The following is a 221,063-nucleotide window of genomic DNA, read 5'->3' as shown; positions in this document are numbered from 1 at the left end:
TTGTTGCCCCGGGGGCAAATCGGCTTCATTGATCTGAATCACCCGGTAGACGACGGTTCAAAATGCTGCAGGCTCCCTCGCTCTCGAAGCTGGCGCGCATCCGCCACACTTTCTTCACCCGCAGCGGCGGCGTCTCGGATGGCGTCTATGCCAGCCTCAACGGCGGCATCGGCTCTAACGACGCTCCGGAGAAGGTGACGGAAAATCGCGCGCGCATGGCCGCGACTTTGGGCGTGACGCCGGAGCGCTTCCTCACGCCATATCAAATCCACTCGCCCGACGTGGTGGTGGCCGACGGTTCGTGGACGCAGGAGACGCGGCCGCGCGCCGACGCGCTGGTCACGCGCGAGCCGAAGCTCGCCATCGGCGTGTCGACCGCCGACTGCGGCCCGCTGTTGTTCGCCGATGCCGAGGCCGGCGTGATCGGCGCCGCGCATGCCGGCTGGCGCGGCGCCTTCACCGGCGTCATCGAAGCGACGCTCGCCGCCATGGAGAAACTCGGCGCCGCACGCGGACGCATCGCCGTCGCGCTCGGGCCGACCATCCGACAGCCGAATTACGAGGTCGGGCCGGAGTTCGTCGAGCGCTTCCTCGCCGCCGATGCGGACAATGCCCGCTTCTTCGTGCCGGCGGCGCGCGCAGGCCACGCGATGTTCGACCTCACCGGTTATATCGGCGAGCGCGCCCGCCGCGCCGGAGTGGGAAGCTTCGAGGATCTCGGCCTCTGCACCTATGCCGATCCCGAGCGCTTCTTCAGTTACCGCCGCATGAGCCAGCGCGGCGAGCCGGATTATGGCCGGCATATCAACGCCATCGCCCTCGGCGACTGAGAGTTGTCCTCAGCGGCAGGGCCGACACCATGCCGTGCTGGACTCAGCCTGACGCCAGCCATTACGCTTCCTCTCGGCCGCAGGGGATCACAAAAAACAAGCGGCCACAGGGACGTCGACGATGCTGAACTGTATCCGCCGCGCGCTGCGCGCCGCGGAGTCATGGACATTGCGTGCGCCGCTCGGGCTCGCAATCGCCGGCGCGCTGGCGCTGGCCGGTTGTCAGACTGCGAACCAGGGCGGCGTCGCCGCGGCCGCGCCGCGCGGCGCCACCGTCGCCTTCGAGTCCATCGACGGTCTGCCGCAGGATCATTTCCAGACGCTGGTGCAGGACCTCAACGGCGAGGCGCAACAGCGCCGGCTCGCGGTACTGCCACGCGAGCAATCCTCCGCCTATCGCGTGCGCGGCTATTTCGCCGCCAGCGTCGAACGCGGCAAGACCACCATTTCCTGGGTCTGGGACGTGTTCGACGATCAGCAACGGCGCGCCTACCGCATCAGCGGCAGCGAGGACGCCAAGAGCGGCAAGGCATGGGCCGCCGCCGACGACGCCATGATGCGGCGGATCGCCCGCTCCAGCGTCGAGCAGCTCGCCGCCTTCCTCACCTCGCCCGACGTTGACCCCGGCACGCCGACGCCGGCGAACGAGCCGCGGCTGGCGCTGATCGGCGATCACGACGATTCGACCCCGGAAGCCGCCGGCATATTCCGGGTGTCGCAGCCGAACGTCGATCCGGCGGAAAGCTCGGCCGCCGCGAACGCCGTGCCGCTGCCGCCGAAACGGCCCGACGACCGTACGGCCTCGCTCCGCCAGACCGTGACCCTGTCGGCCCACGCTCACTGAAAAACGATCATTTTCCGTTCATTTTGCCTGCCGAAAGCGGCGGACAGCGCGTGCTGCACATATTGCCGCACGGATCACGCCTTGTTATGACCACGCCACAATTTCCGCACGTAAACGGCGAGGTTTTTGGATGTCGGGCAAGAACGGGGCGATCAAGCTCGTCGCCGGCAACTCAAATCCCGTCTTGGCGCAGGCGATCAGCGCGTACCTGAAAACCCCGCTGACCAAGGCGGTGGTGCGGCGCTTCGCCGACATGGAAGTGTTCGTCGAGATTCAGGAGAACGTGCGCGGCGCCGACGTCTTCGTCGTGCAGTCGACCTCGTTCCCTGCCAACGACCACCTGATGGAATTGCTGATCATCATCGACGCGCTGCGCCGCGCCTCGGCGCGCCGCATCACGGCGGTGATCCCCTACTTCGGCTACGCCCGCCAGGACCGCAAGCCGGGCCCGCGCGCGCCGATCTCGGCCAAACTCGTCGCCAACCTGATTACTCGCGCCGGAGCGGATCGCGTGATGACGCTCGACCTGCACGCCGGGCAGATCCAGGGCTTCTTCGATATCCCGACCGACAACCTCTATGCGTCGCCGCTGATGGTGCGCGACATCAAGGAGCGTTCGTTCGAAAACGTGATGGTGGTGTCGCCCGACGTCGGCGGCGTCGCCCGCGCGCGCGGACTGGCGAAGCGCATCAACGCGCCGCTCGCCATCGTCGACAAGCGCCGCGAGCGGGCGGGCGAATCGGAAGTGATGAACGTCATCGGCGAGGTGGCCGGGCACACCTGCATCCTCATCGACGATATCGTCGACTCGGGCGGCACGCTGGTGAACGCCGCCGACGCGCTGCTCAAGCAGGGCGCCAAGGACGTCTACGCCTATATCAGCCACGGCGTGCTCTCGGGCGGCGCGGTCGGCCGCATCGGCGGCTCGCGGCTAAAGGAACTGGTGATCACCGATTCGATTCAGCCGACGAAGGATGTGCAGGCCACCGCCAACATCCGCATTCTCCAGATCGGCAACCTGATCGGCGAGGCGATCGAGCGCACGGCTTCCGAAGAGTCGGTATCGAGCCTGTTCGACTGAAGAATTGAGAAACAACGCGGACGCGGCGCCCGTCGCCGCGGCGGAGCGGCAAAAGTTATCCACCGCCGATTCCACAGGGGCCCGGATTGGCTGTGGAGATTCCGGACCGGCCGGTTGCCACGAGTCCGCAAATCACGGCTCATAACGCCTACAAGATGCCTCTGGCGGTCGGAATCGAGCGGGTTATAGTCGAGTCGGCTCCCTGATTCGCTCCTAGCGTCAAGGTATCCGTAATCCCTGCGTCAAAAGCGGACCGCGCCCCGGCCTCCGGGGTAAGGAAGCCGTGCGCGTTCGGTGGCGTGCGTTTCCCTGGCTCCAATCCGGCAAAGTGGAGACGTCATGTCCCTCTCGAGCTACACTGACGATTCCCGACTCAACCCGCTGGACGTGGTTGAGCGCCTCGCCTCGGGCAACGACTGGTCGTTCGAGCGCGCGAGCGACGACGAGATCACCATCCTGGTGACCGGCCGCTGGACCGACTACCAGCTCTCCTACACCTGGATGGATGACATCGAGGCGCTGCATCTCGCCTGCGCCTTCGACCTGAAGGTGCCGGAGCGGCGGCGCGGCGACGTCCAGGCCCTGATCTCGATGATCAACGAGCGGCTCTGGGTCGGCCACTTCGACATGTGGGTCAACGAAGGCATCGTCATGTTCCGCCATGCGTTGATCCTCGCCGGCGGCAGCGAAGCCTCCGGCCAGCAATGCCAGTCGCTGCTCGGCACGGCGCTCGACACTTGCGAGCGCTACTTCAGCGCCTTCCAGTTCGTCGTCTGGGCAGGCAAGACCGCGAAGGAAGCGCTGGAAGCGGCGATGTTCGAGACCTCGGGCGAGGCGTGACGCGACGCGCGCCTTTCCGTATTGTCGCCGCGTCATGAAGAAACCTGCCTCGCAAAAGACGCTCGCTGCCTTCGCCGGCCCGCTGCTGCTCGTCGGCGCCGGCAAGATGGGCCAGGCCATGGTCGACGGCTGGCTGACACGCGGGCTCAACGCGCGCAAGCTTGTCATCGTCGAGCCGCAGCCGGCTCGTCCGGTGAAGGCGCTGGTGAAGCGCGGCACAAGGCTCAATCCGAAGAGCGCGGCGGAAGCCGCCGCCATCGTCGTTGCCGTCAAGCCGCAGACCGCGCCGGACGCGGTGCCGCCGCTCGCCGTAAACGTCGGCAAGGGCACTCTGGTCGTCTCGATCATGGCCGGACGCACATTGCGCTTCCTCGAGGAGCGCTTGCCGACTGGCACCGCGATCGTGCGCGCCATGCCGAACACGCCGGCCGCCGTCGGGCGCGGCATCACGGTCGCCTGCGCCAACGCGCACGTGAACGCGCGGCAGCGGAAGCTGGCGACCAACCTGCTCGCCGCCATCGGCAAGGTGGAATGGGTCGAAGACGAGGCCCTGCTCGACGCGGTGACGGCGCTGTCCGGCTCCGGTCCGGCCTATGTGTTCCTGCTGGCCGAGGCGATGGCGAAAGCCGGCATCGCCGCCGGGCTGCCGGAACAACTGGCGCTGCGGCTGGCGCGCGAGACGGTGACCGGTTCCGGCGAGCTGCTGCATCGTTCCCACCTCGATGCCGCGACGCTGCGGCAGAACGTCACTTCGCCAGGCGGTACCACCGCCGCGGCGCTGTCGGTGCTGATGGCGCCGGGCGGTTTCGACGCGCTGCTGACCGAGGCTATCGCGGCGGCGACCCGGCGTTCCCGCGAGCTCGCCGGCTAGACCGGCCTCTGGAACGGCTCCTCCGGCGCACCTAGATTCGAGGGACAGCTGGAAGGAGACACCGCCATGGCCATGGATATGCCGGAAGCCGCCCCGTCGAACCGCGACAAGGCGATACAGGCTTTTCTCGAGCTTCTGTCCGAACGCCGCTTCGAGGACGTCGGCCTCGCCGAAGTCGCCGGCCGGGCCGGCCTCAAGCTCTCGCAGCTGCGCGCCGAGTTCGGCTCGACCTTGTTCATCTACGCCGCGTTCGTGAAAGCGGTCGACGAGGCCGTGCTCGACGAGAGCGGCGGCGAAGTGAGCGGCGACATGGGCGAAGAGCCGCATCGCGACCGCCTGTTCGACGTCATGATGCGGCGGCTGGAAGAACTCACGCCGCACAAGGAAGCAGTGCGTTCGATGCTCATGTCGGCACGGCGCAATCCCGGACTAGCGCTCGCGATGAACGGCGTCGCCGTGCGGTCGCAGAAATGGATGCTGGAAGCCGCCGGCATCAGCACCAGCGGTCCCCGCGGCGCATTGCGTGCGCAGGGCGCGGCGCTGTTGTTCGCGCGCGTCGTCGGCGTCTGGCTCGATGACGAGGAAGAAGGCCTTAACCGCACCATGGCGGCGCTCGACCGCGGCCTCGCCAGTGCCGAACGTTGGGACGGCTTCCTCGGCGATCTCTGCGCCCTGCCCTGCGCCTTGCGCGGCGTGCGCCGGCGTCACCGCCGCCGGCCGCTCGACGAGGGGCTGGCAGAGGCCGACGTCGCCTAAACCGGCACCCGCACCGTCGCGCGCAGGCCACCGAGCGGTGAATCGCCGAGCGTGATGTCGCCGCCGTGCGAGCGCGCGATGTCGCGCGCAATGGCGAGCCCGAGTCCCGTGCCGCCTTCGTCCTGATTGCGCGCGTCGTCGAGGCGCAGGAACGGCTTGAACACGTCCTCGCGCATATCGGCCGGGATGCCCGGGCCGTCGTCGTCCACCGTCACCGTCAGATAGCGATGATCGCGATGGCCGGTAATGGCGATCGACGGCGCATAGCGCGCGGCGTTCGACACCAGATTGGCGAGGCAGCGTTTGAAGGCGGCCGGCCGAACGGTGACGATCGGCGGCCCATGAAAGACGACCGTGGCGCGATGGCCGTGCCGCTCGGCGTCGAGCCGCAGTTCCTCGAGGAAATCGGCCATGTCGGTCGGCGCCGAGCTCTCGCCGAGGTCGCCGCGCGCGAAGGCGAGATAGGCCTCGAGCATGCGGGCCATCTCGTCGACATCCTTCTTCATCGCCTCGACTTCGGGATTGGTATCGATCAGCGCCAGTTCGAGCTTGAAGCGCGTCAGCACCGTGCGCAGGTCGTGAGAAACGCCGGCGAGCATGGCCGTGCGCTGCTCGATGGCGCGCTCGATGCGCGTCTTCATCTCGATGAAGGCTGCCGCCGCCCGCCGCACCTCGCGCGCGCCGCGCGGCCGGAAGTTCGGCACTTCACGGCCCTTGCCGAAGCTTTCCGCGGCGTCGGCGAGCCGCACGATCGGCTTGATCTGGTTGCGCAGGAAGGCGATGGCGACGATCAACAGGACCGTCGAGGTGCCGACCATCCACAACAGGAAGATCTCGGAGTTGGACGCATAGGCGGCGCTGCGGCGCGCGAAGATGCGCATCACCGTGTTGTCGAGCTGGATGCGGATCTCGACCAGCGACGACTTGCCAACAGTGTCGATCCAGAACGGGCGCGCGATCTGCTTGCGCAGTTCCTCGGACAAAGTCTGGTCGAGCAGCGAGAAGAACGGCTTCGGTCCCGGCGGCGGCAATTCGCCCATCGGCAGGAAGTCGACGACGAGGCCGAGGCGGTCCTGCGCAACCTTGCGGATCTTGGAGCGGTCGGCGTCCTGCGGATAGGCTTTGTAGACGTCGATCAGCGCGCCGATATCGTGCACGACGTCGGCCGACAGGCGCTGCGTCACCAGGTTCCAGTGCCGCTCCATGAAGACGAAGGCGATCACCGACTGCAGGATCACCATCGGCGCGATGATGATGAGCAGCGCGCGGGCATAGAGCCCTTTCGGCATGAAGCCGTTCAGCCAGCGGCTCGCGCGGCGCCAGCCGTCGCCGACCTGCCCGAGGCCGGCGTGGATACGCCGGATCGGCGGGATGGAATCGTACCATTCCCACGCTTCGCGCATGCGCGTCAGCGCCGTGCGCACGCCTTGGCCGATGTCGAGGCTGGTCATGTAGCGATCACCAGCCGGTAGCCGATGCCGCGCACGGTCTGCACGAACAAGGGATCGGCCGGGTTGCGCTCGATCTTGCGGCGCAGGCGATTGACCTGCACGTCGACGGCGCGCTCGCTGACCGAGCCGCCGTTACCGGCGAGCGCCCCGCGCGGCACGGTCTCGCCGGCCGTGGCGGCGAGCACGCGCAGCATATCGCGCTCGCGGTCGGTGAGGCGCACGCTGTCCTCGCCCTTGCGCAATTCGCCGCGCGCGATGTGGAAGACGAAGGGGCCGAAGCGCACCGACTCGAGCGGCTGCGGCGCCGGCGGCTGCGCGCGCTTGAGGATGTTGGCGATGCGCAAGGACAGTTCGCGCGGCTCGAACGGCTTCGACAGGTAATCGTCGGCGCCCATTTCGAGGCCCTTGATGCGGCTCTCGGCGGCGTCGCGCGCGGTCAGCATCAGGATCGGCACCGTCGATTCCGTGCGCAGCGACTGCGCGAAGTCGAATCCGGTCTCGCCGGGCATCATGACGTCGAGCACGAGCAGATCGAAGCTGAGGCTCTTGAGCTTGGCGCGCGCATCGGCGGCGGTCTCCGCGGTCGAGACGCGGTAGCCCTCGCTGGCGAGGAAGCGCGACAACAGATCGCGAATGCGGCGGTCGTCGTCGACCACCAGCAGATGCGGCGCGTTGTCGGCCATTGGTGCGACGGCAATCATCGTCACTCTCGCGCCTTGGCGCGGTCGGCGCGGGCGATGAGGCGCAGCACGCCCTCGCGGTTGTCGGCGTCGATCATGGCAGTGAGGAAGCGCCGCGCGGCATCGTGCGCGCCGGGCCCGAGCTCCGAGAAGGCGCGGGTGATGCGCTCGGTCTGCAGCTGCGCCAGCTTCAGCGACAGCGCCTCACCCTTCGGCGTCGCGTAGAGCAAACGCTGGCGGCGGTCCTGCGCGCCCTCCTTCTGCAGCACGTAGCCTTCATCGACGAGCTGCTTGAGCACGCGGCCGAGCGATTGCTTGGTGATGTTCAGGATGTCCAGGAGGTCGGCGACCTTCACACCGGGATTGCGGTTGACGAAGTGCACGACGCGATGATGCGCCCGGCCGAAGCCGAGCTTGGACAGCACCTCGTCGGGATCGCCGACGAAGTCACGGTAGGCGAAGAACAGGAGCTCGATGATGTCCCAGATGGGATCAGCCGACGCCCCTGAGCGGTCGGGGGCGTCGCCGGCTGCGTCCACCAGCTTGGGCCGCCAATTTATGTCAGTCATGTTGACATATTTTGGTTTTATGTTACAAAAACACCGCCACCGACGAAAGGATCGTACGCCACGCTCCTGCTGCCGGGTGCGAACGGGTTTAACAGAGGTGCTCCCGCCCTCCGGGTTGTCATACCGGGAGTTGCCGGACGACGCAAAGTGTTGCAGTTGGCGCGGAAAATGCGCCATCACAGCGGCGGAAGCGCGCTCCGGCCGGGCCTCCGGACAGGCTCGGACGCAAAAAGTACGAGTGAAGGAGAAGTCCTATGGCTGCGCAGTCCTACGACCGTCTTGAAGGGGTCATCTGGTACGACGGCAAGGTGCTGCCGTGGAACGACGCCAACCTGCATGTGCTGAGCCACGGCCTGCACTACGGCAGCTGCGTGTTCGAGGGCGAGCGCGCCTATGGCGGCCAGATCTTCAAGAACAAGGAGCACGCCGAGCGTCTGAAGCGCTCCGCCAACCTCCTCGACTTCGACATCCCCTATTCCGTCGCCGAGATCATGGCCGCCAAGCAGACGGTGGTCGAGAAGAACGGCCGGAAGGAAGCCTATGTCCGCCCGGTCGCCTGGCGCGGCTCGGAGATGATGGGCGTCTCGGCGCAGTCGAACACCATCCACCTGGCGATCGCGTCGTGGGAATGGCCGAGCTACTTCGATCCCGAGCAGCGGCTCAAGGGCATCCGCCTCGATCTCGCCGAGTACCGCCGGCCCGATCCGAAGACGGCGCCGTCGACCGCGAAGGCCGCCGGCCTGTACATGATCTGCACCATCTCCAAGCACCGCGCCGAGCGCCGCGGCTACGCCGACGCGATGATGCTCGACTGGCAGGGCCGCGTCGCCGAATGCACCGGCGCCAACATCTTCTTCACCAAGGACGGCAAGATCCATACGCCGACCGCGGACTGCTTCCTCGACGGCATCACGCGGCAGACGGTGATCGCGCTGGCAAAGAAGCGCGGCATCGAAGTGATCGAACGGCGCATCATGCCGGACGAGCTCACCGGCTTTGCCGAGTGCTTCATCACCGGCTCGGCGGCCGAGGTCACCGCGGTGGCGGAGATCGCCGACTGGCGTTTCACGCCGGCCGCCATCACCAAGCAACTGATGGACGACTACACCGCCGAAGTGCAGCCGAAGGCCGCGGCGGCGTAAGACCATCCGTAGATTTGCGAATACGATGGCCGGGCGAAAGCCCGGCCATTTTGTTTCCCCGTCACCCTGAGCAGCGCGGCGCGAATGCGCCAAGCCTCGGTGACGTCCCCTCACATATTCAATTTTCAAACAGCCATGGGTGATCGCCCGTATTGTTTGAACGGCCCCGGGTGAGCCGGCCTTCCCCTTCGGCCCCCGGCCAACAGGGGCTCGGGGCGTCCTTCCCCGGCCAACAGGGGCTCGGGGAGTCCTTCCCCGGCAAGAATGCCGAGGGTGTGGCGCGCCGATCAGGCGCGACACTTCCAGCCTAGTACCGCATGTCTCTCTCGAAACATGCGGGCGCCTCTCGGCGCGCCACAGCGGTGTCGTGTCACGGCGCACGGGCCACGCTTTCGAGAACGTGGACCAGCCACGCCTGTCAGCCAGCTCCTGGCGGCAGGTCCTAGTGCCTGCGAGTGGAGCCCCGTCGCCGCCCGGAAGTCCGACATGCGTTTTGCCGAACCTGCGGGCACCGCATCCGCTCCCGTCAATCGAGACGCCTCGCGACGACGCCCCCGGCCGGAACGGACATAGGAATAATAGGCACACGAGCTAGGACTGGTCAATAGTCCTAATTAAAAGAATCTATGCTGCGCCGCGTTCCATCCCTCCCCTTTCAGGGGAGGGATGGTCCTCACACGATCGCGTCGCCCGACCACACCTCCTGCGGCCGCAGCAGAGACACGGCGCGCGCGCCATTCTCGGCGACGAACTGCGCGAACGGCTGATCGAGCACGCGGCCTTTGCTCCTGGCGGCATGGCGCAGCAGCAACGCCCCGTTCTTCTCGATCACGATGAAGCCGGTGTGGAAATAGTCGATGCCCGGGCGCCGCGACAGGAAGCCGACGACGTCGCCGGTGGCGAGACGATCGGCGTTCGCCAGCACGCTCGCCGCCGGGATCGAGGTCAGCGCAACGCGCTCGACCGGCAGGCCCCGCATGTAGGAGACGGTCTTGTCCACGATCGTCGCCTCCGGCAGCACCAGCGCGCGGCAGACGCCGTTGGCGATATTCTGCAGGCTCCAGTCGGCGAAATAGTGATTGCGCTCGCGCCAGTCGACGACGCCTTCGCGGTAACGGATCCGGCGCAGTTGCGGCGCGAAGTCGGCCAGCGTGGACGAGCGCGCCGCCGCCACCACCGTCTCGCAAAAGGTGACGCAATCGAAGGCGTCGTCGCGCAGAACGAATTCTTCCGGCTTCTTCGGCCCGCCGATCAGCGGATAGGACACGTAAGGCGAGCCGACGAGGGCGTGCGAGATGACGTCGATGCGCGCGCCGATGAAGGTGCGCGCCTGCCCCGCGGCAATCAGCGCGGCGATGCGCGTCTCGCGGGTGTGGGCGGGTGCCAGCCCGAGCGCGAACAATCCGCTGCCGGCCGCGAGTTGCAGCATGTGACGGCGTGTCGGATGCGGCGCGCGCATCGTTACTCCGCGGCGTGCCGCCCGCGCGCGCTCCAGCGCTCGGCGGCGGCATCGTCGGTCGCCTTCGCGTCAACCCAGGTGGCGCCGCCCGCCTTCTCGACCTGCTTCCAGAACGGCGCGCGCGTCTTCAGGTAGTCCATCAGGAATTCGGCGGCGGCGAAGGCGGCCTGACGATGCGACGATGTCGTCGCCACCATCATGATGTCCTCGCCGGGCACGATGCGGCCGTGGCGGTGGATCACCGTCACGCCTGCGAGCGGCCAGCGTTCGCGCGCCTCGGCGACGTGCCGCTCGATCTCCGCCTCGGCCATGCCGGGATAATGCTCGAGCGTCAGCGCGGCGATCGGCTCGCCGTGCTCGTCGCCGCGGCAGATGCCGGTGAAGGTGACGACGGCGCCGACGTCGGTACGCCCGTGCGTCAGCTTCGCCGTCTCGGCGGCGAGGTCGAACGGTTCGCGCTGGATGCGGACGGTGTCGGTCATGGGGGTAATGTAGTGCAGTTCACGCTCGTCGTCATTCCGGGGCGCGTCCGCAGCACGCGAACCCGGAATCCAAGCCAAGAACACTGGATTCCGGACCCGCGCCCTCGGCGCGTCCCGGAATGACAGCGCTCATCCTCCGGTCATCGGCGGGAAGAAGGCGATCTCGCCGGCGCCGGCGAGCTTGGCGTCCGGCTTCACGTGCACGCGGTCGATGGCGGCGCGCACCACTTTCGGGTTCTCGAAGGCATAGGCGTATTCCTCGCCGCGCGTGGCGAGCCATGCGGCGAGCTCGCCGACGGTGGTGACGCTCGACGGAACGTCGATGTCCTCCTCCGGCTTGCCGATGCGCTCGCGCACCCAGGCGAAATAGCGAAGCTTCATGTCATTCTTCTATGACGTAGCGCAGGCCGGCGCGCATGTAGTCGTAACCGGTATACAAGGTCAGCACGGCGGACAGCCACAACAGCAAAATGCCGGCCTGGCTGACGCCCGGCAGGATGCGGTCGCCCGCCTCGCCGGCGATGAGGAAACCGATGGCCACCATCTGGGCGCCGGTCTTCCACTTCGCAAGCCGCGTCACCGGCACGCTCACCTGCAACTCCGCGAGGTATTCGCGCAGGCCGGAGACCAGGATCTCGCGGCAGAGGATGATGACCGCGGCGAGCAGCGTCCAGCCGCGGATGGTGCTGCCGGCGGCGAGGATCAACAGGCTGGCGGCGACCAGGAGCTTGTCGGCGATCGGGTCGAGCATGCGCCCGAGCGAGGACTGCTGGCCCCAGATGCGGGCGAAATAGCCGTCGAAGAAATCGGTCACGCCGGCGCCGATGAACACGGCGAGCGCCACCCAGCGCAGCCACAGGCCGCCGCTGAAGATGCTCTGCCAGACCAGCAGCCCAACCACGACCGGAACGGCGGCGATCCGGGCATAGGTGAGGATGTTCGGCAGGGCGAGCGGGCGGGCCGGCAAGCGTCTGGAATTGAGGGTATTCATCGACGCCAAGGAACACTCCGGGGGCGGACAGGTCAACCGCCTCGCTTCATACTATCGCCGCCCCCGCCGTCTCGTATCGCGCTCGGCAACGCCCGCGGTCAAAACAAGCTTCAGTGACCGGCCGCGCCGCAGCGGCCGGCCGCCATCACTTGATCGGCGGCCGCGGCAGCTTCGCCTCGCCCGCCTCCATGACGAAGGTCTGATCCAGCGAATACCAATCGCCTTTCACGTCCGCCGCCGGCGCCTTGTCGGTATGGCGGATGTAGTCGCCGATCAGCGCGCGGGTGACGCCGAACTGGCAGTCGGTCTCCAGCCTGTCGTCGTCCGGAGAGTAGATCTGCGAGATCAGCGTCTTGAACCCGGGCTTGAAGATGAGGAAGTGCAGGTGCGCCGGGCGGAAATTGTGGCGCTTGCCGGCGCGCAGCAGATCGCCGGTCGGTCCATCGATCGGGATCGGATAGCCGGCCGGCTTGACGCTGCGGAACCAGAAGCGGCCGTCCTTGTCGGTGGTGAACTGGCCGCGCAGGTTCATCTCAGCCTGGTTGGGGTCCTGCTGCTCGTAGAAGCCTTCCGGCGAGGAATGCCACACGTCGCAGACGGCGCCGGCGATCGGATTGCCCTTCGTGTCCTTGACGACGCAGTTGACGAAGATCGCCGGGCCCGGCGTCGGCGAGCGGATGATGGTGTCGCCGTTCGCCGTCTTCGGCGAGTTCATGCGCCAGAACGGCCCCAGCAGGTTGGCGGTGGTCTCGGTCTGGCCGTTATTGCCGTTGTTCAAGAGGCACACCAGTGCCGAGAAGCCGAGCGAGCCGGCCATCAGCACGACTTCGTTGTGCGTGTCGTTGGTCATCTGGCCCATCTTCGCGACAAGCTCGGTGCCCTTGCGGAATTCGTCCTCGGTCAGGTGCACCTCGCGCGCGAAGGCATGCAGATGCTTGACCAGCGCCGCGACGATCTCGCGCACACGTGCATCCTCGATCGTGCTGTAGGAGTCGAGCACCTTCGGCGTGACGTCTTCCTGCTTGGCGATGATCATTCCGGTGTTTCCTCTCCCCCACGGAGCAAGCGGCTAGCGCGCTCCGCCTTCATGGAAGAACTCATATATCTTTCGCGCGGTCTCCGCATTAATTCCCGGCACGTTGGCGAGGTCTGGCAGGGATGCGCGTTCGATGGCTTTCACAGTGCCGAAATGGCGCAGCAGCGCGCGCTTGCGCGTAGGCCCGATCCCCGGGATTTCCTGCAATCCCGCTTCGCGGATGTCTTTTTTGCGGCGGGCGCGATGCGAGCCGATGGCGAAGCGGTGCGCCTCGTCGCGCAACCGCTCGACGAAATAGAGCAAGGGATCGCGCGGCGGCAGCTTGAATGGGCTCTTGCCCGCCATGAAGAAGGTCTCTCGCCCGGCCTCGCGGTCCATGCCCTTGGCGATCGACACCAGCGGCACGTCGGTGACGCCCATTTCCGTCAACGTGTCGGTCGCGGCCTTCAACTGCCCCTGCCCGCCGTCGATGAGGACGAGATCCGGCCAGGGTTGCTCGTCGGCCTCCGGCATCTCCCCCGTCAGGACCGCCGCGGCGGCATCGTCAAGCAACGGACGTGGATTCTCCGTCAGCAGCCGCTTGAACCGGCGCTGCAGCACCTCGCGCATCATCGCATAGTCGTCGCCGGGCGTGAGATCAGCCGAGCGGATATTGAACTTGCGGTACTGGTTCTTGCGGAAGCCCTCCGGCCCAGCGACCACCATGGCGCCGACGGCGTTGGTGCCGGCGATGTGGCTGTTGTCGTAGACCTCGATGCGGCGCGGCGCACGCGAAAGCCCGAAGGTCTCGGTCATCGCGTTCAACAGCCGCTGCTGCGAGGAGGCGTCGGCGAGCTTGCGCGCCAGCGCCTCGCGCGCATTGGCGAGCGCATGCGCCACCAGTTCCTTGCGCTCGCCGCGCTGCGGCACCGAGACCTCGACCTTGCGCCCGGCTTTCGTCGTCAGCGCGTCGGCGAGCAGCTCGCGTTCCTCGAATTCGTGCGACACCAGAACCAGCCGCGGCGGCGGCTTGTCGTCGTAGAACTGCGCGATGAAGGCGCTCAGCACTTCGCCCGGCTCGAACGCGCGATCGGCCTTCGGGAAATAGGCGCGGTTGCCCCAGTTCTGGCCGGTGCGGAAGAAGAACACCTGGATGCAGGTGTAGCCGCCGTCCTGGTGCACGGCGAAGACATCCGCCTCCTCGAGCGAGCGCGGGTTGATGCCCTGGTGCGACTGAATGGCGGACAGCGCGGCGAGGCGGTCGCGGAAGATCGCCGCGTGCTCGAAGTCGAGCGCGTCGGAAGACTGATCCATCGCCTGCGCCAGTTCCTTCTGCACCGACTGGCTGTGGCCGGAGAGGAATTCGTTGGCCTCGCGCACCAGCTCGGTGTAGCCGGAAAAATCGATCTCGCGCGTGCACGGCGCCGAGCAGCGCTTGATCTGGTAGAGCAGGCACGGCCGCGTGCGGCTCTCGAAAAACGAATCCGAGCACGAGCGCAGCAGGAACGCGCGCTGCAGCGCGTTGATGGTGCGGTTGACCGCGCCGGCATTGGCGAACGGACCGTAGTAATGACCGGGCCGCGTGCGCGCGCCGCGATGCTTGAGGATCTGCGGCGCCCAATGATCCGACGTGATGAGGATGTAGGGGAACGACTTGTCGTCGCGTAAGAGCACGTTGAAGCGCGGGCGCAGGCGCTTGATCAGGTTGGCTTCGAGGAGCAGCGCCTCGGTCTCGGTCTTGGTGGTGACGAACTCCATCGTCACCGTCGCCGCGATCATACGCGCGATGCGCGCGTCATAAGCGGTCGGCCGCGCGTAATTCATCACGCGCTTTTTGATGTTCTTGGCCTTGCCGACATAGAGCACATCGCCCTTGCCGTCGAACATGCGGTAGACGCCCGGCGCCGACGGCGCGTGTTTGACGGCGCGGGCGATGGCGGCGCGACCGGCGGCGAGCGTGCCCTCCGGCTGGTCGGTCGTGAGGTCGAGCTCGGGCAGCGAGACGTCCTCATCGTCTTCGCGCAAATCCTCGCTGGCCGGATCGATGTCTTTCTTGCCGTTCATCGGTGCACAGATAATGGCCGCAAACAGGCCCGCTACTCGGCGACGTCGCTGTCGGGCGTGCGCCAGGCGAGATGCTGGCCGCCGTCGACCGGAATGGTGACGCCGGTGACGCTGTCCGCACCTGCCAGATAGAGCACCGCCGCGGCAATATCCTCGGGCCGCGGCCCGCGCGCGAGCGGCAGGGTTGCGGCCTGCGCGGCGAATTCGGCGTCGGACTGACGCGGGCTCGGCAAGGTCGGCCCCGGGGCCACGGCGTTGACGCGGATGCGCGGCGCCAGCGCCTGCGCCAGGGTCGTGGTGGCGGTGTGGAGCGCGCTCTTGCTCAACGTGTAGGAGAGGAAGCGCGGCGTCGGCTTGAGCACGCGCTGGTCGAGTACGTTGACGATCGACGCGCCCGCCGGCGCCTGCGCGGCGAAGGCCTGCGCCAGGAACAAAGGCGCGGCGAGATTGACGGCCAGGGTCCGCTCGAAGCGGGCCGCCTCCAGTGTCGCGATGTCGTCGGGCTCGAACTCGGCCGCGCTGTTGACCAGCAAAGTGAGCGGCGCGAAGGCCGCCGCCGCCGGCACCAGGCCGCGCACCGCCCTGGCGTCGGTTAGGTCGGCGAGCACGACGACGGCGCGGCCGCCCTGCCCCACGATCTCGGCTGCCAGCGCCTCGGCCTCATTCCGCGAGCGGTTGGCGTGCAGCGCCACAGCGTAGCCGGCGCCGGCCAGCGCCAGCGCAATGGCGCGGCCAATGCGGCGGCCGCCGCCGGTGATCAGCGCGGCCCTGGGCGTGTCGGTGTTCGGTTGCGGCATGACGGGTTTGGACATTCGGCGCATCGTTCATACGCCGGAGGCGGCGCCACGGCCACCGCACAGGGTGAATGGAGCATGAGCAGACGTGGTAAAGCAGCCCCTAACAAAGCTTGTGCAATAACGAAGCTTTAACAATAACAACTGCTCTCTACTTCGGGATTCAGGACCGCTTAACTTAAATTATTCGATAAATCTTCCACGAAAAGTCGAAGTTTCGCCGGCAGTCCGGTCGTTTTCGAGCCTCGCGGTGCCGCATCGGTCCCGTAAGGACAGGCCTGACATGAGGGGGAATTCCGCTCCCGCCGCGCATGAGCCGCGGCAGGACCCAGGAAAGTGGAGGGTGTCATGAAACGTATCGTTCTCGCGCTCGCGGCCGCGACCGCCTTGACGGCCAGCGCGGCAATCGCCGCCGACCTGCCGCCCGGCCCGGCGCCTTACTATGGCGCTCCGGCCACCGGCTATAACTGGGCCGGTTTCTACGCCGGTCTGAATGCCGGCTATGAATGGGGCAAGGTCACCAACACCGCCGGCAACCCCAGCGGTCTCGCGGGCGGCGTCCAGGCCGGCTACAATTGGCAGAGCGGCCAGTTCGTGTTCGGCGGCGAAACCGACATCCAGCTGAGCGGTGCCGACGACACCTTCGCCCCCTACAAGTTCTCGAACCCGTGGTTCGGCACGCTGCGTGCCCGCGCCGGCTATGCCATCAACAACATCCTGTTCTACGGCACCCTCGGTCTCGCCTATGGCGACCTCAAGGGCCAGTTGAACGGCGTCGACGAAACGAAGACCGAATTCGGCTGGACCGGCGGTCTCGGCATGGAAGTCGGCCTGGCGCCGAACTGGTCGGCCAAGGTCGAGTACCTCTACATGGATCTCGGCAGCCGCACCTTCTCAATCACCGGCACCGACGACGCCCTGCGCGCCAGCATGCTCCGCTTTGGCGTGAACTATCACTTCTGATCGCCGACGCGGTACCACAGTATAGACCCCGGGCTTTACGGCCCGGGGTTTTGCTTTTTCAATTACCCGAATGGAATTTGGAACAAATTAAAGTATCGCTTACCATGGCGACAGAATAGATTGCGGCGATACCGCGGCAAACTCTCGTCTTATTCATGTCTGCACCTGCGACAACTTGTTGATGCCTGTGTCTTTCCAGCACTAGACCAGAATTTGAATTCGAATAACTTGCGCGCATCGACATCGGGGGTCGGGGGCCCCTGTTCAGGAGGAAGTTGGAATGAAGCGCGTTATTTTGGCCGGCGTGAGTGCACTCGCCGTGGTGACCATGATGGGGGCGGCGAATGCGGCGGATCTTCCGCGGCGTCGCGCCGAGATGCCGGTGAAGGCGCCGGCTTATATGCCCGCGTTCAACTGGACCGGTTTCTACGCCGGTATCAACGGCGGCGGCGCTTGGGGCCGTTCGAACTGGTCGGCCTCGGGCAACAGCTTCGATACGTCGGGCGGCGTGGTCGGCGGCACCGTCGGCTACAACTGGCAGGCCGGCCCGACCGTGTTCGGCGTCGAGGGTGACATCGACTGGAGCGGGATCAAGGGCAGCAGCACCTGCGGCGGCTTCTCCTGCGAGACCAAGAACGACTGGCTCGGCACCTTCCGCGGCCGCGTCGGCTACGCGTTCAACCGCGTGATGCCGTATGTCACCGGCGGTCTCGCCGTCGGCAACATCAAGGCCACGTCGCCGTTCGGCAGCAACGACGAGACGCGTGCGGGCTGGACGCTCGGCGGCGGTATCGAAGCCAACATCGTTGGCCCGTGGAGCGCCAAGATCGAGTACCTCTACGCCGATCTCGGCAAGACGAACTGCTCGACCTGCGGCGTCGCCGCCACGGCGACCGACGTCAACTTCCACACCAGCATCGTGCGCGCGGGCGTCAACTACCACTTCTAGTTCGCGCATCACCGTCAGCATCAAGCCCCGGAACTTTGTTCCGGGGCTTTTTGTTTGCGCGAAACGAGAGTTCGAAGGTCGTAAACGGGACCAAAACTGTGGCACCGCGGCAACATCATGATTACTTCGTGACGCGTCGCGGAACGCGTGAACCGGAACGGAGTTCATTTTCCATCGGGGGACGGCGCACTCCGCGTCCGTCCGGTTTTACTGGAAGTGAGGTGCGTCATGAAAAAGCTTCTGCTCGCAGGCGCGAGTCTGCTCGCCATGGGCGTCGTCTCGGCTTCGGCCGCCGACCTGCCCGCACGCATGCCGGCGAAAGCACCGGTGTATGTGCAGCCAATGGCCTACAGCTGGACCGGTTTCTATCTCGGTCTCAACGGCGGCTACGGCTTCGGCCGCTCCGAGTTCAACGGCACGCTGCCGAGCGGCGGCTTCGACGCCGGCGGCGGCCTGTTCGGCGCCACGGTTGGCTACAACTGGCAGACCGGTCCGCTGGTGTTCGGCCTCGAAGGCGACATCGACTGGAGCGGCATGAAGGGTAGCAGCGTCTGCGGCGGCGCCTTCAGCTGCAGCACGCACAACGATTACCTGTCGACGATCCGCGGCCGTGTCGGCTACGCGATGGATCGCTGGATGCCGTACATCACCGGCGGTGCCGCCATCGGCAACGTGAAGACCAGCATCGCCGGCCTCGGCGACACCAACAACACCAAGGCGGGCTGGACCGTCGGCGGCGGCATCGAAGCGTCGATCGCCGGTCCGTGGACGGCGAAGGTCGAATATCTCCACGTCGACCTCGGCAGCGCCGATACGGCCGTTGCCGGTACCAGCGCGAAGTTCACCAGCGACATTATTCGCGGCGGTATCAATTACAAATTCTGACGCCGTAGCGTATCGCGTCGGCAGAAAGGCCCCGGACCCCGGTCCGGGGCCTTTCCTGCATCTGGCTCAGGGCGCGGTCGCGGCGAAGGCCGGCACGGCGGCGGCGAAGGCGTCGTGCCAGGCGTGCAGCCGCGGATGGCCGTTGCGCCATGTGCGATCGAAACGCAGGTCGCGATAGCCGAGCAGGCAGGCGAGCGCGATGTCTCCCACATGCGGGGTGGCGGTGAGCGGCGGCGGCGAGGCTTCGAGCGCGTCAAGTGCGCGCGCGACCTTGCCGGCCTGGCGGTCGAGCCAGCTCTGCACGTGCATCTCGGCCGGACGGTAGCGGCTTTCGTAGACGATCAGCACGCACGCATCCATCGCGCCGTCGCACAGAGCCTGCAAGGTCAGCGCCTCGAACCGCGCCTGCGTGTCACGCGGGATGATGCGCCCGCCGCCGGCGATGTGATCGAGATAGTCGAGGATGACGCGCGAATCGTAGAGCGTGCGGCCGTCCTCGAGCACCAATGCCGGAATTTTGCCGAGCGGATTCTGTGCACGCAGCGGCTCGGCCGTCGCGTTGAGATCGGCATCGCGCAGTTCGACGCGATCGTCGCAGCCGAGCATGCGAACCGCGATGCGCACCTTGCGCACGAAAGGCGAGGACGGCGACGAGCGCAGGATCATCATGGCAATAGCCGCACCCCCGGCGCCCGCCGGACGTTCCAGGCCGCACGCGACGCTTGAGGTCGCGTCAGCCGGTTATGACGAGATTGACCGCCTTCGGGCCTTTGCCCTTCTTGTCGGGCTCGACATCGAAAGTGATGCGCTGACCCTCATTGAGGTTTTTCAGGCCGGCTTGCTCCACCGCCGTGATATGCACGAACACGTCGCGGCCGCCGTCGTCCGGCTTGATGAAACCGTAGCCGCGCTCGCCATTGAAGAACTTCACCACACCTTGCTGCGCCATCTGGAAACTCCAACCCCGCAACTTGCCGCCGGCCCCACGCTCGGCGGCGCGGCCTGGACGTTCAGGGAAGGCATCGGCCCTTGCAGGCCTCCGTCGCTCCGCCTTTGCCCCCCGCAGGAGGCGGAAGTCACTACCGCCCGGGAACTACACACCAAGTAAGGGCGGCTTGGAAGAAAAAAGCGGTGTCAGCGTGTGGGCGGGGCTTCGCCGCTGATCCAGTCGAGGGTGAAGCGGGCCTTGGCATCGCGGCGAAGGACGCCGAGCAGCGCGGGGAGAAGCAGCTTCAGATCGGCTTCGAGCGTCCATGGCGGGTTGACCAAGATCAGGCCCGAGCCGTTGAGCCGGCTTGGATCGGACAGCGCCGAGACCATCAGCTCGGCCCGCAAGATCTTCGGAATGCCAAGACGGCCCAAGCGCTTAGCCAGCGCGTCCGGCTCGGTCCGGCCCTTGATCGGATACCACAGCATGTACATGCCGGTGGCCCATTTGCGGTGCGCCACGGCCAGGCTCCGGGCGAGCCGCGGAAAGTCGTCGTCCCGCTCGAAGGGCGGATCGACCAGTACCAGGCCGCGCCGTTCCGGCGGGGGCACGTGGGCCGATAACGCCGTCCAGCCGTCGACGGCCAGGGTGTTGATGCGCGCGTCGCGCCGCAGATGGCGGGCGAGCGCGGCCTGCGCCTGCGGCTCGAGTTCGCAGGCGATAAGCCGGTCCTGCGGCCGCAGCCACGCCCGCACCAGCGCCGGCGAGCCGGGATAGACCGCGAGCTTGCCAGGCTCGTTCAGCGCAGCGACCACATCGACGTACGGCTTGAGCAGGGCAGCGGCGGCTTGCGGCAGAGACGCCTGCAGAAGGCGCTCGATCCCGTCGTGCCATTCGCCGCCGCGGCTCGCCTCGCTGGAGGTGAGATCGTAGAGGCCGGCGCCGGCATGGGTGTCGATGACGCGGAAGGCGGCCGGCTTTTCGCACAGATAAGTCAGCACGCGGCAGAGCACCGCGTGCTTGAAGACGTCGGCGAAGCTGCCGGCATGGAAGGCGTGGCGATAGTTCACGTCAGTCGGTTCGCTGCAAGGCCACGGCGCGGAGACGCCGTCCGGCGCCGCTTATGCCACAGGCGGGCTCAGCGCGGCACGCCGCGCAGGCCGAATTCCTGGCGCGGACGGCCGAGCTTGCGCGGCGTGGGCGGCGGCCTCAGGTGGAAACGAGCTTTCCTCGGCTTGACGACGGCGACAGGCACAGCGGCGGATGGAGCGGCGTCCTCGCGCGGCTTGCGGCGCGCGCGCAGCGCCAGCGCGGCGAGATGCAGCAGCGCCAGCGCGGCAAACAGCGCGCCCACGACGTGCAGGCCGAGGCTCAGGCGGAACGGATGCGGCAGGCCGCACAGATGGCTCACGGCCGCGCCGAGGCGGCCGCCGCAGACGAAGGCCGCGCCGAAGACGTCGCCGCTCGTATTCGCCACGCTCAGCGGCCACAATACGATGTAGCCGAAGCCGACGAACTTGACGGCGAAATTGATATAATCCCTGGCTCTGTTCATTGGCCGCGCTCCCACGCGTCCGGTCGCGCGGCCAAGATGGCTTTCCGGGCTTTCGAAAATCTTACATGAATTGTCGACAAGCCGGCCTTTCCGGCGGCACGCGTCGGTAATGCTATCGCGCCGCTAAATGGAACGGCGAAAGCAGGCCCGCGGCGGCCCTAAAAATATCGGTCGCGTTAGCTTCCGCGTAACGCTGGCATCACGACCTTGTCGAGGCGGCAGGCACGCTGCGTGACTTCCGGACAGGCGCGGAAGCCGAACTCCTTGCTCATGCACACACGGATCTCGGTCAGCCGCTTGCGGTCGCACGTCACCGCGATGTCGTCGGCCTTGAGCGAGGGGTTCGCCTTGAGGAAGGCATCCGCCACCTCGGCCGGGGTCACCGTGATCGGCTTGTCGAGCGAGACATAAGGCTCGGGGATCTTCACCACCGCGCGCGCCTTGCGCACGGTCTCGAAGAAGGCGTGCGGCGACAGGCCGGAGCAGGTGCCGTGACGATCCCATTCATGGAAGACGAGCCGCGGGCTCGGCATCAGGTCGAGCGCGGCGCCGACGATGGCACGATCGAGCCGCGGCGCGGGCACCTGGCAATACGAAGGGAAGCCGTGCTCGTATTGCGGCCACAGCCCGTGCACCACGAAGGCGAAGGGCCGGCCGCTGCACTGCTGGTCGGGGGCGCGCTCCGGATTCCGCTCCTGCGACACCGCGCACCAGGACGGCGACCAGGACAGGGCGAGGACGTAATAGTCGAACTTGCCGGGCTCGTTCTGGCGGATGGCCTGGGCTCCGGCCGCCGTCCAACTCGCCAGCACGAAGCCGATAGCGACCGCCGCTACCCGCAAACGCCGTGAAACACGATCCGCCCGCATGTCATCCTCCCGACAAGCCAGAACAAACAGCGAATTGACTGGAATCAAAAGTTCCTGGGGAAACCTAGCGGCGAAATAGGAACGATACAAGAACAAATGGAAACGAAGGAGGAATACAACTTTTTGAATTGCAATATTGAACAAAATGAGTAAGCGATGCATTTTATGTAAAATGCTCACAGGAGGAGCGAGGCAAATGGCAATCCTGGGCCGAACCAAGAGCCAACTGATGCGCGGCGAGCGCCTGCAGATCATGCTGTCACCCGAAGAGCTGCGCGCCGTGGACGATTATCGCTTTCGCCAGCGGATGCCGAGCCGGGCCGCCGCCGTGCGCGAGTTGTTCCGGCTGGGTCTGGGTAGCGCCGGGCTTACGCAGCTCGTCGACGGCAAGAAGTCTTCCGACTTCGGTGTCCTCGGCGGCGGCGAGGCAGGAGCGGATTCTCACGCTTCACAGCAAAATGAGTGATCTGCTCTTAGACTACGAAGGACTGGAATTTCTCGCTGCGCGCGACGACATTTTCGGTGGGCTAAGTGATGGAGCATGGCATGCCCGACACCCTGAATGCTGCCGAAATGCGCCGACTGGCAATGGAATGTGCGGCCCGAGCCTCAGATTCTCGCTGTAAACCCGAGGAACGCGAGCGCATGTTGCGCATGCGCGAGAGCCTTCTCGCCCTCGCCGTCAACGCCGACTGGCTGGCCGGCCGCATCTTACCGCTGGCGGCGTAAGTCGGGACGATTGCGATGATCTGCCGCGCCGGTCAGGGCCCGGCCATCTTGCAGCGCGGATTGTACGCCCAGTTGAAGTCGTAGCCGGTCACGCACCATTCGACGCCCCAATCGGCGCCGGCAAATCCCGCGTCCTCAGCGATCGAATACACAACCGCATGCTTGCGATAGGGCACCTGCGGCCAGCGTGCGTCGTTGACCAGCGCCACGGCGCGGCAGAAGCGGCGCGGAATGGCGCCGAGCGCCCACGGGCTGTAGGCGACCTCGCGCACGTGCTCGTAGCCGACGATGGCGACGTTGTTCGCCCAGAAGTGATGCTGCGTGTCGGCGAACTGGTCGGAGATGCGGCTGAGGGCGGCCTCGCAGGCCGGCAGCGCGCCGTCATATTGCGGGCCCTCGAGCCAGAAATTCTTTTCCAGCAGGCTCGCCGCCTGGGCAGGCGCGAGCGCAGCGAACGACAACACCACGGCGGCGGCTAAGCCCTTCAGACCACACGACGCGCACGACATGCCGAAACTCCTCCAGAAACGCGCCGACTTTATCACAGCTTTGCGGGCGGGCGAGCGATTCGATTCACAGATTCGCAGCCGCCGGGACTCGCGACTCGGCGCGCGCCTCGGCATGCTCCCGCCCGCGAATCGGGCCGGTCTGCATGCCGTATGCGTGCGGGCGAACATAAAGCCCGAAGCAGGAGGAGTTGAGCGGCCGTCGCGCGCGGTATCCGTAGCGGCCGTCTCCAGTCGCCGGTTCTGTGGCTTTCCAGCGTTCGCGTGATCGCAACGTGATTGCGCGTTTGGCAACGGGCTGCCGGTCCTCGCGACCGGCAGCCCCCGAATCTTTTTAGCCGCGCCAATCGCCGAGCACCGCCTGCACCACCGCCATCGCCGCGACGGCTGCGGTATCGGCGCGCAGGATGCGCGGCCCGAGCGAGATACGGGCGACGTGCGGACGGCGCAGCAAGGCGGCGCGCTCCTCGTCCGAGAAGCCGCCTTCCGGTCCGATGATCACCGCGATGCCGGCATCGGCGCGTAAAGCGCCGAGCGCCGCGAGCGGATCCTTGACCTCGGCATTCTCGTCGCAGAACACGAGGAGCCGCTCCGGCGCGAGCGCGTCGAGCGCGGCGGCAAAGGGCAGCGGTTCGGCGACCTCGGCGAGCATCAGGATGCCGCACTGCTGTGCGGCTTCGACGACGTTGGCGCGCATGCGCTCGACATTGACGCGCGCGACCTGGGTGTGGCGGGTGATGACCGGCACGAGCCGTGTCGCGCCCATCTCGACGGCTTTCTGCACGACATAGTCGAGCCGCGCATGCTTGAGCGGCGCGAACAGAACATGCAGGTCGCCGGCCTGCGGCTGTTCGCGCGTACGCTCCGCGACCGAGAGTGCGCCGCCGCGCCTGGCTGTACCGGTCAGCGTCGCGCCCCATTCGCCGTCGCGGCCGTTGAACAGGAGGACGGCGTCTCCCGGCCTCAGCCGCAGGACGTTGACGAGATAGTTCGCCCGGTCGCGATCGAGCGGCACCTCGGCGCCGGCGGCGAGCGGGGCATCGACGTAGAGGCGGGGTGTGCGGAAATCGTAGCGCGGCATGGGCGCGGGGTTGGGCCTGTCGAGACTGCGCGAAGGCCCGGTTTAGCCGGTCTCCGCCACCGGCGCGAGAGGCCGCAAGCCGGCATCTGCCGCCTTCCCGACGCATTCGACGAGTTGTTATACCGCAGCGGTATCGGCTGTATAATGCCGGCCGACCGATCGAGAGGACGAACCATGATTCTGCGCCGGGCCCTTCTGGCAGCCGCATGCGTATTGCCGCTTGCGGGCGGAACCGCCTTCGCCCAATTCCCGCCCGTGCCGGGGCAGCCGCAACAACAGCCGCCCTGCATGGCGGACTTCACCAAATTGCGTAACGACACCGAGACCAAAGGCCGCGCCATCCAGGCTGCGAGCCAGCGGCATGCGGCTCCGAAGGAGGCATGCCGGCTGTTCAGCGCGTTCCAGACCGCCGAGGCAAAGATGCTCAAATACGCGCAGGACAATCAGGCGTGGTGCGGAATCCCGCCGCAGATCATCCAGCAGATCAAGACCAGCCACGACCATACGGTCGAGATCCGCACCAAGATCTGCAAGATCGCGGAAGCGCCGCAGCGGCCGGCGGGTCCGTCGCTGAGCGACGCGCTGACCGGCCCGGTGCCCGACTCGAGCACCATCAAGCCCGGCCGCGGCGGCACCTTCGACACCCTCACCGGCTCGCCCGTCGGCGGAAAATGAGCGGCGGCGCCGGACGTGTTGCCGACGCGGCGCGCGGAAACTGGGTCGACGGCCTCGCGCCCGCCGTCACGCGCCCGTATCTGCGGCTCGCCCGCTTCGACCGACCGATCGGCTCCTGGCTGCTGCTGATCCCCTGCTGGTGGTCGCTCGGCATCGCCGGCATGCACGCGCGGGCGCTGCCGAGCCTGTGGCATATCGTCCTGTTCTTCGTCGGCGCCTTCGCCATGCGCGGCGCCGGTTGCACCTGGAACGATCTCGTCGATCGCGACCTCGACGGCAAAGTCGAGCGCACGCGCTCGCGGCCGATACCGTCGGGGCAAGTCACCGCCCGGCAGGCGGCGATCTTCATGGTCGTGCAGGCGCTGCTCGGGCTTGCCGTGCTGCTGCAGTTCAATCGCGCGACCATCCTCTGCGGCTTCGCCTCGCTCGCCGTGGTCGCGATCTATCCGTTCATGAAGCGCATCACCTACTGGCCGCAGATCGTGCTGGGCCTCGCCTTCTCCTGGGGCGCGCTGATGGGTTGGCCGGCGACGTTCGCGCGCCTCGATGCGCCGGCGCTCGTGCTCTATGCCGGTTCGATCTGCTGGGTGATCGCCTACGACACGATCTACGCGCATCAGGACCGCGAGGACGATCTGCTCATCGGCATCAAATCGACCGCCCTGCTCTTCCAGGAACGCACGCGGCCGATGCTCGCCGTGTTCTATGCGGGCGCGGTGCTGCTGATCGGTGCGGCCGGCATCATGGCCGGCGGCGGCGCGATCTTCATCGTCGGCATGCTCGCCTTCGCCGTGCATCTCGGCTGGCAGGTGGCGCGGATCGACATCGACGATCCGGCGCAATGCCTGACGCTGTTCCGATCGAACCGCGACGCTGGTTTGATCCTGTTCGCCGCGATGCTGCTCGACGCGGCGTTCTAATAGGCCGGCGTCGCCGGCGTGCGCGCGCTGCCGCTCATGCTCGACTTGCCGAACAGGCTCCAGTGACCGAAGTCGAGCAGACCGCCGCTCTTCTTTTTTGACTCTTTGACCGGCGCGGGCTCCGCCGGCGCATCGGCGGCATCGTCGTCAAACTCGCCATCCTGGCCGGCGATCAGGTCGCCGATGGTCGGCGTCTTCTGCGGAATCGAACCGGTATAGGACGGCGCCCGGTTGGCGTAGTGCGCGCGTGCGCGCGCCGCGACCACTTCGCCCGGCACCGCGTTCGGCCGGCAGGGCCGCCGGCCGCTGGCGCGACGCATCAGGTCGACGTGAATGTGATTGTAGTGCGCGGCGTTGTAGCCGGGCGCCAGCACCGTGGTGAAGGTCTCGCAGGCATAGAGCTGCACGTCGTGCAGGAAGCCCTGCTCTTCCGGCGAGCCGTGCCAGCCGCGCTGCACGGTGATGGTGCGGCCGTCGGCGAACGTGAAGGCGGCGATGTCGATGGCGTTGCCGAAGGCGTGCTCGGAAATGTGCTGCGTGCTGTTGCCCACCATGTCGCGGCAGGAATAGGCCGAGATCTGCTTCATCGACACGACCGGCTGATGGAACCAGTGCAGCGCCGCGGGCTGCACGCCCTCGCTGACCCAGCGGTCGAGCGCCGAGACGAGCGGACAGGCGAGCGTCGCCGGCGGCGTCAGCGCCGCCTCGGTCGGGGCAGCGGCCGGAGCGCGCGGCGGGCCAAGCGGCGGCACGCTCTGCGGCGTTTGCTGTCCATACGGCGGACGCTGACCGTAAGGCGCGCGCATCGTCGTGGCCGGCGCGGTCTGCGGCGGCTGGATGGCGTCGTCCGGAATGTCGTCGGCTTCCGGCTCCGCCTCACCGGGCGGACGGATCGACATCGGTGCGCCGGCGGGCGCCGATGATTGCTCATAGCGCGGCGGCGGCTGATAGGCCGGCTGCGCTTGATAGGTGGGCTGCTGTTGATAGGTGGGCTGCTGTTGATACTGCGGCTGGCTCGGCGCCGGCGCGGCATTGCCGCCCTGCTCGACGCCCTGCGGCCCGACCTGCCATTGCATGCGCTCGCCCGCTGCCGGCGCGGCGGCAGGTTGCGGCGGCGGCAGATAGCGCGGCGGCTCGTTCACCGGCCAGCGCGGCATGGCCGAGCTGTTGGGGATGCCCGCCGGCGGGCGCAGGTCGTCGCCATAGGCCATCGGCGGATTGGCCTCACCGAGCGCCGACACCTTCAGGGGGAAATCGGCGCCGCAGACGCCGGGGCCTTCGATCGGCTGGATCTGCACGACGCCGCCGCCGAGCTTCACCGCGCCGGATTTGAGACAGGAGACCTCGGCTTCGTGCCGCCACGGCGCGCGCTCGCCGACTTGCCACAGGCCGCGGCCGCAACCGGCGAGCGCGAGCAGCAAGGTCAGGCCGGCCAGCGAAAACCGCACACCACGCTTCATCCGCATAAAATGCGAGCGGGTGCTTTAACGAGATATCAACGACGCCAATCAGGACTTCGGTTAGGTTAAGGAACCGTTGCCGCCTCCGGCGCGACCGCCGGAGGCGATGCCTGTCGAGCGCGCTTCTACTGCGCCGGCTTGATGCCGAGCGTCTTGCCGATCTCGGCGACGGTGTCGCGCTGGTCTTTGAGATCCTTGGCGAAGTCATCGGCCGAGCCCGGATTGACGATCTGCCCGGTGGCGACCAGCTTCGCATTGATCCCCGGATCAGCGACGTATTCCTTGATGTCGCCGGCGATGCGTTCGATCGCCGCCTTCGGCATGCCCTTGGGCCCGAGCACGCCGACCAGCCCGTCGAATTCGAGCGAGGGGTAGCCGGCCTCGCGCGCGGTCGGGATGGCATCGAGCGACTTCGCGTGCTGACGATTGGTCAGCGCGATGACCTTGACCTTCCCGGCCTGCACGCGCGGCCGCATGATGGCGTAGGCGCCGACATAGGCCTGGATGCGGCCGTCGGCGAGATCGTTGATCGCGTCCACGGTGTTGCGATAGGGCACCTTGGCGACGTCGAGCTTTTGCGTCTTCAGGAAGGCCGCGAACAACAGGTCGTTGGCGCCGGTGACCGAGGCGTAGTTCAATTTGCCCGGCTCCGCCTTCGCCTTGGCGGCGAACTCCTTGATCGAGGAGACGCCGAGACCGGTCGGCACGCCGAAGGCGATCAGCGTGTTGGTCACGCGCGCGATCGGCACGAGATCGTCCGCTTTGTACGGCAGTTTGTCGTGCAGCAGCGGGTGTGCGGTGAAGGTGGAGGCGGGCGCGAACAGCAGCACGTGGTCGTCGTGCGCATTCACCACCGCCATGATCGCCAGGATCGCGTCGCCGCCTGGCTTGTTCTCGACGATGACGGGCTGACCCCATTTCTGCGACAGCTTGTCGGCGAGCAGCCGCGCGGTGATGTCGACGCCGGAGCCTGCGCCCAGCGGCACGATGAAGTGCACCGGGCGCGACGGCCAGGCGGGCTGCTGCGCCTGCGCGGGCAGCGTTGCGAAGGCGGCGAACGCCGCCACGGCAAGGGTCATCAGTGAACGACACAAGGTGCGCATTTTTTCGTTGTCCCCGGCTGAATTTACAAGCAAGCACAGATAGCCGGCCGTTCGCGATCGGGCAAATTGTATCTCTCCGGCGATGCGCGGCCGTCGGACGCAAGGACGAGGCGTCGTCCCACGGCGGTGGGCCAGCGTCATGCGCACGTCACTGGAACCGTGTTTTATACAGGCTCTTGCTGCGCTGCATTGCAGCATCCCCGCCTGCCGGAGCATTCCGCACGAACGATCAGGCGGTTACCGGAAGCATGCAGCGCACGCATGGCGGTAAAAGAATATCGCGCAATTTTCGGCCGCAATATCGGTACCGCGGTGTTTCGTGCTAACCTTCGCCTACACCGACCAAGGGAGGCTTGCCGTGAACCTTGCCTTGAAGTGGGACGTCATCGCCGTTTGCGCCGTGTTCGTGTTCGTCGGCGCAGTGCTGCTCGGCGCTTTCTAAAGCTTTTCAATTCGCGCGATGCGACACCGGAGAGCCAATGGTTCTCCGGCGCTTTGATTCTGCGTGTTACGCCGCCGCGATGCTCGGCGCCTGGCGCGGATCGTAATTGAGGATCGGCGCCAGCCAGCGCTCGGCCTCGGCCACGCTCCAGCCCTTGCGCCGCGCGTAGTCCTCGATCTGGTCACGCTCGATCTTGCCGACGCCGAAATAGGCCGCCTGCGGATGGCTGAAGTAGAGGCCGGACACGGCGGCGCCCGGCCACATCGCGAAGCTCTCGGTGAGTTGTACGCCGATGCGCTCCGCCTGCAGCAAATTGAACAACGTGCCCTTCTCGGTGTGGTCCGGCTGCGCCGGATAGCCGGGTGCCGGACGGATGCCGCGATACTTCTCCAGGATCAGTTCGTCGTTGCCGAGCGTCTCGTCGGCGGCGTAGCCCCAGAACTCCTTGCGCACGCGCTGATGCAGCCTCTCGGCGAAGGCTTCGGCGAGACGATCGGCCAGCGCCTTCACCATGATCGCCGAATAGTCGTCATTGGCGCGCTTGAAGCGGTCGGCGACCTCGTCCTCGCCGATGCCGGCGGTGACGGTGAAGCCGCCGACGTAATCGGCAAGACCCGACTCGCGGGGCGCGACGAAATCGGACAGCGCCGAATTGAAGCGGCCCTCGCGCTTGGACAACTGCTGGCGCAAGGTGTGCAGCGTAGCGACCGGCTGCCCGCGCGCCTCGTCGGCATAGACGAGGATATCGTCGCCCTGCGCGTTAGCGGGGAAGAACCCGACCACTGCACTCGCCTTGAACCAGTTTTCGGCGACAATCTTATCGAGCATCGCGCGCGCGTCTTCGTAGAGCGAGCGCGCCGCCTCGCCCACCTTGGCGTCGTTGAGGATCGCCGGGTAGCGGCCGCCGAGCTCCCAGGTCGAGAAGAACGGCGTCCAGTCGATAGCGTCGACCAACTCGGCGATCGGGTAGTTCTCGAGCATGCGCGTGCCGAGGAAGGACGGCTTCGGCGGCACGTAGGCGCCCGACCAGTCGAGCTTCACCGCATTGGCGCGCGCGGCGGCAAGCGACAGCCGCGCCTTGTCCTCCTGCGCCCGTGCATGCGCGGCGGCGATGCGCGCATATTCGTTGCGCAGCTCGGAGACGTAGGTGCCCTTGCCCTGCGACAGCAGCGACTGCGCCACGCCCACCGCACGGCTCGCGTCGTTGACGTGGATCGTCTGTCCGCGGTGGTAGTTCGGATGGATCTTGACCGCCGTGTGCACGCGGCTGGTCGTGGCGCCGCCGATCATCAGCGGCACCTCGAAACCCTGCCGCTCCATCTCGGAGGCGACGTGGCACATTTCGTCCAATGACGGCGTGATCAGGCCGGACAGGCCGATGATGTCGGCCTTCTCGGCCTTCGCCGTCTCGAGGATCTTCGCCGCCGGCACCATGACGCCGAGATCGATGACCTCGTAATTGTTGCACTGGAGCACGACGCCGACGATGTTCTTGCCGATGTCGTGCACATCGCCTTTGACCGTCGCCATGACGATCTTGCCGTTCGACGAGGAGTGGCCGCGGTTGTCCTTGTCCTGCTCCATGTAGGGCATGAGATAGGCGACCGCCTGCTTCATCACGCGCGCCGACTTCACCACCTGCGGCAGGAACATCTTGCCGGCGCCGAACAGGTCGCCGACGACGTTCATGCCGTCCATCAACGGGCCTTCGATAACGTCGAGCGGACGCTTGGCCGCCTTGCGCGCCTCCTCGGTATCGGTCTCGATGAAGTCGGTGATGCCGTGCACCAAAGCATGCGTCAGCCGCTCGCCAACCGGCTTCTCGCGCCAGGCGAGGTCGGCGTGCTTCTCTTCCGTACCCTTGCCGTGGAATCTCTTGGCGAGATCGAGCAGGCGTTCGGCCGCGTCCGGACGGCGGTTGAGCACGACGTCCTCGCAGGCTTCGCGCAACTCCGGATCGAGATCGTCGTAGACCGCCATCTGCCCGGCATTAACGATGCCCATATCCATGCCGGCCTTGATGGCGTGATAGAGGAACACGGAGTGCATCGCCTGCCGCACCGGCTCGTTGCCGCGGAACGAGAACGACAGGTTCGACACGCCACCCGACACGTGCGCGTACGATAGGTTTGCGCGAATCCACCGCGTGGCCTCGATGAAGTCGACGCCGTAATTGTTGTGCTCGTCCATGCCGGTGGCGATGGCGAAGATGTTCGGGTCGAAGATGATGTCCTCGGGCGGAAAGCCGACCTGCTGCGTGAGGATGTCGTAGGCGCGCTTGCAGATCGTACACTTGCGCTCGAACGTGTCGGCCTGACCCTTCTCGTCGAAGGCCATCACCACCACCGCGGCGCCGTGCCGGCGCACGATCCTGGCGTGCTCGATGAAGGCCGCCTCGCCTTCCTTCATCGAGATGGAATTCACCACCGGCTTGCCCTGGATGCACTTGAGGCCGGCTTCGATGACGGAAAACTTCGAGGAATCGACCATGACCGGCACGCGCGCGATGTCCGGCTCGGCGGCGATAAGGTTGAGGAAGGTGACCATCGCCGCTTCCGAATCGAGCAGGCCCTCGTCCATGTTGACGTCGATGACCTGCGCGCCGTTCTCGACCTGCTCGCGCGCGATCGACAGCGCCGCCGGATAATCGCCGGCGGTGACGAGCTTGCGGAACTTGGCCGAGCCGGTGACGTTGGTGCGCTCGCCGACATTGACGAAGGGGATTTCCGGCGTCAGCGCGAAGCTCTCGAGCCCGGAGAGGCGCAGCTGCTGCGGCACCTCGGGAATGCCGCGCGGGGTCTTGCCCGCGACGGCGTTGGCGATGGCGGCGATATGCTCCGGCGTCGTGCCGCAGCAGCCGCCGACGACGTTGACGAGGCCGGCATCGGCGAACTCGCCGAGCAGTTCGGCCATGAATTCCGGGCTCTCGTCGTAATAGCCGAATTCGTTCGGCAGGCCGGCGTTCGGATAGGCGCAGACGAAGGTGTCGGCGACGCGGCCGATCTCGGCGACGTGCGCGCGCATCTCCTTGGCGCCGAGCGCGCAGTTCAGGCCGATGGTGACCGGATTGGCGTGCCGCACCGAATTCCAGAACGCGGCCGGCGTCTGACCGGAGAGCAGGCGGCCGGACATGTCGGTGATGGTGCCGGAGATCATCACCGGCACGTCGACGCCGCGCTCCTCGCACAATTCGGCGATCGCGTAGATCGCCGCCTTGGCATTCAGCGTATCGAACACAGTCTCAATCAGGAACAGGTCGGCGCCGCCGTCGAGCAGACCGCGCGCCTGCTCGCCGTAGGCCGCGCGCAACTGGTCGAAGGTGACGGCGCGGAAACCCGGATTGGACACGTCCGGCGAGATCGAGGCGGTGCGGTTGGTCGGGCCGAGCGCGCCGGCGACGAACCGGCGCTTGCCGTCGTCCTTCTCCGCAAGCACGGCCGCCTCCCGCGCGAGCAGTGCGCCGGCATGGTTGAGCTCGTAGGCGATCTCCTCCATGCCGTAGTCGGCCTGCGCAATGGCCGTCGACGAGAACGTGTTGGTCGAGACGATGTCGGCGCCGGCTTGAAAATACTTCAGATGGATGTCGCGGATGGCGTGCGGCCGGCTGAGATTCAAGAGGTCGTTGTTGCCGCGCACCTCGCGGTTCCACGCGTCGAAGCGCGCGCCGCGATAGCCTTCTTCGTCGAGCTTGAGCGCCTGGATCATCGTGCCCATGGCGCCGTCAAGCACCAGGATGCGCTGCTTCATGGCCTCGACAAAGGTAGTGCGTACGGACACAGGACTCATGACTTCACCTCCTGCACGGCCGGACGCAGGCCGAGCAGATGACAGATCGCGTAGACAAGGTCGGCGCGATTCATTGTGTAGAAATGGAAGGACGTGACGCCGCGATCCAGCAGATCGATAACCTGCTCGGCGGCGACGGCGGCGGCGATCAGCTTGCGCGTCGCCGGATCGTGGTCGAGGCCGGCGAAGCGCTCGGCGATCCAGGCCGGCACCGAAGCGCCGGCGCGGGTGGCGAAGTTCTTCGCCGCCTTGAAGTTCTGCACCGGCAGGATGCCCGGCACGATCGGGATATCGATGCCGCGCGCGCGCACGCGCTCGAGATAGCGGAAATAGACGTCGTTCTCGAAGAAGAACTGCGTGATCGCGCGGGACGCGCCGGCATCGACCTTGGCCTTGAGCATGTCGATGTCGGCTTCGACCGTCGGCGAATCCGGATGTTTCTCCGGATAAGCAGAGACGGAGATCTCGAAATCGGGCGCAGCCTTCTTGATTCCGGCGACGAGATCGGCAGCATTGGCATAGCCGCCCGGATGCGGCGCGTATTTCGCGCCAGCGCCTTCCAGCGCGTCGCCGCGCAATGCCACGATGTGGCGTACGCCGGCGTCGTGATAGTCGCGCACGATGCCGTCGATCTCCGCGCGCGTGGCGGCGACGCAGGTCAGATGCGCGGCCGGCGTCAGCGTCGTCTCGTTGAGGATGCGACGGACGGTGGCGTGCGTGCGCTCACGCGTCGAGCCGCCGGCGCCGTAGGTGACCGACACGAACGACGGCGACAAAGGCGCCAGCCGTTCGACCGATTCCCACAGCGTCTTCTCCATCGCCTCGTCCTTCGGCGGGAAGAACTCGAACGACGTCGCAATGCGGTTATGGCCCGCCGGCATGAACCGGCTCAAACGCGGAGATATGTTCATCACGCAACCTCGCGGCGTTTTGGCGTCGCCATCAGCGCGCGCACGTCGCGCGCCAGCCATAGCGACACGGCGATCTTGCCGTCGCTGCCCGGCTCCGGCGAAAGCGAGCGATGCAGCACCGGCTCGAGCCCGGACGCCGTCATCCACTGCGTCACCGTCTCCGGCGCGAAGCCGAGACGGCGATGCGCGAACTGCTCGCGCAGGAATTCCTGTTCATGCGGCGCGAAGTCGACGACCAACAGGCGTCCGCCCGGCCGCAGCACGCGCGCCGCTTCCTTGATGGCCCGGGCGCCGTCGTCGAGGAAGTGCAGCACCTGATGCAGGATGACGACGTCGAAGGAGTCGGCGGCAATCGGCAGGTCGTAGAGGTCGCCCTGGCGCACGCTGCAGTGCTTGAGGCCGGCGCGCTCCAGCCGGTCGCGCGCCAGCAGCAGCATGTCGAGCGACAGATCGAGGCCGAGGCCGCGCTCGAGGTGCGGCCCGAACAATTCGAGCATGCGGCCGGTGCCGGTGCCGAGATCGAGCAGCGAACGGAACGGCTTGTCGGCGAGCGCGGCGCGGATCGCCTCCTCCACCGCCTCGTCGGCGACGTGCAGGTTGCGGATGCGGTCCCACTCGACGGCGTGCTCGCGGAAATAGGCCTGCGCCGCGGCGGCGCGGGCAGCGCGGACATCGGCGAGGCGGTCGCGGTCGCGCGCGATCACCGGGTCGGCCGGATTGAGCCGGTCGAGCAGCGCATGGGCGACGTCGGCGCCGCCGCCATGCTCGGCCAGGCGGAAGAAGGCCCAGGTGCCCTCGCGGAAGCGCTCGATCAGTCCCGCCTCGACCAGCAGCTTGAGGTGGCGCGAGATGCGCGGCTGCGACTGCCGCAGGATGTCGGTGAGGTCGGAAACGGTCAGTTCGGCCTCGGCCAGCAGCGCGAGCACGCGCAGGCGCGTCTCCTCGCCCGCAGCCTTGAGCGCCACGTTGAGAGCCTCGAAACCGAGCCTGCCGCTGTCGCCGAGCACCATGTTGACCTGAACGCCGCCGCTTGGGCCTGTTCCCACTATATAAGGATATCTTTATACGTTGAAATAGACCGGCGCAAGGGCGTCGTCCCGCCCGGCCCCTTGATCCTCGTCAGGGCGGCGGTTCGCGGCCCGTATTGCTAGTGTTCTCACCCGACAGCGCTAACGAGAAGCGATAAGGAACCCCGCATGAACCCGGCCAACGGCCCCACGCCCGACTTCGGCATCCGCCCCGGCGAGCAGGCGGTCGACCTGCCCGCCTCTCCCGACGCCGGCGTCTATTTCATCGGCCGCATCCGCACGCCGTGGACCGAGCGCAAGGACTGCCCGAAGAACGCGCGCGCGAGCGATGCGGTCTGCACGGTCGAAGTCGAGGCGCGCTATGCCCCGGCCTTGAAGGAGGTCGAGACCTGCTCGCACCTGGTGCTGCTCTACTGGATGGACAAGGCGCCGCGAAACCTGGTGCTGCAGACTCCGAGCCATTACGGCATTGAGCGCGGCACGTTCTCGCTGCGCTCGCCGGCCCGGCCCAATCCGATCGCACTGAGCGTCGTCAAATTGCTCAGCGTCGACGGCAACAAATTGTCCGTCGTCGGCCTCGATTGCCTCGATGGCACGCCGCTTCTGGACATCAAGCCGTATTTTGCCTCGACCGACAGCGTGCCCGACGCGGTGGTCGGCTGGCACAAAAGGAAGGATGAACGAGCGCCGTAGTGGAGGGCTTCGCTTTCACTCCGTTCGTCCCCAGGAACGAACCGAGCGTAGGGCCGCATTTTTCAATCCGCAAAGTCCCGCCAAACGCGCCAAAACTCCGCCGGTTCCAGGCAGTTTCACGCATTTGAGGACTTGTGATCCGGAACATTGAACCGTTTTGGCCATTGCCTCGACGAACAATTGTCACGGTTCGTCGAGGGGTGCCATGTCCAACAAGCTCTTCACCACCGCTTCGCTCGCGGCGCTGATCGCGGCTGCCGCTTTCGCCACGCCCGCTTCCGCGCAATCGCTGTTCGCCTTCATGGCGCCGCCGGCCCAGACCCAGGCCGCGCCGCAGCCGCAGGCCGTCGATCCCGCGCCGGGACAGGACGACGCCACGGATACCGACGCGTCGCTGGCCGGCCGTCTGCAGCGGCAGGTCGTCAATTACCCGACGCGCGAAGCGCCCGGCACCATCATCGTCGATACGCCGCACACCTTCCTCTATCTCGTGCTCGGCGGCGGCAAGGCCATGCGCTACGGCATCGGCGTCGGCCGTGAAGGTTACACTTGGGCCGGCGTGAAGAATGTCGCGCGCAAGGCCGAGTGGCCCGACTGGTATCCGCCGTCGGAGATGATCAGGCGCCAGCCTTATCTGCCGCGCATGGTTGCCGGCGGACCCGGCAATCCGCTCGGGGCGCGCGCCATGTATATCGGCGGCACCGAGTACCGCATCCACGGCACCAACGATCCCTCGTCCATCGGCAAGTTCATGTCGAGCGGCTGCATCCGCCTGCTCAATGCCGACGTCGAGGACCTCTACAGCCGCGTGCAGGTCGGCGCCAAGGTGATCGTGCTGCCGATGGCCGCCAATCCGACCCGCGAAGCGGCAAAGCCCGACACCACGCAGGTCGCATCCTATGCGCCTGCGCCGCAGAGCCGTGCGGCTCGCGCGTGGAACGGCACCCGGCCCTCCGGACTTTACTGATCGACTACTGACTTGATCCTCCGACAACTTGCCCGGCCTCGCGCCGGGCAATTTTTTTGGAGCGACGCAGCGAGCAAAAGTCGTCGTCACTCACACTCGGCGACGACGACGCGGCAGTTGCTGCCGCATTCCTTGAGCGACATCGCCTGCGCCGTGCCCAGGGACGTGCCCCAGCCGACGCCGAAGTGGCCGTGCGACACGGCGTAGGCGCCGCATTTGTCGAAGCGCACCACGACGCGGCAGTTCTTGTTGCCTTCCTGCCGGCAGCGGCGCATGGCGGCGCCGGCGGCCTCGTCGCGATTGTGCTCGCCGACGGCAACGCCGTAACCGACGTCCTCGTGGTGCTGCCCTTCCTCATCGTCGATCGCGATGGCGCCCGCCCCGTAGGCGCTCGCCGCAATCGACATCGCCGCGGCGAATGCCGCGAGCCGAATGATGCCCAGCATGGATGTCCCCCCGTGTCTGAAGCCGGACCCGACTTGTTGCGGTTGTGCCGGCGCCGCAACCCTACCATGCAGCGATATGACGGAGAAGTGGTTTGGGGGCGTCGGCAAACCCGTTAAGGTCCGGCCCGCTGATTTGGAGGTGTGCGATGCGTATTGCAGCGATGGCGGCGGGCGGAGTCGGCGGCTATTACGGCGCGCGGTTGGCCGCCGCAGGCCACGACGTGTTCTTCATCGCGCGCGGCGCCCACAAGGCGGCGATCGAGAAGAACGGCCTCACGCTCGAGCGGCCCGAGGGCAATGTCCATATCCCGAAGGCGAACGTCACCGACGATCCCACCAAGGTCGGTCCGGTCGACATCGTGCTGTTCGCGGTGAAGCTATGGGATACCGAAGCGGCCGCGCAGGCCACGCGGCCTATGGTCGGGCCGCACACGCGCGTCATTCCGCTCCAGAACGGCATCAACAGCTACGAAACGATCGCGCCGATCCTCGGCGTGGAGAACACGGCCGCCGGCGTGACCTACGTCGCGACGGTGATCGATCGTCCCGGCGTCATCCGCCAGGACGGCACCTTCCAGTCGATCATTTGCGGCAGGGTCGACGGGCGTCCAGACCCGCAATTGCAAGCTTTCGTCGACGCCGGCAAGGCCGCCGGCATCGAGATCAGCCTGTCCGATAACATCCAGCGCGACCGCTGGCACAAATATATATTTCTCACCGCGACATCGGGCGCGACCGCCGTCACGCGCAAGACGATGGGTCCGATCCTCGCCGACCCCGATACGCGACGCATGTTCCACAACATCATGCGCGAGACATTGAAGGTCGGCCAGGCGAAGGGCGTCGCGATCGAGGACAGCTATCTCGAGCAACGGATGGCCTTCGCCGACAAGAGCGTGCCGGCGAACATGAAGGCGTCGATGGCCAACGATCTCGACCGCGGCAACCGGCTGGAGCTCGACTGGCTCGCCGGCACCGTGTCGCGTCTGGGCCGCGAACTCGGCGTGCCGACGCCGGTGAACGACACCATCTATGCCGCGCTGAAGTTGCACCGGATGGGCAAAAGCTGAGCCCGTCCGAGGCCTTGTCAGCCCATTGCCCTGCTGGAATACTCCGCGCCGCTCGCGCCCCCTGAACAATAACACGCGAGCGGGGAGGACAATCATGCGCCATCACCGCATCCTGCGGCTCCTGGTCGCCGCCGCGCTGCTGAGCGTCGCCGCCGGCGGTGCCCGGGCCCAGACCTATCCGTCGAACAAGATCACCATGATCGTCGCCTTCGCGCCGGGCGGCGTCGCCGACACGCTCGCGCGCATGATGGCGCAGGGCGTGTCCGAGCGGCTGCACCAGAGCGTCGTGGTCGAGAACCGCGGCGGCGCGGGCGGCAACATCGCCGCCGGCCTCGTCGCCCGCGCCAACCCGGACGGCTACACCGTGCTGGTGACGACGACGGCGCTCGCCATCAACGCGACGCTGCACCAGAACAATCCGTTCAAGATCGACGACTTCACCACCGTCGCCATCGCCGCCTCGAGCCCGGAGGCGCTGGTGACCAATCCGAAGAACCCGGCGAAGGACCTCGCCGAGTTCGTGAAGAGCATGAAAGGCAAGCCGATCACCTTCGGCTCGGCCGGCGTCGGCAGCGGCTCGCATGTCGAGGCGGAATTCTTCTTCAAGGAGCTGGCCAAGGTGCCGGCGACGCACATCCCGTTCCAGGGCGGCGCGCCGGCGATCAACGCCACGCTCGGCAACCAGATCGACCTGCTCGCCACCACGCTCGGCGGCGGCGCCGCGGCGCAGATCAAGGCCGGCAAGCTGAAAGGGCTCGGCATCGCCGCGGCCAAGCGCGCGGCGGTCGTGCCGGACGTGCCGACCTACGCCGAGCAGGGCTTCGGCGACTTCTCGGCCGCCTCCTGGGTCGGCGTGTTCGCGCCGGCCAAGACCGATCCGAAGATCGTCGCCACACTCAACGAAGCGATCCTCGACACCATCAAGAGCCCGACGGTGCAGAAGCGCCTCACCGACATCGGCTTCGATCCGCTGTCGCTCAAGCAGCCCGAGGCGCAGGCCATGTTCAAGTCCGAGGTCGACAAGTGGGGCCACATGGTCAAGGTACTCGGTCTCTCGGTGAAATGACGACGACGAAAACTCCCGCCGGCCAGGCCGGCGGGAGTCGACGTCTCTGACTCAGTTCAGACGCGCCTTACTTTTCCTTCTCGACACCTTCGGCGGCGCTCGCCGGGCTGGCGTTTTTCTTCTTCGTGTCGCGCATCGCCGCACCGGTGGTCATGCGGTTCGACTTGCGCGTCGCCATGTGCCGCGACTTCTTCATCTTCGACTTCGACATGGTCGGACGGGCCGGGATGGCCTTCGTATTGCCGCTGGTCGCCGCCGCGCCCTGCTCGGTCGGCGCCGGGGTCGACGCGTTCACGCCGGGGCCCGACGTGTTGTTCGGCGACGGCGAGCTCTGCGCAAGCGCGATAGCGGGAGCGGCCAGGAGCCCGGCCGCAAGAACGATACTGGTAAATTTCATGGGATTGCCTCTCTCCTGTTACGCGGGAAGACAACCCGATCTTGCGTTCCGCGTTCCGTATATTTGCGCGCGCAGCACTCTCGCTATCGTGACATTGGAACTCCAATGCTGGCCTCACCGGCCCGGCGGCATTAGCATTGGTTCCAACGATTCGGCGGCAGCGGGGTTCGCGGAATGAGCCGAATACTCGAGGACACGATCTACTACGCGACGGCGCCGATCCGGCTGTTCGGCCGCTCGCGTCTGTTCCGCATCGCCGTCCTGGTCCTCCTCGTTGCAGGCGGTGGCTTCGCGGCAACCCTGTGGGCGCTCGACCACTTTTTCCCTGTCGATACCGCGGCGCAGCGGGCGGTCGCCAAGCTGCCCAAACTACCGCCGCTGCCGCCGATCACGCGTACCTCCTACGTCATCGCCCCGGTCGCGGTGTCACTGACGGCGATCCGCCAGTCGCTCGACAACGCCGCGCCACGCGAGCTCGCCGGCAAGAACGACAACCCGGTGAGCAAAATGCTGTCGAAGGCCAATGTCGGCATCACCATTTCGCGCGGCACGATGAGCGTCACCGGCCGGCCGGGCGAACTGGACATCAACACGCCGCTCACCGGCTCGCTGCAGATCACCGGCCAACTGGCGACGCAGGCCGGCAACCTCACCAATTCGATCGCCGGCATCCTCGACTCCTCGCTCGGCAAGCAGATCGGCAATCTCACCGGCCAGGTGCTCGACCAGCATGCCGACCTGCGCGGCCAGGTCGTCGTGAAGTCGAAGCCGGCGATCACCGCCAAGTGGCGGTTGGAGCCCAACCTCTCGGCCCAGGTCGCGCTCGGCGACAGCGCGCTGTCGCTCGCCGGCATCAAGGTGAACATGGCGAGCGAGGCGCGGCCGCTGATCGACAAGGCGGTCAACGAGCAGGTCGCCAATCTGGAAACGCGCCTGCGCAACGATCCGACCATCGAGCGGGCCGCGCGCGAGCAGTGGGCGAAGATGTGCCGCTCGATCCCGCTCGGCGGCGGCACGACCGGTCTGCCGCAGCTCTATCTCGAAATGCGTCCCGTGCGCGCGGCGGCGGCGCAGCCGCAGATCGACGCGCGCGAGGTCACGCTGACCATCGGCGTGCAGACGGAGACGCGCATCGTCGCGACCGCGACCAAGCCCACCTGCCCGTTCCCGGCGCAGCTCGAACTTGTGCCGCCGATGCAGAACGGCAAGCTCTCCGTCGGCCTGCCGATCGACGTGCCGTTTACTGCGATCAACAAGATCCTCGAGGCGCAGCTCAAGGGCCGCACGTATCCCGAGGACAAGAATTCCGCGGTCGAGGTCAAGATCGAGCGCGCGAGCCTCGCCGCCGCCGGCGATCGCCTGCTGATCGCGCTGCACGTCAACGCGCACGAACGCAAGAGCTGGTTCCATTTCGGCGGCGCTGCCGACGTGTTGATCTGGGGCAGACCGGTGCTCGACCCGAAGAACCAGACGATGCGGCTGACCGACATCTCGCTCGCGGTCGACTCGCAGGCGATGTTGCTGAGCGCGGCGGCGCGCGCCGCCACGCCCTATCTCGAGCAGGCGCTCGCCGACAATGCGGTGATCGACCTCAAGCCGTTCGCCGCCGATGCGAAAACGAAGATCGCCGCCTCGCTCGCCGACTTCCAGAAGAACGACAACGGCGTGCGCGTCGATGCGGCGATCGACGATGTGCGTCTCACCGGCATCAGCTACGACCAGACGACCTTGCGCGTCATCGCCGAGGCCGACGGTAGCGCCCGCGTTTCGGTGACGCGCCTGCCGCAGTAAATGAACCGGCCGAGACAAGCCCGGCCGGTTGGTCTCTTACTTCCAGCCGGCTTCCCTGTCGCAGGCCTTGCGCTCGGCGACGTGGGTCTTCTCCCACTGCGTGATCGACTGGGTCTCGCTGTCGCTCATCTTGTTGTTCATGCAGGTGCAGTACTTGAGGACGACATTGGCGGCCGCATCGCCCTTGTTGTCCCGCACGCACTGATTGATCCATTTGACGTCGTCGGTCGTCGCCGCGCCGGCGGCGTTCGCCGTGATGAAAAATGCAGCCAGCAGCAAGAGCGTGGTCTTCATGGCTTCCCCCAAAGGTTTGACGGACGGGGACGAAAGCCCCCTCCGCGGTGTACAGAACAAGCTGTCTCGAAAGCCCTCAGTTAAATTTCAGCCCCGCCGCCTTGGCGATCTTGATGTTGAGCGCGATCTCGCGGCGGATCATCGCGTCCATCTCGGTCGGCGTCAGCGGCGCCGGCTCGACGCCCTGCACCGCCAGCTTCTTCTGCACGTCCGGCAGCGCCAGCGCCTTGGTCACCTCGGCATAAAGACGGTCGATGATCGGGCGCGGCGTCTTCGCCGGCGCGAGCATGCCGTTCCAGAAATTGTAGTCGGAGTCCTTGTAGCCCTCCTCCAGCGAGGTCGGGATATTCGGCAGCGACGGCGAGCGCTTCGGCGAGGTGATCACGAGCGGCAGCAGCTTGCCGTCCTTGATGAAGGGCAGCGTCGAGGCGGTGCCGATGCAGCACCAGTCGACGCGGCCGGCCATCACTTCGGTCAGCGCCTCCGGACCGCCCCGGAACGGCACGTGCACGCCCTTGAAGCCGGCGCTGACGCGGAAGCGTTCGGCCGCCCAGTGCGTCGCGCTGCCGACGCCCGCCGAAGCGTAGGTCATCTGCCCGCTCGCCTTCGCCTTGGCGACGAAATCCTGGATGGTCTTGATGCCCTTCGACGGCGACACGCAGAGGACGTTCGGCACGGTGCCGAAGCAGGCGATGCCTGAGAAATCGCCGGCCGGGTCGTAGGAGAGATGCGGATAGACCGCGGGCGCGCCGGTATGCGCCGCTGCGTTGACGAGCAGCGTGTAGCCGTCCGGGTCCGCCTTGGCCGCGAGCGCCGCACCGATGGTGCCGCCGGCGCCGCCGCGATTGTCGATGACGATGGTCTGGCCGATCTGATGCCCCACCGGATCGGCGACGATGCGGCCGACGATATCGATCGTCGAGCCGGCGCTGAACGGCACGATGGCATGGATGGCGCGCTCCGTCGGCCAGTCGGCGGCGAAGGCGGTGCGCGACAGCGCCGGCGTGGCGAGCGCGGCGGACGTCAACGACAGGAAGCGGCGGCGGCTGAAGGTCATCGTTTCTCCCCAAGGCTTATGCGCGCCGCGTTGACCGCGGCGGCGTTTTGGCGCGCCATCATGACACGCAATTCCGCCGGGGAAAGAGGCCTATCTCGGATTTGACAGGGCTTCGATGCCCCCAAAATTCCGCGCCGGCGCGGTGCGCGCGCACGGCTTACGGCGGCAACGGCGATGGTGTATCAAACGGCCTGCAACGGAAGGAATGCCCCATGCCCGACATCACGTTCGACCACGTCCATCTGCGCTCGCCCGATCCGGAAGCGACGGCGCGCTGGTTCGAGACCATGCTCGGCGCCGAGGTGATCCGCTCGATGCAGCAGGGCAAGCCGCGCATCGACCTCAAGCTCGGCGGCGCCAAGATCTTCATCGCCGAGGTCGCGCCGGGTGACGGCGTGAATGCGCCGCCGGTGACGCCCTATCAGGGCCTCGATCATTTCGGCCTGTCGGTGAAGGATATCGACAGCCTCGCCGCCGGGCTGAAGGCGAAGGGCGTCGAGTTCACCAAGGCACCGCACGTACAGCGGCCCGGCATCAAGGTGTGCTTCCTGCGCGGGCCGCAGGGCATCTCGATCGAGTTGCTCGAACGCGATCCGAAATTCGTCTGAGCGCGGTACTCTGCTGCAAGCGAGATCGCGGCGATTTGTCCGCGATCTCGCCACTTTTGCATTGGACAAAGCGGCGCCGCGGGCTTGCCATCGATGCGCGCCGCCCGCATGAATGCACCGGGGTCTCCAGGAGATTGTGGCATGCGCACGCTCGCTTTGGCGATCGGAACGACCCTCGCCATTGCGGCCGCGACCCTCACGACAGCGCAGGCAGCGGGACTGAGCGCCGACCTTCAGCGTGTTCTCAAATTGCTGGAACCTGTCGATCGCCTCGAACAGATCTGCGACTACACCGCGATGGTCCACGTTCGGAAGGACTCGCGGCATTTCCATCCTGACCGCGCCGTCGCCAGCGCGATGAAGAAGCCGAAGATCGGCCCCAACTCGATCGACGCCACGGGCGGCGCTTTCCGCAGCCGCGGACACTGGTACGCGATGTCCTACAGTTGCGTGGCAACGCCGGACCACATGCAGGTCACGACGTTCCGCCTCAGGATCGGCAACGAGATTCCCGAAGGGGAATGGGCGAAGCTGGGACTCTGGCAGTAGCGCCGCTCACGGCGTCAGCGCCGCCGCGGCGATCGCCACCGGGATCGTCAGCGCGACGCAGTTGAAGCCGAACATCCAGAACGCCGCCGCCGCGACGGCGCAGCCGACGGCAAAGCCGCAGAGATTGAGCAGCACGTGCCGGACGCGTGCGGCGACCTGCGGCGTGGCGCGGCGCTGCATGACGTCGACTATATCGATGGCGAACTGCGTGGCGTTGCCGGTCATGAAGGTGGTCGGCGGTACTTGCGGCAGGTGCGCGCGCTGCACGCCGTTCTGCACCGCCATGGCGGCGATCGCGGCCAAAGCGGTCGCCAGCGCGACAAGACTGTCCGGATCGGCGAAGGGCGCGTTGCGCGCGACCAGCGCGAGGAAGGCTGCGAGCAGCAATACTTCGACACCGAGCAGGATGCGCGCCGCCGGCCGGCCGCGGGCCTTCAGCGCGTGACCCACCAAATGCGTCAGCGCCACGATGACGATGAATTCCGGCACCGCGAGCATCTTGCTGAGCAGGCCGCGCGTGCCGAGCACGATGCTGGCGCAGAGCGTCGCCAGATTGCCGGTGATATGCGCGGCGAGCAGGCCCTTCAGGCCGAAGAAGCAGGCGACGTCGACGAACCCGCCGTTGAACGACAGCAGGGCCGAGAAGATCGGCAGGCGCGCGGCGCGCATGCCCCGCGGCTTAAGGCTGGTCCTTGATGTCGGTCTCCGGCCGGTCGCCGCCGGGCGCGGTCTCGACATGCCAGTGGCCGTTCTCGTCCTCGTATTCGATGACTTCGGTATGGCCCGGCTGCATCTGCTCGGCCGCCGCCACCTTGGCGGCATTGCGCGCCTGCGCGTGCGTGGGGAAGGCTTCCGAATAGACGCCGTTGACCCGGTACGCCCAGCCGCCATCGTGCTCGACGATCTGGTAAGTGAGGTGGACCATGGATGACCTGCGGTAAGTACGTTGCGGGACGTCAATCACAACGTAGCACGCCTGCTTCGGGTTTCGAGAGCCCGCCGGAGAGTTTCGCGGTGCGCACCCCGCATGCGAAAAGGCGCGGTCTTGGCTGCGCCCTTGCGCGTCGCTGCCGTTGCGCCAGGTCAAATGGCGCACATGGCGCTCTGGAGCTTGGCGCTCAGGGGCTAGCCGCGCGCAGGATGTCGATCAGCTTCCGGTCGCGCCATTTCTGCAAGTCGGCGATGCTGCGCGTACCCGCCTCCTCGGCGACGCCGGCGACGATCGTCTGCTGCACCTCGGGAGTCAGCCGGGGCGCGCCGAGATCGTCCATCCAGCTCTGCACCGCCGGGCCAATGTGCGACATGAAATGCGCCATGCCGCCCTCGCCGCCGGCGAGATGGAAGGTCAGATGCGGCCCCATCAGCGCCCAGCGCAGGCCGGGGCCGTAGGCGACCGCGGCGTCGGCATCGGCCACCGAGACGACACCCTCGGCGACCAGATGGATCGCCTCGCGCCACAGCGCCGCCTGCAGGCGGTTGGCGACGTGGCCGCGCACTTCCTTTTTGATGTGGATCGGATGCTTGCCGACGCTGCGGTAGAATGCCATGGCCGCATCGATCGCCTGCGGCGAGGTCCGGTCGCCGCCGACCACCTCGACCAGCGGAATGAGATGCGGCGGATTGAACGGATGGCCGATAACGCAGCGCTCGGGACGGCGGCATTTGGCGGTGATCCGGCTGATGAGGAGCCCGGACGAGCTCGACGCAATCACGGTGTCGGGCGGCGCGGCGGCATCGATCGTCGCAAAGAGATCGACCTTTGCCTCCTCGCGCTCCGGCCCGCTCTCCTGCACGAAGGCGGCGCCGTCGGCGGCGGCGGTTGGATCCTTGTGGAAGCGGAAGCGTGACGGGCTCGCGCCCGGCGCCACCCAGCCGAGCGTCTCCAGCGTCGGCCAGGCATTGTCGATGAACCGGCGGGCGAAGGCCTCGCCTTGCGGCGACGGATCGCTCGCCGCGACGTCATGACCGCGGGCCAGGAACAGGGCGGCCCAGCTCGCGCCGATCGTCCCAGCCCCGATGACGGCGATATGGTGCGGCATGGTGTGCATCCGTGCGTCGGTTGTGCTGCGCAGATGCTAGGAGGTTTGACGCACGGCGAGAAGCCTCAGCCGCCGCTCAGCCCGCGCAGCTTCCAGGTGTCCAGCATCTCCTGCACCTCGTCGAGCGTCAGGTCCGTTTCGCGTTCGGGCCGCGACAGATCGGCCGTGCGCGTCAGCGTGAAGCGCTCGCCGGATTTCTCCATGCGGAACTGCATGCGCTCCGCGAGATCGCGCAGATGCGTTTCGCGCTCGCTGTCCGTCACGCCCGCCATGATCAGGTTCCTCCGGCTCTCCGGACACAACAGGCCACGGAGGCATGCGGTTCCGACGCCGTTCAATTGAGCCGGACCACTGCGGCATTGAGCGTTGTCGCGAAGCCGACCCAGACCGCGTACGGGAGGAAGAGGAGCGCGGCCGTAAGGTCGATCGGCCAGCTCAGGGCAATGAAGGCGATGATCGCCGCCAGGAGCCCGGCGACGATCGCGAGTGCAACGGCCGGGCGGCGTAGGCCGAAGAAGACCGGCGACCAGAGGAAGTTGAGCGCCAGCGCCGCGATCCAGACCGCCATCGCCGCCTCGCCCCCCGGAGTGCCGAAGACGCGGGCGCCGGCGATGGCGATCAACACGTAGAGGATCGTCCACACCGGGGCGAAGACCCAGTCCGGCGGATTGAACGCCGGCTTGCGCAGGCCCGCGTACCAAGCGTCCGGCCGCGCGAGGTAGCCGATGGCGAGGCCGCCGCCCACTGTCACAACAAGGAAAACCACGATCAATAGAATGCCCATGCCCGATCCGTTTGCCGTCTGCTGGCGCCGGGTCGACAACTCCGACCCCACTATCGACGGTTCCGCCGACGATACGCTACTGTCCCCGGCCATGAGAATCGCCCGCCTGCCGCTGGTCCTGCTGCCCTTCGTCGCGATCGGCATCGCGGCGCTGCTGGCGCTGGGGGCGACGATGGTGCACGAGGCGGAACTGCGCGGCGCCTATCAGGTCTGGCAGGAGAACGAGACCTTCGCCGCCGCGGCGCTCGCCCTGCTGGCGGCGCTGCACGCCGCCCGTCCGGTTTATCTGCAGGTGCGCGCACAGTCGGTGCAGGCGGCGCTCGACCTCCTGCACCGCATCGAGGCCGACACCGAGGCCTGCATCGACGCCCGCAAGCGGCTCTTCCATGTGCGCCGCGCGGCGGTCAACCTCGCCGCCGCGGTCAACGGCCATGCGGTGAGCCAGGGTACCGCGACGCAGGAGCTCAAGGATGCCATCACCGAATTCCTGACGATCTCGCCGCGCGACCTGCGTGCCTTGGGCGATCGGCCGACGATCACCACCGACGACCAAATGAAGATCCATTCGATGAGTTTCGTGCTAAGCATCGCGCAGCAGGTCGCCTCCGAGATCCAGGCGCAGGCGCGCGGCGACGTCATCGCCACCGACGTCGTCGAGCGCGAACGCGCCTTCCTCGATACCAAGCTCGCCGGCCTGTTCAGCCTGTCGTCCGAGATCGCAGAGGATCTCGAGCGGCAGGAGGACGAAATGCGCGCGCGGGCGCAGCAGTTGCGTGACGCCGCGGATTCTTTCTGAGGCAACCCAAGGAGAAGACTATGAAATCGTTTTGCCGTGCTGCCATGATCGCGCTCGCCGCCCTGTTCGGCGTCGGCTTCGCAAGTGCCGCCCATGCCGACAGCGGCACCATCAGCATCCGCATCGTCAAGGCCGGCTTCGTGATCGGCGGCTCGGCCGGCAGCGGCGTGCTGCACTTCCACGGCCATAACTATCCGCTGTCCATCGGCGGCCTGAGCTACGGCTTCACCTTCGGCGCGTCGGAGACGCGCTTTCACGGGCGCGTCACCAACATCCATCGCCCGTCCGACGTCGCCGGTGTCTATGCGCAGGGCGGCGCCGGCGCGGCGGTTGGACGCGGCGCGCAGGCGGTGGTGCTGACCAACCAGCGCGGCGCCGTGCTGACGCTGACCGGCGAGCAGACGGGCGTCATCGTCAGCCTCGACCTGAGCGGGCTGGCGCTGTCGCTGAAATAGGCCGCGCACGCTTCACGACGGACGGCCGGGCCTCGCGCCCGGCCGTTTTGTTTTTAACGTCGCCATCGTCCAGAGGAACGAGGTTGAATCGCCCAGCCGGACCGCCGCTTTCGCGGGGGTGAGCGGAGATTTGACCGGACGCCGCATGACGCAAATGCAATCTCGCCGGCGGCAACAAAAAACGCCGCGCGCGTGTTAGCCTGCCGCGCCTGCCCTCGCCCGAGACTGCAATGGATTCCTCCAACTACCAGTATCTGCCGCTGACGCCCGGCTTCTTCTCGATCCTGGTCGTCATCTTCCTCATCATGCTGGTGCTGGTGCAACTCGACCTGTTGCGCCTCGCCTACATACGGCTCGGCATCAGCCCCGGCATGGCGTTGGTGCTGCTCGCCGCCTCGCTCATCGGCAGCTATTTCAACGTGCCGGTGGCGCAGATTCCCGGCCATCGTGTGGTGACGCCGGAGGTGATCGAGTTCTTCGGCATGCAATACCAGGTGCCGGTGCTGATGCAGCGGCCGGGCACGATGATCGCGGTCAATATCGGCGGCGCGGCGATCCCGATCGCGATGTCGCTGTATCTGCTGGTGCGTTACGAATTGTGGGCGAAGGGCCTTGTCGGCGTGGCGATCGTCGCCACCATCATGCACTGGCTGGCGACGCCGGTGCCGGGCCTCGGCGTCGCAGTGCCGGTGATCTGGCCGGTGATCGTCACCACGATTGTCGCCGTCGTGCTGGCGCGCGACCGCGCCGCGCCGCTCGCTTACGTCGCCGGCTCGCTCGGCACTTTGATCGGCGCCGATCTGCTGAACCTGTCGAATATCGGCGCGCTCGGCGCGCCGATCGCCTCGATCGGCGGTGCCGGCACCTTCGACGGTATCTTCCTGACCGGCATCGCCGCCGTGCTGCTCGCCGGCTTCTTCGGCCCGCCGGCGCGGCCGCCGGGACCGTGGACGGCGTAGGTTTTCACGTGCGGCGCATCGGCCAGTCGATGACGCCGACACAGAACAACGCCCACCAGGCGAGCACCGGCTGCAGCGCCAGCCGCGGCCCGTGGTACCACCACGAATCCGGGATTGGCGGCACGACGATGTGCGCGATGGCCTGATGGATGTTCGCCGGCCAGACCGCGAGGATATAGAGCGCCAGCGCCACGCCGGCCACGCGGCGCGTCTGCGGCAGCATCAGGCCGATGGCGCCGGCGAGCTCGAGCCAGCCGGTGGTCAGCACGACGGCGCGCGGGACCGGCACCCAATCGGGGGTGATCGACACCAGCGCGTCGACCGCCGTCATGTGCAGCACGAAGCCGCCGGCGAAGAAAGCGACTATGACGAGGCGGAGAACGGTGCGGAGGCTCGCGATGCGTGCGGCGGTCATGCCTATGATACGCCACACGCGGCGTTTTGGATGCACCGACCGCGGCCGCTCACGGGAAATAGATGTCCGCCTCCAGCCAGTAGCTGAGCGCGGTGGTGATGCCGAGCGTGACCACCAGGATCCACGACGGCAGCATATAGCGGCCGAGCTCGTGCCAGTGTTTGCCGCGCGCGGTGAGCATCGTACCGCCGAGCACGGCGACGATGGCGATGTCGATCCACAGCCAGGCGCCGACCGGCATGCCGCGATGCCAGGTGATGCCGGTCCAGACGATGTCGATCGCCATCAGCACCAGCACCGCGCCGTAGAAGTGCCGCCAGTGCTTCGGCGCCAGCGCCCGCGACATCACGTAGAAGCAGGCGGCCTCGAGGATGTACATGGTGCCGTCGAAGATGAGATAGCGCGGGCGGAAGGCCGGCGCCGTCGGCGCGTTGAGGTAGGTGAGATAGAGATACTGGCTCATGCTCTGGAAGAACGGAAAGAACACGAACAGGAAGGCGAGCAGCGCCGGCAGCCGGTCCCACAGAATCGGCGAGTCCTCGTGGCCGGAGACGAACAGCTTGAGCGCCTCGCCGAGCGCCAGCGCGAAGATGATGGTGATCGCGCCCTGCATGAAATCGACGGTGTGCGCGACGTTGCCGCTGATGTGCTCCATGCGGTCCCCCGAATGATCTGGCTTTTGACGTGCGTTGGCCCGGCGGATGCTAATCCGCGGAGCCGGGGGGTGTCATGAGGGCGGCCTACAAATTGACGCGCTGCCGTGCTATCGATCCCGCATGGCACGAACACCCTTCCGCGACAGCCGCAGCGAAGCCGAGAAGGCTTTCAAGGCGGCGACCACCAAGCCCGCCGACCTGCCGCCGCCGGCGCCGTCCATTCCCGGCGCGAAAGAACAGGTGACGTTGCGCATCGACCGCGAGGTGCTGGATTTTTTCCAGGCCGACGGCCCCGGCTGGCAGGACCGCATCAACGCGGCGCTCAGGAAGGTCGCGGGGAAGTAAAGCGGGCGCGCCCTGCTTTGCCTTGCGGCCTGTTCGCGCCTAAATTGGCGAGGCTGGGCAAAAGGGACGTCCGATGAAGATCAAGGTTGTCGTGCACGAGGCCGAGGAAGGCGGGTTCTGGGCGGAAGTCCCGGCCATTCCCGGATGCGCCAGCCAGGGCGAGACCATGGACGAGCTCCTGAGCAATATTCAGGAAGCGATCGAGGGCTGCCTGCTTCGCTCATCCGGGCGCCGCTTGCTGTAAATCCCGCATGGCACGAACACCCTTCCGCGATTCCCGCAGCGAAGCTGAGAAGGCTTTCAAGGCGGCCACTTGCCGCCCGCTCCGCCGTCCATTGCCGGCGCGAAAGAGCAGGTGACGTTGCGCATCGACCGCGACGTGCTGGGTTTTTTCCAGGCCGACGGCCCGGGCTGGCAGGAGCGGATCAATGCGGCGCTCAGGAAGGTGGGTGGGAAGTAGTGGGCAAGAGCAGAGCTATACACTCTGGCCACAACCGCGCTAAGCGAGACCAGCCAATTTTACGATCAAGTGCGAAATCTCCCAGATGGCACTACCTGCAAGTATGACCTCACCAGCTTCGCGAATTCGCGAGGTTACTTTATGCAGCTTATCCGGAGTCGGATCCGCTTTAGCCTCTTGAACATACTTTAGAACTTCCGCAGTCAGGGGATCATCCAATTTCGCTGAATGGAGTTCTCTTTCGAGTTTCGAAAGTTCGGATTGGATGGCCTCTGTCGTCTGGGCACTGTAGTGGTTGTTGGTCGTCCCCGTATTCACCGCATCTCCTCCAAAAGAGACCGCGCCACCTTGGATCGTACCTGAAACGTTAAAGGTATTATTCGTCACGTTGGTTACTCCTCCAAATAAGTCACCTGTAAGGTCGGCTCTTTTCAATTGACCGTAGAGTTTCCCACCAGCCGCCGCCGCCTCCATTCGTGTGCGGAATGCCGAATCGGCGGGCTCTTTTTCGTAGATTTCTAAAGCCATTGCCTCATAGCTTGGGCAGTTATCGGCTTGGCGGATCATGTGGTCCATAAGTAGTTGCCTAGTCTCCGTGTCTGGCTCGGCGACAAACCAGTTGAGGACCAAAGCTTCTAGGCCATCGAAATAAGTTTCTTTGAGGCCGCGCGCCAGCCCCGCTCTGGCTTCGACGCTTGGATCTCGGGTGCCAAGTTCAACGTATTCAAAATTTCGCTCCGCGTCCTCTGGACTCATCGCGATCAAACGGAAAACCCAGCTTCGAACGTTTGCGGGCTGGTCTTCTACAAGCCTTATATCAATGCCTAAATCGGAGAGGCTCAAAGAAGGATTTTCCGTAACAGCCCATATAGTGTATTGAACTACGATATTGTCGTGATGGCTCCCAAGCGCTTTGACGAGTTCAGTGTTTTCAAAACGCGGATGCATCATGTTTTGCGGAGCTCTGTCGAGCCCAACCACGACAAGTGCGAGTTTTAACAGGTCAGGTGAAGCTGTTTCAACGTTGATTGGTAAGGCTGAGAGGTCAAGCTTGTTTGCGTCGACATGCTGAAGAGCTGCGAGCGTTGTCATTTGCTCGTCGAAGCTCAGCTTTTTTAGAATGCGGGAAGCCTTCGGACTCATTCGAAAGATTGCTGCAATCGCTGCGGCGCTGGTCTGAGGTTCTTGCTGATACTGCTGCAAAGTGTGCATGATTGCCTCCATGCACTGAGGCTCACGTCCTAGCCTTGCAAGGGTATTAAGCGCCCAGCGGCGAGCTTTTTCATCGCCGCCCTGCGTATACAGCAAGCCGACGACCGATTGTTCGACACCCGGCAATTGGCTTGGGTGAACTCGATAGCCATCTCTGTAGTGCTTGCAGATTTCCTGCAGTGCTTTCTTAGTGCGCGCAGGGTCCCCGGTCTCAATTTGAGACTTGAGATACTCTACGACCGCGCCTTTCAGTACTCGCACTATCGGTTTCAAAATCTGGCCCCCCGGCCATATGCGACCTATAGTGTGCTAATAGCACCAGTCTCGACCATGGGTCGAAATCGCTTACGTCATTAACAGGTTTGGACGCATCGAGCCAACCGAGATCGTTGAGTGCCAAGCGACGCCTCAAAGGTTCGAACCAGCCGGGGCACTCGAAATCTATGACGGCCAACAGGTCGCTTGAACTGCTCCCTTTTGCCGCCCAAATGAAATAGCTGAGGCGGGCGTTCAACTGTTCGTCGACGGGGCTTTCAGGAATGTCTAAATCAATCTTTGTCGCGCTGACGCCCGCTTCAACAATTCCAAGCGTGCCGAGATTGAAAAGAGTCTGATCGTCTATGTTAACAAACGTCGAGAAGCCAATTGAGCGGTGTGACATAAATGTATCTCGATCGTCTCTATATCGGCCTAAACGATAAGAGAGAAGGTCGCAGCCTCGGTAAACGCAAACGAACGAACGCACAAACACTAGCTTTTCACTTTTATTGCGCGGGTCGTCGTATTGATATTTATCCGAAGCAAGAGCGGCAAAAATTGTTTGCGGATCAATGGGAGTGTCTTGCTCCGCAATTTCCTTCAGGAGGTCGTACTCCAAAGCGAGGGCCGGTCCACGAACAAGCTCCCGAACCCTGCGCCGCGCTGGAAACTCGGATCGGAACTCGGTAGGGACGCTTCTATCCGTAAGGAACTTACGAAGAAAGAAGCGGCCCGGCTCGGTTCGAAAGAATAGGCTATGCTCGCGCCGCTCTACGATGTCTTCGGAGATTCTCGCTTGCAGAGTCTTATGTTGCGTCTTTCCATGCAAGTGAGTTGGGACGAGAGATCGTCGGTAAGCGGTTTCCAGAATCGCCTTCGGGCTCAACGGCCGACGTTCTCCCTCCAGAACTTCGATCGCGATTTTTAAGTAAGCGTCCATGGTGGGTTCCGCCGCGGTCAAGCGGTACCGCTTGACCGATTCTTTATAATACAACCTAGGGAAGCGTCTTTACAACGCCCTATTACTCTCCTTCACCAGCCCCGCATTCTTCGCGTGGTGCTCGGCCTCGGACTCCAGCGCCGTGGTCTTCGGCGCCTTGATCTTCTCCGCATCGACATAGACCTGCTGGCCCATGGCGTTGAACTTGTCCGACATCTCCTTCATGCCGGCCTCCGCCACCTTGGCGTCCAGCCCCAGCGCCGCCTTCTCGTTGTCGCCGAGGCTCGCCGCGTAATCGCGCACGTCCTGCGTGATCTTCATCGAGCAGAACTTCGGGCCGCACATCGAGCAGAAGTGCGCCACCTTGTGCGCGTCCTTGGGCAGCGTCTCGTCGTGATAGGCGCGCGCGGTGTCGGGATCGAGACCGAGGTTGAACTGGTCCTCCCAGCGGAAGTCGAAGCGCGCGCGGCTGAGCGCGTCGTCGCGGAGCTGCGCCGCCGGATGACCCTTGGCGAGGTCGGCCGCGTGCGCGGCGATCTTGTAGGTGATGACGCCTTCCTTGACGTCGTCGCGGTCGGGCAGGCCGAGATGCTCCTTCGGCGTCACGTAGCAGAGCATGGCGCAGCCGAACCAGCCGATCATGGCGGCGCCGATGCCGGAGGTGATGTGGTCGTAGCCCGGCGCGATGTCGGTGGTCAGCGGCCCGAGCGTGTAGAACGGCGCCTCGCCGCACTCCTTGAGCTGCTTGTCCATGTTGATCTTGATCTTGTGCATCGGCACGTGGCCGGGGCCCTCGATCATGACCTGGCAGCCCTTCTTCCAGGCGATCTGCGTCAGCTCGCCGAGCGTCTCGAGCTCGGCGAACTGCGCGCGGTCGTTGGCGTCGGCGATCGAGCCGGGGCGCAGGCCGTCGCCGAGCGAGAACGACACGTCGTATTTGCGCATGAGGTCGCAGATCTCGTCGAAGCGCTCGTAGAGGAAGCTCTCCTTGTGCCGCGACAGGCACCACTTGGCCATGATCGAGCCGCCGCGCGAGACGATGCCGGTGACGCGGTTGGCGGTCAGCGGCACGTAAGCGAGCCGCACGCCGGCGTGGATGGTGAAGTAGTCGACGCCCTGCTCGCACTGCTCGATCAGCGTGTCCTTGTAGACCTCCCAGTCGAGCTTGACCGGATCGCCGTCGACCTTCTCCAGCGCCTGGTAGATCGGCACGGTGCCGATCGGCACCGGCGAGTTGCGCAGGATCCATTCGCGCGTGTTGTGGATGTTGCGGCCGGTGGACAGGTCCATCACCGTGTCGGCGCCCCAGCGGATCGCCCACACCATCTTCTCGACTTCCTCTTCCACGGAGGAGGTGACCGCCGAGTTGCCGATATTGGCGTTGATCTTCACCAGGAAGTTGCGGCCGATGATCATCGGCTCGAGCTCCGCGTGGTTGATGTTGCAGGGGATGATCGCCCTGCCCCGCGCGATCTCGTCGCGCACGAATTCCGGCGTGATGAACGCCGGCACCGACGCGCCGAAGCTTTCACCGTCGGCCAGCGCGGCCGGGGCGCGGTCGAGCATCTTCGCGCGGCCGAGGTTCTCGCGCTCGGCGACGTAGATCATCTCCTTGGTGACGATGCCGCGTTTGGCGAACTCGTATTGCGTGATGGGCGCGTCGCCAACGCCGCGGAACGGCTTCGGCGTGTTCGGGAAGTTGCGCGCCAGGTGCTTGCCCGAGACGTTGCCGTTGTCGACCGGCTTGATCGGGCGGCCGTCATATTCCTCGACGCCGCCGCGCTCCTTGACCCATGCGATGCGGGCGCGCTTGAGGCCGCGCTCGACGTCGATCGCGACATTGTCGTCGGTGTAGGGGCCGGTGGTGTCGTAGACCGGCAGCGGCGGCTCGCCCGCGCCGTCCGAGATCTTGATCTCGCGATGCGGCACCTTCAGGTCGGGCGCGGCCGCGGGCGAGGAGTGAACCTTGCGCGAGGCAGGCAGCGGCCCGGTCGTGACCTTCGGCGTGACCAGATCGGCGGACGTGACGGGCTTGTTCATGGTGTTCTCCTTCGGATTTCTATTTAGGCCGCGCGGGTGGCGGAATCGAGGGCGAGCCAGGCGCGCACGCGCGCGTCGGGATCGGCGTTCTGGGTGACGTCGGAGACGACGGCGATCGAGTCGGCGCCGGCGGCGTAGACGCCGGCAGCGCGTTCCAAAGTGATGCCGCCGATGGCGACCAGCGGCACGACGCCGATCGCCTTCTTCCACTCGGTGATGCGGTCGAGCCCCTGCGGGCCGAAGCGCATGGCTTTCAACGTGGTCGGATAGATCGGCCCGAGCGCGATGTAGTCGGGATCGTGGCTCATGGCGATGCCAAGCTCGTCTTCGTCGTGCGTCGACAGGCCGAGCGTGAGCCCGGCGCGGCGCACGGCGTCGATGTCGGCATCGACCAGGTCCTCCTGGCCGAGATGCACGTGGCTCGCGCCGGCATCGATCGCCGCCTGCCAATAGTCGTTGACGACGAGCTTCGCATTGCCCGCGGCGGCGAGCGCCTCGCGCACCAGCGCCACCGCCTGTGCGTGCGTCAGGTCCTTGGCGCGCAACTGGATGGTGCCGACGCCGAGCCGCGCCAGGCGCGCGACCCAGGCGACGCTGTCGACCACCGGATAGAAGCGATCAGGATACGGCATGCCAGAACGGGGTCCCGACGACGGGGGTTGAGGGAGAAGCGAAATCGCGCGGGCCCATCAGGCCGGCGTCGTGACCGGCGCGGCCGGCCTCGACCGCGAGACGGAAGGCCGTTGCCATCTGCACCGGATCGGCGGCCTTGGCGATGGCGGTGTTGAGCAGCACCGCGTCGTAGCCGAGCTCCAGCGCTTCGGCCGCGTGCGAGGGGGCGCCGAGGCCGGCGTCGACGACGAGCGTGACGTCGGGGAGCCGCGCGCGCATCAGCGCCAGCGCGTCGCGGTTGACGATGCCGCGCGCCGAGCCGATCGGCGCCGCCCACGGCATGATCACCTGACAGCCGAGATCGCGCAGGCGCTGCGCCACCGTCAGGTCCTCGGTGCAATAGGGAAACACCTCGAAGCCGTCCTTCATCAGGATGGCGGCGGCTTCGACGAGGCCGATGGGGTCCGGCTGCAAGGTCTCGTCGTCGCCGATGACTTCCAGTTTGATCCACGGCGTGCCGAACAGTTCGCGCGCCAGTTCGGCGGTGGTGACCGCTTCCTGCACCGAGCGGCAGCCGGCGGTGTTCGGCAGCACGGTGACGTCGAGCGCGCGGATCAGCTCCCAGAACTGGGTGCCGGTGCGGCCGCCCGCCGTCTCGCGGCGCAGCGCCACGGTGACGATTCCGGCGCCCGAGGCGCGGATCGCCTGCTGCATGATCGCCGGCGACGGATAGAGCGCCGTGCCGACCATCAGGCGGGAGGAGAATTGCTTGCCGTAGAAGTCGACCACGCTTTGCTAGCCTCCCTGCCGCGGGGTGATGATCTCGATGCGGTCGCCGGCGGCGAGCGTCGTGTCGGCCCAGCGGCCGCGCGGCACGACGCGCCGGTTGACCGCGATCGCCACCTGCGTGAATGGAAAGTCCATTTCCGACAGCAGCGCCTTAAGATCGGTGGCGGCCACCTCGGCGCCCTCGCCGTTGACGATCACGCGCATCGCACGACCTCCGCGTCGGTGCGGCCCCCGACCACGTGCGCGACGGTCGCCTCGGCGAGCGCCGGCGCCACCAGGAAACCGTGGCGGTAGAGGCCGTTGACGGCGATGCGCGCATTGTCGGTGACGGTGACGCGCGGCAAGTTGTCGGGAAAGGCGGGGCGTAAGCCCGCGCCGAATTCGATAATGCGCGCCTCGCCGAAGGCCGGGTGCACGGCGTAGGCGGCGCTTAAGAGTTCCAGCGCCGAGCGCACGCTGACGCCGGTGTCGTCGCTTTCGATGGAGGTGGCGCCGATGAGGAAGCGGTTGTCGGCGCGCGGGATGATGTAGAGCGACCAGCGCGGGTGCACGAGGCGGACCGGGCGCGCGAGCGCGATCTCGGTGGTTTCGATGAGCACGGTCTCGCCCTTGACGCCCCGCAGGTCGGGAGCGGTGTCGCGCGCGGCGATACCGCGGCAGTCGATGGTGAGGCCGTCGAGGTCGCGGGCGTTCGGTTCGCTGCCGAACACAATGGCGACGCCGGCGTCGCACAAGCACGCATGCAGTGCAGGGAGCACGCGCCGCGGCTCGACGTGGCCTTCGTCGGGAAAGAACAGGGCATCGGAGAAACGACCGGCGAGATGCGGCTCGAGCCGGGCGATCTCCGCACCGCCGACGCGTTCATGACCGAGGGTCATGTTTCCGAACCGCTCGAAATCGGCCCGGTCCCGCGCATGCGCCACGACAAGCGAGCCATTGAACGGCGTGTCGGGCAGCGCCGCGCGCCAGAGATCGAGGGAGCGCAGGCCGAGACGCGTAATGACCGGCTCGCCCGCTTCGCTTTCGCAGTGCGGCGCGAGCATGCCGCCGGCCCAGTGGCTGGTCGCCTGCGTCATGGCGGCGCTATCGCGCTCATGCAGCGTGACGCGGCAGCCGGCCTTGGTGAACATCAAGGCCTGCCATGTGCCGGCAATGCCGGCGCCGACGACATTGACGGTCTCGGGAATCGCCGTACGGGCGTGATTTTGCTGCATCTTCCGTCCCTTCGCCGGCATGACCCGGATCAGGTTCAAAGGGTGTTTCTCAGCCCCTGCGGGGCACCCCTCGGAACGTTCCGTAATCTAGGCCGCCATCCGCCCCTGTCAATGCATGCGCCGGAACAGCCGGCGACGGATTTGTGACGGTCGTCGGACTGTCCACCGGCCCTCGCGGCATGTGCGGATAAGTCCCGGTAGAACCTCACCGCGCCGTCGCAATTTTGCTACACGGGGAATCGGGAGCAACGTGGACGAGGAGCATGGCGCGCAAGCCCATCCAGGCAGCCGGCGGAATCGTGGTGCGCGGGGGCGCACGTGCGCTGTTCGCCGTCGTGCAGCGGTCGAAGGATGATCGCTGGGTGCTGCCGCGCGGCAAGCTCAAGGTGACCGAACGCCCGATGGTGGCGGCGCGTCGCGAAGTGTTCGAGGAGACCGGCCATCGCGTGCAGGTCGGCCAGTTCCTCGGCGCCATCACTTATCGCGCGCAGGGCCGGCCGAAGCTGGTGCAGTTCTGGCACATGCACGCCGCCGCCAATCCGAGCCGCGACCTCATGCGCGACATCAGCGCGGTGGCCTGGCTGCCGCTCGGCCAGGCGGTGAAGCGGCTGAGCTATCCTCTGGAGAAGCTGTTCCTCGAGAGCGTCGGCCGCGCGCTCAAGCGCCGGCATGACGCGCGGCGCAAGGCGGCCAAGCCGCGCGCGGGCGGAAAGTCCAGATCCGGACGGCGCAAGGCGCCACGCTGACTCTATCAATTTGCGACTGCAAATTCGGCGCGTGCACAGTGCACACGGCGCAACCGGTGCCGCATTTACGCCGCAAGTCTCACAAAAGTTTAATCTCGCTGCGAGCGCGGAAACCCTTCCGAAACGCCTCGTTCACGCGCCGTTCAGCGCGAAAATCGGAACCTTGCCTCCACCACAGAGTTGTCGCTGCGACGTGTAGCGCAGGGAATATCGAGGCGAGCCGTTGATTGCATACGGCTCCTGGAGCGACCTTAAGGAGGTGCGCATGACGAAGTTGATCAAGACCTTGACCGCGATTGCTGCGGCCGGCGCGCTGAGCGCGGCCGTTCTGGTGACCCCGACGGAGCCGGCGCAGGCGCGCGGCGGCGCCGTCGCCGCCGGCATCATTGGCGGCCTCGCGGCCGGCGCCATCATCGGCGGCGCGGCGGCGAACTCCGGTTACGGCCCCGGTTATTACTATGGCCCGGGCCCGGTCTATTACGGGCCCCACTGCTGGTGGCACCGCGAACGTTTCTGGGACGGCTGGGGCTGGCGTATCCGCCGCGTGCGCGTCTGTAACTGATACCTAACATAATACCCGTCTTGGTTTGAGACAGGGGCCCGGTCCGGCGACGGATCGGGCCTTTCCTTTGATGCTTCTTTCATGTCGATTGCGGAACCGGCACCAAATTTCCGCCAAAGTGGGCGGGCCACCTTCCCGTCCGTCGGAACCGGACCTATGGTTCCGCGTCCGCGACCGGCGACTCGCCGGCCGGTAGCCTTGGAAGGATCATCATGCAGAAGACCATCCTTGCGATTGCTGCCGCCGCGACGATCGCGGCGGGAACCTTGACCGCACCGGCCCCGGCCGAAGCGCGCTGCCATGGCTGCGGCGTTGCCGCCGGCGTCATCGGCGGTCTAGCCGCCGGCGCCATCATCGGCGGCGCCATTGCCAACAGCCAGCCGCGCTACTACGGGCCGTCGCCCGGCTACGTCGTCTACGAGGGCTACGGTGCGCCCTACCCGGCCGGTTGCCCGGGCGGCTACTGGGCGCGGCGTCCGCTGCACGACCGTTGGGGCAATTTCGTCGGTTGGAGCCGTCCGCGATTCATCTGCCCTTAAGCATCTCGTAAGGGCTTGACCGCATCATCGCGGCTCAACACGGGCCGTGAGGGACATCTTATGAAGCACACCATGATCGCACTCGCCGCGGCCGCACTGCTGGCCGCGGCCGCTCCCAACACTGCGCAGGCCGATTGCCACGGCTGCGGCGTCGCTGCCGGCGTGGTCGGCGGTCTCGCCGCCGGCGCCATCATCGGCGGCGCCATCGCCAACAGTCAGCCGCGCTACTACGAGCCGGCACCGGTCTACGAAGCGCCGCCGCCGGGACCGGGCTATTACGCGGTCGAACCGGCCGACGTCGGCCCGGTCTGCCACACGGTGCGCCGCCGCATCTTCGTCGAGGGCGTCGGCTATCGGTGGAGCCGCGAGGAAGTCTGCGAGTAAGCGGACGCAGCACTGAATTGCAAAACGCCCGGCGATGAGCCGGGCGCTTTTGTTTTTGCCTCTTAGAACGACGGTTCACTTCTGCATATGCTCAAGCACGGCGCCGGTCGGCCAGCAATCCACCTTCAGCCCGTTCTTCTTCTGGTAGGCGCCGAGCGCGGCGCGGGTAAGCATGCCGGCCTTGCCGTCGATCTTGTCGTGGTAGAGGCCGAGCGCGGTGAGGCGCTGCTGCATGCTCTCGACCTGCCGCGTCTTCAACTGCGCGTTCTTGCTCCATGACGTGGCGAACGGCCCGGCGCCGCCGATGGCGTCGCTCAGATGGCCGACGAACAGCACGTAGAGATCCGAGTAATTGTAGTCCTTGAGCACGAAGTAGTTCTTCGTCGCCAGGAAGGCCGGGCCGTAGGCGCCCTCCGGCTGCAGCAGCGATGCGCGGGTGGCGAGATCTTTCGCGCCGGGACGCCGCGCACCGATGGGCGCAAAGCCGCGCTTCTCCCATTCGCCGACGGTCGTGGTGACTTCGGGCACGCCGATGCTGCAGTCGGCGCTGGCCGGCGCTTTCACCTCGTAAGCCCAGTGCACGCCGGTGACCCAGCCCTTCGACGCGAGCTGTTTGGCCGCGGAGGCGAGCGCGTCCGGCACCGAATGCCAGATGTCGGCGCGGCCGTCGCGATCGAAGTCGACGGCATATTTGTAAAATTCAGACGGCAGGAACTGCGTCAGCCCCATCGCCCCGCCCCAGGACGAGCGCAAGTCGGCCCGCGGCACGCCGTCCTGCAGCATCTTCAAGGCATGCAGGAACTCGTTGCGGAAGAAGTCCTTGCGCTTGCCGGTATAGGCCTGCGTCGCCAGCACCTGCAACGCGTCGTGCGGCAATTTGTAACTGCCGTAGTCGGTCTCACGCGCCCAGATCGCCAGCACGACGTTGCCGGGCACGCCGAATTCGCGGCTGATGCGCGCCAGTGTGTCGTGGTACTGCGCGGCGAGTTGCTTGCCGCGCGCGGCGAGACGCTGGAAGGTCGCCTCGCGCAGGTATTGCGCCGGCGTCTGTACGAATTCCGGCTGCTGCGGCGCCTTCTCCGGCCGGCCCGGAATGGCGAGATCGGGCAGCGACAGATCGGGATGCAAGCCGACGATCGCTTTGTCGAAGGTCGCGCGCGAGACGCCGAGCTTCTCAGCCGCCGGCCATTGTTCGGTCAGCCAGCGGTCGAAAGCGGCATCGGCGCGCGCCGCGACGCACGTCGCCAGCAGCAGAAGCGGGACAAGCGCGAAGAAAAATCTTCTCTTGGTCATGCCGCGCCTTGTGCCGTGGCTCTGTGGTCGAATCGCGACCAGCCTAAAGAGTCAAACGGGCGGCGCAACAGCGGGCCCCGCCCCGCCCGGCCCATTGTCGCAGCCGTGCCCGCAGGGTAAATGTCACGTCCCGATCAGGGGCGAAAACACGCGTTTTCTGGACGGCACGGCGGCGCGCAAACCGCCGGCCAATGGGAGGATCAGCATGAAACGTTGGCTTAATGCGGCCGTGGCCGCAACGGCGGTAGCCTGCCTGACGCTCGGGGCGACGGCCGCCTCGGCGCAAGGCAACAACGTTCGCATCATCGTTCCGTTCGCGCCGGCGGGCTCGTCCGACGTGCTCGCGCGCCTGCTGCAAGGACCGCTGCAGCAGGAGCTGAAGCAGACCGTCATCATCGAGAACCACGCCGGCGCCGGCAGCAACATCGGCACCGTCGACGCCGCCCGCGCCAAGCCGGACGGATCGACCTTCCTGATCAGCAGCAGCGCCTTCGTCGTCAATCCGGGGCTCTACAAGAACGTGCCCTACAAGTACGACACCGACTTCGAGCCGATCGCGCTGCTGCCGGTCGCGCCGAACGTCTTCGCCGTCAACTCCGCCAAGAGCGGCATCAAGTCGCTCGCCGACGTGATCAAGACCGCCAAGGCCAATCCTCAGAAGCTGAACTATTCGAGCCCCGGCAACGGCACGACGCCGCAGCTGACCATGGAGTTGTTCAAGCTCAAGCTCGGCATCAACCTCACGAACATCCCCTACAATGGCGGCGGACCGGCGACGCAGGCACTGATTGGCGGCAATGTGGACGTGCTCTCGACCGCTTTGCCGGGCGCGCAGTCGCACATCAAGGGCGGCACGATGCAGGGCATCGCTCTGACGACGGAGCAGCGCTGGCCGACCCTGCCGAACGTGCCAACCTTCAAGGAACTCGGCTATCCGGAGATGAGCCTCAACACCGAGCACTTCATGCTGGCACCGCACGGCACGTCGCAGGCGGTCATCGACAAGATGGCGAAGGCGCTGGCGGCGGTGCTGGCGCGCGAGGACGTCAAGAAGCGCCTCGTCGAGCTCGGCTATCTGCACGTCATCTCGGGTCCCGCCGAGGCGAAGGCGCGCATCGCCAAGGACGTCGCCTTCTACAAGGACCTGATCAAGAACGCGAAGATCCCGCAGGTCCAGTAGGCAGGGGACAGGCTCCAACGGAAACGGCCCGCCATCGGCGGGCCGTTTCTGTATTTGGTCAATTGCGATCGGCTGTCAGCGCGTGAACTTCTTGTACTTCAGCCGGTGCGGGATGACCGAGTCGGTGCCCAGCCGCCGCATCTTGTCGGCCTCGTAGTCCTGGAAGTTGCCCTCGAACCACTCGACATGGCTATCGCCCTCGAAGGCGAGGATGTGGGTGGCGATGCGGTCGAGGAACCAGCGGTCATGGCTGATGATCACGGCGCAGCCGGCGAAGTCCTCAAGCGCCTCTTCCAACGCGCGCAACGTGTCGACGTCGAGGTCGTTGGTCGGCTCGTCGAGCAGCAGGAGGTTGGCGCCGGATTTCAGCATCTTGGCGAGATGCACGCGGTTGCGCTCGCCGCCCGACAGAGTGCCGACCTTCTTCTGCTGATCGGCGCCTTTGAAGTTGAACAGCGACACGTAAGCGCGCGAGTTCACTTCCCTTTTGCCGACCAACATGATGTCATTGCCACCGGAAATCTCTTCCCAGATGGTCTTCTTGCCGTCGAGCGTGTCGCGCGACTGGTCGACATAGCCAAGATGCACGGACTCGCCAACCTTGATGGTCCCGCTGTCGGGCTTTTCCTGGCCGGTGATCATGCGAAACAAGGTGGTCTTGCCGGCGCCGTTCGGACCGATGATTCCGACGATGCCACCCGGCGGCAGGCGGAAGGACAGATCGTCGATCAGGAGCTTGTCGCCGAATCCTTTGGTGAGATGATCGAAATCGACGACGTTGTTGCCGAGGCGCTCGACCACGGGAATGGTGATTTGCGCGACATTGTTGACTTTGGCGTTGGCGACCTTGAGCAGTTCCTCGTAGCGCTCGTAACGCGCCTTCGACTTGGCTTGCCGCGCCTTGGGCGATGACTGCACCCATTCCTGCTCGCGCTCGAGCGTGCGGCGGCGCGCCTCGTCCTCGCGACCCTCCTGCTCCATGCGCTTCTGCTTCTGCACCAGCCAGGACGAATAGTTGCCCTGGTAGGGAATGCCGCGGCCGTGGTCGAGCTCGAGGATCCAACTGGTGACGTTGTCGAGGAAGTAGCGGTCGTGGGTGACGATCAGGATAGCGCCCGGATAGTTGCGCAAATGGCCTTCGAGCCAGTTCACGCTCTCGGCGTCGAGATGGTTGGTCGGCTCGTCGAGCAGCAGGAGCTCCGGCTCCTCCAGCAGCAGGCGGCAAAGCGCCACGCGGCGCTTCTCGCCACCGGAGAGCTTGGCGACCTCGGCGTCGTCGGCCGGGCAGATAAGCGCGTCCATCGCCTGGGTGACCTTGGAATCGAGGTCCCACAGGTTCTGGCTGTCGATGATGTCCTGGAGCCTCGCCATTTCGTCGGCGGTCTCGTCGGAATAGTTCATGGCGATTTCGTTGTAGCGGTCGAGCAGCGCGCGCTTGGCCGCGACGCCGACCTCGACATTGCCGCGCACAGACTTGGTCGGATCGAGCTGCGGCTCCTGCTCGAGGTAGCCGACGCGGGCGCCCTCGGCGACCCAGCCCTCGCCGGTATAGTCGGTGTCGATCCCGGCCATGATCTTGAGCAGGGTCGACTTGCCGGAGCCGTTCACGCCGAGCACGCCGATCTTGGCGTCCGGGTAGAAGGACAGGTGGATGTTATCCAGCACCTTCTTGGACGGCGGGTAGGTCTTGGTCAGACCCTCCATGTGATAAATGAATTGGCGGCCGTTCATGGCGGTGCTGGAACCCCGGTTTTTTGCCCTGAATCCGCGGCTACGCGAGGCTCGCGCCGTCCGTTGGATACCTTGTCGGGAAGAGTGCGGCTGATGTAGCGAGCGCCCCCGCAAAGAGCAAGCCGAAGGAACCCTGCGGCCTCCCGCGCATCAACTTTTCGGAAAGCTTGTAACGAAATTTTCGAAGGAAAAGGCTTTTGCCACCTGACTTTAACCGTTGACGCGCCATTATTGCCGGTCATGAACCCCTCCGTCGCCTCAAGCGACACAAGGGGTGCGGGCGAATGAACGCCCGCAAATTCAGGTGGGAATTGGTGTCATGACTCGGGCCCTCTCGGTCCTTTCCGGTTCGGCGGCGTACCGTCCGTTCGCCAGCTTCGGCCACATGTTCGTCTCGCTCTGGCGTGAGATCACCCGCGACGCGGTCCGTCCCTACCGGCCGGAACTGCACTACATGCGCGGGCCGGGGCCGGCCTGGCGCGCCAAGCACGGCGACACGCTGCCGCACTGAGACGCCCCCCTTTCCTTTCCGACCCGCGGCCCTAATGTGACGCCGCCCGGACCTCTCCGGGCACCTCCCTAAGGCCGGCTTCCAAGGAAAGGGCAGAGCCATGATCCGGGCTGCGATCCTCGACGACTACCAGAATGTGGCGATGACCTTTGCCGACTGGTCGCCGATCGCCAAGGATGTCGAGATCAAGGTCTTCACCGAGCCCTTCAAGAGCCGCGACGAGGCGATCAAGGCCCTGCAGGGCTTCGCCGTGATCGTCGGCATGCGCGAGCGCACGCCCTTCCCGCGGGCGGTGATCGAGGCGCTGCCCGACCTCAAGCTGCTCATCACCACGGGCGCAAAAAACAACTCTTTTGACCTGAAGGCCGCCACCGAGCGCGATGTGACCGTCTGTGGCACCGGCGGCTTCGGCTCGCCGACCACCGGCATTGCTTTCGGCCTGATGCTCGAGCTCACCCGCCGCATCGGCTTCGAGAATGCGCGGCTGAAGGCCGGCGCGCCTTGGCAGGTCACCATCGGTCAGGACCTCGAAGGTCTCACCCTCGGTGTCCTCGGCCTCGGCAAACTCGGCCAACGCGTTGCCGCCGTCGGCAAGGCCTTCGGCATGAAGACGATCGCCTGGAGCCAGAACCTGACACCGGAGAAGGCGCAAGCCGGCGGCGCGACATACGTCAGCAAGGAGGAGTTGTTCTCCACCGCCGACATCATCACCATCCATCTCGTGCTCAGCGACCGCTCGCGCGGCCTTGTTGGCGCCAAAGACCTAAATCACATGAAAAAAACGGCGTATCTGATCAACACGGCGCGCGGACCGATCGTCGACGAAAAGGCGCTCGTCGCCGCGCTACAGGGCAAGCAGATCGCCGGCGCCGGCCTCGACGTGTTCGACGTCGAGCCGCTGCCGCTCGATCATCCGTATCGGAAAATGGACAATGTCGTGATCACGCCGCATCTCGGCTATGTGAGCACACAGAATTATGCCCGCTATTTTCCAGACATCGTGGCGGACATCCGCGGCTGGCTGGACGGCAAGCCGGTGCGTGTGATCAGCTGAGCGCACGCGTTCGGTACGACCGCCCTACTTCCGCTGTCGTCGCACGCCGTCATTGACGGCGCGCACGCGTACGTCTTGATTTCCGACAAGCGAACAAACCCCACAACGCGCGCTTTATTCCCGCCGGCGTGGGCGCGCAGACGCATGTCGTAAAGCACGCAGTGTCGCGCATGCCGCAGCGCGCAAGTTAAGCGCAATTGGCGCAATTAGGCTTAAAGAGCCATATCGCTGTGGGTGGTGCAGTCCGTACCGCTCGCCCGCCACAAAGGGCTCTAGAGATGGCGCCTTGGTAACGCGTGACGGAAAGGAGCCGATCGATGCACAATCCGATGAGCGAAGACGCCATACTGGCTGCGAGCTTCGGTCGCCGCAAAGTGGTGCCGCGCGCCTGCGTCGTCGACGGCAAGCTGCATATTCGCGACTTCCTGCGCGAAGCGCTGGAAGAGATCGGCTTCATCGCCCATGCCTGCGAGGATGAGCGTGGCCTGTCGCAGACGGTGGTCGAACAGCAATCCGATCTGGTCGTGCTCGGCCTGTCCGGCGGCGGCATCGCCGCCAATGCGCAGCTCGATTTGCTGCACGAGATGGGCTTCCAGGGCCAGGTGCTGGTGTTCGGCCCGCCGGCTTCGCCGATGGTCACGGCCATCCACGGCATCGGCCGCGAGCTCGGCCTCGCCATGCTGCCGCTGTTACCGACACCGTTCAGTGACCGCGATCTCTACGAGCGCGTCGCCGGGCTGCTGCCGAAGGACACCATCGCCAGCCCCACGGTCGACGTCGGGCAGGCGCTGCACGGCGGCTGGCTCGAACTCTGGTACCAGTCGAAGGTCGACACGCGCTCGCTCAGCGTCGTCGGCGCCGAAGCGCTCATCCGCATGCGGCATCCAACCTGGGGCGTGTTCCTACCCGAGCGCTTCCTTCCCGATGAGGGCGATCCGCATTTCGGCGCGCTGTCGGATTTCGTGCTGGAGCGCGTGGCGCGCGACTGGCGCGCCTTCGTCACCGAGCACGGCAATGTCGAACTCGCCATCAATCTGCCGCTGACCTTCTTCGAGCGCGGCGACGCCATCGACACGCTGGCGCATCAGCTGCCGCGGCATCCGGCGTTCGAGGGGCTGATCGTTGAATTCGACGCCGCCGATCTGGTGCGCAACCCGGCGCTCGCCACCCGCGTCGCTCGGCAGCTGCAATTGCACAACGTCGCGGTCGCGATCGACGACCTCGGCGAGGAATGGCCGCTGCTCATGGAGTTCGACGACCTCCCCTTCGCCGAATTGAAGGTGGACCGCACCTACATCAACGGCTGCGCCGACGACCGGCTGAAGCAGGCCACCTGCCGTAGTATCGTCGAGCTCGCCGACCGCTTCGGCGCACGCACGGTCGCCGAGGGCGTCGAGACGCGCGCCGATTTCGTCATGGCGCGCGAGCTCGAGTTCGACATCATCCAGGGCTTCTTCTTCGCCAAGCCGATGGAGCCACACAAATTCGCGCGGCGCGTGCTCGGCAAGCCGGTGACCCTGCCGGAGTAGCTCCTTCCCTCTCCCCGCAATGCGGGGAGAGGTGAAGGAAGTCACATGCCCAGCAGCTTCGCTGCGTTGTTGAAGGCGATGTCGGCGCGCAGGTCCTCGGGGACCGCCACGTCATCGAGGAAATGGCCGGCTTCCTCGGCGTTCTCAAACGGATAGTCGGCGGCGAACATCACTCTGTCGCGGCCGAGCGCGTCGACGGCGCACATCAACGGCTCGCGCGCGTAGACGCCGGACACCGTCACCACGATGTTGTCCTTGATGTACTGCGACGGCGCCTTGGCGAGCTTGACGTTATAGAGCTTGGCGCGGCTGTCGAAGCGCCAGAGCAGGTAAGGCAGCGTCTCGCCCATGTGGCCCAGCGCCACCTTCGCCTTGGGGTAACGGTCGAACAGACCGGCGAAGACGAGCCGCAGCGCATGCGAGCCGGTCTCGAATCCCCATTCCCACGTCGCGCGGCGCAGCGCCGGCACGCCGTCGAGCACCGGCGCCGGCACCAGCGGGTCGGTCGGGTGGATGTAGACCAGCGCGCCGAGCGCCTCGGCTGCCTCCCAGAACGGCGCCAGCGAGGTGTGATCGAGGTAGAGGCCGTTGGTGTGGCCGTTGATCATCGCGCCCTTGAAGCCGAGTTCGCGCACGCAGCGCTCGAGCTCCCGCGCGGCGGCGCGCGCGTCCTGCACCGCGACGTGGGCGAAGCCGGCATACCGGTCAGGATGGCGGGCGATATGCTCCGCCAGGAAGTCGTTCGCCTCGCGCGCCTTGCGCGTGGCTACGCCCGCGTCGCGCTCGGCCTGCACGCCCGGGCCTGAAACCGACAGCACGGCTTTGGCGATACCGGCTTTGTCCATGCTGTCGAGCCGCAGCGCGTCGAAATCGGTCAACTGCTTGTATAGCTGCTCGACGAAAGCCGGGGGGACCTCGGTCATCGTCGGCCGCCAGTAATCGACGAGGCCGGGGGTGAGCACATGCTCTTCGAGCGCGATCTTCTGAACCATGCGTTTCCTCGCGGTTTCTTCGGCGCCCGCGCGGGCGCCATTTTTTGGGCTTCCACTTGTATCGTATTTTGGGCTAACGTGTCCCACGATGCAAGGCGGCGCTAGACCGCCGGGTACCACAACCGGGCAGGAAGCGTCGGATGAATCGTGTCGCCATCAACGACAAGAGTCAGGTGCAGGTCATCGCGCGCGCCGCGACGATCCTGCGCGCCCTCGAAGAAGAGAACACGGGGCTCAGCCTCGGCCAGATCGCCCAGCGCGTGAACCTCGCGCGCTCGACCGTGCAGCGCATCGTCGCCGCGCTGGAGAGCGAGAAGCTGGTCATCGCCGCAACGCCGAACGGACGCGTCCGCCTCGGCCCCACCATCCTGCGGCTCGCCGCCTCCGTACGCAGCGACTTCATCGCCCTGGCGCGGCCGCATCTTGAAAAGCTGTCGGGCGATTTGCAGGAGACCGTCGATCTGTCGACGGTGAAGAAGGACCATCTCGTCTTCATCGACCAGGTGATCGGCTCGCATCGCCTGCGCACGGTGTCGGCGGTCGGCGAGACCTTCCCGCTCTACTGCACCGCCAACGGCAAAGCCTATCTCGCGCAACTGACCGACGCCGCCGTCGAGGCGTTGATCGGCAAGGCTTATCCGGCGCGCACGGCCAACACCATCACGCGTCTCGACGCGCTGATCGCGCAGCTCAAGGCGGTGCGCGCGACCGGCGTCGCCTTCGATCGCGAGGAGCATTCGGCCGGCGTCTGCGCCGCGGGCGTCGCGCTGCACGATCCACTCGGCAACGCCGTCGCGATCTCGGTGCCGGTGCCGACGCAGCGTTTCGTCGGCCGTGAGAAGGAAATCGCCGAGAAGCTGCTCGTCACCAAGCGAGCGCTGGAAGCCGACATGACTGCCGCCGCCGGCTGACGCCGTGCGGTTCATTTGACGCTCTGACACACCAGCAAAGGAGGGACGCCGTGGCCAAGAAAATTCGCGGTGTGACGTTCGAAGAAAACCTCGACAACAGCATGGGGCTGCAGTTTTACAATCTGTCCCATCGCTTCGGTTACCAGTCGCCGAACTGGCCCTATTTCGAAGACGTGAAGATCGAGCGCATCCACTACATGGCGAAGTCGGGCGTGCTGTCGCAGCGCATCACCACGTCGATGCACAATACGACGCATATCGACGCGCCGGCGCACGTCGTGCAGGGCACGCCGTTCATCGACGAGGTGCCGCTGCCGCATTTCTTCGGCTCCGGCATCGTCATCTCGATTCCGAAGAAGAAGTGGGAGCCGATCACCTATGACGACCTGGAGAAGGCGGCCGGCAAGATCGTGCGCCCGCGCGACGTCGTCATCGTCAACACCGGCTGGCACAAGCTCTACGAGGATTCGGAAGACTATTTCTGCCGCTCGCCGGGCTTCGTGAAGTCCGCGGGCGAGTGGTTCGTCGAGAAGAAGGTGAAGGTGGTCGGCCACGACACCCAGGCCAACGACCATCCCCTCGCCACCGCCATCGGCCCGCAGCGCAACGGCCCGCTGCACCCTCACCTGCAGAAGGAATACTTCGAGTGGTCGGGCGGCCGTGACTGGAAGGACGATTTCCCGGAATGGGAGCCGGTGCACCGCATCCTGTTCACCAACGGCATCCTCGGCATCGAGAACGTCGGCGGCGACATCGACAAGGTGACCGGTAAGCGCTGCACCTTCGCCTTCTTCCCGTGGAACTGGGACCGCGGCGACGGCTGCATCATTCGCCTCGTGGCGATGATCGATCCTGACGGCAAGTATCGCATCGAGCGCGGGGAGAAATTCTGATGATCGTCCGCAAGCTCAACGAAGCGAAGGCATACGAGGCGCCCAACCACCGCAAGTACGAGTCGCTGCGCATCTTCGGCGCCGAAATGGGCGGCTCACAGACGCTCGTGTTTGGCATCTCGCATTTCCAGCCTGGCGGCGGCGCCGGGCCGGACGCCTCGCCTCCGGAGAAAATCTATCACATCCTCGACGGCGAGCTCACCGTGATCGTCGGCGGCAAGGAAGAAGTCGCGCGCAAGGGCGACACCGTCTTCATCGCGCCGAACGAGAACCGCGAGATCGTCAACCGAGGCTCGGGCGTTTGCACGCTGCTCGTCGCGGTGGCGGCGCCGAAGTGACGGGTGCTCCCTCTCCCCGCCTGCGGGGAGAGGGTCGGGGTGAGGGGGCGTTTCAAAACGCCTGAGCCAAACGGCAAGGCCCCCTCACCCGGCCGCCATCGCTGCCGCGATGACGGCCGACCTCTCCCCGCGCGCGGGGAGAGGTGAAGAAAGCAAAGGGAGAAGCATTCATGTCCGACGCCTTTCTCAAAAATCCGCTGTCGCTCTTCGATATCCGCGGCAAGACCGCGATCGTGACCGGCGCGTCCGGCGCCTTCGGCGCGCTGGCGGCGAAGACGCTCGCCGGCGCCGGCGCCAACGTCGTGCTGGCAGCGAGCAAGCAGGCCGATCTCGACAAGGTCGGCGGCGACTGCAAGGCGCTTGGCGCCAAGATCGCGACGGTCGCGATGCGGCCGTCCTCGGAAGCAAACTGCGACAAGATTGTGCAGGCCGCGGTCGACGCCTTCGGCGGCGTGGATATTCTTGTGGTCGCCGGCGGCCTCAACAAGGTGGCCAAGATCGTCGACCAGAAGGTCGAGGACTTCCTTGAGGTCATGGATGCCAACGTCAACCAGTCTTGGCTAATGGCGCGTGCCGCCGGCAAGCAGATGCTCAGCCAAGGCCGCGGCGGCAAGGTGATCCTCACCTCCTCGGCGCGCGGCCTGCTCGGCCATCCGGCCGGCTACACCGCCTATTGCGCCTCGAAGTCCGCGGTCGACGGCATCACCAAGGCGCTCGGCTGCGAATGGGGCGAGACCGGCATCACCGTCAACGCGCTCGGCCCGACCGTCTTCCGTTCGCCGCTCACGGCGTGGATGTACGAGGACTCAGAGCGCGCGCAGACGGTGCGCAAGGGCTTCCTCGCGCGCGTACCGAAGGGTCGCCTTGGCGAGCCGGAAGATCTCGCCGGCCCCCTCCTCTTCCTCGCCTCGAAGGCGTCGGATTTCTACACCGGCCACATCCTCTACGCCGACGGCGGCTACACCGCAGGGTAAACCATGGCGAAGGCACGCATCGCCGTCATCGGCGCCGGGCTGATGGGCCACGGCATCGCACAGGTGTTCGCGCTCGCCGGGCACGACGTCACAATCTACGACGCCGCGCAGGCCAGTCTCGACACCGTCAAGGCCCGCATTACCGCCAGCCTCAAGGACCTTGGCGACGACCTGCGCGCGGTCGAGCGCGTGACGCCGGTTGCCGATCTCGGCGCGGCCGTGCGCGATGCCGATTACGTTGTCGAGGCCGTGCTCGAAGACTTAGCCCTGAAGCAAAAGCTGTTCGCCGAGATCGAGCGGCACGTGCGCCCGGACGCGATCCTCGCCAGCAACACCTCCGTCATTCCGATCACCGACATCATGCAGGGCTTGCAGCGGCGCGAGCGCGCACTCGGCACACACTGGTGGAATCCGCCGTTCCTGGTGCCGCTGGTCGAGGTGATCGAGACGCGGTGGACCAAGCCCGAGGCGGTCGCCTTCACCATGAAGCTGCACGCCGACGCCGGCAAGAAGCCGGCACACGTGAAGAAGGACGTGCCCGGCTTCATCGGCAATCGTCTGCAACATGCCCTGTGGCGCGAGGCGGTGTCGCTGGTCGAGAACGGCATCTGCGATGCGGAAACCGTCGACACGGTGATCAAGGCGGCGTTCGGCCGCCGGCTCGCCGTGCTCGGGCCGCTGGAGAATGCCGACATGGTCGGCACCGATCTCACTTTGGCGATCCACAAGACCGTACTGCCGGCGATCGACTCGAGGCCCGGGCCCTCGCCCTATCTGGAAAAGCTGGTCGCCGACGGCAAGCTCGGCTTCAAGTCCGGCGAAGGCTTCCGCACATGGACGCCGGAGCAGCAGCAGGCGTTGCGGGCGAAAGTTGTGGCACACTTGAAAGAGGCCGGCAGGAAAGACTGACGCGCGGCCCGACCGCCAACGCAGATCAATGAAAACAGGCCGGAGCACGCCGGTCACGACAACAGACGCAAGGGAGGTTGCAAATGGACTCGAAACGCATTTCGCGTCGCACTTTGGTCAAGGCCGGCCTCGGCGCCGTGGCGGCGCCAGCGGTACTGCGGGTGTTGCCGGCGGAAGCGCAATCGGCGGTCATCAAGATCGGCCACGTCAGCCCGAAGACAGGACCGCTCGCCGGCTTCGGCGAGGCCGACGCCTTTATCCTCGACCAGGTGCGCAAAATCCTGGGGAAGGGGCTCGTTAATAACGGCAAGACCTACAAGGTCGACATTATCAGCAAGGACAGCCAATCGAGCGCCAGCCGCGCCTCCGACGTCGCCGCCGACCTGATCCTCGGCGACAAGGTCAACCTCATCGTCGCCTCCGCCGCGCCGGACACGACCAACCCGGTCGCCGACCAGGCCGAAGTCAACGAAGTCCCTTGCATCACCACCAACTGCCCGTGGCAGCCTTACTTCTTCGGCCGCAAGGGCGACCCGAAGAAGGGCTTCACCTGGACCTACCATTTCTTCTGGGGCCTCGAGGACGTCATCGGCTCTTACCTGGCGATGTGGGACGAGGTGCCGACCAACAAGGTGGTCGGCGGCCTGTTCCCGAACGATGCCGACGGCAACGCCTGGGGCGATCCGCAGCATGGCTTGCCGCCGGCGCTCGCCAAGGCCGGCTACAAATTGCACGATCCAGGCCGATACCAGGTGATGAACAACGACTTCACCTCGCAAATTTCGGCCTTCAAGGCGGCCGGCTGCGAGATGGTCGTAGGCAACATGATCCCGCCCGACTTCGCCACCTTCTGGTCGCAGGCGGCGCAGCAGGGCTTCAAGCCGAAGATCGTCAGCATCGGCAAGGCGCTGCTGTTCCCGTCGGTCGTGGAGTCGCTCGGCGCCCGCGGCGACGGTCTCTCCAGCGAGGTCTGGTGGACCCCGACCTTCCCGTACAAGTCCGGCCTCACCGGCCAGAGCGCCAAGGAATTGACCGACGCTTACACCAAGGCGACCAACCGGCCATGGACGCAGCCGATCGGCTATCAGCATGCTTTGTTCGAGGTGGCGATCGACGTCATGAAGCGCGCCAAGAACCCGAGCGACCCGAAGGCGGTGCTCGAGGCGATCGTGGCGACCAATTACAAGTCCATGGTCGGCCCGGTGCACTGGAGCGGTCAGCCGGTGAAGAACGTCAGCAAGACGCCGCTCGTCGCCGGCCAGTGGCAGCGGAAGAACGGCAAGTTCGACCTGGTGATCGCCGAGAACAAGACCGCGCCGGACATCCCGGTCGGCGGCAAGCTGAAGCCGCTGTCGTAGTCTTCACCTCTCCCCGCTTGCGGGGAGAGGTCGACCCGCCGGAGCGTTCGCGCAGGCGGGTCGGGTGAGGGGCTCTCTCGGTCAGGCTCAGGCGAGCGGACACGCCCCCTCACCCCAACCCTCTCCCCGCACGCGAGGAGAGGGAGTGCGCCGCGCCCGTGGAAATCCCATGCCCCTCCTCGCGCTCGAGAAAATCTCCAAACGCTTCGGCGCCGTCGTCGTCGCCGACGGCGTCAATCTCGCGCTCGGCGAAGGCGAGGCGCTCGGCATCATCGGCCCGAACGGCGCCGGCAAGACCACGCTGTTCGGCATCGCCACCGGCACGGTGCGGCCGGACGGCGGCCGCGTGCTGTTCGACGGCGAGGACATCACCGCGCTGCCGCCGGAGCGGCGCTGCCGCAAGGGGCTGGCGCGCTCGTTCCAGATTCCGCAGCCCTTCGCCGGCATGACCGTGTTCGAGAACGTCGTGGTCGCTGCCGCCTTTGGCGCCGGCGAGCGCGAGGCGGCGGTCTACGATCGCTGCGCCGATCTCTTGGCGCGCTGCGGGCTCGCCGCCAAGGCCAACCTGCGCGCCGGCGGGCTGACTTTGCTCGACCGCAAGCGGCTGGAGCTCGCGCGCGCGCTCGCCACCAAGCCGCGCGTGCTGCTGCTCGACGAGGTCGCCGGCGGCCTGACCGAGCACGAATGCACGGCGCTGGTCGCGCTGATCAAGGACGTGCGCGCCTCCGGCGTATCGATCGTCTGGATCGAGCACGTGGTGCATGCGCTTCTCGCCGTCGTCGACCGGCTGGTGGTGCTGCACGGCGGCCGCTTCATCGCCGAAGGCGAGCCGCACACGGTTATCAAGAGCCCGCAGGTGGCGGAGATCTACATGGGGATCGCCGCCGATGCGTGACATCGTGTCGAGCCGGGCCGCAAACTCCCTCCCTCCCCCCGCAAAGCGGTGGATCGGGGTGGGGGGTCTTCCAAAACGCGCCGACAGTGCCATGCCGCGAAGCCATGCCCCCCGCCCCCGACCCCTCCCCACCACTCGCTATCGCTCGTGGAGGGAGGGGCGCGAAACGCCGCGCGCATGGGGAGCAGGCCGCCATGCCTGATCCCCTGCTCCGCGTCGAGCGCGTCGATGCCTTCTATGGCGACTTCCAGGCGCTGTTCGGCGTCTCGCTCGCCGTCGGCGCCGGCCAGGTGGTGGCGGTGATCGGCGCCAACGGCGCCGGCAAATCGACGCTGCTGAAATGCATCGCCGGATTGATGCATCCGCGCGCAGGCGCCATCGCCTTCGACGGCGGCGACATCACGACGACTCCCGCCTTCAACGTCGTCAAGCGCGGCATCGCGCTGGTGCCGGAAGGCCGCCGGCTGTTTCCTTCGCTCACCGTCGAGGAGAATTTGCTGATCGGCGGCGAGTCACGGCGGTTGGGGCCGTGGACACTCGCGCGCGTCTACGCGCTGTTTCCGGCACTGGCGGAGCGGCGGCACGTGGCCGCGACGGCGCTCTCTGGCGGGCAGCAGCAGATGGCGGCGATCGGCCGCGCGCTGATGGCCAATCCGAAGCTCTTGCTCTGCGACGAGATTAGCCTCGGGCTCGCGCCGATCGTCGTGCGCGACATCTATGCGCGCCTGCCCGAGATCGTGGGCGAGGGCCTCTCGGTGATCATCGTCGAGCAGGACATCGTGCAGGCGCTACGCGCCGCCGACCACGTGTATTGTCTGCAGGAAGGTCGCGTCGCGCTCGACAGCGCCGCGGCCGGACTGACGCGCGAGACCATCGCGGCGGCGTATTTCGGGGTGTGACGGGATGCTCTGGCTCAACGTCATCCTGCAGGGCGTGCTCATCGGCGGCCTCTACGCTATGTTCGCCGCCGGGCTATCGCTGATCTTCGGCGTCATGCGGCTCGTGAACATCGCGCACGGCGACCTGATCGTGCTCGCGGCCTATGTGGCGCTGATGGCGACCAGCGCGCTCGGCATCACCCCGCTCGTCTCGCTCCTCGTCGTCGTGCCGGTGATGGCGCTGATCGGTTACGCATTGCAACGCGGATTGCTCAACCGCACGCTCGGCGACGACCTGCTGCCGCCGCTGCTCGTCACCTTCGGCCTGTCGATCATCATCCAGAACGGGCTCCTGGAATTCTTCACCGCCGACAGCCGCAAGCTGCAGGCCGGCGCCATCGAGGTGGCGACGCTACAGGTGACGAACGGATTGTGGATCGGGCTGCTGCCGCTCCTGCAGTTCGTCATCGCCGTGGCGGTGATTGCCGGCCTGCAGCTTCTGTTCTATCGCACCGCGCTCGGCCGCGCCTTCCGCGCCACCTCCGACGACCAGGCGGTGGCGCAGCTCATGGGCCTCGACACCCGCCATGTCTTCGCGCTGGCCATGGCGATATCGCTCGCGGTCGTCGCCATCGCCGGCGTGTTCCTCGCCGTACGCGCCAATTTCGATCCGGCCATCGGCCCGGCGCGACTGATCTTCGGCTTCGAGGCGGTGATCATCGGCGGCCTCGGCAGCATGTGGGGCACGCTCGCCGGCGGCGTCATCCTCGGCGTCGCGCAGGCGATCGGCGCGCAGCTCGATCCCGGCTGGCAGCTGCTCGCCGGGCACGTCGCCTTCCTCGCCATCCTCGCCTTCTGCCCGCAAGGCCTGTTCCCCAAGGTGTCGGGATGAGCATCGTCGCGCATGCCACGACATCGAGCCGCATCGGCGTGACGCTGATCGCACTGACGGCCGTCGCGCTGGCGGCGGCGCCGCTGTGGGCGAGCCAACTGACGCTGCGGCTGCTGGCGGAGATGTTCACCTTCATCGTGCTGGCGAGCCTGTGGAACCTGCTCGCCGGCTATGCCGGCCTCGTCTCGGTCGGCCAGCAGGCCTATGTCGGCCTCGGCGGCTACCTGTTGTTCGGACTGGCGATGTTCGGCGGCGTGCCGCCGGTGCTGGCGATCCTCATCGCCGGACCGGTCTCGGCGATCATCGCCATTCCCGTGGCGGCGCTGATGTTCCGCCTGCGCGGCGCCTACTTCGCCATCGGCACCTGGGTGATGGCGGAGGTCTTCCGCCTCGTCGCCTCGCAGGTCGCGCCGCTCGGCGGCGGCTCCGGCATCAGCCTGCCCGCCTCGATCATCCTTGCCATGGCGAAGACCCGCACCGCGCGTGAGTACGAGATCTACTGGCTCGCGCTGGCACTGATGGCGGTCGTGCTCGGGACAATCGTCCTGCTGCTGCGCTCGCGCCACGGCCTGGCGCTGACCGCGATCCGCGACAACGAGCTGGCGGCGCAGAGCAACGGCGTCGACGTGCGGCGGCTCAAGCTCGCCGTCTACCTACTCACCGCCTTCGGCACGGGCATGGCCGGGGCGCTGATTTTCCTGATGAAGCTGCGTATCTCGCCGGACACCGCCTTCAGTGTCAACGACTGGACCGCCTTCGTCATCTTCATCGTCGTGATCGGCGGCATCGGCCGCATCGAGGGCCCGATCATCGGCGCCATCATCTTTTTCGTCATGCGGCAGACCTTGTCCGACCTCGGCAGCGTCTACCTGTTGATCATGGGCTTCGTCGCCATCGTCGTGATGCTGGCGGCGCCGAAAGGATTGTGGGGCCTCGTCGCCGAGCGCTTCGGCTGGCAGGCGCTGCCGCTGCAACGTAGACTTGTTCTGCCGACCGAAGCCGGGGGGAAGCGATGAGCCCGATCATCGACATCTACACGCATATCTTTCCGCAGCATTTCTTCGACGAGATGCTGAAGGTTACGCCGATGACCGGCAACATCGGCGCCCGGCTGCGCAGCATCACCAAGCTGTTCGACCTCGACGCGCGCTTCCGCGACATGGACGCGATCGGCGACTACCGGCAGGTGATCTCGCTGCCGAACCCGGCGATCGAGGACATCGCCCCGCCCGACGCGGGCTTAAGGCTCGCGCGCATCGCCAATGACGACATGGCCGAGCTGTGCCGTAAATATCCGGACCGTTTCCCCGCCTTTGCAGCCGCGCTCTGCCTGACCGACGTCGAAGGCTCGGTGAAGGAAGCGCGGCGTGCGGTGAAGGACCTCGGCGCCAAGGGCGTGCTGATCTACACTAACATTGCCGGGCGGCCGCTCGACGAGCCGCAGTTCGAACCAATCTTCGCCTGCATGGCCGAGTTCGACGCACCGATCTGGCTGCATCCGGTCGGCACCGCGTCGCTGCCTGATTATCCGGCGGAGAAGAAGTCGCGTTTCGAGATGTGGTGGTGCTTCCACTGGCCCTACGAGACATCGGTGGCGATGCTGCGCATGGTGTTTGACGGCCTTTTCGACCGCCATCCCAACCTGCGCATCATCACCCACCATCTCGGCGGCATGATCCCCTATTACGACGGGCGCGTCGGCAACGGACTGAAGGTGCTCGGCGCGCGCACCACCGACGAGGACTATTCGAAAATCCTGCCGTCGCTGAAGCGCCCGCACATGGATTACCTGCACGACTTCTTCGCCGACACCGCCATGTTCGGCGGCGGCGCGCATGCGATCCGCTGCGGCCTGGAGTTCTTCGGCGCGGACAAGGTTGTGTTCGCGACCGACGCGCCGCTCGGACCGATCGGCGTCACCGTCGAGACCATCAAAAAGCTAGAGCTCGCGCCGGAGGACCAACGCAAGCTCTTTTCCGGCAATGCCGGGAAACTGCTGAAGATGAATTTTTAGGCGCCGGCGCTATTTTTCTTTTTGATATCCGCGGTGCCGGTGATGCCGGGATTGAACGACGGCGGATCGCTGGCGGGGAAGCTGTCGTCCGACGATACGACGACCGTGTCCTCGCCCTCCTTCATGTCTTCGCGGTGCTGTTCCGCCTCTTTCTCGACCGGCTTGTCCTTGACCGCCGAATGCCCGCGCTGATCGCTCATGGCCGCCTCCTGTCCGTCGCTCGCTGATTGCGAGCGCCACTGCTCCCGGATGAAGGAAACGCCCCGTCGCGGCGGACGTTCCGCCGCATTGGAACTTTTCAGGCCGCCTTCGCCAAAGCGCGCGCCCCCACCTTCAGGTCGGCGACGAACTGCTTGAACAGCGCGTGGCGATCCGCCTCCTCCGGCGCGCGCAGGATGGCGGAGGGATGGATCGTCGCCAGCATGCGGCCGCCGTCCTCGAGCGGCGTCACGCGGCAGCGGATCTTGCCGATGGCGAGCGGCCTGCCGGAGACGCTGCGCACCGCGGTGGCGCCGAGGGCGACGATGATCTCAGGCTTTACCAGCTTGCGCTCGATATCGAGCCACCAGTGGCACCGGTCGATCTCGTGGGCGTTCGGCCGCTTGTGCAGGCGGCGCTTGCCGCGCGGCTCGAATTTGAAATGCTTGACCGCGTTGGTGACGAAGACCGCGTCACGGTCGATGCCGGCCTCGTCGAGCGCCTTGGCCAGCATGACGCCGGCCGGCCCGACGAAGGGATGGCCCTGGCGGTCTTCCTGGTCACCGGGTTGTTCGCCGACCATCATCAGCCGCGCTCGCGCCGGCCCCTCGCCAGGGACGACCTGCGTCGCGTTGCGATAGAGCGGACAGCGCGTGCACGCGGCTTCCGCGGCGCGCAGCGCCTTCAAGGAGCGGATGGCGATGGTCCGTTCGGCCACGCGTGCCTCCTGCCGCGGCAACGGGGTCGCGGCTTTCGCCGTTCCACGCGCCGCGGCGAAGGCCGCCGTCTAATTGGCCAGTGCCTTGCGCTCGGCGTAGGTCGCGGGTGCGCCGAATTCCGCCGACAAAGCGGTGGCGGCGGCGACGATCTCGTCGCGCGTGCGCGCGATGTGCTCCTCGGTGGCCCGCATCGCCGGCATCGAGGCGCCGATGCCGCCGATCACGGCGCCGGCCTGATCGCGGACGGCGGCGCTGATACAGACCACGCCGGGGATGTGCTCTTCGCGGTCCACGGCATAACCGTCGCGACGCACCGCGTGCAGCGCCTCGCGCAGCGCACCGAGATCGGTGATGGTGCGCTCGGTGCAGCGCTTGAGCTCGCCGGCGAACACGCGGTCGATCTCGCTGTCAGGCAGCCAGGCGAAGACCGCCTTGCCGACCGAAGTCGCGTGCGGGAAGGCGATCCTGCCGGTGCGGCCGGTATCGACGCGCACGGCGTGACGCGACTCGCGCACCGCGAGAATGACGATGGAGTCGCCCTGCAGCGCGGCCAGATGCACGGTCTCGCCGCTCGCGGCGTTGATCTGCTCCATGTAGGGCTGCGCGCGGCGCGGCAGGTCGACCTGCAGGCAGGCGTGGCCGAGATCGATGATGCGGCCGCCGAGCGCATAGAGCCGCCGGCCCGGTACCTTGGCGGCGAAGCCGCGCTGGATCAAAGTCGCCAGCAGATGATGGCAGGTGGAGATATTGAGGCCGGTGCGGTTCGACAGATCGGTGAGGGTCGCCTCACCGCCGGCCTCGGCGATCGTTTCCAGCAGGTAGAGCGCGCGATCGACCGACTGGATGTTGTGACGTTCGCCTTCGACACGCGCACGCGGTGCGCGAGCCTTGGACCCGGGCCCGGGCAGTATTTTTGCTTCCATGTTTGTTTTCTCCCTGACCGTTAGGGAACGAGCAGACGGAGGGAGAGTCAACACTCTTTTTTCAGCAGGGGAACGCCGAATTTCATAATATGAGATGCGGCCGCGGGACAGGCAGTTCCGGACACCGGAAACCTCAGCCGGCGGCCAGTCCGAGCTCGATCTCGATGGCCCCGCACAGCATCTGCCCCAGCATGATGTGCATCTCCTGGATGCGCGCCGTGGTGCTGGACGGCACCAGCAGCACGTGCTCGGCGAGGCCCGGGAGATCGCCGCCACCCTTGCCGGTGAGCGCGGCCGTGACGATACGCATCGTCTTCGCCTGCTGCAGCGCGGCGGTGACGTTCGGGCTCTTCCCCGAAGTCGAGATGGCGATGGCGACGTCGCCCGGTTTGCCCAGCGCCTCGATCTGCCGCGCGAAGATGCGCTCGAAGCCGAGATCGTTGCCGGCGGCGGTGAGCGCGGAGGTGTCGGTGGTGAGCGCGATGGCGGCGAGCGCGGCGCGGTTCGCCTTGTAGCGGATCGTCAATTCGGTCGCGAGGTGCTGCGCGTCGGCGGCGCTGCCGCCATTGCCGAAGAACATCAGCTTGCCGCCGCCGCGCAGCGAGGCGACGCAGGCCTTCACCAGCGCGGCGAAGGCGTCGCCGAGCGCGGCCTCGGTGCGGCGCGCGACGTCGTGATGTTCGGCGAATTCGGCGGTGAAGAAGGCGGCGAGATCCAAGCGCTGAGCTCCTGCGGTCCGGCAGCGCTGCTGCGGCGCGGCAACCTACCGGGCCGCCCTGCCCGACGCAACCGGCTGTCTCCCGACCTCGACGCAACGACCCGCTTCCATATGCAGTATCCGATCGCACAGCATGAGGCTTTCGGCGCGATGGGCGATGATGACGGTGGTCAAACGCGGAGCGAGCGCGCGCAGACGTGTGAAAATCTCGCGTTCGCCGGCGACGTCCACGGCGCTGGTGGCTTCATCGAGGACGAGAACGTGCGGCTTGCGCAGGATTGCCCGCGCCAGCGCGATGCGCTGGCGCTCGCCGCCCGACACCAGGATGCCGCGCTCGCCCAGCATGGTGTCCAGGCCCTGCGCCATCCGCCGCACCACGCCATCAGCGCCCGCGAAGCGCAGGGCATCCCACACATCCGCTTCGCTCGCCTGCGGGTTCGCCCAGGCGAGATTGCGACGCACCGTGTCGTGGAACAGGAACGGATCCTGCGAGACATAGCCGACCCGTTCGCGCCAGCCGTTCAGCACGGAGCCGTTCAATACTACGCCGCCGACGGTGATCCGTCCGCGCTGGGGCGAATACAGGCCAACCAGCAGATCCGCCAACGTAGTCTTGCCGGCGCCGGACGGACCGCCGATGCCGACACATTCGCCCGGTGCGATGACGAGATCGACGTCGTCGACGCCGCGCGGCAAATCCGACCGATCGTCCGCCTCGGCGTGGTGGAAGGAAACGTGCTTGAAAACGATCGGCCCGTTGGCGAGTGGCGCCGCTTGCGCCCCACCTGGCGGCTCCCCTGCCATCGCCGTTAATTCTGCCTCGAGTTCTCTCACCATCTCATACGCCGGCAGGACGTTGGCGAGCTGTTGAACGGATTGTTGCACCTGACCGACAGGACCACTCATCCGAGTCATCACAACGACCAGCGTGATCAGTGTCGGCGCATCGATCGCAAAGGCGCCGTAGCCGACGAGCACGACCGCCACGCCGATCAGTCCCGTCGCCGTCGACAGCACAATACGATGGCGCGACTGGTCGCGCGTGAAATCGATTTGCCGCCGCGCAAGGTCCTGCAGCGTCGCCCGGAACTCTGCGATGAAACCTGCCTGCAAATTTTGGCTCATCGCCAGCTTCAGGCCGCCGAGGAATTGCGTGGCGGATTCCATGAGCGCCAGATTTGCCCGACCGGACCTCTGTCCGAAGGTGCGTGCCCGCCGCACAAACGACACCAGGGCGATGCTGCCGACGGCCAACAGCCCCACCATGAGGACGGCCAGAAGCGGGGCCAGAAGAAAGACCAGCACGCATTGACTGACCAGCATGACCGCGGCGACGACGCCTTGCAGTAACAGCGTGGCAATCGCGGCAATCCGCTGAACATCCCCGGCGATCGCCTGGACGACACGCGCGTGCTGCAACCTTGCGATTTGACTCCATTGTGCGCCGGCCAGACGCTCGGCAAGGCGCAGTCGCTGGGCTTCGGAAAATCCAATCCGCAGGTCGGCGACGATCCGGTCCCGAAATGAAACAACGACGGCGCGCACAATCATCAGTGCGCCGAATAGCCCGAGCAACAGAGCAAGCTGACCGAAAGGCTGACGAAGGCCAAAAAAATGAAATACGGCGTTTGCCGTTTCGCTGAGTCTGCCCGATGGCGTGCCCATCACCACCGAAATCAGCGGAACAATCAAGGCAAGACCAATTCCCTCAAATAACGCGGCAAGCGTCATTGCGACGGCGGCATTCGCAGCCTTCTTTCCCGCAAACGCAGCAAAGTCGGAGACAAACTGACGCAGACTGGACGCCGTCGAAGCCTTGCCTGGTGCTGATAGAACACTCATGCGATGATGATCATTGCAGCCGCAGCTGATTCAAGGTCGGCCTTGCAAAAAGACGTTTATTCGACCGTCCCCCGTCCACTGCCCCGACTTCCAGACGACCGGACGTCCTCGCGCACCATCTCCGTGACGAGTTCGCGAAAGCTGACCGTGTGCGACCAGCCGAGCTTCCGCCGCGCCTTCTCCGGGTTGCCCAAAAGCTCGTCGACCTCGGTCGGCCGAAAATAGCGCGGATCCACGCGCACCAGAACGCGGCCGCTTTTGGTGCAGACGCCGCACTCGTCGACGCCGGAGCCGGTCCAGCGCAGGGAAATGCCGACCTCGGCGAAAGCAAGCTCGACGAACTCGCGCACCGAATGCGCTTCGCCGGTCGCCAGAACGTAATCGTCCGGCTCGTCCTGCTGCAGCATCAGCCACATGCCCTCGACGAAATCCCGGGCGTGGCCCCAGTCGCGCCGCGCATTCAAGTTGCCGATGTACAGGCACTCGTCGCGTCCGGCATTGATCGCGGCGACCGCGCGCGTGATCTTGCGCGTGACGAAGGTCTCGCCGCGGCGCGGACCTTCGTGGTTGAACAGAATGCCGTTCGACGCATGGATGCCGTAGGCTTCGCGGTAGTTCACCGTGATCCAGTACGCATAGAGCTTGGCGGCCGCGTACGGGCTGCGCGGATAGAACGGCGTCCGCTCGGTCTGCGGCGTTTCCTGGGCCTTGCCGTACAGCTCCGAGGTGGACGCCTGATAGAAGCGCACCGTCTTCTCCATCCGGAGAATGCGGATGCCTTCGAGCAGGCGCAGGGTGCCGAGCGCGTCGGCGTTCGCCGTGTATTCCGGCGTTTCGAAGCTGACCTGGACGTGGCTCTGCGCCGCGAGATTGTAGATCTCCGACGGCCGTGTCTCCTGCAGGACGCGGATCAAATTGGTGGCGTCGGTGAGATCGCCGTAGTGCATGAAGAAGCGCACGCCGGGATCGTGCGGATCGACATAGAGATGATCGACTCGCTCGGTGTTCAGCGAGGACGAGCGGCGCTTGATGCCGTGCACCACATAGCCCTTGGACAGCAGCAGCTCGGCCAGATGGCTGCCATCCTGTCCGGTGATGCCGGTGATCAGTGCGACACGATCTCTCATTCATTCCCTCGTATGAATATGGCCGGCGGGCAGCATGCCCCGCTTTATCGCGTGGCCGGCACCGGCGAGCGCGGCGTGGCCGGATCGCCGCCCGACGTCAAAGACGTGTTGTCGGCATGCAGATAGGCCGCATAGGTCGACCTCAGGCCGTCGCGCAACAGCGTGTGTGCGCGCCAGCCGAGCTTCGCCAGCCTGCGCGAGTCGAGAAGCTTTCGCTCCATGCCGTCGGGCCGGCTGGTGTCGAAGTCGATGCGGCCGCGATAGCCGACCACGTCGGCAACGAGCCGCGCGAATTCGGCGATGGAGACTTCCTCGCCCGATCCGACATTGAGAAACTGCTCGTCACTGTAATGCCGGAGCACGAACACGCAGGCGTCGGCCAGGTCGTCGACGTGCAGGAACTCGCGCCGCGGGCGGCCGCTGCCCCAGACCGCGACCGAGGCTGCGTCCGAGAGCTTGGCCTCGTGGAAGCGGCGGATGAGCGCCGCCGGCACGTGGCTCGACTCCAGGTCGTAGTTGTCGCCCGGACCGTACAGGTTGGTCGGCATGAGGGAGATGAAATCGGCGCCGTACTGCCGCCGGTAGAACTGCGCCAGCTTCATGCCGACGATCTTGGCCAGCGCATAGCCTTCGTTGGTCGGCTCGAGCGGGCCGGTCAGCAGCATGTCCTCGGTGATCGGCTGCGCCGCCGCCTTCGGGTAGATGCACGACGAGCCGAGGAAGAGCAACTTGCGCACCCCGGCCGCGTGGGCGGCGCCGATCAGGTTGAGCTCGATGCGGAGATTGCTGACCAGAAACTCGACCGGGTGCGCGGAATTGGCCGCAATGCCCCCGACCATGGCGGCGGCCACGACGACGGCGTCCGGCCGCGCACGGCGGACCCATGCCTCGGTCGTCGCACGGTCCTCAAGATCGAGCGCGGCACGGTCGGCCGTGAGGACCTCGCAAGGCTCGCTGCCGAGGCGCCGGCACAGCGCGGCGCCGACCATGCCGCGGTGACCCGCGACATAGATGCGCTTGCCGGAAAGATCGAACATCGGCGGGCCCTCGCCTCCTACTGCATCAGGCTTGTCCACCGCCCGATCTCCTGTCCCATTGTCATCAAAGTCATCGATCTTTCAACGGCCGATACTTCCGCCTTCGGCCGCGCACCGCCTCTCTTTTACACGTTCGGCCAGCCTCACGGACCGGGAAACAGGGCGTTCGTCCGACCGAGAAGCCGGTACGCGATCAAGCCGATCCATTCGTGGACAGCGGCATCTGTCCGTATCACGCCGCCTTCGATGGAGTTGGACAGGTGCCCGGCATCGGCCGGGCCCGTGGTGGTGTAGTCGACCGGATAGGCTTCGACCGGAAACCCGACATGCCGAAACGCGCCGACGGCGCGCGGCATGTGCATGGCAGAGGTGACCAGGACCCAACGCTGTCCCGCCTTGGGCTCGAGCCGGTCCTTGGTAAACGCGGCGTTTTCAGCCGTGCTGCGCGAACGGTCTTCGATAATCAGCCGCGCGCGCGGCACGCCCATCTGTTCGGCGAACCGCGCGGAAATGTCGGCCTCGCGCGGTTTGCGCGGATCGACATCGCCGCCGGAGAAAACAAGGAGCGCATTCGGGAATCGATGCGCGAGCAGGATTCCAGCCGTCACGCGTTCGGCACCTCCGGACAGCGCAAAGCTGTGGCGCGCCTTCGAGATGTCGGGATCGAGCGCGCCGCCGAGCACAATAATCCCGTTCGGCGCGGATGGGCCCTCCGTCCACGGCGGAAAGCGCTGCTCCAATGGCAATGTGAGCGCCACCCCCACCGGAAGAAAACCGATCGCCGCAAGCAGCAGAATGCTGCTCGCCATTAACACTTTGGCGGCACGATCTTGGCGCGACGCGAGCATGGCGACGCCCACAACACCCAGCGCTACAAGAAAGTGCAGCGGAATAAGAAAAAACCCGAAGAACTTCGACATCAAATAAAACATGGACCGCGACGCCTCTGTCTGGGCATGGTGCGAAGGCAACGGCGCGGGCGAACCCATGTTCGGAGCCGAAAGGATTCGGCCCGTCGAACGATCACTCCGTGCTGGCTGAGACGTCCCGCCGCTGAACCACCACGTCCCCGAGCACCAGCATATCCATTTTGGTGCGCAGAAAGCAGTCGAGGGCTTCTTGAGGGCGGCAGACCACCGGCTCGTTCTCGTTGAAGGACGTGTTTAGCACTATCGGCACACCAGTCATTGCCCGGAATGCTTCAATCAGCCGGTAATAGCGGGAGTTTGTCTCACGGGTGACCGTCTGTAGCCGCCCCGAGCCGTCGACATGCGTCACCGCCGGGATCTGCGCGCGCCTGTCGTCGCGGATCTGAAACACCTGCATCATGAATGGAACCGCATCGTCCTCCTCGAACCAGTCGGCGACATGCTCGGCAAGCACCGATGGCGCAAACGGGCGGAACGACTCCCGACGCTTGATTTTGGAATTCAGGATCGCCTTCATGTCGGCGCGGCGCGGGTCACCGAGGATGGATCGGTTGCCGAGCGCTCGAGGGCCCCACTCCATTCGACCCTGAAACCAGCCGATCACCTTGCCATCGGCAATTGCCTGCGCCGTGCGGCGGCACAGTTCGCCCTCATCGGTGATCTGCTCGATACTGCATCCGGCATCGGCGATATTCTCTCGATGCATGGCCAGCAATTGGTCGATCTCGGCCGGGGTCGCCGACGGGCCCCAATAGGCATGGTCCATCACGAAGGCCCGCCGCCCGCCCTGCCGATGCCAGACGGCAAAGGCCGCGCCGATTGCGCCGCCCGCATCGCCGGCCGCTGATTGCACGTACACCCGCCGGAACGGGGTCATTCGCCGCACCTTGCCGTTCGCCACCGAATTCATCGCGCAGCCGCCGGCGAGCGCAATGTCGGCCATGCCGTAACGCTTTTGCAGCGTACCGATCAGGTGGAAGAACGCTTCCTCGTACATCGCCTGAGCCGACCGCGCGATGTCGCGGTGCCGGTCGTCCAGGGGGGCGGCGGGATCGCGGCGCGGCCCCAGTAGATCCTCCAATGCAGGCGTAAACAGGTCCTTGAATGCCGGCGCCCCACCTTCCCACTGAAACGAAATCGACTCACGGTGATGCCGAAAATAGAAGAGATCGAGGCGATAGGAGCCGTCATTCTCGAGTCGCACGATCTGGCGCATCTGCCGGAGCCATTTCGGCGCGCCATAGGGCGCGAGGCCCATCACCTTGTACTCGTCGCCGTAGTGCGGAAAGCCGAGATATTGCGTGATCGCCTGATAGAAAATGCCGAGCGAGTGCGGAAAAAACACACGGCCGTCGACCGAAATGCCGGCGCCATGCCCGGCGCCCCACGCACCCGAGGCGAAATCGCCGAAGCCATCGACCGAGACCGCCACCGCGTCGGAAAAGGGCGACACGTGGAACGCCGACGACAGATGTGCGAGATGATGCTCGACGCGGTGGATCGCGCCGTTGAAGCGCTGTGCGGGAAATTCCCGATCCAGCGTCTCCGCCATGCCTGTCCGCGCCTTGCGGTTCTTCCAACGCGAGACGATCAGCCCCGGATCGGGCCGATGCAGCAGGAGATAGGCGAGCTTGCGCGCGACGTGCGCATTGCTGTCCTGATTGACCGCAATGGCGTCGACGGCCGAGAGATCCACACGCGCCTCGCTGAGGCAATAGGCGATCGCCTGCGACGGAAAGCCGGCCCAGTGCTTCTGCCGGCGGAAGCGCTCCTCCTCGGCGGCGGCGATTAGCCGGCCGTCCTTCACCAGGGCGGCGGAAGCATCGCCGTGAAACGCGTTCAGCCCGAGGACGATCATCTACGGAATCGGAATATCCGCTTCACTCTGAATCGATCTAAGCACCGTGCTTCGTTCTCAAGATCTCCCGCGAACGCCCTCTGAGTTCGGGCGAGACAAAAATCGAATCGGCCCAGGTCATCCTTCCGGTACCCCCACTGAATCCGACATTATACATACCGTGGATCGAATATCCGAATTGCGCCAAGAAGCTGCAAATATCGCCAAACAACGGCTGATCGTCATAAAATGGCAAGAACCAGACTTCGCTATATATTAAATCCACCGCCGCATTGGCGAGCATCTTCGCCGCGCCGCGGAGCGCTCCAAGCTCGCCGCCTTGAATATCCATTTTGAGTATGTCGATTCTCGACACCGACTCTTCGCTGCACACCGAATCGATCGTTTGACAACCGACCTCTATGATCTTCGTCGGGCTCTGAATAGACCGATAGGAAGAGGGTATGGATTCGACGCTCGAACGCAGCAAAGACGAGGTATCGATGTTCCTATTCACGTGAAAATGACGATTCCCCGGCGACTCGTCGACCGCAACTGGATGGACTTTGACGTTGTTATCCGCGGAGAACCTGTCTTTTATTTTCACCACTAAGTCGGGGATCGCCTCGAAACAATGGACCGTCGATTCCGGAAACAGCTTGCGATATTCAGCAACCGTTGATCCGTTGTTAGCGCCGATATCGAAAATGATGCGAACGTCTCGATCACTCATCAGTTCCGCTTGATCGGGAAACGCAAATGCTTCGGCCCGGTTTATAGCAAAGCCCGAACGCTGGGCAAAAAATCGCGCCCGCTGCAATGCGTTGCGAACCAGCTTGTTCATGCCGGGGGAAATCCGGTCGTACGTTCCTCGGCCTCGGTCAATTTGGCGTCGACGAGCGTCCTGTACCAAAAGGCCTGCAGGAAATGAAAGACGAAGCCGGCGCGGCCGTCGAGAAAGCCCAGTTGCAGGAAATAGCGGTAGAACCAGTAGAGAAAGGCGCGCAGGAAGCGCGGACTGCGGCCATAGACACGGTCCTTGAGGAAACGCTTGCGCGCGATCGCCTTGCCCGCCCGCTCGGCATCGCGCGTGGGCACGCCCGCGCGAAGCGCGGCAACTTCCTTGCTGGCGTACCGGTTATGCTTGTCGATCCAGAAATCGAGACCCTTATGGTTTTCATCGATGAAATCGTACGTCAGCCGCTCGATACGCCCGCGCGAGACGAGCATGTGCTCGTCCATGTCGCGGTCTTCGCAGACCGCCGCGCCACGCCGCCAGACCCGCAACAGCCAGATCGGGTAATAGCCGCCGTGCCTAATCCAGCGACCCCAGAAATACACCCGCCGCTTCAGCATCAGGCCGGTGACATCGCTCGGAAGCCGCGGTAGCGCGGCGCGCAACTCGTCGAGCAACTCGGGCGTAAGACGTTCGTCGGCATCGAGCCGCATGACCCATTCCGTCCGGATCGGCAGGTTCTCCAGCGCCCAGTTGAGTTGGCGCGCATGCGTCGTGAACGCGTGCTCGACGAGATGGCAGCCGGCGGCCCTGGCGATCTCGGCGGTCCGATCGGTACTGCCCGAATCGATAATAAACACCTCGGCGCCGAGGCCAGACAGGCTCCGCAAGGCGACCGGCAGGTTCTGCTCTTCGTCCCTGGTCAGGATGAGACAGCTCAGACTTAACGACGTGACCCGCTCCTTCCCTGTCGGTCATGGTCGCTCAAGACCTCTCGGTATACGGTGAGCAGGGACGAAGCATGCGCATCCCAGCTGAATCGCTCGCGGACGGTCTCCGCCGCCGCATAACCGACGGCCTGCATGTCCGTGCGACGTCCCGCGATGTCGCAGATGGTGCGGACCAAATCGTCCACGCCGCACGGCTCGACGAGGAAGCCGTTGCGACCGGATTCGATGAACGTCGATGGGCCCTGCCCTTTCACGCCGATCGCAACTAGCCCCGCGGCCATGGCCTCGAGGTAAGCGATACCGAATGCCTCTCGATAAGACGGCAAGACGAACACGTCTGAATCAGCGAGCAGTTCGAACACGCGGCGCGGGGGCTGCGCCCCAATGAAGCGAACTTTTTCGGTCAACCCGAGATTCTCGCTCAGCGCCGTCAAATCGCTCCGCTGGGAACCGGCCCCCACGATCGTATAGTCCCAATCTTGCAATCCCCGTCCGCGAATGCAGGCGAGGGCTCGAAGCGTGATATCGATCCCTTTGCCCTCATGCAGGTTCGAGACGCTGATGAACCGAATTGGCGCATCCGATCGGAGCAGAGGCCGAACCCGTGCAGGAAGTTCGGAGACGTCAAATCCGTTAGGCACTATACGAAAGTGGTCGTCCCATCCGACCAATTCTTTGAAGAACGCCCGCAACGGTTCACCAACCAGCGCGATTCGATCGGCGCGGTTCAATGCCAGACTGATTCGTTTTCGCTGCTTTCCCGCATGCAAGAAATGGGGATCCGTGTTGATGCCATGCAGCGTTACAATGCTCCGTAACCCCAACGCATGCGCCGTCTGCACGGCGGGTGGCGACAAGCCCTCCGTGTGAATATGTAGAAGCCGAGCCCCTGTTCGCCGAAGCGCCATCGCAAGTGCACGGGAGAGCGTGAAATCGATCGAGCGGTTGCTCAAGTTTCGAAAATGCGCGCCGGGAACGACTGCGTAACGCAGGCATGTAATCGACCCGAATTCTTGAAATGCGCCGAGCTCGACGTCGCCGCGCATCCACTCTGGAGGAAGATGACGCAGGCCTCTCGGCAGCCATGGCCGGCAAACGACCACGTGAACCTGGAGCCCGCGTCGTGCCATCGCGGCAGCCGATTTGTAGACGTAAGCCGCGTTGGAATCCGCCGGGCGGTTCGGAAACCATGGCGTGACGACAAGCACGGCAGTCGCGCTGCCGGCCCGATCTGACTCGGGCGCTCGCGCCTCGGTCATGGTCACGCGAGGCCCAACTGCCGAAAGAGAAAGTCGAAGCGATGCGCCCAAGTATGCTCGGTCAGAACACGTCTGCGGCCCGCCTCGGCAATGGCGCTACGCGCACTCTCGTTCGCCAAGTAGTATTTGATCTTGTCGATCAGCTCCGCGGGCGTTCGCCAGGTTTCAATCTCTAGGCCGATCTCGAAAAGCCCGGCGTGATCCTCCGATTCCTCCACGAGGTGGAAGCCCCCAGCGGCGGGGACCTCGAAGTCCCGCAGCTTCACTTGATTTATACCGGGCCGGTTCGGATCCTCTCCGATCATCCGCGTGATGCCTATGTTCACTTTGGAGCGCCGAATTAGGTCCGCCAGAGCCGCTTCAGGCACCGAACCGTGTTGAGCCGATCGGCTCAAGGTCGAACGCTCGGACGCTGGCGCCAACACGACTCGTTCCGCCAAGGATCGAAAGAGCCCGGCGGCGCCCTCGGTGCGCAACCGCGCCCAACCATAGTGATAGATGTCGGAAAAAGTCTTTTCGAGGCTACGCGCCGGCCGCGATACCCGCTGCTCCGCCCAGAGGCGACCATAGACGGCCAACGGAATGCCGGCGCGCTCGACTTCGGACAGAACCCGGATGCGATAATCCATCGGCGTACCGACGAACGTCACCGGAGCGGCCGGAACAAACTCGGTTTCTCCCGATGCGAGCGGTTCTCGCGCCGCCATCGGAAAATACAGAACGCGCGCACCGTACCGGACCAAGCCATCCATATTTGCGCGCTGGGCGCACAGCATCAGGCTGAAGTACGGAGCGGTTCGCGTTTGCCGGTACCATTGATTGATCATATCTACGTTATAATTGACGAGCGGAAGGCCAAGCGCTTCCAGCCGACGCGCATACTCGATCGTGAGGAAATCGTCGTATACATAGCAAAATATCAGATCCAGGCCCTCGCCCTCGATCAGGCGCCGCGCGTGGTCCAGCAAGTCCTGGTTTTTCGCGATGCGCTCGAGTTGCCGAGAGCGGCCGTAGAAACCGCCCACTGCCGGGCCGGTGACGAATATCTCGACCCGATGCCCTTGCTCAATGAGACTTCGGACGATGTGCGCTTTGGACCAAGGCTCCCCGTCGGTGACGACCAGAACTCGCATGCACCTGATGGACGCGGGGCCAGTCTTCTGCGCTTCGCCGGACCGCAACGCCGACGAGGCAGCAGCTACCGTCCCGCTCGCCACGCCAGCCGCGCCCGCTGATACCAACCGAGATAATCCCAGTCGCCGCGGACGATGGCCTTGAAATCGTCGAGGCTGTATTTCCGGGCGACATCTATTCGCGGAATTGCGAACCGATCACTGCGTGCAGTCACCGGGCCATGCGCTCCCGCAAGCGCATGCGAATAGCCAGCCTCGGCGACGCGCCGGCGCAACCGGGCGGAGTGGTGCCCCCACGGGTACGCAAAGACGGGCAAGCATACGCCGAGCGTCGTTTCGATCGCTGACCGCGACCTTTTCAATTCGACGTCGATGCAATCGTCCGGCTGGACAATGAGGTCAAGATGCTCGACCCCGTGCGGACCAATTGCCCATCCGGCGGCGGCCAATTCCTCGACCTCGCGCCAAAGCAGGAACTGCTCGCCCGGATAATGACCGTGCTCGCGCGCCGACGCGCGCCGGTCAGCCACGCCGATCCACCCGGTCGTCAGGAATGCCGCAGGCATTGCCGGAGAGCCGGCAAGGACCGGCATGGCGAAGCGGTGCAGGCTGCGATAACCATCGTCGAACGTAATTGCGACCCGCGACCGCTGTCGCGCATCCGTCGCGAGCAAGTCCATCAGCGGCACGACGGTTCCGGTGGCATGGAGCCAATCCATCTGATCGGCGAATGCTCGCTGTGGAAGCGCCAGCGGGCCATCGCCAATGGAATGGTAGAGCAGCACGACATCGCGCGCGTGCGGAGCCGTCACCAGCGAAAACAGCAGCGCGAGAGATCTTTTCGCCGCGATCTTTGCGTCCGGCATTCCAGCCCGTCAGCTCTCGTACCGAACTGAAGACCGCAAGGCGTTCCGGGCGAAATATCGACTGCCAGCCGGTCGCCTGACCAGTTCGGCTTGCCGGACCAAGCCAAGCCCCACACCGGCGGTCGTCCAGAATATCGCCGATCCGGCCGATCCTGGCGAGGTCCACCAAGCTTCGAAACATGACTGAGCCAGCAGCCCCGCAAGAAGCCCGGTGGTCAATGCCAGTTCCAGTTTCGTCTCGCCTGGCGGAAGGCGCCACAAGCAACTGAAAAGCTCGCCGAACATCGCGAACAGGACGACCGCATAGAGTGCGAGCCCCACCAATCCGGTCTCCTCCACGATGGCCAGTTGGGAGTTTCCCTTTTCACGCCCATAGCCGACCGACGAGAAATCGGCGTCGAAAGTCGTGTCCCCATAGGAGGCGCCGTAACCCAGACCGATCACGCCGCCTTGGCGCGCGCCCTCTTCCGAGTCCTGCCAAGCGTCGCGCCGCGTGTAGAACACGTCTCCGTCCGGACTGTATTTGAGGATCAGACGCTCGTAGACCATCCCCTGGACCTCCGGTGCGGCCGCACCGACTGAGGCCGCCACGCCGATCGCCAACACTGCCAGAGTGACGAGCTTCGATGCCTGCAGACCCATGAGGCCCAACACCACGACGACCACGGCACAAAGTACTCCACCCCGCGATCCTGCCCACCAAAGGAGGACGCCGATGAGAACCGTAGCGCCCAAGGTCAAACCTCGCCATGCCAAGGACGATGATTTGTAAAATGAACGGTGGAGCAGAAACAGAATAAGCGGCGCACTGGAAGCCGTAATTATCCCGAGGAAGTTGGGATTCCCGGTAAGGCCATAATAGAGTTCAATGTTGTCGGTGTCCGCGCCACGACCTGTCACCACGGAGGCCAGGCTGATCGCCGCCACGGGCGCCAGGTAGAACAAGGTCGGCACCCTCTTCGTCCGCGTCGACCAAAGATACCCACCCATGAGGAAGATCAGAACCGCCGGCACCTGCGCCGCAGATTTGAGCAAAGAAAGCGAGGGGACAATCGACCAGGCCGTGGTGAGCAAACACCAGGCCATATAGGCCAGCACCGCCAGACCGGACGTGCGACCGAGCACCCCCCAGGCCTGGCGGGACTTGACGAACATCAGTCCGAGGATCGGTAGATAGAACCAGCGAGTGGTTGGCGTAAAGATGACGTCGAGGTATGGCGTGCCGATGCCGACAAAGGCAAGCAGGGCGAGAGGGAACGCCGCCAACTGCAATGTTCGACCGGTTATCCGCATATCATTCTCCAGGCAGCGATCGTAAGCTCAGCGTCGATCCGCGGCGCGAACGGTCACGGCTTGCGGGCGTTCACGATCATATCTTTCGCCAGCGTCGGGATGCGGCCGATGTGTGCGATCTGCACGTCCTCGAATCCGACCTCGCGCAGGAGCCGTCCGATCGTGTCCGGCGTAAACAGACTCACATAGGTCGCGTACGCGGACACGGATTGGCGTTCTTTCAATCGGTCGGCGAGCGCGAGCAGGAGTATCTTCAGATATCCGTAATACGGGGTCGCAAGGATCAATGTGCCACCGGGCTTGAGAGCATCGAATATCTTGGCCAGTTCGCGCGCAGGTTCGTGGCAGTGCGCGATCACCTCGATGCACAGCGCCAGATCGAAGGGACCGAGCCGTTTCACATTTTCCGCGGATAGATCGGTCGAGAATTTCGATCCTGGAAACGCCTTCATCGCGACCGCTATCCCGGTTTCCGAAACATCGAGCCCGACCACGTCGAAGCCCCTGTCCGTCAGCCAGTGCGCAGTCGCTCCATTCCCACAGCCGAAATCCAGCACGCGTGACCTCGCCGGCCAGGTGCGCGACGAAAGTAAGGCGTCGAGCGCCGGCCTTACATAGGCGTGCGACTGCGACGGCTGGGTGCTACTCCAGTCGTAAACCTGTCCGCGCTCGCCGACGCTCACCATCATTTCCTCAGTTGCTGCGCGATCCTGTCGGCGGCCCGCAACGCGAAGGCAAGCAGCATGAAAGAAGGATTGGCGCTTCCACCCGACGGAAAAGCGGATGTGCTCACGACATAAAGGTTGGAGATGGCGAAGGTCCGGAGATCCTTGTCGAGCACGGCGTTCGCCGGCGATCGTCCCATCCGGGTCGAGCCAGCAGGGTGATAGACGACCCCACCTTCCTCCATCTGAGCGCGCCAAACCTCGAAGGGGGAGGGGCTGGCCGATGCGAGCGAGTCGAAACCGGCGCTGCTCCAGAACTCCACCAGGGCATCCTGCAGGGTGCGGAACCCTTCGACATCTGACGGCCTGATGCGCCAGTCAATCGTCGCCATCGGCAGCCCCAAAAGATCGCGCCGCTCGGGCGACAGAGTGATTCGATTGTCGGCGTGCGGCATCTGCTCGATCACCAGCATCAAGCGCGGCACCGCATCGCGAGGCGGCAACAGCCGGCCTTTGGCGAACCGCCAGTACGCGGCTTGCGCAAGCCAATCGCCATTTGCGATCAGCGACCCCAAACTCGACAAGCGTGGCATGGATTTCCGCTGCGCTGCCCGGTAGATTTCTCGGAGCGCGGTGAATCCATCGGCGCCGATCGATTCGACCGTTACGTGGGCAAAGCCGCCCGGGATTCCAAGGCGCCGGCGCAACGCCTCGGTCGGCTCGATCCGGGAATCCCGCATCCCGCCTGATACGAAACGCAAGCCGAACATGGCGATAAAGGCGTTCCGATCGTGAGGCTGAAGCCTGCAACACTCGGCCGACAGGTGATCGTTGAAATAGCGACCGAGCGGGCCGCTCTCCCCGAAGACCCGTCCCGCCTGCCGGCGGTCGAGCAAAAGCAGAAGCCTTGTGCTCTCGATGGCACCGGCCGTGATTGCAACGCAACGTGTCGAGACCGTCAGTTTCCGCCCCCCAGGCGAGACGGCGCTCACAGACTGGACCGTCCCTGCTCCATCAAGTTCGAACTCAGTTGCGGTCGCATTAAGCCAAATTTCTGGCCCCGCGTCCCCAGCCAAGAGATCGCGGAGAACGTGAGTGACGTTGCGCATTCGGAACGCCGGCCACTTTGCGCTCCGGATTTGGAAACCCGGACGAGCCTCTGCCAGGTCCGGGTTGCATTCGGATCTGTATGATCCCTCGGGCAAGGCAAACAGGCGCTCGACTCGATCGAAATAAGCCGAGAGTTCTTGAAGCTGCAGTGGCCAGTCTACGTCCCACCCCGGAGGATGGGCTGTTAGGTCGGCGGATTCGAACGGGAGCATTGCGCCGCCCCAGCGGGTCGAGGTTCCTCCCAGGCAACGGAAGCGGCCATCCTCGGCGCCGCCGTAAATCTGGGCGGCTTGAACGACCTCATTCAGCGCGTGCCGGTCTTCTTCCTGTGTGCGCGCGCCACTCTCGAGAACGACGACCCTGAGACCGGTCTGCGCAAGTTGGGTGGCAAGCAGAAGGCCGGCAAGCCCCGCGCCGATGACTGCAACGTCGGCTGAGACGGTCTGCTTGCCCGCTTCGGTTATATTCAAATCAAGAAGCATAATCAGTCAGCTCGAGTCCGGTCGTCCCGACTGAACGCGACACTGTCCGATATTCATTCCGGGCGGCCAGTATTTTTCTTATGAATTTCCGGTACCGGTCCCGGGCGGTCACGGCTGAGCTCGTATCGTCGCGCGCACCAGGACCGCCGCTCCGCTCGGTGTCTCATGCGTCGACTAGCAGAGCCAAGAGTGTGCCGGCCAAGTCCTGCGCATAAGTTTCCGAGACGCCGAAGTGCGTCGGTAGGTAGACCGACGTGTTAGCGAGCCGATCGACGTTGTCTGAGCAGCCGGCAAATGCGCGGAACCTTGAGTGTCGATGCACATTTGGATACAGGCTGCGTCCAACATCGTAGCCCGCCAGCATCATCGCGTGGCATATAGCGTCGCGGCGCTCTTCCGAGACCAGCACCGGAAAATTTACGAAACACGAGCCTTGCACGCCCCCCCGGGGAGCATTCGCCGAGACCATCCGGTCGCCCAAGGTCCGCGAATAGACCCACGCGATCGTCCGGCGGTGCGACAGCCAGGCATCGACCTTCGGCAATTTGCGATTCCATTCGGCAAAGGCGGCATAGCTCGGGCGTGAAGTGATCGTTCGATCGAGCATTTCCGTCTCGATCCTGGCGAATTCGATACTTGCCGGGCCGCCCGACCGACGGGAACGGCGCCGCAACCGTGGAAAAACGATCTTGTCGAACAGCGGCGGCCGACTCGCCAGATCGTACTGGAGGCAGCGTTGGGCCGGAACGCGGTAATCCGCACGCGTCATACGCGGCCACGACTCGACCGTCTCCCGCACGAACCGCGCGATCCGGTCGTCACAAGTCGTGACCAGGCCACCCCAAAAGAAATTGAGCAGCTTGAACGACGAGAAGCTGAAAATGCTCGCATCGGTCAGAACCCCGAGCGGCCGTCCGGCCACACTGCCACCGAACGCGATTGCGCAATCATCAAACAAATATATCCCGCGCGCACGGCACAACGCCCGCAGTTCGGCAAGGCGGGGCTCGTTGACGTGATAATGGGTGATCATCGCACACGCGGTCGCATCGTCGATCAACGATTCGAACCGGTTGATGTCGCAAATCGTGCTCCCGGGCTCGTAGTCGAAAAAAACCGGCTCTCCGCCCGCAAGCAGAACCATGTTGACCACATCGGGAATCGTGTACGGCGACAAGAGAACTTTGCGCCGGCCTTCACGCACGGCGAATTTGACCAACAAATAAATTCCAGCACGCGCGCGCCCGAGCGGAAACACGGAGCAAGACGGGCCGAAGCGGTCCGCCATCGCTGAGACGAAATGCGTCTTGTCGCCGGGCGAGCCGCCTGTGAGGAGCCGCCAATAAGCGATCGGATTGATCCTCTGCTTGGCCACCGCGCGACCGGGCGCAGCCGACGACCGAGCCCACCCCGACGACCCTGCGGCGTGTCCAGCGAGTCCTGGTTTCCGGACCGCGGTCATTATAGCGGCCCCGGATTGCCGAGCCGCTTGCGCAACGTGAATACGTGCACGTTGCCGAGGCTCGGGTCGTAATCCACCAGGTCCAGCCGGTTTCTGCTCGCCCAACCCTCGATTTCGTCCCGGCCGTGGAAGCTCGCCCGCGGCGTCATGATGTAGTCGTAGAAGAAATTTCGCGCTCCTCGAAGCGTCCGCTTGCCGCGCGATTTTAACAAATGCGCCGCATAATACACCGGAAAGACGGTCATATAGATCGCGGCTTGTCCGAGCCGGAACTGCTCGACCTGCCGCAGCGGAGCGCCAAGAAACGTATACAGATAATAATAGTATCGGTTGCGATTATAGACTCCGAGGTAGTAGTAGCCGCCGGGCTTCAGCACGCGCACGTTCTCGCAAAATGAGCGGTAGGCATCCGGCGTGTGATGAATGACCCCGTCAGAAATGACGAGATCGAATGAGGCGTCCGGAAAAGGAAGTGCGAGATTGCTTGCCTCAACGTACCGGGCTTGCGGAGCCCTGCTGCGAGCAAGTTCAAGGCTCGAGCGACTGAGGTCGAGTGCGGTCACGTCGAGGCAATTCTGGCCAAGATACATCGTCCCGCGGCCCGGGCCGCAGCCGAGTTCGGCAACCGACATGCCCGGGGCCGCATACCGACTGATGAATCGGATGAACGGCGGCGGCTGCATACGCTCGATGCTCGCCTCGTCGCCCGGGGTAAGAAATTCGAATGGATACGCTTCGTAATGCGCGCGCGTCCGCCGCTGTAACGCAAGTTCACCCGTATCAGGAGGCATTCACCGCCGCCTGCATCGCAGCGTAAGTATGTTCGGCCGCAGTCCGCCACGAAAAATCCCGGCCGCGCGCCAGGGACAGCCGCGCGCGCGATTGACGTTCGGCATCGTCGTCCTGCAGGCGCGCGACCGTCGCCGCCAATGTCTCGGCATCGCGCTGCGGGAAAATGATACCGGCTCCGCCGACGATCTCGCGGTTTTCGGGAGTATCGGCCACAACAATGCATAGGCCCCGCGCCATGGCTTCCACCATCGGCATGCCGAACGACTCGCAGAGCGATGGAAACACGAAGAGATCCACACTGTCGTAGATCGCCGTTATCTGCCCGGCCAACACTTCTCCGTGGTTTTCAATCAGATGTGTAATCCCGAGCGCCTTCGCGTGGGCAAGACTCGCGGCGGCCACCGGATCGGCCTCACCGAGCGTCAGAACCAGGCGGAGGTCGCGCCCCTGCTCCGACAACGACCGGACAGCCCGAAACAGTGTCGCGAAATCCTTTTGGATGCCTGCCTTGGTGATGTAGCCGATCCGGAACGGCCCGGCACTGCGCAGGGTCCGAAGTTCGCTCGCGGCACGGTGTTCGACCCAGCCGGGCCCGTGCGGAATGACCCGGATACCGGCCCGCGACACACGCGTCTGCATGGCTATCGCATCGGCGAGCGCTGCAGTCTGCACGGTAAGAGCCGAGGCCGTCTCGACCGAGTGATGCACCCAGCGCCGGCGGGGTCCCCAGGCGACTCGCTCGCGCAGCGGCATGTCCGGGTCCCGCATTAGTTCGTCAAATATTTTGGAAAAATGGCCCGCGTGCTGCTCGAGCAGAAGACTCGGCATCGCCAGCTTGCGAAATGGCAGGTAATTGGTGACGGAGAAGACGAGATCCGCGGATGCCTTCTTCGCGGCCCTCGGCAGATTGATCGTGTACCACTGCATAATCGATCGCGGCGACTGCGCGACCGCGACAGGATAAGGCACGACGCGAGTCAGCTGAATGGCGTCGGAAATCTCTTCAGAGGCAGCGAGGAAGATTTTCAATTGCGGCTGCTGCTCGATCAGATGACGCACGAGCTTGACCAACACAACGAGCGAGCCGCCCTCCCGGATCGAAGCCGCGTTCAGAAAGGCGCGCATGAGGCTCTCGTCCGACGTCGACCGGCCGACCCCGACGCAAACTGCAGGACGACGCGGACTTTGTTGCTCTTTTCCAAATCGGTCAGGCCGACAGCACTTCCCGCCAGGCCGCCAAGGTGTTCTTGGCCTGGTTAGCCGGGGTCCAAGCGGCGATCGCCTCGCTCGCGAGGCGTCCCATACTTTGCCGCAGCTCCGGCTGCATGCTCAGCTTGGCCATGGCGCGAGTGAAATCGACGGGAGAGGCGGTAGGAACGACGATGCCGGTCGAGCCGTCCCGGACGAGGTCCGGAGCGCTGCCGACGCAATCGGTCACGATAACCGGAAGACCCGCCGCCATGGCCTCGTTGACGACCAGCCCCCACGGCTCGAAGCGGGACGGAACGATACAGATGTCCGCGGCGGCATAGGCCTCCCAGAGATCATCGCCCATCAACCGGCCGAGATATCGGACGGACGGCGTCGCCACCGCAGCGTGAATAATCCGGTCGCGAAGCGTTCCTTCACCGGCGATCAAAAGCCTGACCTGCGGGACGGCGCGGACGAGCTCGGTAAAGGCCTCCATCATGTCGTCAATCCCCTTGTGGGGCTCAAGACGGCCGACATAGAGGATAGCCACGCAATCGGGCGACAGCCCGAGGCGGGCTCTCACCGCGGCGAGGCGGCCGGGCATACGTAAGACCTTTTGAATGTCCTGGACGTCGACCGCGAGCTGGGCGATGCGGATCCGCGAGGCGGGAACCCCGAACGAGCGGATGTACTCGGCCTGCGGCGTGCCGGCCGGCGTGAACATGGCAGGCATCCGGAACAAGACGCCGTACAGCAGACGTTTCGCCAGCCGCCGCCACACCGGTTCGCCCCGCGGCGCCGGTGTGTCGGACTGCACCGTCACCGGAATTCGCCCACGCGCGAACAGCATGGCACGCCACAGCAGCGGGTGCCCCCAGCCGGCTAGGTGCAGCAGAGCGTACCGCCCCGACGCGATCCGGGACTTGATCTCGGCCATCGCCAGCGGCCGCGATGCAGACAGCACGGTGTCGTTTGGGCCGCCCCCGCCGAAATCCCAGTTCTGCGTCATCTGCGCAGCGGCGTAGAGCACATCGATCCGGCCCGGCCATATCCGGCGTGCGGCCTCGACGAAGGCACGAATATACGGAGCCGGCTCAAGAAAAATCATCAGCACGCCGGCCGCCTCGGGGGCGCCGGAAGCGAGAGACGCATCCGTCTGTGCGGCCTCGCCATTCAGCCGCAAATTCACGGCTCAGACCTTCTCCAGCGGCTGGCCGGCCCCGCTCGCGACGGGACGGACGACGTGCATGGGCAGATCGACCGGCTCGAGGGCGTCCAAGTCCAGCAGCCAAACGGTGCTACCGTCCAGCTCTTCCTGGACGCGCGTGAAGCCCAGCTTCTCGTAATGGCCTTGCACCAGCGCGTTGCGCGCCGTCGGGATATAGCGGCCGAGCAGATGTCTCGCACCACTCCGTCTCGCCTGATCGGCGATCTCGCGCAGGACGGCCTCTTCGACGCGGCGGCCGAGAACGCGGCAGCTCATCAGCCAGGTGTCGATCTCCCACGTGTCGGCCACCTGCCGGCAGATCACGGCGGAGATCATGCCGTTGTCGCCGAATTTGTCGCTGAGCCGTACCTGCAAGGTGAAGACGTCGTCGGCGCCCTGCATGGCACCGACTTCAGCTGCCGTGTAGCGGCGGGTGGTCAGGTTGAACTGGTTCGACTTGGCGATCAGTTGCGCGATGCGGTCGCGGCCAACCGCGTCAAAGGGCGCGAACGTGACCGTCATTTCGAGTGAACGATGAAAAGCGTCGAGGTTGCCGGACGTCTCGATCATCGCCGCGCGCGCGGCGTCGGCCTGGTAATAGTCCGCCCGGACACGATCCTCCTCCGAGAATGACAGCGCCTCGAAACAGCCGGAGGCCAGCAGGTATCGGGCGTGGAGCGCGGCGTCGGCCGGCAGTTCCGGTACCGCGACCTCCGGCAGAGCCTGACGGACCTGCTCGCGTTCGGCCGGATTATCGTCGAGCAAGACCATCGATTCGAGGCCGAGCGAAAGACTGTCCGCGATCGCCTTGATGTTCGAAGCCTTGTCCTGCCAGTTGATCTGAAAAACGGCGACATGCACCTCTTTCAGCAGCATCTCCGGATGCTCGCGGAACGCACGTCGGGCGATGCCGTCCTCGTTCTTTGACGACACCGCCAGCACGATGCCGCGCTCGCGCAGCTTCAGCGCGAGCCGTTGCGTCTCGAGGTGCGCCTCGCCGATCCCCGAACCCGCGCCGAGGACAATACCCTCGAGGCCATCATCGCCGATCACTCCGCGCCACAACGTGTTGTCGAGATCGAGCACCAGGCAGCGCCGGCTCATTCCCCGCAGGCTGGCCAGCACACGCGCGACGTGATCTGCATAAAGAGGCAGCAAGCGCTGACAGAAAGCGAGCTTCGCGGCATACCACACCGTGTTGTCGTGCCAATCGGCCAACCCCACATTCTCGGCGAGCGCCGCGACGTCGAGCAGCAGATGCGGCGTGCCGCGCAAACGATCGGCGAGCGCGCGGTTGAACCCGTCGGTCAAATGCCGCACGGTGCCGGGGACGCGGAGGTCGTAGCTCCCGAAAAGCTGATCGGGCGGTCGCGCGATCGTTTCGAAGATGACTGTCGCCCCGCTGTGGGTGCCGATCGCATCGGCAATCAACGTGAGATAGCGAATCGATTTTTCGATCGCCTGCTCGGCCCCTGCAGCGTCGCCGATCGCGCTATGCAGTGGCAGACCGCGCCAATTCACGGCGAGGAGGACGACGTCGGGCTTCGAGCGGTTCAGATCGGACTGCGGGTCGAGCGCCGCCTGCAGCCCCTGATTGAATTCGGTCTCCACGCATTCGAGCGCGAAGCCGTGACGGGCCGCGGTACCGACGAGAGCCGGCGCGAGCAGGCTGGTCGTGGCGTTCGAGACGATGCCGAGCCGGAGCGGTGCGAGTGGCATGAAATCCGCGCTCGCCTTGCGCAGTTTGCCGATCGCGCGCGCAAGGTCAGTAAGCTGATTGCCGCTCAAGGCGTGACACGCGAGATACCGTATCTCGCGCCCGATGCCGCCCGCGGGCGCACCGTCTAAAGCTTTCACCCGGCCGCGAAAATTGGCCGGTGGAGCCGGCAGCCATGCAAGGTCGCGGAGCAGTTGGCCGGTCATGACCGCCGTTCGGCGCCGGTCCGCGCCTCTGCGGACGCCGAAACGAATTCTACTGCCGCGTGCTCCGGCCGCTCGAAAGGCGCGCGGCCGCGCGCGATATCGAGGAAGTGCGGATCGGAGGCATTGAGCATGGCGGTCTCGGTGAAACCGGGACTGGCAACGGTCTCCGCCGCGTCCATGTTGCGGGAATAGCCGACAATCGGCCGATAACCCGCCGCGCGTAGCCGACGGCATGCCGCCGCTCCAATGCCGCCGCTGCCGCCCGATACGAGAACCGACTGCATTTAGAGCACGCTGACCAGCGCCTTGCCGCGCGCGACGGTCTTCGACCCGGACATAACCGTCAATTGTAGAGCCGCACTGCGTGTCGACTCGGACACTTGTGTGACGGACGCTTCCAGCCGCGCCCGCTCGCCGACGATCAGCGGCGCGACGAATTGAATCTGCAGCGAGTTCCACAATGCGTCGCGTCCGGGTAGATCCATTCCGACCAAGCGCGACACTTTGGCAACGAGCAATGCGCCATAGACGACGCAACCGGAGAAGCCGCGGCTTTTGGCGAAATCCTGATCGCCATGAAGCGGATTGCGATCGCCCGACAGCACCGCGAATGCTTCCATGTCCGCATCATCGATAGTGAAATCGAAGCCGGCCGTCATGCCCTCACGCAGATCCGCGAGAGCCAATACCGCGGCCGGGCTCATGACAGCTTCTTCTCGATCAAGCCCACGAAATCCCCGACATTGCTGACGGTTACCATCTCGTCTATCGTGAAGCGAACGTCGAACTCTGCTTCGATCGAGACGATCAGGCGGATGTGGTTGACACTGTCCCAACCTGCGATGTCGCTGGCAGTCGTCTCCGGTCTGAGCACGATCCCGTCATTATCGAACACTTCGCAGAACACAGGCGTCAGCTTCGCGTAAATCGCTTCGGGCGCCACTTGCATCCCCAATCGAAAAATCGTCTCAGCAACCGGTAAGATTCATCGCTTCGGTGTAGCGGCGCGATATCGCATCGGCGCCGACCGTCCGGCTGAGAAACAACGCGCCGGAGCGGCTCTTCATCGCAATCGCCAGCGGCCACCTTGCGCCCTCGAGCAGCCTCGTCTCGATACGCGTGACCAGCGCGCCGGTGCGGTAGAGAGCATAGGCGGCGAAATGCGTCCAGAACCTCGCCAGCAATTGCGGCGAAGCCAGATCGTGCACAATGACGCACGGAGTACGCCGGCATCCGCAGCGGCTGAACATAACGTGGCAATAGCCATCCTCGTCGGAGCCGATGGCGACCTGGCTGATGCGGCAATCCTTGTGGTCGCGGCAGATTTGCGCCCGCTCCGGCGGCAGGACACGCGCGACGGCGTCGGCATCGTCCAGCAGCCGCACTCGCGACGGCAGCCGGAACGGCAACGCGACGTTGGCCACCGAAACAATGTCGCGCGCTAGCGGCGTGAAGCCCATGCGGGTGAGAATCTCCTCGACCGCCGGGCTCGCCGACAGATTGGTGAAGGTAAGCCCCTCCTGGCGGATGAGCGCGACCATCAGCAGCAGCCCGCGGCTGCGGTGCTCATCGACAACATACCAACTCGTCATGTTGCAGAATTTCTCGACCCGCCCGCCGATCCTCTGGTCGGAATAGATCGCGCCCAGCACGCCGACGATCTCGCCGCCCGCACGCAACATGAAGCCGTTGTTCGGCTTCTCCTTCGACCAATGCCGCGTAAAGGCGAAGCGCCACGTCGCTAGGTCGCAGCGGGACCTGAATTTCTCGCGCAGGAAGGCGCAGACAGCATCGAGATCTTCGTCGCGGATCGGCGCCACCGTCAGATCGGAGGACATAGAGGGCGCTCCCTCGCCTCCCCATGCACCGACGCGACAGCGACAATCCGTGGTGCGGCGGCCGATTTGCAGGAGCGAGAGATCGTTGGTCATCGTCACCGAAAAAACCGCGCTACGAAAATACGCAAGAAATCTCGGTCATCCTGGTGCAGCCCTGTCAATAGATTGATGGCCGCCGAGATCGCATACATCGCCGTGAGCATCACGATCAGCCCGACCGCCCCGAAGCTGACCGGAAGATGCAGCCCGGCGTACGCGAGCAACAGACTTCCGGCGGCCTGTGGAAGCCAGGCGATATAGCGCTTGTCCCACCAGTGCAAGCCGATCCGTCGTTTTACCAACCAGACGGTCGTGACGTTTGCAAACACGACCCCCGCCGCTATCGTGATTGCCGCGCCGACCACCGCTAACTGCGGGATCAATACGCAATACAAGACCACGACCAGAGCAGAACCCACGGCCAAGACGTAGAAAGATGCCCGCTCCAGGCCGCTCATGAGCGCGGCGCTGCCGACCGGCCCGCACAACAGGCTGAAGAACTGCGCACCGACGACGATCTGCAGCGCCGGGCCGCCGCGGTCAGCAAAGGTCTGGCCGTAAAGCGACAGCACGGGGTGCGCGAAGATCAGGAGAAACAGCACGAGCGGCATCGACAGTCGCACCGACCAGTCGGTCATGAGATGAAAAATATGGGCGCGCTCGGCGTGAGCGCCGCGCGCATGCGCCGCCGACAAGAGCGGTGCGCCGACCATCAACAGCATCCGGTTGAATTGCTCTGGCAAGCCCTGCAGCGTGCGGGCAACCATCAGCACGCCAACCGCACCTGTCCCGAACATGCTACCGACCAGGAAGCGGTCGAGTCCCGAAGTCGCCGCCCCGAGCAGCGCCCCAAAATAGCTGATGAGCGCATAGTGAGACCATTGCGGATAGCTCGTGCTCGTCGGCGCCGCCTTGGGCAGCGCGCGCAGCCGTGCCCAGAGCACGAAGAGCAGCCATAGCGTTGCAATAAATATCGAACACACCGCGGCCAAGATGTAGCCGGTGAGTCGCAAGCCGAGCGCGAACGCGGCCAGGACGAGCAGCGCCTTGAGCGTCAGTTGCAGAACGGACGAACCGAGGATGACCTGCCTGACTTCCTGCAGACCGCGCAGGCTTTGCTGAAGGAAATGGATGCAGAGACCGAGCGGGACGAATAGCCCCATGATCGCGGCTTCCATTCGATAAGGCGTAAATGCCGGCCAGACGCTATCGCTCACCGGCAGCAGCAACAGCAATACGACATAGGCCGCGAAGCCGATTGCGGCGAGCAGCGGCCCGCCGATGCGCACCAGGCCGCGCGCCTCGCCATATTCGGCACGCTCCAGATGTGCGGGCAAAAAACGCATGGCGGTCGGCGCGATGCCAAAGCCAAGGAAGCCCGCCGCGCTGGCGGCGGCCGCCTCGAGCAGGCCGAAGGTACCGACACCTTCCGCTCCGAGCACACGCGTCACGTAAATCTGGAGCGGAAAGCCCACCAGCAATGTGAACACGTTGCCTAGCAGCACGTAGAGCGTTGCAACGCCCAGACGGCGCGATACCGGCGCCATGTCGCGGCAGGCTTCGGTGCCCGCGGCAGCCGGTCCGACGTCGGACACATCACTGGGGGCGGATTGGTCCATCAGTGCAGCATCAGAGCTTGCGTGTGGAGGCCAATGGCCTGACCAAGGCCTTCAATTTTTGACCACGCCGGGTCTGACCGGATCCCACCCGACAGCTCGGCCTTCGGTCAGCGCGTCAACAAGGCCTTTCTTTTCAGCAACGGTCAGCGAACGAAGGATGCGCGCCGGATTTCCGACAAGGATGCTCTCGGAAGGCGCCGACTTAGTCACCACCGCGCCCGCTCCAACAACGCAATGATCACCGAGCGTGACCCCTGGAAGTATGATCGCACCAAAGCCCATATAGACAAAGCGACCAACTGTGACGCCGCGCGGCCCCTTGATCGGGCAATGCGCAAGAAGGATCGAGTTTCGCCCGATGACCGAATGATCCCCGATCGAGATAAGATGCGGGTTTACACTGTCGATTTCACCGAAGAGACGAACACCTTCGCCTATCCGTGCACCGAGCCTTCTATAGCGGACGATCACGGCAGCGCAGGCATTCAGGTTGACATAACCTGGGATCGACGCCTGCTCTATGGGTTCGCTGACGAAACCCCTAAGCCCACGGATCAGCCTGCGGGCGATAGAGCGGATCATCGCGGCACCATCACGAACCAACAAAGGGATTTGCGTAACCGAAAATCCTGCAATCGCCCGCCTACACCTCCTGAATCAAAACGTTCATACGAGGCGTAAAATATTGCTGATAGGATTGGTGGCCGCTTTGGTTGGTGACCGGCAAGCGAACATCCGTTCCCAAACGCCGGGCAATGAATTCGAAATCGCGATCGATGGTCTCAAAACGGCCGACAAAATCCACCATTACACGGCCAGACGGATCGCAAATAAAGCACGACTGCGGTGCAAAGTGCACGTCGGTCCTCGCATTTCCCGGGGTCAGCCAATTGCAGACAAGATCCTCGAGGTCCTTATACGGAACGAAATTCGCTTCCCACCAAATTCGGAAATTATCAGACTCTGCGGCCAGATTGGCGCCTTCACGCTTCAAATAAAAAAACGCAGAACCCAGTCTGTCCCACGGATTACGAACGAACGCGAACTTGAAGAACTTTCTGAATTTCGACGGACTCGCGCGAAGATACTGGTAGTACGGCGTGGGGCTGTCAGGCTCGACATTGAGCGCTCGAGCGACACTCGTGCCAGCAGTCTTCGGAATATGAATAAATATACTTCGGCTTGCGTTCGGGTAACCGCTGTAAACCCCCCTCCCTCGCAAGTCCGCTATTCTCATCCGCGCCGTCTCTATCGCGCCCTTCGGCTGCTCGCCGACACGGCGGGGCACGTCCGGATTTGATTGGCGCAAGATCTGCAGCATTTTTATCTGCGGCGCTCCCCGTTGCAGACGAGATCGACAATCTTGCGCTCCCACCGCGGAGCAAGATCAAGCCAATCCCATTTCTCCGCCATCGCGCGGCCGGCGGCTCCCATCCGCATGGCGAGAGACGGATCTCGCAGCAATTGTCCAAGCCGTACCGCCATCTCCTCGTCCGTCCAAACGACGAAGCCGTTCTTTCCATCCTCTACGATTGGCGTCTCGTAGAATCCGAACACTACCGCGGGCAAACCTGCAGCGGCAGCTTCCAAGCTGACTTTACCGAAACCTTCGCTCCTCGCCGTGTGTACGAATATGTCGGCGTTCATGAGTTCCTCGGCCACCTCGGCTGGCTGTTTGGCGCCGGGAAACCCTATGTTCGAAAGGTTGAAACGCTGAACTTCTTTCAGCATCAGACTTCGCAATTCGCCGTCGCCCACCCAAACGAAGTCGGCCGCCGGGAACCGGCGTGCAAGGCCGATAAATGCTTCCGGGCGCTTATGTTCGGAGACACCTCCGACCGCCACAACGCGGGTGCGAGAAGAACTAGCCGATGGCTTGGCGCGAGGCGCAAACAGCGCCGTGTCAACCCCGAGCGGAAGTACGCTCACCTTCTCACCAAATCTAGAGCGCGCCAAACGTCCCATAAAGGGCGTTATCGCGATGATATGATCGGACATCTCATCTAGCGCGTCGAGTCGATGCATTTGTTCGGCATGCACTCGCGTGCAGTAGACTCTATGGCCGGCCACTTCACTGTAGAGCTTCTCGGCAGCCGCGTTATCGCGACTGCACGCCGGCCCTTCAAACGTATTGATCATCATGGGGCGCGCATGAATACAATCGAGCGTCTTGAGCGCGAACCAATCTGCAAAGTGATGAATACCAGGACAGAAGACGGCATCGAATCCGCGCAGGTAGGTCGAAACGAGCCTGTGGAGCCAAAGCCGATTTGGAGCGATGCGAACGATATCCACATTCGGATTGGCCGCCACTTGAGCGGCCGGCTCCAAAAACGAAATCGCCGTCGGCCGCACCTCAGGTGAGTTCCAGCCACGCAGGATAGCCTGGACGTTCTGGGCTTGCGCATTGATATTCGCCGCATCCACCGCGCGCGGAAAGAGGACGCGTTTGGGCCTCACACCCGCACCAAACGCCCGCTCGCACCACGTGGCACCGTCGTGCGCGAAGGCGCCCCGCCAGTCCGCGTGGGCACATATAGCGCAACGAACTCGCGCGGCGGCAACGACAGAAAATACGGGATGACGGAGCCCCGCGACCCCATGACATTGCCATAGCGCACGACCGAAAAGCGCGTTTCGTGGCCGCCGGAATAGGCGTTTCCGGCGACGAAAAGCTTGTCGGAAACGAGCTTGGTGGCGCCGTAGAGGTTGATCGGGCTGCAGGCTTTGTCCGTCGATAGAGCGACGACCCGCTTGACTCTCTTGTCAATCGCCGCGTCGATGACGTTCATTGCGCCATCAATGTTCGTCTTAATGTGCTCGAACGGATTGTACTCGGCGCTTGGAACGATTTTGAGAGCGGCGGCGTGCACAACGTAGTCGATGCCGTCGAGCGCGCGTGCGAGCCGGGCGCGGTCTCTTACGTCGCCGATGAAGAACCGAATGCGGCTGTCGTTCCGGTATCCGGCCGCCATATCCCACTGCTTGATCTCGTCCCGCGAATAAACGACGAGGCGACGGGGATTGAACTGGGTCAGCGTCCTGGCGACGAACTCGCGGCCGAATGAACCGGTGCCGCCCGTGATCAGAATGCTGGAGCCGTCAAGCATTTCGCTTCTTACGCACAGGAATGCAGATCGTCGCCCGAACGCGTTAATGCGCGCCGAAGCCAGCCACGCTGGTCCGCACGTCTGTGCAGGGATCACAAGGTGGAGCTACGGCGAGAAATGCCTGATTTAGCGGAAGGCGCAGTGAAATGATTCTTGGCACCGGGACGTCGCTAATGCATGCCCAGCGATTCAAGCCGGTGCTCAGGAAGTCCCTCGATTTGGAGCAGCCGCCAGCGGAGATCATTCTGGTCTGCCGCCGGCCGGCCCGCGATCAGGGTCCTGAGATAAATGGCTTCGCTTGGAGTATTCTCCGCTAAAGCCACGTCGCGAGCACTGCGATCCCGCATATCGCTTGGCAGATCGCCCCAAATCAGCAGAGCGAGCGTGGCGCGCCGAAACATCAGCACGCCCTCGAGCGGCCCGGTCAATTGCGACAGCGACAACGCGTCTATTACTTTTTTCTTCGGCTGTGCCATGGTGTAGCGCAATTCTGCCAATTCCAGCCAGACCGAAGACGCCATTGGTCTGACCGCGAGATAGTCTTCCAGACGCCTCTCGCGGCGCTCGAGCTGACCCGGATCCTTGGCATCGAGACGCAGCGGACCGGGACGACGCGCCGCAGCCATCACCCCCATTGTTTCGTCCCATGCAGCGAGGCGCGTGACCGCATTCGCGGGACCGACGGTCCCCGCCGCAATCGCGAACGATGCGATCCTGAAGCCTTCGACCACGGCGAACAGCGCTATAGCCGCAGTCGCGTAGGCCGTCATATGGCGCAGTGATCCGGGCACCGACGTCAGCTCGTGTAGTAGCTCTTGTATTGCCGCGCCCCATAGTAATAGGAGTAGGCATATTTGCCGTACTTCCTCGCTTCGTGATCGATCACGTGATTGAAGACAATGCCCGCGATGTTTTTGCGGAATGACGGGTTATCCAAAACCCGCTCGACCAACTCACGGCCCGTCGCCGCCCACCTGACGACGAATACCACCTTGTCGACGAGCTGCGATACGATGACCGGGTCAATGACAGGCCCTACGGGAGGTGTATCGATTACGACGAAGTCGAATGAATTCTTGAAGTGACCGACCACGGCCTTCATGCGATCGGAATTCAGAAGGTCTGGTGGATTTTGGGTCTTGCTGCCCGCCTTGATGAACCACAGCTTCACGGTTTCGTTGTAGCGTACGACTTGCTCAAGGGACGCGCTTCCAACCAGAAGATCGACGAGTCCGGGTGAATGCTCCCCGTCGCCGTCGCCGAGGATTTTACTGGCTGAAGGACGTCGCAAGTCTCCGTCAATGACGAGGACCCGGAGGCCAGATCCGGCCGCCGACGCCGCGAGCGCCATCGCAATCGTCGTCTTGCCTTCATTCGGCACCGTCGATGTCACCTGCACCACCTTGGGCGGATTGTCGACGTCCGTCATCTGTATTCCGCTACGCAGCGTGCGTATGGCCTCGCTGTAGCGAGACAGGGGTTTGACGGCGATATACTCCGGCAACGAGATAGATTTGCCCTGAACATTCACTTCGGCCGGATCGGTCCGGCTCACCGAACTCAGCAGCGGCAGCCCAACAGCATCCTCGATCTGCTGGGGCGTCGTGAAACCGGAATTCAATGATTCCTTCGCCAAGGCGCCGGCGGTGCCCAGGAAAAGGCCAATCGTCATGAACAGCAACATCGTTTTGGGTTTACTCGGGTAGGTCGGAGCGCTGGGGGGTAGCGCCGGCGTGATCACACGAGCATCGCGCGGCTCAAAGGTCGACTGTTCTTGCGTCGATTTCGATTTCTTCAGGAACTCGTCAAACAACGCCTTGTTTACGGCCGCAGTGCGCTCGAGATCTCGTAACGTCACTACTGTGCCGCTATCGAGGTTACCCTGACCCGTCACCTCGCGCAGCGACTCTTCGAGCGAGGCCACGCGCGCCTTCGCGATTTCATACTCATTCTTGACATTGCCGGACAGCTTCTGGATCTCTGCGGCAATGCGCCGCTCGAGGTCGCGCCGTTCCGCGCGGGCGTTAATAACGAGCGGGTGCCGATCGCCGTAGCGAGCCAATAGATCGGCCTCTTTCTGCGCGTTGGCAGCCAGTTGGGCGCGTAGGATTCCGATGGTCTGATTGTCTTTCACCAAATCGGGCAGAAGGCTTTGCAGGTTTCCGCCTTTACCTTGCACCTGCTCAAGCAAGTCGAGCCTGGCCTTTTTTTCCGCGAGTTCTGTCCTGGCAGCCACGAGCTTGCCGTTCAAGTCAGCCAGTTGCTGCTGGTTTAGAGTGGCAGAGGCATTTCCGGCCAGTAGGCTGTGGTCCGCTCGAAATTTGGTTACCGCCGCTTCGGAGTCGCGGACCTGCTTGCGCAGCTGCTCAAGTCGATCGTTCAGCCACGCCGTAGCGCGCTGCGCGGCCTCGAACCGAGTGTCAAGCTTGTCGAGAATGTAAGCGTCGGCAATTGCGTTGGCCATCCGTGCCGCCCGCACAGGATCTGGCGAACTGAATGAAATGTTCACGACGAAGGTCTGCGGGACGCGGGTCACTTCGGTGGCGCCGCGCAGTTTGGCAATCGCGGCGATCACACTCGCCGGATATACCGACGCGTACGGCTCGCCGTCGCGCGGCCGGCCCGGAAACATTGATCGGAGCTTACCGATGAAGGAGTTCTCCTGCTTCCCCGGCGCTACGGGGGCTGGCTTGGACGTGGTGGTCTCATTCGCTCCGGCCTCCAGGTCGCCAGGCCGCACGAGATTTTCGCGCTCGACGACGCGATGGAGCAGCGCCGTCGAGCGGATGACGGCGGCTTCGCTTTCCGAGGAAATGATGGGGTTCATGATCGGTTGCGTAAACAACGTGTCGTCACCGATTCCCTTCGCCCTGAGCGGATCCAGCAGGACCTGCGCGCTGGCGACATAAATCGGCGTCGATCGAATCAACTGCAATGTTCCGGCGATTGTCGCGACGGCCATGATCGCAGCGATAAACTTCCACTGCCTCCAGAAAAACCCGATGACAGAGGCGAGGTCAAAGCCGCGCTCTGGCGGCTCGATGTCCACCCGGGTGTTCGGCGAAAGCCGGTTCAGCATGTCTCGACGCCCTATCGTTTAAAATGCAGCGGTTATTCGATCACTCGCTTGTGCGCACACGAGAGCTAAACGCCTGTGCCGTACCGGCCCCGAGAATGGCCATGACCGTGATGGTGATCCCCTGGATCTGCATGCTGAAATCGACCAGTGAGTGCAGCCCCACCAGCATCGAGACGCTGAAGGCGGCACGCGGAACGGTCAAATTCGTCTCGCGCGTGGTGGCACCTTTGAGGCAAAGCCAGCTTACCCATGCCACCGCTCCGATCAGCAGCGCGCCGAACAAGACCCCCAACCCCTGGAGAACCTCGAGATACGTATCGTGCGCCATTGCCCAATGGTTCGTCAGCGGCGCAACCAGGTGCGTGCGGAACATCGGAAAAATGTCTTCGAACGTTCCGTACCCGAAGCCGAGCGACGGCGCGGTAACAATCGAGTTGATCGCGGCCTTCCACACGTCGAGCCTCGACTGGTCTTGAACACCATTGATTTCGAGGTTGCCGAGCACTTCGTTACCGAATGCGGTAAAGAGAGCAACAAGCAACAGAGCCACCGCTGCGATAGTCAGGCGTTGTTCCCTGCGCTGCTGCTTGGAGCGCGCGGAGAGAGCGGCAAACACGAAAAGACCAAACGCAGTTGAGATGAAGCCGCCGCGTGAGCCCGTTCCGAGCAGGCCCACGGCCAGGATGACGATCGAACCGATCATAACGGCACCTGAGCGCCCGGTCGTTTCCAGGATCGACGCGAGGCGGTGACGGAATGGTACGCCGGCTCTCGCGGCTTCCTCGCGATAGTGCTGGAGACACACTGCGATCATTAAAATGAGGCCGATGCCGCTATAGGTCGCGTACGAATTGCGGTTATAGAACGTAGAAGAGAGGGCGGCGTTCGCGCCCGGATTTGGGAACCAAAGCGTCCGATCTGGAAGGACCATGGCAGACAGAAACGCCCAAACCGTGTAGCCGACGACCACAAACGCGATGACCTTCAAGAGCTGAATCGCGCGCCGCGCATCTCGGCACAGTTGCAGGGACAGCCAGAAGACAGAGCCTGCCGTCAGCAGACGCAACAGTGCCAGCATCGTCGCATCGGGGTTCACTGAGATGCGACCATGGACGGGAACGTGGATGACTTCCGCAGCCATTTCCCAAATGGGGTTTTGCAGCGAGCCAGGCACCCACGTCGCTGTCTGCAGCCAAATCCAGAAAAGAACCGCGACCATCGCGGTGACAGGAACGGCGAGCCACTTGACGGCGACCGGCTCGGTCTGGCCCCGCCAAACCAGCGACATCTCATAGACAAGCAGCAATCCCGGAAAAAGGATCGCGTTGATCCCCCACGGCAGGAGACCGGTGCCGCCCAGCCAGAACGGCGCCCACGACAGCCCAACACAAAGGCCCCAAAAGAGAGCGGTCTCCCATATGTGATGCGAGGCGACAGAGCCCCGCACGGTTGAGCTACCGTTTCTCGCGAGATGACTGGAGGTCACAACGTCAATTTCAATTTTCGGCACGCATAAAGTCACGCGTCTCGCCAAATCGATCGGCAGTCGTGGATTCGGCGCTGCTTCCGTGCATGTCTCAACGGCTACCGCACGACGGGTGACTCAAATCACGCCGACGCACACTGCCAACTCGCGCACTCGCTTTTTTTCAATTATTTTTCGTCGACGTCATGGACGCAAGCATAAACTTGCGCTCTTCGTGACCGCATTCTCGTTTTTATTGTCATTGACTGCAAAATGCTGCACTCGTCTATCAATGGATTATCAATTTTCGATTTTTAACGAATGCATAAGTCCTGTCGCGCGCCGCACGTGCGCCGCACCTCATGCTCAGCCGCATGCATTCGCGTCGGCTGCCGGTCGTCCTGCGCCAGCGCCGATTCAGAAAATAGCCGTCAGCAAGGCCCACCGGGCGTGGTGGGGCTTACCGTCGTGCATGAAGTCGTCACCGGATTACTGTTGGTCTGACCCGAATAGAGATTGGATCCGCCATTGTTAGATGCAAGAGCATTCGAAACGACGAGCGCAAGCGTGGCATTTCCGCTGAGGGTCGCCGCGCGCACGATCTCCCCGCCTGCCGACGAATTGCCGCGCGCCATGAACGTTGTGACCGCCTCCGCCATGCCGCTGGCGGCAGCCAACTGCTGCGCAGGATTGCCACGGCTCGCGACAAAGGCCACATCGTCGGCGAGGTCCGGATTCGCCAATAGCAGCTCGCGCACAGCGTCGGTCAGGCCCTGTCCGCCGTTGGGAAATGCGGCGAACGCTGCTGTGACCTGCGGCGACGGCGAGCCCACGTAATTGCCTGTGCCTGCATATTGCCCGGCGTCAGCCCTCGGGGAGACAATGGCGACACACAGGATCGCGATGAATCCAAAGATCATCTTACGCATCGTCTTCTCCTAGGCTCCCGGCGCCGCGGTCGGACATGATCCTCAATACTTGTAAGAGGCACCAAGGCTGACCAGGTGCTGGTCGAAGCTCTGACCAACGACGTCGGAGTCCACCGACTTGTATTGGTAATCGAGCGTCAGGCCGAGATTGCGCCACACCTCGTAGGTGACGTTGGCGCCGGCAAGCCAACCGTTATCGGTGCGGCTAACGTTGACGAAACTGGTCCTGACATAGCCGAAGCGTCCGTTGGCGCCCCAGCCGCGAGGCAAGCCGTTGTAGCCGACGGTCAGGAGCGCCGTCGTCACCCGGGTAGCGAGGCCGGTGGCACCGCCGGTTGCAATGCTCGAGGCCCCCAGAGTTTCGTCGAGAGACGCTTTCAGGTCCCACATCCGCGTCGGCGAATAGCCGACACGGATGCCGAAGACGCCGCTGTCGTAGGTGCCTACAATGTCGTTCTTTTCGGCCTGGTAGCCGCCGTAAACCTCACCCTGCCAGAGGCCGGGCGCGCTGGTGCCGATGCCGCCGGTGACGCGGTAGCCGTTCGAATTGCGCGCTGAATCGGTGTATCGTTGCCAGTCCACCTGCGGATCGACATAGGCGTAGATCTGGGGGGTGAGGTCAAACCCGAAGCGCGAGGCCACGGTGTAAACCGTGCCGTCCCGGCTGGTCGCGAACCCAGGATCGCTGTCGAATTTCGTTGCGATGACGCTTCCGGACAGGCCAGCAAAGGCCCGGCCGAAGCGCTTGTCGACGCCGACGGCGCCCGAATACTGGTTGTACCGGTCAGGATTGACCTGCGGCGAAACCGTTACGGGCGCGACCGGCGCAGCTGAGGTCGGCGACAAGGTCGTGTTTGCGTTCGTGAAGGCAGAACTACCGAAGACGTCTGCCTGGCGGGTGAAATCGAAATTGCCGCGCACCGTCAGGTCGGGGAGCGGCATGTAGAGCTGCGTGATACCGGCTTTGGCGTCGACCGTCGTCTGATGGTTCACGCCGGATGCGCTGTAATTCTGAAGATCGGCGATGCCGTAGATGTTGGTCTGATAAATCCCGTTATCCACGTTAGCCGTAAAGCCCGGCACGACACGCTCGCCCCAACTCGAGATTTTTCCGGCCTCGGTTTGGTTGACGTTGCTGTTGTAAACGGCGCCCGCGAACAACGTCGGCGAGAAAAGCCAACCGCCGATCGCCATTGGCTGCGGCCCTTGCGGCGCACTTTCGCCAGCGGTCTTGACCGGCATATCGGCCGCCCTGACTGGAACTGTCACGACGCCAATTAAAAGCGCTGCGAGTGACGCGTAGAGAATGCGCGTCTTGCAATAATTCATCACACATGCCCCAGTTGCCGGCAATCGGAGGCCCAGACGACAGTGAACCAGCAAAATTCCCAGTCTCGAGCTTGGTTGATTCCGGAATCATTTTCAACCGCATATTTTATATTTCATCGATATCAGCGTGCGGATTCCGCATCTCTTTTAGATCTGCGTCATCATTTTTAATTCCAGTTGCAATTTTACAACGTAATAATCAGACAGGTCATTATCAGTGTTTATCAAGACTCATAACGATCAGAAATATCTCTCCGGCACTCTTATCAAATCTCCCGGCAGAATAAGGGTGGCAGACGTCTGCGGATATTCCTTCATGCCCTTGTCCCCAATGTGCTGAATCAACACGTAATTTCGGTTCGCGCGGTACGTTCCACCGCCGGCCATGGCCAGCGCCGTCAGCACATTGAGGCCCGGCTTATAGGGATATTCGCCCTGCTTTTCGACTTCGCCGACGAGATAGACCGGCCGATATTGTAAAATCGTGACCGTCACTTTTGGATCGCGCAGGTACTCACTGCGGAATTTTTTTGCCAATTCCTGCTCGAATTGCGACTGCGTCAGCCCTACGGCCCTCACAGTGCCAGCCAACGGCAACGAAACCACACCGTTTGGATCGACATCATAATCGCCGCTAAGGGTCGGCTCATTAAAAACTGTTATATGTATCTTTTCGCCACCGGCGAAGCGCGGCATAGCTGTCGCTGCGGAAGCCGTCGCCTGGATATCAGCCTGCGACGCCTGCCCCAGATCGCCCTGCGTACTGCAGGCACCGAGGCCGACGACGGCAGAAATCAACCCGATCAGTAGCATACTCTTGCTGAACGTCATGCTTTTACACCGTTTTGCTGCCAGCCACGGCGCGTTTAGTTCCGCCCCCATAACGGCCGTTTATCAATTGATATTTCCGCCAAGCATACTGACGAAAAAATTGATACACGACTTGCAGTTTTTTTCTACGGAAAATGGAGCGCTCGCCAATTTTGTAATATTAGTGCTTCTTCTGTCGGAAGGGATCACAGCGGCGGCAAGGCGTAAAGACGAGGACGGACCCGAATGGCCACTCGATCCCCCGTATCGCGCAGCTCATTTGCACTTCGCATTTCGGTCTACGATTCGGTCTGCGCGACCGTCACGCCCCTGCTGGCCCTGGCCGTTCGCGGGGCCCCCTCGCTTTCGACCGCCGACTGGCCGACGGCCGCCATCTATTGCGGGCTGACAACCGGCCTCACCTTGCTCGCCCTTGTCGCCTTTCGGGTTCGCGACAGCGTGGCGCATCTGTTTTCGGTCGGCGATGCGATCGAACTCGCCAAGGCCGTCGCCATGGCCGAATTGGCGACTTGTCTCATCCTGTTCTCGGCCACGCGCCTCGAGAACATCCCGCGCACGACCCCGGTCATCCATGCGCTTCTGCTCGCCGCCGCCCTCGTGGTCGGTCGATCATTCGTCCGCATGCTGCGCTCCGGCGCCGAGACAGGCGCCGCCGACAGCGCGCCGGCCCAGCCGCAACACGTCATCGTCATCGGCGCGAACAAACTGTCGTCGCTCTACATCGGCTTCCTGCGCGCGTACGCACCGAGCCAATACCGGGTCATCGGCCTGCTCGACGACCGGCCGGACATGATCGGTCGCTCTCTGGCGGGCATCCGCGTTCTGGGGCCGATCAACCACCTGTCGCCGATCGTCGAGGAGTTCAAAGAGCACGGCGTCTCGACGGATCGTGTCCTCGTCGGCGGCGATCCGGACGTCCTTGCCGCCGAATCGATCGGACAAATCACCGCCGTCTGCAATGCGCTGGAGATGCGACTCGACTACATCCCGCATCTGCTCGGCCTCGATGCCCAGGCAGCGGCGGATACGCCCAGCGCCACCCTGCCGGCTACGCTTCCTTTGGGCGCGTCGGCGACGTACTCGGCGCCGCGCTATCACCGGATCAAGCGTGCGCTCGACCTCGTTTTTGCGCTGGTGCTGACGATTGCGCTGCTGCCGGTCATGCTTCTGGTAGCCGCCGTCGTGCTCTTCGACGTCGGCCTGCCGGTGCTATTCTGGCAGGAGCGCATCGGCCGCAACGGCCAGAGCTTCCAACTGCACAAGTTCCGCACGCTGCAGCCGTCCTTCGACTGGAAGGGCCGGCCGCTGCCAGAAGAGGCGCGGCTGAGCGCCATCGGACGCATGCTGCGGATGGTGCGGCTGGACGAGTTGCCGCAACTCCTCAACGTCCTGGTCGGCGACATGTCGCTGATCGGTCCGCGTCCGCTTTTGCCGCGCGACCAGCCGCTCCACCCGGCGGTACGGCTGTCGGTGCGGCCCGGCATGACCGGCTGGGCGCAGGTGCATGGCGGGACGTCGCTCACACCCGAAGAAAAGAACGTGCTCGACGAATGGTACGTGCAATACGCTTCGCCGTGGATCGATCTTAAGATCCTCGGCAAGACGATCGGCATCGTGCTCGGCGGCGACCATCACACGCGCAGCAAGGCCGCGCCTTCAGGCCGTGGCCAGCTCGATCTCGCAGGCCATCGCGATCCCCTCGGCGAGACGTGACCCCTTTCGAACGATGGCTCGTCTCATCTTCGTCAACCGCTTCTTCTACCCGGACCATTCTGCCACCAGCCAGATCCTGAGCGACCTCGCCTTCGCCCTGTCAGGCAATGGCCACGACGTGCACGTCGTCACCAGCCAGCAGATCTACGACCAACCCGCCGCCTCGCTTCCAGCCGAAGAAACCGTCAATGGCGTGCGGGTCCACCGCGTGCTGACGACACGCTATGGGCGGGCCGGCCTTTCGGGCCGCGCCGTCGATTATCTGTCCTTCTATGCCTCAGTCGTGCCGCGCTTGCGCGAGGCGGCCGGACGCGACGACATCGTCATCGCCAAAACCGATCCGCCGCTGATCTCGGTCGTCGCAGCGGGCGTCGCAAGGCATCGTTCGGCGCATCTCGTGAATTGGCTGCAGGACATCTACCCCGAAGTCGCCATGGAGCTGAAAGTGCCGCTGACCCGTCCGGCGGCCCGCGCGCTCATTCCGCCGCGAAACTGGTCGCTGCGGACGGCGAAGGTCAATGTCGTCCTCGGCACGTCCATGGCGGCGCGATTGGCTGCAATCGGCGTAGCTGCAGACCGCATCAGAATCATCCCTAACTGGATCGACGATCGCGCGATCATGCCTGTGCCGCGCAAGGACAACGCTCTTCGAAGGGAATGGAAGCTGCAGGACAAGTTCGTCGTCGGCTATTCGGGCAATCTTGGCCGCGCGCACGAATTCGAAACGCTGCTCGCCGCCGCAGACCGGCTGCGATCCGATCCCCGCTTTGCCTTCGTGGTGATCGGCGGCGGCCGACAATTCGACCGCCTCGCCGGCGCGGTCGACCGGCGCAAGCTTACGGATTCGTTTCGGTTGCTGCCGTATCAGGACCGGCAGCAATTGCGGCTTTCGCTCGGCGTCCCGGACGTGCACTGGATCTCGATGCACCCGCCGCTCGAAGGTCTGATCTTCCCGAGCAAGTTCTACGGCATCGCCGCCGCCGGCCGGCCACTGATTGCGCTGACCGGCGGTCGCGGTGAGATAGCGGAACTCGTTCGCCGGCATGACTGTGGTGTCGTGGTGGAACCCGGCGATGCGGACGGCTTTGCCCGCACGCTCACCAAACTCGCCGACGATCCGGCCCTTTGCACGACGATGGGCGCGCGGGCGCGCGCAATGCTTGAGCAGCAGTTCTCCCGGCAGCATGCGATCGCCGCATGGGAGGCGCTGCTGAAAACGCTCGCACCGGAAGACGCCGCTTCACGGTCATGACCTGCGAGGCGCGCCGACCAAAGCGGGGCCGGTCAGGGCGTGAGAAACCGGTGGCTTTCTCCCTCCAGCACGACACACGTCAGCCGCCCGGTCGCGAAGGCGCCGGTATCGATGTTGATGCGATTGCGACGGACGTCCGGTTCGGCCACCGGCGTGTGCCCGTGAATGACGACTTTGCCGTAATCCATGGCCGAATTGAGAAACTCATCGCGGATCCAGAGCAGGTCGCTCTCGCTCTGCCGGTCGAGCGGAATGCCCGGCCGCACGCCGGCATGACAGAAGAAATAGCGGCCAGAAACGAACGACGTGCGCAACGACGCGAGGAAATCGCGATGCGCCGGCGTCATCGCGGCTTCAAGTTGCTTCGCCGTCTGCTCATAACCACGGCCGACCATCATCTCGCGGAGCGGCACGCCGAACGACGCAAGCGTTTCCAGTCCGCCGAGTCGGCGCCAATGTTCACCGACCGCCGGATCGGTGAGGAACGACTCGAAGAGGCTTTCGTGATTACCTTTGAGCGCGATGTAAGGCATGCCGAACGGATTGGCCTGCAGCCGCTCGATGACCTGACGCGATTGCAGACCTCGATCGATATAATCGCCGACGGTGACCGTGATGGCCGCGCCTTCCCGCGCCGCGGCGTCGCGCCGGATCGCCTCGATCGCCCGCTCGAGCAGATCCAGCCGCCCGTGGATGTCGCCGATCGCGTAGATGCGCGCGGGTTGATCGAGATCGCTCATGGGCGGTCGAACGGTTCGCCTCGCGGATATTGCGTGGTCCTGCTAGGTACCATGCGCGCAGCGGCGGCAAAAGCGTGCCCGCAACTTGCATGCGCCGGCGCACCGTGCCATGGCATCGGCGCCCCGAACGAACGGACCTGCGAGACAAATGCCCGAGGCCGCAAAGCCCGTCGCCTTTCTCGACCGCGACGGGGTGCTCAACGTCGACCACGGCTACGTGCATCGGCCGGAGCGGCTCGAATGGGTCGCGGGCGCGCCCGAGGCCGTGCGCCTGCTCAACGAGGCCGGCATCCCCGTCATCGTCATCACCAACCAGTCGGGCGTCGCGCGCGGCTATTTCGGCGAGACGGACGTGCAGCAGTTCCATGCGCACGTGCAGGAGCAGTTGCGCGCGCGCGGCGCGCACGTGGACGCTTTCTATTATTGCCCGCATCATCCGCAGGGCACGGTGGCGGAATTCGCAATCGCCTGCGACTGCCGCAAGCCGAAGCCCGGCATGCTGGAGCGGGCGGCGCGCGACTTTGCGGTCGACCGCCGGCGTAGCTTCCTCATCGGCGACAAGGACGACGACGTCGCAGCGGCCGCGGCGTTCGGGGTCCGCGGTATCAAGTTCGATGCGAAGACGCAGTCGCTCGTCGAGGTGGTGCGGAAGGCGATGGCCGGGCGCTGAGCAAGCGTCAGATGTCGCGGCCTTCGACCTTTTCCTGCAGACGTTTCACCGCGTCGGGGATGTGTTCCATGCGCGGATAGATCGCGAGCACGCGGCGGTAGACGTCGAGCGCCTGCCGGTCGTCGCCGATGTCCTGCAGGATCAGGCCGAGCCCGGCGAGCGCGCCGAAATGGCGCGGCTCGCGCTTCAACACCTCACGAATATCGGCGAGCGCGCGGCCGTAGTCCTTGCGCGTATAATAAAGCGTGGCGCGCTCGTTCCAGGCCTCGACGTAGTCGGGCTTGATCTTGATGATCGCGGTCAGAAGCTTGATCGCGAGGTCGCTGTCCTTGCCGGTGAGGGCGGTGCGCGCGCGCAGCATCAGGAGATTGGCGGTGTCGCTGCGCGAGACCGCCCACACCGCCCAGATCCGCTCCTCGATGGCCTTGGCGATGCTGGCATCAGGCGCCGCCTTCAGCGCGCCGAACAGGAAGTCGAGGTTCTTGGACGGATCGCCGCCGACATGCGGCAGCTTGGCCGGCGGCTTCACCCATTCCGGCTTCGCCGGACCGGGCTGCGGCGCAGACTCCTGCGCAACCGCAGGCGCCGCCGCCAGCAACAGGGCAGCCGCGAGCAGGCCGAGGTGGAATCGTGCGCGCATGGACGGAGGCTAAGCTCCCCGCCCGAAAAGGCCAAACTGTGGCGTTGGAACGTCCGCCGCGGCGGCGGAGACGGGCCGAACGGTCAGCCCTGCCTCGCCTTGAAGCGGCGATTGGTCTTGTTGATCACATAGACCCGGCCCTTGCGCCGCACCAGGCGGTTGTTGCGGTGGCGCCCGCGCAGGGATTTCAATGAGTTACGGACTTTCATGATGCGCTCTGAATGCGTGTTCGCGGGCGGTTCTAGAGGCGCCACCCTCCCCTGTCAACGCGCGGACAGGCCGTGGTTACCGTGACCGGACTGATTTATGGTCTGCGGCGGGGAGAAACAAGCAATGCAACGCAGTACCGACCGCTTTCTGACCACCCATACCGGCAGCCTGCCGCGCCCGGACGATCTGATCCGGGTCATGTATGCCAAGGAGGAAGGGGTTCCCGTCGAGCCGGCCGCCCTGGCCGCCCGGATCGCCGCCGCCGTCGCCGAGGTGGTGCGCAAGCAGGCCGCCGCCGGCGTCGACCTCATCAACGACGGCGAGATGTCGAAGCCCTCCTATGCCACGTATATAAAGGACAGGCTCGACGGCTTCGGCGGCACCGGCAACACCTTCGTCTATCAGGATGTGCACGAGTTCCCGCGGCTGGAGCAGAAGGTGTTCGGCGATCCCGGCCGCTCGCGCCGCAAGACCCCGGCCTGCAACGGCCCGATCAGCGTCCGCGACCGCGTCTCGGCGCAGGTCGACGCCGACAACCTCAAGGCTGCGCTGTCGGGCGTGAAAGCCGTCGGAGGCTTCATGAGCGCTGCGTCGCCTGGCGTCGTGTCGCTGTTCTTCCGCAACGACTACTACAAGGACTTCGAGAGCTACATCTACGCCATCGCCGACGCGATGCGCGACGAATACGAGACCATCGCCAAGGCCGGCTTCGTGGTGCAGATCGACTGCCCCGACCTCGCGATGGGCCGCCACATCCAATATGCCGACCTCGACCTCGCCGGCTTCCGCAAGCGCGCGCAATTGCATGTCGAGGCGCTCAATCACGCGGTTAAGGGCATCCCCGTGGAGCAACTGCGCATGCACCTGTGCTGGGGCAATTACGAAGGCCCGCACCATTACGACGTGCCGCTGGCCGACATCATCGACATCGTGTTCAAGGCCAAACCCTGCGCCATCTCGCTGGAAGCGGCCAATCCGCGGCACGCGCACGAGTTCACCGTGTTCGAAAAGGTGAAGCTGCCGGACGGCAAGGTGCTGATCCCCGGGGTGATCGAATCGAAATCGAATTTCATCGAGCATCCCGAGGTGATCGCGCAGCGCATCTCGCGCTACGCAAAGCTGGTCGGACGCGAGAACGTCATCGCCGGCTCCGACTGCGGCTACGGCACCTGGGTCGGCCAGGCGGCGGTCGATCCGGACGTCGTCTTCGCCAAGCTCAAGGCGATGGCGGAAGGCGCGGCCATCGCCAGCAAACAGTTCTGGTGAGGCGCGGACGATGGGACGGCTGCAGGGCTGGCTGATCGCGTTCATCTGCATGGTGATCGTCGTCGCCGCGAGCTACGCGTTCGTCGACCGCCCGGTCGCGTTCTATGCGCACGCGCACCTGACGCAATACGGTGTCTTCGACCTGCTGACCCGCATCTCCGAATATCTGGCCATCGCCGCGGTCATCGTCTTCGTCGTTGCCGGGCTGCGCAGCCTCGTCATCGCGCAATGGGCAAGATGGCAAGCCACGCTGCTTTTGTGCGCCATCAGCCTGACCGCCGCGGAAAGCGTGAAGGACGAACTGAAGTTCTTCTTCGGCCGCACCTGGCCGGAGACCTGGGTCAACAACAATCCGTCGCTGATCGGCAACGGCACGTTCGGCTTCAATTTCTTCCACGGCGGTGCCGGCTACGCCTCGTTCCCGTCCGGCCACACCACAGCGGTCTGCGCGGTCACGGCGGTGCTGTGGTTCGCCTATCCGAGACTGCGGCCGCTCTGGGGGCTGGCGGTGCTTGCCGTCGTGGTCGGCCTGATCGGCGCCGACTACCATTTCGTCAGCGACATCGTCGCCGGCGGCTTCCTCGGCGCCTCGGCCGGATGGATGACGGTGTTGATCGCCGACCGCGGCACCCTGCCGCGGCTGGGCAAGCCCGAAATCCTGCCACCGACCAATTGACCTTCATCAAGACCTTCGCGCTCGCTTTCGCGGAAATTCCGCCTGGCGCTTCGCCTGTAAAACCCGGGCGCGAACAGGAATGCCGGTGGATAGCACACGACCCGGACTGAAAATCCGCTTCGTCAAGTCGACGAGCGCCGTGCCGCATTCGACCGATGCAGTCCGGCTCGACGGCGTGCCCGCACAATCGATGCCTTGGGAGATCAGGCAATGAGCCTGACACTGCGCTTTTGCGGCGCCGCGCGAACTGTCACCGGTTCGTGTCATCTCTTCGAGATGCCTGGCGCGCGCGTCCTCGTTGACTGTGGCCTCTTCCAGGGACCAAAGACGCTCAAGGAACTCAACTACGGCGCGTTTCCGTTCCGCCCCGCCGATATCGACGCGGTCCTGCTGACCCACGCTCACATCGACCACAGCGGCCTGTTGCCCAAGCTGGTGCGTGATGGCTTCCGCGGCCGCATTTACGCCACGCAGGGCACCATCGACCTGTGTTCATTCATGCTGCCCGACAGCGGCAGCATCCAGGAATCGGAAGTGGCGGCGCTCAACCGGCGCAACGTCCACCGCGGCCGCGCGGAAGTGACGCCGATCTACACGCAGCGCGATGCCATCGCGACGCAGGAGTTCTTCCGGCCCGTCGTCTACGAGACCTGGGTCGAGGTGCTGCCAGGCCTGCGCGTGCGTTACTGGAACGCCGGGCATTTGCTCGGCTCGGCGTCGATCGAAATGGAATTTGCCGACGCACAGGCCGGGAACGGTCCGCTGCGCATTCTCGCCTCCGGCGACATCGGTCCGGACGCCAAATTGTTGCAAAGTGATCCTGAGGGGCCGACCGGACTTGATTACATCCTGTGCGAGGCGACCTATGGCGGCACAGACCGTGCGCCGGTCACCGCCGAGAGCCGGCGCAGCCACCTTGCCGCCGAGATAAAAGCAGCGCAGGCCGCGGGCGGCGCGCTGCTCATCCCGGCCTTCGCGGTCGAGCGGACGCAGGAACTGATCGTCGACCTCGTCAGGCTCATGACCAACGGCGATGTCGCCGCCGCGCCGCTCTTTCTTGATTCCCCCTTGGCAATCCGGGCGACGGAGGTGTTCCGCCGCTACGCGTCGGAGCTCGGTCCCCATGTGGGCAATCTGCTCTCCTCGTCGCTGCTGCACGCGACCGAAAGCGTCGAGGACAGCAAGAGCATTGCCAGGTTCGAGGGCTTCCATGTCATCATCGCCGCCAGCGGCATGTGTGACGCTGGGCGCATCCGCCACCATCTCAAGCAATGGCTGTGGCGGCCGAATGCGACGGTCCTGCTCACCGGCTTTCAGGCGCGCGGGACGCTCGGACGTTTCATCGAGGAGGGCGCACAGTCGGTCCGCATTCAGGGCGAGGAAATCAAGGTGCGCGCCCGCATCCGTCGCATCGACGACTATTCCGGCCATGCCGACGGCCCTGAGCTGGCGCGCTGGGTCGCCGCCCGCCGTCCGATCCGCCGCGGCGTTTTCCTGGTGCATGGCGAAGAGCCGGCGCTGCGCGCGATGGAGGAACGCATCGCCGAGCGCACGGTGCCCGCCGCCGCCGTGTTCACACCGCTACTCGACGACGTCTACGAGCTCGCCACGCGCGCGCCGACACCGCTCGACGTCACGCACCGGCGGCGCCTTGCGCCGGAAGCGGTGGTCAACCTCGACTGGCACAATGATATGTCGCGGCTCATCCTCGATATCAACGACGCCATGGAGGCGGCAGCCGACGACCGCGCGCGCGGCGTCGTCATCCGCAGGCTGCGGCGAGCGCTGGAAGCCGAATAGTGTGCGGGCTCAAGCCGCGGCCGCGCTACGGCTATGCTTCAAAAGCTTGCGCAGCTCGGCCAGCGGCCGCGTGTTGATTACGTCCGCCGCCGTCAGCCAGCCGCGTCGCGCCTGATCGACGCCATAGCGGATGTACTGGAACGCATTGACCGAGTGCGCGTCGGTCGAGATCGCGATCTTCACGCCCTTGGCGCGCGCCATATGCGCGTGGAGATCGTTGAGGTCGAGCCGGTCCGGCTCGGCGTTGATCTCGAGCGAGCAGTCGTATTCGCGCGCGGCCGAGGTGATGCGGTCCATGTCGACGTCGTAGGGCTCGCGCGTCCCGATCAGCCGCCCGGTCGGATGGCCGATGATCGAGACGTAGGGATTGCGCATCGCGCGCACGATGCGCTCGGTCTGCGCCTCGCGCGGCAGGTCGAAGAACGAATGCACCGAGGCGATGACGACGTCGAGCTCCGCCAAGGTCGTATCCGGCAGGTCGAGCCGGCCGTCCTTGAGGATGTCGACCTCGATGCCCTTGAGGATGGTGAAGCTCTTGAATTTGGCGTCGAGCTTGTCGATCTCGCGGGCTTGCTTCGCCACCTTGCCCGGATCGAGTCCGTGCGACATCGCCTGACGCTGCGAGTGATCGGTGAGCGCCATGTAGGCGTAGCCGCGCGCCTGCGCGCCCGCCGCCATTTCGGCGATGGATGCGGTTCCATCGGTCCAGTCGGAATGGACATGCAGGTCGCCGCGGATGTCGTCGACGGTCACGAGCTTCGGCAGCGCACCGGATTTCGCCAACGCCACCTCGCCGCGATCCTCGCGCATCTCGGCCGGGATATAAGCGAGGCCGAGCTTGTCGTAGATCTCTTCCTCGGTCGCGCCGGCGATGCGGCGGCGGCCGGAGAACAGGCCGTATTCGTTGAGCTTCCAATTGCGCGCATTGGCGAGGCCGCGCAGCGCGATGTTGTGTGCCTTGGAGCCGGTGAAATAGAGCAGAGCCGCGCCATAGCTCTTCTCCGGCACGGCGCGGATGTCGACCTGGATGCCCGAACGCAGCACCACGGCTGTGCGTGTCGCGCCGTGCGCCAGCACCTCTGCGACATTGTCGTAGGTGACGAGCTTGTCGCCGACTGCCCGCGCATCGTCCGACGCGACGAGGAGATCGAGGTCGCCGACCGTATCACGCCGGCGCCGGTAACTGCCGGCCACGACGACGCGGCCCTTGTCGCGCAGGAAGGCAACCAGCGCCTCGGCTTCGGCCTCCGCCACCGACAGGCGGAAGCGCTTTTCCGCCTTCGGCTTTTCCAGCGCGGCCAGGAGCTTCTTCTCGATCACCGGGCCGAAGCCGTGCAGGCCGTGCAACCTGCCGCCCTGGATCGCCTTGCGCAGATCGTCGAGCGTGCGCACCTTCGCCTTGTCATAGAGCAGCTTGATGCGTTTCGGCCCGAGGCCGGGCAGCGCCGCCATGTCGCCGAGTTGGCCGGGTAGCTTCTTCTTCAGTTGCTCGAGCAGATCAAAACGGCCGCTCTCAACGATGTCGGCGATCTTGCCGGCAAGGTCCTTGCCGATGCCGGGCAGCTCCGAAAGATCCTCATCACGCGCCAGCATAGCGCGCGCGCTCTCCGGCAGGCCTTCGATTGTGCGCGCGGCGCGGCGATAGGCGCGCACGCGGAACTGGTTCTCGCCCTGGATCTCGAGGAGATCGGCGGCCTGGTCGAACATCGCCGCGATTTCAGCATTCTGGACGGGCATTGCACCGGACCCAATGGCACAACTCCGTTCGTAGCCCGGATCCTGCAAACCGCCTTGACGCAGATCATGCCGGCGCGCGCGGGCGATCGACGAAGACGCCGACCGCCCTGCCGGTCGTTAGTCATGCTTCGGGATGTGGGCCGTTTCGATCAGGTTCGACCACTTCGCGATGTCGCCCTTCATGCGCGCCTGCAGTTGATCCGGCGTACTGCCGTGCATCTGCATGCCGAGCCGGGCACCGGTGGCCTGCACGTCCGGCGCCTCCAGCGCCTTGCTGATCGCCGCGCTGAGCTTGTCGATGATCGGCTTCGGCACGCCGGCCGGCGCAGCGATGCCGTTCCAGCTTGATACGTCGAAGTTCGGCACGCCGCTTTCGGCGACCGTGGGCACGTCCTTAAGGAACGGCACACGCTGGCGCCCGGTGGTGGCAATCACGTCGATCTTGCCTCCGTCGAGCAGCCCGCGCAGCGGCGCGTAGGAATCCATGTCGATATCGACGTCACCGCGCAGCAGCGCATTGGCCGCCTCCGGCGAACTGCGGAAGGGCACGGCTGTGACTTTCACGCCGGAAACGACCTTCAACAGCTCGACCGCGAGGTTCTGCGTCGTGCCCGGGCTCAAGGTCGCGATGTTCAACTTGCCTGGATTGGCCTTGGCATACGCGATGACGTCCTTCATGGACTTGAACGGCGATCCTTTCCTCGTCACGACCAGGAAGTCGAAGCTGGCGACCGTGGAGATCGGCGCGAAATCCTTGAGCACATTGTACGGCACCGATTTGAACCAGGTGGTGTTGATCGCATAGCTGTTGCCGGTCAGCAGCAGCGTGTAGCCATCCGGCGCCGCCATGGTCGCGGCCTTGGCGGCGATGACGCCGGCCGCGCCGGGGCGGTTCTCGACCACGAAGGGTTTGCCGAGCTGGTCGGTCAGCTTCTGCGCCACGATGCGCATGCTGACGTCACCGATGGTGCCGGCGCCGTAGCCGATCACGAGTTGCACCGGACGGTTCGGATAGTCCTTGGCGTCCTGCGCACTGGCCGGCGCGCCTAGTCCCACGATCGCGATCACGGCCGCCGCGAACAGTTGCCGGGTGCCGGCCTTCATTGGCATGTGCATTCGATTCCTCCCTGTGTTTTTCGTTCGCTGCACCGCCGCTCAGGCGGCGCCCAGCTTTTCCTTCATCCAGTCGGCGGTGAGCGGCCGGAATTTGTAGCTGATGTTGAAGCAGACGTGATTGCCTTCTTCGTAGACCACATAATCGCAGGGCCCGGAAACGGTGTCCGCGAGCCGCCGTCCTTCTGCCGGCGAAATCAGCCGGTCGCCGGCGCCGAAGATGACGAGTGTCGGACATTTGATCTGCTGCGCCCTGCCCTCCAGTGTGATCGCGCGCGCGCGTTCATGCGCCTCCGCGATCGAGGAGGAATGGCTGCGGACGCGGAAGGTCTCCTGCGACACGGCTGGCATCTTCGGCAGCACGGCGCCCCAGTCGTACGGCCCGCAATTGGCGATGCAGGCCTTCAGCCGCGGCTCGCCCGCGGCGGCGAGCGGCGCATAGATCGCGCCCAGGCTCTGGCCGACAACACCGACGCGCGCGCCGTCGACATCGTCGCGCTTGGCCAGCTCATCGATCACTGCGCCGAGCACGCCGCCCCATTCGTGCGTCGTCGGCAGATAGAACGAGGTCTCGCCCTGGCCGGGACCGTCGAGTGTCAGCGCGGCGACCCCGCGCTCGACGAAGGCGCTCGCCCAATGATGGAGTTCTTCCTTGCATGCATCCAGGCCGGGAAGGATGACCGCGACCGGCGCGCGTCCGCCGCCGGCCGGCTTGCGCAGCCACCCGGCCATGGCGACGCCGCGATAGGGAAAGAGCACGCGTTCGGCCGGCAGCGGCAACGCCGTCACGCCGGCCGTGTAGCAGCGCAGCATCGCCTTGTGCGCCTGCGCGAATTCGTCCGCATGGTCGGCAAACAGGTGCTTGCCGTAGTGATAGTAGATGGCGGCCCGCACATAGGCTTCCGCCGCGGTGAGATGCCGGCCTTGCCGTTTCGCTTCGTGCGCCAGTTGCTCGTGCCGTTCGCCGAAGGCCGACCAGCCTTTGCACCAGCCGTCCCAGCGGTCGATTTCCGTCATCAGCTTGCGCAGGTCGTTGGGATCGACTCCGGTCGCCTCGTAGCGCGGGATGAAATGCGAGAAGATCAGATCGACCTGCGGGTCGGACGCCATTGTGCTTTGCTCCACTGCCGGCGCGATCGAACATGCGAAACAACGCCAGCGCAAGGCGGGTCTCTCGAAAACGCTGATGAAATCGTTTATCGAGGTTCGACACGATCAAGCTGTCGCCCCGCATTCAACCCTCGATCACCATCATTATTCCCGTGCACAACCCTCTCCGCGTCATCACCTTCCCCGGCGTCCAGAATCTGCCCAGCTTCGCCGCCGAGGCCAACGGCTTCTACGAGCACCGTGGCCTCGCCGTCCAAACCGTCTTCACGCAAAGCTCGGAGCAGCAGCGCGAGGGGCTCGCCAGAGGCATCTACGACATCGCCCATTCGGCCATCGACAACGCCGTGTCGATGGTCGATACCGCCGGACAGGACATGGTGATCGTCATCGGGCTCGACCGCGGCTTCAACAAGCTCGTCGTGCAGCCGGAGATCGCCTCCTACGACGACCTGCGCGGCAAGACGCTCGGCGTCGATGCGCCCGATACCGCCTTCGCGCTGATCGCCTATGACATGCTGCGCCGGAAGGGACTGAAGCCCGGCGACTACAACGTGAAGCCGATTGGCGCCACGCGCTTCCGCCTGCAGGCGTTGAAGGAGCGCAGCATCGACGTCTCGATGATCAATCTGCCGTTCAATCTCTTTGCGCAGCAGGCCGGCCTGAAGGTGCTCGACAATCCGACTGACGTGATCGACGAGTACCAGTCCGCCGGCGGCTTCGTGCGGCGCGCCTGGGGCGAGGAGAACCGCGACACGCTGGTGCGCTATCTGGCGGCCTATATCGAAGGCCTGCGCTGGTCGCTACGGTCCGAGAACCGCGAGGCGGCCATCGCGCTGTTGCAGACGCGCATGGAACTGGCGCGTGACGTCGCCGAGGAGAGCTTCAACCAAATCGCTGACCCGCAGCGCGGCTTCACGAAGGATGCGCGCCTTTCGCATCCGGGCATGGTGACCGTGCTGAAACTGCGCGCCGGCTATACTGGCGCGCCCTTGGACAGCATCCCCGCGCCCGATAAATATCTCGATGAAAGCTACTACCGGGCCGCCTTGGCCATGCTCGGATGAAAACGCCGGATCAGCGAGGACCAACACCATGAGCCGCGAACGCCTGCCGCTGCCGCTGCAGACGAAGGACTTCCTCGATCCGCGCCGGGCTGCGCTGGTGATGTGGGACATGCAGAACGGGCTGGCCGGCCGCGCGCCACGCGTCGCGAGCATTCGCGACAATGCGCTGAAGCTGCTCGACGCCGCCGAGCGGCAGAAGATGCCGGTGATCTGGAGCCGTCATATCCTGCCGCCGCTGCACCTGACCACCGGGCCGTTCCTGCTGTTCTTGATGAAGAAGCAGAAGGTCGATTCCCCCGACAAGCTCGTGCCGACCATGCAGGCCGGCATGGAGGACACCAACTTCATCGACGGGCTCAAGCCGCTGCCGCATCACATCGTGCTGGAGAAGAGCCAGCCATCTCTGTTCGTCGACACGCCGCTCGATCTGCGACTGAAGACGCTCGGCGTCGACACCCTCGTCATCGGCGGCGTGGCGACCGACATCGGCATTGAGTTCACCTGCCGCCACGCCGCCGCGCTCGGCTACTTCACCGTCGTGGTCGAGGACGCGAGCGGCGCCTATTCTGACGCCGCCCACGAGCGCAGCCTGGCCTTCCTGCGCGGCTGGACCACGCCTGTGGTCGACACCGCCACCGCCTGCCGCACCCTGGCGGAGCCACGCTAGGCCCGTCGCCATCCGCTGCGCACACGGCAGTACCGCCTCCCGCTCGCCCTCTGTCGGCTTCCGCGCGCGCTGCCTATCTGGTTAGAGTGCATCCAAACGGAGCCCTTCATGCCGCCAGAGGCAATGCGCATCGAAACTGACGTTCTGGTGATCGGTTCCGGCGCCGCCGGCATGTACGCGGCGATCGAAGCGGCGCGGCACGGATCGCGCGTGCTGCTCGCCGACCGCAGCCTCATCGGCCGTGGCGGCGCTACCGTGATGGCGCAGATGACGGTCGCCGTGGCGCTCGGGTCCGAAACCGACGACGCGTCCGAGTATCACCTGCGCGACACGCTCGCCGCCGGCCGCGGCCTGTGCGATCCGGAGCTGTCCGCGCTGCTGTGCGAGGAAGGCCCCGACTGTATCCGCGAGATGGACGAATGGGGCGTCGGCTGGGCGCGCAAGGACGGCCGCATCACCCAGGCGATGGCGCCCGGCCACGACCGGCCGCGCTGCGTCTATGTCGATTTCCTCAACACCGGCCCCGCCGTGTCGAAGACATTGCGCACTGTCGTCAACAAAATGGACGGCGTGCAGCGCGCCGGCGATCTCTGCGTCGTCGACCTGCTCAAGCATGATGGCGCGGTGGTCGGCGCCGCTGCGCTGCATCTCGGCAGCGGCAAGCCGGTGCTGATCATGGCGAAGACGACGATCGTCGCCACCGGCGGCCTGACGCGGCTCTATGCGCGCAACAGCGCGTCATCGAACATGGGCGGCGACGGCTACGCGTTGGCGCTGCGTGCTGGCGCCTCGCTCATCGACATGGAATTCGTGCAGTTCTTCCCGATCGGGCATCTGGCGCCGCGGCTCATCGGCATGGACCCGATCATGTGGGACCCGTTCCGCTACAAGCTCGGCGGACGGCTGCTCAATAACCGCATGGAAGAATTCACCGACAACTACGGCGTGCACGAGAACGGCAAATACGTCATCACGCGCGACGCCGGCAGCTACGCCATCCTCAAGGAAGTGGAAGCCGGGCGCGGCTCGCCGCACGGCGGCGTCTATCTCAGCTTCCAGCACTGCTCGGAGAGCCAGCTGCGCGACGCCTTCGGCCCGGTGATCGATCGCCTGGCGGCGAACGGCATCGACCTGACGAAACAGCCGGTCGAAGTGGCTCCGATCGCGCATTATCATATGGGCGGCGTGAAGGTGGACCGCGCCATGCGCACCGACATTCCCGGCCTTCTCGCCGCCGGCGAGGCCGTCGGCGGCGCCAACGGCGCCAATCGCCTCTCCGGCAACGCCATCACGGAGGCCCTGGTGTTTGGTCGCCAGGCTGGCCGCACCGCGGCCGCGGCAAATGACAAGCCGGTGCCGGACCGCGCCGATAATGCCGAGGCCTTAATCGGGCTCATCGCCGCGAAGGACGCCGGCCGCGCCGTCAACACAGCCGAATTGCTGCAACGGCTGCAGACGACGATGCAGCGCGAGGCCGGCGCGCTGCGCAACGATGCGAGCCTGCGGCACGCCTTGAGCGATATCGAGGACATCGGGGGGGCGCTTGGCGCCGATCCGGCCGGCACAGCGCAGCCCTTCGACATGCAGCGGCTCGACTGGTTCGACCTGCGCAACATGCTGCTGGTCGCGCGCGTGGTCGCGGCGGCGGCGCTGCGCCGCACGGAGAGCCGCGGCGCGCAGCGGCGCGAGGATTATGCCGCGACCGATCCGGCGTGGGCGGTCAACCAGGTCGTTACTCTGGACGGCGAAGACCTCGCGATTGCAAATGCGCCGGCGGCGCGCGAAGCGGCGGTGGCCTGACATGCAGCAGTGCACGCTCACGATCTGGCGCGGCGCGGATGCCAGGTCCGGCCACTGGCAAAGCTTCGAGGTGCCGTTCGAGCCGGGGCAGTCGGTGCTCGACGGGCTGCGCTGGATCCGCGTCAACAAGGATCCGTCGCTCGCCATCCGCTTCTCCTGCATCAACGCCAATGCCTGCAAGGAATGCATGATCGAGCTCGACGGCAAGACCGTATACGCCTGCACGGCGCGCATGCAGCCGGGCGAACTGAAACTGCATCCCCTGTCGAACAAGAAGCTGGTGCGCGATCTCGTCACCGAGATCGCGCCGCCGGCTGAGCGTTTCGGCGCGCGCTGAGCGCGCCGCTCCGACGAGAACAAGTCCTGACGTGCGCCGGCGTACGCACAATCGCATTGAACGTCTGCGGCCACTTGCGCGTTGACTGCGCGGGCCACGTCAAAAAAATATGCGGTAACCGCCATGCAGCAGGCGCGGCGAATTACTCAGTACACTGATGGATTGACTCGCTGGTCGCAGGTTTCTATCTGTCGGGGGACGCGAGGGCGATGGCCCTCCAGGCATTTGTTGCAGTGCGGGAGAACTGGTGGTGGCCGAACTCGCCGAAACACGCACCGCGGACGGGACCCGGATCGTCTACCGGCTCCTCGGCCGTCCGCAGTCCGAGCGCCGCATCGCGCTGGTCCATTCGCTGGCGATGGATCACACCTTCTGGCTGCCGGTCGCCGAGCGGCTCGCCGCCGACGCGTCGGTCCTGGTCTATGACTGCCGTGGCCATGGCCAGTCGGGCAAGCCGCCCGGTCCCTACACGACGCCGCTTTTCGCCGCCGATCTTGCCAACCTGATGGACACGATCGGTTGGCCGTCAGCCACCGTCGCCGGCGCCTCCATGGGCGGCTGCGTGTCGCTCGCGTTCGGCGCACATTTTGCCAAGAGCACGCAGGCGCTCGGCCTGATCGACACCACGGCCTGGTACGGGCCCGATGCCCCCAAGGCGTGGGAGCAGCGCGCTCAGAAGGCCAAGGCCGAGGGCCTCAAAGGCCTCATCGACTTCCAGGTGACGCGCTGGTTCGGCGACGCCTTCCGCGAGCAGCACAAGGACGTCGTGCAGCATTGCATCGACGTCTTCCTGGCCAACGATCTTTCCGCCTATGCGGAAACTTGCCGCATGCTCGGCACCAACGATCTGCGCGCCGCCCTGCCCGGTATTTCCTGTCCGACAACCGTCATCGTCGGCGACGAGGATTACGCCGCGCCGCCGGCCATGGCCGAGGCGCTGCACGCCGGCATCCGCAACTCCCGCTACGTGCTCATCGAAAAGGCACGCCATCTGACGCCGCTCGAGGTTCCCGACCGCATTACCGATGAACTGAAGCGGCTCATCGCGAGCGCCACCGCATGAAGATCAGCGGCGAACTGACCGTGCCCGCGCCGCAGGCGGCCGTGTTCGAGGCCGTGCAGGACGCGCGCTTCTTCGCCTCCTGCATCGACGGCGTGCAGGAACTGACCGAGGTCGACCCGACGCATTACGACGCCGTGCTCGAGACCAAGGTCGCCTACATGAAATTCCGCTTCAAGCTGTCGGTCGAAGTGACACGCAAGGAGCCGCCCGATACGATCGAGGCGAAAGTCGAAGGCACGCCGCTCGGCATCGTCGGACGGATCACGGCAACCTCGGTGACCCGGCTGAGCCAGGTCGGCGACGAGACCAGGATCGCCTACGAAATCGATGCCGCCATCACCGGCAAGCTCGGCAGCCTGGGCCAGCCGGTGCTGAAGTCGAAGGCGAAGGACATGGAAAAGCAGTTCTCCAGCCGCCTGCGCGAGAAGTTCTCGCCCGCATCCTCCGGGGCCGCATCATGACACCATTCGAGATTGCCGAGCCGCACACCTTGCGCGAGGCCGTGTCGCTGCTCGATGCCGACGATCCCACCATCCGCCCGCTCGGCGGCGGCACCGCGCTGATGCTGATGATGAAGGCCGGCGTATTCGAGCCGGCCAAGCTCGTCAGCCTGCGCTCGGTCGAGCCGCGCTACTCGGAGATCAAGGTCGAAGGCGACGGCAGCATCCGTATCGGCGCCCTGACGCCGCTCGCCGCGCTGGAGCATTCGAAAGATATCGCAGACAAGCTGCCAGTCATCACCCGCACCATGCCGCTGCTCTCGAACGTGCGCGTGCGCAACGTCGCCACCGTCGGCGGCGCGCTGGCGCACGGCGATCCGCACATGGACCTGCCGCCGATCATGATCGCGCTCGGCGCCACCGTGATTGTCCTCGGACCGAAGGGCGAGCGCTCGATCCCGATGGGCGAGCTGATCACCGGCTATTACGAGACGCAGCTCGCCAAGAACGAGCTGATCAGCGAGGTCGTCGTTCCGCCGCAGGCGGGCAAACGGTCGGTCTACCTCAAGTGCACGACCCGCGCGGCGCATGACTGGCCGGCGCTCGGTGTCGCTGTCACCGTTGCCGGCGGCGCCGGCGGCGTCACCGACACCAACATTGTGGTCAGCGCCGCCACCGACCGCGCGATCCGCCTCGACAAGGCCAGCAAGTTGCTCAAGGGCCGACGTCCGGACGCGACGCTGCTCGGCGAGGCGGGCGAAGCGGCAGCTGCGGAAGTGGAGCCAATGGACGACTCGCAAGGCTCGGCCGCCTACAAACGCGAGCTCGTGCGCGTCTACGTCGAACGCGCGCTGCGACAGGCGCTGGAGATCGGAGGCACGGCCCAATGAACGACATGACCCCGGCCCGCGGCGGCGAAGTCGGCCGCTCTTTGCCCCGGCTCGAAGCTAGTGCGAAAGTCACCGGCCGCGTCGAATACGTGCACACGATGCGGCTGCCCGGCATGCTGGTCGCCAAGCTCGTGCGCTCCACCGTCGCGCACGGCCGCATCAAGTCGATCAACATCGACGAGGCGATGAAGGTGCCGGGCGTCGAGCGCATCGTCACCAGCGCCGACGTCTGCAAGATCATCCCGCATCCCTATTACGGGCCCGCCTTCCACGACCAACCGATCCTCGCCATCGACAAGGTCGTCTATGTTGGCGAGCCGGTCGCAGCCGTCATCGCGCGCGACCCGCACGTGGCCGAGCAGGCGGCGCGCCTGGTCGAAGTGGACTACGAGGAATTGCCGGCGATCTTCGACGAGGTCGAGGCCCAGACGTCCAAGATCATCGTGCACGACGAGCTCAAGCCGGCGGGCACCTTCCCCGACCTCAAGCACCTGCACGGTGTGCGTGACACCAACGTCGCGCTCGATTTCCATCTCGAGCACGGCGATTCCGACAAGGCCTTCAAGACCGCCGACCGCGTTTTCGAGCACACCTTCAAGACGCAACAGGTGTTGCACGTCCCGCTCGAGCCCTACGTCTCGATCGCCGAGACCGACGGCAAGCGCATGACCATTCACACCGCGTCGCAGAGCCCGTCCTTCGTGCGGCTTGAGATCGCGCGCCTGCTCGGCTGGGCGGAGAACCGCATCCGCGTCCGCGTGCCGTTCCTCGGCGGCGGCTTCGGCGGCAAGCTCTACATCAAGCTGGAAGCCTTGGTCGCTGTGCTGTCGCTGATGACCAAGCGGCCGGTGAAGATCTCGCTCACCATGGAAGAGCAGTTCTACACCTTGACCAAGCACGCGAGCACGTTCCGCATCAAGAGCGCGGTCGACAAGACCGGCAAGATCACCGCGCGCGAATGCGAGGTGTGGTGGAACGGCGGCGCCTATGCCGACATCGGCCCGCGCATCACGCAGAAATCCGGTTTCACCGCGCCCGGTCCCTACGACATAGACCACGTCAAGATCGACTCCTACGCGCTCTACACCAACTTGCCGCCGGCCGGCGCGCTGCGTGGCTTCGGCATCCCGCAGCTGGTATGGGCCTATGAGAGCCACACCGACCTGATCGCGCGCGGGATCGGCATGGACCCGGTCGAATTCCGCCGCAAGAACGTGCTCCGCGACGGCCGTCCGCAGGCGACCGGCACCGTGGTCAAGGACATGGGCGCCGAGGCCTGCCTCGAGCGCGCGGCCGAGCTCATCAACTGGAAAGCCCCGTTCGATCGTGGCACCGGCAAGATCCGCCGCGGCCGCGGCATCGCCATCGGCTTCAAGGCGTCGATCTCGCCGACCACGTCGATCGCGGTCGTGCACGTCGCAGCCGACGGCAGTTGCACGCTGTTCTGTGGCACCGTCGACATGGGCCAGGGTTCCGACACGGCGATGGCGCAGCTCGTCGCCGAGGTCCTCAACATCCCGACCGAGGCCGTGAACGTCGTCCACTCCGACACCGACGTGACGCCCTACGACATGGCGACCCTCGGCTCGCGCTCGACCTTCCACATGGGGCTGGCCGTCAAGAAGGCGGCCGAGGACGCCAAGGCCAAGCTCGAGGCGCTCGCCGCCGAGGTCGGGCTGCCTCCGGGCAGCAACGTGCCGATCCGCGAACTGTTCGAGCGCAAGTACAAGATGCAGGCCGGCACCATCGTCGGCACCGGCGACTTCATCCCCTCCTACGCGCCGCCAAACCACGACAACGGCCAGTCGGAGAACGTCACGCCGTTCTGGATGGTCGGTGCCACCGCGGTCGAGGTCGCCATCGACACCGAGACCGGGCACATGAAGATCGAGCGCATGATCAATGTCGCCGACGCCGGCCGCTCGATTAATCCGAAGATCGTGGAGACGCAGCTCTCCGGCGCCGCGGTGATGCAGCTCGGCTTCACCACGACCGAGAAGATGGAGTTCGAGGCGGGCCAGGTTACCAATGCCTCCTTCGCCGACTACAAGATCCCCGGCATTCTCGACCTGCCCGAGACCATGACCAATGTCATGGTCGAGGCCAACCAGCACAACGGCCCGTTCGGCGCCAAGGGCGTCGGCGAGTCCGGCACCTTCGGCGTGTCGCCGGCGATCGCCAACGCCGTCGAGGACGCGATCGGGGTGCGCATCACGTCGCTGCCGATCACGCCGGAGAAGATCTACCGCGCCATCCGCGCCGCCAACAACGATCCGCTCGAGGACTAGGATGAGCCCGCAGAAAAAAACCATCAGCTTCGAGCTCAACGGCCGCCCGGTCACCGCCGAGGTCGCGACGCATCACACCTTGGTCGAGCTCCTGCAGAACGAATTCGACCTGTTCGGCGCGCGCGAAAGCTGCGCGCAGGGCCTGTGCGGCTGCTGCACCGTCGTGGTGAACGGCAAGCCGGTGTCCGGCTGTCTTTACCTCGCCGCGTTCGTCGACGGCGCCAAGGTCCAGACCGTCGAAGGGCTCGCATCGGACGACAAGCTCGATCCGGTGCAGGAGGCCTTCATCGAAGCCGGCGCCTTCCAGTGCGGCTTCTGCACGCCCGGCTTCGTGTTGATGACGAAGAAACTGCTCGACGCGCATCCCTCGCCCGACGACGACCAGATTCGTCACTATCTCGCCGGCAATCTCTGCCGCTGCGCCGCCTATCCGGAAATTGTCCGCGCCGTGAAGCTCGCCGCGACCAAGCGGAAGACAGTCGCCGCCTGACGACGTGCAAAGCATATACGGGGAAGTGAAGGATGAGCGCTGTAGCGGGTTCGACTGACATCCCCTGGTATCGCTCGCTCAATCGCGCCCAGTGGAACACGCTTTTCGCGTCCAATCTCGGCTGGCTATTCGACGGCTTCGAGACCTACGCCCTGATCCTGACGGTCGGACCGGCACTGCATCAACTGCTGCATCCGAACGAGTATGCGCAGATTCCCGTCTTCGCCGGGCTGGTCATCGCCATCACTCTGCTCGGCTGGGGCATCGGCGGCATGATCGGCGGCGTCCTCGCCGACTATATCGGCCGCAAGCGCATGATGATCATCGCCGTGCTGACCTATTCGGTGGCGACCGGCCTGAGCGCGCTGTCCTTCGACTGGATTTCGTTCGCCGTCCTGCGCTTCCTCGTCGGCATCTGCATCGGCTCGGAATGGGCGACCGGCTCGTCCATGATGGCCGAGCTGTGGCCCGACAATGCGCGCGCCAAGGGCGCCGGGTTGATGCAGTGCGGCCTCGGCATCGGATTCTTCGTCGCCTCCTTCGTGTGGCTGTTCATCAGCCCCGTCAGCGCCGGCGCATGGCGCTATATGTACCTGATCGGCGTGCTGCCTGCGCTGCTCACGTTGTATATCCGGCGTTCGATCCCCGAATCGCATCTGTGGGAGAAAGCCGACGCGCGGCGCCGCGCGGTGCTCGAACAGAAGCGCGCGGGCCACACGTTGAGCGAGTCCGAAGAGAAGCTCGCGCGCTTCACGCTCGTCGATCTCTTCAGCGATCCGTCCATCCGCAAGCAGACGATCCTCGTCTTCTTCATGTCGCTCACCACCACGGTCGGCTTCTGGGGCATCTCCACCTGGGTGCCGCCATTCGTCGCCGGCATTGCCGCAAAGTCCGGGCTGCCGGCCGCGCAATGGGCGAGTTATGCCGGCATGGCCTATACGATCGGCTCCGTGCTCGGCTACATTAGTTTGGGGTTCCTGGCCGACGCCTTCGGCCGCAAGCCGGTGACGATCGTCTATTTCATCTTGGCACTTGTATTCACGCCGGTGCTGTTCTTCTGGACGCAGAACCTCACGCTGCTGCTCGTCCTCACCTGCGTGAATGCGTTCTTCAGCAACGGCCAGTACACGTGGATGCCGGTGTGGCTGCCGGAGCTCTATCCGACGCGCATGCGGGCCACCGCGCTCGCCTTCGCGTTCAATGCGCCGCGCTTCATCGCCTTTCTCGGGCCGCTGCTCGCCGGCACGATGATCGTGCACTTCGGCGGCTTCGGCCGTGCGGCGATGGTGCTGGCCACGATCTACATCGTCGGCATCGCCTGCGCGCCGTTCCTGCCGGAGACACGCGGGCGCTCACTGCCGGCGTGAGGCCTCGAAACCGCGGGCTATTCGTCGAGGCGGATGGGCGCGCGGCTGAATTCGTTATTCTGGTCGACGAGGCGTGACAGCAAGCTCATGAACTGCTGTCGCTCCTGCTTGCTCAAAACCTCGAGCAGCCGGCGTTGCGCGCGCTCGGCCTTGGGCTGAAAGCGCGCCATCAGCGTCACGCCCTTCGGCGTGATCGCGATCGAGCGCTTGCGCCGGTCGAGCTTGCTTACGGTCTGTTTGAGGACACCGCGGCGCGTGAGGCGATCGACGACATTGGCGACGTTGGAGCGGTCGAGGCCCAACTCCTCGGCCAGTTCGACCTGGCCGACGCCGGGCTGCGACTTGACGATGGTCAGGATGCCCCACTGGATCGGCGTGACCTGCTCGGCCGCGCATTCCTTCAGGAAGATCGCCATGTGGATTTGATGCAGCCGGCGGACGAGGAAGCCGGGTCTTGTCCAAACGACCCTGGTCCGGTTGGCTTCCCCAGTCATTCTTTTCATCGCGCCTGAATTCGGTCTATGACGGCACCCTAACCGTTTTGCCCCGCGGGTCAAACGCACGCAAGAAAGCCCGAAACGACCATGAGCAACGCCATCAACTGCATCGACCCGCGCGACAGCGCGGCGCCCGGGGGCCACTACAGCCACGCCGCCGTCGCCGGCGGTTTTGTCTTCGTCTCCGGGCAATTGCCGATCGCACCCGACGGCAACAAGCTCGCCGATGCGAGCTTCGAGGAGCAGACGCGGCAGGTGCTCGACAATGTTGCGCGCGCACTCGTTGCGGCGGGCAGCGGCATCGACAAACTGGTGCAGGTGCGCGTCTACGTCACCGACATCGCGCTGTGGCCGCAGTTCAATACCTTGTACGCGGCCTGGGCCGGCGCCGCGCGACCGGCGCGCGCGGTGGTGCCGGTACCGGTGCTACACTACGGCTTCAAGATCGAGGTCGAGGCAGTGGCGCTCGCCTGAACGGCGCGCGTCACTTGTACGGCAGGATGTCCTGCCAGAACGAGCAGTCGTGCATCTGGCCGTATCCCGGATGCTGGTGACCGCCGGTGAGTTCGAGATACTGGATATTCTCGGACTGCGCCGAATACGTCGTCCACGCGTCGGAGGACAGATCGCCGCTTTTTGCCGTCGGTACGCCATTGCGTGCGAATGACGTCCAGTAGTCGACCAGCAGGTCCGAAAGTTTTTCCTGTTTGGCATTCAGCGGGTGCGGTGTGCCCTGCCCGCCATGAAACAGCGGGAAGAGATACAACAGCTCCGCCGTATGATAGGCGCGCATCGGAAAGCTCGTGGGCGGATAGTAGGACGGCGCCGTCCGATCGCGGAATTCATAGGCATAGACTGAAACATATTTCGTCCAGTCATTGTCGAGCAGACGCGCAGTACACGCCTTGAATTTCTGCGCGACCGCGATCTCCGCGAGACTCGGGCTTTCGTACTTCGACATCGGATATTTCTGCGCCAGGGCCACCTTGTGCGCAGCGCCCATCGAGCCCAGGAATTTCTCGTAGCCGTCGGCCGTCAGCGGTGGCGCCCCGCGTTGCGTTTCAGGCATGAAGAAGGATTGCTCGTCCTGAACCAGCCCGGTCAGGATCGGCACGTGATTGAAATTGCCGGTGCGGTAGGCGTGTGGCGCGTCGTCGGTGATGATCGTGCCGTCGGCCGAGGGAAACTCGGTCACGAGATGCACAACCGGCGCCTGATGCTCGAAGATCTGCCTGATGCTCAGATTGCGCAGACACGCCGCCGCGGCGTCCGGGCAACCAGCCTGCTTGGCGAACGCCTCGCCGGCCTTCAGTTCCGCTTCCGGCGTGACGACGGTGATGTGCGTACCACTCTCATTGATGGCACGATGGAACAGGCCCTTCGCGGTTGGCGATTGCAGGTTCGCCATCACGGCGGTCCCGCCGCCCGACTGGCCAAAGATCGTCACGTTGCCGGCATCGCCGCCGAAGCTTGCAATGTTCTGCTTGACCCAGCGCAGCGCCGCCTGCTGATCCATGATGCCGTAGTTGACGTGCGGATGACCTTCGTTGTTGAGCGAGGGGACGGACAGGAAACCGAGCGCGCCGACCCGAAAGTTCAACGTCACGACGATGACGTGACCGCGCTGCGCCAGCTTGCTACCGTCGTAATCGTTGCTTTCGCCGCTGAACAGACCGCCGCCGTAGAACCAGACCATGACCGGCAGTTTGGCCGCTGCGTCCGACCCGTGCGGCATAAAGACGTTGAGATAGAGGCAGTCCTCGCTATTGCTGGGCGCCGCGAAGATGCCGCGCGAGGGCTGCGCGCAGGAATTTGCGAATGCCGTCACGTGCCGCGTGCCGGACCAGGATGCCGGCGCGGCCGGCGGCCGCCAGCGCAGATCGCCGACCGGCGGAGCGGCATAGGGAATGCCGAGAAATTCATCGACGCCACCGACGACCTTGCCTTGCAGGTCTCCGGTTGCGACGTGCACCGGGCGAGTGAGGTCGGCCGCCCGTACAGCCGACACGACGCACGCGGTCGCGACGACCGCCGCCGCCATCATCGAAATCCTGCCGTTCAGCCGGCGGCCGGAGCGCTTCGGCATCGCGTGCCTCCCCTTGATGACTATCGAAAGTCCGGATTTTTGGGCAATTAGGACGTTAGTCTTTTTGAATGATCGTCTGATTGTACGACGAACTCTGTGGGCGTCAACGCGGCGCAACTGCACCAGCGCGGCGCATGCGCTGTTGCGGTAGGCGGCGGCGCGACGACCCGCAAAGAACGGTACGCGGCGACCGGAGCTGGCGACGGCGAAAAGGCCACGCGCTGATGATGTCTTGGGGGGATGGTGGGCGCGACAGGGATCGAACCTGTGACCCCCTCCATGTCAAGGAGGTGCTCTTCCGCTGAGCTACGCGCCCATCCAGGGGGGTGGTCTTATCGGCTGGGCCCCGGCGAGGCAAGGGCCCGGCAAGGGCGCGCCGGATCAGGCCGCCGCCAGCATCTTCTGCACTTCGGTGACCAGCTCGCGCAGGTGGATCGGCTTCGACAGCACCTTGGCCTGCTTCGGCGCGCTGGAATCCGGGTTCAACGCCACCGCGGCGAAGCCGGTGATGAACATGATCTTGATATCGGGATCGAGTTCCGCGGCGCGACGGGCGAGCTCGATACCGTCCATCTCCGGCATGACGATGTCGGTGAGCAGCAGTTCGAACGGCTCCTCGCGCAGCCGCTGATAGGCCGAAAGTCCGTTGTCGTACGAGGTGACCTCGAAGCCGGCGTTCTGCAGCGCCTTCACCAGGAACCGCCGCATGTCGGTATCGTCTTCAGCCAGCAGGATTTTTGACATCATCCCCAAGTACCCCGGTCGCAGCCGGCCCCAACCGGCGCAGCGCCCTATAACACTTGTACCCGGTAAACATCGGGTGAACCGAAAGCCAGGCTTGGAATTGTCACCCCGCCATCGGACAATACCCCGCCTGGGCGGGCTTTCGCCCGCTCCTTGAGCCTACCCGACCAGCCTGAGGGCCGTCACCAGCCATGAGCGCACCCCGCGACGAGCTCGACCCGCCGTTCGAAATCATCGAACCGACGGTCTGCCGCGGCCCCGTCCTGTTCAATTCGCCACATTCGGGCTCGCACTATCCGCGCGCCTTCCTGGAGGCCTCGCGCCTCGACATCCCGACGCTGCGCCGCTCCGAGGACAGCTTCGTCGACGAGCTGATCGCCGGCGTCGTCGTCGAGGGCTACCCCATGATGCGCGCGCATTTCCCGCGCTGCTTCGTCGACGTCAACCGCGAGCCGTACGAGCTCGATCCGCGCATGTTCGAAGGCCGCCTGCCCTCCTTCGCCAACACCCGCTCGATGCGGGTGGCTGGCGGGCTAGGCACCGTCGCGCGCGTGGTCGGCGACGCCCAGGAGATCTACGACCAGCGCATTCCGGTCGACGACGCGCTCGCCCGCATTGACAGCCTGTACAAGCCCTACCACCGCGCGCTGCGCCGGCTATTCACCGGGCTGCACCGCGAGTTTGGCGCGGCGGTGCTGGTCGACTGCCATTCGATGCCGTCGAACGCTGGCCATCGCGACGAGCGGCCGCGCCCCGAATTCGTGCTCGGCGACCGCTACGGCACGAGCTGCATCGGCCTCGTCGGCGACGTGGTCGAACAGACCCTGCGCGGCCTCGGCTATACGGTCAGCCGCAACAAACCCTATGCCGGCGGCTTCATCACCGAGCACTACGGCAATCCGGCGGCCGGCCTGCACGCCATCCAGCTCGAGATCAACCGCGCCCTGTACATGGATGAGCGGCGGTATCAGCACACGGAGAATTTCGCTCAGCTCGCTGCCGACATGACTGCATTGGCGCGGCGCCTCGGCGACATTCCGGTCGACGAGCTGCGCCCCTATCGCGCGGCCGCTGAATAACGAACACTGATGCGGGATAAAAAAAGGGGCCGCTCGCGGGTGCAAGCGGCCCAAGTCTAGGGAGGAAACGCCCAAGGAGGGCAGCGATAGCTCTCGCTACCGCATTGCAATAACTTACACCGCGACGCACAAAAATCAAGGGCGAATGGTCCAAAACCCATGATTTTATCGCATAGCTGGGAACCGAAATCCGGACGATTGCTCTGTGGAATGGGTGGAATAGTCACTCACCAGCCACAGATTCACTGCCAATAGTCCCCTACCTGCCGGATGAGCTTTGCATTTTTGAGGTACTTCGGCACGCTGGCTCCGCTTGCGTGGCGCCAGGGAAGGCTTCGGCCGGGACGACAGGAATGACCGCCGTCGATTTCACCAACTTCGTCGACCAGCTCGCCACCGCGTCCGGCGACACCATCCTCCCCTTCTTCCGCACCGCGCTGGCGGTGGAGAACAAGAAGGCCGGCGGCTTCGACCCCGTCACCGCCGCCGACCGCGCCGCCGAGAACGCCATGCGCGCCCTCATCCGCGAGAACTTCCCGGCGCACGGCATCCTCGGCGAGGAATACGGCAGCGAGCGCGCCGATGCCGAATATGTCTGGGTGCTCGACCCGATCGACGGCACCAAGTCGTTCATCGCCGGCATGGTGGCATGGGGCACGCTCATCGGCCTCACGCGGCTGGGCGAGCCGGTGTTCGGCATGATGCACCAGCCGTTCACGCGCGAGCGCTTCTCCGGTGACGGCGGCGCCGCGCGCTACCGCGGTCCGGCGGGAAATCGCGATCTGCGTGTGCGTGCCTGCGATTCCATCGGCGACGCGCTGATGTTCACCACCTCCCCGCTTCTGATGAATGAGGCGGACCGCGCCATCTTCAAGCGCGTCGAGGACAAGGTGAAACTCTCGCGCTACGGCGGCGATTGCTACGCCTACTGCATGCTGGCGGCCGGCCAGATCGACCTCATCATCGAGACCGAATTGAAGCCGCACGACGTCGTCGCGCTGATCCCGATCGTCACCGGCGCCGGCGGCATCATGACGACGTGGGAGAACGGCCCGGCGCAGGCAGGCGGCCGTATCGTCGTCGCCGGCGACAAGCGCGTGCACGCCGCCGCGCTCGAATTCCTGCACCACGCGTAAGGCGCCGAAGGCCGGCTCGCTTGCGCCTGCCTCCTGATGCCGCGGCGGAAATACGATGCCGTCGTGGTCGGTCAGGTCGCTGACATGGCGCATTAACCGCACCGGCAAATGGTACGGCCCACACCGAAAAAACTTGCCTGTGGCCTTGGCACCATAATTCCTCCATGGTTGCCCAGCTTGCTATGCTGCGAAGCGTCGTGAGCCGGCCCCCCGGCCCGCGGCGTTCCATCGGGGATCAGACCTTCAGTAATGGCCGATACGTACGTCCTGCCCGCGCTTCCGCAGCGTTTGTTCGCGGCGCGCAGAAACAGTCAGTTCATGTCTGGAGCCACCCTGGTCGGCTTCGGAACGATTGCGACCGGCACCTTCATGGCCGCGCTGGTTGGCAGCGCACTGACATGGATGCACGGGACCTATCGTCCGGCGTACGTCGCGGCGAAGGTCGACTCCGCTCTGTCGGTGATCACGCCGCAGACCGGTCACGAGGCCGCGCCCGCCTCGCCCGACTTCTCCGAACGCGCGAAGACCACGCTGACGTTCGACGACCGGTTCGCTTTGCAGACCGATCCGACCTTGTCGCCGGACACGGCCTATGTGTGGTCACCGGCCGGCGGCCTTTCGACTTTATTCGTGCGCCCTGTCGCACCCGCCGATCACTTGGCAGCCTTGCCGATGCCGGCGCCGATCGTCGCCGCGCGCAACACGCAGCCGCAGACCCAGGCCCAGCGCGAAGCCGATCTCGTGCCGATGCCGCGCACGCATCCGGCCGGTGCCACGCCGCTGGCAAAAAGCAACGTGCGGCCGATTCCGGTTCCGGCACAGCCGGAGCAGGCGCCGCAGACGGCCGAGCAGAAGCCCGCATCGACCGGCTTCTTCAGTTTCCTCAGCCACATCTTCAGGCCGGCGGAAAAGCCGAACGTGAAGGCGCTGTTCGTCGCCAATCCGAAGGCTGCGATCTACGACATCGCGGCGCACGTCGTTTATCTGCCGAACGGTGAGGCGCTCGAGGCGCATTCCGGCTACGGCCAATGGCTCGACGATCCGCAATCCTACGCGCGCAAGGATCGCGGCGTGACGCCGCCGAACATCTACAAGCTCACGCTGCGTGAGAAGCTCTTCCACGGCGTGAAGGCGCTGCGGCTGACGCCGGTCGGCGAGGACGCGCAGATGTACGGCCGCGACGGAATGCTGGCGCACACCTACATGCTCGGCCCGAACGGCCAATCGAACGGCTGCGTGTCCTTCAAGGACTACACGAAGTTCCTGCAGGCCTTCGCCAGCGGTGAGATCGACCAGTTGATCGTGCTGCCGCGGGTGCCCGCGGCGCCGGCCACCCCTGCCGCCACCACCGTGGCCCAGGCCGGCTGAGCGGCGGCGTTCAGGCCGCCGCCGCGAATTCCGCCATCACCTTCTCTTCGAACGCGAGGACCTGTTGCACGCTCGCGCGCGTCTTCATGCGCTCGAAATGCGCCACGCAGTTGGCGAACCCCGACAGGTCGAATTTGAACTGGTAGCCGCGGCGGAAGCACCAGAAGAAGTGCGCGTCGGCGGCGGTGAAATGATCGAAGAAATACTCGCGTCCGGCGAGCATCGCGTCGGCGACCTTGTAGGCCTCGAAGATCGTCTCCTGCGCCATCCGGCGCACGCCCTCCTCGCTACCCGGGGTGTCGCAGATCTTCATCGGCGCGTGCACGCGCGACAGCACCGGGTGAATGCCCGACGCGCACCACGACATCACCGAGATCGCCTGCAATTCCTGCCAGGGATCGGTCGGCAGCAGCTTCGCCGCGGGGAAATTGCGCGCGATCCACTGCTGGATGGCGACATTCTCGGTCAGCGGCTTTCCGTCGACGACGAGCAGCGGCACCTTGTGCTTCGGATTGAGCCGCAAGTAGTCGGGCGCGTTCTGCTGTCCCTTACGCAGATTGATCGGGTGCACCGTGAACTTTGCCTTCGCCTCCGTCAGGGTGACGTATGGCACCAGCGAACAGGCGATCGGCGCGTAGTAGAGAACGACGTCCATTGCTTTCTCCCGATGAAATTTGACTAATCTGCTTGTGGCCATCTGATGCGGATCGCGTAGGCTCCGCAAGACACGTCCGCGTCAGTAGCGCGGTGTGCCCGGCACGAAGGCGTCGAAGGCCGCCCAGAACTGCCCGCGATAGCCATCGAGCTCCTGCAGGATCTCGTGCTTGGCGCCGGCGAGGATAAGATGGCGACCGGCGAGCAATTGCGAGCCGAAGGCCTCAATCGCCGGCGTCGACACGACCTCGTCGCGGCCGGCGGCAACCATCAGGATCGGCTGGCGGATGCGGCCGGCATAGCTCGGATCGGTGAAGCGCTTCATCAGCCGCAGCGCCGCGTCGGCCCAGGACACCGTCGGCGCGCCGAGGCCGAGCTCGGACTCTTCTTCCAGAATTGCCGCGTTGCGCGCGTAGCGCACCGGATCGGAGGTAAGCACGTTGCCGAGGAAGGGCTGCTTGCCGACCGCGTTGGCATCGTTGGTCGGCACATAGGCGCGGCCGGTACCGAACAGCCGCAACGTGCGCGCCAGCGGTCCGGCGAAGGCCATCTTGGCGCTCGACGGCAGCGCGATCATTGGCGCCGACAGCACCATGCGCTCGAACCAGCGGCTGCCGTCGTGGCAGGCGCGGATGGCGATCGCCCCGCCCATCGAATGGCCGAGCGCGAAGATCGGCGGCGGGCAGTCAGGCAGCACCACCTGCTCCATGATGGCTTCGAGATCGGTCAGGTATTCGGAGAAATTGCGCACGTGTCCCTTGCGCCGGTCGGTGAGCGCGCGATCGGACAGGCCCTGACCGCGCCAGTCGAACGTCGCCACCGCGAAGCCGCGCGCGCGCAGGTCGCGCACCGTCTCGAAATATTTCTCGATGTACTCGGCGCGCCCCTGCAGCACGACGACGGTGCCTTTGCGGCCGGGCGGCGGGGCCCAGCGTGCGAAGCGCAAATTGACGCCGTCCGGCGTCTTGATGGAGCCGGTGACGACCTGGTCGGGAACCGGATTGGCGGGGATGGAGACGAGTTTCATGGACGGCCGCGGGCCGCTGCGGCCCTTCCCTGCGGTTATAGCAGGGTCGCACGCGGCCTCAATCGCCGGTTCCGGCCCCTGCCGGGATTCCCCCGGAAATTCAGCGATTTGGCGCATGGCGGCGGCCCCTTGCGGGCCAAAATTGCCGTTCCTACATCAAGGGTCGCGCAGGCCAATGACGGCTGCGCACGGTCTGGTCCGGCCATGACGGCGGGCCACCGCGTATCGCTCAACATGGAGGATATGCCATGCGTACGTTCGATCTTGCTCCCCTTTATCGTTCCACCGTCGGTTTCGACCGGCTCTTCTCGATGCTGGACGGCTTCGACAGTGTTCCGGGCTACCCGCCCTACAACATCGAGCGCACCGGTGAGAACGACTACCGCATCAGCATTGCTGTCGCCGGCTTCGGCGAAGGCGACCTGTCGATCGAGGCGAAAGACAACACGCTGACGGTCAAGGGCGCCAAGCAGGCCAAGGACGAGCAGAACGGCGAGGTGCTCTACCAGGGCATCGCCGCGCGCGCCTTCGAGCGCGTGTTCCAGCTCGCCGACTACGTGGTCGTGAAGGCCGCGAAGCTCGAGAATGGCCTGCTGCACGTCGATCTCGTCCGCGAGATTCCCGAGGCGAAGAAGCCGCGGCAGATCCCGATCGCCAACACTGCGGCCCAGCCGCAGGTTGTCGACGCGAAGGTCGCGGCCTAACGGTTTCGAACCTTCCAAAACGAGAAGCGCCCCGGATGCCCCCGGGGCGCTTTTTTTATTGGCTGGGGGCTTCGTCGCGCGCGACCGGCGCCGAGGCCGGCGGCGGCGCGGTGAACTTCTCCGCCTTGTCTTCGCGCGAGAATTTCGGCGTCGGGTAGATTGGCGTGAGCGTATCCGCGCTCGCCTGCGGCGGCGGCGCGGTCAGCACCGCGCGATGCTCATCGGGCTTCGGCGCGCTGCTGAAGGGATGACGGCGCAGCGGCGCCTGCTTGCGCACGCGCGGCGGCGGCGCGACATCCTCGACGTCATCGGGCGGGCCGGCATCCGCTGCGTCGGACGGCTCCGCCGTCGCCTGGTCGTCCTCGGGGCCCGGCACATGGATGATGCGCGGTCCGCTGTGCAGAGGCGCGGTGGCGGCGACCGGCCGCACCGGCGCCACCGACAGGATATCGCCGAGCTGCGCGTCAGCGACGACACGCATCTCGACGCCGCGCCGATCATAGGCGTGCAGCACGTAATAGGAGCCGCGCCGCATCGGCCGGCTGGCCGGCTCGAGCGCCATTTCGCGCACGCGCGTGACGATCTCGTAGGCCGGCATCGCGTCGGCCGGCGTACTCGCCGGATCGAGATAGCGCGCGCCGGCTGCGTAGAGCGTCATCGGCGCGGCAAAACCGAACACCGTGGCGAAGGCGAGAACCGCAGTCTTGTGCCGGCCCTTGCCCATGGTCAGCGCCGCGCGATCAGCCGGATGATGTTGTCGAAGGACAATGCGCCGCCGCCGAGCGAGATCAGCACCAGGAGGATCGACACCCAGTAGATGTGCTCGCCCCAGAAAATCTGCGGCACGATGAACACGGCAATCAGGCCGGTGATCATCAGCAGACCGAGCGAAGCGAAGCGCGTGGCGAAGCCGAGCACCAGACAGATCGGCAGCACGAACTCGGCATAGCTGACGGCATAGGCGGCGATCGCCGGCGGCAGCGGGATCGGCGGATACTGCGTGAGGAAGTCGGCGAAGGTGTCGGCCTTCACGTGCAGCGGCAGCACCATCGAGAAATCGAGGGCCGGCAGCCGGAACGGCAGGTTCGACAGGAACGGCAGTTGGGTCGGCAGGTGCAGCGAGACCGCCGGGCCGTCGATGCGGCTCTGGCCGTCGAGGAAGAAGATGCGCGCCATCACCAGCCGCAGCGCCAGCGCCACCAGCGCGAAGGGCACGCAGGAACAGGCGGCGATGAAGCCGTCTACGGTCATGCCGACGACCGAGCGCGACCGGCGCGCCCGCTCGGCGGCGCGGGCGGCGATGGCCTGGCTGGTACTCAGCGCCTTGCTGACGGCCGGCGACGGCCGCGGCATCGACACCGCCTGCATGCGGGACAGTTCCAGCGGCGGCGGCGCCAAGGTCGCGAGCTTGTCCGCCAGCCGCGACATGGCAACCTCGCCGGAGAGCGGCTGCGCGGCAGCCGCGAGTTGGTCGCTCATGGCAACGCTCCGTGCTTTTCGCGCCGACCATAGCGAAAAGCCGCATGAATACGGGCTTTTCCCGGATTCACGATTAAACGGTTAACCCCGCCGCGTGCTGACGCAGGACGCCGCGGTTGAGCCCGCCGCAACGGCATTGCGCGCGCCGCCGACACGTGGTCCTCTTATTGCCGGAGAGCGAGACGCGGCCGCAAGAAAACGACGCGTCGACGCGATTCCGCCGTGGACCGGCCTTGTGCGGCAAGGCAAAATTTGGCATGGTCCATTAGGACAGCAATGCTGTCCTAATGGCGTCGGCCGATACCGGTCTCCAGAGTGCAGGGCGGCATCGGCGGGACGCGAAGCGGGGGCAGATCGCTCCGGTGACAGGCCGGACGACGGCCCCCTTCTCGGGAACGGTTGTGCTTGGCACGCGGCGGAAGAGGCGCCGCGGACGAGACGGGTACGCCGGCGGAGTGACAACCGCGGCGGAGGCAGGGCCAAAATGACTGAGCGAAAGACGGGCGCAGGTTTTCTTCAACGCGAGTTCGCCGCTCGCGACGCCAAACTTTCGCGCACGGCCACGCTCGATCCGGGCACGCCGCTGCCGCAGGGCCTCTACGACCCGTCGCTGGACAAGGATTCCTGCGGCGTCGGCTTCATCGCCGACATCAAGGGCCGCAAGTCGCACCAGATCGTCGAGGACGGTCTGCGCATCCTGTGCAACCTCGAGCACCGCGGCGCCGTCGGCGCCGACCCGCGCATGGGCGACGGCGCGGGCATCCTCGTGCAGATCCCGCACAAGTTCTTCGCCAAAAAGGCGCAGGAAGCAGGCTTCTCCCTGCCCGCGCCCGGTGAATACGCCATCGGCCAGTTGTTCCTGCCGACGGAGCCGAGCTGGCGGCAGATCATCCGCGATATTTACGCGGAGATGGTCGCGCGCGAGGGGCTCACTTTGCTCGGCTGGCGCGACGTGCCGACCGACAATTCCACGCTCGGCGAGTCGGTGAAGCCGACCGAGCCGAAGCACATGCAGGTGTTCATCGGCAAGGGCAAGAAGAAGCTCGACGAGAACGCCTTCGAACGCAAGCTCTACATCCTGCGCAAGGCGATCTCGAACGCCGTCTACAAGAAGCGCGAGCGGCGCGTCGCGAGCTATTACCCGGTGTCGATCTCCTGCCGCACGGTGATCTACAAGGGCATGTTCCTCGCCGACCAGCTCGGCACCTATTATTCCGACCTGCACGATCCGGATTTCGAGAGCGCGCTGGCGCTGGTGCACCAGCGCTTCTCGACCAACACCTTCCCGACCTGGTCGCTGGCGCATCCGTACCGCTATCTCGCGCACAACGGCGAGATCAACACGCTGCGCGGCAACGTCAACTGGATGGCGGCGCGGCAGGCCTCGGTCTCCTCGCCGCTGTTCGGCAAGGACATCGAGAAGCTGTGGCCGATCTCCTATGAAGGCCAGTCCGACACCGCCTGCTTCGACAACGCGCTCGAGTTCCTGGTGCAGGGCGGCTACTCGCTCGCGCACGCGATGATGATGATGGTGCCGGAGGCCTGGGCGGGCAACCCGCTCATGGACGAGGAGCGCCGCGCCTTCTACGAATACAACGCCGCGCTGATGGAGCCGTGGGACGGCCCGGCCGCGCTCGCCTTCACCGACGGCCGCCAGATCGGCGCCACGCTCGACCGCAACGGCTTGCGCCCGGCGCGCTATTTCCTGACGCGCGACGACCGCATCGTCATGGCCTCCGAGATGGGCGTGCTGCCGATCGCGGAAAAGGACATCGTCAAGAAGTGGCGCCTGCAGCCGGGCAAGATGCTGCTCGTCGACCTCGACGAGGGCCGGCTCATTCCCGACGACGAATTGAAGGCGACGCTCGCCAAGAGCCATCCCTACAAGGAGTGGCTGAAGAACACGCAGCTCGTGCTCGAGGACATGCCGGGCACCGCCAACAAGGCGCCGATCTCGAACCTGTCGCTGCTCGATCGCCAGCAGGCCTTCGGCTATTCGCAGGAAGACATCAAGATCCTGATGACGCCGATGGGCACCACCGGCGAAGAAGCGATCGGCTCCATGGGCAACGACACGCCGATCTCGGCGCTGTCGGACAAGTCGAAGTCGCTGTTCACCTACTTCAAGCAGAACTTCGCGCAAGTAACGAACCCGCCGATCGACCCGATCCGCGAAGAGCTCGTCATGAGCCTCGTCTCGATCATCGGGCCGCGGCCGAACATCTTCGATCTGGAAGGCACCTCCACGATCAAGCGGCTCGAGGTCCGTCAGCCGATCCTCACCAATGACGATCTGGAGAAGATCCGCGAAATCTCGCAGATGAGCGAGTCGCATTTCCAGTCGCGCACCTTCGACATCACCTATCCGGCCGAACACAATTCGTACGGCATGGCCTGGGCGATCGACGATCTGTGCGAGCGCGCCGAAGAGGCCGTGCGCAACGGCTGCAACATCATCATCCTGTCCGACCGCAGGACCTCGGCCGACCGCATCCCGATTCCGGTGCTGCTCGCCTGCGCCGCCGTGCACCATCACCTGATCCGCAAAGGCCTGCGCACCTCCGTCGGCCTGGTGCTGGAGACGGGCGAGCCGCGCGAGGTGCATCACTTCGCCTGCCTCGCCGGTTACGGCGCCGAAGCGATCAACCCCTACCTCGCCTTCGAGTCGCTGATCGCGATGAAGGACGAGCTGCCGGGCAAGGCGGCCGACGACAAGGAGATCGTCAAAAAGTACATCAAGGCGATCGACAAGGGACTCCTGAAGGTGATGTCCAAGATGGGCATCTCCACTTACCAGTCCTATTGCGGCGCGCAGATCTTCGACGCCGTCGGCCTCAAGCAGGACTTCGTCGACCTCTACTTCACCGGTACGCACACCCGCGTCGAAGGCGTCGGCCTTCCCGAGATCGCCGAAGAGACCGTGCGCCGCCATCGCGACGCCTTCTCCGACGCGCCGATCTATCGCTCGATGCTCGACGTCGGCGGCGAATACGGCATGCGCGTGCGCGGCGAGCAGCACGTCTGGACCGCGGAGACCGTGTCGCGGCTGCAACACGCCGTGCGCGGCAACAGCCAGGACCAGTACCGGGCCTTCGCGCAGCTCATCAACGACCAGAACGAGCGGCTGCTCACCATCCGCGGCCTGTTCCGCATCAAGACGGCGGAAGAAGACGGCCGCAAGCCGGTGCCGCTCGACCAAGTCGAGCCGGCCAAGGCCATCGTGCGCCGCTTCTCGACCGGCGCGATGTCGTTCGGCTCCATCTCGCGCGAGGCGCACACCACGCTCGCCATCGCCATGAACCGGATCGGCGGCAAGTCGAACACCGGCGAAGGCGGCGAGGAAGCGGACCGCTTCAAGCCGCTGCCGAACGGCGACTCGATGCGCTCGGCGATCAAGCAGGTCGCCTCGGGCCGCTTCGGCGTCACCGCCGAGTATCTCGTCAACTCGGACATGATGCAGATCAAGATGGCGCAGGGCGCCAAGCCCGGCGAAGGCGGGCAGCTGCCCGGCCACAAGGTCGACAAGACCATCGCCAAGGTGCGCCATTCGACCCCGGGTGTCGGCCTGATCTCGCCGCCGCCGCACCACGACATCTACTCGATCGAAGACCTGGCGCAGCTCATCTTCGATTTGAAGAACGTCAACCCGGCCGGCGATGTGTCGGTGAAGCTCGTATCCGAGATCGGCGTCGGCACCGTCGCCGCCGGCGTCTCCAAGGCCCGCGCCGACCACGTCACCATCTCCGGCTTCGAGGGCGGCACCGGCGCTTCGCCGCTCACCTCGATCAAGCACGCCGGTTCCCCGTGGGAGATCGGCCTCGCCGAGACGCACCAGACGCTGGTCGCCAATAAACTGCGCAGTCGCATCGCCGTGCAGGTCGACGGCGGCATCCGTTCCGGGCGCGACGTCGTCGTTGGCGCGCTGCTCGGCGCCGACGAGTTCGGTTTCGCCACCGCGCCGCTGATCGCCGTCGGCTGCATCATGATGCGCAAGTGTCACCTCAACACCTGCCCGACCGGCGTCGCCACGCAGGACCCGGTGTTACGCAAGCGTTTTACCGGCCAGCCCGAGCATGTGATCAACTACTTCTTCTTCGTCGCCGAGGAAGTGCGCGAGATCATGGCCGAGCTCGGCTATCGCACCTTTGACGAAATGGTCGGCCAGATGCAGATGCTCGACCAGCGCAAGCTGATCGAGCACTGGAAGGCGAAGGGCCTGGACTTCTCCAGGCTGTTCCTCAAGCCGCAGGCCGGCAAGGGCGTCGCCGTCCATCACTGCGAGCGGCAGGATCACAAGATCAAGGACATCGTCGACCGCAAGCTGATCGCGGAATCTCAGGCGGCGCTCGATCGCGGCGCACCGGTGCGGCTGCAGGCCGTCATCCGCAACACCGACCGCGCCTGCGGCGCCATGCTCTCCGGCGAAGTGGCCAAGCGTTACGGCCATGACGGCCTGCCGGACGGCACCATCCACGTGCGCTTCACCGGCACCGCCGGACAGTCGTTCGGCGCTTGGCTGGCGCGTGGCATCACCTTCGAGCTCGAGGGCGATGCCAACGACTATGTCGCCAAGGGCCTGTCCGGCGGCCGCATCGTCATCCGCCCGACCGCCGATGCCGGCATCGTGCCGGAGGACTCGATCATCGTCGGCAACACCGTGATGTACGGCGCCATCGCCGGCGAGTGCTACTTCCGCGGCGTCGCCGGCGAGCGCTTCGCCGTGCGCAACTCGGGCGCCATCGCCGTCGTCGAGGGCTCCGGCGACCACTGCTGCGAATACATGACCGGCGGCGTCGTGGTCGTGCTCGGCAAGACCGGCCGCAACTTCGCGGCCGGCATGTCCGGCGGGGTCGCCTACGTGCTCGACGAGGACAATACGTTCGAGAGCCGCTGCAACATGGCCATGGTCGCGCTCGAGCCGGTGCCGGACGAGGAGGCGGTCGCCGAGACCGAGTACGGCCACTACAATGATCTGGAATCGCACGGCCGCGTCGACGTGATGGGCGACCTCACCAACAATGACGCCGCGCGGCTCAACAAGCTGATCTCGGACCACGCGCGCTACACCGGTTCGAAGCGCGCCGCCGAGATACTCGCCGATTGGAACCGCTATCGTCCCATGTTCAGAAAAGTGATGCCGGTCGAATATCGCCGCGCGCTCGCTGAGATGGCAAAGGAGAAGGCCGCCACGATGCAGGCCGCGGAGTAAAATGGCTAAGGTCACCGGCTTTCTGGAATTCGAGCGCAACGACCGCGACTACGAGCCGGTCGAGACGCGCATTCGTCACTATCGCGAGTTCGTTCTGCCGCTGCCTGAGGACGAGCTGCGCAAGCAGGCGGCGCGCTGCATGGATTGCGGCGTGCCCTACTGCCACGGCACCAGCCGCATGACCGGTCAGCCGACCGGCTGCCCGGTCAACAACCAGATCCCCGACTGGAACGATCTGATCTATCGCGGCCAGTGGGAAGAGGCGGCGCGCAATCTGCACTCGACCAACAATTTCCCTGATTTCACCGGACGCATCTGCCCGGCGCCGTGCGAAGCGTCCTGCACGCTCAACATCATCGAGGAGCCGGTCACCATCAAGACCATCGAGCACGCCATCGCGGAGCGTGCCTGGGAGAACGGTTGGACCAAGCCGGAAATCGCGGCACACAAGACCGGTAAGAAGATCGCGATCGTCGGCTCAGGTCCAGCGGGCATGGCGTGCGCGCAACAGCTTGCCCGCGCCGGCCATGACGTGCACGTCTACGAGCGCTGGGCGAAGGCCGGCGGGCTGCTGCGCTACGGCATTCCCGACTTCAAGATGGAGAAGGTCGTGGTCGACCGCCGCGTCGAGCAGATGCAGGCGGAGGGTGTGACCTTCCACTACAACGCATATGTCGGCGTGACGCTGCCGGTCGAGACCCTGGTGAAGGATCACGACGCGGTCGTGCTTGCCGGCGGCGCCGAGACGCCGCGCGACCTGCCGATCCCCGGCCGCGACCTCAAGGGCATCCACTTCGCCATGGATTTCCTGCCGCAGCAGAACCGTCGCGTTTCCGGCGAAGCGCAGGGCGACGTCGCGCCGATCCTCGCGACCGGCAAGAAGGTCGTCGTCATCGGCGGCGGTGACACCGGTTCCGACTGCATCGGCACCTCCATCCGGCAGGGCGCCGTGTCGGTCGTCAATTTCGAGATCATGCCGCAGCCGCCGGAGCACGAGAACAAGGAGCTGACCTGGCCGCTGTGGCCCATGAAGCTGCGCACCTCCTCGAGCCACGAAGAAGGCGCCGCGCGCGAGTTCGCCGTCCTGACGCAGAAGTTCGAGGGCAAGAACGGCCAAGTGAAGACGCTGCACTGCACGCACGTCGATGCCAAGTTCAAGCCGGTGCCGGGCAGCGAGTTCGAGATCGAGGCCGACCTCGTGCTTCTCGCCATGGGCTTCGTGCACCCGGTGCACGAGGGCTTGCTCAAGTCGCTCGACGTTGCGCTCGACAACCGCGGCAACGTCTCCGCCGACACCACCGGCTACCTCACCTCGGTGCCGAAGGTGTTCGCCGCCGGTGACATGCGGCGCGGCCAATCGCTGGTCGTGTGGGCGATCCGCGAAGGGCGCCAGTGCGCGCACGCGGTCGACAGGTTCCTGATGGGATCCACCACGCTGCCGCGCTAGAGGCGTCCAACTCCGCGCCGGACAACCCGTCCGGCGCGCTACGTGCGGGCCGGAATGTGAAAGGCGACGGCGTCACACACGCAGCCCGATTGGCCGGGGGGGAATGGCTCCTTGCCGCCAGCCTCGTGACGTGCGCCGCCTTCGCGATCTGGGGCGAGGCGCTGTTCGCGCGTCTGGCCCAGCCCGGCTGGTTCGCCCTCATTTTCTTGTGGCTGTTCGGCGTTGTGCTTGCGTCCGCGCTGGCGGTGGTGCGTCACGCCGATCACGTCGCCGAAATCCTCGGCGAGCCCTACGGCACATTGGTACTGACGCTCTCGGTCACCGCCATCGAGGTGATGAGCATCTCGGCGGTGATGCTGCACGGCGCGAACAACCCGACGCTGGTGCGCGATACCCTGTTCTCGATCGTGATGATCCTGCTCGGCGGCGTCGTCGGCGCGGCGCTGCTGCTCGGCGGCTGGCGCCACAGTGAGCAGCACTACAACCTGCAGGGCGCCAACGCTTATCTCGGTGTCATCATCCCGCTGGCCGTGCTGACGCTCACGCTGGCGAACTTCACCACCACGACCCCGGGACCGACCCTGTCGTTCGCGCAACAGGCATTCCTGCTGGTGATCGCCTGCGGGCTGTATCTCGCCTTCCTCGCCGTGCAGACCGGCCGTCACCGCGGCTACTTCACCAGCGACGGCGCCGACGAGACGCCGCCACCGGCGCTGCCGCGCGCCGCATCTTCGCTGTACTGGCACAGCGGGCTGCTCGTCGCCTACATCCTGCCCGTCGTCTTCCTTGCCGAACAATTCGCGCATCCGGTCGACTATCTGATCGAGACGCTGCAACTGCCGGCGGCGCTCGGCGGCGTCATCATCGCAGTGCTGGTCGCGACGCCAGAGGCGATCGGCGCCATCCGCTCGGCCATGGCCAACCAGATGCAACGCTCGATCAACATCTCGCTCGGCTCCGTGCTGTCGACGACCGGGATGACCGTCCCGGCGATGCTGCTGGTGAGCTACCTCACCAGGCACGAGATCTATTTCGGTCTGCCCGGGGCCAGCGACGTCCTTCTGTTGCTGACCCTTGCGGTCAGCGTCGTCACCTTCGCCAGCGGCCGTACCAATGTGCTGCAGGGCGCGGTGCACGTCGTGCTGTTCGCCGCCTTCGTGATGCTGCTCATTCAGCAGTGAAGCCGACGCCGGCCTGCCGCGCCGAGCGCATTCCCCGACAAACGGAAAAACCCCGACGGCCCGGTGTTTTACGCCGGACCTTTGTGTCTGTGACGGTGTGCGCCAGCGGGTGTCATCCCGTTCATGACGGTGTGTCATATGCCTGTAACATTGGCGGCATTACTGGCGCATAACCGGCCCGGGAGAAGGGCGACACCCGAGAGGCCGGTTACTCAGAGGGAGCCTCTCCATGCGTCACACCTTTATCGCGGCCCTTGCTATGGCGAGCGTCTCGCTCGTGGCGACGGCCCATGCCGAAACCATTACCGGCGCCGGCAGCACCTGGGTCTACCCGCTCGTCGCCAAATGGGCGGCGGCGTACAAGGAGAAGACGGGCACCGAGGTAAACTATGCCTCGATCGGCTCCGGCGGCGGCATCAAGCAGATCGAAAGCGGCGTCGTGGCGTTCGGCGCGAGCGACATGCCGCTCACGCCCGACGATCTCTCCAAGAACAAGCTGATCCAGTTCCCGACCGCGATCGCCGGCGAGGACCTGGTCTACAATCTGCCCGGCATCGAGCCCGGCAAGCTCGTTCTGTCCGGTCCGGTCGTTGCCGACATCTACATGGCCAAGATCAAGAAGTGGAACGATGCGGCCATCGCCAAGCTGAACCCCGGTGTGAAGCTGCCCGACACGGCCATCACCGTCGTGCATCGTTCGGACGCGTCCGGCACGACCTTCACCTTCGCGGACTATCTCTCGAAGGTCAGCCCCGAGTGGAAGACCAAGCTCGGCGCCAACACCTCGGTCGCCTGGCCGACCGGCGTCGGCGGCAAAGGCAATGAAGGCGTCTCCGCTTACGTGCAGAAGCTGCCGGGTGCGATCGGCTACGTCGAGTACGCCTACATCCTCGAGAACAAGCTGTCCTACGCGCGCATGATCAACAGCGCCGGCAAGACCGTGAGCCCGAGCCTCCAGGGCTTCCAGGCCGCCGCCGGGCACGTGGACTTCACCAAGGCGAAGGACTTCTACGTCATCCTGACCAACCAGCCCGGCGACGACACCTGGCCGATCTCCGGCTGCACCTGGCAGATCCTGCGCAAGGATGCGCCGAAGGCGACCAACGAGAGCGTCACCAAGTTCTTCGACTGGGGCTTCGAGCACGGCCAGAAGATGGCGACCGATATCGCCTTCGGCCCGCTGCCGGCGAGCACGGTGTCGGCGATCAAAACCTACTGGAAGGCCAATCTCGGCATCGACATGGCGATGAAATAAGCGCCGACGACTTCGGGGGCGAGCACAGGCTCACTCCAGCCTGCTCCTTGGAGGCCGGATGCAAATCCGGCCTCCTTTTTATGTGCGCCGTCAGGATCCCGGCCGCTCGATCAGCGGCTCCTGCGCGCGCTGGCGTTTCTTCACGCGCAGCTTCTCGTCGATCTCCGCCAGCTTGAGCTGCAGATCGGCCGCCTTGAACGGCTTGAGAATGAAGCCGTTGACGAACTCGTGCACACCGTCGCGGACGCATTGCGCCGCGCTCTCGCGGCTCGCCGTCGTCAGCAGGATCGGACAGTCGTTGACCGGCGGACCGATGCGGACGCGGCGCGCGAATTCCGCGCCGTTCATCGGATCCATTTCGAGATCGCACAGGATCAGTCCGTATCTGCGGCTGGCGACCTTGCCGAGCGCTTCCTCGCCGCTCAGGCACGCATCGACGTCCTGAAAGCCGATCTGGTTCAGGAGGTTGGTCATGATGCGGGTCATCGTGGCGAAGTCGTCGACGACGAGCGCGGGCAGTGACAGGTCGGGCATGGGGGACAGGCGGCGTGGATGAATGCCGCACCATCGCACCTCCGGCTTTAGGAATTGTTAAATCCCGGGGGGACGCCGCCGGAGCGGCCGGCCCGACACGCATTCGTGAAGAGAACGACGTCTAGCGGAAGATGCCGAAGAGGCCGCCGCGGCCGAACGGATCGTTCGAGCGCTGCACGTTGCGCGGCGGCACCGGACGGCCCTCGCGGGCGCGCCGCTCGGCTTCCGCCTCACGCATTTTGCGCTGATCGCGCACCGGCGGCTTCGCCGCCTGCTTTGGCTCATTGGCCTTCGGCGCGGGCGGCGGGGGCTCCGCCGGCTCGGGATTTGCAATCACCGGCGTCGACGGCGCCCTCGCAGGAACAGCCGGCGCCGGTGCGGCGGCCGGCGCGGTCGAAGCCACGGCGGCGGGCGGCGGCGCGAGGGCGGCGCCCGGCGCAGGCGCCCTGGCGGGTGCGGGAGTCGCGGCCGGCCTGGTGGCGGCGCTGCCCGGCGGCCAGGCGTAATCGTCGGCGCGGCCGGGCTGCGGCGACAGCGGATCGCCCTTCACCAGCACCTCGGTCGCGGTGGCGTCGCCGTAGATGCGCGACGGGCTCTTGCCGCCGGCCAGCTCGTCGCTGGTGGTGTTGAGCACCGTCAGCGGCACCACCGGCCCGGCAAGCGGCCGCGCGGCCGGCTTGCCATTCTCCGGCGTCGGCGTCAGCGGCGAGGTCGGCAGCGCCACCACGCGATTGCTCATGTAGCGGCGAACCTCGCGCTCGACGTAATGCGCCAGCTTGCGCGCGCCGTATTTGGTAAAATAGACGCCCTCGGCCGAGCGCAGGCGGCGCTTCTGGCCTTCATAGTCGGGACCGAAGGTGGTGAACTTGCCGCCCTCGTCGACGAAGCCGTCCCACACGTCGATGTAGACGACGCCGGCGCGTTCGGCGCGCTGCCGGTAGAGATTGTTGAGATAGCTCGTCTCCGCCGTCGACTTGGCGCCGCGGATCGGCGGCAGCCCGACCCAGAACACCGGCACGCCCTTCGACTTGAGCGCGGCGATGGTGTCGTCGATGCGGCGGTCGTAGATCTTCTCCCACTGCTCGCTCTCGAATTCGACGACGCCGTTCGCGGCCTTCTTTGCTGGCTTCGACTCGGCGCCCTCCTCGTCGGCGGGCTGATCGGCGTTGCCGGTCTTGTCGGCAGTCTTCCCGGCAGTCTTGTCGGCGGCCTTGTCGGCCGCCTTCTTGTCCTGCTGCTCCTTGGCGTCCTTCGCCGCCTCCTTGGCGAGATCGCGCTCGCGGATGTTCTGGCGGTCGGAGACGCCGAGCATCATGACGACGTAGGTCGCCTTCTCCTGATTGAGGATGTCGCGCGCGACGTGCCACCAGTCGAGATCGTCCTTCGGGTCGTAGCGCAGCAGTCCCGAATGCGGCCGGTCCTTGCGCACGACGGCGACCTCGGGCGTGTCGGCGAAGGCGTCCTCGAGACCGTAGGCGAGCCAGTCGGCCATGCCGTCGCCCATCACCACGATCGAGGTGGTCGGCGCCACCTGCTCGGCCTTGTTGTCCGTCTTGCGCGGCGCCGGCGCGCGCGCATTGTCGACCGCCGGCGCGCTGCGCGGCTCGCCATAACGCGGCTCGTTGCGATCGGGATAGGGCTGCGCCTCCGGCCCGAACAGGTTCTGGAAGAAGCCGCCGGAGCGCGAGCGCGACGGGCGCCGCGACGAGCCCCAGTCGTTCCAGAACTGCGCCTGGGCGGGCGACGTCATGGCGATGTCGACGGCAAGCAGCGCGCCGCCTTCGAGCAGCGCCATCATCAGCGCCCCGAGGACCCAGCGCGAACCGCGGAATTTGCCAAACATCAAGATCGCCCAAAGACTTGCGGGAAGCGGCCGGCGCCTTCGCGGCCGGCGAGCGTCCCCTCACAACAGGTGAATAGCACGCCGAAAATGTCAACTCGAAGGTCGGGATATTGTTACCTCGCCGGCGGCCTCTCTCCCCCGTTCGTCCCCGCGAAAGCGGGGACCCAGCGCTGAGCCACCCAGCTGGATTCCCGCTTTCGCGGGAATGAGCGGAGAATGTGGGTGCGCTGTCCCCTCTTCAAATCGAATGTCAAACAGCCATGGGTTATCGCCCGTGTTGTTTGAACGGCCCCGGGTGAGCCGGCCTTCCCTGCCCCCCTCGACGTAAAGCCGAGGGTGTGGCGCGCCGATCAGGCGCGACACTTCCAGCCTAGTACCGCATGTCTCTCTCGAAACATGCGGGCGCCTCTCGGCGCGCCACAGCGGTGTCAGTACGGCCACGGGCCACGCTTTCGAGAACGTGGACCAGCCACGCCTGTCAGCCAGCTCCTGGCGGCAGGTCCTAGTGCCTGCGAGTGGAGCCCCGTCGCCGCCCGGGGATTCGACATGCGTATTGCCGAACCCGCGGGCACCGCATCGCCGATGCCGGGTTTACCCGGTATCGGCCCCGTAAAGGCACTCCCGTCATCCTGACGCCTCATGATGGCGCCCTCGGCCGGAGTGGACGATGGGAATAATAGACTGGATAGATAGGATCGGTCAATAGTCCTATTAAAAGATTTCGTGCTGCGGCGCGGCAAGCTTCCGACTTTGTCCCCCATGGTGAGGGGCGGCCGGGACAAATAAGACTCACAATTCCTTTGAGACCCGCGCGTTTCGCAGGACTCCTTTAGGATGACGAAATCAGGCGCAATCGCGAATCGCGATAATGTCGCGCGGGAGGGCGAACCGTGAGCCCTCCTGTCCCTAAGCGTAATCGCCGCAGCCTGCACTACGATTTCAGTCGGCCTTCAGGCGTTTGCGGCGCACCGGTTGCGATCGGCCCGTGCCGTTCGCTTTTTTCATTCCTTGCCGGTGATTTTAATGTCCGCATGCGGCTCGGGCACGGCCTTGAGTAAATTTCCCGAGGAACCTTGAACTCTGGGATTATCGACCAGACTGGATTTTGTCATGACCGACAGTGCATCTCTCAAGATTGATCGCGCCGCAAACCACGCCAGAGAGCTTATCAAGCTTCTCAATGAGAACCGCCCCTTTTCCTACGTTCTTGAAACAAATACACAGACCCGCAAACGCGCGACATTCGCCAAAAAGAACGAAGCCGTTGTAATGGAGGCCGCCGTGATCTGTGGCGATATCGTTCACAACCTCAGGACCGCCCTCGACCATGCGTTTTGGCAGATCGTATCCCCCTACGTTTCGGAGCACGAGGAGAGAACCGTCCAGTTTCCTTTTTGCCGAGAGCCGCACCGGCTTGACACCGCCATAGAGCAAAGATTCGCCAATCGAGTCAGCACACGGTTTGTCGATGCACTCAGAAGCCTGCGGCCACACACGAATAAGGGAGGGAACCATTACCTTTGGTTCGTTCACGAGTTCGACCTTGGGGACAAGCACAGACTTCTGATCCCAATAGGTGACTATACATTCCTGAGTGGCGCCGATATCAGGCGACAAGGCGTGCCGGACTTCCCCTTTCACGCCCAGGTTCATTTCGGCGAGAACGAGCGCGACGTCACATGGGACTACACGGGGCCAATACCATCCGACAGACTCGGCAGCCCCTCGTCATCCGCGCCACACCTATTCGAACGCGAATTGCAGGTTGCCGTTGAGGCAGTCTTCCCAATCAGGGTGGAAATCAACCGTCCTTTGACGCCCGTCATCCAGACGATCAACCGTATGCGGCTGGCGACCAGCGAGGCCGTATCGAAGGTTCGAGAGGCCGTCAGCTAAAGGTTTTTCGGAAATATCCAGCATATACGGGCGCGGCGACCCTCATGGCGAGGAGGCGCGAAGCGCCCTCTCAAATCATGATGCCAAGGGGCCGCCCCATCCTTAGAGACGCGCTCCTTCGGAGCGCTCCTCAGGATAAGGCGGAGCGAGGGCGTCCCCGAAACCTTTCCCCTCGTCCTGAGGTGCGAGCGCAGCGAGCCTCGAGGAACCTCAGGATGAGGTGTTAGATTTGAGTGTGCCGAGTGCGGGGCATTCTCAATTGAGAGCCAACCCCACCCGGCTCCGCGCTGCGCGCGGAGCCACCCTCCCCTTTCAGGGGAGGGATAAAACCGCTCCTACCTTGCCATCAACTGCTTGAGCAGCCCCGCCGTCGCAAACCCGTCCGGCACGCGGCCGATGCGCGCCTGGAAGGCGCGGACCGCTTCGCGCGTGCGCGCGCCGAAGCGGCCGTCCGGCTCGCCGACGTCGAAGCCGTGCCGGTCGAGCTCCTGCTGCATTTGCAGACGCTCGGCGCGCGTCAGCACGCGCTCATAGCGCGGCCAGTGCTGCACGAAGGCGCCGCCGCCGCGCAGCCGGTCGGCAAGATGACCGATCGCCAGCGCGTAGGCCTCGGCCGGGTTGTAGCGCATGATGACGTGGAAATTGTGCAGCATCAGGAAGCCCGGCCCCTGGATGCCCGCCGGCGTCAGCAGCCAGGCCTGCTCGTCCGGATGCGGATAGGCCTTGCCCTGCGGCCGATAGACGCCGGCGCGCTGCCAGTCGGCGAGGCTCATCGCGTGCGCGCGCCCGGCGAGGCGGAAATCGAACGTCGCCGGCACCACGACCTCGTAGCCCCAGGTCGCGCCCGGCACCCAGCCGTCCTTCTTCAAATTGTTGGCGGTCGAGGCGATCAGGTCCGGCACCGAGTCGATGACGTCGCGGCGGCCGTCGCCGTCGAAGTCGACGGCGTAGCGCAGGAAGGCGCTCGGCATGAACTGCGTCGGGCCGAAAGCGCCGGCCCAGGAGCCGAGCAGCCGGTTCGCCGGGATGTCGCCGCGCTGGATGATCGCCAAAGTGTCGAGGAATTCGTCGCGGAAATAATGCTGCCGGCGGCCGATGCAGGCGAGCGTCGCGGTCGACTGCAACACCGGCTTGGTGCCGCCGAGCGTGCCGTAATTGGTCTCGACGCCCCAGATGGCGGCAATGGTGTAGCGGTCGACGCCATAGGCGCGCTCGACCGCGTCGAAGACGTTGGCGTAGCGCGCGAGCAGCGCACGGCCCTTGGCGATGCGCGCGTCGGTGACGAGGATGTCGAGATAGTCCCAGACCGCTTTGGTGAATTCCGGCTGCGCGTCCATCAAATCCATGATGTGCAGGTCGGGCGTCAGCGCGGCGGTGGTGGTGTCGAACACGCGCCGCGACACGCCGCGGCGGGCGGCCTGCGGCCACAGGCTCGCAAGGCAGTCGTGGAAATTGGCGGCGGCGGCGCGGATCGCCTCGGCGCTCATCGACGGATCGCCGGAGGCGCCGCTTTCGCCCGACCAGGCCGGTCCGCGCGACACAGGCTGCGCATGCGGGATCGAGCCGGTGACGAGCTCGGCCTGGCGCTGCTGCGCCGGGGCCGCGACGGTTGCGGCGAGCGCGGCGACGGCGGCTATGACGAGGCGCTTCCCCATCGCGCTTCAAGGCTCCCTTCAGGCGGTCCCCGCGCCTTTTCGGAGCCTCTATGGGTGACGCGATATCCTTTCGGCGCCGTTAATGGCGGTACCTTTTGGGTCTCTGGACCGGGGCGCGCCCGCGTGCTTTCTCATGGCGCATGACCCGTATCCGCAAAGCCATCTTCCCCGTCGCCGGCCTCGGCACCCGCTTCCTCCCCGCCACCAAGGCGATGCCCAAGGAGATGCTGCCGGTGGTCGACCGGCCGCTGATCCAGCACGTCGTCGACGAGGCCTACGAGGCCGGCATCGAGCACCTCGTGTTCGTCACCGGCCGGAACAAGAGCGTCATCGAGGACCATTTCGACCGCCAGTTCGAGCTGGAATTGACTTTGATCGAGCGCGGCAAGAAGGCGGAACTCGCGCTGCTGTCGGACGCGCTGCCGGAGGCCGGTACCGTGAGCTTCACGCGCCAGCAGTCGCCGCTCGGCCTCGGCCACGCGGTGTGGTGCGCGCGCGAGATCGTCGGCCACGAGCCGTTCGCGCTGCTGCTGCCGGACGTGCTGGTCAAGCACAAGCGCGGCTGCCTGGCGCAGATGATCGACGCCGCGGCAGAGCTCGACGCCAACGCCAACATCATCGCCGTCGAGGAGGTGCCGAGCGACCGCGTGCACATGTACGGCGTGGTCGGCGTCGGGCCGGCGAAGGGCAAGGCGTTCTCCATCACCAAGATGGTGGAGAAGCCGAAGGCGAGCGAAGCGCCGTCCAACCTCTCGATCACCGGCCGCTACATTTTGCAGCCGGAGATCTTCGGCATCCTCGAGAAGCAGGCGGCCGGCGCCGGCGGCGAAATCCAGTTGACCGACGCGATGCTGGCGCTCGCCGCGACGCAGCCGTTCTACGGCCTGAAGTTCGAAGGGCGCAGCTACGATTGCGGCTCGAAGATCGGCTTCCTCGCCGCCAACGTCGCCTACGGCCTCGACCGTCCCGACCTCGCGCCGGAATTCCGCGGCGAGATCGAGCGCATCCTCAAGGGCCAGTAAGGCGTTCGCTCCGCGCACGGCGCGTTCCCTCTCCCCTGTGGGGAGAGGGTTAGGGTGAGGGGGTTCCTGACTCTCGAGCCTTGTAACCCCTCACCCGCCCGTCTTCGCTGCGCGACGACGGGCGACCTCTCCCTATGGGAGAGGTGAAGCGTGCTTGCGGCGATTCAATCCAACACAAAAAAATGCTTTAGCGCTGCAGGCGCAGGCCGACCAGGAACGTGCTCGCGGTGTAGTCGACGCCCGACACGTTCGAGCGCAGCCATTGCTGCTGGAACTCGCCTTTGATCTGCACGGTGCGATCGAGCTTGTAGGTCAGCCCGACGCCGGCCGAGTAGCGGTTGTCGGTGCGGCCGGCGACGTCGTTGCCGGGCGACGGCGTGCCCTGGTACGCGTCCTGGCCGATGCCGGCCTTCAGCGTGCCGATCAGCCAGCGGCGGAACGCGTGATCCCATTGCAGGCCGGCGTCGCGGTAGAACACGCCGGGCACGCCGGGGACGCTCGACTCGCCGATGGTCGATGACGCGGTGAATTTGACGGTGTTGAGCGCGTCGGCCGTCCAGATCAACGAGGCGCTGCCGATCAGGCCGCTGAGGCGGTCGAAACGCGGGTCTTCGTAGTTGCGCGTGACGTAGCCGATCGAGGCCTCGCCGGTGAGCAGCCGGCTCATCTCGAAGGTCGCGCCGGCGCTGCCGCTGAGCCCATGCGAATTGCGCTGGTAGCCGAAGCTGTCGCTGTCGAGATCGTGCACGCGCGTGTCGAGGTCGATCTCGACGTAGGGCTTCAGGCCCGGCGACAACTCGTAGCCGCCGCGCAGCACGGCGCTGTACTGGTTGTAGTCGCGGTCCTTGTTGCTGGCCGTGGTGCCGTCGGTGAGCTGCGAGTCCTGGTAGGCGGTGCGCTGGGCGTCGCCCTTGAGCGAGACCTCGACGCGGTTGAAGCGCTGCGTCACGCCGGCGCTGCCGCCATAGGTGGCAAACACCGGCAGCTTGGACAGGCCGGCCTGCAAATTCGGGCTGCCGGGATTGTCGGTCGACACCAGCACGCGGCTGCCGAGATTGAGCTGCGTGCCGTCATGCACGTCGATGCGGCTGTCGACCTTGCCGTTGAAGTAGGGCCGGCTCAGCGTCGGCGTCTCGTCCGGAGAATAACCGGTGTAGGTGCCGCGCAGGTCGGCCTTGAGCTCGTGCCGGTCCCAGTGCGACTGCGCGCGCAATTCGGGCGCGATGGTGTACGTCGCCGCGCCATGCGGACTGGGCTCGGCGCCCGGATTGCTGGCATAGCCGCCGATCAATTCGATCGCCGGATAGAGATCGAAACCGCCGGCGCGGATGCCGAGCTGCGCGTAAGGATCGTCCGGCTCGACATGCGCCTTGCGCTTCGGCGGCTTCTTGCGGATCGGGCCGATCTCGACCGGCGGCTCGCCGGGCGGCGCCGCCGGCGCCTGCGCATAGGCGGAATTGCCGGAGGCCGCCTGCTGCGCCGGCGCGGTCGGATCGGTCTGCGGCACCGACGACGTCGGCAGGGCCGGCACGATCGTCGTCTGGTCGGAATTGGATGTGGTGCGCTTGCGCTTCTTTTTGGCCTTCGGCGTGTTAGTCGAATCGAAGCCGGTCGTGCCCGCGCCCGAGGGCGGCGGGGCGAGACGCTGGAATTGCTGATCCTGCTTTTGCCGCTGCGTCTGCGTTTGCGGCGTGACCTTCCTGAAGCGCGGCGGCTGGCTTGGATCGGTCTGCAGGGTCGGCGCGAACGGATCGGCATCGACCGCCACCTGCGCGCGCGCCGGCGCGCCGCCCGCCAGGCAGGCGGCGGCGATCAGCAGCGCGCCGGGCGCCGCCGTCAGCAGATGCATCGACTTCCGCGACGGTACGATCGCGAACCTCCGTCAACCCCGCGCGCAAAGGCGCAGCCCTGCCCGCGACCGGCGGACAGTGGTTAACGGACGTTAAAAGCGCATGGTTAACGGGAGGTTAGTCTCCCCTTCCCCCGCCCATTAGCGCGGTGGGGAGGGGTCAGATCCACCCCTGCAATTCGCGGGTCACGACGTCGCGGATCACCGCCATGCCGCGCTCCGAATCGTTGAGGCACGGGATGTGGGCGAAGTTCTCGCCGCCGGCGGTCTTGAAGGCGGTCGCGTTCTCCATCGCGATCTCCTCCAACGTCTCCAGGCAGTCGGCGACGAAGCCCGGCGTGATGACGGCGAGATTCCTGACGCCCTTGCGGGCAAGCGCCGCGACCGTGTCGATGGTGTAGGGTTTGAGCCATTCCGCCGTACCGAAGCGCGACTGGAAGGTCAGCATCAACTGGCTCTCGTCGCGTCCGAGCCGCGCGCGCAAAAGCCGCGCCGTCGCCGCGCACTGGCAGTAATAGGGATCGCCTTTCTTGAGATAGTCCTCGGGCATGCCGTGGAACGAGGCGATGACCAGGTCGGGCGTGAACGGCAGCTTCGAAAGCCCCTCCTCCAGCGACGACGCGAGCGCGTCGATGTAGGCCGGCTGGTCGTAATAGGCCGGCGCCACGCGCAAGGCCGGCTGCCAGCGCATGCCGGCGACCGCATCGAAGGCCTTGTCGGCGACCGTGGCCGTCGTCGCCGCCGCGTATTGCGGATAGAGCGGCACGACCAGGATGCGGTCGCAGCCGGCCTGCTGCATCGCCTCGAGCCGCGAGGCGATCGACGGATTGCCGTAGCGCATCGCCCAGTCGACGAGGATGCGCGGATCGGTGGCGAAACCGGCGCCGAGCTTCTCCGCCTGCGAGCGCGTGATGGTCTTGAGGAAGGACTCGTTCTTGTCGCGATTCCAGATCTTCTCGTAGTCCTTGCCCTTCCGCCCCGGCCGCACGCTGAGGATGATCAGGTTGAGGATCAGCCACCACTTCACCGGGTTTACCTCGATGACGCGGCGGTCGGAGAGGAATTCCTTGAGGTAGCGGCGCATCGACCAGTAGTCGGTGGCGTCGGGCGTGCCGAGATTGACCAGCAGCACGCCGATGCGGCGCGGCGGAAGGCGCGGATGGTCGGGCGGCAGGTGGCGGGGCTCGCTCATGCCGGCAATCAGCGGGAAATGGCGGGCCGGGTCAAGGTGGCGGCGGGCCCGCCTACTCCGCGGCCTTGAGATACGGCTCGGCGGCGGTCTTGAACTGCTCGCGCAAGCCCGCCTCTTCCGCCTTGGCGATGGCGAGGTGGCGCTGCTTCACCGGGCCGTAACCGCGGATCTTCTCCGGGATCGAGGCGAGCGCCACAGCGGTGGCGTGATTGGCCGGCGTGAGCTCGGCGACGAGCATGTCGATGAGCCCGCGATAATCGACGATGAGCTGCCGCTCGGTGCGGCGCTCCGCGCTGCGGCCGAACGGATCGAGCAGCGTGCCGCGCAGGAATCTGAACTTCGACAGGATGCGGAACGCCGTGAGCATGCGCGGGCCATAGGAGATCTTCTTCGGCTCGCCGGTCGCGGGATCGACCTTGGCCAGCAGCGGCGGCGCCAGATGGAACTCGAAGCGCAGGTCGCCGTCGAACTGCGCCTTCACCCGCTCGACGAAGCCGGTGTCGCTGTAGAGCCGCGCCACCTCGTATTCGTCCTTGTAGGCCATCAGCTTGAACAGATAGCGCGCGACCGCTTCGGTGAGCTCGCTCTTGCCCGGCACCTTCTCGGCCTCCGCCGCGCGCACCTTGTCCACGAGCGTGCGATAGCGCCGCGCATAGCGGCGGCTCTGATAGGCGGTGAGGAAGGCCTCGCGCCGCGCAACGGTCTCGTCGAGGCTTTCGGAGAGATGCAGCGAGTCGTTGCGCTGCTGCGGCGCCGGCGCCACCAGCGCCTCGACCGCGTCCGGATCGATCGCCGCACGGCGGCCATAGCGGAAGGCGGCGATGTTCATCGCCACCGCCTCGCCGTTCATCTCGATTGCCTTCTCCAGCGCCTCGCCGGACACCGGCAGGCCGCCGAGCTGATAGGCATAGCCGAGCATGAACATGTTGGCGCCGATCGACTGGCCGAGCAGCGCGGTCGCCAGCCGGTTGGCGTCGACGAAGTGGCTGCGCGGCGCGCCGGCGGCGCCGGTAATGGCGCGCTTGAGCCGTTCGGTCGGCAGCGTGAAGTCGGCGTTGCGGGTGAAGTCGCCGGGCAGGAATTCGGCGGTGTTGACGATGACGCGCGTGTTGCCCGCCTTGATGGCGCCGAGCACCTTCTTGTTGCCGACGACGACGATGTCGCCGCCGAGCACGAGGTCGGCGCCCGCCGCCGCAATGCGGATGGCGTGGATGTCGTCCGGCGTGTTGGCGATGCGGATGTAGCTGAAGACCGCGCCGCCCTTCTGCGCGAGCCCGGCCATGTCGATGATGCCGACGCCCTTGCCTTCGAGATGCGCCGCCATGCCGAGGATGGCGCCGACGGTGACGATGCCGGTGCCGCCGACGCCGGTGACGATGATGCCGTAGGGATGATTGGTCAGCGGCATCGCAGGCTCGGGCAGCGCGCTCCACGTCGCCGGCTCGGCGACGCTCTCGCCCTTCTTCAGCTTGGCGCCGTGCACGGTGACGAAGGACGGGCAGAAGCCCTTCACGCAGGAATAGTCCTTGTTGCAGCTCGACTGGTCGATGGTGCGCTTGCGGCCCCATTCGGTGACGAGCGGCTGCACCGACACGCAGTTCGATTTCTGGCCGCAGTCGCCGCAGCCCTCGCAGACGAGATCGTTGATGACGACGCGCTTGTCCGGATCGGGGAAGGTGCCGCGCTTGCGGCGGCGGCGCTTCTCTGCGGCGCAGGTCTGGTCGTAGATCAGCACCGAGACGCCGGGCACGGTCGTCAGGTCGCGCTGCACGGCATCCAGCTCGTCGCGGTGATGCACTTTGAGCCCGCGCGGCCAGTCGGTGTCGGCGGCATATTTGTCCGGCTCGTCGGTGACGACGACGACGCGGCTCGCGCCTTCGGCGGCGACCTGGCGGGCGATCTGCGGCACGGTCAGCGAGCCGTCGTGATGCTGGCCGCCGGTCATGGCGACCGCGTCGTTGTAGAGGATCTTGTAGGTCATCTTCACGCCGGAGGCGATCGCGGCGCGAATGGCGAGGTAGCCGGAGTGATTGTAGGTGCCGTCGCCGAGGTTCTGGAACACGTGGTCGCGGTTCGAGAACGGCGCTTCGCCGATCCAGTTGGCGCCCTCGCCGCCCATCTGCGTGAAGCCGAGCGTCTTGCGCTCCATCCACTGCGCCATGAAGTGGCAGCCGATGCCGGCATAGGCGCGCGAGCCGTCCGGCACGCGCGTCGAGGTGTTGTGCGGGCAGCCGGAGCAGAAATAGGGGACGCGCACGGCGACGTCGTTGATCTCGGCGAGCGCGCGCTGCGCCGATTTCAGCCGCGTCACGTTGGCGCCGAGTTCGTCATTGGCGCCGACGTGCCGCAGGATGCGCTCGCCGAGCGCGATGGCGACGTCGTTGGCGTCGAGCGCGCCCTTGGCCGGGAACAGCCAGTTGCCCTGCTCGTCCTTCTTGCCGACGCAGACCGGCTGGTTGGCGGTGCCGTACAGTTCCTCGCGCACCTGCACTTCGATCAGCGAGCGCTTCTCCTCGACCACGACGATGAGCTCGAGCCCCTGCGCGAAGTCGATCAGCTCCTGCCGCGGGATCGGCCACGGGCAGCCGATCTTGAACAGCCGCACGCCGAGGTCGTTGCACTTGACCTCGTCGAGACCGAGCTCGTCGAGCGCCTGACGCACGTCGAGATAGGCCTTGCCGGTGGTGATGACGCCGACCTTCGGGTTGCGCCCGCCGGAGGTGACGATCTTGTTGAGCCGGTTGGCACGCAGGAAGGCGAGCATCGCGTCGCGCTTGAAATCGTGCAGGCGCGCTTCCTGGCCGAGAATGGTGTCGACGAGGCGGATGTTGAGGCCGCCGTCGGGCATGACGAAGTCGGTCGGCTGCATGATCTCAACGCGGTCGAGGCTGCCGTCGATGACGCCGGTCGACTCGACCGTCTCGTGCATGCACTTGAGCGCCGTCCACGTGCCGGTGTAGCGCGACATCGCCCAGCCATAGAGCGCGTAGTCGACGATCTCCTGCACCCCCGCCGGGTTGAGGATCGGCATCATCACGTCGACGAAATGGAATTCCGACTGGTGCGCGGTGGTCGAAGACTCGGCGGTGTGGTCGTCGCCCATCAAGGCGAGCACGCCGCCATACTTCGACGTCCCGCCCATGTTGGCGTGGCGGAACACGTCGCCGGAGCGGTCGACGCCCGGGCCCTTGCCGTACCACATGCCGAAGACGCCATCGAACTTGCCCTCGCCGCGCAGCTCAGCCTGCTGCGACCCCCACAGCGCGGTGGCGGCGAGTTCCTCGTTGATCCCCGCCTGGAACTTGATGTCGGCGGCGACGAGGTGGCGGCCGGCGCGCACCATCTGCTGGTCGAGACCGCCCAGCGGCGAGCCGCGATAGCCGGTCACGAAACCGGCGGTGTTCAGGCCGGCCCGGCGGTCGCGCTCCTTCTGCATCAAGAGCGCGCGGATCAGCGCGTGATAGCCGGTCACCAGCACCCACGACTGGCCCAGGTCGTATTTGTCGTCGAGGGAGACCGATCGCAGGGTCATGACTGGCCTTTGGCTCGGGCAACGCGCCCGCACCCACTCATATAGGCACGGCTGCGGTGAGGCAAAACGCGAGCGTCCGGGGGAAAGGCTGACATTGCAAGGGCCTGCGGTCAATTTCGTAGTGCCGGCGTGCGCCGGAACGAAATGTCCGCCACGGCCTGCACCACGCATTTTGGCGCAATGCAGCATGTAACCCAGCCCCTCGTTCCGCGCAGTGGTCAAATTCTGTGCGGTCTGTACAAAGACTGTCCGCCGGGACCCTTGCATGCATCAGCCGCAGTCTGCCTCGATCGAAAGCAAAGCCTCGTGGACCGTCGCCGCGGCCGCGCTGGTCACCATGCTGATGGCCTATGGCGCCGCCTGGATCACGGCGGTGGCGCTGCGCGACATCGCGGCGGAAGCCGCCGGCGCACGCTCGGTGCCGGCGCTGGCGACGTCGCTCGCCTGGCTCGGCGGCGGCCTCGGCGGCATCCTGATGGGCCGTATCGCCGACAAGATCGGCACGCGCTGGACCGTGCTGTTCGGCGCGGTGATGATCGGCGTCGGCTTGGCGCTCTCGACGCTCGGGCCGCCGTGGCCGCTGTGGATCGGGCACGGCCTGTTCATCGGCCTCCTCGGCATCGGCGGCATCAACGCGCCGCTCTACATCTATGTCAGCCGCTGGTTCGATCGTCGCCGCGGCTCGGCGCTGGCGCTGATTTCGAGCGGCTCGTATCTCGCCGGCGCGCTGTGGCCGACCCTGTTCGAGCGCGTCATCGCGCATGTCGGCTGGCGCGAGACGATGCTCTGGTACGCGCTCGCCGAGGTCGTGGTAATCGTGCCGCTGGCGCTGTTCTACATGCCGCATCCGCCCGAGCTGGTGCATGCGGCCGCGGCGTCGGGCGCGGCGCGGAGCGAGCCCCGCGTGCTCGGCCTGAAGTCGAACACCGTCTTCGCGCTGATGTGCGCCGCCGCCGTGCTCTGCTGCATCCCGATGGCGATGCCGCAGGGCCATCTCGTCGCCTTCTGCGGCGATCTCGGCATCAGCCGCACGGTGGGCGCGGCGATGCTGTCGGTGCTGCTCGGCACCGCCTTCCTCAGCCGGCAGATATGGGGCGCGATCTCCGACCGCATCGGCGGCCTGCGCACGGTGCTGATCGGCTCGGCCTTGCAGGGGGCATCCATGATCGCCTTCCTGCTCACGCAGAGCGAAGCCGGGCTGTTCACCGTGTCGGCGGCCTTCGGCCTCGGCTTCTCCGGCATCATCCCGGCCTATGTGCTGGCGCTGCGCGAACTGTTCCACGGCGCCGAAGCGTCGTGGCGCATTCCGACGCTGCTGTTGTTCTCCGGCACCGGCATGGCGCTCGGCGGCTGGATGGCCGGCGCGCTCTACGACCACTTCGGCTACTACGCGCCCGCCTTCGCCACCGGCATCGGCAGCAACCTCCTCAACTTGGTCGTGGTCGGCGCGCTGGTACTGCGCACGATGACCGTGCGCCGCAAAGTCATCGCCTAGTCGCGCGGCGGCGCCAGCAGGCGTACGCCGACGAGCAACGCGAGGCCGGCCAGCGCCGGCCCGAGCGCGAGCCACGTGCCGGCGGCGGCCAGCGCCGCCGTCGCCGCCCACGAAATCGACGAGAAGGCTTCGGCGAAGGTCGCGACGCGCGAGGACGTCTGCCGCCGGCGGAACTGGCTGCGCCGCGCCTGCACCCGGAAGCACAATTGCACGTCGGTCGCCGCCGCTGCGGCCACGAGCACGCCGATGCCGCAAACGCCGGCCGCCCAGGGCGAGACGATCGCCAGCGCCAGCACCAGCGGCGCGAAGATCACCGCGATGACGCCCATCACCGCTTCGATCTTCGCCCACAGCAGCGCGCGCGCCGTCACCGGCGCGGTGGCGACGAGATCGGGCGCGTCCTCGCCGGAGATCGACAGCCAGGCGAGGCCGCCGGCGAGTTGCCCGGCCGCCATCACGACGACCGGCACCAGCACCACCAGCGCCGTGCTGCCCTCGTGGAAGCTGCGCCACAGCAGCAAGGCCGGCGGCAGCAGATAGAGGATCTGCATCAAGGTCTGCGACATCAGCCATGGGTCGCGCACCAGGAGCGTCCATTCCTTCCGCCGCAGCATCTGCTTCGGCGAGCGCAGGCGGAAGCCGCGCATGCGCTGGCGGATGACGGTCTGCGAAACGCCGGACGCGGCGATGGCATGCTCACCGAAGCGCGGAGAGAAGAGGACGATCGTGAGCACCAGCACGGCAATGGCGAACGCGAGCACCGGCGCCAGCGCAACGACATCGCCGAGCGCGGCGCGCGCCGGCCACCACAGCGGACTGCCCATGCCGGGGACATTCGCCAGCAGCCAGGGCGACTGCAGCGGCGCCAAGCGCGACAGGCTGCCGAAGGAGAGGATCGCCGCCACCTGCAGGCCGATGACGAAGGCGGCGCCGATCACCGCCGCCAGCACCTGCGCGACGAAGCGGGTGCGGCGCGGGCCGATGGTGCGGAACAGCGCTACCGTGATGGCGACGCCGAGGCTCGCCGCGATCGCGCCCATGGCGGCGACGACACCGTAACCGGCCAGCCAACGCAGGCCGCCGATGACGACCAGCACGTCGATGAAGGGCAGCGCGATCAGCATCGCCATCGCGGCGATGGCGGCGGCGATGCGCGCGATGCGCACGGCGAAGACCTTCCGCGGCGACACCGGCGCGGTGAGGATGAGCTCGAGGTCGGAGCGCGTGTAGAAGGCCCGCGTTACCGATTCCATCGCCTGCGACAGGAGCAGCGAGAACGACAGCAGCAGCGTGCCCGAGAGCGTGACGAGCGTCGCGAGGTCCGGCCGCGCGCCGGCGTAGCGCGCCACCATGCCGTAAGCGACGAGGTGCATGAAGACGCCGAACAGCGTCAGCACGATGACGACCGTGCGCAGGCGGCGTCGCCGGCCGGCGGTCATCAGCGACAGCCAGTCGCGCCAGCCGAGCCGGAGCTCGTGCGCCGCCAGCCAGGTCAATGTGTCCGTCCGGCTCACGCGGCCTCTTCTTCCGCCACCAGCTTGAGGAAGGTGTCTTCCAGCGTCGCCGAGCCGGAACCGGACTGACGCCGCAATTCGTCGAGCGTGCCTTCCGCGATGAGGCGACCATTGGCGATGACGCCGATGCGGTCGGCCATCCGTTCGGCCACTTCGAGGATGTGCGTCGTCATGATGACGGTGCCGCCGGCGGCGACGCGCTCGCGCAGCACGGTCTTGACCTGGCGCGCCGAGCCGGCATCGAGGCCGGTCAGCGGCTCGTCGAGGATGATCAGCTTGGGGTCGTGCACCAGCGCGCCGGCGAGCGCCACCTTCTGCCGCATGCCCTTGGAGAAGCCTTCGCAGCGTTCCTGCGCGTGCGGCCCGAGGCCGAGCCAGTCGATCAGCTCGCGGGCGCGCGCCTCGGCGGTCGCTGCGTCGATGCGCCAGAGACCGGCGACGAATTCGAGATATTCGAATGGCGTCAGCTTGTCGTAGATCATCGGCTCGTCGGACACCCAGGCCGTCACCTGCTTGGCCGCGACCGGGTCGGCGAGCGCATCGATCCCCTCGATGCTGATGCTGCCGGCGTCCGGCTGCAGCAGGCCGACGATCATGCGCAACGTCGTCGTCTTGCCGGCGCCATTCGGCCCGAGCAGCGAATAGAACTCGCCGCCATAGACGGTGAGGTCGAGCGCATCGACGGCGACGCGATCGAAGCGCTTGGTGAGGCCGCGCAGCGCGAGCGAGACGTGTTGCGGGGTGAGCATAATGACGCCGCCTGGATTGCGATCGCGCCAGTTACGCGCGAAGTCCTTTCGGCGCTATCACCGGGCTCCGTCGCCACGGCGTTATGGTTGAGCCCCGGTTAAGCGGCCGGCACCATTTTAAACATGCCGGCGCCATATGTCTCGCGCGCTTCCGCCGTCAGCGGCCGCACCGCGTTGACGAAGGCGTCGTGCTCGCGCGCGGTCGGTTCCACGATCTCGCAGCCGGCGGCCTCGATGATCCGCCGCGACTCCTCGTGCTCCTCGACCGCCAGCCCGCGTTGATAGGTGACCGACTCCTTCACCGCCCGGCGCATGGCCTCCTGGAGATCATTCGGCCAGGCTTCGAAGCTGGCGCGATGCAGGAAGACCGGACGCGAGATATAGAAGTGCGAGGTCAACGTGTGGAATTTGTGGAAATTGTGCACGCCGTAGGTGACGGTGTTGGCGAGCGGATTCTCCTGCGCGTCGAGGGTGCCGGCCTTGATCATGGCGATCGCCTCGGTGAGGTCCATGCGCATGGCGATGGCGCCGAGCAGGTCGAAGGTACGGCGCTGGATTTCGCTCGGCAGCACGCGGATCTTCATGCCCTTCATGTCGGCGGGCACATGGATCGGCCGCAGGCGGTTGGAGATGTGGCGGAAGCCGTTCTCGAACCAGCCGAGGATGCGATAGCCGATGCGGTCTTCGATGCTCTTCACGAGGAAATCGCCGAGCGCGCCGTCCATGGCGCCGCGCGCCTGCGCGTTGTTGGCGAACAGGAACGGCAGGTCGACGAAACCCAGCTCCGGCACCCTGTCGGTCAGGTAGCTCGACGACTGATAGCCGAGCGTGAGTTCGCCGCTCTCGACCAGAGTGAGGATGTCCTCGGCCTTGTAGCCGTGGTCCATGACGTTCCAGACGTAGTCGATGGCGACGCGGTCGCCGAACTGCGTCGTCAATTTGTCGCCGATGAACTTGAGCGATTTCGAAAAGCCGGTCGTCGCCGGCCCGTAACCGCCCATGCGGATCTTGATTGGTTCGCTCATGTCCCCTGCCCTTTGTGCGCCGGTCTCTATAGCGGCGCCGGGCGTTCTGGCCAAGCGGCGCCGCTATGCTAGGCTCCGCGCGCAAGACCGGAGGGACGCCGCCCATGAACACGCACACCAAGGCCGCGGACATTTCACGTGATGCAATTTTGCCGGCGGAGTGGCAGGCGCGCATCGATCTCGCCGCCGTCTACCGGCTGGTGGCGCACTATGGCTGGGACGACGTGATCTACAATCACTCGTCGATGCGCGTGCCGGGCGAGCCGCGCCATTTCCTGATGAAGAAGCACGATCTGCTATACACCGAGGTGACCGCGTCGAACCTGGTCAAGGTTTCGATGGACGAGGACCTCGACGAGCGCGCCGGCGTCAACCGCCCCGGCTTCACGCTGCACGGCGGCGTGCTGTCGGCGCGCGATGACGTCAACTGCGCGGTGCACGTGCACACCGAGATCGGCATGGCCATCGCCGGCCTGAAGCACGGCCTCAAGATGGTGTCGCAGCAGGCGATGCGCTTTTACCAGCGGCTCGGCTACCACGCTTACGAAGGCATCACCGAGGACTTCGCCGAGCGCGAACGCATCAATCGCGATCTCGGCAAGAACCGGGCGATGATCATGCACAATCACGGCCTGCTCACGGTCGGCAAGAACGCGCGCGAGGCCTTCGTGCTGATGAAGACCTTGATCGAGGCCGCCGACATCCAGTTGCGCATTGAGGCGACCGGCGGCGAGATGCTGGAGATCCCGGCAGAGATCTGCGCCAAGACCTCGGCGCAATACGAGATGCACGACGCGGGACGCGGCAGCCACGACTGGAGCGCCTATCTGCGCATGCTCGACTCGATCGATCCCGGTTACCGGCAGTAAACACATGCCAGTCAGCAATCGCGTCAAGGAACGCCTCGCCCGCGGCGAGACGGCGTTGTGCATGGCGACGCGGCTCGCGCGCACGCCGGAGATCGCCATGATCGCCGACGCCTGCGGCTTCGACGCCTTCTTCATCGACATGGAGCACTCGGCGATCACGCTCGACGCCGCGGCGGCGATGTGTACGGCCGCGGTGCCGGTCGGCATCGCGCCTCTGGTGCGCGTCGCCGGCCACGCCTTCCACGACGCGACGCGGCTCATGGACCTCGGCGCCATGGGCATCATCTGCCCGGACGTCGAGACCGGCGAGCAGGCGCAGGCCTTCGCCGCCGCCTGCCGGTTCCCGCCGCTCGGCGCCCGCTCGGTCGGCGGCGTCGGCCCGCTGCAGGGCTATCGCGCGACGCCGCTCGGCGAGGTCAACGCGCAGGGCAACGACGCGACCCTACTCGTCGCCATGCTGGAGAGCCCGCAAGGCATCGCCAATGCCGACGCGATCGCCGCGGTGCCCGGCATCGACGTGCTGCTGATCGGTTCCAACGACCTGTGCACGGCCATGGGCATTCCGGGCGAGCTCAAGCATCCGAAGCTGCGCGAAGCCTACGAAGCGACGATGCGCGCCTGCGCCAGGCACGGCAAATGCCTCGGCATCGGCGGCATCCGCGCCGACGTGGCACATGTCGCCGAGTTGGTCGCGCTCGGGGCGCGGTTCGTCATTGCCGCGTCGGATATCCAGTATTTGATGGCCGCCGCGCGCAGCGAGGTCGCTGCACTGCGGAAGGCGGCCGGCGGCTGAGTTCCTTGGCCTTGCGGCCTGCACGGCGCTTGCGGCCGTAAATTTCGCATATATCCTGATGACCAAAGAACACAACATCGGGGAGGACGGATCATGGCCGAGGGACAGAAGTCGCTTTTGACCGGCATCGCTGCCGGAGTCGTCGTCGTGCTGCTCGTCACGCCGGTCGGCTATGTCCTCTGGAAGCGCGCCTCCGCCGAGCGCGCGCAGATGCTGGCGACGTTGTCCGCGATCGACGGCAAGCTCGCCAAGACCGACGCCGCCGTCGCCGCGATGCAGAAGACCGCCTCCGTCTCCGGCATCACAAAACAGCTCGACGAATTGAACGGCCGTATCAAGAGCGCCAACGAAGCGCTTGCCGGCCTGCAGAAGGCTTCGCTCGACGAAATCCGCAACCGCCTCGATCAGGTCGAGACGAGTTTGAAGTCCGACAGCGCGGCGCTGGCCGGATTGCAGAAGGGCCTCGGTCCCGACGGCCTCAACAAGCGGCTCGGGCAGCTCTCCGCCAACCTCGCCGCGCTCGACACCTCGCTCGCGACCATCAAGCAGGCGACGGCGAACGACGCGCCGGTGAAGACGGCGAGCGCGCTCGACACGATGAAGACCGGCAGCGTACCCGCCGCCAGCGCGACCGACCTCATCGTGGTGCACGTGCAGGAGCCCGGCGTCGGTCAGGCTGCCGCCGCCATCGCGCCGCTGAGCGTCAATTTCCAGAAGATCGGCGGCACCGACGAGACCGCCCAGACCGTGGCGCTCGTCGCTAAAATGAAGGCCGTGCTCAAGGGCCGCAAGGACTGCGCCATTTCGGTCGCCGGCTTTGCCGACACGCTCGGTCCCGACGACCTCAATCTCGAAGTGTCGAAGGATCGCGCGCACGTGATCGCGGCCAAGCTCAAGGAGGCGTTGGGCAGCGACGTGCAGATCGCCGAGACCGCCTGGGGCGAGCGGCGCCTGCACGAGATGACGAAGGACAACGTCGCCGCCAAGGCCAACCGCCGCGTCGACATCGCGGTGCAGTGCAAGTCGTAGGCTTCCTTTACCCTCCCCCTTGTGGGGAGGGTCGCGAGCCTTAAGCGCGTTTACGCGCGTCTTCGACGCGCTATGCGAGCGGGGTGGGGGTAGCGGAGTTTCATATCTACCCCCACCCCGACCGCCTCCGCTTCGCTGCGGCGGTCGACCCCCCCCCACAAGGGGGAGGGTAAGAAGAAAAACTACTTCTCGCCGACGCCCCAGTGCCAGAAGTCGCGGCCCTGCGTGCGCATGAAGCGGGCGAGCACCATCTTGTGCACTTCCGACGCGCCGTCGACGAGCCGCGCCGAACGCGCGTAGCGGTAGATCCATTCGACGATGGTGTCTTTCGAATAGCCGCGCGCGCCCTGCAACTGGATCGCCACGTCGGCGGCGTTGTGCAGCGTGTCGGCGACGTGCACCTTGGCCATCGATACTTCCTTGCGCGCGCGTGAGCCGTTGTCGAGCAGCCAGGCCGCGTGCATCGTCAACAGCCGGCCGATCTGGATCTGGTGCGCGATCTCGCCGAGCTTGATCTGCACGCTCTCGCGGTCGGCGAGCTTGATGCCGAAGCCCTCGCGCTTCTCGACATACTCCTGCGCGATCTCCATGCAGCGCTTGGCGAAGCCGAGCCAGCGCATGCAGTGCGTCAGCCGCGCCGGGCCGAGACGGATCTGCGTCGCCTTGAGCCCGTCGCCCTCGCCCATCAGCACGTTCTCGAACGGAATCTCGAGCCCGTCGAATTCGATCTCGCAGTGGCCGCCGTGCTCCTCCGGTCCCATGATCGGGATGCGGCGCTTGATGCGCCAGCCCGGCTGATCCTTGTGGAACAGGAAGGCGGTGAGGCCGCGGCGCGGATCGTCCGACGTGCGCGCCATCAGGATGAAATGCGCGGCGCCGTCGGCGCCGGTGATGAACCATTTGTGGCCGTGCACGACGTAGCGGTCGTTCTTCTTCTCGGCGCGCGTGCGCATCATGCCGGGATCGGAGCCGGAGCCCGGATGCGGCTCAGTCATGACGAAGGACGAGCGCACCTTGCCCTCGACGATCGGCCGCAGGAACCACTCTTTCTGCTGCGGCGTGCCGACCTTGGCGACGAGATTCATGTTGCCGTCGTCCGGCGCCATGCAGTGGATGGCGAGCGGGCCGAAGATCGAGCGCGCCGCCTCCTCGTAGATTGCCGGCCAGGCGCCGACGGGCAGGCCCATGCCGCCGAATTCCTTGGGCGACTGCGGCGCCCACAGGCCCGCGGCCTTCGCCTTCGCGCGCACCGGCGCCAGCCGCTCCGGTGGGATGTTCTCGTAGTCGGAGAAATTCTCCGGATCCTTCTCCAGCGGCAGCACCTCCTTCTCGATGAAGGCGCGCACGCGCAGGCGGATGTCCTCGATCTCGGGTGCGAGTGTGAAGTCCATATCGCTTATCCTTTCAGCGCCACCACCTGGCCGCCGTCGACGAGAATGGTGGCGCCGGTCATGTAGGCGCCGGCGTCCGACACGAGCAGCAGCAGCGCGCCGTCGAGATCGCCGGCATTGCCGAAGCGGCCCATCGGGATGTCGCGCTTCATGGCATTGCCTGCCTCGCTGTTGAGGAACGTGTCATTGATCTCGGTCACGAACCAGCCCGGCGCGATGGCGTTGACGCGCACGCCCTTGAAGGCCAATTCGACCGCCAGCGCCTTGGTGGTCTGCACCACCGCCGCCTTGGCCACCGCATAGGCGGCGACGCCCTTGGCGACGCCGAAGCCGAGCACCGAAGCGATGTTGACGATGGCGCCCTTCTTGTTCGCGGCCAGCATCCGCCGCGCGACCTCCTGCGCCCAGTAGAACACCGCGTCGAGATCGGTCGACAGCACGCGCCGCCACTCCTCCGGCGCGACGTCGGTGGCGCGCACCGGCGCCTGCGCCACGCCGGCATTGTTGACGAGGATAGTCACGGTGCCGAGCGCGGCTTCCGCAGCGTCGAAGGCGCGCGTCATGGCCGTGCGGTCGGTGACGTCGGCTTCGATGGCGACGGCGCGGCCGCCTTTGGCTTCGATCTCGTCGCGCAGCGCGGTCAGCCGGTCGACGCGGCGGGCGACCAGCGCCACCGCGGCGCCGTTGTCGGCGAGTGCGCGGGCGAATTGCGCGCCCAGCCCGCTGGAGGCGCCGGTGACCAGCGCCACGCGGCCGGTGAGGTCGAAGAGTTCGGAGGCTTTCACGTGACCTTCCTTATCCCTCCCCCAACGGGGGAGGGTGGCCGGCGAAGCCGGCCGGGTGGGGGGAATTTGTCCGAAGCTCCTGATCAATTGTCTCCAGCACGCCGATCAGGTTTGTATCGATCTCATTGTTCCAGAATCGCAGCACCTTGAAGCCGGCTCGCGCGAGATCCGCATCGCGTTTTCGATCCGAGTCCGCATGAGCATCAAAGTTGTGCTGACCGCCATCCAATTCGACGACGAGGTTCTTTCTAAGACAGATGAAATCAACGATGTATTTTTCGCGTGGAGCCTGCCGTCGAAAATGATAGCCGCGCGACTTCCACGATCGCAGGTGAACCCACAGTTTCACCTCCTGTGGCGTCATCGTTTTGCGGAGTTGCCGCGCGCGGGCGTTTGCCATCGATCGACCCACCCGGCTGGCCTTCGGCCAGCCACCCTCCCCTTTCAGGGGAGGGATCAAGAAGAACTAGCGCCCATAAAGCAAGTGCGGCAGGCCGGTGGCAAGCCCCGGCCAGAACCACAGCACCACCAGCGCGCAGAGCTGGATGAGCACGAATGGAATGATGCCGATGTAGATGTCCCTGGTGGTGATCTCCGGCGGAGCGACGCTGCGCAGGAAGAACAGAGTCGGTCCGAGCGGCGGGTGCATGTACGAGGTCTGCAGGTTCATCGCCATCATGACGCCGAGCCAGACCGGATCGACGCCCGGCATCTGCAGCAGCGGCGGCGCGACGATCGGCACGACGACGAAGATGATCTCGAACGCGTCCATGACGAAGCCGAGCAGGAACATCGCCAGCATCACCGTGAGGATGGCACCGTCGGTGCCGCCCGGCAGGTCGGTGAGCGCGCGCTCGACCATGACGTCGCCGCCGAGCGCGCGGAAGACGAGGCTGAAGGCGGTGGCGCCGATCAATATGAGAAAGATCATGCCGACGATCTGCGTCGTCTTCTCCACCACGGGCTTCAGCGCCGCGCCCAGCGCGCCCTTGCGCGCCGCCAGCAGGACGGCGCCGACCGCGCCGATCGATCCGGCCTCCGTCGGTGTCGCCACGCCGCCGAGGATCGAGCCGAGCACGGCGGCAATGAGCGCCAGCGGCGCGACGAGCGCCGCAATGAGCCGGCCGGCGAAGGCGAAGCCTTTCGCGCCGTTCGCGTCGCGCGGCAGCGCCGGCGAGGCCTCAGGCCGGATGAACGCCACCGCGATCAGGAACAGGAGATACAATGCGACCAGCGCCAAGCCCGGCACCAGCGCGCCGGCGAACAGGTCACTCACCGTCAGCGCCCGCGGCGCGAAGATGCCCTTGGCGAGCTGCGCCGCCTGATAGGAGTTGCCGAGCTGGTCGCCGAGCAGGATGAGCACCGTCGCCGGCGGGAAGATTTGCGCCAGCGTCGATGTCGCGGCGACCGTGCCGGCGGCAAGCCGACGGTCGTAGCCGAAGCGCAGCATGGTCGGCAGCATGATGAGGCCGAGCGTCACCGTGGTGGCGCCCACCACGCCCTTGGCCGCGGCAAGCAGCGTGCCGACGATCACCGCCGAGATGCCGAGGCCGCCGCGCAACGGTCCGAACAGCCGGCCCATCGTCTCCAATAAATCCTCGGCGATGCCGGCGCGCTCCAGCATCACGCCCATGAACATGAACAGCGGCACCGCCAGCAGCACCTCATTCGTGATGACGCCGTAGATGCGCTGCGGCAGCGCGCCGAGGATGCCGAAATCCATCAGCCCGAGCAGATGGCCGAGCGCGGCACAGGCGAGCGAGACGCCGCCGAGCGTCAGCGCCACCGGATAGCCGGCCATCAGCGCGGCGCAGACCGCGACCACCATGGCGACGGCGAAGAGTTCAGCGAGCGCCATTAGCGCTCTCCCGCCAGCACGGCCGCCGCCCTGACTGCCTGCGCGATGCCCTGCAGCGCCATCAGCAGCGCGAACATCGGGATCAGTGTCTTCAGGACGAAAACGAGCGGCAGCCCGCCGGTCTCCTGCGAGCGTTCCAGGATCGCCCACGAGCGCGCCGCGTAAGGCACCGACAGCCACAGCAGCGTCAGCATGAACGGCAGCAGCAGCACGAGCGTGCCGACGAGATCGACGAGCGCGCGGCGGCGCGGCGAGGCGTCGGCGTAGAAGATGTCGACCCGCACGTGCCCGCCGGCGGCAAGCGTCCAGGCGGCGGTCAAGGTCACCAGCAGCGCCTGGCCGTAAATCACCGATTCCGTCACCGGCACGGAACCGGCGCTGAACACGTATCGCGCCACCACCAGTCCGAACTGCACCAGCACGATGGCCAGCGCCAGCCAGGCTGCGGCGCGACCGAGCGCGGCGGTCAGACGGTCGATGGTGTGGGCGAAAGCGAGGGCGGAACGCATGGGCGGTGATTGTGGCATAGCCCGCCTGCTTGCGCTAAACTCCAGGCATGTCCGGGCATCACCACGACCACGACCACGACCACGACCACCACGAGCACGACCACGATCATTCCGAGCTGTCGGAAACGCAGCTGCGCGTCCGCGCGCTGGAAACCGTGCTCACCGAGAAAGGCTACGTCGATCCGAAGGCGCTCGACGCCATCGTCGAGGCCTACGAGACGAAGATCGGTCCGCGCAACGGCGCCGCCGTCGTCGCCAGGGCCTGGGTCGATCCGACGTTCAAACAGGCGCTGCTCGCCGACGCCTCGAAGGCCGTCGCCACGCTGGGCCATATCAGCCGCGTCGGTGACCATCTCATCGCCGTCGAGAACACGCCCAAGACGCACAACATGATCGTCTGCACGTTGTGCTCCTGCTATCCGTGGGAAGTGCTCGGGCTGCCGCCGGTCTGGTACAAGTCGGCACCGTACCGCTCGCGCGCGGTGAAGGATCCGCACGGCGTGCTCGCCGATTTCGGCGTCACCCTGCCCAAGAACACTGAAGTCCGCGTCTGGGACTCGACCGCCGAGACGCGCTTCCTCGTGCTGCCGATGCGGCCCGCCGGCACCGACGGCTGGAGCGAGGAAAAATTGGCCGAACTGGTCACGCGCGATTCGATGATCGGCACTGGATTGCCGAAGCAGCCATGAGGGGCGCGCGCTTTCTTCCCTCGCCCCGCTTGCGGGGAGAGGGTGGCGAGGACCGAAGGTCCGAGCCGGGTGAGGGGGCGCATCGGCGCGCTCAGAATCGTAGTAGCGCCCCCTCACCCGACCGCCTTCGCTGCGCTCAGGCAGTCGACCTCTCCCCGCATGCGGGGAGAGGTGAAGGAGAGAAATAATGGACGGCATTCACGACATGGGCGGCATGGACGGCTTCGGCAAGGTCGAGGTAGAGCCGAACGAGCCCACCTTCCACGAAAAATGGGAAGGCCGCGTGATGGCCATGGTGCGCGCGATGGGTGCCAATGGCGGGCTGAACATCGACATGCAGCGCTTCTCGCGCGAGAGCCTGCCGCCGGTCGTCTATCTCGAGAGCTCGTATTACCAGAAGTGGTTCCTCGCGTTCGAGCGGACGTTGCTGGCGCGCGGCATGGTCGCGGCCGACGAGATCGATCAGGGCCATGCGTTGCATGCCAGCGCGCCTCTGGCGCGCGGTCCCTTCGGCATGAAGGACGTCGCGCGCATCATGACGCGCGGCAGTTTCGGCCGCGATCCGCAGGGTAAGCCGGCTTTCGCCGTCGGCGACCGCGTGCGCACGAAGAACATCCATCCGGCGACGCATACGCGGCTGCCGCGCTATGCGCGCGACAAGGTCGGCGTCGTCGAGCGCATCGAGGGCTGCCACGTGTTCCCCGACAGCAACGCGGTCGGCAAGGGCGACAATCCGCAGTGGCTGTACACGGTCGTCTTCGACGGCGCGGAACTATGGGGGCCGGACGGCGACCCGTCGCTGAAGGTGTCGATCGAGGCGTTCGAGCCGTATCTGGAGAAGATGTAGCTGTCGTCACCGGGCTTGTCCCGGTGACAGACATGGGATGAGTGCCTGACATGACCATCATCGACTCGACCGCCGCGCGCCGCGCCACCGAGGAAGTGCCGAGCATTCCGCGCGATGATAACGGTCCGGTGTTTCGCGAGCCGTGGGAGGCGCAGGCCTTCGCCATGGCGCTGGCGCTGCACGAGCGCGGCGTCTTCACCTGGAACGAATGGGCGCAAACGCTCGGCGACGAAATCAAGCGCGCGCAGGCGGCCGGCGATCCCGACACCGGCGAGACCTATTACATGCACTGGCTGGCGGCGCTGGAGCGGCTCGTCGCCGAGAAGGGCGTCGCCACGCGCGACACGCTGCACCGCTATCGCGACGCATGGGACCGCGCCTGCGACCGCACCCCGCACGGCAAGCCGATCGAATTGCGTGAAACGGACTTCGCTTAGCGGCTGCTTATCCCTCTGAAAAGGGAGGGATAAGAGCTAAAACAGCCCCATGCGCTCAGTGGCCATGTAGCCGGTCATCAGTGCCACGCCGAAGACGACGATCGCCGCGGCCGCACCGGTTTCGATGAGACGCAGCAGGATCATGCCGCGGCCGGGCTTGGCCTTGGCGATGCGGCCGGCAAAGCCGCGCGCGCCGACCGCGATGGTGGCGATCGTACCGACCGTGATGGCGGTGCCCAACCCCATGGCGAAGGTCGAGGCGACGCCGATCCAGAACAGGCCCTGCGCCAGCGCGAACACCAGCACGATGATGGCGCCCGAACAGGGCCGCAGGCCGACCGCGATCACCGCCGACAACGCGCGGCGGAACCAGTGCTTGCCGGTCAGTTCGCTCGGCTCCGGCGCATGCGCGTGGCCCCAGGCCGAGGCGTCGTCCTCCTGGTCGTGAGCGTGGCCATGATGGTGTCCGTGGGCGTGACCGTGATCATGCGCATGATCGTGCGCGTGATGATGGTGATCGTGATCATCGTGATGATGTGCGTGACGGTGACCATGATCGTGCGCATGCGCATGATGCGCGGGCTTCGCCGGCCGCAACAGCCGCAGCAGCGCCCTGCCCTTCACCCACAACAGCCGCAGCCCGATCAGGACGATGAGCGCGTAGCCGACCATCTCGACCACGCGCACCGTGGTGTTCATCGCCTTGGCGGTCGCGTTCAAGAGCACCGCAGCGACGGCGACGATGGCGATGGCGCTCAGCGACTGCAGCACCGCCGAGGCGAACGACATGACGATGCCACGCCGCCAGGTTTCCTCATTGGCGACGAGATAGGACGAGATCACCGCCTTGCCGTGACCGGGGCCGGCGGCGTGGAAGACCCCGTAGATGAAGGACACGCCGAGCAGCGTCCAGCCGGCGCTGCCGTCGGCCTTGGCGGCGCGGATGAGATGCGACAGCGTCAGATAGAAACGCGCCTGCTCGGCCAAGATCCAGCCGGTGAAGCCGCCCATCTCCGGCGGCGCGCCGCGCGACATGCCGAACGGCTGCGCCAGCACGGGGTCGGACAAGACAAGGACTGCAAGAACGGCAACGGCGCAGCATACCCAGCGAGACATCGATCGCGTCATTCGTGGATGAACCCCTTGCGGACGCGCCGCCCCCGCGGACTTGTCACGGACAATGCACCAGCAGCTTGTTGGCGAACTTCTCGCCCCACGCCATGCTCACATTCGGCTGGTCGGCGGGAATTTCGCTCAGCGCCTTGCCCTCGGCGAACGTCATCTCGCGCGGGTAGACGACATCCATCTTGCAGTGCGGCCCGCCGACGAGCTTGCCCGGATCCTTCTTGTCGAATTCGAAATCGATGAAGATGGTCGGGTCGTAGATGTCGACCTTGAGTTCCTTCGCCTTCACCGGTGTCTTCACCGGCAGCGTGAAGTTCAAGGTCAGCACCGAATCCCTGTAGTCGAGCCAGTAGTCGGAGGTCGGCGGCGCCAGCTCCACCTTCTTGCCGTCGGCGGTCGCATAGGTGAAATAGTCGTATTCCTTCAGGGACTCGACGTTGACCTTGGCAAGCGGCGCCAACTCCTCGCGCGTGTACTGACCCTTCACCTTGCTCGCCTGGCCCTGCAACGCGAAGGCAGAGAACATGTCGTCGAACGACCAGTGATGGCGGATGCCGGTGACGGCGCCGTCCGGTCCGACCAGCACCTCGCTCTTCATGGTGATCCAGACGTGCGGATGGGCAAACGCCGGGCCGGCGCATACGAGAAGCCACGCGGCGAGAAACAGTCGTACGATCATTGAAGAAACTCAGCTCTCGCGCGCCCCCCGCGCGCAGACGGCACTATAGCACTGCCGTCTGAGGCGGAATCGAGGCGGCTGCGGCGCGGTTAACGCGCGCGTTACACCGTGCTTTCGCACTGGAGCGAACAGCTCCCTTGCGCGAGCTCGATCTGCACCGTGGCATGGCCGACATCGAAGCGATGATGCAGCTCATGCGCGACCTGCTGCAAGAACGCGTCGCCGGGATGGCCCTGCGGCGTCACCACATGGCAGGACAGCGCCGTCTCTTTCGTGCTCATCGCCCAGATGTGCAGGTCGTGCACGTTTTCGACCTGCGCCAGACCGGAGAGATATTGACGAACGTCATGCGGGTCGATCTCGCGCGGCGCGGCGTTGAGCGTGAGCCGGATCGATTCGCGCAAGAGGCCCCAGGTGCCCCACAGGATCACGGCGGCGATCAGCAGGCTCGCCACCGGATCGAGCCACTGCCAGCCGGTGAGCATGATGCCGCCGGCGGCGGCGATGACGGCGACCGAGACGCCGGCGTCGCCCACCATGTGCAGGAAAGCACCGCGCACGTTGAGGTCGGACTTGCTGCCGCGGCTCAGGAGCCAGGCGGAAACGCCGTTGACGACCACCGCGAGCGCGGCCACCGCCATCACCGTGGTCGAGGCGACCGGCTGCGGCTCGCTGAAGCGGCGGATCGCCTCCGAGGCGATGGCGCCGGTGGCGACCAGCAGGATCACGCCGTTGGCGAACGCGGACAGGATCGACGCCGCGTGCATGCGGTAGGTGAAGCGGTTGCTCGGCTTCCAGTTGGCGATGGCGATGGCGCCCCAGGCCAGGACGAGGCCCATCACGTCGCCGAAGTTGTGCCCGGCGTCGGCGAGCAGCGCCAGCGAATTGGCGGCGAGTCCGTACCAGACCTGGCCGATCACCAGCGTGAGGTTGAGCGCCGTGGCGATGGCGAAGGCGACGCCGAAATGGTCCGGCGTGTGGTCGTGATGCGCGTGGCTGTGGTCGTGGTCGTGCGGCACGGGTTCCGAATCCTGTTCGGGGCGAACCTAATGCCGTTGGAAACGAATACTAGAACAGTTGGCCGCAGCGCCTCTTCTCCCTCTCCGTTCTTGCCGAGAGAGGGAACTCACACCCCCGCGGCGCCGCCGTCGGCGCGCGGATCGTGACCGCCTTCGAGCGTGCCGTCGGCATGCAGCACCACCGCGCCGGCATGGCCCATCGTGTCGGAGTAGCCGTCGTCGAGCACGGCGACGTCGTGGCCGGCCGCCATCAGCCGGTCGATCAGAGCGCCGTCGAAGCGCGACTCCATGCGCAAATTCGTGTGCGTCGAACCCCAGGTGCGGCCGAGCAACCAGCGCGGCGCATCGAGCACGCGCTCGAGCGGCTGCTTGTAGAGCACGTGACGCGTGAACACGGCGGCTTGCGTCTGCGGCTGGCCGTCGCCGCCCATGGTGCCGTAGGCCATGACGCGGCCGTCCTTGAGCGCCGCGAGCGCCGGGTTGAGCGTGTGGAATGGGCGGCGGCCGGGCGCCAGCGCGTTCACCGCGCCCGGCTCGAGCGAGAAGCTCGCACCGCGATTCTGCATCAGCACGCCGGTCGCCGGCAGCACGCAGCCGGAGCCGAACTCCCAGTAGAGCGACTGGATGTAGGAGACGACGAGACCGGACGCGTCCGCCGCGCCCATCCAGATCGTGTCGCCCTCACCGTAGGGCTGCGGCCACTTCGCCGCCTTGCGGCGGTCGATCTTTTCGACTTCGGGGTCAAGGAAGTTGGCGTCGAGATAGCGCAGAAGATTGCCGTCGATAAGGTCGGGATCGGTGACCTCACGGTCGCGCACGATGAAGGCGCGCTTGGTCGCTTCGATCAGGCCGTGAATGTGGGCAAAGCTGTCGCCTTCGGAGACGCGCAAGCGGTCGAACAAGGCGAGAATGATGAGCGAGGCCAGACCTTGGGTCGGCGGCGGCGTGTTGTAGAGAGTCCCGGCACTCACTTGAACGCTCAGCGGTTCGGCAATCCTGGCTTCGTGTTTTTCCAGATCCGCGCGGGTGACAGGCGAGCCGATGCGCTCCAGATCGGCAGCGACCTCGTGGCCGACATCGCCGCGATAGAAGTCGCCGAGTCCGGCTTTGGCCAGATGCTCCAGCGTGGCGGCGAAAGCGGTTTGCTTGAGCTTGGCGCCCTGCTCCGGCGCTTTGCCGCCGACCAGAAACGTGTCGAGGAAGCCGGGCGCGGTTTCCAGTTCGGCATATTTGTCGACGGTCAACCGGGCCTGACTGCGCGACACCGCATAGCCTTCGCGCGCGTGCCGGATGGCGGCGTCGAACAGCACATGCAGCGGCAGACGGCTTGAACCTTTGTTGATTCCCTTGCCGGTCTGGGCCTTGGCCGCCTCGAACGCCAGCATCCAGCCCGCCACCGCGCCGGGGACGGTGAGCGCGGCGAGCGGTCCGCGCGCGGGAATTTCGTAATGACCGGCGTCGCGATAGAAGCGCACTGTCGCCTTCGACCCGGCGCGCCCCGCGCCCATGATCGCGCGCACGCGGCCGTTCGGCTCGCGGATCAGCCAGAAGCCGTCGCCGCCGATGTGGTTCATGTGCGGATAGACGGCGGCGATCGACGCCGCCATCGCCAGCATCGCCTCGATGGCGTTGCCGCCCTCGGCAAGGATCGCACGGCCGTCTTCGACGGCGGCGGCATGCGGCGCGCAGACGACGCCGCGTTTATGGCCGGCAGTGTGGAAGTTCATTGAGAGCCTCGTGTCCCCGGCGCAGCGCAGCGTGCAACGGCGCGCTGCAGACCCGGCACCCCGGTTTTCAGAAAGCTGGGTCCCGGATCAGCGACGCACCACTTCGTGCTGCGCCGCGTCCGGGACACAAAGCTTTTACGCCGCGACATCGGCGATGCCGCGTTTCTTCAACAGCGCATCGACCGCCGGCAGGCGGCCGCGGAAGGCTTTATAGGCCTCGCCGGGATCGCGCAGGTTGCCGGCCGAGTAGATGTAGTCGCGCAACCGCTGCGCCGTCGCCGGATCGAAGGCGTCGCCAGCTTCGGTGAAGGCGGCGAAGGCGTCGGCATCGAGCACCTCCGACCACATGTAGGAGTAATAAGCCGCCGCATAGCCGCCGCCGGAGAATAGATGCTGGAAGTGCGGCAGCCGGTGGCGCATGACCAACTCCGCCGGCATGTAGATACGTTCGAGCGCCTGCTTCTCGAAGGCGTCGACGTCGAGCGCCGTCGCCTGCGGCAGCGCGTGCACGTCGAGATCGAGGATGGCGCAGGAGGTATATTCGACCAGCGCGAAGCCCTGGTTGAAGGTGCGCGTCGCCAACACGCGATCGAGCAGGTCCTGCGGCATCGCCTCGCCGGTGCGGGCGTGGCGCGCGTATTTTTGCAGGATCTCAGGCACCTCGAGCCAGTGCTCGTAGAGCTGCGACGGCAGCTCTACGAAATCGCTCGGCACCGAAGTGCCGGCGAGCAGCGGATAGGTGACGTTCGACAGCAGCCCGTGCAGCGCGTGGCCGAACTCATGGAAGAGCGTGCGCGCGTCGTCGAACGAGAGCAGCGCCGGCTCGCCGGCGGCGGGCTTGGAGAAATTGCACACGTTGAGGATGACCGGCGTCACGTTGCCGATGAGCTTCTCCTGGTCGCGCAGCGAGGTCATCCAGGCGCCGGAATGCTTCGAGCCGCGGGCGAAATAGTCGCCGATGAACAGCCCGACATGGGCGCCGCTCTTGTCCGTCACCTCCCAGGCGCGCGCGTCGGGGTGATAGAGCGGCACCTCGACCGGCGCGAAGGTCAGCCCGAACAGACGGCCCGCCGTGTCGAAGGCGGCGGCGATCATGCGGTCGAGCTCGAAATACGGCTTGATCTCGGACTCGTCGAGATCGTAGCGCGCCTTGCGCAGTTTCTCGGCGTAGTAGCGCCAGTCCCACGGCGCGAGGGCGAAGTTGCCGCCCTCTTCCGCGATGATCTTCTGCAGATCGTCGCGGTCGGCGAGCGCACGGGCTCGGGCCCGCGTCCACACCTCGTCAAGCAGCTTGCGCGCGGCGGCCGGCGTCTTGGCCATCTGGTCGTCGAGGCGGTAGTCGGCGAAGGTCGCAAAGCCGAGCAGCGCCGCACGCTCGGCACGGAGCTTGACCGTCTCGGCGATGGTCGCGCGGTTGTCGGTCGCGCCGCCGTTCTCGCCGCGCTTGATGAAGGCGTTGAACAGCTTCTCGCGCAGGTCGCGGCGCGACGAGAATTGCAAAAATGTCTCGGCGGAAGAACGTGCGAGCGTGATCGCATACTTGCCGGGATGGCCGCGCTCCGCCGCCGCGGCGCCCGCGGCGTCGCGGGCGAAATCCGGCAGCCCGGCGAGATCGCTCTCCTCGAGGATCATCGCGTAGGATTTCTCGTCGGCCAGCACGTTCTGCCCGAACTGCGTGCCAAGGCTCGCCAGCCGCTCGTTGATCGCGGCGAGGCGATCCTGCTGTGCCTGGTCGAGCGCCGCGCCGGCGCGGACGAAGCGGGTGTGGTAGCGGTCGAGCACCCGCGCCTGCTCCGGCGACAGGCCGAGCTTGTCCCGGCGGCCATAGAGGTCGGCGATGCGGGCATAGAGCGCGCGGTTGAGATAGAGCGCGTTGGAATGGCGCGCCAGCAGCGGCGACACGTCGCGTTCGACCGCCTCGATGGCGTCGCCGGTGTCGGCGCCGGCCAGCACGAAGAAGACGTTCGCCACGCGCTCGAGCGCCCGGCCGCTTCGTTCCAGCGCCTCAATGGTGTTGGCAAAGCTGGGCGGCTCCTTGGCCGCGGCGATGGCGTCGATCTCGGCGCGATGCGCGCCGAGCGCCGCGTCGAAGGCCGGGCGAAAATGCTCCGGCGTCACGGCGTCGAACGGCGGCAGGCCAAAGCGGCCGTTGAAGTCGGAAAGCAGCGGGTTGGGCTGTGTCATCCGCCCTATCTAATGGGGCTTCCGGCATTTGGCGAGCCGGCCGACCAGGCGACCGCCGCAGGCGAATTAATGCAACGGCATGCCCGTTCGGCCGTTGGTCCGGTACAGCCGATGGAGGTTTCCATGAATCCGCGTCCACTGCTCGCCGGGACGGTCGCGTGCGCCGTTCTGTTTGCCTCATTCGCCCACGCGCAAAGCACGACCACCGATCCGGGCTTCGTGCCCGACACAGGACAGATCAACCCGGGCCATGCGCTTCAGCCGCCGCCCACGACGCCGCCAGCGCCGATTGCGAACCCGGCAGACGTTCGCGCGGCACTGCTGATGCCCGATCCCGGAACCATCTCCCTCGGCGAAGATCCGAACGCCGGCGGCAAGGCGCAGCCGGCGACCACCGGTAAAAGCGTCACGAGTGGCGAACAGCCAGGGCCGATCGCCTCGACGATGCAGACGAAACCGGCGAAGTTCTCGCATCGCAACGACGTGATCGATCACATGCCGACCATGGGCATGCCTCTGCGGCTCGACGAAAAGCAGCGGCAGCAAATCTTTCAGGCGATAACGTCCGAGAAAACGTCGGAAATTGCCGCCACGCAGACCTTCAAACCTGCCGACGCCGTGCCCTACGCCGCGGCGGGGCAGATCCACCCATTTCCGGGCAGCATTCGCGGCATCCCCGACCTCGCTTTCCTCGCCTACATGAAAGGCAAGGATAGGGTTTATCTGGTGACGACCAGAACAGCCGATCCGATCGTGGTGGATATTCTGGACGGCAAGTAGATCAGCCGCGCAGCGCCCGCAGCGCGTTGAAGATGACCGCGACGTCGATCACTTCCTGGAACAGCGCGCCCTCGACCGGCGGCAGGAACCCGAGCGCCGCGGCGATCATTGCCGCCACCGACAGGCCAATGCCGGCGAAGACGCTCTGCAGTGCGATGGCGCGCGAGCGCCGGGCGATGCGGATCGCGGGGAGCACGCGGTCGAGCTGGTCGACCAGCAGCACGACGTCGGCGGCCTCTGCCGACGCCGGTGCGCCTTTGGCGCCCATCGCCATGCCGATGTCGGCAGCGGCGAGCGCCGGCGCGTCGTTGACGCCGTCGCCGATCATCATCACCGGCCCATTCTTGCGCTCCGACAGCACCGCCAGCACCTTCTGGTCGGGCGTGAGGTCGGCGCGCACCAGATCGATCGGCAGGCCGAAGGCGATGAAGCGCGCCACCTCGGCGCGATCTCCCGTCGCCAGCACGATGCGCTCGATGCCGACCGCGCGCAGGTCGGCGAGCAGGCGCGCCGTGCCGGCGCGTAATGCGTCATTGAGGATGAGGATGCCCGCAGGCTCGCCGTCGACGGCGACGGCCACCGCCACCGCGCCGGCCGGGCGTCCATCGGCGAGCGTCGGCAGACCGGAGCGGCCGACCTTGCCGGCAATGAAGCGCGGGCTGCCAACAAGCACGCTGTGGCCGTCGACCTTGCCGGATATGCCCTCGCCCGCGATCTCGGCCGCCTCGGTGGGGATGGCGAGCGTGAGACCGCGTGCCCGCGCCTCCGCCACGATGGTCTGGGCGACGATGTGCTTGGACGCCTGATCGAGCGATGCGGCGAGCCGCAGCAGTTCGTCCGGCCCGAGTGACTCGGCCGTTCGGATATCGACGATGCGCGCCTCGCCATGGGTGAGCGTGCCGGTCTTGTCGAGGACGAGCGCCCGAATGCGCGCCAGCGCCTCGATCGCCTTGCCGCCCTTGATCAGGATGCCAAGCCGGGCGGCGCGCGAAAGTCCGGAGACCAGCGCGACCGGCACCGCGAGGATAAGCGGACAGGGCGTGGCGACGACCAGCACGGCGACGGCGCGGATCGGGTCGCCGCTCAGCCACCAGGCGGCGGCGGCGAGCGCCACGGTCACGGCGAGAAAGAGCATGGCGTAGCGGTCGGCCAGCCGCGACATCGGCGCGCGCGCCTTCTGCGCCGCCTCGACGAGGCGCACGACGCCGGCATAGGTGCTCTCCGCCGCGACGCGCGAGGCTTCCAGATCGAACGCGTCGCCGACATTGGTGGCGCCGGACATGACCGCGCCGCCCGCTTTCATCGTCACCGGCATTGCCTCGCCGGTCAGTGCCGACTGGTCGAGCACGGCAACGCCGCCCGCGACCGCGCCGTCGACCGGCACCACGTCACCCTGGCGCACCAGCAGCCGGTCGCCCGGAAGGACAAGGTCGAGCGCCACCTCCTCGAGCCGACCGTCGCGGTGGCGCATCGCCGTCCGCGGCACGCGCGAGAGCAGCGCGGTCATCTCACGCCGCGCCCGCCGCTCGGCGAAGGCCTCGAGCAGCTGTCCACCGGCGTACATGAGGGCGACGATGGCCGCCGCGAGCTCCTGGCCGAAGGCGAGCGCGGCACTCATCGACAGGCCGGCGACGATGTCGAGGCCGACGTCACCGCGGCTGAGGCTGGTGACGATCTCGACGGCAAGCGCGGCGAGCACCGGCACTGTCACCACGGTCCAGATCACGGCGGCCAGGTGAGTTTCGCCAATCAGATGCGCCGCCAGACCGGCGGCAAGCCCGGCCGCGGCAAGCGCGGCGAGCAGCGGCCGCATGCGTCTGAGCAGGTCGTTCATGCTTCAAAGCCTCGCTCCGCCGCCGCTTTTCCGCCATGAGCGAGATCAAAGAAAAGCTGCCGCAAGGGGTTGATCCGCCTGCCCGTTTCGGGGACATTGCGGCCCGCGCGAAGGAGACAAGCCGATGGCCCGAGACCGCCGCATCGTCTGGCAGAACGTGCTGACCGTGATCAGCGCGGCGATCCTCATCGGCGCCGAAGTGTTCGGCGCGGCCTTCGCCGCCTCGTGGGCGCTCGCCACGCTCGCCGGCCTCGGCGCCTTCTGGGCCCGCATCCTCGACGTCATCTTCGTCTGCTGCGGCATCCTCATCATGGCGCAGTTCATCCGCAACGCGCACCGCATCGAGCCGTTCACGACGCGCTCCTGACGCGCGACGCAGGCGCGCGACGCCGCCTCTCCGCGAAAAAGTTAAGGATGTTTGTGGCGCGAGCGAACTAATTCGCTTGCACGTCGTCGAAAAAGTGTTATTTCGGTCTTGCCCAATTTCGCACGTGCCTGTGGCCGTGTGTCGATCGGTAGGTAGCCGGACAAGAGGCCGGCCAGCCGCCTGAGGTCAGCGAGCTCCTTCCCACGGGAAGAGTAAGTAGCCTCAAGTCTTCTGATCGGCAGCCGGAGGCGAAACCGGCGCACTCTGCTCTCAGCAGGGGACGCGGCTTAAAGCAACGACGGAGCGGGCTTCTTTGGTCTCTGCTGGCCTTCCACCGCCAGCGACGGGTCACCGACGAGGCTTGTCCATCTTGCCAGCAGCGCGGCGGGTTCTCCCACCAAGCCAAGGCAGTTAGAGCGGCTCACAGCGACCGATCCGGCGCGTCCCCATCGCGCACCGGGCCCGGGCTCAAAAGCCGCATCTTTCGGACGGCAGTGCCGTCCCTTTGAGCTGGGAGTATGCGCCGATGACCGAGCGCATTCGTGAATTCCTGCGCGACCGCCGCGAGCGTGGCATCGACGAGGGCCCTGTCCTCATCGTCGATCTCGACGTCGTGCGCGACAACTACACCGCCTTCGCCAAGTCGCTGCCCGACACCCGCGTGTTCTACGCGGTGAAGGCCAACCCGGCGCCGGAGGTGCTCTCGCTGCTCGCCGGCCTCGGCTCGTGCTTCGACACGGCCTCGGTCGCCGAGATCGAGATGGCTTTGGCCGCCGGCGCCACGCCCGACCGCATCTCCTACGGCAACACCATCAAGAAGGAGCGCGACATCGCGCGCGCCTTCGCGCTGGGCATCCGCCTCTACGCGGTGGACTGCGCTGCCGAGGTCGAGAAGGTCGCCCGCGCAGCACCCGGTGCGCGCGTCTTCTGCCGCATCCTCTCCGACTGCGTCGGAGCGGAGTGGCCGCTGTCGCGCAAGTTCGGCTGCGAGCCGGCGATGGCCGTTGACGTGCTCGAGCACGCCCTCAAGCTCGGTCTCGAGCCCTACGGCGTCTCGTTCCACGTCGGGTCGCAGCAGCGCAACCAGCACGCCTGGGACCGGGCGCTCGCTTCGGCGGCCTCCGTGTTCAAGGAATGCGGCGAGCGCGGCATCAACCTGTCGATGGTCAACCTCGGCGGCGGCTTCCCGACCAAGTACCTGAAGAACGTGCCGACGGTGAAGACCTACGGCAACGCCATCTTCAAGGCGCTGCGCAAGCACTTCGGCAACCGCATCCCGGAGACGATCATCGAGCCGGGCCGCGGCATGGTCGGCAACGCCGGCATCATCGAGACCGAGGTCGTCCTCGTCTCGAAGAAGAGCGAGGAAGACGACGTGCGCTGGGTCTACCTCGACATCGGCAAGTTCGGCGGTCTCGCCGAGACGATGGACGAGTCCATCCGCTACCCGATCCGCACGCCGCGGGACGGGGACGCGATGGCCCCCTGCGTGCTCGCCGGCCCGACCTGCGACTCGGCCGACGTGCTGTACGAGAAGACGCCGTACCCGCTGCCGGTGTCGCTGGAGATCGGCGACAGGCTGCTGATCGAAGGCACCGGCGCCTATACGACGACGTACTCGGCGGTGGCGTTCAACGGCTTCGAGCCGCTGAAGAGCTACCACATCTGATAAGTGCGGGAGGCGGTTCGCCGCCTCCCCTTCCCTCACCTCTCGAACTGTTGCGCCGAGCGCGCGCTTTGGCGCGCGTCCCGGCGGGGAAGGAGCTGCCATGATCTCGATCCGCATCGAAAAGACCACCGACGTCACGGCGCGCGAGGCGCTGCTCGACGAAGCCTACGGCCCGAGCCGCTTCCGGAAGCCATCCGAGAAGATCCGCCGCGGCCGCCAGCCGGCCGAAGGCCTGGCGCTGGTCGCTGTGGACGGCGATCGCATCGTCGGCACGGCGCGGCTGTGGCACGTCGCCTGCGGCGACAGGCCGGCGCTGCTGCTCGGCCCGGTCGCGGTCGCCTGCGACCGGCAGCGCGAGGGCATCGGTGCGGCGCTGATCGCGCAAGCCGTGGACGCCGCGCGCGCGGGCGGCCACCGCGCCATCATGCTGGTCGGCGACGCGCACTATTACGGCCGCTTCGGCTTCTCCGCGGAGAAGTCTGGCAACCTCGCTATGCCCGGGCCGTTCGAGCGGCACCGGCTGCTCGGCCTCGAGCTCGTCCCGGGCGCCCTCGATGGCGCGGCTGGCGTCATCGTCGCGACCGGGCGACCTGTCACAAAGACGCGGCGCAAAGCCGCATAAATCGTCGGGATAACCAAGGCGGCCGTGCCTTTTTCCGGCGCGGCCGCCCTTTCGTTTTTGGACGTCGGTCGATATGACCCCGCTACCAATGGAGCTTGCGCCATGACCAATTGGCCCGTTTACGGCACCATCACCGGCCCGATCGTCATGGTCGGCTTCGGCTCCATCGGCAAAGGCACGCTGCCGCTGCTCGAGCGCCATCTCAATTACGACAAGTCGCGCGTCACCGTGCTCGATCCGAAGGACGAGGGGCGCCGGGCGCACTGCGAAAAGCATGGCGTGCGCTTCGTCCAGAAGGGCCTGACCCGCGACAATTACCGCGAGCTGCTGACGCCGCTGCTCACCGAAGGTGGCGGCCAGGGCTTCTGCGTCAACCTCTCGGTCGACACCGGCTCGGTGGACATCATGGAGCTGTGCAACGAGCTCGGCGCGCTCTACATCGACACGGTCAACGAGCCCTGGCTCGGCTTCTACTTCGACGCCTCGAAGGGACCGGAAGCGCGCTCCAACTATGCCCTGCGCGAGACGACGCTCGCCGCCAAGCGCGCGCGCAAACCCGGCTCGACCACGGCCGTTTCCTGCTGCGGCGCCAATCCCGGCATGGTCTCCTTCATGGTCAAGCAGGCGCTGCTCAACGTCGCGTCGGACCTGAAGCTCAACGCCCCGGAGCCGAAGTCGCAGGGCGAATGGGCCGACCTGATGCGGCACGCCGGCATCAAGGGCATCCACATCGCCGAGCGCGACACGCAGCGCTCGAAGAACCCGAAGCCGCCGGAGGTGTTCGTCAACACCTGGTCGGTCGAGGGCTTCCTGTCGGAAGGCATGCAGCCGGCCGAACTCGGTTGGGGCACGCACGAGAAGTGGATGCCGGCGAACGCGCATACCCATGTGACCGGCTGCGGCGCGGCGATCTACCTGATGCAGCCCGGCGCCAACACGCGCGTGCGCACCTGGTGCCCGACGCGCGGCGCGCAATACGGCTTCCTCGTCACGCACAACGAGTCGATTTCGATCGCCGACTATTTCACGGCGCGCGACGCCTCCGGCGCGGTCATCTACCGGCCGACCTGCCACTACGCCTATCATCCGGCGGACGACGCGGTGCTGTCGCTGCACGAACTGTTCGGCCGCGCCGGCAAGATGCAGGAGAAGCATCACATCCTCGACGAGAACGAGATCGTCGACGGCATCGACGAACTCGGCGTGCTGCTCTACGGCCACGGCAAGAACGCCTACTGGTTCGGCTCGCAGCTCTCGATTGAGGAGACGCGGGCGCTGGCGCCGTACCAGAACGCGACCGGCCTGCAGGTGACCTCCGCCGTGCTCGGCGGCATGGTGTGGGCGCTGGAGCATCCCAACGAAGGCATCGTCGAGGCCGACGAGATCGACTTCCATCGTCTGCTGGAAATCCAGTTGCCTTATCTCGGACCGGTGAAAGGCTACTACACCGAGTGGACGCCGCTTGAAGGGCGCCCTGGCCTGTTCCCCGAGGATCTCGACACCAGCGATCCGTGGCAGTTCAAGAACGTGCTGGTGCGCGTTTGACGCACGCGCCGACGAATTGAAATGACGACGGACGGCACCGCAAGTCGGCTATAGCCGACTTGCGCACTTAAGTGCCGATCTCGGGTAAACCCGAGATCGGAGGGCCGCCCGTTTTGTTTTGACGCGCCTTACTTCGGCGGCTCTGGCGGATTCTCGCCGGGCTTCGGTGGTGGCTTCTTCTCCGCCGGTTTCGGCGGCGGAGGCGCTGCCGGACGCGGCGGTGGCGGAGCGGGATGCGCTTGCGGCGGTGGCGGCGCAGGCCGTGCTGCCGGTGGCGGCGCCGGATGCGCCTGAGGCGGCGGCGGTGCAGGCCGTGTCGCCGGCGGCGGCGCCGGATGCGCCTGTGGCGGAGGCGGTGCCGGACGTGCCGCGGGTGGCGGCGCGTGCTGGATCGCCGGCGGCGGCGCTGGACGGGTCACCGCGGGCGGCGGCGGAGGCGCAGCCGGACGCACGGCCGGTGGCGCGGGTGGTTTCGCCGAAGGCGGTGGCGGGGCGACCGGCGGCTTCGTCGCTGGCGGTGCCGGCGGACGCGTTGTGGAAGGCGGCGGTGGCGGCGTCTGCGGCTGCGGCGGCCGCTGCGGCTGCACCTGCGGTGCAGGCTGCGTTGGCGGCGGTGTTGCCGGTTTGACAGCAGGTGAAGGCGACGCGCCTGGTGGTGGCGGCGGCGTTGGACGGCCATTCGGCGCCGGACGCGGCGGTTGCTGCTGCTGTTGCTGTTGTGGCGCGACGCTCGGCGCGGCGCCCGGTACAGGCGGCGGCGCCGGCTGCGCACCTTGCGCGGCGCGCGGCGGATGATCGCCGAGGCGCCCGCGTTCCGTCTTCGGCAGCGCCTGCGGCTTCGGCACGCTCGCCGCCGGGGCGACGGTCTGATTGGTCGGCTGCACCGAGACGCGAAGCTGCGGATTGGGTGGCGGCCGCCGCGTGCCGCCGGGCGCAGTGCGCCCGCCGGGCTTGAGCGCCTGCGGCTGCACCGTCACCGCGCCTTGCACCCCTTGGGTCACCGGCAGCACGCGCGGCGCGACGCGGAAGGTCTGCACTGGCCGGCGCGTGATAGCGCCGACCACGCCGGGCGCGATGCCGGGATTGACGGCGAAGCGTCCGCGCCGCTGCTGCCCGCCGTTCAGCATCACCGTGCGGTTGACGATGACGGTTTGACGGATGATCACCGTCGTGCGCCGCGGCGGCACGATGTAGGTGCGCAGGCGCGGCGCCGTCAGATAGCGCGGCGACACGAAGATCCACCACGTCGGCGTGTCGTCGTACTCGTAGATCACGTCGTCGGGCGGCGCCGGCGCCCAGCCGACGTAGTCGCCGCCGCGCCGCCAGTCGACCCAGGCCGGCGCCCATTCGTCGCCCGGCACCCAGACCCAACCCATGCGGCTATCGAGCACCCAGCGGCCGTAGTGATAGGCCACCCAGCCCCAGTCGGCTTCCTCGTCATCGGAGATCCAGTACCAGCCCCATTCGTCGGTGTAGACCCAATGGCCTTCGGTGTAGGGACGCCAGCCGGGCGGACGGTCGGCGGGAACCCAAACCATGCCCCAGCGCGGATGCCGGAGCCATTCGCCGTAAGGCTCGAGCGCGGACTGAAATTCGGCGGGGACCTGCGCCTGCGCCACCATCGTCGTGCCGAGCACGATGGGCGCCGACAGAGCGGCCGCGGAAATGGCGCAGCCAGACATGAGCGCAAGGCCAAGCCGACGCAGACGATGCGGAAGCGCCATAGTCCTCAACCCCGCTGTGAAGAACCTCGGAACATCGGAAGCAAATTAACGCCGCTTCGGAAAGTTCCATCATCCTGCACATTGCGGCGGCAGAGGGGCCAAATGGATACAGTTCACATCCGGCTCCGCACGGCGGCCGCGACGAAATCGACGAAGGCGCGCGCCTTTGCCGGCTGTTGGCGTCGTGATGGCATGTGCACGTACAGGGGGAATCGCTCTTTATTCCAATCCGGAAACAGATCAATCAGCCGGCCATCCCGCAGACCGGGCGCCGCGAATTCGAGGCTTTGGGCGATGCCGTGCCCCTGTTCACAGGCGGCGACCATGGTCTCGCCGTCGTCGACCGTGAGCCGTCCGGCCACGCGCACCTTCACGGCGCGTCCCTTGCGCTGGAATTCCCAGGCGAAGGGGCGGCCGGTGGCGGGATCGGGAAACTGAATGCATTCGTGCTGCGACAGATCCTGTGGCCGCTTGGGCCGGCCGTGCCGCGCCAGATAATCGGGTGAGGCGCAAGTGACGACGCGTGTCTCGGTGAGCCGCCGAGCGACGTGGCCGGACAGCGTCGACTCGCCAAACCGGACGGCAACGTCAAAGCCGTCGGCGACAAGGCCGGTGGCGTCGGCGCGCACGCTCATCACCAGCGACAGCTCCGGATGCGCGGCGAGAAACCCACCAAGCCTTGGGGCGATTGCGAAATGCGCGACCAGCGGCGTGACAAGGACACGCAAGGTCCCGCGCACCGCTCCGGCGGCGCGGCCGACATCAGTGACCGCGTCGTCAAGGTCCGCCAGCAGCGGCGCCACACGTTCATAAAAGCGGCGGCCTTCGTCGGTCGGCGTAACCGCGCGGGCATCCCGCTCGAACAGCCGTGCCCCGACTCGCTCTTCGAGCCGCGCCACCGCACGACTGATGCCGGATTGCGTGAGGCCGAGCGCACGCGCCGCGCCGACGAAGCTGCCGGCCTCGACGACCGCCGCCAGCACCCCAATGCCGCCGAGTTGGCGCGCGTCAAAAGTCATGATGATCTTCGCTCATTCATACCCTGACAATAATGCGTTTCCGGCATGCTCTGTCCAGTGCCATTTCACGGGTGCGGGCCGCGACGCCGGCCAGTCGAAATGGAGACCACCATGACACTCAACGGACAACGCATCATCGTACTCGGCGGCACTTCCGGAATTGGACTGGCGGTCGCCAAAGCCGCCGCCGCGCAGGGTGCCTCCCTGGTCGTCGCATCCAGCCGGAAGACCAGCGTCGACCGCGCGCTCGGCGCACTGCCGCCGACCAGCGAAGGCCACGCCGTCGACCTCGCGGCCGAGGACGCGATCAAGGTGTTCTTCGACGGTGTCGGTGCTTTCGATCATCTCGTCTTCACCGCCGGCGAGAACATGCAACTCGCCGCGCTGGCCGACCAGCGGCTCGACGCCGCGAGGCAGTTTTTCCAGATCCGCTTCTGGGGCGCCTATGCCGCAGTGAGATATGCGACCCCCAACATCCGCGCCGGTGGCTCGATCGTGCTCACAACCGGCGTCGCCAGCCTGCGGCCACGCTCGGGCTGGACCGTACCAGCGAGCATCTGCGGTGCCATGGATGCATTGACCCGCGCACTCGCGGTCGAACTCGCACCGATCCGCGTCAATGCGGTATCGCCGGGCGTGGTGCGCACACCGCTGTGGGGGAAGATGAGCCCGGGCGATCGCGAGGCGCTCTACCGTGACGTCGGCGCCGTCCTGCCGGTCGGTCGCGTCGGCGAGCCGGAGGACATTGCCGGAGCCTACCTCTACCTGATGTGCGGGCGCTTCGGCACTGGCCAGATCGCCGTGGTGGACGGCGGCACCGTGCTGGTGTGACCTATCACAGCGTCAGCAGGCCGGCGTCCCCAGACTCTGTCCCGAAGCCGAGCAATTGGCCGGAATCGTCCCAGCCGAGCGCGGTGACGGGCGAACCGTCGGCCTGCCGCGCCGTGATCAGAGCGCCGTCGTCTACCCGCACTAGCCAAACCGTCCCGTCGCCGTAGCCGACGGCGACCACCGGCTGCTTCGGATGCGCGGCGACGACGGTGACGCGCGCCTCCGACGGCGCCAGCAGTTGCGGCTGCCGGCCCATCGGGCCGTCCTTGCCGTCGAACGGCCACAGGATGAGCTGCTCCGAGCCGGAGGTGGCGAGGAAGCCGCCGCCCGCCATCCACGACAGCGAGCGAACGCGCGCCGAATAGCCGGACATGCGCATGTGCTTCTGGTCGGCGATGCGCCAGCCGTGCAGGGTCGACTCCTGCATCATGGTCACCAGGAAGCGCCCGTCCGGGCTGATGGTGACGCCGAGATGCGAACCTTTCCATTCGAAGAATTCGGGCTTGGCCGCCGCATTGGGAAACCAGAACGAGACGCCGTTGTAGTGCGCCACCGCGAGACGGAAGCCCTTCGGCGCGAAGACGAGGCCGGCGACGGTCGACGGCGCCTCGAACGTGCGCTGCTCGCCCTTGCCGGTGATGACGTGCGCGACCTTGCCCGCCGACCAGGCGACGGCGCGATCGGGGCCGAGCGCGACCTGGTCGATCCAGCGCTTCTTGTCGTCGGCGGCGAGTTCACGCGTTTCGCCCCCGGCATTAGTGGCCATGAGCTTGCCATCGTCACCGCCGGTGACGACGCGCGTAGCGTCCGCGGCGCTGACGAGGATGCCGCCGCCGTGCACCGGCACGCGCTTGTCGTCATCGCCAGCGAACAACAGATGCTCTTCGCCGAGCACGAAGACCGGCGCGCGGCCGAAGAAGTGCACGCCGACGATCGGCGTTTCAGTCGCGATGTGGCGGACTCGATCTGTCAGCGAGGGGATGGCGGTGGAGGACATTGAGACTCACAGGTCCTTCGACGCCCGCGCGTTCCGCGCGGGCTCCTCAGGACGACGGGAAAGGTTCTAAGCCACGCAGCTCGCGAAGCCTTCGCGGATCTTCTCTTCCGGCAGGTCGCGGCCGATGAAGACGATGCGGCTGATGCGCTCCTCGCCCTCCTTCCACGGCCGCTGATGATCGCCGTCGAGGATCATGTGCACACCCTGGAAGACGAAGCGCTCGGGGTCGTCCTTGAACGCGAGGATGCCCTTCGAACGCAGGATGCTCGGCCCGTCCTTGGCGACGAGGTCCTGCACCCAGGGGAAGAACTTGTCCGGGTCTAGCGGCTTGTCACTGCGGAGCGACACGCTTTGCATGTCTTCGTCGTGATAGTGCTTGAGTCCATGACCCTCACCATGATGGTGATGATCGTGGTCATGATGATGCCCGTGATCATGATGATGATCGTGCTCGTGGTCATGATGGTGCTCGTGGTCGTCGGATTCGAGGAACTTCGGCTCGATGTCGAGGATGCGATCGAGATCGAAGGCGTTGCGGCCGAGCACGTCCTCGATCTTGACGTTCGAGCGCTGCGCGCGGTGCAGCGTGGCGTAAGGGTTGATGGCGCGGATATGGCCCTCCACGTCGCGTAACTCGTCCGCCGACACCAAATCCGTCTTGTTTAAGACGATAACGTCGGCGAAGGCGATCTGGTTCTTGGCCTCCGGCGCGTCCTTGAGCCGGTCTTTCAGCCACTTGGCGTCAGCGACCGTCACAACCGCGTCGAGCCGGGTCTTGGCGCCGACGCTCTCGTCCATGAAGAAGGTCTGGGCGACAGGCGCCGGATCGGCCAAGCCGGTGGTTTCGACGATGATGGCGTCGAACTTGCCCTTGCGCCGCATCAGGCCGTCGATGATGCGCACGAGGTCGCCGCGCACGGTGCAGCAAATGCAGCCGTTGTTCATCTCGAACACTTCCTCGTCGGCGTTCACCACGAGGTCGTTGTCGATGCCGATCTCGCCGAACTCGTTGACAATCACAGCGAACTTCTTGCCGTGCGGCTCGGACAGGATGCGGTTCAAGAGTGTCGTCTTGCCGGCGCCGAGATAGCCGGTGAGCACGGTGACGGGGATTTTCTCGTTGGACTGGGGGATGGCCATTGGGGACAGGAAACTCCGTTTCGGGGGGACATATAAGGGTTCCCGGCGGCCTGCGCAAAAGGCCCGGACAGCGGCTCCCGCGCGCTTCCCCGGGTGACGGCAGTCGGCGCGGCGGCGTATCCTTGGCCGGCGCATGATGCCAATAACGATAAAGACGGGGAGGAAAGGATGCACAGGAGGACGATGCTCGCGGCGGGCCTGATCGCCGTGACGACGCTGTTGGCCGGCCCTGCGGGGGCGCAGAGCGGCTACCCCAACCACACAGTGCGGGTGCTGATCGGTTATCCGCCGGGGGGACCGGTCGACATCATCGGCCGCATCATGGCCGACAAGCTCAGTGCCCAATGGAAGCAGCCGGTGGTGGTCGAAAACATCAGCGGCGCGGGCGGCAACATCGCCGGCGACCGTGTCGCCAAGGCGACGCCCGACGGCTACACGCTGATGGTGGCGACCAACGCGCTGGTGGCGATCAACCCCAGCCTTTACGCGAAGATGAGTTACAATCCGAGCAAGGACCTGACGCCGATCACACTCGCGGTCTTCTCGCCCAACATCCTCGTCGTCGGCCCCAATGTGCCGGTCACCAGCGTCAAGGAGATGGTCGCCTATCTGAAGGCGCATCCCGGCTCGACCTATGCCTCGGCCGGCGTCGGCACGACGCAGCATCTCGCCGGCGAGCTGTTCAAGTCCATGGCGAAGGTGGACATCCAGCACGTACCCTACCGCGGCGCGGCGCCGGTCATCACCGATCTCCTCGGCGGACGCGTGACCATGTTCTTCGGCGCCATCTCGCCGCTAATCCCCCTGGTGCGCGAAGGCAAGCTGCGCGCGCTCGCCGTCACGTCGGAGAAGCGCTTCGGCCTCGTGCCGAATCTGCCGACCATGATCGAGGCCGGATACCCGGGATTCGTATCGGTGCTGTCGATGGGGTTGATGTCGCCGGCGGGCACGCCGCCCGCGATCATCAACAAGATCGCCGCCGACTCGAAGGCCCTGCTCGCCATGCCCGACGTCCGCGCCAAGCTCCAAAACATTGGCATGGAAGTCGTCGGCAGCACGCCGGCCGAATTCAAGGCCGATCTCGACCGCGAAATCCCGCAATGGGCCAAGGTCATCGAGCAGGCGGGTCTGAAAGGCAGCAACAAATAGAAGCCGCCATGATCAGAGCGAACGCGCGGAACCGCCGCGCGTTTGCCGTGGCCTGATCGATGACGTGAGGCTATGCTTTACCCATAACAATGGCGCGGGCGGTCAACGCCCGCGTGTCGGGATGGAAGCGCCATGAACTACAAAACCGATTTCCCGTCGATCAAGGGCGAGGTTTCGCCCGAAGAGTGGCAAGCGCGGCTCGATCTGGCCGCCTGCTACCGGCTCATCGACAAATACGCGATGACCGACCTCATCTATAATCACATCACCACCCGCATTCCCGGCTCCCCGGACCATCTGCTGATCAATCTCTACGGACTCCTCTACAAGGAGATCACCGCTTCCAGCCTGGTGAAGATCCATGTCGACGGCGAGATCATCTGGAAGCCGCAGACCGACTATGACATCAACAAATCCGGCTATGTGATCCACGGCGCCATCCACAGAGCGCGCCCCGAAGTCGCCTGCGTGCTGCACACGCATACGCGCGCCGGCATGGCGGTTTCGGCCATGACGTGCGGACTACTGCCGCTGTCGCAGACCGCGATCCGTTTCGTAGGACACATCGGCTATCACGACTATGAGGGGCCGGCGATCGACCTCGCCGAGCGCGAACGGCTGGTAAACGACCTCGGGCCGCACGACGCCATGATCATGCGCAACCACGGCCTGCTCACCTGCGGCGCCACCGTGCAGCAGGCCTTCAACACGATGTATCAGCTCGAACTGTCATGCCGCTCGCAAGTCGACGCCATGGCGGCGCGCACCGAGCTCACCATGCCGGGCGAGAACGTGCTGGCGCACACCGCGCATCTCTATCAGCCGGGCGCGCGGCGGCCATACGGCGTGCTGGAATGGCCGGCGATGCTGCGCCTGCTCGACGCGGAACAAAGGAATTCGGATTACCCGCCCTACTATTACTGAATTTCAACGTCGACGTGGTTCATGCCTGGGGGAGACGCATGTCGAAATTGCTCGCATCCATCCTGAATACCGCCGCCGCGCTGCTGCTGCTCGCATCGGCAGCACTCGCCGACGATTATCCGAACAAGCCGATCCGGATGATCATCCCGTTCCCGCCCGGCGGCAGCAATGACGTGGTCGGGCGGCTGGTTTCGAAATATCTCAGCGACGAACTGAAGCAGCAGGTCTTCGTCGACAACCGCGGCGGCGCCGGCGGCACCATCGGCACCGAGGACTGCGCCAAAGCGACGCCCGACGGCTACACGCTCTGCATCATATCGATCGCGCACGCGGTCAATCCGGCGCTGCACACGCTCAAATACGATCCGATCAAATCCTTCACGCCGATTTCCATTCTTGCCACCGGGCCGAACGTCCTGGTGGTCAGCGAGGATGCGCCGTTCAAAACGGTGAAGGAGCTGGTGGCGGCCGCCAAGGCCAATCCAGGCAAGCTCAATTATGCGTCCGCCGGCATCGGAAGCTTCCAGCACCTCGGTGGCGAACTGTTCAAGCTCGAAGCCGGAGTCGATATCGTGCACGTGCCCTACAAAGGCGGCGGGCCGGCCATGCAGGACGTGGTCGCCGGACACGTCAAGATCATCTTTTCGTCGATGATCCAGACGACGCCGCTGATCAAGGCCGGCAAGGTGCGCGTGCTCGGCACCGGCGGCTCCAAGCGCAGCCCGGTGCTGCCGGACGTGCCGACGATCGCGGAAGCCGGCGTGCCCAATTATGTCGCTGAAAACTGGTGGGGCATCGTCGCGCCCGCCGGCCTGCCCGCGCCGGTCGTGAGCAAGCTTTACGCTGCCACCCAGGCGGCGCTGAAGGCGCCCGCGCTGCAAGCCGCCTTCGCGCACGACGGCGCGTCACCCGTGGCGATGAGCACGGCCGAATTCGGCAAGTACATCGGGATGGAAATCGTCAAATGGGGCCGTGTCGTCAAGCAAGGAAAGATCACGGCAAAATAGGGCAAGCCGGCGCCCGCCGTCATTGAGGCGGTGCTGGCGTCCGTCTCCGCTTGCTATATAGATGCCGATCCGCGGTCCGGGGGCGGCCCACGTTAGCAACGATCCGCCATGCTCGACGCCGCCCTCATCGTGCTCCTCATCGCCGTCCTGTTCGGCTCCTGGCTCGCCGTGCTGCACTTCGCCGGCCGCACGGCAGAGCGCGCACCGTGGCCGCTGGCGCTGATGCATGCCGGACTGGCGCTCATCGGCCTCGTCCTGCTGGCGGTGACATTGCGCGGGCCGGCGCGCGGCGTCGATCAGGGCATGGCCGGCTTCGGCATCACCGCCGCGGGCCTCCTGGCCGTCGCAGCCATCGTCGGCGCGCAGATCTTCGTGCGCTTCCGCCTGCGCCGGAAGAGCGCCGGCGCGCTGGTCGGCATCCACGCCGCGCTGGCGGTGAGCGGCATCGTGATCCTCGCCGCCTACGTGCTCTCGTAGCCGAAAGCAAAAACGCCCGGCGCAAGGCCGGGCGTTTCGTTTGAGTTTCGCCGCTCAGCTGTGGTGATGGCGAACGACGTGATGGTGCCGCACATGCCGATAGTGATGGTGCACATACCGCACGTGATGACGATACGCGACATGCACCGGCCGCGCCGGCTCGGCTTCCGCCTCGGCATACGGATGGACACCGAGCACGCCGTTGATGCCGCCGGTGACGCCGCCGACGACGGTGCCGACCACGGCGCCGACCGGACCGGCCATGCGGTTGCCTTCATGGAATCCGTAGCTGGCGCCTTCGGGGATCCCCTGCGCCTGGGCGGCGAACGGCAAGGCCGCGAAGCAGGCCGCGGCGACGATGAGCTTGAGTTTCATTGGTGTCATTCCACTTCGATTGCGGTGATGTGTCGCGAGCGACGCCGGCGAGCAAGGACCCCCATGACGGCTGTTCGGTGGCGAAACTGTGCACGACGCGTTGCGCATCGCGACGTGTGGGGAAAAAGCGACAGGCGCGGCAGAACGATACCGCGCGGAGCCGGGGCCACGGCGCGCCGGGCTTGCGGCTGTTATGTTATAATGTTACATCCCGGCTCCCAAGCAGGCGGAGGACAATGCGGTGGCGGCTGACAAGGGGATGAGCGGACGGCGCTACCGGCTGTTTTTTGCTGCGGCGTTGCTGGCCACGGGCCTCGTCGCGCTTGGCGGCGGCGAGCCCGCCCCCGCGGCGGACAAGATCGCCATCGCGGCCGCCGAGAACATGTACGGCGACATCGCCGCGCAGATCGCCGACGGCAACGTCAACATCAGCAGCCTGATCAGCAATCCGGCGCAGGATCCGCACCTGTTCGAGACGTCGCCGTCGGCCGCACGGCGGATCGCCGACGCGCAGGTCGTGATCGTCAACGGCGCCAACTACGACCCCTGGATCGACAAGCTTCTGCAGGCGAACCCCAATCCGAAGCGCATCGTCATCAGCGCCGCCAAGCTGATGGGCCGCAAGCCCGGGGACAATCCGCATCTGTGGTACGACCCGGCGACCATGCCGCGCGTTGCCGAAGCGATCACCGCGACCTTAAATGCGGCCGACCCTGCGCACGCCACCGAGTATGCCGCCAACCTCAAGACGCTGCTCGGCTCACTCAAGCGTATCGATACCCGCGCCGCCGCGCTGCGCGGCAAATACCAGGGGACGCCGGTGACCGCGACCGAGCCGGTGTTCGGGCTGATGGCGCAGGCGATCGGGCTCACCATGCGCAACGAGCGCTTCCAGATCGCGGCGATGAACGATACCGAGCCGAGCGCGCACGATCTTGCCGAGATCGAGCGCGATCTCAAGGAACGCAAGGTGAAGGTGTTGTTCTACAATTCGCAGGTCAGCGACGCGCTGGCCACGCGCCTGCGCGACCTCGCCAAGGGGTCGAACATCCCCATCGTCGGCGTCACCGAGACGCTGCCCGCCGGAATGCATTTCCAGGACTGGATGCTGTCCGAACTCGACGCGACCGACAAGGCGTTGAGCGGCAAATGACCGCCGCCGTCGAACTCGAGCACGCGACTTTGCGCATCGGCGGGCGCACCGTGCTCTCCGACGTCAGCTTCGCCATTCAGCCGGGCGAATTCGTCGGCGTGCTCGGGCCGAACGGCGCCGGCAAGACCACACTCATGCGCGCGATCCTCGGGCTCTGCCCGCCGGTGTCAGGCAGCCTGCGCATATTCGGCCACGCGCCGCGGCGCGGCGATGCCGCGATCGGCTATCTGCCGCAGGTGCGCACCGTGCTGCCTGACTTGCGCGTGCGCGGGCGCGATTTCATCGGCGCCTCGCTGCACGGCCATCGCTGGGGCCTGCCCTCGCTGACGGCGGCCGAGCGCCGCATGATCGCCGAGACCTTGCAGGCCGTCGGCGCCCTCGAACTGGCCGACCGCCCGCTGAGCGCCATGTCCGGGGGCGAGCGCCAGCGCCTGCTGCTCGCGCAGGCGCTGATCGGCCACCCGAAGCTCTTACTGCTCGACGAGCCGTTGATCATGCTCGATGCGCGCCATCAGGAGGTGGTGATCGACGTTGTGCGCAAGGTCTGCCGCGAACGCGGCATCACCGTTCTGTTCTCGGCGCACGAACTCAACCAGTTGCTCGGCGCCGTCGATCGCGTGCTCTATCTCGGCCATGGCCAGGCCGCGCTCGGCGCCATCGACGAGGTTGTGACCGCGCCGGTGCTGTCGCGCCTCTACGGCACCGAGATCGAGGTGCTGCGCGCCGGCGGCCACATCTTCGTGATGTCGCGCGGCCGCGACGTCGAAGGCGGTGCGCACGTGCACGACCATGAGCAGGGGCATCATCATGGACATTGAAGGCGATGCGTCGCCACGCACTCTCTTCACCTCCTCCTCGAGGGGGGAGGTCGGTCCGCCTTCAGCGCGTTTAGGCGCGTCTGGGACGCGCTATCGCGGATAAGGAAGCCCACGCATGTTTCAATACGACTTCATGCTCAATGCCTTCGCCGCCGCCGGCATCGTCGCGGTGGTGTCGGGCCTCGTCGGCTTCTTCCTGGTGATGCGCGGCCAGACCTTCGCCGGCCATGCGCTATCGCATATCGGCTTTGCCGGCGCGACCGGCGCCGGGCTGATCGGGCTGAGCGCGCTATGGGGCCTCATCGGCTTCACGCTCGCCGCCGGCATCGTCATGGGCCTGCTCTCCGAGCGCATCTCCAACCGCGACGTCGCCATCGGCGTGGTGCTGGCGCTGGCGCTCGGCTTCGGCCTCCTTTTCCTGCACTACTACACGGCCTTCGCCAGCCAGGCGACGGCGCTCCTGTTCGGCAATGTGCTGGCGGTCGAGCGCGGTATGATCTTCACGCTCGGCGTCCTCGGCGTCATCACGCTGGCCGGCCTTGCGCTCATCATGCGGCCGCTGATCTTCGCCAGCCTGCAGCCGGAGCTGGCGGAAGCGCGCGGCGTGCCGATGCGGCTGGTGGCGACGGCTTTCCTCGCGCTCGTCGCGCTGGCGGTCGCGGAATGCACGCAGATCGTCGGCGTGCTGCTGGTGTTCACGCTGATGGTGGGACCGCCGGCGGCGGCGCAGCGCCTGACGACAGGACTTTGGAGCGGTCTGATCGTCTCGGCCGCGCTGGCGCTGGCCGAGGCCTGGCTCGGCCTCGTCCTCGCCTTCCATACCGACTGGCCGGCGAGCTTCTGCATCGCCTTGTTGAGCGCGGCGGGTTACTTTGCCGCGCTGGCGATGAGCGGGCTGCGGCCGCGTCTGGCTCTGCCGGACGTGGACGTCTAGCCCACCGACTCCGGCGACAGCAGCGGCTGCACCGGGGCGGCGGCTTCCGCGCGCTCCGCGCTCGGCGCATCGACCGGACGGTCGAGCCGCCGCGCCACGCCCTCGAACTGCGCATTCTGCTCGATGGTCAGCGCGCGATTATAGATCTCGCCGTCGACCACGGCCGTGCCCTGCAGCTTGACGGTGTTGCCGTGGATGGTGCCCTTGAACTCGCCCTGGATCACCGCGTCCTGGGCGACGATCTTGCCCTCGACCTTGGCGCCTTCGCAGATCACCAACTGCGCGGCGTGGATCTCGCCGCTGACGCGGCCGAAAATCTGCAACCCGCCGGCGCAGACGATGTTGCCGGTGATGACCATGCCGGGACCGAACGTGGAGAGCACGTCGGCGGTCTTGGTCTGCATCACGGGGGCCGCGACGCGGATGTCCGCGGCAGGTTTCTCGACGGGCTTCACCGCGCCCTTGGGCTGCGAAAAGTAGTTCACGCTGGTCTCCTGTCGCACGGACACATGACTATGGAAGAAAGCAGCGTGGCGATCATGCCCCTGCCCCCCGACAGCTCGATGACAATGCCGATCATTCCACTTTCATTAAAAGCCGCAAAGCAAAAAGCGCAGGTATCGATAACGCCGCGGCCGCGTCCCGCCGCCGCGGCTGAAATTAACTAATGAGGCAAACCACAATTGCTTTTTCGCCTTGAACCGGAGCGCGCCGGACCTAATCTGCGCCGATGGACGACACCGCGGTCAATGCAGCCATCGCCAAGTTCCTGCGCAGCGTCAGCGCCAGCGCGCAACGCGAGATCGAAAAGGCGGTCCGCAAGGCGGCGGCCGCCGGAAAGGCCAAGGAGGGCGAGACCCTCACCGTCGGGGTGACCCTCACCAGCGAGAAGCTCGCCCTCGACGTCACGATCTTCAACAAGATCGAGCTCTGACCGCCGTTTTGCGGCCCCAAACGGCCTTTACTTTGAATAACTTCCGCTCACGGAACCGTCGCGGGCCCGTGACGGAACCTTTGTCCGGAGTTTCGCTTTCCAGTCTGCATCGCCAATGTCATCATTTAAGGAGGCGACCGATGAAGACTGGCTTGATCCTCGCCGCGGCAGTCACGACGGCTCTGGCCCTGGCTCCGGCCGCAGCTTCCGCGCACGAAACCCGCATGGGAGACGCGGCGCTGGGCGCCACCGCCGGGATGCTGGTGGCCGGCCCAATCGGCCTCGTGGCCGGCGGCGCCATCGGCTACACGCAAGGCCCGCACATTTCGCACCACATCTTCCACAATCACCACTACCGCCGCCATTATCGTCACCACCACTACTATCGTTGATGGCGGTGCGATAAACCGTCAGATTATGGGAGGCCGGAGCCGGCGCGACTTCGGCCTCCTTCCTTATCGCTCTTGCGCCGCCGGGAAACCATTCATGCGTTTTCGCGCTGTCACTGCCGCCCTCCTCCTGACCTTCGCCGCCGGGACCTCGGCTGCTCTGGCGCAGTCGCCGGGCATCATCCCCACGCCCAAGGAAGAGAAGGGCTCGCATGCGATGAAGGGCACCGAGGATGAGCAGAACGCCTGCTATCACGACGCGGCGAAATATTGCAGCGACGCCATCCCCGACACCTTCAAGGTGCTCGCCTGCTTGCAGGACCACCGCAAGAAGCTGACCAAGCCGTGCCAGAAGGTGCTGACCGACAACGGCCAGTGAGCCGATAGCGAAGCGCCGGGGGGCGACTCCGGCCGTTTCGCTTGGCTACTCCGCCGGCACCGCGGCCTTCGGCAGCCGCTTCTCGCGCCGGCGCGCCCGCCAGGCCTCGCGCCGGGCGGCGAGATTGGCGATCCCCATCAGCGCCGCCGGCGTGACGACCAGCGTCAGTACGGTAGCGAAGCCGAGTCCGAACACGATCGCCGTCGACAGGCTGATCCACCATTGCGTCGCCGGCGCGCCGTGCGTGATCTCGCGGCTGATGAAGTCGAGATTGATGCCGAAGGCGATCGGCAGCACGCCGAGAATCGCCGTCACCGCCGTCAGCACCACCGGCCGCGCGCGTTCGCGGCAGGTCTCGATGATCGCCTCGTAGGCGGCGACGCCCTCGCGTCTCAACCGGTCATAGGTGTCGATCAGCACGATGTTGTTGTTCACGATGACGCCGGCGTTGGCGATGATGCCGATGCCGGTCATCACCACGCCGAACGCCTGGCCCATGATCATGAGGCCGAGCAGCACGCCGATGGTCGACAACAGCACCGCCGACAGCACCAGCCCGACCGACGTGAACTTGTTGAACTGCGCCAGCAAGATGGCGAAGATCAGGAACAAGGCCGTGCCGAACGCCTTGCCGAGGAAGGCGCCGGCCTTGGCGCGCTCCTCGTCCTCGCCCTTGAGCTTGAAGGTGACGCCGTCGCCGAGATTGGCGGCGGCGAGCTTGTCGGTGATCTCCTTCTGCACCTGCGCATTCTGCACGCCGTCGGCGATATTGGCCGACACGGTCATCACCCGCTGCGCGTTGACGCGGTTGATGTAGCCGACGCGCTGCGCCGGCACGCGCTTGACGAAGTTGCCGATCGGCACCGAGCCGGACGGCGTCTGCACCCTTAGTTCGTCGATCTGGTTGAGGCTGCGCCGATCCTTCGGGAAGCGGACGATGATGTCGACCGCCTTGTCGGTGTCGGACGGGCGATATTCGGTGACCTTGACGCCGTTGGTGACGAGCTGCACCGCGGTGCCGACAGTGTTGACGTTGGCGCCGTATTTGGCGGCCTCGGCCTTGTCGACATCGAGCTTCCAGTCGATGCCGGGCAGCGGCAGGCCGTCGTCGAGATCGCGGATCTCCGGCATCGGCGCCAGCAGCGCGGCCACCTTCTTCGCGGCCGCCGGCAGCTTCGCCGGATCGAGCGCCGAGAGCTGCACCTGGATCGGCTTGCCGGTCGGCGGACCGGCGCGCGGCGCCGTCACCTCGACCAGAATGCCGGGGATGTTGCGCGTCCTGTCGCGGATCTCGTCCATGATCACGTGCGCCGGCGGCCGCGTCTGCCAGTTGGCGAACTCGAACTGGATGACGCCGATCGTGTCCTCGGTGATCTCGTTCGAGCCCTGCGGCTGCTCGCCGACGCGGGTATAGACGGTCTTCAGGCCGCCCGTGGCCAGCACGGTCTTCTCGACCTGGCGCACGGCGGCATCCTTTTCGTCGAGCGCGAGGTTGCCGCGCCCGTGCACGATCACCTGACCGTAGTCGGGCTCGACCGACGGGAAGAACTCGACGCCGTGGCCGAACTGCGAATAGGCGGCGATGACGGCGACCAGCAGCAGCACCGTGGCCCCCATGGTCTTGCCGGGATGCGCGATCGCCGCCTTCACGGTGCGCATATAGAGGCCGCCTTCCCGGGCGCGGTCGTCATGCGGCACGGGCGAGGCGCGGCCGAGCAGCGCACCGAGGGTCGGCGTGAAGAACAGCGCCACCGCGAGCGATGCCGACAAGGTCGCGATCAGGGTGATCGGCATGTATTTCATGAACTGGCCGACCACGCCCGGCCAGAACAGCAGCGGCGAAAAAGCGGCGACACGGGTCAGCGTCGCGGCGATCACAGGGCCGGCCATGCGCGTGGCTGCCGCGGCATAGGCCGCCTTCGGCGCCATGCCCTCGGCCATGCGTCGCTCGGCATATTCGGAGACGATGATGGCGTCGTCGACCAGCATGCCGACCGCCAGGATCAGCGAGAACAGCACGACGATGTTGATCGTCAGCCCGGCGAGTTGCAGGCCGAGCACGCCGGCGAGGAACGACGCCGGAATGGCGATGCCGATGAACAGCGACGAGCGGAAGCCGAGCGCGAACAGGATGATGACGGCGACGAGCAGCACGCCGGTCGCGACCGAGTTCTGCAAGTCGGACAGCATCTGCCGGATGAGCTTCGACTTGTCCTGCGTGTAGCCGACGTGCACGCCTTGCGGCCAGCTCGCCTTCAGCCGTTCGACAACCTGCTTCACCGCATCGACCGTCTCGATCAGGTTGGCCCCGGTGCGCTTCGACACTTCGATGGTCATCGCCGGCTTGCCGTTGACGCGGGTGATCGAGGTCGCGTCCTTGAAGGTCGGCTTGATGGTGGCGACGTCCCCGAGCGTCACGGTGGCGCCGGCCGACGAGGCGACCGGAATGTTGAGCATGTCCTGCGGACGCTCGATGAGGCCGGGCACCTTGACGGCGAAGCGGCCGGTCTGCCCCTCCAGCGCCCCGGCGGCGATGATGCTGTTCGAGGCCTGCGTCACCGCCATCAACTGGTCGAGCGAGATGCCGTAGCTCTTCATCAGCATCGGCTCGGCGGAGATCTCGACAGCTTCGTCGCGGGTGCCGCGCAGTTCCGCCTTGAGCACGCCGGGCGCCTGCTCGATGGCGTTCTTGGCCTCACGCGCCAGATGCAGCATCGTGCGCTCCGGCACGTCGCCGGCGAGCGTGACGACGAGCACCGGATAGAGCGAGAGGTTGACCTCCTGCACCGACGGCTCGTCCGCGTCCTTGGGCAGGTCGTGCTTGGCCTGGTCGACCTTGGCGCGCACGTCGGCGAGCGCGGCGTCGGAATTGAACCCCGCCTCGAACTCGAGCAGCACGTAACCGCCGCCCTCGAAGGCGGTGGCACGCATCTCCTTGACGTTGCCGACCGACTTCAGCTGCGTCTCGACCGGGCGCAGCAGCAGCCGCTCGGAATCCTCCGGGCTGATGCCGCGCTGCGTCAGCTGCACGTAGATGATCGGTACCTTGACGTCCGGCTCCGCCTCCTTGGGGATCGTCACGTAGGCGACGAGGCCCGCGGTGAGCAGGAAGGCGAGCGTGGCGAGCGTCAGCCGCGCGTGCTCGATAGCGAAGGTGATGAAGCGAGACATTTACGCCGGTTCCAGTTGCGAGGACGCGGTCAGCGCGACGCGCTTTCCTGCTCGGCGTCGACCGCAGCGACGACCTGGCCGTCGCGGACGAAATCCTGGCCGCGCACGATGACGCGCGCGTCGTCCTTCACGCCCGCGACCCACATCGTGTCCTGCAGGTCTTCGACGATGTGCACCGGCACGAAGGCGACCTTGTCGCCCTGCCCCACCACGCGCACGCCGACGTCGCCGGCGGCAGAGATGGTCAGCGCCGAACGCGGAATCTGCGCGGCAGGAACCGGATTGAGCGACAGCACGACCTCCGAGGTGATACCGTCTGGAATCTTGCCGTCGGCATTCGGGATCTCCACTTCGACACGATAGGTGCGCGTGGCGTTGGTCGTCGATTTGGCGACGTATCGCACGTGGCCGCGGACGACATGACCGGTGATGAGGCGAACTTTCGCCGTCTCGCCGACCTTGATGCCGGCGAGCTTCTGCTCCGATACCTCGACGACCGCCAGCATCGGATCGAGCGCCACCAAGGTCGCGATCGGCGTGCCGGTAAAGGAGAAAGCGGCGGCGCCGACTTCCGCCGGCACGTCGGTGACGACGCCGTCCCACGGCGCGCGCAGCACGCCGCGGTCGCGCTCCGCCTTGGCGGAAGCGAGCGAGGCCTCCGCCGCTTTGTATTGCGCCTCGAGATTGACGAGATCGAGCTTCGGCAGCGTGCCCTTGTCGATGAGCTCCCGGCGCGCCTGCAGCTCGGCCTTGCGCTGATCGTAGAGCGCCTGCGCCTGCGCGACCTGCGCCTCGCGCGCCTCGTCGGCCAGCACGGCGACCACGTCGCCCTTCTTAACGTGCTGGCCGCGCGTGACGTTGAGCTGCGTCAGGACGCCGCCGGTGCGCGCCACGATGCTCACCTTGTGATCGGCCTCGGTGCGGCCGGACAGAGTGAGCTTCGGCGAATGATCGACGACTTTCGCCGCCGTCACTTCGACGCGAAACGGCGGCTGCGTGCCGGCTTGCGTCGGACGAATGGCGGCTTCGCTGTTCGCCGAATCGCGCGGCATCAAGTGACCGGAGGCGATCCACAGTGCGGCGCCCGCGACGAGGCCGATGGCCGTGAGCCGGTTCGCTTTCATTGTTCGCTCTCCCCGCTCTTGTCGCACGCGCCGGGCTCCGCCAGCAGGCAATGCACCATCTTCAGGATCAGCGGCAGCACGCGTTCGGCATCGAAGCCTTTCTCGACCGAGCGCCGCCACGACATGCCGTCGCCGAGCACCATCAGCACGGTCGCCGCAGCCTCGACGTCGACGTCGGCGCGAATCTCGCCGCGCCCGCGCGCGACTTCGAGCATCGCGGCGATGCGACGTTTGATGTCGCTTTCGATGTCGTGATAGAGGCGCGCGACATCGGCATTGCGGCGGCTCTCCGACATGATCTCGGCGCAGAGGCCAACCTCGGAGTCGGTGCGGTCGACGAGATGATGACGCGCCAGTTGCGCGAGGCCGTCGAAGAAGTCCGGCGCCTGATCGACCTGCGCGAAGCTCGCCACCGCCTCGGCGCGGTTGCGCTCGGAGATGCCGGCGATCAGCGCCTCCTTGGACGGGAAATAGCGATAGAGATTGCCCGGGCTCATGCCGGCCTCGGCGCAGATGTCCTGCATCGAAGCCTGATGGAAGCCGGAGCGGGCGAAACAGCGCTCGGCGGCGTCGAGGATTTCCGTGCGCCGGTCGGACTGCAGTTGCGCGTTGGCGCGCCGCATGGATGTCGCCCCTGTTTCGGACCGCCGCCGGCGGCCGCAGTCATTCACGCAGCGCGATATGTTGCGCTGCACATAAAACGAATGAACGTTCGCTCTATAATTGGGGTAGCCGGGGACTGTCAAGCATCAGAACGGATGCAGGCGCCTGTGGGTGGCCTGGGCGCCGACAATTGACCGGGAAATTCGGCCCGCATAGCGTGGCCGCCGATGGGGATGGGGTCCCCCGATAACCGCCAACATCCCGATGTGGGCTGATGACTCCTGCCGGCTCAAACCGCGGCAGGAATCCGTCCGCCGCATGCAAGAGGATGGGATATGGCGTTCTTCATCGTATTTCTCGGCGGTGGCCTCGGCGCGGCGATCCGCCACGGCATCAATCTCGGCGTGGCGCGGCTGCTCGGCACCGGCTTCCCCTACGCCACCTTCATCATCAACGTCAGCGGCTCATTCGTGATGGGGCTGATGGCCGCGTGGTTCGCGTTCAAAGGCGACGCCTCGCAGCACTGGCGCCTGTTCCTCACCACCGGCGTGCTCGGCGGCTACACAACCTTCTCGACGTTTTCGCTCGATGTCGCGCTGCTCTACGAGCGCGACCAATTGATGCTCGCCGCCGTCTACGTGGTCGGCTCGGTCGCGCTCGGCCTCGTCGGCCTGTTCGCCGGGCTCGCCATCGTGCGCAGCATGGCCTGAGAGCGGAGAGCTACTCCATCGCCCGCAAACCGAGCTTGTCCAGAAGCCGCATGTCCCGGTCGCGGCCGGGGTTCGGCGTGGTGAGCAGCTTCGGCCCGTAAAAGATCGAATTGGCGCCGGCGAGGAAGCACAAAGCCTGCGTTTCCTCGC

Annotated in this window: 217 protein-coding genes, 1 tRNA gene, 5 pseudogenes and 2 riboswitches; of the genes and pseudogenes, 99 read left to right on the top strand and 124 right to left on the bottom strand. The window is 65.7% G+C overall.

The features are described 5' to 3' along the window. Positions 1-62: 62 nt before the first annotated feature. The 6 genes from pgeF (at position 63) to VGV41_RS16790 (ending at position 5,222) form a co-directional block, all read left to right on the top strand. Positions 63-830: a peptidoglycan editing factor PgeF gene (gene pgeF / locus VGV41_RS16815; protein WP_326865081.1), complete on the top strand. Its 768-nt coding sequence runs from the start codon at positions 63-65 to the stop codon at positions 828-830. 121 nt (positions 831-951) lie between these two features. Continuing rightward, positions 952-1,674, top strand: coding sequence for a hypothetical protein (locus VGV41_RS16810; protein WP_326865080.1), 723 nt, complete (start codon positions 952-954; stop codon positions 1,672-1,674). Between the two features lie 130 nt (positions 1,675-1,804). Next, positions 1,805-2,755 (top strand): ribose-phosphate pyrophosphokinase, encoded by a 951-nt coding sequence (locus VGV41_RS16805; RefSeq protein ID WP_326865079.1) that lies wholly within the window; start codon positions 1,805-1,807, stop codon positions 2,753-2,755. Between the two features lie 339 nt (positions 2,756-3,094). Continuing rightward, positions 3,095-3,595, top strand: coding sequence for a YbjN domain-containing protein (locus VGV41_RS16800; protein WP_326865078.1), 501 nt, complete (start codon positions 3,095-3,097; stop codon positions 3,593-3,595). 34 nt (positions 3,596-3,629) lie between these two features. Beyond that, positions 3,630-4,466 (top strand): pyrroline-5-carboxylate reductase, encoded by an 837-nt coding sequence (proC, locus tag VGV41_RS16795; protein WP_326865077.1) that lies wholly within the window; start codon positions 3,630-3,632, stop codon positions 4,464-4,466. A 66-nt stretch (positions 4,467-4,532) separates the two neighbouring features. Beyond that, positions 4,533-5,222 (top strand): TetR/AcrR family transcriptional regulator, encoded by a 690-nt coding sequence (locus VGV41_RS16790; RefSeq protein ID WP_326865076.1) that lies wholly within the window; start codon positions 4,533-4,535, stop codon positions 5,220-5,222. Here VGV41_RS16790 and VGV41_RS16785 read toward each other — a convergent pair. The 3 genes from VGV41_RS16785 to VGV41_RS16775 are packed head-to-tail and all read right to left on the bottom strand — an operon-like array spanning position 5,219 to position 7,922. Then, on the bottom strand, positions 5,219-6,625 hold the full coding sequence (locus VGV41_RS16785) for an ATP-binding protein (RefSeq protein ID WP_414705138.1): 1,407 nt from the start codon (positions 6,623-6,625) through the stop codon (positions 5,219-5,221). The two genes, VGV41_RS16790 and VGV41_RS16785, sit on opposite strands and share 4 nt — an antisense overlap. Before the next feature lie 44 nt (positions 6,626-6,669). Further along, complete coding sequence (locus VGV41_RS16780; protein WP_326865074.1) at positions 6,670-7,374, bottom strand: response regulator transcription factor; 705 nt, start codon at positions 7,372-7,374, stop codon at positions 6,670-6,672. 2 nt (positions 7,375-7,376) lie between these two features. After that, positions 7,377-7,922, bottom strand: coding sequence for a MarR family winged helix-turn-helix transcriptional regulator (locus tag VGV41_RS16775; RefSeq protein ID WP_326865073.1), 546 nt, complete (start codon positions 7,920-7,922; stop codon positions 7,377-7,379). A gap of 254 nt (positions 7,923-8,176) precedes the next feature. Between VGV41_RS16775 and VGV41_RS16770 the strand changes: the two genes are divergently transcribed. Beyond that, complete coding sequence (locus tag VGV41_RS16770) at positions 8,177-9,064, top strand: branched-chain amino acid aminotransferase (protein ID WP_326865072.1); 888 nt, start codon at positions 8,177-8,179, stop codon at positions 9,062-9,064. Positions 9,065-9,737: 673 nt separating this feature from the next. On the opposite strand, the gene VGV41_RS16765 is transcribed toward VGV41_RS16770, so the two are convergent. From VGV41_RS16765 to VGV41_RS16735, 7 genes are all read right to left on the bottom strand, one after another. Further along, positions 9,738-10,523 (bottom strand): N-acetylmuramoyl-L-alanine amidase-like domain-containing protein, encoded by a 786-nt coding sequence (locus VGV41_RS16765; protein WP_326865071.1) that lies wholly within the window; start codon positions 10,521-10,523, stop codon positions 9,738-9,740. Between the two features lie 2 nt (positions 10,524-10,525). Beyond that, a complete protein-coding gene (locus tag VGV41_RS16760; protein ID WP_326865070.1) occupies positions 10,526-11,005 on the bottom strand; it encodes a molybdenum cofactor biosynthesis protein MoaE in 480 nt (159 codons plus the stop codon). A 129-nt stretch (positions 11,006-11,134) separates the two neighbouring features. Beyond that, positions 11,135-11,386, bottom strand: coding sequence for a molybdopterin converting factor subunit 1 (gene moaD, locus VGV41_RS16755; protein WP_326865069.1), 252 nt, complete (start codon positions 11,384-11,386; stop codon positions 11,135-11,137). Between the two features lies 1 nt (position 11,387). Further along, the gene (gene pgsA, locus VGV41_RS16750; RefSeq protein ID WP_326865116.1) at positions 11,388-11,996 is read right to left on the bottom strand and encodes a CDP-diacylglycerol--glycerol-3-phosphate 3-phosphatidyltransferase; all 609 of its coding nucleotides are present in this window, start codon (positions 11,994-11,996) and stop codon (positions 11,388-11,390) included. Between the two features lie 145 nt (positions 11,997-12,141). Beyond that, positions 12,142-13,032 (bottom strand): dioxygenase, encoded by an 891-nt coding sequence (locus tag VGV41_RS16745; protein ID WP_326865068.1) that lies wholly within the window; start codon positions 13,030-13,032, stop codon positions 12,142-12,144. A 33-nt stretch (positions 13,033-13,065) separates the two neighbouring features. Then, entirely contained in the window at positions 13,066-15,075 is a 2,010-nt protein-coding gene (gene uvrC / locus VGV41_RS16740; RefSeq protein ID WP_326865067.1) for an excinuclease ABC subunit UvrC, read from the bottom strand. 32 nt (positions 15,076-15,107) lie between these two features. Further along, complete coding sequence (locus tag VGV41_RS16735) at positions 15,108-15,887, bottom strand: SDR family oxidoreductase (RefSeq protein WP_326865066.1); 780 nt, start codon at positions 15,885-15,887, stop codon at positions 15,108-15,110. Between the two features lie 330 nt (positions 15,888-16,217). Between VGV41_RS16735 and VGV41_RS16730 the strand changes: the two genes are divergently transcribed. The 3 genes from VGV41_RS16730 (at position 16,218) to VGV41_RS16720 (ending at position 18,666) form a co-directional block, all read left to right on the top strand. After that, positions 16,218-16,832, top strand: a complete 615-nt coding sequence (locus VGV41_RS16730; RefSeq protein WP_326865065.1) for an outer membrane protein — start codon at positions 16,218-16,220, stop codon at positions 16,830-16,832. Between the two features lie 280 nt (positions 16,833-17,112). After that, positions 17,113-17,781 (top strand): outer membrane protein, encoded by a 669-nt coding sequence (locus VGV41_RS16725; RefSeq protein ID WP_326865063.1) that lies wholly within the window; start codon positions 17,113-17,115, stop codon positions 17,779-17,781. A gap of 228 nt (positions 17,782-18,009) precedes the next feature. After that, positions 18,010-18,666, top strand: coding sequence for an outer membrane protein (locus VGV41_RS16720; protein WP_326865062.1), 657 nt, complete (start codon positions 18,010-18,012; stop codon positions 18,664-18,666). Positions 18,667-18,732: 66 nt separating this feature from the next. Here the strand turns inward: VGV41_RS16720 and VGV41_RS16715 are convergent, their stop codons facing one another. The 5 genes from VGV41_RS16715 to VGV41_RS16695 all read right to left on the bottom strand — a co-directional run bounded on the left by VGV41_RS16715 (position 18,733) and on the right by VGV41_RS16695 (position 22,018). Beyond that, entirely contained in the window at positions 18,733-19,335 is a 603-nt protein-coding gene (locus VGV41_RS16715; protein ID WP_326865060.1) for a glutathione S-transferase family protein, read from the bottom strand. Positions 19,336-19,399: 64 nt separating this feature from the next. Next, positions 19,400-19,615 (bottom strand): cold-shock protein, encoded by a 216-nt coding sequence (locus VGV41_RS16710; RefSeq protein WP_326865059.1) that lies wholly within the window; start codon positions 19,613-19,615, stop codon positions 19,400-19,402. A gap of 185 nt (positions 19,616-19,800) precedes the next feature. After that, complete coding sequence (locus VGV41_RS16705; RefSeq protein WP_326865058.1) at positions 19,801-20,664, bottom strand: 23S rRNA (adenine(2030)-N(6))-methyltransferase RlmJ; 864 nt, start codon at positions 20,662-20,664, stop codon at positions 19,801-19,803. A 68-nt stretch (positions 20,665-20,732) separates the two neighbouring features. Further along, positions 20,733-21,149 (bottom strand): hypothetical protein, encoded by a 417-nt coding sequence (locus tag VGV41_RS16700; RefSeq protein ID WP_326865057.1) that lies wholly within the window; start codon positions 21,147-21,149, stop codon positions 20,733-20,735. A gap of 176 nt (positions 21,150-21,325) precedes the next feature. Beyond that, positions 21,326-22,018: a ribonuclease T2 gene (locus tag VGV41_RS16695; RefSeq protein WP_326865056.1), complete on the bottom strand. Its 693-nt coding sequence runs from the start codon at positions 22,016-22,018 to the stop codon at positions 21,326-21,328. Positions 22,019-22,214: 196 nt separating this feature from the next. Between VGV41_RS16695 and VGV41_RS16690 the strand changes: the two genes are divergently transcribed. Beyond that, the gene (locus tag VGV41_RS16690; protein WP_326865055.1) at positions 22,215-22,484 is read left to right on the top strand and encodes a hypothetical protein; all 270 of its coding nucleotides are present in this window, start codon (positions 22,215-22,217) and stop codon (positions 22,482-22,484) included. 80 nt (positions 22,485-22,564) lie between these two features. Next, complete coding sequence (locus VGV41_RS16685; RefSeq protein WP_326865054.1) at positions 22,565-22,747, top strand: hypothetical protein; 183 nt, start codon at positions 22,565-22,567, stop codon at positions 22,745-22,747. Positions 22,748-22,779: 32 nt separating this feature from the next. Here the strand turns inward: VGV41_RS16685 and VGV41_RS16680 are convergent, their stop codons facing one another. Further along, positions 22,780-23,256: a hypothetical protein gene (locus VGV41_RS16680; protein ID WP_326865053.1), complete on the bottom strand. Its 477-nt coding sequence runs from the start codon at positions 23,254-23,256 to the stop codon at positions 22,780-22,782. A 331-nt stretch (positions 23,257-23,587) separates the two neighbouring features. Next, complete coding sequence (locus VGV41_RS16675; RefSeq protein ID WP_326865051.1) at positions 23,588-24,334, bottom strand: 16S rRNA (uracil(1498)-N(3))-methyltransferase; 747 nt, start codon at positions 24,332-24,334, stop codon at positions 23,588-23,590. A gap of 288 nt (positions 24,335-24,622) precedes the next feature. Here VGV41_RS16675 and VGV41_RS16670 point away from each other — a divergent pair, with 288 nt between their 5' ends. Continuing rightward, the gene (locus VGV41_RS16670) at positions 24,623-25,009 is read left to right on the top strand and encodes a hypothetical protein (protein WP_326865050.1); all 387 of its coding nucleotides are present in this window, start codon (positions 24,623-24,625) and stop codon (positions 25,007-25,009) included. Then, positions 25,006-25,929, top strand: a complete 924-nt coding sequence (ubiA, locus tag VGV41_RS16665) for a 4-hydroxybenzoate octaprenyltransferase (RefSeq protein ID WP_326865049.1) — start codon at positions 25,006-25,008, stop codon at positions 25,927-25,929. Before VGV41_RS16670 ends, ubiA begins: the two co-directional genes overlap by 4 nt. Here the strand turns inward: ubiA and VGV41_RS16660 are convergent. Together VGV41_RS16660 and VGV41_RS16655 are read right to left on the bottom strand one after the other, a co-directional pair. Further along, positions 25,926-27,377 carry an extensin family protein gene (locus VGV41_RS16660; protein WP_326865048.1) on the bottom strand — a complete coding sequence of 484 codons (1,452 nt, stop codon included), beginning with the start codon at positions 27,375-27,377 and terminating at the stop codon, positions 25,926-25,928. The genes ubiA and VGV41_RS16660 overlap by 4 nt on opposite strands. A gap of 137 nt (positions 27,378-27,514) precedes the next feature. Continuing rightward, positions 27,515-28,468, bottom strand: a complete 954-nt coding sequence (locus tag VGV41_RS16655) for a tripartite tricarboxylate transporter substrate binding protein (RefSeq protein WP_326865047.1) — start codon at positions 28,466-28,468, stop codon at positions 27,515-27,517. Between the two features lie 343 nt (positions 28,469-28,811). Here VGV41_RS16655 and VGV41_RS16650 point away from each other — a divergent pair, with 343 nt between their 5' ends. Then, on the top strand, positions 28,812-28,934 hold the full coding sequence (locus VGV41_RS16650) for a hypothetical protein (RefSeq protein WP_326865045.1): 123 nt from the start codon (positions 28,812-28,814) through the stop codon (positions 28,932-28,934). A gap of 66 nt (positions 28,935-29,000) precedes the next feature. On the opposite strand, the gene metH is transcribed toward VGV41_RS16650, so the two are convergent. Genes metH through VGV41_RS16635 form a run of 3 tightly spaced genes read right to left on the bottom strand, consistent with a single transcriptional unit; the run spans position 29,001 to position 34,641 of the window. After that, positions 29,001-32,720: a methionine synthase gene (metH, locus tag VGV41_RS16645; RefSeq protein WP_326865044.1), complete on the bottom strand. Its 3,720-nt coding sequence runs from the start codon at positions 32,718-32,720 to the stop codon at positions 29,001-29,003. Continuing rightward, positions 32,717-33,601 (bottom strand): methylenetetrahydrofolate reductase [NAD(P)H], encoded by an 885-nt coding sequence (gene metF / locus VGV41_RS16640; protein WP_326865043.1) that lies wholly within the window; start codon positions 33,599-33,601, stop codon positions 32,717-32,719. The genes metH and metF overlap by 4 nt, the downstream gene beginning before the upstream one ends. 29 nt (positions 33,602-33,630) lie before the next feature. Next, entirely contained in the window at positions 33,631-34,641 is a 1,011-nt protein-coding gene (locus VGV41_RS16635) for a metalloregulator ArsR/SmtB family transcription factor (RefSeq protein ID WP_326865115.1), read from the bottom strand. Between the two features lie 186 nt (positions 34,642-34,827). On the opposite strand from VGV41_RS16635, the gene tsaA reads away from it, so the two are divergent. Together tsaA and VGV41_RS16625 are read left to right on the top strand one after the other, a co-directional pair. Next, entirely contained in the window at positions 34,828-35,352 is a 525-nt protein-coding gene (gene tsaA, locus VGV41_RS16630) for a tRNA (N6-threonylcarbamoyladenosine(37)-N6)-methyltransferase TrmO (RefSeq protein ID WP_326865042.1), read from the top strand. Between the two features lie 205 nt (positions 35,353-35,557). Beyond that, positions 35,558-36,319: a L,D-transpeptidase gene (locus tag VGV41_RS16625; RefSeq protein WP_326865041.1), complete on the top strand. Its 762-nt coding sequence runs from the start codon at positions 35,558-35,560 to the stop codon at positions 36,317-36,319. 86 nt (positions 36,320-36,405) lie between these two features. On the opposite strand, the gene VGV41_RS16620 is transcribed toward VGV41_RS16625, so the two are convergent. Continuing rightward, a complete protein-coding gene (locus VGV41_RS16620) occupies positions 36,406-36,765 on the bottom strand; it encodes a DUF4189 domain-containing protein (protein WP_326865040.1) in 360 nt (119 codons plus the stop codon). A 146-nt stretch (positions 36,766-36,911) separates the two neighbouring features. Here VGV41_RS16620 and VGV41_RS16615 point away from each other — a divergent pair, with 146 nt between their 5' ends. Both VGV41_RS16615 and VGV41_RS16610 read left to right on the top strand, forming a co-directional pair. Next, positions 36,912-37,835, top strand: coding sequence for a 2-dehydropantoate 2-reductase (locus tag VGV41_RS16615; protein WP_326865039.1), 924 nt, complete (start codon positions 36,912-36,914; stop codon positions 37,833-37,835). A 94-nt stretch (positions 37,836-37,929) separates the two neighbouring features. Continuing rightward, positions 37,930-38,901: a Bug family tripartite tricarboxylate transporter substrate binding protein gene (locus tag VGV41_RS16610; protein ID WP_326865038.1), complete on the top strand. Its 972-nt coding sequence runs from the start codon at positions 37,930-37,932 to the stop codon at positions 38,899-38,901. Between the two features lie 67 nt (positions 38,902-38,968). On the opposite strand, the gene VGV41_RS16605 is transcribed toward VGV41_RS16610, so the two are convergent. After that, complete coding sequence (locus VGV41_RS16605; protein ID WP_326865037.1) at positions 38,969-39,298, bottom strand: hypothetical protein; 330 nt, start codon at positions 39,296-39,298, stop codon at positions 38,969-38,971. 174 nt (positions 39,299-39,472) lie between these two features. Between VGV41_RS16605 and VGV41_RS16600 the strand changes: the two genes are divergently transcribed. Then, positions 39,473-41,089 (top strand): DUF4403 family protein, encoded by a 1,617-nt coding sequence (locus tag VGV41_RS16600; RefSeq protein ID WP_326865035.1) that lies wholly within the window; start codon positions 39,473-39,475, stop codon positions 41,087-41,089. Positions 41,090-41,125: 36 nt separating this feature from the next. Here VGV41_RS16600 and VGV41_RS16595 read toward each other — a convergent pair whose 3' ends face one another. Continuing rightward, the gene (locus VGV41_RS16595; protein ID WP_326865033.1) at positions 41,126-41,383 is read right to left on the bottom strand and encodes a hypothetical protein; all 258 of its coding nucleotides are present in this window, start codon (positions 41,381-41,383) and stop codon (positions 41,126-41,128) included. Positions 41,384-41,459: 76 nt separating this feature from the next. Continuing rightward, a complete protein-coding gene (locus tag VGV41_RS16590; protein WP_326865032.1) occupies positions 41,460-42,440 on the bottom strand; it encodes a Bug family tripartite tricarboxylate transporter substrate binding protein in 981 nt (326 codons plus the stop codon). 212 nt (positions 42,441-42,652) lie between these two features. Between VGV41_RS16590 and VGV41_RS16585 the strand changes: the two genes are divergently transcribed. Next, positions 42,653-43,048: a VOC family protein gene (locus VGV41_RS16585; RefSeq protein WP_326865031.1), complete on the top strand. Its 396-nt coding sequence runs from the start codon at positions 42,653-42,655 to the stop codon at positions 43,046-43,048. 141 nt (positions 43,049-43,189) lie between these two features. Next, entirely contained in the window at positions 43,190-43,597 is a 408-nt protein-coding gene (locus VGV41_RS16580) for a DUF930 domain-containing protein (protein ID WP_326865030.1), read from the top strand. Between the two features lie 6 nt (positions 43,598-43,603). Here VGV41_RS16580 and VGV41_RS16575 read toward each other — a convergent pair whose 3' ends face one another. The 5 genes from VGV41_RS16575 to VGV41_RS16555 form a co-directional block, all read right to left on the bottom strand. Continuing rightward, entirely contained in the window at positions 43,604-44,266 is a 663-nt protein-coding gene (locus VGV41_RS16575; protein ID WP_326865029.1) for a YoaK family protein, read from the bottom strand. Positions 44,267-44,276: 10 nt separating this feature from the next. Beyond that, complete coding sequence (locus VGV41_RS16570) at positions 44,277-44,522, bottom strand: hypothetical protein (protein WP_326865028.1); 246 nt, start codon at positions 44,520-44,522, stop codon at positions 44,277-44,279. Between the two features lie 193 nt (positions 44,523-44,715). Next, positions 44,716-45,636, bottom strand: coding sequence for a 3-hydroxyacyl-CoA dehydrogenase NAD-binding domain-containing protein (locus VGV41_RS16565; RefSeq protein ID WP_326865026.1), 921 nt, complete (start codon positions 45,634-45,636; stop codon positions 44,716-44,718). Between the two features lie 65 nt (positions 45,637-45,701). Then, complete coding sequence (locus VGV41_RS16560) at positions 45,702-45,908, bottom strand: hypothetical protein (RefSeq protein WP_326865025.1); 207 nt, start codon at positions 45,906-45,908, stop codon at positions 45,702-45,704. Between the two features lie 62 nt (positions 45,909-45,970). Next, positions 45,971-46,420 (bottom strand): TspO/MBR family protein, encoded by a 450-nt coding sequence (locus tag VGV41_RS16555; RefSeq protein ID WP_326865024.1) that lies wholly within the window; start codon positions 46,418-46,420, stop codon positions 45,971-45,973. On the opposite strand from VGV41_RS16555, the gene VGV41_RS16550 reads away from it, so the two are divergent. The 3 genes from VGV41_RS16550 (at position 46,413) to VGV41_RS16540 (ending at position 48,630) form a co-directional block, all read left to right on the top strand. Next, positions 46,413-47,216, top strand: coding sequence for a hypothetical protein (locus tag VGV41_RS16550; RefSeq protein WP_326865023.1), 804 nt, complete (start codon positions 46,413-46,415; stop codon positions 47,214-47,216). The two genes, VGV41_RS16555 and VGV41_RS16550, sit on opposite strands and share 8 nt — an antisense overlap. Before the next feature lie 20 nt (positions 47,217-47,236). Next, a complete protein-coding gene (locus tag VGV41_RS16545; protein ID WP_326865022.1) occupies positions 47,237-47,671 on the top strand; it encodes a hypothetical protein in 435 nt (144 codons plus the stop codon). 230 nt (positions 47,672-47,901) lie between these two features. Then, the gene (locus VGV41_RS16540) at positions 47,902-48,630 is read left to right on the top strand and encodes a DUF1614 domain-containing protein (protein WP_326865021.1); all 729 of its coding nucleotides are present in this window, start codon (positions 47,902-47,904) and stop codon (positions 48,628-48,630) included. Positions 48,631-48,634: 4 nt separating this feature from the next. Here VGV41_RS16540 and VGV41_RS16535 read toward each other — a convergent pair whose 3' ends face one another. Further along, entirely contained in the window at positions 48,635-49,045 is a 411-nt protein-coding gene (locus VGV41_RS16535) for a DoxX family protein (protein WP_326865020.1), read from the bottom strand. Positions 49,046-49,094: 49 nt separating this feature from the next. Then, a complete protein-coding gene (locus VGV41_RS16530; protein WP_326865018.1) occupies positions 49,095-49,700 on the bottom strand; it encodes a hypothetical protein in 606 nt (201 codons plus the stop codon). Positions 49,701-49,821: 121 nt separating this feature from the next. Here VGV41_RS16530 and VGV41_RS16525 point away from each other — a divergent pair, with 121 nt between their 5' ends. From VGV41_RS16525 to VGV41_RS16515, 3 genes and pseudogenes are all read left to right on the top strand, one after another. After that, a complete protein-coding gene (locus tag VGV41_RS16525) occupies positions 49,822-50,046 on the top strand; it encodes a BrnA antitoxin family protein (RefSeq protein WP_326865017.1) in 225 nt (74 codons plus the stop codon). A 73-nt stretch (positions 50,047-50,119) separates the two neighbouring features. Next, positions 50,120-50,290: a type II toxin-antitoxin system HicB family antitoxin gene (locus tag VGV41_RS16520; protein WP_326865016.1), complete on the top strand. Its 171-nt coding sequence runs from the start codon at positions 50,120-50,122 to the stop codon at positions 50,288-50,290. 7 nt (positions 50,291-50,297) lie between these two features. Continuing rightward, a pseudogene (locus VGV41_RS16515) lies at positions 50,298-50,506 on the top strand (BrnA antitoxin family protein). Positions 50,507-50,545: 39 nt separating this feature from the next. On the opposite strand, the gene VGV41_RS16510 reads toward VGV41_RS16515, so the two are convergent. From VGV41_RS16510 to VGV41_RS16480, 7 genes and pseudogenes are all read right to left on the bottom strand, one after another. After that, positions 50,546-51,979, bottom strand: coding sequence for a hypothetical protein (locus tag VGV41_RS16510; protein WP_326865015.1), 1,434 nt, complete (start codon positions 51,977-51,979; stop codon positions 50,546-50,548). Beyond that, positions 51,930-52,916, bottom strand: coding sequence for a winged helix-turn-helix domain-containing protein (locus VGV41_RS16505; protein WP_326865014.1), 987 nt, complete (start codon positions 52,914-52,916; stop codon positions 51,930-51,932). Before VGV41_RS16505 ends, VGV41_RS16510 begins: the two co-directional genes overlap by 50 nt. 156 nt (positions 52,917-53,072) lie before the next feature. Beyond that, positions 53,073-54,956 (bottom strand): annotated as a pseudogene (gene thiC / locus VGV41_RS16500) (phosphomethylpyrimidine synthase ThiC); the annotation flags it as partial. 23 nt (positions 54,957-54,979) lie between these two features. Beyond that, positions 54,980-55,588 (bottom strand): thiamine phosphate synthase, encoded by a 609-nt coding sequence (locus VGV41_RS16495; protein WP_326865013.1) that lies wholly within the window; start codon positions 55,586-55,588, stop codon positions 54,980-54,982. Next, complete coding sequence (locus VGV41_RS16490; protein ID WP_326865012.1) at positions 55,575-56,357, bottom strand: thiazole synthase; 783 nt, start codon at positions 56,355-56,357, stop codon at positions 55,575-55,577. The genes VGV41_RS16495 and VGV41_RS16490 overlap by 14 nt, the downstream gene beginning before the upstream one ends. A 6-nt stretch (positions 56,358-56,363) precedes the next feature. Continuing rightward, positions 56,364-56,561, bottom strand: coding sequence for a sulfur carrier protein ThiS (thiS, locus tag VGV41_RS16485; protein ID WP_326865011.1), 198 nt, complete (start codon positions 56,559-56,561; stop codon positions 56,364-56,366). Next, positions 56,552-57,571 carry an FAD-dependent oxidoreductase gene (locus tag VGV41_RS16480; protein ID WP_326865010.1) on the bottom strand — a complete coding sequence of 340 codons (1,020 nt, stop codon included), beginning with the start codon at positions 57,569-57,571 and terminating at the stop codon, positions 56,552-56,554. The genes thiS and VGV41_RS16480 overlap by 10 nt, the downstream gene beginning before the upstream one ends. Beyond that, positions 57,561-57,652: riboswitch (TPP riboswitch) on the bottom strand. Its footprint overlaps the gene before it by 11 nt. A gap of 182 nt (positions 57,653-57,834) precedes the next feature. Here VGV41_RS16480 and VGV41_RS16475 point away from each other — a divergent pair. The 4 genes from VGV41_RS16475 (at position 57,835) to VGV41_RS16460 (ending at position 59,802) form a co-directional block, all read left to right on the top strand. Next, complete coding sequence (locus VGV41_RS16475; RefSeq protein ID WP_326865009.1) at positions 57,835-58,317, top strand: NUDIX hydrolase; 483 nt, start codon at positions 57,835-57,837, stop codon at positions 58,315-58,317. Between the two features lie 265 nt (positions 58,318-58,582). Further along, positions 58,583-58,879, top strand: a complete 297-nt coding sequence (locus VGV41_RS16470; protein ID WP_414705133.1) for a hypothetical protein — start codon at positions 58,583-58,585, stop codon at positions 58,877-58,879. Positions 58,880-59,091: 212 nt separating this feature from the next. Beyond that, positions 59,092-59,418 carry a hypothetical protein gene (locus VGV41_RS16465; protein ID WP_326865008.1) on the top strand — a complete coding sequence of 109 codons (327 nt, stop codon included), beginning with the start codon at positions 59,092-59,094 and terminating at the stop codon, positions 59,416-59,418. 60 nt (positions 59,419-59,478) lie between these two features. Then, positions 59,479-59,802 (top strand): hypothetical protein, encoded by a 324-nt coding sequence (locus tag VGV41_RS16460; RefSeq protein ID WP_326865006.1) that lies wholly within the window; start codon positions 59,479-59,481, stop codon positions 59,800-59,802. Positions 59,803-59,877: 75 nt separating this feature from the next. Here the strand turns inward: VGV41_RS16460 and VGV41_RS16455 are convergent, their stop codons facing one another. Beyond that, entirely contained in the window at positions 59,878-61,095 is a 1,218-nt protein-coding gene (locus tag VGV41_RS16455; RefSeq protein ID WP_326865005.1) for a lytic murein transglycosylase, read from the bottom strand. A 205-nt stretch (positions 61,096-61,300) separates the two neighbouring features. Between VGV41_RS16455 and VGV41_RS16450 the strand changes: the two genes are divergently transcribed. Then, entirely contained in the window at positions 61,301-62,275 is a 975-nt protein-coding gene (locus VGV41_RS16450; RefSeq protein ID WP_326865004.1) for a tripartite tricarboxylate transporter substrate binding protein, read from the top strand. Between the two features lie 75 nt (positions 62,276-62,350). Here VGV41_RS16450 and ettA read toward each other — a convergent pair whose 3' ends face one another. After that, the gene (gene ettA / locus VGV41_RS16445; protein ID WP_326865003.1) at positions 62,351-64,006 is read right to left on the bottom strand and encodes an energy-dependent translational throttle protein EttA; all 1,656 of its coding nucleotides are present in this window, start codon (positions 64,004-64,006) and stop codon (positions 62,351-62,353) included. A 319-nt stretch (positions 64,007-64,325) separates the two neighbouring features. Between ettA and VGV41_RS16440 the strand changes: the two genes are divergently transcribed. From VGV41_RS16440 to VGV41_RS16430, 3 genes are all read left to right on the top strand, one after another. Next, the gene (locus tag VGV41_RS16440) at positions 64,326-64,517 is read left to right on the top strand and encodes a hypothetical protein (RefSeq protein ID WP_326865001.1); all 192 of its coding nucleotides are present in this window, start codon (positions 64,326-64,328) and stop codon (positions 64,515-64,517) included. A gap of 100 nt (positions 64,518-64,617) precedes the next feature. After that, positions 64,618-65,571, top strand: a complete 954-nt coding sequence (locus VGV41_RS16435) for a D-2-hydroxyacid dehydrogenase family protein (protein WP_326865000.1) — start codon at positions 64,618-64,620, stop codon at positions 65,569-65,571. Between the two features lie 317 nt (positions 65,572-65,888). Next, the gene (locus VGV41_RS16430) at positions 65,889-67,100 is read left to right on the top strand and encodes an EAL domain-containing protein (RefSeq protein WP_326864999.1); all 1,212 of its coding nucleotides are present in this window, start codon (positions 65,889-65,891) and stop codon (positions 67,098-67,100) included. A 41-nt stretch (positions 67,101-67,141) separates the two neighbouring features. Here VGV41_RS16430 and VGV41_RS16425 read toward each other — a convergent pair whose 3' ends face one another. Beyond that, complete coding sequence (locus VGV41_RS16425; protein ID WP_326864998.1) at positions 67,142-68,092, bottom strand: amidohydrolase family protein; 951 nt, start codon at positions 68,090-68,092, stop codon at positions 67,142-67,144. Between the two features lie 140 nt (positions 68,093-68,232). Here VGV41_RS16425 and VGV41_RS16420 point away from each other — a divergent pair, with 140 nt between their 5' ends. The 11 genes from VGV41_RS16420 (at position 68,233) to VGV41_RS16370 (ending at position 78,154) form a co-directional block, all read left to right on the top strand. After that, a complete protein-coding gene (locus VGV41_RS16420; RefSeq protein ID WP_326864997.1) occupies positions 68,233-69,003 on the top strand; it encodes an IclR family transcriptional regulator in 771 nt (256 codons plus the stop codon). A gap of 50 nt (positions 69,004-69,053) precedes the next feature. After that, positions 69,054-69,896, top strand: coding sequence for a cyclase family protein (locus VGV41_RS16415; RefSeq protein ID WP_326864996.1), 843 nt, complete (start codon positions 69,054-69,056; stop codon positions 69,894-69,896). After that, entirely contained in the window at positions 69,896-70,234 is a 339-nt protein-coding gene (locus VGV41_RS16410) for a cupin domain-containing protein (RefSeq protein ID WP_326864995.1), read from the top strand. Before VGV41_RS16415 ends, VGV41_RS16410 begins: the two co-directional genes overlap by 1 nt. Positions 70,235-70,404: 170 nt before the next feature. Beyond that, the gene (locus tag VGV41_RS16405) at positions 70,405-71,208 is read left to right on the top strand and encodes an SDR family NAD(P)-dependent oxidoreductase (RefSeq protein ID WP_326864993.1); all 804 of its coding nucleotides are present in this window, start codon (positions 70,405-70,407) and stop codon (positions 71,206-71,208) included. A gap of 3 nt (positions 71,209-71,211) precedes the next feature. Next, positions 71,212-72,117 (top strand): 3-hydroxyacyl-CoA dehydrogenase family protein, encoded by a 906-nt coding sequence (locus VGV41_RS16400; protein ID WP_326864992.1) that lies wholly within the window; start codon positions 71,212-71,214, stop codon positions 72,115-72,117. Between the two features lie 83 nt (positions 72,118-72,200). Beyond that, on the top strand, positions 72,201-73,475 hold the full coding sequence (locus VGV41_RS16395; protein WP_326864991.1) for an ABC transporter substrate-binding protein: 1,275 nt from the start codon (positions 72,201-72,203) through the stop codon (positions 73,473-73,475). A gap of 169 nt (positions 73,476-73,644) precedes the next feature. After that, the gene (locus VGV41_RS16390) at positions 73,645-74,370 is read left to right on the top strand and encodes an ABC transporter ATP-binding protein (RefSeq protein ID WP_326864990.1); all 726 of its coding nucleotides are present in this window, start codon (positions 73,645-73,647) and stop codon (positions 74,368-74,370) included. A 194-nt stretch (positions 74,371-74,564) separates the two neighbouring features. Next, a complete protein-coding gene (locus VGV41_RS16385) occupies positions 74,565-75,269 on the top strand; it encodes an ABC transporter ATP-binding protein (protein WP_326864989.1) in 705 nt (234 codons plus the stop codon). A 4-nt stretch (positions 75,270-75,273) separates the two neighbouring features. After that, positions 75,274-76,140: a branched-chain amino acid ABC transporter permease gene (locus tag VGV41_RS16380; protein ID WP_326864988.1), complete on the top strand. Its 867-nt coding sequence runs from the start codon at positions 75,274-75,276 to the stop codon at positions 76,138-76,140. Then, positions 76,137-77,156 (top strand): branched-chain amino acid ABC transporter permease, encoded by a 1,020-nt coding sequence (locus tag VGV41_RS16375; protein WP_326864987.1) that lies wholly within the window; start codon positions 76,137-76,139, stop codon positions 77,154-77,156. Before VGV41_RS16380 ends, VGV41_RS16375 begins: the two co-directional genes overlap by 4 nt. Then, positions 77,153-78,154 carry an amidohydrolase family protein gene (locus VGV41_RS16370; RefSeq protein WP_326864986.1) on the top strand — a complete coding sequence of 334 codons (1,002 nt, stop codon included), beginning with the start codon at positions 77,153-77,155 and terminating at the stop codon, positions 78,152-78,154. The genes VGV41_RS16375 and VGV41_RS16370 overlap by 4 nt, the downstream gene beginning before the upstream one ends. Here VGV41_RS16370 and VGV41_RS16365 read toward each other — a convergent pair. The 37 genes and pseudogenes from VGV41_RS16365 to VGV41_RS16185 all read right to left on the bottom strand — a co-directional run bounded on the left by VGV41_RS16365 (position 78,151) and on the right by VGV41_RS16185 (position 116,792). Continuing rightward, a complete protein-coding gene (locus VGV41_RS16365; protein WP_326864985.1) occupies positions 78,151-78,354 on the bottom strand; it encodes a hypothetical protein in 204 nt (67 codons plus the stop codon). The two genes, VGV41_RS16370 and VGV41_RS16365, sit on opposite strands and share 4 nt — an antisense overlap. 98 nt (positions 78,355-78,452) lie before the next feature. Next, positions 78,453-79,094: pseudogene (locus VGV41_RS16360) on the bottom strand (UdgX family uracil-DNA binding protein); the annotation flags it as partial. A 45-nt stretch (positions 79,095-79,139) separates the two neighbouring features. Continuing rightward, the gene (locus VGV41_RS16355) at positions 79,140-79,994 is read right to left on the bottom strand and encodes an IclR family transcriptional regulator (protein WP_326864984.1); all 855 of its coding nucleotides are present in this window, start codon (positions 79,992-79,994) and stop codon (positions 79,140-79,142) included. A 133-nt stretch (positions 79,995-80,127) separates the two neighbouring features. Continuing rightward, positions 80,128-80,712: an SIS domain-containing protein gene (locus tag VGV41_RS16350; RefSeq protein WP_326864983.1), complete on the bottom strand. Its 585-nt coding sequence runs from the start codon at positions 80,710-80,712 to the stop codon at positions 80,128-80,130. Between the two features lie 45 nt (positions 80,713-80,757). Further along, positions 80,758-82,554, bottom strand: a complete 1,797-nt coding sequence (locus VGV41_RS16345; RefSeq protein WP_326864982.1) for an ABC transporter ATP-binding protein — start codon at positions 82,552-82,554, stop codon at positions 80,758-80,760. Between the two features lie 56 nt (positions 82,555-82,610). Beyond that, positions 82,611-83,681, bottom strand: coding sequence for a GDP-mannose 4,6-dehydratase (gene gmd / locus VGV41_RS16340; protein ID WP_326864981.1), 1,071 nt, complete (start codon positions 83,679-83,681; stop codon positions 82,611-82,613). 44 nt (positions 83,682-83,725) lie between these two features. Next, on the bottom strand, positions 83,726-84,718 hold the full coding sequence (locus VGV41_RS16335; RefSeq protein WP_326865112.1) for a GDP-L-fucose synthase: 993 nt from the start codon (positions 84,716-84,718) through the stop codon (positions 83,726-83,728). Between the two features lie 143 nt (positions 84,719-84,861). Further along, complete coding sequence (locus VGV41_RS16330) at positions 84,862-85,650, bottom strand: YdcF family protein (RefSeq protein WP_326864980.1); 789 nt, start codon at positions 85,648-85,650, stop codon at positions 84,862-84,864. A 91-nt stretch (positions 85,651-85,741) separates the two neighbouring features. Further along, positions 85,742-87,505 (bottom strand): carbamoyltransferase family protein, encoded by a 1,764-nt coding sequence (locus tag VGV41_RS16325; RefSeq protein ID WP_326864979.1) that lies wholly within the window; start codon positions 87,503-87,505, stop codon positions 85,742-85,744. 37 nt (positions 87,506-87,542) lie between these two features. Beyond that, entirely contained in the window at positions 87,543-88,328 is a 786-nt protein-coding gene (locus tag VGV41_RS16320; protein ID WP_326864977.1) for an FkbM family methyltransferase, read from the bottom strand. Then, a complete protein-coding gene (locus VGV41_RS16315; RefSeq protein ID WP_326865111.1) occupies positions 88,325-89,146 on the bottom strand; it encodes a glycosyltransferase family 2 protein in 822 nt (273 codons plus the stop codon). The genes VGV41_RS16320 and VGV41_RS16315 overlap by 4 nt, the downstream gene beginning before the upstream one ends. A gap of 17 nt (positions 89,147-89,163) precedes the next feature. Then, entirely contained in the window at positions 89,164-90,429 is a 1,266-nt protein-coding gene (locus VGV41_RS16310; RefSeq protein WP_326865109.1) for a glycosyltransferase family 4 protein, read from the bottom strand. Positions 90,430-90,431: 2 nt separating this feature from the next. After that, positions 90,432-91,562 (bottom strand): glycosyltransferase, encoded by a 1,131-nt coding sequence (locus tag VGV41_RS16305; RefSeq protein WP_326864976.1) that lies wholly within the window; start codon positions 91,560-91,562, stop codon positions 90,432-90,434. 65 nt (positions 91,563-91,627) lie between these two features. Then, entirely contained in the window at positions 91,628-92,428 is an 801-nt protein-coding gene (locus VGV41_RS16300) for a polysaccharide deacetylase family protein (RefSeq protein WP_326864975.1), read from the bottom strand. 9 nt (positions 92,429-92,437) lie between these two features. Next, on the bottom strand, positions 92,438-93,721 hold the full coding sequence (locus VGV41_RS16295) for a hypothetical protein (protein ID WP_326864974.1): 1,284 nt from the start codon (positions 93,719-93,721) through the stop codon (positions 92,438-92,440). A gap of 53 nt (positions 93,722-93,774) precedes the next feature. Next, the gene (locus VGV41_RS16290; protein WP_326864973.1) at positions 93,775-94,404 is read right to left on the bottom strand and encodes a class I SAM-dependent methyltransferase; all 630 of its coding nucleotides are present in this window, start codon (positions 94,402-94,404) and stop codon (positions 93,775-93,777) included. A 2-nt stretch (positions 94,405-94,406) separates the two neighbouring features. Continuing rightward, positions 94,407-95,978, bottom strand: a complete 1,572-nt coding sequence (locus tag VGV41_RS16285; protein WP_326864972.1) for a GMC family oxidoreductase — start codon at positions 95,976-95,978, stop codon at positions 94,407-94,409. A gap of 163 nt (positions 95,979-96,141) precedes the next feature. After that, positions 96,142-97,353: a DegT/DnrJ/EryC1/StrS family aminotransferase gene (locus VGV41_RS16280; protein ID WP_326864971.1), complete on the bottom strand. Its 1,212-nt coding sequence runs from the start codon at positions 97,351-97,353 to the stop codon at positions 96,142-96,144. Between the two features lie 86 nt (positions 97,354-97,439). Next, positions 97,440-98,231 (bottom strand): class I SAM-dependent methyltransferase, encoded by a 792-nt coding sequence (locus VGV41_RS16275; protein ID WP_326864970.1) that lies wholly within the window; start codon positions 98,229-98,231, stop codon positions 97,440-97,442. Further along, positions 98,221-99,357 (bottom strand): glycosyltransferase, encoded by a 1,137-nt coding sequence (locus VGV41_RS16270; protein WP_326864969.1) that lies wholly within the window; start codon positions 99,355-99,357, stop codon positions 98,221-98,223. The genes VGV41_RS16275 and VGV41_RS16270 overlap by 11 nt, the downstream gene beginning before the upstream one ends. 82 nt (positions 99,358-99,439) lie before the next feature. Then, positions 99,440-100,612 carry a glycosyltransferase family 4 protein gene (locus VGV41_RS16265; RefSeq protein WP_326864968.1) on the bottom strand — a complete coding sequence of 391 codons (1,173 nt, stop codon included), beginning with the start codon at positions 100,610-100,612 and terminating at the stop codon, positions 99,440-99,442. Between the two features lie 3 nt (positions 100,613-100,615). Next, positions 100,616-102,553 carry an HAD-IIIC family phosphatase gene (locus VGV41_RS16260; RefSeq protein ID WP_326864967.1) on the bottom strand — a complete coding sequence of 646 codons (1,938 nt, stop codon included), beginning with the start codon at positions 102,551-102,553 and terminating at the stop codon, positions 100,616-100,618. Continuing rightward, positions 102,550-102,837, bottom strand: coding sequence for an NAD-dependent epimerase/dehydratase family protein (locus tag VGV41_RS16255; protein WP_326864966.1), 288 nt, complete (start codon positions 102,835-102,837; stop codon positions 102,550-102,552). The genes VGV41_RS16260 and VGV41_RS16255 overlap by 4 nt, the downstream gene beginning before the upstream one ends. Then, positions 102,838-103,257, bottom strand: a complete 420-nt coding sequence (locus VGV41_RS16250) for a MaoC/PaaZ C-terminal domain-containing protein (RefSeq protein ID WP_326864965.1) — start codon at positions 103,255-103,257, stop codon at positions 102,838-102,840. After that, positions 103,254-103,496 carry an acyl carrier protein gene (locus VGV41_RS16245; protein WP_326864964.1) on the bottom strand — a complete coding sequence of 81 codons (243 nt, stop codon included), beginning with the start codon at positions 103,494-103,496 and terminating at the stop codon, positions 103,254-103,256. Before VGV41_RS16245 ends, VGV41_RS16250 begins: the two co-directional genes overlap by 4 nt. A 25-nt stretch (positions 103,497-103,521) precedes the next feature. Beyond that, complete coding sequence (locus VGV41_RS16240; RefSeq protein ID WP_326864963.1) at positions 103,522-104,391, bottom strand: hypothetical protein; 870 nt, start codon at positions 104,389-104,391, stop codon at positions 103,522-103,524. A gap of 95 nt (positions 104,392-104,486) precedes the next feature. Then, a complete protein-coding gene (locus VGV41_RS16235) occupies positions 104,487-106,049 on the bottom strand; it encodes an oligosaccharide flippase family protein (RefSeq protein WP_326864962.1) in 1,563 nt (520 codons plus the stop codon). A 51-nt stretch (positions 106,050-106,100) separates the two neighbouring features. Then, positions 106,101-106,631, bottom strand: coding sequence for an acyltransferase (locus VGV41_RS16230; protein ID WP_326864961.1), 531 nt, complete (start codon positions 106,629-106,631; stop codon positions 106,101-106,103). Positions 106,632-106,692: 61 nt separating this feature from the next. Then, complete coding sequence (locus VGV41_RS16225) at positions 106,693-107,370, bottom strand: sulfotransferase family 2 domain-containing protein (protein WP_326864960.1); 678 nt, start codon at positions 107,368-107,370, stop codon at positions 106,693-106,695. A 2-nt stretch (positions 107,371-107,372) separates the two neighbouring features. Further along, the gene (locus VGV41_RS16220; protein ID WP_326864959.1) at positions 107,373-108,509 is read right to left on the bottom strand and encodes a glycosyltransferase family 4 protein; all 1,137 of its coding nucleotides are present in this window, start codon (positions 108,507-108,509) and stop codon (positions 107,373-107,375) included. 101 nt (positions 108,510-108,610) lie between these two features. Then, positions 108,611-109,159, bottom strand: a pseudogene (locus tag VGV41_RS16215) (polysaccharide biosynthesis protein); the annotation flags it as partial. A 170-nt stretch (positions 109,160-109,329) separates the two neighbouring features. Further along, a complete protein-coding gene (locus VGV41_RS16210; RefSeq protein WP_326864958.1) occupies positions 109,330-109,929 on the bottom strand; it encodes a hypothetical protein in 600 nt (199 codons plus the stop codon). 26 nt (positions 109,930-109,955) lie between these two features. After that, complete coding sequence (locus tag VGV41_RS16205) at positions 109,956-112,238, bottom strand: GumC family protein (RefSeq protein ID WP_326864957.1); 2,283 nt, start codon at positions 112,236-112,238, stop codon at positions 109,956-109,958. A gap of 40 nt (positions 112,239-112,278) precedes the next feature. Then, positions 112,279-113,748 (bottom strand): O-antigen ligase family protein, encoded by a 1,470-nt coding sequence (locus VGV41_RS16200; protein WP_326864956.1) that lies wholly within the window; start codon positions 113,746-113,748, stop codon positions 112,279-112,281. 386 nt (positions 113,749-114,134) lie between these two features. Next, on the bottom strand, positions 114,135-114,632 hold the full coding sequence (locus VGV41_RS16195; protein WP_326864955.1) for a hypothetical protein: 498 nt from the start codon (positions 114,630-114,632) through the stop codon (positions 114,135-114,137). Positions 114,633-114,674: 42 nt separating this feature from the next. Next, positions 114,675-115,961 carry an outer membrane beta-barrel protein gene (locus tag VGV41_RS16190; RefSeq protein ID WP_326864953.1) on the bottom strand — a complete coding sequence of 429 codons (1,287 nt, stop codon included), beginning with the start codon at positions 115,959-115,961 and terminating at the stop codon, positions 114,675-114,677. Positions 115,962-116,201: 240 nt separating this feature from the next. Continuing rightward, the gene (locus tag VGV41_RS16185; RefSeq protein WP_326864952.1) at positions 116,202-116,792 is read right to left on the bottom strand and encodes a polysaccharide biosynthesis/export family protein; all 591 of its coding nucleotides are present in this window, start codon (positions 116,790-116,792) and stop codon (positions 116,202-116,204) included. Between the two features lie 225 nt (positions 116,793-117,017). Between VGV41_RS16185 and VGV41_RS16180 the strand changes: the two genes are divergently transcribed. After that, a complete protein-coding gene (locus tag VGV41_RS16180) occupies positions 117,018-118,505 on the top strand; it encodes a sugar transferase (RefSeq protein WP_326864951.1) in 1,488 nt (495 codons plus the stop codon). Between the two features lie 13 nt (positions 118,506-118,518). Beyond that, complete coding sequence (locus VGV41_RS16175; RefSeq protein ID WP_326864950.1) at positions 118,519-119,757, top strand: glycosyltransferase family 4 protein; 1,239 nt, start codon at positions 118,519-118,521, stop codon at positions 119,755-119,757. Positions 119,758-119,789: 32 nt separating this feature from the next. On the opposite strand, the gene VGV41_RS16170 is transcribed toward VGV41_RS16175, so the two are convergent. Then, positions 119,790-120,497: a metallophosphoesterase family protein gene (locus VGV41_RS16170; RefSeq protein WP_326864949.1), complete on the bottom strand. Its 708-nt coding sequence runs from the start codon at positions 120,495-120,497 to the stop codon at positions 119,790-119,792. A 148-nt stretch (positions 120,498-120,645) separates the two neighbouring features. On the opposite strand from VGV41_RS16170, the gene VGV41_RS16165 reads away from it, so the two are divergent. After that, entirely contained in the window at positions 120,646-121,167 is a 522-nt protein-coding gene (locus tag VGV41_RS16165; protein ID WP_326864948.1) for an HAD family hydrolase, read from the top strand. Positions 121,168-121,174: 7 nt separating this feature from the next. On the opposite strand, the gene VGV41_RS16160 is transcribed toward VGV41_RS16165, so the two are convergent. Both VGV41_RS16160 and ykgO read right to left on the bottom strand, forming a co-directional pair. Continuing rightward, positions 121,175-121,807: a tetratricopeptide repeat protein gene (locus VGV41_RS16160; protein ID WP_326864947.1), complete on the bottom strand. Its 633-nt coding sequence runs from the start codon at positions 121,805-121,807 to the stop codon at positions 121,175-121,177. Between the two features lie 83 nt (positions 121,808-121,890). After that, positions 121,891-122,016 (bottom strand): type B 50S ribosomal protein L36, encoded by a 126-nt coding sequence (gene ykgO, locus VGV41_RS16155; protein WP_115693537.1) that lies wholly within the window; start codon positions 122,014-122,016, stop codon positions 121,891-121,893. A 124-nt stretch (positions 122,017-122,140) separates the two neighbouring features. On the opposite strand from ykgO, the gene VGV41_RS16150 reads away from it, so the two are divergent. From VGV41_RS16150 to VGV41_RS16140, 3 genes are all read left to right on the top strand, one after another. Next, positions 122,141-123,283 (top strand): cobalamin-independent methionine synthase II family protein, encoded by a 1,143-nt coding sequence (locus VGV41_RS16150; RefSeq protein ID WP_326864945.1) that lies wholly within the window; start codon positions 122,141-122,143, stop codon positions 123,281-123,283. A 10-nt stretch (positions 123,284-123,293) separates the two neighbouring features. Next, positions 123,294-123,959, top strand: a complete 666-nt coding sequence (locus VGV41_RS16145) for a phosphatase PAP2 family protein (RefSeq protein ID WP_326864944.1) — start codon at positions 123,294-123,296, stop codon at positions 123,957-123,959. Positions 123,960-124,169: 210 nt separating this feature from the next. Then, positions 124,170-125,759, top strand: coding sequence for an MBL fold metallo-hydrolase (locus VGV41_RS16140; protein ID WP_326864943.1), 1,590 nt, complete (start codon positions 124,170-124,172; stop codon positions 125,757-125,759). A 9-nt stretch (positions 125,760-125,768) separates the two neighbouring features. Here VGV41_RS16140 and polX read toward each other — a convergent pair whose 3' ends face one another. From polX to VGV41_RS16125, 3 genes are all read right to left on the bottom strand, one after another. Further along, the gene (gene polX / locus VGV41_RS16135; protein ID WP_326864942.1) at positions 125,769-127,496 is read right to left on the bottom strand and encodes a DNA polymerase/3'-5' exonuclease PolX; all 1,728 of its coding nucleotides are present in this window, start codon (positions 127,494-127,496) and stop codon (positions 125,769-125,771) included. Between the two features lie 117 nt (positions 127,497-127,613). Then, the gene (locus tag VGV41_RS16130; protein WP_326864941.1) at positions 127,614-128,612 is read right to left on the bottom strand and encodes a Bug family tripartite tricarboxylate transporter substrate binding protein; all 999 of its coding nucleotides are present in this window, start codon (positions 128,610-128,612) and stop codon (positions 127,614-127,616) included. A gap of 39 nt (positions 128,613-128,651) precedes the next feature. Continuing rightward, positions 128,652-129,719 carry an alpha/beta hydrolase family protein gene (locus tag VGV41_RS16125; RefSeq protein ID WP_326864940.1) on the bottom strand — a complete coding sequence of 356 codons (1,068 nt, stop codon included), beginning with the start codon at positions 129,717-129,719 and terminating at the stop codon, positions 128,652-128,654. Between the two features lie 152 nt (positions 129,720-129,871). Between VGV41_RS16125 and VGV41_RS16120 the strand changes: the two genes are divergently transcribed. The 10 genes from VGV41_RS16120 (at position 129,872) to VGV41_RS16075 (ending at position 140,125) form a co-directional block, all read left to right on the top strand. Then, positions 129,872-130,783, top strand: a complete 912-nt coding sequence (locus VGV41_RS16120; protein ID WP_326864939.1) for an ABC transporter substrate-binding protein — start codon at positions 129,872-129,874, stop codon at positions 130,781-130,783. 28 nt (positions 130,784-130,811) lie between these two features. Then, complete coding sequence (locus tag VGV41_RS16115; RefSeq protein WP_326864938.1) at positions 130,812-131,450, top strand: isochorismatase family cysteine hydrolase; 639 nt, start codon at positions 130,812-130,814, stop codon at positions 131,448-131,450. A gap of 108 nt (positions 131,451-131,558) precedes the next feature. Next, positions 131,559-133,250, top strand: coding sequence for an FAD-binding protein (locus tag VGV41_RS16110; protein WP_326864937.1), 1,692 nt, complete (start codon positions 131,559-131,561; stop codon positions 133,248-133,250). Between the two features lies 1 nt (position 133,251). Continuing rightward, positions 133,252-133,587: a 2Fe-2S iron-sulfur cluster-binding protein gene (locus VGV41_RS16105; RefSeq protein ID WP_326864936.1), complete on the top strand. Its 336-nt coding sequence runs from the start codon at positions 133,252-133,254 to the stop codon at positions 133,585-133,587. A 250-nt stretch (positions 133,588-133,837) separates the two neighbouring features. Continuing rightward, entirely contained in the window at positions 133,838-134,650 is an 813-nt protein-coding gene (locus VGV41_RS16100; protein ID WP_326864935.1) for an alpha/beta hydrolase, read from the top strand. Further along, positions 134,647-135,111 (top strand): carbon monoxide dehydrogenase subunit G, encoded by a 465-nt coding sequence (locus VGV41_RS16095; RefSeq protein WP_326864934.1) that lies wholly within the window; start codon positions 134,647-134,649, stop codon positions 135,109-135,111. Before VGV41_RS16100 ends, VGV41_RS16095 begins: the two co-directional genes overlap by 4 nt. Beyond that, positions 135,108-135,980 (top strand): FAD binding domain-containing protein, encoded by an 873-nt coding sequence (locus VGV41_RS16090; RefSeq protein ID WP_326864933.1) that lies wholly within the window; start codon positions 135,108-135,110, stop codon positions 135,978-135,980. Before VGV41_RS16095 ends, VGV41_RS16090 begins: the two co-directional genes overlap by 4 nt. Continuing rightward, the gene (locus VGV41_RS16085) at positions 135,977-138,268 is read left to right on the top strand and encodes a xanthine dehydrogenase family protein molybdopterin-binding subunit (protein ID WP_326864932.1); all 2,292 of its coding nucleotides are present in this window, start codon (positions 135,977-135,979) and stop codon (positions 138,266-138,268) included. The genes VGV41_RS16090 and VGV41_RS16085 overlap by 4 nt, the downstream gene beginning before the upstream one ends. Position 138,269: 1 nt before the next feature. Further along, positions 138,270-138,758, top strand: a complete 489-nt coding sequence (locus VGV41_RS16080) for a (2Fe-2S)-binding protein (RefSeq protein WP_326864930.1) — start codon at positions 138,270-138,272, stop codon at positions 138,756-138,758. A gap of 32 nt (positions 138,759-138,790) precedes the next feature. Further along, entirely contained in the window at positions 138,791-140,125 is a 1,335-nt protein-coding gene (locus VGV41_RS16075; protein WP_326864928.1) for an MFS transporter, read from the top strand. Positions 140,126-140,142: 17 nt separating this feature from the next. On the opposite strand, the gene VGV41_RS16070 is transcribed toward VGV41_RS16075, so the two are convergent. After that, positions 140,143-140,541 (bottom strand): MarR family winged helix-turn-helix transcriptional regulator, encoded by a 399-nt coding sequence (locus VGV41_RS16070; protein ID WP_326864927.1) that lies wholly within the window; start codon positions 140,539-140,541, stop codon positions 140,143-140,145. Positions 140,542-140,709: 168 nt separating this feature from the next. On the opposite strand from VGV41_RS16070, the gene VGV41_RS16065 reads away from it, so the two are divergent. After that, positions 140,710-141,096, top strand: a complete 387-nt coding sequence (locus tag VGV41_RS16065) for a RidA family protein (RefSeq protein WP_326864926.1) — start codon at positions 140,710-140,712, stop codon at positions 141,094-141,096. A 10-nt stretch (positions 141,097-141,106) separates the two neighbouring features. On the opposite strand, the gene VGV41_RS16060 is transcribed toward VGV41_RS16065, so the two are convergent. The 3 genes from VGV41_RS16060 to cpdR form a co-directional block, all read right to left on the bottom strand. Further along, positions 141,107-142,708: a carboxylesterase/lipase family protein gene (locus VGV41_RS16060; protein WP_326864924.1), complete on the bottom strand. Its 1,602-nt coding sequence runs from the start codon at positions 142,706-142,708 to the stop codon at positions 141,107-141,109. Positions 142,709-142,949: 241 nt separating this feature from the next. Beyond that, a tRNA-Val gene (locus VGV41_RS16055) sits at positions 142,950-143,024 on the bottom strand. Positions 143,025-143,089: 65 nt separating this feature from the next. Further along, positions 143,090-143,452: a cell cycle two-component system response regulator CpdR gene (gene cpdR / locus VGV41_RS16050; RefSeq protein WP_326865107.1), complete on the bottom strand. Its 363-nt coding sequence runs from the start codon at positions 143,450-143,452 to the stop codon at positions 143,090-143,092. A 191-nt stretch (positions 143,453-143,643) separates the two neighbouring features. Between cpdR and VGV41_RS16045 the strand changes: the two genes are divergently transcribed. The 3 genes from VGV41_RS16045 (at position 143,644) to VGV41_RS16035 (ending at position 147,035) form a co-directional block, all read left to right on the top strand. Continuing rightward, positions 143,644-144,531, top strand: a complete 888-nt coding sequence (locus tag VGV41_RS16045; protein WP_326864922.1) for an N-formylglutamate amidohydrolase — start codon at positions 143,644-143,646, stop codon at positions 144,529-144,531. 353 nt (positions 144,532-144,884) lie between these two features. Then, positions 144,885-145,667 (top strand): histidinol-phosphatase, encoded by a 783-nt coding sequence (gene hisN / locus VGV41_RS16040; protein WP_326864921.1) that lies wholly within the window; start codon positions 144,885-144,887, stop codon positions 145,665-145,667. Between the two features lie 318 nt (positions 145,668-145,985). Beyond that, a complete protein-coding gene (locus tag VGV41_RS16035; protein ID WP_326864920.1) occupies positions 145,986-147,035 on the top strand; it encodes a tlde1 domain-containing protein in 1,050 nt (349 codons plus the stop codon). A gap of 10 nt (positions 147,036-147,045) precedes the next feature. Here VGV41_RS16035 and VGV41_RS16030 read toward each other — a convergent pair whose 3' ends face one another. Then, entirely contained in the window at positions 147,046-147,690 is a 645-nt protein-coding gene (locus VGV41_RS16030; protein WP_326864919.1) for a glutathione S-transferase family protein, read from the bottom strand. A gap of 81 nt (positions 147,691-147,771) precedes the next feature. After that, positions 147,772-148,716, bottom strand: a complete 945-nt coding sequence (locus VGV41_RS16025) for an alpha/beta hydrolase (protein WP_326864918.1) — start codon at positions 148,714-148,716, stop codon at positions 147,772-147,774. 248 nt (positions 148,717-148,964) lie between these two features. On the opposite strand from VGV41_RS16025, the gene VGV41_RS16020 reads away from it, so the two are divergent. Beyond that, a complete protein-coding gene (locus VGV41_RS16020) occupies positions 148,965-149,420 on the top strand; it encodes an Hsp20 family protein (RefSeq protein ID WP_326864917.1) in 456 nt (151 codons plus the stop codon). Between the two features lie 55 nt (positions 149,421-149,475). On the opposite strand, the gene VGV41_RS16015 is transcribed toward VGV41_RS16020, so the two are convergent. Beyond that, positions 149,476-150,144 carry a hypothetical protein gene (locus VGV41_RS16015; protein ID WP_326864915.1) on the bottom strand — a complete coding sequence of 223 codons (669 nt, stop codon included), beginning with the start codon at positions 150,142-150,144 and terminating at the stop codon, positions 149,476-149,478. Between the two features lie 2 nt (positions 150,145-150,146). Further along, a complete protein-coding gene (locus VGV41_RS16010) occupies positions 150,147-150,899 on the bottom strand; it encodes a DoxX family protein (protein ID WP_326864914.1) in 753 nt (250 codons plus the stop codon). A gap of 484 nt (positions 150,900-151,383) precedes the next feature. Between VGV41_RS16010 and gltB the strand changes: the two genes are divergently transcribed. The 4 genes from gltB (at position 151,384) to pstS (ending at position 159,991) form a co-directional block, all read left to right on the top strand. Further along, entirely contained in the window at positions 151,384-156,108 is a 4,725-nt protein-coding gene (gene gltB / locus VGV41_RS16005; protein WP_326864913.1) for a glutamate synthase large subunit, read from the top strand. Between the two features lies 1 nt (position 156,109). Then, a complete protein-coding gene (locus VGV41_RS16000; protein ID WP_326864912.1) occupies positions 156,110-157,555 on the top strand; it encodes a glutamate synthase subunit beta in 1,446 nt (481 codons plus the stop codon). 89 nt (positions 157,556-157,644) lie between these two features. Beyond that, positions 157,645-158,736, top strand: coding sequence for a calcium:proton antiporter (locus VGV41_RS15995; RefSeq protein ID WP_326864911.1), 1,092 nt, complete (start codon positions 157,645-157,647; stop codon positions 158,734-158,736). A gap of 229 nt (positions 158,737-158,965) precedes the next feature. Continuing rightward, complete coding sequence (gene pstS / locus VGV41_RS15990; protein WP_326864909.1) at positions 158,966-159,991, top strand: phosphate ABC transporter substrate-binding protein PstS; 1,026 nt, start codon at positions 158,966-158,968, stop codon at positions 159,989-159,991. A gap of 90 nt (positions 159,992-160,081) precedes the next feature. On the opposite strand, the gene VGV41_RS15985 is transcribed toward pstS, so the two are convergent. Beyond that, positions 160,082-160,525 (bottom strand): response regulator, encoded by a 444-nt coding sequence (locus VGV41_RS15985; protein WP_326864908.1) that lies wholly within the window; start codon positions 160,523-160,525, stop codon positions 160,082-160,084. Between the two features lie 121 nt (positions 160,526-160,646). Then, positions 160,647-162,368: a DUF459 domain-containing protein gene (locus tag VGV41_RS15980; RefSeq protein WP_326864907.1), complete on the bottom strand. Its 1,722-nt coding sequence runs from the start codon at positions 162,366-162,368 to the stop codon at positions 160,647-160,649. A gap of 1,110 nt (positions 162,369-163,478) precedes the next feature. Here VGV41_RS15980 and VGV41_RS15975 point away from each other — a divergent pair. Beyond that, positions 163,479-164,264 (top strand): hypothetical protein, encoded by a 786-nt coding sequence (locus VGV41_RS15975; RefSeq protein ID WP_326864906.1) that lies wholly within the window; start codon positions 163,479-163,481, stop codon positions 164,262-164,264. 335 nt (positions 164,265-164,599) lie between these two features. On the opposite strand, the gene VGV41_RS15970 is transcribed toward VGV41_RS15975, so the two are convergent. Beyond that, a complete protein-coding gene (locus tag VGV41_RS15970) occupies positions 164,600-165,919 on the bottom strand; it encodes a lytic murein transglycosylase (RefSeq protein WP_326864905.1) in 1,320 nt (439 codons plus the stop codon). 140 nt (positions 165,920-166,059) lie between these two features. Here VGV41_RS15970 and galU point away from each other — a divergent pair, with 140 nt between their 5' ends. Beyond that, entirely contained in the window at positions 166,060-166,941 is an 882-nt protein-coding gene (gene galU / locus VGV41_RS15965) for a UTP--glucose-1-phosphate uridylyltransferase GalU (RefSeq protein WP_326864904.1), read from the top strand. 187 nt (positions 166,942-167,128) lie between these two features. Here galU and VGV41_RS15960 read toward each other — a convergent pair whose 3' ends face one another. The 3 genes from VGV41_RS15960 to VGV41_RS15950 all read right to left on the bottom strand — a co-directional run bounded on the left by VGV41_RS15960 (position 167,129) and on the right by VGV41_RS15950 (position 173,514). Beyond that, the gene (locus VGV41_RS15960; RefSeq protein WP_326864903.1) at positions 167,129-168,790 is read right to left on the bottom strand and encodes an outer membrane beta-barrel protein; all 1,662 of its coding nucleotides are present in this window, start codon (positions 168,788-168,790) and stop codon (positions 167,129-167,131) included. Between the two features lie 160 nt (positions 168,791-168,950). Continuing rightward, entirely contained in the window at positions 168,951-169,982 is a 1,032-nt protein-coding gene (gene hemH / locus VGV41_RS15955) for a ferrochelatase (RefSeq protein WP_326864902.1), read from the bottom strand. Between the two features lie 52 nt (positions 169,983-170,034). Continuing rightward, on the bottom strand, positions 170,035-173,514 hold the full coding sequence (locus VGV41_RS15950; protein WP_326864901.1) for an indolepyruvate ferredoxin oxidoreductase family protein: 3,480 nt from the start codon (positions 173,512-173,514) through the stop codon (positions 170,035-170,037). Positions 173,515-173,779: 265 nt separating this feature from the next. On the opposite strand from VGV41_RS15950, the gene VGV41_RS15945 reads away from it, so the two are divergent. After that, positions 173,780-175,009, top strand: coding sequence for an MFS transporter (locus VGV41_RS15945; protein ID WP_326864900.1), 1,230 nt, complete (start codon positions 173,780-173,782; stop codon positions 175,007-175,009). Here the strand turns inward: VGV41_RS15945 and VGV41_RS15940 are convergent. From VGV41_RS15940 to VGV41_RS15930, 3 genes are all read right to left on the bottom strand, one after another. Further along, complete coding sequence (locus VGV41_RS15940) at positions 175,006-176,523, bottom strand: permease (protein ID WP_326864899.1); 1,518 nt, start codon at positions 176,521-176,523, stop codon at positions 175,006-175,008. The two genes, VGV41_RS15945 and VGV41_RS15940, sit on opposite strands and share 4 nt — an antisense overlap. Continuing rightward, complete coding sequence (locus VGV41_RS15935) at positions 176,520-177,272, bottom strand: ABC transporter ATP-binding protein (protein ID WP_326864898.1); 753 nt, start codon at positions 177,270-177,272, stop codon at positions 176,520-176,522. Before VGV41_RS15935 ends, VGV41_RS15940 begins: the two co-directional genes overlap by 4 nt. Before the next feature lie 98 nt (positions 177,273-177,370). After that, positions 177,371-178,297 (bottom strand): TRAP transporter substrate-binding protein, encoded by a 927-nt coding sequence (locus VGV41_RS15930; protein ID WP_326864897.1) that lies wholly within the window; start codon positions 178,295-178,297, stop codon positions 177,371-177,373. 104 nt (positions 178,298-178,401) lie between these two features. Between VGV41_RS15930 and VGV41_RS15925 the strand changes: the two genes are divergently transcribed. The 3 genes from VGV41_RS15925 to VGV41_RS15915 all read left to right on the top strand — a co-directional run bounded on the left by VGV41_RS15925 (position 178,402) and on the right by VGV41_RS15915 (position 180,988). Further along, positions 178,402-179,166, top strand: coding sequence for a class II aldolase/adducin family protein (locus VGV41_RS15925; RefSeq protein ID WP_326864895.1), 765 nt, complete (start codon positions 178,402-178,404; stop codon positions 179,164-179,166). A 4-nt stretch (positions 179,167-179,170) separates the two neighbouring features. Then, positions 179,171-179,959, top strand: a complete 789-nt coding sequence (locus VGV41_RS15920) for an HpcH/HpaI aldolase family protein (RefSeq protein WP_326864894.1) — start codon at positions 179,171-179,173, stop codon at positions 179,957-179,959. Positions 179,960-180,052: 93 nt separating this feature from the next. Further along, on the top strand, positions 180,053-180,988 hold the full coding sequence (locus VGV41_RS15915; RefSeq protein WP_326864892.1) for an OmpA family protein: 936 nt from the start codon (positions 180,053-180,055) through the stop codon (positions 180,986-180,988). Positions 180,989-181,170: 182 nt separating this feature from the next. On the opposite strand, the gene VGV41_RS15910 is transcribed toward VGV41_RS15915, so the two are convergent. From VGV41_RS15910 to VGV41_RS15890, 5 genes are all read right to left on the bottom strand, one after another. After that, positions 181,171-182,379: an acyl-CoA dehydrogenase family protein gene (locus VGV41_RS15910; protein WP_326864891.1), complete on the bottom strand. Its 1,209-nt coding sequence runs from the start codon at positions 182,377-182,379 to the stop codon at positions 181,171-181,173. Between the two features lie 5 nt (positions 182,380-182,384). Continuing rightward, the gene (locus VGV41_RS15905; protein ID WP_326864890.1) at positions 182,385-183,164 is read right to left on the bottom strand and encodes a glucose 1-dehydrogenase; all 780 of its coding nucleotides are present in this window, start codon (positions 183,162-183,164) and stop codon (positions 182,385-182,387) included. Between the two features lie 10 nt (positions 183,165-183,174). Further along, entirely contained in the window at positions 183,175-183,564 is a 390-nt protein-coding gene (locus VGV41_RS15900) for an endonuclease domain-containing protein (RefSeq protein WP_326864889.1), read from the bottom strand. A 66-nt stretch (positions 183,565-183,630) separates the two neighbouring features. Further along, positions 183,631-185,022, bottom strand: a complete 1,392-nt coding sequence (locus tag VGV41_RS15895) for a TRAP transporter large permease subunit (protein ID WP_326864888.1) — start codon at positions 185,020-185,022, stop codon at positions 183,631-183,633. Then, complete coding sequence (locus VGV41_RS15890) at positions 185,022-185,531, bottom strand: TRAP transporter small permease subunit (protein ID WP_326864887.1); 510 nt, start codon at positions 185,529-185,531, stop codon at positions 185,022-185,024. The genes VGV41_RS15895 and VGV41_RS15890 overlap by 1 nt, the downstream gene beginning before the upstream one ends. Before the next feature lie 47 nt (positions 185,532-185,578). Between VGV41_RS15890 and nthA the strand changes: the two genes are divergently transcribed. The 3 genes from nthA to VGV41_RS15875 all read left to right on the top strand — a co-directional run bounded on the left by nthA (position 185,579) and on the right by VGV41_RS15875 (position 187,504). Then, entirely contained in the window at positions 185,579-186,220 is a 642-nt protein-coding gene (gene nthA, locus VGV41_RS15885; protein WP_326864886.1) for a nitrile hydratase subunit alpha, read from the top strand. 187 nt (positions 186,221-186,407) lie between these two features. Then, the gene (gene nthB / locus VGV41_RS15880) at positions 186,408-187,067 is read left to right on the top strand and encodes a nitrile hydratase subunit beta (protein WP_326864885.1); all 660 of its coding nucleotides are present in this window, start codon (positions 186,408-186,410) and stop codon (positions 187,065-187,067) included. Between the two features lie 59 nt (positions 187,068-187,126). Continuing rightward, positions 187,127-187,504 carry a nitrile hydratase accessory protein gene (locus tag VGV41_RS15875; RefSeq protein ID WP_326865105.1) on the top strand — a complete coding sequence of 126 codons (378 nt, stop codon included), beginning with the start codon at positions 187,127-187,129 and terminating at the stop codon, positions 187,502-187,504. A gap of 36 nt (positions 187,505-187,540) precedes the next feature. Here VGV41_RS15875 and VGV41_RS15870 read toward each other — a convergent pair whose 3' ends face one another. From VGV41_RS15870 to VGV41_RS15850, 5 genes are all read right to left on the bottom strand, one after another. Beyond that, entirely contained in the window at positions 187,541-188,572 is a 1,032-nt protein-coding gene (locus VGV41_RS15870) for a nickel/cobalt transporter (protein ID WP_326864884.1), read from the bottom strand. 103 nt (positions 188,573-188,675) lie between these two features. Next, positions 188,676-189,308, bottom strand: a complete 633-nt coding sequence (locus VGV41_RS15865) for a DUF1007 family protein (protein ID WP_326864883.1) — start codon at positions 189,306-189,308, stop codon at positions 188,676-188,678. 101 nt (positions 189,309-189,409) lie between these two features. Continuing rightward, a complete protein-coding gene (locus VGV41_RS15860; RefSeq protein WP_326864882.1) occupies positions 189,410-190,327 on the bottom strand; it encodes a cation diffusion facilitator family transporter in 918 nt (305 codons plus the stop codon). Between the two features lie 107 nt (positions 190,328-190,434). Continuing rightward, positions 190,435-192,054 carry a gamma-glutamyltransferase family protein gene (locus VGV41_RS15855; protein WP_326864880.1) on the bottom strand — a complete coding sequence of 540 codons (1,620 nt, stop codon included), beginning with the start codon at positions 192,052-192,054 and terminating at the stop codon, positions 190,435-190,437. A 135-nt stretch (positions 192,055-192,189) separates the two neighbouring features. Then, entirely contained in the window at positions 192,190-194,238 is a 2,049-nt protein-coding gene (locus tag VGV41_RS15850; RefSeq protein WP_326864879.1) for a M3 family metallopeptidase, read from the bottom strand. Between the two features lie 69 nt (positions 194,239-194,307). Here VGV41_RS15850 and VGV41_RS15845 point away from each other — a divergent pair, with 69 nt between their 5' ends. Then, positions 194,308-195,018, top strand: a complete 711-nt coding sequence (locus VGV41_RS15845) for a hypothetical protein (protein WP_326864878.1) — start codon at positions 194,308-194,310, stop codon at positions 195,016-195,018. A 1-nt stretch (position 195,019) separates the two neighbouring features. Here the strand turns inward: VGV41_RS15845 and VGV41_RS15840 are convergent, their stop codons facing one another. Then, entirely contained in the window at positions 195,020-196,852 is a 1,833-nt protein-coding gene (locus VGV41_RS15840) for a heavy metal translocating P-type ATPase (protein ID WP_326864877.1), read from the bottom strand. A gap of 124 nt (positions 196,853-196,976) precedes the next feature. On the opposite strand from VGV41_RS15840, the gene VGV41_RS15835 reads away from it, so the two are divergent. From VGV41_RS15835 to VGV41_RS15820, 4 genes are all read left to right on the top strand, one after another. Next, complete coding sequence (locus VGV41_RS15835; RefSeq protein WP_326864876.1) at positions 196,977-197,219, top strand: hypothetical protein; 243 nt, start codon at positions 196,977-196,979, stop codon at positions 197,217-197,219. 526 nt (positions 197,220-197,745) lie between these two features. Further along, the gene (locus VGV41_RS15830; protein WP_326864875.1) at positions 197,746-198,888 is read left to right on the top strand and encodes a type III PLP-dependent enzyme; all 1,143 of its coding nucleotides are present in this window, start codon (positions 197,746-197,748) and stop codon (positions 198,886-198,888) included. A 100-nt stretch (positions 198,889-198,988) separates the two neighbouring features. Next, positions 198,989-199,510 carry an N-acetyltransferase gene (locus VGV41_RS15825; RefSeq protein ID WP_326864874.1) on the top strand — a complete coding sequence of 174 codons (522 nt, stop codon included), beginning with the start codon at positions 198,989-198,991 and terminating at the stop codon, positions 199,508-199,510. 102 nt (positions 199,511-199,612) lie between these two features. Further along, positions 199,613-201,055, top strand: coding sequence for a homospermidine synthase (locus VGV41_RS15820; RefSeq protein WP_326864873.1), 1,443 nt, complete (start codon positions 199,613-199,615; stop codon positions 201,053-201,055). 128 nt (positions 201,056-201,183) lie between these two features. Here the strand turns inward: VGV41_RS15820 and VGV41_RS15815 are convergent, their stop codons facing one another. Beyond that, positions 201,184-202,779 carry a DUF6600 domain-containing protein gene (locus VGV41_RS15815; protein ID WP_326864872.1) on the bottom strand — a complete coding sequence of 532 codons (1,596 nt, stop codon included), beginning with the start codon at positions 202,777-202,779 and terminating at the stop codon, positions 201,184-201,186. A 113-nt stretch (positions 202,780-202,892) separates the two neighbouring features. Continuing rightward, on the bottom strand, positions 202,893-203,762 hold the full coding sequence (locus tag VGV41_RS15810; RefSeq protein ID WP_326864871.1) for a LysR family transcriptional regulator: 870 nt from the start codon (positions 203,760-203,762) through the stop codon (positions 202,893-202,895). A gap of 147 nt (positions 203,763-203,909) precedes the next feature. Here VGV41_RS15810 and VGV41_RS15805 point away from each other — a divergent pair, with 147 nt between their 5' ends. Next, on the top strand, positions 203,910-204,629 hold the full coding sequence (locus VGV41_RS15805) for an SDR family oxidoreductase (RefSeq protein ID WP_326864869.1): 720 nt from the start codon (positions 203,910-203,912) through the stop codon (positions 204,627-204,629). 4 nt (positions 204,630-204,633) lie between these two features. Here VGV41_RS15805 and VGV41_RS15800 read toward each other — a convergent pair whose 3' ends face one another. Beyond that, positions 204,634-205,626, bottom strand: a complete 993-nt coding sequence (locus VGV41_RS15800; RefSeq protein WP_326864868.1) for a WD40 repeat domain-containing protein — start codon at positions 205,624-205,626, stop codon at positions 204,634-204,636. Positions 205,627-205,692: 66 nt separating this feature from the next. Further along, complete coding sequence (locus VGV41_RS15795) at positions 205,693-206,766, bottom strand: GTP-binding protein (protein WP_326864867.1); 1,074 nt, start codon at positions 206,764-206,766, stop codon at positions 205,693-205,695. 168 nt (positions 206,767-206,934) lie between these two features. Between VGV41_RS15795 and VGV41_RS15790 the strand changes: the two genes are divergently transcribed. The 4 genes from VGV41_RS15790 to VGV41_RS15775 all read left to right on the top strand — a co-directional run bounded on the left by VGV41_RS15790 (position 206,935) and on the right by VGV41_RS15775 (position 210,323). After that, the gene (locus VGV41_RS15790) at positions 206,935-207,915 is read left to right on the top strand and encodes a tripartite tricarboxylate transporter substrate binding protein (protein ID WP_326864866.1); all 981 of its coding nucleotides are present in this window, start codon (positions 206,935-206,937) and stop codon (positions 207,913-207,915) included. 132 nt (positions 207,916-208,047) lie between these two features. Next, complete coding sequence (locus tag VGV41_RS15785; RefSeq protein WP_326864865.1) at positions 208,048-208,839, top strand: class II aldolase/adducin family protein; 792 nt, start codon at positions 208,048-208,050, stop codon at positions 208,837-208,839. Positions 208,840-208,877: 38 nt separating this feature from the next. Further along, positions 208,878-209,846, top strand: a complete 969-nt coding sequence (locus tag VGV41_RS15780) for a tripartite tricarboxylate transporter substrate binding protein (RefSeq protein WP_326864864.1) — start codon at positions 208,878-208,880, stop codon at positions 209,844-209,846. Between the two features lie 108 nt (positions 209,847-209,954). After that, on the top strand, positions 209,955-210,323 hold the full coding sequence (locus VGV41_RS15775) for a hypothetical protein (protein ID WP_326864863.1): 369 nt from the start codon (positions 209,955-209,957) through the stop codon (positions 210,321-210,323). Positions 210,324-210,377: 54 nt separating this feature from the next. Here VGV41_RS15775 and VGV41_RS15770 read toward each other — a convergent pair whose 3' ends face one another. Continuing rightward, positions 210,378-210,698, bottom strand: a complete 321-nt coding sequence (locus VGV41_RS15770) for a hypothetical protein (RefSeq protein ID WP_326864862.1) — start codon at positions 210,696-210,698, stop codon at positions 210,378-210,380. Positions 210,699-210,939: 241 nt separating this feature from the next. Between VGV41_RS15770 and VGV41_RS15765 the strand changes: the two genes are divergently transcribed. From VGV41_RS15765 to VGV41_RS15755, 3 genes are all read left to right on the top strand, one after another. Then, positions 210,940-211,851: a metal ABC transporter solute-binding protein, Zn/Mn family gene (locus VGV41_RS15765; protein ID WP_326864861.1), complete on the top strand. Its 912-nt coding sequence runs from the start codon at positions 210,940-210,942 to the stop codon at positions 211,849-211,851. Further along, positions 211,848-212,669 (top strand): ABC transporter ATP-binding protein, encoded by an 822-nt coding sequence (locus VGV41_RS15760; protein ID WP_326864860.1) that lies wholly within the window; start codon positions 211,848-211,850, stop codon positions 212,667-212,669. The genes VGV41_RS15765 and VGV41_RS15760 overlap by 4 nt, the downstream gene beginning before the upstream one ends. Before the next feature lie 115 nt (positions 212,670-212,784). Further along, positions 212,785-213,603: a metal ABC transporter permease gene (locus VGV41_RS15755; protein WP_326864859.1), complete on the top strand. Its 819-nt coding sequence runs from the start codon at positions 212,785-212,787 to the stop codon at positions 213,601-213,603. Here VGV41_RS15755 and VGV41_RS15750 read toward each other — a convergent pair. Next, positions 213,600-214,088 carry a polymer-forming cytoskeletal protein gene (locus tag VGV41_RS15750; RefSeq protein ID WP_326864856.1) on the bottom strand — a complete coding sequence of 163 codons (489 nt, stop codon included), beginning with the start codon at positions 214,086-214,088 and terminating at the stop codon, positions 213,600-213,602. The two genes, VGV41_RS15755 and VGV41_RS15750, sit on opposite strands and share 4 nt — an antisense overlap. Before the next feature lie 30 nt (positions 214,089-214,118). Between VGV41_RS15750 and VGV41_RS15745 the strand changes: the two genes are divergently transcribed. The 4 genes from VGV41_RS15745 to VGV41_RS15730 all read left to right on the top strand — a co-directional run bounded on the left by VGV41_RS15745 (position 214,119) and on the right by VGV41_RS15730 (position 215,305). After that, complete coding sequence (locus tag VGV41_RS15745) at positions 214,119-214,271, top strand: hypothetical protein (protein WP_326864855.1); 153 nt, start codon at positions 214,119-214,121, stop codon at positions 214,269-214,271. 62 nt (positions 214,272-214,333) lie between these two features. Then, complete coding sequence (locus VGV41_RS15740) at positions 214,334-214,537, top strand: DUF6494 family protein (RefSeq protein ID WP_326864854.1); 204 nt, start codon at positions 214,334-214,336, stop codon at positions 214,535-214,537. 140 nt (positions 214,538-214,677) lie between these two features. Beyond that, the gene (locus VGV41_RS15735; RefSeq protein ID WP_326864853.1) at positions 214,678-214,929 is read left to right on the top strand and encodes a hypothetical protein; all 252 of its coding nucleotides are present in this window, start codon (positions 214,678-214,680) and stop codon (positions 214,927-214,929) included. Between the two features lie 94 nt (positions 214,930-215,023). Then, on the top strand, positions 215,024-215,305 hold the full coding sequence (locus VGV41_RS15730; RefSeq protein WP_326864852.1) for a cysteine rich repeat-containing protein: 282 nt from the start codon (positions 215,024-215,026) through the stop codon (positions 215,303-215,305). 45 nt (positions 215,306-215,350) lie between these two features. Here the strand turns inward: VGV41_RS15730 and VGV41_RS15725 are convergent, their stop codons facing one another. Genes VGV41_RS15725 through VGV41_RS15715 form a run of 3 tightly spaced genes read right to left on the bottom strand, consistent with a single transcriptional unit; the run spans position 215,351 to position 220,223 of the window. Further along, entirely contained in the window at positions 215,351-218,476 is a 3,126-nt protein-coding gene (locus VGV41_RS15725; protein WP_326864851.1) for an efflux RND transporter permease subunit, read from the bottom strand. Between the two features lie 29 nt (positions 218,477-218,505). Continuing rightward, a complete protein-coding gene (locus tag VGV41_RS15720) occupies positions 218,506-219,600 on the bottom strand; it encodes an efflux RND transporter periplasmic adaptor subunit (RefSeq protein ID WP_326864850.1) in 1,095 nt (364 codons plus the stop codon). Further along, positions 219,597-220,223, bottom strand: coding sequence for a TetR/AcrR family transcriptional regulator (locus VGV41_RS15715; protein ID WP_326864849.1), 627 nt, complete (start codon positions 220,221-220,223; stop codon positions 219,597-219,599). The genes VGV41_RS15720 and VGV41_RS15715 overlap by 4 nt, the downstream gene beginning before the upstream one ends. A 200-nt stretch (positions 220,224-220,423) precedes the next feature. Beyond that, positions 220,424-220,494, top strand: a riboswitch (Fluoride riboswitch). A 44-nt stretch (positions 220,495-220,538) separates the two neighbouring features. On the opposite strand from VGV41_RS15715, the gene crcB reads away from it, so the two are divergent. Further along, positions 220,539-220,913 (top strand): fluoride efflux transporter CrcB, encoded by a 375-nt coding sequence (gene crcB, locus VGV41_RS15710; protein ID WP_326864848.1) that lies wholly within the window; start codon positions 220,539-220,541, stop codon positions 220,911-220,913. A gap of 10 nt (positions 220,914-220,923) precedes the next feature. On the opposite strand, the pseudogene VGV41_RS15705 reads toward crcB, so the two are convergent. Then, a pseudogene (locus tag VGV41_RS15705) lies at positions 220,924-221,063 on the bottom strand (biotin synthase); the annotation flags it as partial.

This window comes from Pseudolabrys sp. (assembly GCF_035943735.1).
In the GTDB taxonomy this organism is placed as follows: domain Bacteria; phylum Pseudomonadota; class Alphaproteobacteria; order Rhizobiales; family Xanthobacteraceae; genus Pseudolabrys.
This window is presented reverse-complemented; position numbering and strand designations above follow the sequence as displayed.

Bases quoted from the DNA above. Each gene is read 5' to 3' on its own strand.
- VGV41_RS16540 (WP_326865021.1), top strand. From the start codon at position 47,902: ATGGATTCCTCCAACTACCAGTATCTGCCGCTGACGCCCGGCTTCTTC.
- VGV41_RS16480 (WP_326865010.1), bottom strand. From the start codon at position 57,571: ATGCAGCAAAATCACGCCCGTACGGCGATTCCCGAGACCGTCAATGTC.
- VGV41_RS16260 (WP_326864967.1), bottom strand. From the start codon at position 102,553: ATGACCGGCCAACTGCTCCGCGACCTTGCATGGCTGCCGGCTCCACCG.
- VGV41_RS16715 (WP_326865060.1), bottom strand. From the start codon at position 19,335: ATGATGATCCTGCGCTCGTCGCCGTCCTCGCCTTTCGTGCGCAAGGTG.
- VGV41_RS16790 (WP_326865076.1), top strand. From the start codon at position 4,533: ATGGCCATGGATATGCCGGAAGCCGCCCCGTCGAACCGCGACAAGGCG.
- VGV41_RS15815 (WP_326864872.1), bottom strand. From the start codon at position 202,779: ATGGCGCTTCCGCATCGTCTGCGTCGGCTTGGCCTTGCGCTCATGTCT.
- VGV41_RS16635 (WP_326865115.1), bottom strand. From the start codon at position 34,641: ATGGTGCTCGGCGACAGCGGCAGGCTCGGTTTCGAGGCTCTCAACGTG.
- VGV41_RS16440 (WP_326865001.1), top strand. From the start codon at position 64,326: ATGACTCGGGCCCTCTCGGTCCTTTCCGGTTCGGCGGCGTACCGTCCG.
- VGV41_RS16375 (WP_326864987.1), top strand. From the start codon at position 76,137: ATGAGCATCGTCGCGCATGCCACGACATCGAGCCGCATCGGCGTGACG.
- VGV41_RS16165 (WP_326864948.1), top strand. From the start codon at position 120,646: ATGCCCGAGGCCGCAAAGCCCGTCGCCTTTCTCGACCGCGACGGGGTG.
- VGV41_RS15785 (WP_326864865.1), top strand. From the start codon at position 208,048: ATGAACTACAAAACCGATTTCCCGTCGATCAAGGGCGAGGTTTCGCCC.
- VGV41_RS16690 (WP_326865055.1), top strand. From the start codon at position 22,215: ATGGCAATCCTGGGCCGAACCAAGAGCCAACTGATGCGCGGCGAGCGC.
- VGV41_RS15945 (WP_326864900.1), top strand. From the start codon at position 173,780: ATGCATCAGCCGCAGTCTGCCTCGATCGAAAGCAAAGCCTCGTGGACC.
- VGV41_RS16425 (WP_326864998.1), bottom strand. From the start codon at position 68,092: ATGGTTCAGAAGATCGCGCTCGAAGAGCATGTGCTCACCCCCGGCCTC.
- VGV41_RS15800 (WP_326864868.1), bottom strand. From the start codon at position 205,626: ATGTCCTCCACCGCCATCCCCTCGCTGACAGATCGAGTCCGCCACATC.
- moaD (WP_326865069.1), bottom strand. From the start codon at position 11,386: ATGAAGCTTCGCTATTTCGCCTGGGTGCGCGAGCGCATCGGCAAGCCG.
- VGV41_RS16680 (WP_326865053.1), bottom strand. From the start codon at position 23,256: ATGTCGTGCGCGTCGTGTGGTCTGAAGGGCTTAGCCGCCGCCGTGGTG.
- VGV41_RS16020 (WP_326864917.1), top strand. From the start codon at position 148,965: ATGCGTACGTTCGATCTTGCTCCCCTTTATCGTTCCACCGTCGGTTTC.
- VGV41_RS16420 (WP_326864997.1), top strand. From the start codon at position 68,233: ATGAATCGTGTCGCCATCAACGACAAGAGTCAGGTGCAGGTCATCGCG.
- VGV41_RS16770 (WP_326865072.1), top strand. From the start codon at position 8,177: ATGGCTGCGCAGTCCTACGACCGTCTTGAAGGGGTCATCTGGTACGAC.
- VGV41_RS16030 (WP_326864919.1), bottom strand. From the start codon at position 147,690: ATGGACGTCGTTCTCTACTACGCGCCGATCGCCTGTTCGCTGGTGCCA.
- VGV41_RS16585 (WP_326865031.1), top strand. From the start codon at position 42,653: ATGCCCGACATCACGTTCGACCACGTCCATCTGCGCTCGCCCGATCCG.
- VGV41_RS15775 (WP_326864863.1), top strand. From the start codon at position 209,955: ATGCTCGACGCCGCCCTCATCGTGCTCCTCATCGCCGTCCTGTTCGGC.
- VGV41_RS16125 (WP_326864940.1), bottom strand. From the start codon at position 129,719: ATGGCGTCCGACCCGCAGGTCGATCTGATCTTCTCGCATTTCATCCCG.
- VGV41_RS16070 (WP_326864927.1), bottom strand. From the start codon at position 140,541: ATGGCGATCTTCCTGAAGGAATGCGCGGCCGAGCAGGTCACGCCGATC.
- VGV41_RS16330 (WP_326864980.1), bottom strand. From the start codon at position 85,650: ATGTTTTATTTGATGTCGAAGTTCTTCGGGTTTTTTCTTATTCCGCTG.
- gltB (WP_326864913.1), top strand. From the start codon at position 151,384: ATGACTGAGCGAAAGACGGGCGCAGGTTTTCTTCAACGCGAGTTCGCC.
- VGV41_RS16000 (WP_326864912.1), top strand. From the start codon at position 156,110: ATGGCTAAGGTCACCGGCTTTCTGGAATTCGAGCGCAACGACCGCGAC.
- VGV41_RS16400 (WP_326864992.1), top strand. From the start codon at position 71,212: ATGGCGAAGGCACGCATCGCCGTCATCGGCGCCGGGCTGATGGGCCAC.
- polX (WP_326864942.1), bottom strand. From the start codon at position 127,496: ATGCCCGTCCAGAATGCTGAAATCGCGGCGATGTTCGACCAGGCCGCC.
- ettA (WP_326865003.1), bottom strand. From the start codon at position 64,006: ATGAACGGCCGCCAATTCATTTATCACATGGAGGGTCTGACCAAGACC.
- VGV41_RS16605 (WP_326865037.1), bottom strand. From the start codon at position 39,298: ATGAAATTTACCAGTATCGTTCTTGCGGCCGGGCTCCTGGCCGCTCCC.
- hisN (WP_326864921.1), top strand. From the start codon at position 144,885: ATGACCGCCGTCGATTTCACCAACTTCGTCGACCAGCTCGCCACCGCG.
- VGV41_RS16520 (WP_326865016.1), top strand. From the start codon at position 50,120: ATGAAGATCAAGGTTGTCGTGCACGAGGCCGAGGAAGGCGGGTTCTGG.
- VGV41_RS16575 (WP_326865029.1), bottom strand. From the start codon at position 44,266: ATGCGCGCCGCGCGCCTGCCGATCTTCTCGGCCCTGCTGTCGTTCAAC.
- VGV41_RS16150 (WP_326864945.1), top strand. From the start codon at position 122,141: ATGCAACGCAGTACCGACCGCTTTCTGACCACCCATACCGGCAGCCTG.
- VGV41_RS16310 (WP_326865109.1), bottom strand. From the start codon at position 90,429: ATGACCGAGGCGCGAGCGCCCGAGTCAGATCGGGCCGGCAGCGCGACT.
- VGV41_RS16735 (WP_326865066.1), bottom strand. From the start codon at position 15,887: ATGTCCAAACCCGTCATGCCGCAACCGAACACCGACACGCCCAGGGCC.
- VGV41_RS16730 (WP_326865065.1), top strand. From the start codon at position 16,218: ATGAAACGTATCGTTCTCGCGCTCGCGGCCGCGACCGCCTTGACGGCC.
- ubiA (WP_326865049.1), top strand. From the start codon at position 25,006: ATGAGCGGCGGCGCCGGACGTGTTGCCGACGCGGCGCGCGGAAACTGG.
- VGV41_RS15915 (WP_326864892.1), top strand. From the start codon at position 180,053: ATGGCCGAGGGACAGAAGTCGCTTTTGACCGGCATCGCTGCCGGAGTC.
- ykgO (WP_115693537.1), bottom strand. From the start codon at position 122,016: ATGAAAGTCCGTAACTCATTGAAATCCCTGCGCGGGCGCCACCGCAAC.
- VGV41_RS16345 (WP_326864982.1), bottom strand. From the start codon at position 82,554: ATGAGTGTTCTATCAGCACCAGGCAAGGCTTCGACGGCGTCCAGTCTG.
- VGV41_RS16365 (WP_326864985.1), bottom strand. From the start codon at position 78,354: ATGAGCGATCAGCGCGGGCATTCGGCGGTCAAGGACAAGCCGGTCGAG.
- VGV41_RS15840 (WP_326864877.1), bottom strand. From the start codon at position 196,852: ATGAACGACCTGCTCAGACGCATGCGGCCGCTGCTCGCCGCGCTTGCC.
- VGV41_RS15805 (WP_326864869.1), top strand. From the start codon at position 203,910: ATGACACTCAACGGACAACGCATCATCGTACTCGGCGGCACTTCCGGA.
- VGV41_RS16170 (WP_326864949.1), bottom strand. From the start codon at position 120,497: ATGAGCGATCTCGATCAACCCGCGCGCATCTACGCGATCGGCGACATC.
- VGV41_RS15825 (WP_326864874.1), top strand. From the start codon at position 198,989: ATGATCTCGATCCGCATCGAAAAGACCACCGACGTCACGGCGCGCGAG.
- VGV41_RS16080 (WP_326864930.1), top strand. From the start codon at position 138,270: ATGAGCCCGCAGAAAAAAACCATCAGCTTCGAGCTCAACGGCCGCCCG.
- VGV41_RS16410 (WP_326864995.1), top strand. From the start codon at position 69,896: ATGATCGTCCGCAAGCTCAACGAAGCGAAGGCATACGAGGCGCCCAAC.
- VGV41_RS16205 (WP_326864957.1), bottom strand. From the start codon at position 112,238: ATGCTGAACCGGCTTTCGCCGAACACCCGGGTGGACATCGAGCCGCCA.
- VGV41_RS16270 (WP_326864969.1), bottom strand. From the start codon at position 99,357: ATGCGCGCCTTTCTGAACGCGGCTTCGATCCGGGAGGGCGGCTCGCTC.
- VGV41_RS16195 (WP_326864955.1), bottom strand. From the start codon at position 114,632: ATGCGTAAGATGATCTTTGGATTCATCGCGATCCTGTGTGTCGCCATT.
- VGV41_RS16405 (WP_326864993.1), top strand. From the start codon at position 70,405: ATGTCCGACGCCTTTCTCAAAAATCCGCTGTCGCTCTTCGATATCCGC.
- VGV41_RS15910 (WP_326864891.1), bottom strand. From the start codon at position 182,379: ATGGACTTCACACTCGCACCCGAGATCGAGGACATCCGCCTGCGCGTG.
- VGV41_RS15865 (WP_326864883.1), bottom strand. From the start codon at position 189,308: ATGATCGTACGACTGTTTCTCGCCGCGTGGCTTCTCGTATGCGCCGGC.
- VGV41_RS16380 (WP_326864988.1), top strand. From the start codon at position 75,274: ATGCTCTGGCTCAACGTCATCCTGCAGGGCGTGCTCATCGGCGGCCTC.
- VGV41_RS16335 (WP_326865112.1), bottom strand. From the start codon at position 84,718: ATGTTCGATCTTTCCGGCAAGCGCATCTATGTCGCGGGTCACCGCGGC.
- VGV41_RS16550 (WP_326865023.1), top strand. From the start codon at position 46,413: ATGCCCATGCCCGATCCGTTTGCCGTCTGCTGGCGCCGGGTCGACAAC.
- proC (WP_326865077.1), top strand. From the start codon at position 3,630: ATGAAGAAACCTGCCTCGCAAAAGACGCTCGCTGCCTTCGCCGGCCCG.
- VGV41_RS16615 (WP_326865039.1), top strand. From the start codon at position 36,912: ATGCGTATTGCAGCGATGGCGGCGGGCGGAGTCGGCGGCTATTACGGC.
- VGV41_RS16395 (WP_326864991.1), top strand. From the start codon at position 72,201: ATGGACTCGAAACGCATTTCGCGTCGCACTTTGGTCAAGGCCGGCCTC.
- VGV41_RS16545 (WP_326865022.1), top strand. From the start codon at position 47,237: ATGAAATCGTTTTGCCGTGCTGCCATGATCGCGCTCGCCGCCCTGTTC.
- VGV41_RS16765 (WP_326865071.1), bottom strand. From the start codon at position 10,523: ATGCGCGCGCCGCATCCGACACGCCGTCACATGCTGCAACTCGCGGCC.
- VGV41_RS15740 (WP_326864854.1), top strand. From the start codon at position 214,334: ATGGACGACACCGCGGTCAATGCAGCCATCGCCAAGTTCCTGCGCAGC.
- VGV41_RS16470 (WP_414705133.1), top strand. From the start codon at position 58,583: ATGACGAAGTTGATCAAGACCTTGACCGCGATTGCTGCGGCCGGCGCG.
- VGV41_RS16065 (WP_326864926.1), top strand. From the start codon at position 140,710: ATGAGCAACGCCATCAACTGCATCGACCCGCGCGACAGCGCGGCGCCC.
- VGV41_RS15725 (WP_326864851.1), bottom strand. From the start codon at position 218,476: ATGTCTCGCTTCATCACCTTCGCTATCGAGCACGCGCGGCTGACGCTC.
- VGV41_RS16700 (WP_326865057.1), bottom strand. From the start codon at position 21,149: ATGAACAGAGCCAGGGATTATATCAATTTCGCCGTCAAGTTCGTCGGC.
- VGV41_RS16285 (WP_326864972.1), bottom strand. From the start codon at position 95,978: ATGCTTCTTGATTTGAATATAACCGAAGCGGGCAAGCAGACCGTCTCA.
- VGV41_RS16105 (WP_326864936.1), top strand. From the start codon at position 133,252: ATGCAGCAGTGCACGCTCACGATCTGGCGCGGCGCGGATGCCAGGTCC.
- VGV41_RS16595 (WP_326865033.1), bottom strand. From the start codon at position 41,383: ATGAAGACCACGCTCTTGCTGCTGGCTGCATTTTTCATCACGGCGAAC.
- VGV41_RS16655 (WP_326865047.1), bottom strand. From the start codon at position 28,468: ATGACCCTTGCCGTGGCGGCGTTCGCCGCCTTCGCAACGCTGCCCGCG.
- VGV41_RS16250 (WP_326864965.1), bottom strand. From the start codon at position 103,257: ATGAGCCCGGCCGCGGTATTGGCTCTCGCGGATCTGCGTGAGGGCATG.
- VGV41_RS16325 (WP_326864979.1), bottom strand. From the start codon at position 87,505: ATGATCGTCCTCGGGCTGAACGCGTTTCACGGCGATGCTTCCGCCGCC.
- thiS (WP_326865011.1), bottom strand. From the start codon at position 56,561: ATGCGCGTGATCGTCAACGGCGAGGGCGCCGAGGTGGCCGCCACCGAT.
- VGV41_RS16745 (WP_326865068.1), bottom strand. From the start codon at position 13,032: ATGATCATCGCCAAGCAGGAAGACGTCACGCCGAAGGTGCTCGACTCC.
- VGV41_RS16495 (WP_326865013.1), bottom strand. From the start codon at position 55,588: ATGCCGTATCCTGATCGCTTCTATCCGGTGGTCGACAGCGTCGCCTGG.
- VGV41_RS16560 (WP_326865025.1), bottom strand. From the start codon at position 45,908: ATGGCGGGCGTGACGGACAGCGAGCGCGAAACGCATCTGCGCGATCTC.
- VGV41_RS16035 (WP_326864920.1), top strand. From the start codon at position 145,986: ATGTCTGGAGCCACCCTGGTCGGCTTCGGAACGATTGCGACCGGCACC.
- VGV41_RS16435 (WP_326865000.1), top strand. From the start codon at position 64,618: ATGATCCGGGCTGCGATCCTCGACGACTACCAGAATGTGGCGATGACC.
- VGV41_RS15820 (WP_326864873.1), top strand. From the start codon at position 199,613: ATGACCAATTGGCCCGTTTACGGCACCATCACCGGCCCGATCGTCATG.
- VGV41_RS16725 (WP_326865063.1), top strand. From the start codon at position 17,113: ATGAAGCGCGTTATTTTGGCCGGCGTGAGTGCACTCGCCGTGGTGACC.
- VGV41_RS15760 (WP_326864860.1), top strand. From the start codon at position 211,848: ATGACCGCCGCCGTCGAACTCGAGCACGCGACTTTGCGCATCGGCGGG.
- VGV41_RS15830 (WP_326864875.1), top strand. From the start codon at position 197,746: ATGACCGAGCGCATTCGTGAATTCCTGCGCGACCGCCGCGAGCGTGGC.
- VGV41_RS16590 (WP_326865032.1), bottom strand. From the start codon at position 42,440: ATGACCTTCAGCCGCCGCCGCTTCCTGTCGTTGACGTCCGCCGCGCTC.
- VGV41_RS16320 (WP_326864977.1), bottom strand. From the start codon at position 88,328: ATGAACAAGCTGGTTCGCAACGCATTGCAGCGGGCGCGATTTTTTGCC.
- VGV41_RS16710 (WP_326865059.1), bottom strand. From the start codon at position 19,615: ATGGCGCAGCAAGGTGTGGTGAAGTTCTTCAATGGCGAGCGCGGCTAC.
- VGV41_RS16675 (WP_326865051.1), bottom strand. From the start codon at position 24,334: ATGCCGCGCTACGATTTCCGCACACCCCGCCTCTACGTCGATGCCCCG.
- VGV41_RS15950 (WP_326864901.1), bottom strand. From the start codon at position 173,514: ATGACCCTGCGATCGGTCTCCCTCGACGACAAATACGACCTGGGCCAG.
- VGV41_RS15730 (WP_326864852.1), top strand. From the start codon at position 215,024: ATGCGTTTTCGCGCTGTCACTGCCGCCCTCCTCCTGACCTTCGCCGCC.
- VGV41_RS16305 (WP_326864976.1), bottom strand. From the start codon at position 91,562: ATGCGAGTTCTGGTCGTCACCGACGGGGAGCCTTGGTCCAAAGCGCAC.
- VGV41_RS15720 (WP_326864850.1), bottom strand. From the start codon at position 219,600: ATGAAAGCGAACCGGCTCACGGCCATCGGCCTCGTCGCGGGCGCCGCA.
- VGV41_RS15790 (WP_326864866.1), top strand. From the start codon at position 206,935: ATGCACAGGAGGACGATGCTCGCGGCGGGCCTGATCGCCGTGACGACG.
- VGV41_RS15755 (WP_326864859.1), top strand. From the start codon at position 212,785: ATGTTTCAATACGACTTCATGCTCAATGCCTTCGCCGCCGCCGGCATC.
- VGV41_RS16460 (WP_326865006.1), top strand. From the start codon at position 59,479: ATGAAGCACACCATGATCGCACTCGCCGCGGCCGCACTGCTGGCCGCG.
- pstS (WP_326864909.1), top strand. From the start codon at position 158,966: ATGCGTCACACCTTTATCGCGGCCCTTGCTATGGCGAGCGTCTCGCTC.
- VGV41_RS16235 (WP_326864962.1), bottom strand. From the start codon at position 106,049: ATGGACCAATCCGCCCCCAGTGATGTGTCCGACGTCGGACCGGCTGCC.
- pgsA (WP_326865116.1), bottom strand. From the start codon at position 11,996: ATGAATACCCTCAATTCCAGACGCTTGCCGGCCCGCCCGCTCGCCCTG.
- VGV41_RS16180 (WP_326864951.1), top strand. From the start codon at position 117,018: ATGGCCACTCGATCCCCCGTATCGCGCAGCTCATTTGCACTTCGCATT.
- VGV41_RS16600 (WP_326865035.1), top strand. From the start codon at position 39,473: ATGAGCCGAATACTCGAGGACACGATCTACTACGCGACGGCGCCGATC.
- VGV41_RS16610 (WP_326865038.1), top strand. From the start codon at position 37,930: ATGCGCCATCACCGCATCCTGCGGCTCCTGGTCGCCGCCGCGCTGCTG.
- VGV41_RS16465 (WP_326865008.1), top strand. From the start codon at position 59,092: ATGCAGAAGACCATCCTTGCGATTGCTGCCGCCGCGACGATCGCGGCG.
- VGV41_RS16525 (WP_326865017.1), top strand. From the start codon at position 49,822: ATGGCACGAACACCCTTCCGCGACAGCCGCAGCGAAGCCGAGAAGGCT.
- VGV41_RS16530 (WP_326865018.1), bottom strand. From the start codon at position 49,700: ATGGAGCACATCAGCGGCAACGTCGCGCACACCGTCGATTTCATGCAG.
- VGV41_RS15835 (WP_326864876.1), top strand. From the start codon at position 196,977: ATGGCCCGAGACCGCCGCATCGTCTGGCAGAACGTGCTGACCGTGATC.
- VGV41_RS15900 (WP_326864889.1), bottom strand. From the start codon at position 183,564: ATGGCAAACGCCCGCGCGCGGCAACTCCGCAAAACGATGACGCCACAG.
- VGV41_RS16580 (WP_326865030.1), top strand. From the start codon at position 43,190: ATGCGCACGCTCGCTTTGGCGATCGGAACGACCCTCGCCATTGCGGCC.
- VGV41_RS16115 (WP_326864938.1), top strand. From the start codon at position 130,812: ATGAGCCGCGAACGCCTGCCGCTGCCGCTGCAGACGAAGGACTTCCTC.
- VGV41_RS16015 (WP_326864915.1), bottom strand. From the start codon at position 150,144: ATGGGCAAGGGCCGGCACAAGACTGCGGTTCTCGCCTTCGCCACGGTG.
- VGV41_RS16025 (WP_326864918.1), bottom strand. From the start codon at position 148,716: ATGAAACTCGTCTCCATCCCCGCCAATCCGGTTCCCGACCAGGTCGTC.
- metF (WP_326865043.1), bottom strand. From the start codon at position 33,601: ATGCCGGCGGGCCATAACCGCATTGCGACGTCGTTCGAGTTCTTCCCG.
- VGV41_RS16625 (WP_326865041.1), top strand. From the start codon at position 35,558: ATGTCCAACAAGCTCTTCACCACCGCTTCGCTCGCGGCGCTGATCGCG.
- VGV41_RS16760 (WP_326865070.1), bottom strand. From the start codon at position 11,005: ATGACCGACACCGTCCGCATCCAGCGCGAACCGTTCGACCTCGCCGCC.
- VGV41_RS16535 (WP_326865020.1), bottom strand. From the start codon at position 49,045: ATGACCGCCGCACGCATCGCGAGCCTCCGCACCGTTCTCCGCCTCGTC.
- uvrC (WP_326865067.1), bottom strand. From the start codon at position 15,075: ATGAACGGCAAGAAAGACATCGATCCGGCCAGCGAGGATTTGCGCGAA.
- VGV41_RS16160 (WP_326864947.1), bottom strand. From the start codon at position 121,807: ATGCGCGCACGATTCCACCTCGGCCTGCTCGCGGCTGCCCTGTTGCTG.
- VGV41_RS16300 (WP_326864975.1), bottom strand. From the start codon at position 92,428: ATGCCGGACGCAAAGATCGCGGCGAAAAGATCTCTCGCGCTGCTGTTT.
- VGV41_RS16175 (WP_326864950.1), top strand. From the start codon at position 118,519: ATGGCTCGTCTCATCTTCGTCAACCGCTTCTTCTACCCGGACCATTCT.
- VGV41_RS16385 (WP_326864989.1), top strand. From the start codon at position 74,565: ATGCCTGATCCCCTGCTCCGCGTCGAGCGCGTCGATGCCTTCTATGGC.
- VGV41_RS15985 (WP_326864908.1), bottom strand. From the start codon at position 160,525: ATGCCCGACCTGTCACTGCCCGCGCTCGTCGTCGACGACTTCGCCACG.
- VGV41_RS16785 (WP_414705138.1), bottom strand. From the start codon at position 6,625: ATGCGCGAAGCGTGGGAATGGTACGATTCCATCCCGCCGATCCGGCGT.
- VGV41_RS16255 (WP_326864966.1), bottom strand. From the start codon at position 102,837: ATGCAGTCGGTTCTCGTATCGGGCGGCAGCGGCGGCATTGGAGCGGCG.
- VGV41_RS16565 (WP_326865026.1), bottom strand. From the start codon at position 45,636: ATGCCGCACCATATCGCCGTCATCGGGGCTGGGACGATCGGCGCGAGC.
- VGV41_RS16295 (WP_326864974.1), bottom strand. From the start codon at position 93,721: ATGCGGATAACCGGTCGAACATTGCAGTTGGCGGCGTTCCCTCTCGCC.
- VGV41_RS15960 (WP_326864903.1), bottom strand. From the start codon at position 168,790: ATGCATCTGCTGACGGCGGCGCCCGGCGCGCTGCTGATCGCCGCCGCC.
- VGV41_RS15855 (WP_326864880.1), bottom strand. From the start codon at position 192,054: ATGAACTTCCACACTGCCGGCCATAAACGCGGCGTCGTCTGCGCGCCG.
- VGV41_RS16430 (WP_326864999.1), top strand. From the start codon at position 65,889: ATGCACAATCCGATGAGCGAAGACGCCATACTGGCTGCGAGCTTCGGT.
- VGV41_RS15735 (WP_326864853.1), top strand. From the start codon at position 214,678: ATGAAGACTGGCTTGATCCTCGCCGCGGCAGTCACGACGGCTCTGGCC.
- VGV41_RS16230 (WP_326864961.1), bottom strand. From the start codon at position 106,631: ATGATCCGCTCTATCGCCCGCAGGCTGATCCGTGGGCTTAGGGGTTTC.
- VGV41_RS16810 (WP_326865080.1), top strand. From the start codon at position 952: ATGCTGAACTGTATCCGCCGCGCGCTGCGCGCCGCGGAGTCATGGACA.
- crcB (WP_326864848.1), top strand. From the start codon at position 220,539: ATGGCGTTCTTCATCGTATTTCTCGGCGGTGGCCTCGGCGCGGCGATC.
- VGV41_RS16720 (WP_326865062.1), top strand. From the start codon at position 18,010: ATGAAAAAGCTTCTGCTCGCAGGCGCGAGTCTGCTCGCCATGGGCGTC.
- VGV41_RS16505 (WP_326865014.1), bottom strand. From the start codon at position 52,916: ATGGACGCTTACTTAAAAATCGCGATCGAAGTTCTGGAGGGAGAACGT.
- nthB (WP_326864885.1), top strand. From the start codon at position 186,408: ATGGACGGCATTCACGACATGGGCGGCATGGACGGCTTCGGCAAGGTC.
- VGV41_RS15850 (WP_326864879.1), bottom strand. From the start codon at position 194,238: ATGACACAGCCCAACCCGCTGCTTTCCGACTTCAACGGCCGCTTTGGC.
- VGV41_RS16555 (WP_326865024.1), bottom strand. From the start codon at position 46,420: ATGGGCATTCTATTGATCGTGGTTTTCCTTGTTGTGACAGTGGGCGGC.
- VGV41_RS16455 (WP_326865005.1), bottom strand. From the start codon at position 61,095: ATGACCAAGAGAAGATTTTTCTTCGCGCTTGTCCCGCTTCTGCTGCTG.
- VGV41_RS16130 (WP_326864941.1), bottom strand. From the start codon at position 128,612: ATGCACATGCCAATGAAGGCCGGCACCCGGCAACTGTTCGCGGCGGCC.
- VGV41_RS16685 (WP_326865054.1), top strand. From the start codon at position 22,565: ATGCCCGACACCCTGAATGCTGCCGAAATGCGCCGACTGGCAATGGAA.
- VGV41_RS16110 (WP_326864937.1), top strand. From the start codon at position 131,559: ATGCCGCCAGAGGCAATGCGCATCGAAACTGACGTTCTGGTGATCGGT.
- VGV41_RS15890 (WP_326864887.1), bottom strand. From the start codon at position 185,531: ATGCGTTCCGCCCTCGCTTTCGCCCACACCATCGACCGTCTGACCGCC.
- VGV41_RS16240 (WP_326864963.1), bottom strand. From the start codon at position 104,391: ATGTCCTCCGATCTGACGGTGGCGCCGATCCGCGACGAAGATCTCGAT.
- VGV41_RS16085 (WP_326864932.1), top strand. From the start codon at position 135,977: ATGAACGACATGACCCCGGCCCGCGGCGGCGAAGTCGGCCGCTCTTTG.
- VGV41_RS16140 (WP_326864943.1), top strand. From the start codon at position 124,170: ATGAGCCTGACACTGCGCTTTTGCGGCGCCGCGCGAACTGTCACCGGT.
- pgeF (WP_326865081.1), top strand. From the start codon at position 63: ATGCTGCAGGCTCCCTCGCTCTCGAAGCTGGCGCGCATCCGCCACACT.
- VGV41_RS15970 (WP_326864905.1), bottom strand. From the start codon at position 165,919: ATGGGGAAGCGCCTCGTCATAGCCGCCGTCGCCGCGCTCGCCGCAACC.
- VGV41_RS16185 (WP_326864952.1), bottom strand. From the start codon at position 116,792: ATGACGTTCAGCAAGAGTATGCTACTGATCGGGTTGATTTCTGCCGTC.
- VGV41_RS16275 (WP_326864970.1), bottom strand. From the start codon at position 98,231: ATGCCTCCTGATACGGGTGAACTTGCGTTACAGCGGCGGACGCGCGCG.
- VGV41_RS15925 (WP_326864895.1), top strand. From the start codon at position 178,402: ATGAACACGCACACCAAGGCCGCGGACATTTCACGTGATGCAATTTTG.
- VGV41_RS15975 (WP_326864906.1), top strand. From the start codon at position 163,479: ATGACCGACAGTGCATCTCTCAAGATTGATCGCGCCGCAAACCACGCC.
- VGV41_RS15930 (WP_326864897.1), bottom strand. From the start codon at position 178,297: ATGAGCGAACCAATCAAGATCCGCATGGGCGGTTACGGGCCGGCGACG.
- VGV41_RS16075 (WP_326864928.1), top strand. From the start codon at position 138,791: ATGAGCGCTGTAGCGGGTTCGACTGACATCCCCTGGTATCGCTCGCTC.
- VGV41_RS16475 (WP_326865009.1), top strand. From the start codon at position 57,835: ATGGCGCGCAAGCCCATCCAGGCAGCCGGCGGAATCGTGGTGCGCGGG.
- VGV41_RS16370 (WP_326864986.1), top strand. From the start codon at position 77,153: ATGAGCCCGATCATCGACATCTACACGCATATCTTTCCGCAGCATTTC.
- VGV41_RS16450 (WP_326865004.1), top strand. From the start codon at position 61,301: ATGAAACGTTGGCTTAATGCGGCCGTGGCCGCAACGGCGGTAGCCTGC.
- VGV41_RS16210 (WP_326864958.1), bottom strand. From the start codon at position 109,929: ATGACGGCCTACGCGACTGCGGCTATAGCGCTGTTCGCCGTGGTCGAA.
- tsaA (WP_326865042.1), top strand. From the start codon at position 34,828: ATGAACCCGGCCAACGGCCCCACGCCCGACTTCGGCATCCGCCCCGGC.
- VGV41_RS16780 (WP_326865074.1), bottom strand. From the start codon at position 7,374: ATGATTGCCGTCGCACCAATGGCCGACAACGCGCCGCATCTGCTGGTG.
- VGV41_RS16060 (WP_326864924.1), bottom strand. From the start codon at position 142,708: ATGCCGAAGCGCTCCGGCCGCCGGCTGAACGGCAGGATTTCGATGATG.
- VGV41_RS16670 (WP_326865050.1), top strand. From the start codon at position 24,623: ATGGCGGACTTCACCAAATTGCGTAACGACACCGAGACCAAAGGCCGC.
- VGV41_RS15745 (WP_326864855.1), top strand. From the start codon at position 214,119: ATGGAAGAAAGCAGCGTGGCGATCATGCCCCTGCCCCCCGACAGCTCG.
- VGV41_RS15895 (WP_326864888.1), bottom strand. From the start codon at position 185,022: ATGGCGCTCGCTGAACTCTTCGCCGTCGCCATGGTGGTCGCGGTCTGC.
- VGV41_RS15795 (WP_326864867.1), bottom strand. From the start codon at position 206,766: ATGGCCATCCCCCAGTCCAACGAGAAAATCCCCGTCACCGTGCTCACC.
- VGV41_RS15715 (WP_326864849.1), bottom strand. From the start codon at position 220,223: ATGCGGCGCGCCAACGCGCAACTGCAGTCCGACCGGCGCACGGAAATC.
- VGV41_RS15935 (WP_326864898.1), bottom strand. From the start codon at position 177,272: ATGCTCACCCCGCAACACGTCTCGCTCGCGCTGCGCGGCCTCACCAAG.
- gmd (WP_326864981.1), bottom strand. From the start codon at position 83,681: ATGAGAGATCGTGTCGCACTGATCACCGGCATCACCGGACAGGATGGC.
- nthA (WP_326864886.1), top strand. From the start codon at position 185,579: ATGTCCGGGCATCACCACGACCACGACCACGACCACGACCACCACGAG.
- VGV41_RS16800 (WP_326865078.1), top strand. From the start codon at position 3,095: ATGTCCCTCTCGAGCTACACTGACGATTCCCGACTCAACCCGCTGGAC.
- VGV41_RS16570 (WP_326865028.1), bottom strand. From the start codon at position 44,522: ATGGTCCACCTCACTTACCAGATCGTCGAGCACGATGGCGGCTGGGCG.
- VGV41_RS15780 (WP_326864864.1), top strand. From the start codon at position 208,878: ATGTCGAAATTGCTCGCATCCATCCTGAATACCGCCGCCGCGCTGCTG.
- galU (WP_326864904.1), top strand. From the start codon at position 166,060: ATGACCCGTATCCGCAAAGCCATCTTCCCCGTCGCCGGCCTCGGCACC.
- VGV41_RS16355 (WP_326864984.1), bottom strand. From the start codon at position 79,994: ATGGAAGCAAAAATACTGCCCGGGCCCGGGTCCAAGGCTCGCGCACCG.
- cpdR (WP_326865107.1), bottom strand. From the start codon at position 143,452: ATGTCAAAAATCCTGCTGGCTGAAGACGATACCGACATGCGGCGGTTC.
- VGV41_RS16190 (WP_326864953.1), bottom strand. From the start codon at position 115,961: ATGAATTATTGCAAGACGCGCATTCTCTACGCGTCACTCGCAGCGCTT.
- VGV41_RS16695 (WP_326865056.1), bottom strand. From the start codon at position 22,018: ATGCGGGCGGATCGTGTTTCACGGCGTTTGCGGGTAGCGGCGGTCGCT.
- VGV41_RS16045 (WP_326864922.1), top strand. From the start codon at position 143,644: ATGAGCGCACCCCGCGACGAGCTCGACCCGCCGTTCGAAATCATCGAA.
- VGV41_RS16090 (WP_326864933.1), top strand. From the start codon at position 135,108: ATGACACCATTCGAGATTGCCGAGCCGCACACCTTGCGCGAGGCCGTG.
- VGV41_RS15770 (WP_326864862.1), bottom strand. From the start codon at position 210,698: ATGAAACTCAAGCTCATCGTCGCCGCGGCCTGCTTCGCGGCCTTGCCG.
- VGV41_RS16805 (WP_326865079.1), top strand. From the start codon at position 1,805: ATGTCGGGCAAGAACGGGGCGATCAAGCTCGTCGCCGGCAACTCAAAT.
- VGV41_RS15920 (WP_326864894.1), top strand. From the start codon at position 179,171: ATGCCAGTCAGCAATCGCGTCAAGGAACGCCTCGCCCGCGGCGAGACG.
- hemH (WP_326864902.1), bottom strand. From the start codon at position 169,982: ATGAGCGAGCCCCGCCACCTGCCGCCCGACCATCCGCGCCTTCCGCCG.
- VGV41_RS16145 (WP_326864944.1), top strand. From the start codon at position 123,294: ATGGGACGGCTGCAGGGCTGGCTGATCGCGTTCATCTGCATGGTGATC.
- VGV41_RS16225 (WP_326864960.1), bottom strand. From the start codon at position 107,370: ATGCTGCAGATCTTGCGCCAATCAAATCCGGACGTGCCCCGCCGTGTC.
- VGV41_RS16010 (WP_326864914.1), bottom strand. From the start codon at position 150,899: ATGAGCGACCAACTCGCGGCTGCCGCGCAGCCGCTCTCCGGCGAGGTT.
- metH (WP_326865044.1), bottom strand. From the start codon at position 32,720: ATGAGTCCTGTGTCCGTACGCACTACCTTTGTCGAGGCCATGAAGCAG.
- VGV41_RS16095 (WP_326864934.1), top strand. From the start codon at position 134,647: ATGAAGATCAGCGGCGAACTGACCGTGCCCGCGCCGCAGGCGGCCGTG.
- VGV41_RS16620 (WP_326865040.1), bottom strand. From the start codon at position 36,765: ATGCTGGGCATCATTCGGCTCGCGGCATTCGCCGCGGCGATGTCGATT.
- VGV41_RS15845 (WP_326864878.1), top strand. From the start codon at position 194,308: ATGCAACGGCATGCCCGTTCGGCCGTTGGTCCGGTACAGCCGATGGAG.
- VGV41_RS16775 (WP_326865073.1), bottom strand. From the start codon at position 7,922: ATGACTGACATAAATTGGCGGCCCAAGCTGGTGGACGCAGCCGGCGAC.
- VGV41_RS16390 (WP_326864990.1), top strand. From the start codon at position 73,645: ATGCCCCTCCTCGCGCTCGAGAAAATCTCCAAACGCTTCGGCGCCGTC.
- VGV41_RS15980 (WP_326864907.1), bottom strand. From the start codon at position 162,368: ATGTTTGGCAAATTCCGCGGTTCGCGCTGGGTCCTCGGGGCGCTGATG.